The sequence below is a fragment of the Gimesia sp. genome (genome assembly GCF_048262075.1).
Taxonomy (GTDB): Bacteria; Planctomycetota; Planctomycetia; order Planctomycetales; family Planctomycetaceae; genus Gimesia.
This window is the reverse complement of the sequence record NZ_JBLXFK010000004.1, coordinates 288358-491104: the sequence shown is the minus strand read 5'-3', so window position 1 is coordinate 491104 and position 202747 is coordinate 288358. Positions and strand designations below refer to the sequence as shown.

The following is a 202747-nucleotide window of genomic DNA, read 5'->3' as shown; positions in this document are numbered from 1 at the left end:
CGTTTTGCCAAACACAATTTCCAGCGAACTGGCAAAAAATCAGAAAATTAAAACGTGACAGCGTCACGCAGGCATCATTGCGCAAACACAAATCAAAAAAACAGCGGCAGTGCCATTCGTTCCTGACACCTTTTTTAGCTTCTGACACCTTTTTTAGCTCCAATAAGCCATGAGCTACCTCGATGGTGCGTGGTTAAACAACTGACTCGGCTTCACAGAAATCCGCGACCATGTTGACCAGTTTTCTGCGGTCAATGGGTTTGGTGAGATAGTCATTGCAGCCGACACTGATGCATTTTTCCCGATCTCCTTCCATGGCATTGGCGGTCAGAGAGATAATCGGTCCTGGATAACCCTGCTCACGCAGGAGTCGGGTCGCGCTATACCCATCCAGAATCGGCATCTGCATATCCATCAGGACCACATCATACAGTAACCCGATTTCCAATGCCCGCATTGCGGCCTTCCGGGCAGCTTCACCATTTCCTGCTACCGTCACTTCGGCTCCGGATTTCTTCAAAATAAAGCTGATCAGCTTCTGGTTATCAGGGCCATCCTCTGCCAGCAGGACTTTTTTCCCTTTCAGTGCAAAGGCCTGTTCCTCAAGCTGGGCAGCAGTCTCCGATGCGCGTGCCGCGCGGGATTTCCTCTTTGGTAATTCCTGCAGTAGCTGAATGTCTTCCAGGTTGCCTGTACTCACCGTTGCATTGAACCGGGAACCCTGGTTTAACTCGCTGGTCGCTGAAATATCACCACCCAGAACATCGGTGAGACGTTTGCAGATGGTCAGCCCCAGTCCCGTTCCACCATATTTCCGGGTAGTAGAAGAATCGGCCTGAGAAAAAGGACGAAACAGACCGGCCATCTGAGCTTCTGTCATCCCGATTCCCTGGTCAATCACGGTAAACTGAACCTGAGGTGTTCCACCAGGATTTTCCAGATAGGATGTCTCCAGGCGAATCGTGCCCACTTCCGTAAATTTTATCGCATTCCCGATCAGGTTGATCAGAATCTGTCGGATCCGTGTCGGGTCGGAATGAATCTCTGCAGGCAGTGGGAACTGGTAACTGGCTTCCAGCTTCAGTCCTTTGGCTTCTGCTCTGACCTGCACCAGTTCCAGCACTTCTTCCACAATTGTCTGGGGTGAACAGAGAATTGATTCGACATCCAGTTTCCCTGCCTCGATTTTGGACAGATCCAGAATATCGTTGATCAGCTCCATCAAATGCCCGCCGTTACGTTTGATGGTATCCAGCGAATCGGAGATCAGCTCGGGCAACTGGAGCGACTTTGCTTCCAGCTCCAGAAGTTCCGTATAACCTAGAATGGCTGTCATCGGCGTCCGGATTTCATGACTCATATTTGCCAGGAAGGCACTTTTAGACCGGTTGGCAGCCTCGGCCTGTTTACGTAATGATTTCTGTTCGCGCAGCAGTTCCAGTGCACGAATTGCGTTTCGCACGCGGGCTTTGATTTCGGAATCGGTCGCCGGTTTGGGAATGTAATCGAAGGCACCTTCCTCAAAGGCGCGTGTAATTCCTTTGCCATCGTTTTGAGACGTCACCATGATCACGGCGACTTCGTCGACCTTAAAGTTCGCGCGTACCTCACGCAGAACGGCAAAGCCATCCAGGACTGGCATCTCCACATCCAGCAGTACCAGATCTGGTTTCAGTTCATGAACTTTTTGCCGACCTTCTTCGCCATCAGCAGCGGTATGAAGTTCGTACCCATCCTGCTGCAGTGCCTTAGAGAGAATTCTGCGGACAACGTCCGAATCATCGACAATTAAGATCTTAGCGGGTTGATTATTGCTCATGTTTATTCTGTCTATGCCTGACTTGACAGTTTTTGAACTGGGAAAGTTTATCTAAAGCTAGGTCAGAGAATGAAGTTGAGTCAGCTAACTGCAGGGGTTTCCCCCGTATTTAAGGCGAAACTCCGGGCGCAAGTTCCGATTAAAAGAGTTACGACAGATTTCGCAGAAGGTTCAGTGCGGTAGATGGCCCACACACTTTTTCAGGTATTCCCTGAAAACTTCCAGTTCGTTCAGTCATCAGAGATACGTAAGGCAGGTATTTCCTGTTTGAGGGAATCCAGGACGTCATCGGAAACGCCGGTATTGCTCAGGCTCAACTCTACCAGCTCGGGAGTGGCAGACAAATAAGACACGCCCACATCGGTCACCGCCGTATGATCCAGCACCAGCACTTTGAGATGCGGCAGGCGGGCCAGCATTTTCAGACCCACATCGGTAATCTGTGTGCCATCCAGGTGTAAGATTTCCAGATTGCGACACTCGGAAATCACTGTCGCCGTATGATCGGTAACCGGGCAGTTTGATAATAGCAAACAAGTTAAGGTTTCTTTAGCAGCACCCTGCTTTAGTATAACCAGTTCTTCTTCCTGAAAAGTAGAATCTGCCAGGCTGATGCCCGACAGTCCCTTTTTATTTAAGAGATTCATCAGAACTGATTGCTTAAGCTGGCATGTCCAGATTGAAAGATATTTTAGCTGGGTGATTCGTGACAGCGCAGCCGCCCGTTTCTGATCAATTATAAAACCTGATAAATGAATTTCTTTCAGCTTATGAAAATCGGGTAACAGCGCAAATAATTCATCGATCTCCTCGGAACTGTTTTCAGGCTGCCTGTCCCATTCCAACCAGTTTACAGAGCGATGATAATTGATAATGGGTCGTGGTATAAAAGCGGGGCCTGGTGCCGAACCATAATTGAAAACAGCGGTTTTTCCTGCATCATTCTCATCAATGACCAGTAGTTGCGCCTTCTGCTTCTGAAAGGCTGAAACGTGCGAATGAAATCGTATGACCAGAAAGACCGACCAGACGACCAAAGCGCAAATTGCAATGAGAGTGGCAATCAGACCACGGCGGATGAGAATCCGTCTGTTCTTTTGATTGATTTGAACAGACGTGGTTTCGACATCAGCACTCATTCACACCTCAACTCACTCAGCGGGCGGTCCACCCGCCATCAACGGTGACCATACTGCCCGTCATATAACTGGACGCATCGCTGGCCAGAAAGATCGCCGCGCCCTGAATCTCTTCCATCCGTGCCCAGCGGTTCATCGCCACAGCGCCGACGATGAATTTTTTGATCTCTTCGGTTTCCGCAAACGGTTCATTCATCGGCGTCAGAAACGGTCCCGGGCAGATCGCGTTACACGTAATTCCGTATTCACACAGTTCCAGTCCCAGCGCCCGCGTCATCTGCACCATGGCGCCTTTGCTGGCAGTGTAAGGCGTACGGTTCGACATGCCCACCAGACCCAGCGTACTGGCCAGGTTGATAATCTTTCCGTATTTCGCCGCCTTCATATGCGGTACGACAGACCGCACGCATAACCAGGGACCGGTCACATTTACATTCTGCACATCCTGAAATTCTTCGAGCGTCAGTTCATCAATGGGCCCGCGAATATTAATGCCCGCGTTATTGATCAGAATATCGATCTTGCCGAACTCCGAGATCGCCCGCTCGGTCATGGCGGCCACCTGGTCTGCATCGGTCACATCGGCTGCCATACCGATCACCTTGTTTCCATAGTCGGACTGAATCTGAGCTGCTGTTGCTTCGACTTCAGCCTGGTTGCGACTGGTGAGCAGTAGATTCGCGCCCGCCGATGCCAGACCTTCCGCCATTGCTGAACCCAGGCCCTTGGAACCTCCGGTAATAATGGCAGCACGACCAGTTAAATCGAACAGTTTGATTCCAGGCAGCATGGATCATCCTTCCTCAGAGAGATATTCAACGGGTAGAGATTACAGAAATATGTTTCTGGAACGCAGGATCTATCTCCGGATAATCACTGCGATAATGCACGCCGCGACTTTCGCGCCGCTCAATCGCCGAAGTGATCATCAGCTGCGAAACCAGCAGCATGTTCTGCAGTTCCCAGCCATTCAATGTTCTGAATTCACGATCGACTACATACCGGTTCCAGAAGTCAACTTTGTCTTTGGCATTTTTTAACGAATCGGCACTGCGGGTAATGCCCACGTCGCGCCACATCAGGCTCGCCAGTGAGTTGCGCAGATCCTTGCTGTTTAAATCTTCGTCGGAACGTTTTTCGACATCCCAGTCCGGCAGCAGGGAAGCCGAATACTGGTCCGGTTGATTCAAAGCCGCCTCTGAGGCACCGCGGCCCGCAGCAGCGCCAAAGATCAAACCTTCCAGCAAACTGTTCGATGCCAGTCGATTACTGCCGTGCAGCCCGGTCGAAGTCACTTCGCCGGCCGCCCACAGATTCGGCACCGACGTTTGTGCCTGCAGGTCGGTCTTCACACCACCAATCATGTAATGCGCACCAGGTCGGACGGGGATCTGATCTTTCGAGAGGTCCAGCCCGAAGCTCGCGCAGACTTTGCTGATGTTGGGAAACCGCTCTTTGACCAGCGATTTTTCCAGGTGGGTCAAATCGAGATACACGCAGGAATGGCTGGTTTTCAGCATGCGATCGGTAATCGCCCGGCTCACAATATCGCGATGCGCCAGCTCCAGATCGGGATGATATTCCGACATGAACCGCACGCCGTTACAGTCGCGCAGATAAGCGCCTTCGCCACGAACCGCTTCGGAAATCAGATACCGGGCACCGCCAGCAATATAGAGTACGGTGGGATGGAACTGCATGAACTCCATGTCCTGCAGCAGTGCCCCCGCGCGGAACGCCAGAGCATGCCCATCACCGGTCGCCAGTGGAGGATTCGTGGATTCGCGAAACAGACAGCCCGCGCCCCCGGTTGCTAAAATCACCTGCTTGGCCCAGATCAGCGATTTACCATGGTAGCGATTCCAGATCACCGCGCCCCGGCACTTGCCGTTCTCCGTGACCAGATCAATGGTCGGTGTTTTGGTCCAGGTCTGAATAGAAGGTCGACTGTTGACCGCCAGCACCAGTGCCCGCATCAGTTCTTTGCCCGTGGCATCGCCCAGCGCATGCGCTACACGACGGTGACTGTGCCCCCCCTCTTTGGTGAGCGCGATTTTACCATCTTCCGTATCGAAATCGGCCCCCAGTTCCACCAGTTCCTGGATATGTCGCGGCGCCTCGCGGCACACATATTCTACCAGGGCCTCATCACACAGATTCTTGCCAGCCGCCAGCGTATCCTGGATATGATTAGTGATGTTATCCAGCGGGTCGAGCACTCCCGCGATGCCACCCTGGGCATACGCACTGTTTGACTGCGAGACCTTACCTTTATTGACGATGATCGTTTCCAGCCGCGGATCGATCTCCAGCGCGGCCCGGGAACCGGCGATTCCGCCACCAATGATCAGCACATCGGTAAAGATATGGGGGATGCGTTTCGGATTGATTCGAGCAAGATAGCGCTGACCAGGTTCAATAGAAATCGGATCCAAGTCTCAGTGCTCCTTAAGCTCATTTTGCCGAGACCAGCGGCTTCATCAACCGCTGCGCCTCGCAGAGATCAGATAGTCATGCAGGAAAATCCGCCATCGACGGCAACATTCGTTCCCGTGACAAAACTGCCGGCTTTGCCAGCCGCCAGCAGCAGCACGGCACCCGCCAGTTCTTCGGGATCACCAAATCGATTGGCGGGCGTATGATTCATAATACTCGCTACCCGCTCTGGTGTCAGCACTTTTCGATTCTGTTCTGCAGGAAAAAAGCCGGGAGAGAGCGCATTCACACGAATACTCCGCTCCGCCCATTCGCGGGCCAGATTCTGCGTCAGATTCAAAACCGCTGCTTTCGAAGCCGAATACGTAAACACGCGCGACAGCGGCGTGATGGCACTCATGGAAGCAATGTTGATAATCGAACCGGCAACATTGTTGTCCAGCATCGACTGGCCGAACACCTGGCAGGCGACTTTCACACTCAGCAGATTCACGCGGAAGATCTGCTCCCACTCTTCATCACTGATTTCCAGGAAAGGAGTCGCTGCGTTGATGCCTGCACCGTTGACAAGAATATCGGTCGTGCGTCCATTCGATTTGAGATGCGCCACCAGTGCTTCCAAGTCAGCGCGGCTGGTGGAATCGGCTTTGAAGAATTCTGCGGTCCCCTGCAGTTCTTCAATCATCTTTACGCGGCCGGCCCCGTTTTCCGCGTTGCGACCCACAATCACAACATGAGCGCCCGCCTGCGCCAGAGTATCGGCGATGGCACCACCCAGGACGCCGGTCCCTCCGATGACAACCGCTGTTTTACCCGTCAGGCCGAACAGGCTCTGCAGATATTCCGATGAGCTGGATTCACTCATCACATACCACCTTCTCTATATATTTGAACCAACAACAGCCTGAAAGATGTGTCCTTCAGGCTGTGATTGAAGTCTTAACCAATGAATTCCAGTTTAACCGGGTTGGGAATAATGCCTGCTTCGTAACCCCGCTTCAGCAACTCAGCGACGGCTTCCCGCCCCTTTTCGCCGAAGTCCAGCGTCCAGTCGTTGACATACATGCCTACGAATTTATCAGCGCTGTCCCGGTTCAGATCGCGACCATACTGTAACGCATGATCCAGAGCTTCACCCCGGTGTTCCAGGCCATATTCGATGCTGCGCTTTAGAATGGCAGTAACTTCTTCCATCATCTCCTGGCCCATGTCTTTGCGAATCGCATTCGCACCAAGGGGCAGAGGCAGACCGGTTTCTTCGTACCACCACTCGCCCAGATCGACGACCAGTTTCAATCCCTGACTGCCATAAGTCAACTGGCCTTCATGGATGATCAGACCCGCATCGAACTTGCCCTGCTCGACCAGATTCAGAATCTCATCGAAGGGATGCTCTTCATATTCGAAGTCATCACCCAGCAGTAATTTGAGTGCCAGAAACGCGGTGGTCAACTTACCGGGAATCGCAATTTTTTTGCCCCGCAGATCGTCAATGCTCCACGCTTCGCGGGCGACAACCATTGGACCATATTTGTCACCCATGGACGCCCCACAGGAACAGATCGCGTAGGTATCTGTCAGGTAGGCATATCCGTGCAGACTGACAGCTGTCAGCTCCAGCTCGGCATTGAAGGCCCGCTGGTTCAGCGATTCAATATCCTGTAACTCATGAGTAAATCGATACTTACCAGTTTCGATCTTGTCATTTGCCAGAGCATGAAACATAAAGGCATCGTCCGGATCGGGACTGTGGCCTACCTGAATTAATATTTTTTCATCTGTCATCATGGGTCACACACAAATAATGGGGTCTTGGTGAATATGTAAACGATTGAACGCCGGCTGACGCACCAGCTTCAACAGCAGACTATATAAGCTCAAAAGCGTTGCAGAACACTATAGAGAGTTCCCCGCCACTTAGCCACCTTGCAGCAATAACAACTTCAAAGCCGATAACTGGCAACAAAAAACGCTTCCAGCTGATCGAGTAAGTCTCTGAAACCCCGAAGTTATTGAATCAGGAAAACAAAACATGTATATTAATACACATTAGACCGGTTTGTTTTTCTACCACGAAACACACGAAAAAGCACGAAATTTCAAATTGAATTTTCATACTGTTGAGATGAGGCAGGCTAATAATCTCAACACAAAAATAGAGAGAAGTTGATTTTTTAGAGTGAAGAAACTCTGACTGTTACGGGCTACCAACTGAATTTTTTCGTGTGGTTTCGTGCTTTTCGTGGTAGCAGTAAAACTCACTCATATTCCAGTATTTTCTGCAGCAAGTCAGCCGGACTGTCTTCAGGATGCACATCAATTTCGCGGCATTCGGTGATGTTGCGAAAAAACGTATGCTGGCGTTTGGCGAACCGCCGCGTCTGCTGTTTCAGCATTTCGACCGCCCGTTCCCAGGACCACACGCCTTCCAGGTAATCGATCAGCTCTTTATATCCCAGCGCCTGCCGCGCCGTGCGACCCATCGGCACTTCCGCTGCCAATAACTGTTTGACTTCGTCCAGCAACCCTTCCTCCAGCATTTGATCGACGCGCAGATTGATGCGGTCATACAGCCACTCCCGGTCCGGCAGTAACCAGAAGACGTGCGCCGGACATTCCTCGGGGGTCAGTACATCTTCCGCATGTTGAGACGATAGCGGGACGCCGGTCACATGATAGACTTCCAGTGCGCGGGCCACGCGGCGGACATCGTTGAAATGATATTTCTCTGCAGAAACCGGATCGACGGCTGCCAGTCGCTGATGCAGCGCTTCATTCCCTTCCGCCGCTGCAAACGTTTCCAGCTCGCTGCGATAATCCCAGTCGGCAGAAGGCCCGTTAAACACGCCACGCAAAATTGCCCGCAAATACAGACCCGTTCCCCCGACGAACAGTGGCGTTTTTCCGCGAGCGACAATCTCTCGGCAACATGCTTCCGCCTCCGTAAAGTAGTCGGCGACACTGTACTTTTCATGCGGATCAATCAGATCCAGCAGATGGTGGGGCACCCGTTCCCGATCGGATGCAGACGCTTTCGCGGTCCCGATATTCATGCCTCGATACAACGACATCGAGTCCATCGCCAGGATTTCAGCGTTCAGATGTTCTGCCAGCAGCAGGCTGAGTTCGGTCTTGCCACACGCGGTGGGACCTGCCAGAAACCAGCACTGTTGTAGGATTTCCCGGGGAAACTGCATGTTGAATCAACTTGGAATCACGAGCGTCCCCTCGTCAAAATGGGGGACTCTCTGTTTACGGGGACTCGTCATCCGAGCCCTTTTCAGCTAGGATACACGAGGAATTGCGATACCTTCACAATTCCTGACTGTCATAGAGTATATTTATCCGCGTCGAATGTCGAAAGAGAGACACCATGGCGAGTTTTGAAGCCAGCGTTCAACTGAATGCCACACCGCAGGAAATGTTTGAATTTCTGATTGATACCGAGAACATCCTGAAGATCAGTCCCCCCGATACCGGCCTGTCGTTCACGAAAAAACCAGATAAATTATATCACGGCGCCATTCTGGAATTTCAGATCCAGGGCTTCGGTAAAGTTCAGGAAGGGACACACGAAATCATCGTGTTTGAAGAACCCACGCTGTTCACCGAAAAGCAGATCTCAGGCCCGCTCAAATCATACACCCACGAACACCATATCGTACCCGCTGGTGAAAACCAGATCACGCTCATCGATCGACTGGAGTTCGAACCACCCGGAGGCCTGCTCGGCTTTCTGATCACCGAATCCAAACTCCTCGACCTGTTCGACGAAGGCTTCTATCAGCGTCACCTGACACTGAAGAAACTGTTTCCCTGAGCCACGAGTCATTTGATAATCGAACGATTGCCCTGCTGCAACTGCTGACCTTGTGGTCGGGCGATCCGTTCTGCAGGCAGACCCAGGTCCGCCTGTACCGGTTCATCGGGTTCCGTCAGGTAAACGGTTTTTAAAGCATCCAGTCTCTGTTTGATCAATGACAGCTGCTCCAGTTCTTCGGTGATCGAGACATTGGATGCTTCCAGAACACCAGGCCGAATCACTCCTGCCCCTTTAGATCCCGGCGTCAAAACCCGAGCGACACCCGCACGGGGAGTTGCGGTAAACAGACAGGACTCCCGCGGAAACAACTCACTCGCATCAGTGAAGCAGGCAATTTGAAGTTCGCCGGCGGCCACTTCCTCTTCCATGTCAGGCAGCAGAGCAGTTACTTTTCCCGTTTCCGAAATTTGAATGGAATGCGCCTCAGCAGGCAGCTTGATCTCGGGCACGATCAGATAATTGTGCTGTGAACCACGAATACACAACCGGCGGTCGGCATCAAACATCAGTCGCCCCGTGCGGGTGAACGCGGTTGTCTCTCCCAGTCGCACCTGTAGAAAACCCTGCCCCTCAATGGCGATATCAAGTTCACGCCCCGTTTTCAGCAGTTCGCCATTCGCCTGGGAAATACGCGTCTGCAGAACCTGGCTGCCCATGCCTACCGCGATCGGCGGTTCCGTTTCCGATTCTTCACTCGACGGCGATTTGACATATTCATACGGCAGTGATTCAAATTCAACATACAAGCGCTTAAAGCCAATTGTCCCGGCGTTCGCGATATTATTCACAATTACGTCCCGAGATAATCGTAAGGCATCAACCGTCGGACGCAGACGCTGCTGCAATTCGTCCCGGTCCGCTTTGGAAGAAAAACCGATGAACCCCGACTGATCGGGCAATACATTTTGTGTTGAAGAAACCGGCCGCTGAGGCATCGAAGCTTCAAACCGCGGCTCCAGTTGCACCCACTTGTCCTGTGAGCCGCGCATGGCACCTTTGGGCTGCAGCAGTTTGCGAATCGAAAGTAAATCGGAGGCCACTTTGTGAGGCACGCCTCGCAGTTCTTCAAACCAGATCTGTAATTCTTCCTCGGTTGCGTCAGGCAGATGCTCGCGAATAATCGAACGCGTCATCTTGTCATCGCGTTCATCAGAGCGTTTTTGTGAATCAGCCAGCGGCTCTGCATTCAAGGGAGGCATCAAAGGGCCGGGCGTTTGCAGAAAATCCTGAAACGGTTTTGCCAGAGTCGGCGGCTCCGGATCAGCATCTTCTCTGATGTCGCCTGAAAGCTCGGTTTCCACCGTGCCCGGCGTACGCAACACAGGACCATTCACCGCAGCATCATCCGAGGTGAGTTCAGCCGTATTCTCTGTCAGGTCTTCGGTTTCTGCCAGCGCCAGTTCTACGGGATCCACAGACCCTATACCCAGGATGCTTCCTTCCTGAATCCACTCTCCCTCTTCAGCGGCGTCAGCAGTGAATTCGCGTGGTTCCTGCGTCAGTGTGAGGGAGACAGGAGTACGCCCCTCAGCAAAGCCCAGGTCCTTCAGATACAGAATTCCCTGAACAAACAACACACCGCTTAAGACACAAACGGAAACAGCAAAAATGATCCGCTCAAAGTTTTTTCTCATATCCTGCTTCCTTGCAGTAACAAGGTTCGACATCCAGTTTCGACCTGCTGATTCCTGGAGCGCATCACATTTAACCACAGCGTCTCTCAAACTATTTTACTCGGTTCAAATAGCCCCGAAGACGCTACAGTAAAACTGGACACAGTCTAGATCAAATCAGAATCGTTAAGTTATCGGAATTAACGGTTTAGGACAAGACTTTTCTCAGCACTGCATCCACCATCAGAACCGATCACGCTGTTCTTATATATTCTGACGGGTGAGAGCCCGCGAATGTAGCGTAATCCGCCATGAATCACGTACAATAACAGACTCTTCATAATAAATCGGCACACCGGTTTAAGCGGAGAGACCACCAGAATAATGCAAACACCAATTGATCAAGTGACATGACTCCCTGATAAACCAAAGCGCTGCCATGAATATGACACTCCCCAAAGTTTACCGAGTCCGCCAGAACTTCCCGTCCTCACGGATCGAAAACATAGCAGAAACGGTTCGCTTAGAACTGGCAAAGCTCAATCTGGAGAAAACAGTCAAACCAGGAGAGTCTGTCGCGATTACCGTCGGCAGTCGTGGCATCGCCAATATCGCTCTGATTATCAAGACCACCATCGATTATCTGAAATCAATCGACGCGGTCCCGTTCATCGTCCCCGCCATGGGCAGCCATGGTGGTGGTACCGCTGAGGGACAGACCGAAGTGATTGCCGCTTATGGAATTACCTCAGAAACGATGGGCGTGGAAATTCGCTCCTCCATGGAAACGGTCATCGTCGATACCACCTCGCACGGTATTCCCGTCCATTTCGACAAGCACGCCTACGAAGCCGACCATGTCCTGATTTGCGGACGCGTCAAACCGCACACTCGTTTTGTCGGCGACATCGAATCCGGCCTGCATAAAATGATGCTCATCGGCCTGGGTAAACATGCAGGCGCCAAAATCTATCACCGCGCGATCGAAGACATCAGCTTCGAAGAAATCATCAACGCCGTCGCCAAATCAATCCTGCAGAAATGTTCGGTCGTCGCGGGGCTGGCAATCGTGGAAAACTCTTACGACCAGACCGCCCTTATCGAAGCCGTCCAACCTGACGAGTTTTACGAAAGAGAAAAAGCGCTGCTCAACATCGCCCGCGACTGGCTGCCTCGACTCCCCTTCCCGCAGACCGATCTGCTCATCGTCGACCGCATTGGAAAAAACATCAGCGGATCGGGTATGGACGCCTGCGTGATTGGGCGCAAGTTTAACGATCACGTCGCCACCGAACGCGATAATGTTTCCGCCAAACGCATCATGATTCGCGGACTCACCGCAGAAACGCACGGCAATGCCTGTGGCATCGGCCTGGCTGAATTCACTAATGAGCGCACCGTCGCCAGCGTGGACTGGAAAATCACCCGGATTAACGCTAATACTGGTAGTCACCCGACCGCAGCCATGGTACCGCTGGCCTACCCGACCGACCGCGAAGCCATTGAGGCGGCCCTGCAAACTATCGGACTGGTTTCCCCCGAAGCCAGCCGCATCGTACAGATTTATGACACGCTCGAATTGAGTGAAGTCATCGTCAGTGAAACGTACCTGGAGGAAATCAACAGTCGCGACGATCTGGAAATCATTGCCGGACCGTTCGAACTGGCCTTTGACGAGGAACAGAATCTGACACCCGTTTTCAAAGCACCACGACACTAATGCTTTATCAAGCTGGAAATTGAGAGTTGCAGGTGTTGTTTATCTGCTCCGTTGTCGCACTCTCGTGATATTGTTCAACCCAAAATTTAAAAATGACACTCCACTAATTCATTTAACATCAACAGAAAGAACGACATGTCCACCGAAGGCCTCTCTGCTGCCGCTCTTGAAGAACTTGCCAAGTACGATACTCCCACCGTCTGCAACGTGATCGAACTCTGGAACATTCGCCCCCGCAATACCGGCTACATGAATGATTCGATCAAAGCCTGCTTCCCCAAGATGCCGCCCATGGTCGGCTATGCGTTGACGTCCACCTTCCGCAGCATGGCACCTCCCCGCAGCGGCGACGTCTATTCCGGCCTCGATGCCCAGGTTGCTGCGTTCGAATCTCTGCCCGGTGCTCCCGTCGTCGTCTACCAGGACATCGACGAACCCACCGCGTCCGCCACCTTCGGCGAAGTCATGTGCTCCACCTATAAAGCCTACGGCGCAAAAGGCATCATCACTTCAGGAGCCGGACGTGATCTCGATCAGGTCGAAGCCCTCGACTTCCCCGCTTTCACGAATGGTACCAACTGTGCCCACGGGTACTGCCACACACTGCAGGTGAATGTCCCCGTGACCGTCGGCGGCATCCCCATTTATCCCGGTGACCTGCTGCACGGCGATCTGAATGGCGTCACTACGATCCCGACCGAAATCGCCTCGGAAGTTGCCGACGCCTGCAAAGACCTGATGAAAGCAGAAGACATCGTGCTCGACTATCTCAAAACAGGCAACCTGACTCCCGAAGGCCTCGGCAACGCCCGCAAAGAACTCGGAGCCGAAATCGCCAAACTCGGCAAACGGCTGCGTGGAGAATAGTTGATCTTCAAGTCAAAGTGATTCAGTAGAAAAAGCCGGCTCTTTCGGGAGGCCGGCTTTTTTTGTGAGATATGGATTGAGCACTCTGTTCGGACACATGGGTAACACTCGCGCAAACTGCTATCTGAATACAACCTCGGGTGGTCCCAGATGCAATCCGAGATTACCACAGGCAACAGGAAACTGACAGTGAAAATGTTCGAACGACAGGCGTTTTAACAACCCGTTTGCGGTAGGGGCAAACTCATGGGGTTACCCCATACTCGGATTCATCGCTTGTACTGACAGTTTCCTGCTGGCTGCGCTCGGCCCGGATTATATCCAGCCTCACCCACTGTTTTTCATTTCGTGTCGTTTTATGCCACTCGCGTTATGCCACTCGAGGTTCAATTCAATCTTCGTCGTCGGCACCTTCGTTGGCTTCATGCATGTCCAGTTGGCCCATTTTGCGGTACAGGTTCGAACGATGCAGACCCAGGCATTTTGCCGTTTCGCTCATGTTGCCTCCCACGCGTTTGATCGTGCGGCGGATGTATTCCTGCTGGAAGCGGCGTGAGGCTTCTTTCAGACTCAGGTCGGCGGACATGTCGACCACGGAATCGCGGGACGGGCTCAGAATGAAGGCCAGGTCTTCCACTTCCACCCGATCGCCGGCACACAGGAACGCCACCCGTTCCATCAGGTTCCGCAGTTCTCGCACATTGCCAGGCCAGAGATGGGCCTGCAACCGTTTTTTAGCTTCCGCGGATATTTTCAATAAGCGACGATTCGCCTGGGCACAGAACTGCGACAGGAAAAATTCGGCCAGCAGAATCACATCTTCCGGTCGCTCGCGCAGCGGCGGCAGATCCAGCGTGACCACACTCAACCGGTAATACAGATCTTCGCGAAACTTCTTATCACGAACCGCATCCGCCAGCTTTGCATTCGTGGCGGCGACCACGCGCACATTGATGGGAATCGTTTCTGAACCACCAACGCGAGTCACCACCTTCTGTTCCAGCACGCGCAACAGCTTGGCCTGGCCTCCCGGGCTCATGTCGCCGATTTCATCCAGGAAGAGTGTTCCCCCTTCGGCCAGTTCAAACTTGCCGGCCCGCGTTTCGTGGGCATCGGTGAAGGCCCCTTTTTCATGACCGAACAGCTCGCTTTCCAGTAACGTTTCGGTCAATGCGGCACAGTTGACCGCGATGAACGGCGTATTGGCCCGCGGCCCCTGGTAATGCAGCGACTGGCTGACGACTTCTTTTCCGGTTCCACTTTCGCCCAGAATTAACACGGGCAGATCGGTGCCCGCCAGTCGCTCAATGGTGGAACGCAGTGCCGTGATGGCTGAACTCTTGCCGATGACCTGCACTTTCTGTTTGGCCTGTTCTGTCAGTTGATCGCGACTGCGGGACAACTGCTCGATTTCGCGGGTATTTTCCAGCGCGGTTGCCGCCTGCACGCCCAGTTCTTCGAGGCTCTGGGCATCAGCGTCATCGTAGTCGGCTTTACCCTTCTCCTTGTTCATGACCTCAAACGCACCGATCAGTTCACCTGCGTTATTGCGTAAAGGAACACACAGCAGGTTATGAGTGCGGAAGCCGCTCGACTTATCCACGCTGGGATCAAACCGCTCGTCGTTGTAGGCATCTTTCACGCAAATTGTTTTGCCACTGCGGATCACATCACCGACGATCCCCACATCATCAGGCAGCCGCAGCGTATTCCCTTCCACACCCAGCGCAGGACAGGCGACAACCTGTTTGTGCTCCCGGTCCCAGATGAAAATACTGGAACGCTCACTTTCCAGCAGACGTGTCGCTTCTTTGGCAATCAGTTCCAGCAGAGGCTGTGTTTCCCGGGCCGAGGAAAAACTGGACGCGATATGCAGCGTCGTCTGCAGGCGATTGATGCGGCGCAGATTCTTTTCCCGCTGCTCCACGACTGACAACGCATAACCCAGCGCCCGTGCCGAGATAATCGCTTCACTCAATGAATCCGCATTCAGATCTCGGCCACCGACCAGCAAAATCGTACTCGGCCGGACGTCCCCCAGCGGTGCCGCCATGAACGACCAGTCGGCACGGTTCTCGTCGGCACACACTCCGGCAGCGTCACGGTCCAATGCTTCATCACACAGAGTCGACGGAAAGCCGCCGGCAGCATTGCGACCAAATTCAAACAGCGTTTCCCATTCGGGTGTCCGTTCAATCAGGGTACACCACTGGCATGAAAGCTCTGTCGCCAGTTGAGGCAGAAACTGACGAATGTAGTCATTCCCTGATGACTGCCGGGTCGCTTCTTCCAGCAGCCGATCGCACATCTGAACCAGGGATGCTTCCGCATCATATCTGGCAAATAAAGGCAGTCGCTTCCAGTCCAACCACTCCGCGGTCCCGATTTTACTCACCTGGTACTCCCTCAGCATGAATCAAAAGAGCCATATATCAGATTCAACAGGCAGATTTCTGTCGTCCATTCGCCTCTGCCTCATGTCGGAATGATAACAGACAAGAGGCAACCCGTCATCCAAGTGTGGACTCGATTTGCATTTTTTTCGGCCCCTTTTGACAAAGGTCCCCTGCAGACTACGAGACCGGCAGCCTCAACCCAGGCCACGACTTCCGCAAACCACTCGTATTGCCCGCAGCTTTACGTTGATATTGAATCATTTGAACAGATCCGGCATTACTGATTTTATGACCGCAGCCGGAGATTTGTGGTTCCCTGTGGTTTAAGAATCCTGCTTTACTGTCACTTCGGACTTCAGAGTGTTACTGTATTGGGATAAACGGAGCTCGAAATCCTGCTTCGCCTTTTTGCATTCTCACAACCTGTATCTTCATGAATTCAAGAGAACCATTATGTTTTGCCTCAATGTCATCCTGACGCTCAAAGATGCTGCTGATGCAGAAGAAATCCAGGGACTGTTGACCGAAGCCTGCCGCCTGTCACGTTCCGAACCGGGCTGCCTGCGGTTTGACGTCTATCAGTCTGAAGGCGAACCTGCAACGTTCGTACTTGTCGAACACTGGGAAAGTGAAGACGCCTGGAAAACCCACCGCGAAGCGGAAGCCTATACTCAGATTTACCAGCCCCAGATTCTGCCTCGTGTCGAACGAGTCCCTTACCGCATGAAAATGCTACTGGAATAACCGACTCGTCTTTCATGAGAGATCATGTCTGAATGATTCTCTGATCTGTTATTCATTCCCCCAACTCAAACCATAGATAGTGAAATTACCACAGAGGAAACACGTCGATGTCAGCCGATTCGAAACCCATTTTGAACAAATATAGTTCCCGTATCACACAGCCCCGTTCCCAGGGTGCCTCGCAAGCCATGCTCTATGCCACCGGCATGACCGAAGAGGATATGAACAAGGCCCAGGTCGGAATTTCCAGCGTCTGGTACGAAGGCAACTCCTGCAATATGCACCTCAACAAACTGGCTGCCAAGGTCAAAGAGGGTGTGGAAGCCGCCGGCCTGGTCGGTCTTCGATTCAATACCATTGGCGTGAGTGACGGAATCTCCATGGGTACTGACGGTATGTCCTATTCGCTGCAGTCCCGCGATTTGATCGCCGACAGCATTGAGACCGTCACCTGTGCCCAGTGGTACGATGCCAACATTTCCCTACCCGGCTGTGATAAAAACATGCCCGGTTGCCTGATCGCCATGGGTCGTTTTAATCGACCGTCTCTCATGGTCTACGGCGGAACGATTGCTCCCGGCTGTCTGAATAACCAGAAGCTCGATATCGTCTCTGCCTTCCAGTCTTACGGCGAATACCTGGCCGGCACCATCACAGATGAAACCCGGAAAGAGATCGTCCAGAAAAGCTGTCCCGGAGCGGGTGCCTGCGGCGGAATGTATACCGCCAACACCATGTCATCCGCCATCGAAGCTTTGGGGATGTCACTTCCTTACAGTTCTTCCATTCCCGCGGAACACCCCGATAAACTCGATGAGTGTATCCGCGCTGGTGCCGCGATCAAGAAGCTGCTGGAACTGGACCTGAAACCCCGCGATATCATGACCCGCGAAGCCTTCGAAAATGCGATGGTCCTGATTGTTGCGCTGGGTGGTTCGACCAATGCGGTGCTGCATATGCTGGCGATCGCGCGTTCCGTTGGTCTGGAACTGAGTATCGATGACTTCCAGTCCGTCAGCGACCGCATCCCGCTGCTGGCTGATTTCAAACCGAGCGGTAAATACGTGATGGCCGACCTGCAGGAAATTGGCGGCACCCCTGCCGTGATGAAATACCTGCTGGAAAAAGGCTTGCTCAACGGCGACTGCATGACGGTCACCGGAAAAACACTGGCCGAAAATCTGGCCGAACTGCCGGGCCTCAAAGAAGGTCAGGATATCATTCACGATGTTGAAAACCCGATCAAGCCGACCGGTCACCTGCAGATCCTCAAAGGCAACCTGGCTCCCACCGGTGCAGTTGCAAAGATCACAGGTAAAGAAGGCCTGGTCTTCGAAGGAACCGCCAACGTATTCGATTCCGAAGAAGACATGCTCAAAGCCCTTGAAGACAAGCAGATTCAAAAAGGCGATGTGATCATCATCCGCTACGAAGGCCCCAAAGGGGGACCAGGCATGCCCGAGATGCTGACACCGACTTCCGCCATCATGGGCGCCGGCCTCGGTAAGGATGTTGCCCTGCTGACCGATGGTCGTTTTTCTGGTGGTTCACACGGCTTCATCGTCGGACATATCACTCCCGAAGCACAGGAAGGCGGTCCAATCGCATTGGTGAAAAATGGCGACAAGGTCGTTATCGACGCCGACAAGAATCGCCTGGATATGGATGTCAGCGACGCAGAACTCGCAGAACGACGCAAAGCCTGGACGGCTCCCCCGTTCAAATACACGCGGGGCACACTTTATAAATATATCAAAAATGTAAAGTCCGCCTCCGAAGGCTGTGTGACCGACGAATAAGCAGGAAAGCAGATATAAAAACAGCCCGGAACCAGTTTCTGATTCCGGGCTGTTTTTTATTTCACGGCTTGATTATTCGTCTGTGGGGGTCGCTGCTGCTTTTGCAGGAGCCTCTGTTTTTGTCGGCGGTTCCGCAGTCGACGGTTCTGCTACCGGTTTCTGAGAGGCAACCTCCTGCTTTTTCTTCTGAACCAGTTCGTCCAGATTCTTTTTCGAGATCCGGCCCATCCCATTAACGGTGTCTCCTTCAGGCAACGTGTCATACGTCACCACCAGATCTTCATCATTCACCAGCAAACGCAGATGATAGGTTTTAAAAATCCCGTTCCACTTGTAATGGTAGAGCCGCAAAATGGCGCCGGACTCATCAACCTCCAGAGCCGGGCTCCCCTGCACGGTTTCTTCAAACTGGGTAAAGGGGAATTCGCCGGAATTTCCTGCCTGGTCCATGGCGGCCCCCAGGCTTTCAAAGGTTTTCGCCTGGGATGATTTAGCACGCCATTCCAGCAGAACGACAGCCAGCAGGATCGCGATAAATACCCAGGAGATGATACGACGCTGCGCTGAGACCTTCTTTTTGGGTTTTGAGTCTGGTTCAGAAGATTCTGCAGATTCCGGGGTCGAACTCATGGTGCTTCCTTTAAGTACAGAGATAGTTTGTTGATCTGGCGTCAACACATTTAAGCCTGTGGCCAGGTTCAAGCTAGCGTCAGCAGAGCTGTACACCAGACTAACCTCCCGGCAGCCGAACCTCAAACAGCAATGGACAGATTCACCTGAGTTTCATGTTTTTCATTGAGACGCGTTTAAAAGATCCCGCGGGGTTCCTCATCGGCAAATGGATGCAAAGCCTGGATGCCTTTAGGCTTGGGCAACGCATTCACGAGTGCTTCTGCCATCCGGAAGTCCGCTGCGGTCGTAATCTTCTGATTCAAAGGGGAACCTTCAACGATCTTGACCTCCTGCCCGAGGTGCTCAACCAGTTGCGATTCGTCGGTCGCCTGAAAATCGCCACGCTGTGCATACGCGTCTAACAGCATCTGTCGTTTGAAGACCTGAGGTGTCTGCGCCGCCCAGAGGTCCGTACGATCGACGGTTTCCTGAATTTTCAGATCCTTACCGGCCCGTTTGAGGGTACTGGAAACGCGGACAGCGGGGATCACGGCATCATGTTTTTCCGCAGCGGAAAAGATCTCGCCGACCCATTTATCCGTAATCAACGGGCGGGCCGCATCGTGAATGGCAACATAATCAATGTTCGCTTTGACCCGCGCCAATGCATTTTGTACCGAGTCAGCCCGCTCTGCGCCTCCCGCGATTATTTCAATTTCCATAAAGGCCAGGTTAGGACGAAACTTCTGTTTGAACCATTCGATGTCCTCAGTCGCGACCGTGATGATCAGTTGTTTCACATCCTCCCGGTTCGAGAAGATCTCTGCAGAACGCACCCAGACCGCCCGCCCCTTCAAATCCATGAACGGTTTTTTCTGAGGCCCCGATCCGAGAACGGCTGCTCCCTTCGACTGAAACCGTGAACTCTTACCGGCTGCTGCTAAGATGACTGCGAAGTTCGCCACTGTATTTTCCTCTCGTTAACCTGTGTCCCAATCTGTTGACACGCCTGACGAAACCTCTCAAAACGCATCCGTTCTTCACACTCTGTTTCTGAAGTTTAACAAGCCGTAATTCCGCATCCAATAGCACGCACGCGCGAATTCCATACTGCCTGACGAAAGCATTCCCAGGCGTATAGAACAGCGCTGAAATCATGTTGATCTAAATCAACACACCACACCACTGATGTTTTTTCACCACATCCCCTGTGTTGTTTTTTTGCCATCCTGAATTTCTTATTTAACCGCATCTTACTGCCAGCATTCAACTTAAAGCTCCCACGTCAGGGAACCTTTACAGTCTGGCACTCTATTTGTTTAAAAACAGAAGCACTTCGATCACCAGACTGGTCAGACAGATTGACTTGCCCTGCCTGCGTCGGCCTCTGATCGATCCTCCTTGAGAAACCACTTTGTCACTTTGAATTTGAAATAGAGAAAGCCATTATGGAACTTCCGACACTGATTCTGGTAACACGCGATACAGTGATTCAGCAGCAGATCCTTGCTCATTTCAAAAAAACCTTTCAGCTCTCGATCTGCAGCAGCCTCGAAGACTGCTACGAACAATGTCGTCAACAGGACATTGACTCCATCCTGGTCGATCTGCGGTTTCTCCTCTCAGGCGGACATCAGGAAGACCATCTGCTGGATACAATTCAGGCTGCTGCCCCTGATACCGAAATCATTCTGCTCACTGAGGAAGAGTGTCCTGAAATCCTGGAACGACGCGCCGCCTGCACTTCGATGATGCACATTAAAGGGTTCGCCAGCGAAGCAGAACTGCTACTGGAAATTGACTCCTGCCTGAACCCGGAAGAGAAGGTCGTTGTGACTCAGAGCCTGGTGATGAATGCGGCTCACGGATCATCAACCGCTGGCTCCACACCCGAGAACAAAACACTGGCAAAGCGTACTTCCCCTGCAAACACCAGCCATGAATCTCCAGAAGCCGATAATGAGCATGCCATTACCCGTCGCTTTGAAACCAATTCGCATGAAATGAAGCTCATGCTGAATGAACTGGAAATCGCCGCCCAGCACGATGTGACCGTCCTGCTGATCGGAGAAACCGGTGCCGGCAAAACCTATCTTTCACGTCTGATTCATGATGTTTCACCTCGCCGCAATGAACCGTTTCTGAATGTGGCCTGTGGAGCGTTGCCTAACGATCTGATTGAAAGTGAACTGTTCGGTCACGTTCGCGGTGCCTTCACCAGTGCCCATGCAGATAAAGATGGTAAGTTCCTGGCCGCGGGACGTGGTACCGTCCTGCTGGACGAAATTGATGTACTGGGTCCCGAGCAGCAGGTCAAACTGTTACGCGTGATTGAAACCGGGGAATTCGAACCGATTGGCTCGAATAAGACCCATGTCAATCAGGCGCGCCTGGTTGTCGCCAGTAATATGGATCTGCAGCCACTGGTCGAACAGGGTAAATTCCGACCTGACTTGTACTATCGATTGAACATGTTGAAATTTGATGTGCTTCCCCTGCGACGACGCAAGTCAGATATCATCGTGCTGGCGAATGATTTTGTGCATCAGATGTCCCTCAAGCATAATATTCCCGTCGATCGCATTGATGAAGAGTTTATGGAAGCATTGCACACCTATCCGTGGCCCGGGAATGTCCGGGAACTGGAAAACGTGATCCGTCGCTCGGTCATTTACTGCCGCGAAGGAATCTTACGCAAGGAAAACCTGCCATCACATATCCTGATGGGACTGGTTGGCCCGACGAATGACCCGTCCGTCGTGCTGAATCACAAACAGAACGATTCAGAACGCCTGGGTGATCAGGTAGCGGTCACAGAGAAAGATCTGATCGAACAGGCTCTGTTCAAAAACAATTACAGCCGCACGAACACCGCCAAAACTCTGGGCATCAGTCGTGTGACCTTGTACAACAAAATGAAGAAGTATGGCATGAACACAAAAAAATGATGACACCCACGGGGAGTGTCATCATCAAGTATTCTGGCTCTGATCAACGCGTTACTGTTTAGGGCCTACCAGTTCGATGAGATTCCCATCGGGATCACGCAGTAGTGTCAGATAAATGCCTTTAGGAAACCCTTCTGGCAACGCAATCGGGCCTTTGGCAATCGGTTCCACACCGAATGCCTTGGCTCGTGCCAACGCAGCCGTCGTGTCTTTGACATAAATCGTCAGATAGCTCACTCCCAGCGATGAATGGATAAACGAGTTATCCACTTTCTTTCCCGGTGCATCTTTGAACTGCATCAGTTTTACATTCGTCGCTGTACTGTCATTTTCCAGCACCAGCGGAAACACTTTAAATGCCAGGTTGTCCGACAGCCCTGAGTCGGCTCCCATCTGCGGAGTCACTTCGAATGGCTCTCGCTCTTTGAGACCAAGTGCATCCTTGTAAAACGCAAGTGACTTATCGATATCGCTGACAACAATTCCGAAATCAACGGTCGACTTGGCAAACTCTGCATCGGGTACAGTTTTGCTGCTGGCAGCCCAGGCTGCAAATCCACTGACGACAAATACAATCAAAGTCGTGCAGATCAGCTCGCGATTCACAAAACTGGGGTTCTTCATTGACATACTCCTGAGTGAAACGGGAAAAGGCACTTTTTCATTCACAACACAGGCCTTGCACACATCAGGCTACTTTGATCAGATTCAGACCTCAACCCGAGCTGATCCTTTTCTACAAAACTATTTAAAATCGCGACTTAGTTCCGCAATTGATCTTGTGGAAATGAAATCAGGGATTCTCTGACTTCGCATTTTCAAAATACTCAGCGCCCCGTCCAGGTCTCTCCTTATTGCCTCCCCACTTTTTTCTTTGATCGCTGCCTGATAGATGATATAACATCTAAACAGGAGAACTCTGACTTAATTTACATCAACGATAAAGAAAAGGATTCGCAATGAAATCAGTTGTGTCCGCCGCACTGATCTGCATCACTGTCAGCCTGGTTCAAAGTCTGACTCTCGTTCGAACTGATGCGGATGAAAAACCCAAAGTCAACCGCACCCGGTTTTACATTGCGAGCCCGGAAGGCAAAGATCCGAAAGTCTATTACGTCTCGGAAGATTACTATAATACCGGCTCCCCCACCTTCTCGCCCGATGGCTCCAAGCTCGCACATGACTGCTGGAAATCACAGGACGGCGAGACGTTTTCCAACGTGAAAATCATGGTCGCTAACGCGGATGGCTCGGATCCGAAAATCATCGGGGCCGGCGCCATGCCCAGTTTTTCTCCCGGCGGTAACCGGATTGTCTTCTCACAGCCTTCTCCTGCGGGTGTCGCCATCATGAATGCGGATGGCAGCAATCGTACGTTGATTGAATCAGGAGCCTGGGGCGCACAGTGGTCACCCGATGGCAAAAAAATCGCCTACCGCGCCTATACCTCAGGCAAAGCCAATCTCCGTATTTATGACCTGATTGAAGAAACCAAGTTCGATGTCTTCCCCGCAGGCGAAAGCCCTTACTCCGCCATCTACTGGAACCTGACCTGGTCACCCGACAGTAACTGGGTCTGCTTCCTGGGACGCAATGCAGAAGATAAGATGTTCGAAGTCGCCACTGTCAATATCGCCGGTAAGCAGGAAGGCTATAAAGTCCATTATAAAAGCAAAGGCTCTCCCTACCAGGATATGGCCTGGCATCCACAGGGGGACATGATCGTCTTTGGTTCCGACACCAAACCACGCCAGCTGCTCAAGTTTAATCCGGCGGAAGACAAACCGCCCGAACCCCTCGACATCACCATCGACGGAAATATCAACGGCGATATCAGCTTCACCCCGGATGGCCAGCATCTGCTGTTCAATGCACGCGATAAAGACAAATAGAGCCCCCCCGTTCGAAAATATTTCAGACAAGACAATAGGGACCAGCGATGAAAAGTAAGTACGCCATCAGTCCGGTACTCCTGGGTATCTTGCTGGTCAGTGGTCTGAATTCAGAACCGTTGTTCGCTGAAGACAAAGAACAGGAAGTAAACCGCGCCCGCTTTTATCAGGCGCCTGCAGAGGGAGGAGACGCCGAATTATTCCTGGTGCCCGGAGATTACCATACTGCGGGCTCCCCCTCCTACTCTGCCGACGGACGAAAGCTGCTGTTCGATGGCTGGAAATCACAGGCTGGCGAAACATCAATCCAGGCCCAGATCATCGTGGCGAACGCCGACGGCAGCGATCTGAAAGTTCTGGGCCCCGGAGCCATGCCCAGCTGGTCACCCGGCGGAAATCGAATTGCCTATTCTCAACGTGCCCCTTACGGCGTCGCCATCATGCACGCCGATGGATCTCAGCGAACTCTCATTGACGAAGGAGGCTGGGGGGCACAGTGGTCACCGGATGGCAGAAAAATTGCCTACAGTTTTCCGATCAAAGGCAGAGGGAATATCCGCATCTACGATTTGATTGAAGGTACGAAAACGGATCTCTTCCCCGCAGGCAAAAGTCCTTACACCAGCGTCTACTGGAATATGGCCTGGTCACCCGATAGTCAGTGGCTCTGTTTCAAAGGCTGCAGAGCATCAGACCGAAGCTTCGATGTCGCCACCATCAACGTCGCCGGAAAACAGGCCGGCTATAAAGTTCATTATCATCATGAGCAGGCCCCTTATGCTGATTTTGCCTGGCATCCGGTCGGAGAAATGATTGTCTTCTGCCCCCAGACAAACCCGCGGCAGTTGTTCCAGTTCAACCCCGCAGAAGACAAAGCCCCGGAACCACTGGACATCAATGTCGCAGGCGATCTCAAAGGAGATGTCAGCTTTACACCAGATGGCGGGCAACTGTTGTTTAATCTGAAAACATTAAATAATACTGAAAATTGAAGCCTTACAATTTAGAGACAAGGATGCAACATGCGCATGTTCAAACCAGTCAGCTTACTCATCCTGAATACCGTTCTGATTCTCTCCTTTCACCTGTCTCCTCTCATTGCCGACGAAAAAGAAGCAGGCGTCAAACGCGTGCGTTTTTATACCGCCCCCTCAGAAGGGGGTGATGCGAAACTCTTTCTGATCCCCGGCGAATACTATACCGCCGGCTCACCCACGTTCTCACCAGACAGCCAGAAACTGGCCTTTGATGGCCGAAAATCACAAGACGGCGAGAAGTTTGCCGACGGACAAATCATCACAGTCAATGCTGATGGCACAAACCTCGAAGCCATCGGCTCCGGTGTCATGCCCGGCTGGTCCCCCGCCGGTAACCGGATTGCCTTCTCGCAAATCTCTCCTTCCGGCGTCGCCCTCATGCACGCCGATGGTTCACATCGCGAAATGATCGAACCAGGCGGCTGGGGCGCACAATGGTCGCCCGACGGAAGAAAAATCGCCTACACAGTCCGCTCCGGAGACAAAGCCAATATTCGCATGTACGATCTGGTGGAAGGTACAAAAACCGATCTTTTTACGGCTGGTGAAAGCCCCTACTCTTCGATTTACTGGAACATGACCTGGTCACCTGACAGCAACTGGCTCTGTTTTAAAGCTCGCAATGCGAGTCAGGGAACTTACGAAATCGCGACCCTGAATACCGCCGGCCAACAACAGGGCTATAAAGTCCATTACTCCAATAAAACCGCCCCCTACGCCGACATCGCCTGGCATCCCTCGGGTGAAAAAATCGTCTTTGCCGCCGGATCGCAGCCGCGACAGTTAATGCAGTTCAATCCCGCAGAAGATAAACCGCCTGCACCCATCGACATCAAAGTCAAAGGCACTATCATCGGCGATGTCTGTTTCACTCCCGACGGTCAAAGCCTGCTGTTCAACGTCAGCGGGACGGGGGAGTAAATGCTGTGGGTGTAAAATGACGCGGTTGGGAAGGTGTCACCAGCACCAGGAACCGTTTCTGGTTTCCAGCCGCATCCGGAATCTGCCTCTGCACTGAATAGGGTAACAACCGCGCTGCCTGTCCGGTCATCTGATCCGTGACATCCACCAGCAGCGAATGCTCGGGAGGAATGGTGCCTGCTTTCACATGCGACAGCGGATCGAGGGCCTGTTCAGGATTCACACACATCGAAACCTGCACATCCCCGTTGGTTTGAATCACGGGTCGTAACTGAAAATGACACTCAGGCCAGAAGCTTTGAGTCGGCTCGGAAAAATGAAATGCGGTACTCTGTCGATGTAAAAAGACTCTGCCAATCGCCCCCAGCAGCGGCCGACTGGCATCGATCATTACGGCTTCCTTGAACAACCCCGCCTGCGCGTTATCGACGATCACACCCTGCGTCAGATCTGTTTTTTTCAGTCGTGTAACCAACTCTGTCGCCACGTCCGATTCCATTGAACTCCAGTGATCATACCAGCGCTGCAAATCATCGGCAGTAATAAAACGAACATTAATCATCACCATCTGGTTCTGTTCCGTCCGCAACTGTTCCAGACAATCGGCAATCTGATCGTGGGTCGCCTGCCTGGCCCGTATAACCAGGGACTGCATCTGCGGAAATGCTCTGATCGTACACCCGGTACTCTGCGGCTCGTCCCACAGTTCCGGAGAGATGGTCTCCTCAATCAGTCGAACCAATGGGTCAAAGCGGGGCGTCTCACGTTCGGAAGATTTGATCGACAGATCGCGGGCGATGTTAACACTCCGCGGCAGCGGCGTCACCAGGTCTGACACTGGATAAGTGACTGTCTTCAGATGATCGGTTTCCTGATTAAGACCGGCATTCAAAACGTTTTTCGCACCGCTACTGTTGCTGCTAACCCGCTGCAGCTTCGCCTGGCTGACTTGGCGTGGATTGCCTGTCCCGACTTCCAGCAGCGCGAGCACAATCTCTCGTTTCTCGCTTTGCGGATGTAGCACGGCCACTTCCACCAGCAGTTTCTCTCCCGCCTTCAACAGTTGGGTATCTTCCATCCGCCAGCTTTTGAAATCCGGGGCTGCGGCTCTTTGATCGGAATCGGACCCGTTTGTATTCTCTGTTTTGGTAATTTTGTAGCGGGGAGTGGTGATCCAGAATTTCAGGTAACCCGCGTGCTCCACATCATAACTGCGGGAATACCGCACATGCAGCCTGCCTCCCTCGGAAGCGAGTTCTGGCGGAGCGGGAATCGAAATCGATTGACCATTCTTGATATTGACCGATGGTTCGGTCAGTACCCGGCAGTCTGGCGAAGACTGAATCAACTGTTCCAGTTCCTGCACTCGTTTCCGGTTAAGGACATCACAGTTTTTTTCGACATAGCTCAGCACCTGAGGCAGACGGACGGTCGCGCGAGATGTCATCAGTTCGCTCTGCGAAGCCGACTGCGACTCCAGCTCGACGGTCTTCATTGATTTTGTCCGCAGGTCAAGTTTCTCCCACAGCGCCACGGAGACTGTAAAGAATTTCGCAGTCAGAACATCGCCCGCTGACACTTTCTTCTTTTCAGAAACGCCGGGAGAAGCAGGATTGATGATGATCGATCCCGTCACGCCAACATCACTGTTGACCCCCACTCCGCGTAACAGCTTACCCGGTTCAGGATCCTCGGCGGACACCAGACGGGTAGTTCCCGGCAGCATGCTTCCCGCGAGCAAAGTTAATATCATCCAGTAGCATAAGTAGTTACGTTGTTGACATCCCTGTCCCTGTCTCATCCTTCGCTCCTTAATGTTCGAAATGATGCCTGCCGGAGCGGGAACCATACCAGAAACAGACCAGATTGCTCAATCCGGATTTGATTCGGCGGGCTGTTTCTTCATCTGCTCAACCTCTTCAGCAGCATTGATAACAGTCGGCGTCACCAGCAGCAAACAGCGTCGCTCCTGTTTCTGGTAAGACAGTTCAGCCTGGCGCACGAATTGATCGAACTGAAATGAGCTACGATCACTCGAAAGTTGATCGGTAATATCAACCAGCAACGATTGTCCCTGGCGAATTGTCGAGCTCTCGACATGAGAGAGAGCGTCCAGAGCATTCCTGGCGTTGATCACATATGAAAGTCGTAACCGCTGATCTTTCAACAGCTCCGGTCGTAACTGGAGCAGCGATTTCAACTTTTGATCAGGCACTAGTGAATCAGGCAGATTGAACTCGAATGACTGCCCATTAAACAATGTCAATTTCATGGACATCCGGTATTCCATGTCATCTACTTTGCTCGACATCTGCAGCAGCAGTTTCGTCTCTGGTGGACTGAGCAGAATTCCCTCATCCAGTTCTTCCGACTTCAATGTCTGCCACAACTCGTACGCGAGGGGAGAAGCAAACCGGTCTATTTTTTTAAGCTCGGCATTCAGATAATCAGCTGCCAAAAGATCCAGTTTAAGTACAACCTGCCGATCCAGAACCGCCCTTAGCTTCGTCAGCAGGTCGGCAGTCTGATCGTGGCCTGACTGAGTTTGCCTGATCACCAGAGAACGAGTCTGTCCAAACTCCCTGATTGTACAACCGGTTTTCGCTGGTTCCCCCCATTGATCTGGCATGACATTCTGCTTGATCAGATCAATCAATGGTTCAAACCGGGGCTTCGCTGGCTTTTGACCATTTCCACCGGTATATCCTGGAATCGGCAGCACCAGGTCAGCCACAGGATATGTCTGTGTCAACAACCGCGTTCCAAAATTTGCCTCATTCAATTGTATCTGCCCGGTGACGCCGGTATCGCTGTTCACACCCACTCCCTGTATTACCTGCCCCGCTCCCTCATGTCTGGCGCGTTCTATCTGGAACAATGCTACCAGGATGTTTGAATGATCCCTTTCCTGCTGCAGTCCCAAACCTTCTACCAGCAGCACTTGTCCCGGCTTCAACAGTCTCGCATCTTTGAAATGCCATTCTCTAATCACAGGAGACTCAATCTCTCCTTCCAGACCGGCTTCGGGATTAAACAGCTTCTGTTTTTTCAAACCGGCATACTCAGAACTGGTAATCTGATAATCCAGCATCCCTCGATTTTGAATTCCCTGTTCTGTGGAATAAGTCACGCGCAGATCCAGGCCGACATCATAGTGATCCACTGCAAATGACTGGCCGGTACCGCGAAATTTCGGTTCGAATAGAGTGCGTTTTTTTGTTTCCATCTGCACGGTCTGACCATCCAGAAATCGGATCTGCGGTGCCGACAAAGTCTGAGTGTCTGTTGTGGACCGTATGATTCGCTGGACATCTTTGAAACGTTTTGCATCCAGGACTTCGCAGATCAGGGAGGGATGACTGATTGATTCCGGCCCGATCAATGCCGGCTGCTCTCCTGCGGCAACAGTAGTCACAACGGCAGTCTTTTCAGCCTGGTAGACTTTTATCCTCTTCCGTTCTGAACTGATTTTGTCCAGCAGACCGCGGGGGACCGAGATAAACTTTGCCGTCAGCACAAAGGGTGTTATCTCTTCCCTCGCCAGTTCATCCAGTGCCTGCACCACCAGCCTGTGATAGCGTTCATCCTTGGCCCAGACAATCAGTCGACCATTGCGGATACAACTGCCACCATAAGACACCATGCGGTATTGCTTGCGTTCGTCTTTGAGGGGGATCTGATGCTCCCCAAAATAGAAGGGTACTGAAGTACTGAAATCGGGCCGCTCGTTTACAGCGGCGAACTCTCTGAGTAGTTTGATCCGCGCATTCAGTTTTTCTGTCAGTACAACTTCGGCCCGCATGGGCCCCATATTCTTACTGGTCTTATCAAGAAGTTCTTTAATAGAATATTCACGGATGCAGACAGAACGGGAAATCCAGTCCCGCATATCAATTTCAGCAGAAAGATAAGCCAAGTTCCTTGAATACCTGCGACTGAAGGGGTTGTTACCATTCAACGCCCGTTTAAGCGGGTCATAAAAGGGAACTGCCTGGATGGCGTCTGTTTTCTGTTCCGGCCTGTCTCGGTTCGTCTCTTCTCCTTTGATCATCTTTTTCTCTGTAACGGCATCTGCAGCATTCACCACAAATGCTGCGCCCGGCAGCACCACTGCCGCCAGCGTCACAAAAATCATCCAGCACCACCACGGGGTACGCTTCTGACATCCTTGTCCGAGTCGCATGATTCGCTCCAGTCGTTTTGAAGTAATTTCCACCGGTCGCACGCCCGGCACTACGGGGACTGTTTGTAATGTCTGTTTCAACTCCAGAATTTCCAGCAGACAGGCGGCATACTGCCTGGGGTCGCAGTTCAGTTCGGCGAGAACTTCTTCATCACAGCATTGTTCAATTTCGAATTTCAAGTGGCGGCCCGTGAACCAGACCAGCGGATGAAACCACCACACCACCGATGCCAGCAGCTGCAGCACGCCAATCCACAAGTCGCCACGGCGGATGTGAATCAGCTCGTGTGCCAACACCGGCTCCAGCTCTTTCAGGGAGTGCCCCTCTAAAATCGCGGTCGGCAGAATGATCGTCGGACGCAGCAGACCAATTACCGCCGGCCCCATGCGACTGTGAGTAATCAGCAGTCGCACACGGCGTTTCAGTTTTAAATCAGTACACAATCGCGCTAACATCTGGTTCAATTCCGGATGCGATTGTTCCCCCGCCCGCCGAATGATGTGCCAGCAGCGCAGGTAGCGCACCAGCATCACTGTTGCAATCAGCAGACCGACCGTTATCCAGATCACCACGCCGATCTCTTTCACGGAATAGTGAGCCGTCGACCGCCCGATGTTTTCCGCAATTGGTTGCACAGGAACCATCGTCGTTTCTGAACGGACAGGAGTCTGCCGGGGCGTTTCGTTCTCATGGATCGTCACCTTAAAATCCGGGTTTACTGTGACGTCAGGCAGTTTTCCCATATCGTCTCCGGTCAGCAGACGAAGGGATTCGGTACGCGTCAGCATCTCTGGCTCTACTGGCGGCAGATCGGTTGAAACTTCGGCAGGCAAGCCATTTTGAATCCAGCAGAACAGCCCCGTCGTACTGTTCCAGACAGGAGGTGTGACAAATTTCAGCAGCACGATTAACCAGAGCAGACAGGTCAGATGCGAACGTTTAAAACGCACCAGCCGACAGATCAGCCAGACAATCAGCACCAGCACCGAACATTGCCAGAACTGCTGCCATACCAGCGAGAATATTGAAACGTCAGTCGGCTGCATCGCGTTCCTCCGTCAACTGGTCCAGCAATGACTTCAACGCATCCAGGTCTGCGCGACTTACCTGGCGATCTTCGATCAGATGCTGCATCAGCGGGAACGTCTCGCCGGCAAACAATCGATCGACCAGATCATCGACGGTTTCACGAATCACCGTGCGGGGCTTGATGCGGGGTGAGTACACGCGGGTTCGACCGTCAAGCTTGACGTTCACATACCCCTTCTTCTCCAGACGACGCAAATAGGTCTGAACGGTGGTAAAATCGATGCCTCGCGATTCGGGAAACGATTCGAACACCTCGCGCACCGTCGCGTGTTTCAGCTCCCATAAGGCACGGGCAATTTCCATTTCCCCCTTGGATAAAGCGGGCCGTTCTGTCATCTTCGTTCCTTCAAGTACAAGTGTAATTGTAAAAGTTTAATTACATTTGTACTTGAGTCAATCGCAGTCTGAATATTTTTACATTTTCACGACTCGATTCCCTCCCAAAGTCAATTCCAAAATCAGTCTTCTGAAAAATAGGGAGGGAGTTGGAAATTCTTATCAAACCATGTTTGGAATTGGTCTCGTGATCGCTTAGAATCGGGGGATGATTCAGAGGAGAGGCGATTTTATTTCAAAGAACGCACAGTAATCTTTGGTCATAAGTAATTACGAGACAGCAATTTCCAGTTATTGGATTTACTATAATGAATGTCCGATCCGCCAGACCGAAGGTTAATGATCTGATCTTTCGCTTGATAGGGCGTTCCATTCACCCGGAACTCTATACGACTTGCGCAACGGCAGAAATCAAACAGAAGGACTTTTCCGCAGTATTGAAAGTTTGTGAAACCGGTCACATCGCCTGCATACAACATAAGGGAAAATCAGTCTGTGAGATTCTGACCTCGTTTCAGAATCCACTGCCCAGCCAGAAACGTTTACTGGAAAAACCAGTGCGGGGCTGTCGTTCTGATTCCGTGCAGCTGGAATCGGACCTGTATTACCAGGTCAGCTATCAACTTGAAGAACTCGATTACACCATCTTTAAAAATGTCCATGAAGAATATTTGATGGACGCGCAGCGTGCCGACCTGGCATACCACTTTATTTCAGAAAGTCGCCTGACACCGGGCGCCTTGAGTATTATTGACTATGAAGCGAATCAGTCCAGTTTACTGATCCATGCGTTTCACACCTTTCCGGATGAACTGGCTGTGGTAAAAACGCAATCACTGTTTGAGTTTTAACAGCAGACATTTTTAATCAACGTCATGGAAGACGGGAAACCGAAATCATGACTGACTATTTTAAATTAACACTGCGAACTCTCGTACTCGGCAGCTGCCTGTTAGCACTGGTGGCCCTGGAATCTTCTCCCGCGCTCGCCGCGCGACCAATTTCCGTTTCCCGTTATCGTGCGCCGTATTCTTCATCAGTCTATCGACGTTCTCCCCGGTATTCGACTTACCGTTATTCGGCGGGCTACCCGCGAAACTATTCCAATTACCGCTCCACGTACTACGGATATGGCGCTCGCCGTTATAACTACCGCTATCGACCATACGCAGCCGTCGCCGGGTACCGCTATTACCGACCCGGCTACTACGGCATCAACCACTATCCTGCCGGCATCGGGTATTCCTGGGCGGGCAGTTCGTTCTATCCGCGACCAGTGTGTAACGCCTGGAGCGCTTACTCGTCCTGTTACTGTTCGCCGTACTCGGGCAATGTCATCTCGAACTATGTCCCTTACTACGGGAATTATACGCCTTACCTTGGCAGTTATTCACCACTCTGGGGTAGTTACCTACCCTACGGCGGGTCCTACTTTGCGGCCCCCGGAGCGTACTATGGCTACGCCAATTCGGGATTTTACGGCTATTCCTGCGGTGTCTGGCCTTATCGCCCAACCTTGTACGGCAGCATTGTGTTCCAGTCCGGCTGGAACACCGGCTACGGACGAGGCAGCTACTACCGATTCTGGTGAGTTTGATACCGCCTGGGAAAGCTCAGACAGTCGTCTCCAGCATTACCCCGACAATAATATCATAGGTCGCGTGCGCACCGACGGTGATCCCAAAACCCCGCAGAAAAAACAGGCCTGCAAAGAACAGTCCGGCTACCGTCCGAAATGTAAAACTGAAGACGGAGAACTGATCGCCGGAAGCGCCTACATAATGCGCCAGGGAAAAGATCAGGCTGGTCGAGATGATCGCCAGGATGGCAGAGGACCGGACCTCCAGCAGCATGCCACGAAAGATCAGATAACAGATCGGCAGTAACAGCAGGCGAAACATGACCTCTTCGTACACACCCGCGCCCACAAAACTGACGACCCGCGAAGCAGACTCGCGTTCGATAAACATCAGCGTCGGCTGAGGCAGCTGCTGAAACACCAGATCCTGAACCTGCCCTAAGACAATCAGGCAAAAGGCAAACAACAGGCTCTCTGCAAACATGCCAATCAATGTTTCGCCCGAGATCTTCCAGGGATGCTTGCAGAAGACATGCCACAACAGCAGTGTGACCACGATGAGTGCAGGCAGCAGAAAGGTCTGCGTAAAACCGAGTTGCGAGAGCCAGCTGCGCATCCAGTAATCTGCTCCGTTACGGAGCAGTTCCGGCTGGCTGCCTCCCATCGAAAGCACGCCCCACTCATAAATCAACAGTAACGGCGCGAGAAACACCAGGCAGACCAGAGGCTGTCGTGCTTCGCGCCAGTAACTGCTCTCGGTGAGCACCAGCTCACCTTGCGAGTTGTTTTTTTGCGTCATGACTCAGAATGGTTTTCAGTCAGGTGAGCGGATTCGGTAGTAGAAGATTCGATCGAAAAATGCGGCGGTGGTATCGGCTCGTGAGATTCATCGCGGCGCTGCTGCTGGAACCGCTTGAGTGTGAACGGATCGTTGTGCCGATCGGTTTCTACCAGCACTTCCAGCAGGCTTTCGTCCAAGGCAGACAGGAACTGGTCGACGACCGTCTCATCCCACTCCCCGCGACGGGATTCCCGGAAGAGCTGTAATGCAGCCGCAAAGGCAACTTCTTCGCGTTCATAAGTCCTGAGGCCATCCGCGGTCAGCTCACGTTCAATATTCTTTAATTCCAGAAAGCGACAGACCACGGCCAACCGACGTGAATATTCTCCCAAAGCTGAGGTATGCAGACCTCGCGGGTATCCGGTTCCATCCAGGCGCTCATGATGTTGTGAAATGATTTCCGTCAGGTAGGAATCACCGGGAAATCCTCGCAGTCCCCCCAGCAATGCTGCGCCGAGCACGGGGTGTCCCTGCTCAATTTCTGACTGGTCCGTTTTCAATTTATCACCGCGTGCATTCTGCTTTGGCTGCAGCATCTGCCAGCCCAGGTCATGTAACAGACCGGCAATCATCAGCAGTTCACAGCTCTCCTGCCAGGCGGTAACCTGCCGACCAACAAAGAAAATTAATCGTGCGGTTTCCAGTCCCCGTAGGTACACGGATAAATCGGCATCCTGTATCTGCAGATGGATCGATTCCTGAATATCATTAAGTGAGGCAAACAGGAATTCGCCCGGCTGATGCAGGTGCACGTCATCATTTTTGATTTTGCGTATCAGATTCAACAGCAGATTCGGGCTGCAATAAGTTTTCGTCCAGACATCCTGTGTGGCCTGCTTCAATTGTTTGACATAATACTCTGTCGTTTGTGACAGCAGCAACTGCTCTCGGATATACCGCTGTTCTTCACGCAGGTAATCCAGAATTCTCGTCAGGATCGGTTGCTGTGTTTGAGTAACAGGATGTGTCGGGTTTTCGTCCAGGTACAATCGACAACGAAGCAGAATGACCTGCACACGGGCCTGAAGCTGAATCAGAGTTTTGTGCTGCGCCGCGATCTTTAATTCCTGATTCTGCTGATTCAACTCTCGATAGGAAATCCGCAATGTGCGTAAAGCATCAGAATCGGCAGCCAGCCGTTCCGGACTCTCCGCGCAGGATCGCAGCAATGTCCAGTCGCCGCGCTCCTGTCGAACAGGAGGCGTCAGCCAGCGCAACAGTCTGGTAGAATTCGTCACGATTCATTCCTGTCGAAAAAAGCACGGCTCAGCAGTGACAGAACCCGGACAGACCAGGGTCCCTCACTCTGTTTTCTATCGGCGTATTATGAGGAAGGGATTGAACCGATTGAGGAAATTCAGGTTGGGTAAACTGCTGAAGCAGGCACTCCTATCCCGTTTCTTAAATAGCACTTAGAGTACTCCCCCTCTGATATCACAGCCTGAAATCTGAATAGAACCAGACATAATCCCGGCGGGCTTCCGTTCGCGGGAGCCACGTATTCTTTGTGACCATTGTCAGGAATATGAGAATTTCTCAATTTCCAGTCATTCAGACGCCGATTTGAAACTAGAGAAGGCATTTTTTCTGTTGTCTACTTGTAGACGTTTCGTCGGCAAGCATAGAATTCAGGAAAGTTGCCTGTCAGCTGAGGCAGTTTACAGAACTTATTACGATCGAGACTTGTCTTGATCACAGGCTCTGGCCTCAGGTCACAGCATTTATCCCCCTTTCCAGATGACAAGCAGGAAAATTCTCATGGCTACGGATTTCCGGCAAAAAGAGCGGCTCCCTGAACTGACTGACCGGATCGTCGAGACTTATCATGAAATTGGTACGATTCATCATTTAGGACATTGCCCGCTTCCCAGCCAGGATGCTGTGATTGAAGCGGCTCAGGAACTGAAAGATGTCATTTTCCCAGGCTACAGCCGTCGTCAGAATCTGCATCTGGGCAATGTAACCTACCATGTGGGAAACATCATCGATTCCCTGCACGATATCCTGACATTGCAAATTGGTCGTGCATTACGCCATCAGTATGTGCAACGTCATGGCGCCGACTGCGAAAAACTCAACCAGATCGATTTCGAAGCTGAAGGTCAGCGGAAAACGATCCAGTTCCTCGAAATGATTCCGGAAATCCGACGCGCCCTTTCCACTGACGTACAAGCGGCATTGGACGGCGACCCGGCTGCGACCTGCTTTGATGAAATCATCTTCTGCTATCCCGGACTGGAAGCGATTACGATCTATCGGCTCGCCCATGAATTGTACAAACTGGAAGTCCCCATCATCCCCCGCATGTTGTCGGAATGGGCGCATGCCCAAACGGGAATCGATATTCACCCGGGTGCCACCATCGGCCACTCGTTCTTTATCGATCACGGCACCGGTGTCGTGATTGGGGAAACCTGCGAAATCGCAGAAAACGTGAAAGTCTACCAGGGGGTCACCCTCGGGGCATTGAGTTTCCCGAAAGATTCCGAAGGCCGCATCATTCGTGATCAGAAACGGCATCCCACCATTGAAAAGGGTGTGGTGATTTATGCCAATGCGACGATTCTGGGAGGCGATACCGTGATTGGCCAGGATGCCGTCATCGGCGCGAGTGTCTCACTGATGAAAAGTGTGGTGCCCAACACGATTGTCACCATCGAAAAACCATCACTCCGGTTTCGCGAAGCTTCCTGATTCCGGTCCTGAAATCAGGCTGTTTACAGGCAACTCAACCTGAGTGACTCGACTTTGCCTGGTTTTACTGTAGCGTCTCCAAGACCATTTAAGCCGAGTATATTAGCTTGAGCGACGCTATGGTTAAATGTGATGCGCTCTAAATGCTCGGCAGAGAGAGTTGCCTTTCTTTTTTACCTGTAACCGTGTCTGACAGGCGCAAAAAAATCCTGTGTGAATCAGATGTCTGATCGCACACAGGATTGAAGAATGTATCTGATTAAGCTCAGGCAATCGCCCGCTGAGGACCACTTTCATCATCGCGGTCCTGTTTGATCGATCCCACTTGATCGAGTGTCCGGTCCAGTTGTGATGCCAGCTTCTCCTGGGTTTCCAGTAACGAAGCGGCAGCCACTTCATAATGTTTTTCGCGGCTGGATAACTGATCGGCCCGCTGATGCAGTTCTTCCGAGAAACGTGTCAGTTCCTGCATCATGTTTTCGAGATCTGCTAACAGCACCAGTTGTTCCTGCTCAGAAAGTGACTCCTGCTGGAAATCCTGTTCTTCCTGCTCCTCATTCAACTGTTGCAATTGAGACAGCAAGGCAGCGGCTCCCTGTTCCCGACGTGATTCATATTTCTCTATCAGATGAAAATCCTGTTCAATCAGGTCAACAAGTTCGGACGCAGACAGGTCCTGCAGAGTAGTTTCTTTGGTCATAAAGTGATCTCTTTTTTTATCTGGGGTGATTGGTGCGCTCGTCTGAAGCGGCGAGCCAGATAAGCCAGCGGTGGAAATGCGCGTTGCTGTATGTGGTCTGGACTGACAAAACACAAATTCGATGGCCCCGATTGTGATACGATCGCCATCTGACAGTTCTGAGGTGCGAAGCGGAATCCCGTTTAATAACAGTTGGGGTTGAGAAACCATGGCTTCGATCCGGGGGACCTCGTCTTCGACATGGATCACGGAATGCAGTATCGGCATCTCTCGACCGGTGACCTGAAGACCACAGCAGGAACCTGCTCCAATCGTCAGACGGCCACCTGAAACAGGCCGTACGGGAAAACTGGTTTTTCCCTTTTTGATTTCCAGTGAATACCGGGGTGAAGATTCCATGACTACAGTCTTTTCAACCTCATGTTGAGACAGGAACGTTTTAATTCCTCAGTACCCTTTTTTCAGGGCTACACAACACTGAATCGACCGTCTGTTGAGGACAGCATGAGAAAACGTTCCAGTTACTTTAGCATCAAAAACTGTTGATGATTGTCAGCACAACCACCGGCACATTTTACACAACCTGGGAAAGATAGAGAACGACACCCATCTGTCATCACTGTCAAACCAGGAAAGCAGCGCGCTTTTTTCTTGTCAGTGACTTTGTAGATCCTTGTTAATAAAGGAAACACCTCAGACACCCTCCCAAATACAATTTCAGGAAGTTTTGCAGCCCTGTTAAACCAGCGGTACTGATACGTTCAGCAGATGGATTCAGTCAATTTTCGTGCCCGGAAGCTTACGCTCCGTAGGAGGTGGCAAATCGGGTTCGGGAGCAGCCGGCTGAGCGGGAGGCGGTTTGTAACCTTCGCATGTCAATTTCAGCTTACCCCCCAGAGGAACCCGGAATTCGGAATTTCCGTCCAAAGCAGACCAGCCCGCCATTACATCTTTCTGATCCGCATATTCCCGCGCGACCAGGTACGTATCGTAACTGTCTGACCAGACCCGAAAATTCAGATAGAAGATCCGTGGATTGATCTTCTGCAGTTCCTGACGAAACAGAGCCGATGATTTCCGCAGACGTTCAGATGTATCTCCGCGGCCATCGCGTAATTCCAGCACGAGATAAGGCACTCCCCCCACGGGTTTCAGCTTTATTCTCCAGTCACGATTGCCAACATTCTTATTCTCGAACACCTTGACCAGTTTGTCGCAATCAATGGCCTGTTCCGGCGCCGTCACGAGCCGACTCTGGGCGATCGCTGTGAGAGCCAGGTTCTGTAACAAGGGGATATCAACACGCATAATTCGACCATGTCGGCACACATAATCGATCGCGCGGGCCTCTTTTGGTGCATCGCGCGGATTGGGCAGATTCACAATCTTGGCATTCGGCGTGGGCCCCGGATCCGGAGTTTTAGCCAGTTTTGCTTTGATGTCTGCCAGTTCCGTCTCCTTGGTGACAATACTTTGTTCGAGCGATTTAACCTGCTTATCGCGCTCGGCAATATCTTTTTTCAATTTCTCGATATTGACCTGGATCTCTTTTAATTTCTCCAGCTCTTTCTTCAGCTTTTCTGCCAGTTTTTTCTGCTCATCCGGATTGACCGTCTTTTTATCGGCAGTCAATTCTTTCACGGTTTCCAGCTGCTCTTTCTCAAGCTTCAGTAACTCATCAAGCTCGGCGACCTTCTGTTCGGCGCGATCCATATCCTCTTCGGAAATCGCACTTTTAATACGATTCACCGCTTCTCCTACACCCAATTGAGTCACGGTCAGCATAATCACGAGGATCCCCACCACGTTGGTCATCGTATCCAGCAGGGAATCCAGGCTTGCTCCGCTGGATGAACTTTTTCTTCGTTTCATGACTCGATCTGAATTCTACGGGATTGCGTCGGTTTGCTTACAAATGGGATTTCAATAGATCAGTGTGTCTGAAAAGCCGGCAATTTCAGGCTTCCTCTCGGCTGCAGTACACACATCACTCTGTATAATCATAAAAGCGATACAGGCCTGATCGCAAGCAGAGACAATCGGTTGTTCCGTAAAAGTCATAATTGCCTGAACGGTGTGAGGAATGGAATGTGGACGTTTTTTCATTAAAAATCCCCGGATTGATGGTCGTAGGCACCGATACGGATGTCGGTAAGACCTATATCACCGCCGCCATTGCCCGCCAGCTGGTAGCGGAAGGAGTCCAGACCGGGGTTTACAAACCAGCCTGCAGTGGCAGTCTGCGGGACGAAAAGACTGGTACTTTTCACTGGCCTGATGTCGAATACCTGTCCGCAGCCATTCAGACGTCTGTTCCCCTGGAGCGAATCTGCCCTCAACGCTTTCATGCCCCCCTGGCTCCCCCGGTCGCTGCTGCCAGAGAGGACCAGCGTGTCAACGAATCGCTCCTGCTGGAAGGGGCACAGTGGTGGCAGGATCAGGCGGAATTTCTGCTCGTGGAGGGTGTAGGTGGCGTGCTCTGCCCGCTTTCAGAACATACGCTGATTGTTGATTTCGCAGCGCAGCTCAAGTTGCCACTACTGATCGTGGCACGTGCGGGACTGGGAACGATCAATCACAGCCTGCTGACCATTGAAGTCTTGCAGAACCGGGGGCTGCCCATCGCAGGATTGATCCTGAATGATGTCGATCCGACCCTGAACGATGAGTCCCGCCAGTCAAACGCTGCCCAGATACAACAATGGACAAGCGTGCCGGTTTTGTCTTTTGTCCCCTTTGAATGGCAGTCGAACTTGCTTCACTATCAGACTCAAGCCAGAATAGACTGGATACAATTAGCACAGGATTCCCGCTGAATCGTCTTCCCGTGTACCAGATTTTCCCAGTCTGCTCGCCGGATCCCGCTCGCGGACGCTCCAGCGCCGGTCCTGCCTCTACGACAGCCCTAACTTAACAGTAATCAACCGGAGAAATGGATGAGTATTGAAGTGAACTGCCCCTCTTGCGGAGGCTCCATCCAAATCGAAGCCGTCTCGGAAGTCGTCGCATGCCCGTTATGCCAGCTGCATCTGCAGGTCGACCCCGAATCCAATGAACCTGTACTGGTTTCAGAAGAAGAACTGGAAGAGGAAGCGAACGCCGTTGAAACAGTCAATTCTGAACAGGCTGCCGAGACGCATGAACGGGACGAGAGCCAGCCGGATCCCCCTGAAGTTGACATCGCAGTGCCGGAAGAACCAGGTTCCTCAGAAAACGAAAACAATGACGCTTCCCCGTTTTCGTTTCTTCCCGGTGGCGTCGAAAATAAAAAAAGCAAAAAACAATCCGAACGACCGGCTACGAATTTTTCATTTCTCCCCGGCGGTAGTGCTGAGTCCGAATCGGAATCCGAAACAGCCGAACCGGATGTTGCAGAAACGGAAGCAGAAGCCATCGCTACAGTAGCAGCAACGACTGCAACCGAATCAGAGCAGGAAAAAGTCGAAGCCCCGGAAACAGGAGCCACAGACACTGCAGGCATCGTCGCAGAACCAACAGACAGTGAGCCCGAACCGGAAGCGCCCACATCCGAGGAGGCTCTCACTGCAGAATCTGACGAAGCAGAATCTGCTGCAATAGAAACCACCAGCGAAATCGCCGACACAGAGACAGTGCCGGCTGACCAGCCAGAGCAGCCTTCTGAAAACGCAACTGAGGAAGTCGCCGCTGAATCGACTGAAACAGAAACCGCCAACGAAACCACAGAACCGGTCTCAGCTTCTCAGGAACCGGCGAGCAAACCAGCCCCTCAAAGCTACCGCAGAGAAAAAGTGGTCTCCAAACGGGTATTCACACTGACTCTGACCTATGCCCTCGCAGTCACCGCCATGCTTGCGATGCTGCTGTATGCCAAATACCAGGGAGATCCCCATCAGCTGGAAAGTCTGCCCGATCTCAAGCCGCCCGTCAAAAATGACGAGATCGCGCTCCAGCTCGTCCCCGAAAATGCAACGCTGCCTCCCGGCCATGTGTTACAACTGGGGGGCCCGGGGCGACGTTTCGGGAATGTGATGGTGACTCCACTCCGCGTCACACGCGGTCCACTCGAATTCGAACATTATACAGGTGATACCAGCCTGACACGCGAACCAACGGGGGACGTGCTCAAGCTCTACCTGAGATTCGAAAATGTCTCAGACGATCAGACCTTCGAACCCCTCGATCAGAAGCTGCTGCTCACCCGGGTTTCCGGCAAAGACTCCGAAGCAAAGTTGCGTGCCAATAATTTTTTGAGCAGCCTGGATCAAAAAACGACTGACGGTAACCGGGTATTGGTATATGACATGCCCCCCTCCTGGGAATGGAATATTAAAGGCCAGAATATCAACCAGGAAAAGAAGCCGCAGCAACTGAAACCAGGGGAAAGTTTCGAAACCTTTGTCGCGACCAACGAACAGGGCATCGACGATTTGACAGGGGAACTCGTCTGGCGACTGCAGATCCGCAAAGGCTACAACCCCAAATCGTTTCAAGGCGTGACCACTCTGATTGAAGTCGTGTTTAACAGCAGTCAGATTCAATCCGACATGATCTCTGGAAGCAAAGACTCTCAACCGACTACCTGATCAATCTGCTTGAGAATCCGACGCGCGTAAAAAAACGTCTCGGCAGTATTTCAGTAATACCACCGAGACGTCACGCGGAACCGCATACGATGCGGTGAGGAATTTCTTATGAGGACAATCTTTCCGCTGTGGGGCTGGCACAAGCCTTAGCGATAAGACTTGTACCAGATACCCCTTTCAGGAGAGTACACAATCCTGAAATCTACTTCTGGACCACAACAAAGCGGGCACCACTGTGATTTCTCACCAGCAGCAGCACACTGCCTTTGCCTTTTGCTTCTTTCAATCCCTGGTTGAATTGATCCATGGTAGAGACTTCAGTTGTCCCGATCTTTTCGATGATCATCCCTTTCGTCAGACCAGCTTCTTCAGCAGCACTTCCCGGCTCGACAGAAGTAATCACGACTCCTGTCACGTCGTTGGAATATCCCAGCTGATTCGCCAGTTCTTCGGTTAAAGGCTGAACCTCGAGTTTCAGTTCATTCACACTGCTTCGCTGTTTCTCTTTGCTGGAACCTTTCAGAGGCTTTTCATCCTTGGCGACAGAGAAACTGTTGGGCATGGCTTTCATGACCAGATCTTTGTTGACGTGCTTACCGTCTCTTAAGATTTCCATGACGTACGTCTTACCCACAACCAGCTGTTCTACAATTCCCTGCAGATTACGAGGACCGGAAACGTCCTTGCCTGCCAGCTTCAGGATGATATCACCCGTCTGTAAGTCAGCAGCGGCTGCAGGAGAATCTTCCATCACCTGGGTGATGATGGCACCCTGACCAACTTTGATGTCGAACGATTTCGACAGGTCGTTGCTGATCGGCTGAATGCCGACTCCCAGGAAGGCACGTTCTACTTTTCCGTTATCAATCAACTGACCGGAGACCCAGCGAGCCATGTTAACAGGAATTGCAAATCCCACACCATCATATCCGCCACTGCGGCTGGAAATCGCTGTGTTAATACCGATCACTTCACCACGCAGGTTCAACAGGGGACCACCACTGTTACCAGGGTTGATCGCTGCATCCGTCTGTAGATAATCTTCACGGTCGTTAATTCCGGGACCACGGCTTTTCGCACTGATGATACCGTTCGTCACACTCATACCAATTCCGAAGGGGTTACCAATCGCCAGGACCCAGTCGCCAATTTCCATTTTGGAACTGTCTCCCAGGGGAATCGCCTGCAGGTCGGGTGCATCAATATGAATCACAGCAACGTCGGAACGGGGATCGGTACGAATATCACTGGCTGTGAATTCACGACCATCATTTAAAGTGACCTTAACGACGTCGGCACCATTCACAACATGCGAGTTGGTCATGATCAGGCCGCTCTTATTGATAATGAATCCGGAACCTGTTCCCATCCGACGGGGCGCCCGTCGTGGCTGATTCTGATTCTGGAACTGCTTGAACATCTCTTTAAACCGGGGATCATTTTCGAAGAGATCCTGAAACGGTGAATTGTCACCAAACGGCATAACTCTCTGACCTGAGACTTCAGAGGTCTTGCTCACGGTCTCAATAGAAACAATCGCAGGCATCGCCCGACGACTGACTTCACGAAATACATTCGATAACTCATGAATATTCGCAGCTGTTGGTGGATCGGCTGTCTTGTCTTTCTGAGCGACTCCGACCGCTGCGCCTACCAGACATGCGCTAGCGATAATAGCGAACATCCAGTTTCGATTTCCTGTTAACGCTTTCATTAAATTTACCCTCCTACAGTGTTTGGCTTTCAGTTATGACACAAGCCATCTCTATTTATGGAATTAATACTAATCAGGAAACGTGACTCAACTCCCCAATATGACTCTTTTAAAATAACTCTGCTGGAAAAGACTGGCGGAAACCCCACGTTTCCGAATTAGGAAAAACAGGATCCTGAAGTGTGCACATCGTTGAACTTTTGCTCATTTCTGAGCGGCTGGTCTGCTCTTACTACGAGAATCGCCTGTAGATGTGTTGGGAATGCTTGAAAAAAAAGAGGAATTTTGCGACTCATCCCCCCATTTCCGGACATGATTCCGGGAAGGTTTACCCTCTAAACCTGAATATTTTTCGACCATTTCCATTAAACAGACTTTTTTTGATGTTTTCAAATCGATGCTAATGTTAATATCTTTCTATACTTAGCGAAGGTCATTCATTAATTCTCCGCGGGCCATTTTTTCAGAATTTTTCGATTGACCTTTTGATATTTCGAAGAAATAAAGATCAGGGGAGGCGTGTATGCAATACGATCTCAGCCCCGCGGAGATCGATCAACTGCTTGAGCAGTGTCAACAAAACCTGGGATACCGCTTTGCTGACTGTGAGCTGTTGAAATCCTGCCTGACCCATACTTCTGCTGCCAAAACCCGTATGGATTCCAACGAACGCCTGGAATTCCTGGGTGATGCGATCCTCGGCTCAATCGTCTGCGAAAAACTGTTTGATCAATTTCCCAATGCCCCCGAAGGTGAACTGACACGCATCAAATCTGCGGTCGTCAGTCGGAATACCTGTACGCGGCTGGCGCGGGAAAAAGGTCTCGACCGCTTTATCTTTGTCGGCAAAGGACTTGCGATGACAGAAAACCTGCCTGAATCTCTGCTGGCAGGCATGTTCGAAGCGCTCATCGCCGGGATCTACCTGGATGGCGGAGTTGAACCCGTACATCAATTCCTCGACCCGCTCATCGAACGTGAAAATTCAAAAGCCTCTCGCTCAGTACATGGCTACAACTACAAAAGCCTGTTGCAGCAATACTCTCAAAAGAAATTTTCCCAGACCCCCATTTACGAAGTTCTGGACGAAAAAGGCCCGGATCATTCCAAGTTCTTCAAAGTAACCGCGATTATTGGTGAGCACAAATATGAACCCGCCTGGGGTTCTACCAAAAAAGAAGCCGAACAAAGAGCCGCCTTTAATGCGCTGCGCGAAAATGAAGAAGACGAAGAATGGGAACTCCCTGCACTGCCCGATCAGAATTGATTCGCAGTAAGTTATCTTATGAATCTGCTTTGATGTCGCTTCTGCAGGCGCTGTTGATAAAGAAGAGACGACTCACTGAAAATACCAGGGTCTGGAAATAGAAAGGGCCGAGAGAATACGGGAATTCTCTCGGCTCTAAGATGGGGATGATGTTTTGGAGTGGCCCAGGGTGGGCAGACCCGCCTCCACGGGTCGGTGGGATTGTCTCTCTCTTCTCTCTTGAATCTTGAAGTCTCTCAACTCTTCAAAACTCTTTGGGTCTCTCTCTTTACCCGAAGCTAGTATATAGCAGCAATTGTGCCAATCAGATTGGAAGCGATACCGGTTTTGGGGAACTGACTCTTAAACACTACAAATACAGGCATTTTGAATCAGCCGCTTTTTGAAGTTTTTTTTCAGCCTCAGCATGTTTGCAATTATTGCAATGAGAAAACCGCAAAAGAGTCCTCTGAAATGTAAGACTTACAAGGCCGAGAACACCTGTGGCACGCTTCGGGGAAGCGGAAACCCGGTAGATCAGGGAGCAGCGGGGGGGCTAAAGTCCAGAACTTTGATAGACAGCTTACCCACCGACTGCAGGATAGGCAGAAAGATCTCCAGCGGAGCAGGTGCCGTCTCGGTAAGACTGGAAGCTGACATTTTCAGATGGCCTCCACCGATGCCCCCTTTCCCCAGGGTTGCATCCAGGGGAATCCAGCGTTGGTCCAGAAAGACTTCCACCCACATATGCCCGACAAAGCTGGAAAGAGCAGGAATATAGACAAAACCGACGACGACTCGTGAAGGCAGTTTCTGTGCCCGTAACATTGCTGCCAACAAAACCGCATGTTCTGTACAATCCCCTTCCATATTCCGGGCCACCTCGGAGGCTGAAGCCAGAGCCGTCGAAAAATTCTTCTTCTTCAGGTTACGATACACAAAATTCTCAAGCAGCCTGGCCTGCTTCCAGGGATCGGTTTCTGACTGAACGGCTGTTGCGGCGTACTTTATGATTTGTGGATCGTCCGACTGGAGAAACTGGGAAGGACTCAAATACTCCGCCTTCACTTTACTTTCGGGAAACTCTTTCGGCACCGCTGCCCGGAAAACTGTCACCTCAGCCTGATGCTCGTTTCGTCGCTTAACCTGTTGCAGATCGCTGCTCGGAAACAGTTTGGCAGGATCGCCACCAGGCAGGGAAATCTGGTAAACAACTTTGTCTGTATTATGCATGTTCTTGACAGCATCAGTCTTAATCAGCCCCTGTACGGAGAAATCCAGTTGCTTGTCTGATTTTTTTCTCAACGCCTCTGCTTCAGTCGCTTGAAAGCCCACCATGGTGGCTCCCAGAAAATCAGCCGATTCTTTGATGATTGCACCACCGTTCTTGACGTATAAATCAAAGTTCACTCCCGGCATCACTGACTTCTGCATCACCACATGCAGGCATTGATCAGACGAACCATCAGGCAGTTCAATGGTTTCATACTCTTTTGCGCTCAACGTCACTTCCGTTACCTGATTATGTTCCGGCAGCAGAATCGAAAATGACTGCGTCTCTCCCGGCTTCAGGGGAGATTTTCTGAAAACACGTTCTAAGTAACTCGGAGAATGATATGTGGACTTCCATTTCAATCGTGACTGCCTTACCTGATTGGCGACGCTCGTATCAATCTTTAATTCTCCCCCTTCAACGGTCCCCTGGGAAATCTTGGGATCAGCCGGTGGGTTTTTGATAACGAACTCGTAAGACAGCAGTGCACCGTTCGCGGTTTCCCTGGTCTTCAGCTGGAGTTCCACACTCAGTGGTTTGCCGAATCGCTTCAATTCCATATGGGTATCCTGCTGGAACTCTACAATCCGGGAACCCTTTTCTTCGATCACCTCGTATCGAGTATGACTGAACCCCACCCGCTGGTCGTTGATATAGAATACTTTCCAGCTGTCTTCGTTCGATAAAGGCTGGGATGCATTGACTCTTGTCTTAACTTCGACTTCAGAGGCCGGATTCTCCGAACAGGCAGCGGAAGCAGTTAAAAGACAGAGCAGACTTAGCTGGCAAGTTCCAATGACCAACTGCCATTTCCCGTTTCGAGAATTTTTCACCTGCATTTTCCGGAAACCTTATCGCACAAGAATCGATTCACTCAGTTAAGATACCAAAGAAAAACCCCACAATTCATACTTGAATGGTGGGGGTATTGTAGAACGAGATCAGGGAGTCTGAAAACAGGAATTTAGTCCAGATCCTCTTCCAGATCTTCGTCATCGTCTGCGACTTCATCAATTTCTTCTACTTCTTCGACATCATCGTCAACGGCTTCGACATCATCATCCTCAACTTTAGCTACTTCCTCTGTCTCAATCTCCTCAGCATCTTCTACGGGAACTTTGGTGGCTGCAACTTCTCCGTCCAGAGACTCTTTGATCGGTTGAATGAAGTAGAGCTTCTTGGCGTTTTTGGCGCGCAGCTGTTCGATGCGTTCGACGGCAGCATCCCGCTGATCGTAGGAAAAACGCGATTCCTCTTTCATACTGCCAGTAAAGACACCCCAGAATAAGCGACGACGCGCTTCAGCCTTCGCGGCCTTCTTTTTACGGGTGGCCTTCTTCTTAGGGGCTTTTTTCTTAGGAGATGTTTTTGATACCGCTTCTGCAGCTTCCGCCTGACGACGCATTTCCAGACGACTGGGAGACTTTCGAGCCATTGTGTATTCTTTGGTTAAATAGAACTCTATTAGTTAGTTGATATAGGAACACCCTTGGGCATTGAGCCGGAATCCAGTCAGGAAACACCGTCTCTAGCACCTCTCACTTGGACAACTGAGGTACTGTCGGCGCAAATCGCTTCCTGGATGCGTGCTAGCATAACATTTCATTTCTGGAATGACTACGCGCAGAGAAGTTCTCAATCACTGAAGAATGTTTTTTTTTACACATCCCGCTAAGAAAAACCACTTGATTCCCTGACAAACGCGGCAGAAACTCTGACCGGCCAGAAACCATTTTTGACTGCATCAACATAGAATATATACCTATGACCACACCTCTTCGGAAATCACCGTTCTCTTCGCCCTGGAAGCCCTTAAATCACTCTCTAAAGCACTATTAACTGTAAATCATTATATAAATAAGACTTAGGGAATTTTCATCCCTCAGATCCCAAGAACATTTAACCAATTTCTTCGAAATAATCAGAATAACTTGTTTAACCGGACCCAGATAACCGATCAATCAGGATAGCAATCTCATTGTTTCGTTTGCGCAGCAGGAATGACTCACCGTGTAAACCAGACGATAGATATAGCTCGAATGTAATGGACGAAAACAAATAAAAACTCAATTGGGAACGGAGTTGTTCATGAAACGGTATCGTAAGTGGGTCTTGACGCTGGGGATCATGGCGGTGACTCCCGGTATCACAATGGCCGGACCCTTAGATTTCTTCTCGAAGAAATCTGAACAGTCTAGTTCGACCGCTGTATCGGGCAAAGTTACTAACAATCAGAAAGTGGCGAATGAAATCGCTGACGCTCTGAGATCAGCCCGGTTAACCGGTTACAACATGGAAATCGAGTATAATAAGGGTGTCGCCGTCCTTTCGGGTAAAATCCCAACGGCAGCTCAAAAAGCTCAGGCCACCAGATTGATCTCACGCATCGACGGTGTCTCTCAGGTTGACAATCGACTGGAAGTCACTGAAGTCGCTACAAATTCTGCTCCCGTCAGGGGACCAGAACCACAGAAATCAAGCTTGAACCCGTTCCGCAGAACGAATGAAATCACTCAGACTTCTGCCGCTGATCCTTTCTTGAAAGGCTCATTGAAACAGGCTCAATTTGAACAATCTGTTGAAAATCGACGTTCTAACATCGAAACAGTTGCTTACCAGGCTCCTGCACCTCGCAGTGCTGCCCCCAGCAACCAGCAGATGGCAGAACAGCTTGCCAAAGCATTAGGGCCCGCCCTGGCTTCGGCCCATGAAGTAGAAATTCGCTTCAAGAATGGGACGGCAATCCTGCAGGGCGCTATTGGTTCTCCCCAGGAGAAACAGATGGCTACCCAGATTGCTCAGCGAGTTCCTGGAGTCCGGGCTGTAGAAAATAACCTGCAGCTCATGCAGGCTGCTCCTCAGCAGACTTCAATGATTCAGCCAACGAACTACATGAACTACCAGGCTCCACATCCTGGCCCTGCTGGACCTCCAGCTATGGGACCACCTCCCGGAATGGGCGGCCATCCAGGCATGGGACCTCAACCAGGTATGGGACCGGCTAACAATGTTTACAACAGTCCTCACCTGCCAGAATCAGCCTGGCCAACTTATGCAAACTACCCTAACTATGCACAAGTAGCTTACCCAAGTGAGTACTCTGCCAGTGCCTTCCCTTACATCGGACCTTTCTATCCCTATCCTCAGGTACCACTGGGATGGAGAGAGGCTCAACTGGAATGGGATGACGGATCATGGAAATTAAACTTCCGCCCTCGGACAAGCCGCTGGTGGTGGTTCATGAATCCTAAAAACTGGTAATCTGCCAGTGTTAAAATAGACTGCACACAGATGCCTTTCAGGAAAATCACTTCCTGGAAGGCATTTTTTATACCTCAGAAATGGGCAGACTGACTGCAGACTGACCACACAGGGCGTAAAGAAGATTTTATCCGTTAAATCGTCAAAATCGTCAAATTCTCACAAGGTTATCGGACAAAGCGTCCGATAAGAAGAATATGGAATCATGTTCCGACACTTACAGGCAGGATGCCGACCGTCTGATCATGACATCTCCTTACCAGAGCAATTCGCTCACTAACACTGAAAACGAAGTCATCCCTCATATCATGACGACGTTAAAATCACCCGGAGGAAGAAGGATGTTCAAAATCGGGAAGCAATTCAGCCGTGCTTTGCTTTTGGGCTGTGCCTGCTTGTTAACACTCAACACCAGTGGCTGTACGCTGGTCAAAGGCTTCATTGAAGTGACTTATGCCGGATCTGTATTCTGGCGTACCACTCCTCTGATTCCCGTGACTGCATACTGGTCACAGCTAATCGAAGACACCTATTGGGAGGAAGAACGCTATAACAAAGCGATGATTCTCGATCCCGTAGAAGGCGAACACGCTCCCCTGTTCTGTCTTGATCCTCCCAGCCCGGATGAAGTCATTCGTGCTCTGCCGGACAAAACCGGCGGCGGAGTCTGGTTCCTGGCAGAAACCACCCGTAACAATGTCCGCATGGTTGTCGAACCGATTGTGGACCGGATTGGCGAATGCCGGTTCTATCCCATGGTGGGACCAGCTCGACAGCACCACTGCCACTACAAGTGCACCGTGTACTACGACAAAACAATTCGTTCAGACTGGCCCGTTCCATTCTCGAACACCGATCAGACCAAAGAAGTGGTCTACATCGACCACGACCATCTGATCCGCTGTGCCGGTCCTCCATCTGAATAATCTTCAGACAAGGGCTTCGGCACTGATATCAACATTCTGAATCTATAAGTCTACCCACCAGCAAAGCCGATGATTCTAACCGGGTGAAAGAATCGTCGGCTTTTGCATGCGCGGTGATAACTTATCCAAAGATCAGAGCGCGTGACTCATACGCGGTTTCAATTCAGAAAACGCCTCGCTTCCCTGCCAGCACACTGGCCAATGAAACAGATCTCTGTTTACAATAGATTTCCAGCAGGCACGCTTAATCAGGGTCAAGGCAGCGACGCGCCCCAACCCGTTGACTATCAACCACAATAGATTATTCAAAGCGAGTTCAGTATGGCGAAATCTCCTTATAGCCTGAAAGTCGGGCGTGTCTACATTCACAAAAAATGCAAACAGGGAACCCAGGTGAACGGCGCTGACTTCGAAGGCTTATGCAATCCCTTCAAGCTTTGCCTGGGCACCGTGTGTGCTTCCTGTGGCGGACCGCGTGGTTTAAATACTTTTTACTGGGAAGATACAAAAGAGCCATTGGATACCTATCGCAAACGGCTCCGAACGAAAGTCCCCGCCATCTACACGTACTGGTGGCTCTGGATTTCCCCTCTGATTGGCCTGATTGCCGGCTCCCTTATCGGCCCCATGCTCCTGAAAAAAAGCACCCTGCCCATCGTCGCCGGTTCCGCGGTCGTCGGCTCGCTGATCATGTTCCTCATCGTCGGCCCCCAGGTACTGATGCTCATCGCGCCCAAAAAATACTACAAATTGCGCTAAGACACCGCGATCATTCTTTACTACAGCAATACGGAACTTCACATCATGTCGACAGAAGCAAGCTTCAATCCCCAGCGTTTCCAGAACCGAGTCGCATTAGTCACCGGCGGATCCCGCGGCATCGGCCGGGCCTGCTGTCTGCGACTGGCACAGGAAGGAGCCCGCGTCGCCGTCAGTTATCGTAGTGGAAAAACAGACGCCGAAGAAACACTCCGCCAGATCGAAGCCCTCGGAGGCAGTGGCATGATTGTGCAAAGTGATGTCTCCGTCGAAGCCGAGGTCGACCGCATGGTCAGCGAGGTCGAAACACAACTAGGTGAAATCGAACTGCTGGTGAATAACTCGGGCACCTTCATCTATCAGACACATGAAGAGCTCGACCTTTCGGCATGGCAGCAGATGCTGGATGTCAATCTGACCGGAACCTTCCTGGTCACCTGGCGAGTCAAACCCAGCATGCTCAAACGACAGTTCGGCAGGATTGTCAACCTGAGCTCCCTCTCCGGTCTGCAGCCCCGTCCCAAATCCATTGCGTATGCGGTCAGTAAAGCCGGCGTCATTTCCTTTACCCAGAGTATCGCCACCGCCTGGGCCCGGGACAACATTCGCGTGAATGCGATTGCCCCCGGGCTGATCGAAACAGAGATCCTCTCCAGCGTGAACCAGGAAGACCTGGAAAAGATCATCGAAGCCACCCCCATTCCCCGGATGGGTACCCCCGAGGAAGTCGCATCAATGGTCTCTTTTCTGCTCTCCGAAGAAAGCAACTTCACCACAGGCCAGACCATGGTCCTCTCCGGCGGCCGCTGTATGCTGCCTTAAGGAAAAATGCATGAGCGTTCTTCGGAGACATGCACTCCTTACCTGGCACTGTGAACGCTTTGCGTTCATCAAGACGGCCGCGTTGGATTCACAAGACAGCTTTACCTGCAAGCCGCGTGGCTCAGTAAACGACTTCAGCATACAGACTCCCTTCTTCCCGGATCACTTATTATTCTGTAAGCGGCGTATTGAGCGGGCTGATATGTAGATTTTCAACAATGACCGCGTAGAGCGCTGGGATGACGAAAAGTGTCAACAGCGTAGCCATCAGTAGCCCCACGATCATCAGCCAGGCCATGCCGATCCACAATGGACCGCCGGCTAATGCCAGGGGAAGCAGGCCTCCGACAGTCGTTGCGGTGGTCAGAAAGATTGGGAGCAACCGCTGCTTGCCGGCTTCAGCCAGGCAGTCGCGGAACTCGTCGCGGGTCAAACCACCTATCGGTCCCTGGCCATCGCACGCAGCAGAGCGGGTCGCGATCTGAAAATCAGCAAATTCCATATAGATGATCGCAGTATTCAATACGATTCCGAACAGCGACAATATTCCCAGTTGAGGCATGAATCCCAGTGGATTGTCAGTCAGATAAAGTCCCAGCAGCGCGCCAATCAGCGCCAAAGGCAGCGTGAAGATGATCATGATGGCTTTGCTGATACTGTTGAACTGGATGACAAGTAACAGCAAGATGGCGATGAACGACATACCGAAGGCCTGCAACATCATCGTTCCCGCCTGCATCGATTCTTCCAGCGCCCCACCAATCTCAATTCGGAAACCGTTGGGGAGATTTTCTTCAATCTGCTGGAACTTTTTTGAAGACATGACCCGGCTCACCACATCGTTGCCAGAAGCCCCTGGCTCCACTCGGGCACTGACTTCAATCGTTCGGTTCAGGTCACGACGTTCTATCACCGCGGGCTCCCATCCATACTCAAACGAGGCGATCGACTTCAGGGGAACCTTGCCGTTTCTTCCCTCGATAAAAGCGGTTTCGATCGCCGAAACCGACTTTCTCCCATCGGGAATCAGGCGGAAATAAACGGGGACCGAATAATCACCTTCGCGGAACATTGTCAGTTGCCGCCCCGAGAAATAGGCATTCAAAGTCGATGCGATCTGTGAATTGGTCACGCCAGCCAGACTGGCAAGGTCTTCCTCCACGTTGACCTGCAACTGGTAAGCATCGGCCCCCCAGGAATCGTGAGTATTCCAGGTATCGGGCTGCTCACGAATCAGCTCTGTTACCTGATTGGCGACGTCGCGCAGTTTCTGCATATCCGCAAAACCATCACCGGTTATCCGCAGTGCAACCGGTGCAGCCGGTGGTCCCAGCATCATCTCCATTGGGACAACACGCAGCCCGGGCAGTGGTGTAATCCCCAGTTCCGCATCCCCCTGCAGCGCCACTTTGCGGACGCGTTCTGCATAGTCGTGAGTCAGTTTGGGATCGGTTGTACGAATCAGAATTTCCGCATAATTGGCTTTCCGCGGCTCCGGTTCCCAGGAAAGATACCAGCGCGAACCCCCTCCGCCGACCAGGGTCCGCATGGCCCGCAAACGTTCGACTTTTTTACCGTTTTCGTCTGTAAAGGGGCTCAACTTCCGGAGCATCTCTTCCACCTGCAAAGCTGCCTGATTCGTCTGTTCAATCCCGACATTCTCAGGCAACCAGACGCCAACAACAAACTGATCCCGCTCCCCTTGGGGAAAGAACTCGCTACTCACAGGCAGTTTCAACCCCAGATAAAACAGCCCGATCGAGACAACCAGTGTTACAAACTTGTGCCGAATCGCCTGCTGAACCAGAACCCCATAGATCTGATTGATGTAATGTTTATTCTCCGATTTCCACGAAAACCCGCCGGGGTTCTGTTTCCGATGAAAAATACTTTTGAACCAGTAAAAACAACGAACCAGTGGCGCGTCGGGTTCGTCCCTGTTGACGGGGGGGCGAATAAACATGGCAGCCAGGATCACACAAAACGTCATCGCCAGTACCCAACTGACTGCCAGCATGACCGAAAGAGTGACCGGCAGACTATAAATAAACTCACGGTTGCCTCCCTCGAAGAAAATCACCATCGGCACGAACGCCGCGATTGTCGTAAGCGTCCCGTTCAGCATGGGAGCGGCCAGCATCCGGGCCCCACTGACGCTGGCTGCAATCGGTTTCATCCCTTCCATCTGGTTCGTACGGGACTGATCACAAATCTGCACAGCATTATCGACCAGCAGACCAAGCGATATAATAATCGACGCCAGCGACATCTGCTCCAGTTGAACTCCGAATAAAGTAATAATGCCCACCGAGACGAGTGTGACAAACGGAATATTGGCAGCCATCACCGCTGCCGTGCGGAACCCGACGACCAGATAGACCACCACAATCACAATCACTACCGCTTCGATCACATTCAGGACCACATCCTGAATTCGCGCATTCACACTATCCGACTGATCGGAAACAGGGGCCAGCCCCAGGTCGGGGGGAAGTTCGCAGGTTACGTTCTGAAGTTCATACAGTCGGTCTTTCGCCGCACTACAGATATCAATGATATTCGAGCCCGATTTCATGGTTACCGCTACGATCACCGCTGCCTGTGATGTTTCCGGATCGGAGTACCGGCAGATCAAGGCAGGAGGGTCCTGGTATGCCCGCCTGACATTCAGACCCAGGTCATTTAAATAGACCTGGTTGGCCCCCTTATCCGTGCTGGCCATTTCGGCCACGATGGTGTTGATCTCTTTCACACCATCAAGTTTCCCCCCCGGCTTCACATAAAAACGACCATCGCCGGTATCCAGCAACCCTCCTGCTTCGATAATATTCCGGGATGAAATCAGCTCTTCCAGGTCTGTGGTCGTCAGTCGCAGCTTAGACCATGTCCCCGCATCCGTTTCAACATAAATCGCTTCTTCACGCACACCAAAACGCTGGACTTTGGCAATACCATTTAACAGTCGCAGCGCATCGCGTACCTGTTCCGAGAAGAGATCCAGGTCCCGGTCGCTGTAGACATGAGCAGGATCAATCTCTGTTTCGCCGGGCAGCGGAGTCTGGTAGATCGCAAACAGAATGACGCTGGTATCACCAAAGTCATCGGTCACAATCGGCGTGATATTTTTTTCAGGCATCTCCACATTTTGCACGCGGGCCCGAACCTGGTCCCACACCTGATCCACACGGTCAGGAGACACGTTGTCATACAGGTCGACAAAAATCGTCGACAATCCATTGATGGATGTGGACCGCAGAACATCCACCTCTTCTATACCATCCAGAACCTCTTCCAGTGGGTCGGTGATCAGTTCTTCCACACGTTCTGCAGAAACTCCCGCCCAGCGCGTGGTAACAACACAGGTCATGATCGTGAACTCAGGGTCTTCGCGACGAGGCATCGTCTGGAAGGAGACGGTCCCCCAGATCACCATCAGGGTGACGATGGTGAAAACAATCGTGCGATTGCGAATCGCAAACTCGGGCAGCAAATTCATTGAACCGCCTCGCTCTCACTTACAATATTGACCGGTTCGCCCGCTCTCAAAAAAGGCATCCCTTTCAGAATCACCCGTGCGTGTGCTGGCAGCGAAAACCCGGGGGCCGGCCTGATCTGACGCAACATCGTATCCTGGGATGAAGCAACGCTTTTGTCCGACAACAGCACTTCGATCTCGCGGACAATCGCCTGATCTGACGAGTCCGGATCAATAATGAAAATCGATGTCTTACCGGAATGATGGCGGACGGCTTTCATCGGCACATAAAGGCCGGCGTTTCCCCCTTCATTCTGCAGGCTGACACGAACGGTATCACCCGGTCTGAGCAGCCAGCTGGATTCGTCCAGGAGAATCGTTTTGCCGTCCCACTGATCCGGTTTTCCCTGACTGACCGTTAATTCCCCGGCCACCAGATCATTTTCCGGATCGATCTTTTCTCCTTGCTGAACGGTAACCGGCACGAAATTCCAGTTTCCCATGAACGGAATCCGCATGTTTCCCGCGGTGATACGGATTTTTTTTACATTCAACATCCGCCCGGAATCCAATGAGACGTCACTGGCCCTGCGATTGGTAATCTTCCAGAGAAACGCACCTTCCGCGTCGTGGCGAATGGCGTTCTCCTCCGTCATCAGCATGTTTCCGTCATGGATGATCGGCGCGAAGTTCAGCGGCCAGATATCTTTAGTACGGGCGATTTGTTCTGACTGGTACTCCGGGGGAATCTTCAGTTGCGCCTTCCGATTTCTGACCAGTAACGTCACCGTAAATGTTCTGGTCTCTGCATCGGCATTCGGCTCGGACATGTAGACGTAACCTTCGAGTTTCGTCTCTTGATCATTTCTATCAACTGCGTAAATCCGCACGGTATCGCCCCGTCGGAATTTCCGGGACATGCTGGCAGAAAGTTCCAGTTCCACCTTGATCGGGTCCATAATCTGAATCGTTAAGGCCGGGTCCCCCGCGTCCAGGTAACTGCCGGGAACTGCTTCCACATGCGCGACTTGCCCGCGGAAAGAAGAATAGAGCACGGTGTCGCGTAAATTCCGTTCTGCTTCGGCCAGTTGAAAACGGGCTTTTTGAATTTCTGCTTCCTGCGATTGAAGCTCGGCTTTTTTTGTTTTGAGTTCCGCTTCAATGTTCGCTACCGCGGCGTTTGCAGTTTGCAGTTCCGCCATTGCCCGATCGTACTCAGAACGGGTCGCGACTTTTTTGTTGAGCAGACTGATGGTCCGATCTGAATCGGCTTTTGCCAGTTGCTGCTCCGCTTTCGCGGAAGCCAGGCGGGCGGGAATGCCATCCGCAATTTCTACTTCCATTGCCTTTTTACGCTGAATGGCAACATCCACGGCAGCCCGGGCCAGATCAACGGCAATCCGATATTGTTCATCGTACAACCGGGCCAACACAGTACCCTTTACCAGAACTTTGTCATTCTGCTGATCAACCACCCGCCCCTCGATTTCGGTATCCGGTTCCAGCACACGCTCCACCCGTCCCGCGACTTCAAAACCGATTTTCTCGGTTTTCCAGGCACCGACTGAACCAGTCATCAGAGACTGGGATGTCGGCGTTGACTGTTGCAGCAGAAAAACCGTAACAGGCCGCGGGGCTTTCGGTATTCGTTCGATTTCACTGGATGATTCACAGGCCGTTGCTAAGATGGCAATACTAAACAGGAGAATGGATCGGGAGACGTTCATGGATGCATGATCCCAAAATGGTCTTTTAATTGAGTCGCAAGTAAACTACACTGAGTAGTGTAGTTATATCTTGAGAAGAGTAAACCACAAAGTGTACTTTTTATGAATCAGAGCTCCGGGAATAAGATGAGACTGACCGACCGGAAGCGCGCGGCGATTATCGAAGCTGCTGTTTCAGAGTGGAAGCGTCACGGCTACGACAACACCAGTATGGACCGGATCGCGGAAGTCGCATCTGTATCCAAAAGAACGGTTTACAATCATTTTCCCAGCAAGGAAGAGTTGTTTGCCGCCATTGTCGCTGAACTCATGTCTCGCTGCCAGATCATGAAAGAATTTGACTTTGATCCGCAAAAATCGATTTCTACTCAACTGACAGCGATTGGCAAAACCGCGGTGGAACTGATGACTTCCACAGAATTTCAGGATCTGGCACGCGTCACACTTTCCCGATTTTTGCAGTCGCCCGAAATGGCGAGCGAAATGCTGATTGAAACAACACAGGTCGAAGCGGAGTTAGCAGTCTGGTTCAAGACCACACACGAAACAGGGCTGTTACGAGTGCCTGACCCGACTCTGGCAGCGAAGCAGTTCCTTGGTCTGATCCAGTCCTTTGCATTCTGGCCGCCACTCATTGGAAAAGAACCCCCGTTAACCACACCACAAAAGAAGGCCGTCGTGAAATCAACGGTAAACATGTTCCTGGATCACTATGCACCTTCCAGTTCGTAGTTGAGTGCTGTGGAACCAGATTGAGAAGAACAACATCATGGCAGCCCCCTGTCTCCCCAGCATGGTTAACTTCGTAGAACTCGCGGCAATGGTCTCCTTCCTGCTCTTCGAAGACAGCATCTTCAGCACAAGCCAGACCATGGTCCTCTCTGGTAGACGTTGCATGCTGCCTTAAGTGGGGATTTGCATATGAGTGTCAGATACCACCTACTCAGGATATCAAGCTGATATCGTTTTTCACTTTATATATCAGCCATAGTTCCACAATCCGTTGTTCTTCTGTCGTGGCGCTCCGATTCTGTTTCCCCCTCGCCTGCACCAGCGCGCACGTTCGTGGATCGACCTCCAACGTCAAACAGGGTTGATCATTCCGCGTCAGACGGAAGATCGCTGAGGTCCCTTTCGCACAGCGAATTGTATATCCCGCCACACAATGCCGCATCATTTTTCCTTCATACTGCAACTCCACACCGGTAGTCAGTTCGCGCACCTTCCATTGGTTCCACTCCTCCGACCAACTCCAGTCCCAGCCATGCTCCCGCCATCTCACTGCTGCACAATGAGAATAATACCCCTCAAAGATGATTCTCCTGCGAAACTCCTGCGCTGACTGGCAGATCGACTCGAATGTGCGTCCTTTCCAGGTGAATTGCCTGTGCAGCGCCTCTTGGGTGAGAAATTGGTGTATTGACCAGTCCAGGATTTGCTCACTCAGCTCAGCCGAAAGCTGATCACGGTAACGAATCAGCCAGTTGACTGTTTCATACCAGAACGCCATCTGGTTTTCGCCACCGGCTTCGGTCGGATCAATGGCAAACGCCGGATGCAGCGCCAGCCACTTCCAGATCTGCACATCCCCGCCAAGTCTGCGTACCTCTGCATACAGGCAGGCCAGAACAGGAGTACGAGGCACCTCAGGCACCTCGTGCCAGGGAACTTCAAACAGATACTGCTGCATTTTCCGCCAGGGCTTCCCCGGCACCAGCCTCAAGCTCCCTCCCTGCCCCAGGATGATCAGCCAGCGCTGCCACTTGAACTGCCTCTCGGCCGCTTCCTGTAAATTATCCCAGGCATCAATCAGAAACTCAGGCACCGGGTAGTTTACAAACAGGTGATTGATAAGGGATTCCTTACGCTGCCCTGTCCAGGACTCCGCCGACCTGATCCAGAACGGCTTGAAGAAGACCACCAGCGAAAGCCAGTTCAATGATTCTGAAGCCTGGTCCGCCACCGGTTGCACAGCCAGGCGCCGAATCGCTACAGGAAGCTCTGTCTCTGGAACCAGGGATGCTACCTGTCTGATCCTGCACTGACTCACGGCACGTGCCACCTCATTCGCTTGCGATTCCAGATTCTCAACCAGCTGAGACAGATCGGTTCTCACCAGCTTCATCTCACTCTCATCAGGCACTGAATCTGACTGCGAAGCAGACGAACGAGGAACCAGCAACTCAACAGGCCGCTTCCACTGCGATTCCAATGCCAGCTGAAATTGATAATAGAACCGATCCGAAGCGGAGGTCGAATCGTAGTAGTCGTATTCCCAGTCCTCAGGCCAATCCTCTTCATCAATCCCGAGGAAATCTTCAACCCGGGGCGCATTCCGAGTAGTTTTAAACTCAACGGCCTGTTGGCGCAGCTTGCGAAGACCACCGGCCTGCTTGCGATACGGAAGGCGACGGCGGAAACAAGTTAGTCGTGACATCTCCTTACCTCCCCTCAACCAGAAAACAGACGGAATCGTGCCGTTGTCGCAGCATTTCGTTATACGGACACATCAGACCACAATAAGTTCACCAGCAGGCAAACCGTAGACACGTCAGAGTCCGCGTGTCCGCGGATCACTCAATTTGAACCCGCTCTTCCAGTGCTGTTACAATATTCAGATTGATTGCTCTAAAATGAGACACCAGGCTTGGCAGCCGGGGGGAGACCATATGAGTATCGATTACATCATCACGCCTGTCACACAACAGCTCCTGGAATAGGGTCGCGAATGCGGCATGCCGATTTCGCTCGATACTCCTGAAGGCAGAATCGTCACTCGCACCGATCTCACGCAAGTCCTGCAGTCCCTGGACGGTTTCACCAGTCATGTGCGTGGTTCAGAAGAAGATTTCAGTGCCGAGGTTGAGTCAGTCGAAACCTTCGAATGGGAATACAAGTCCGCCAATCCGGATCTGAACCAGGCCTTCGGCGGTACTCACACCAGCTCAAAAGAATCGCTTAACATCTACAGACTCACAGACAATAATCAAAGCCGGTTCCTGAGCCTGCATGGTGGCATCACCCTCATCGTGCAGTTCGCTAGAGCGCATCACATTTAACCATAGCGTCTGTCAATCTAATATACTCGGTCCAAGTGGATCTGGAGACGCTACAGTAAAACTGGACTTGTCAGTTCCCAACAGACGAGTCAGTTTAATTACGCAATCCGCGTCTCATCCACGGGGATCAACTTGGGAATCGGGATCTGCAAGCCTACGACGCCGCCATGTTTTTTCTGCAGTGTGGAGAAGCGGCATTTGAGAAACGCATAGAGCTCAGGCGGCGGGTTCAGTTTCAGGTACTGTTTTACCATCACCGCCATGTGGGCGTCGTATTCTTTCTGGCTGTGGGAGTGCACATGGTAGTGCCCTTCCAGGCGGCGGATATCGCCGTCGAAGGCGGGGCTGATATGGTACAGCTCATGCACTACGGTGATCAGCTTTTCCTCGAGGGAATGATTCAAAAAGCGGGGCAGGTAAAACGTCAGGATATACAACATCTCCTGTTGATCCTGGTAGATCCGCTGCACTGTCCATTTGCGTCCGTAACGGGTCGTTTGCAGATCGCCGTTCTCGAATCGGAGCGGCGTTAATTTCGCCTGCATTCCGTAAGGCACATTGCGACGGGCCTGGGCAAAGGCAACCGCGATGCGGTCCATGTCGACGTGATGAAATTCAGGTAACCGACGCGAAATGTCACGGCACAAATGATACATGGCGTGACTGAAATTAAAGGGCTTCTTCGTTGACATGCTGCGCTAGAATCCTTTCCGCTACAACTTAACAACAACATAGGATCGGTTCATGACTTGATTCACTTATCATTCACACTGCAGATCAGCCTGGCTTTGTGTCCGGTACGTAAAAAAAGCTAAGAGTATTTTCGATCATTGGAAATACTCTTAGCTTGTAAATATTAGCGAGAACCGGAATTTCCGCATAGCCGAATTCGGCCGGCGAAAGCTTACGCTTCTTTTTCTTTGTCTTCTTCAGCAGCTTCCGCACTGGCTTCAGGAGTTTCATCCGTAGCTGCCGTTTCTTCAGCTTCGGTTTCAGTAGCAGGCTCTTCGCTGGCTGTTTCGTCAGCAGGAGCTTCTTCGGTAGCAGTTTCAGTTTCGCTATCGAGAGTGGTACTGCGTTTAACAGGTTTCACGCGATCACGTTCGCCCACGAATTCGATGATAGCCTGCTCACCGGCATCACCCAGACGAACGGTTGCCAGACGAACGATGCGGGTGTAACCGCCGGTACGTTCTTCAAAGCGTTCTGAGAGTTCGTTGAACAGGATGTCAACAGCTTCATTGTCACGCAGGTCTGCAAATGCGCGTCGACGGTAAGTCAATGCGGGAGCCATTGCCTGGTTCCACTTGTTCCACTGCTCTGACTCACGCCAGGTTTTCCACTCGCTGGAATTCTTCTCAGCATCTGTTGCAAACTGAGCTGCGTTTTCCAGATGAGGCTGAGCCTTCTTGCCGAGTGTGATCAGCTTTTCCATGAAAGGACGCAGTTCTTTGGCTTTCTGAACGGTCGTGGTAATACGACCAGAAACCTTGGGTGCGTTTTCAGCTTCTTCATCAATCCGGACGGTCTTAATGAAGCTCACCGCCATATTACGGAACATAGCCTTACGGTGTGATGCATTGCGGCCTAATTTTCGGCCTCTCATTCGGTGTCGCATGACTTAACTCTGAATTATTCTGATTGCTGAGAGTAAAAGACTCGTTGATTCTATTCTGTCAACGCGAAAATCTTAAATGATTAACGCGATTGTGAGGAAGAGCTGGGGATCTTCATTCCCAGACGCAGTCCAATCTGGCTCAGTCTTTCACGAACTTCAACCAGGGTGGTTTCCCCAAAATTACGCACATGTAATAAATGATCTTCAGATTTACCAACCAGGTCACGGACGGTGTTAATGCCTTCCGATTCCAGACAGTTGGTCGCACGTACGGAAAGATTCAGCTCGGCCAGACTCTGGTTGAGTTTTTCTTCCAGTTCCAGATCGATCGGAGCGTAACCGGTCGTATCCAACATTCCCTTGAGTCCACCTTCGGGCGGCATTTCCGGGCCAGGCTCGCGATAGGTAATAAAGGGATTGAGGTGCTTACGGAGAATCTTGGAGGCTTCTACCAGAGCCATATCAGGCTTGACAGTTCCGTTAGTCCAGATTTCCAGGTTCAGTTTATCGTAGTTGGTACGCTGACCAACACGGGTATCTTCAATTTTATATCGCACACGCACAACAGGTGAGAATGTAGCGTCCAGAGGAATCACACCGACTTCCGTATCATGCTGAGCATGTTCTGAAGCGGGAGTATATCCGCGGCCGTTCTCGATGGTCAGTTCCATGTTGAGGGGAACATCATCAGTCATGGTGGCAATCACCAGGTCCTTGTTGATGACTTCAACCTGATCGTCGGTGATGACATCTGCCCCGGTCACAACGCCCCGCTCATGCTTTTCAATCCGCAGAGTCTTGGAAGTTGAGCTGGAATTTTTGACGATCAGTGATTTCAGGTTCAGACAGATCTCAGTAATGTCTTCTACAACACCGGGGATCGTGGTAAATTCGTGCTGCACACCCTGAATTTTCACGCGGGTTACCGAGCTGCCTTCCAGGCTGGAAAGCAGGATTCGTCGCAGACTGTTGGCAATGGTTGCACCGAATCCACGTTCGAATGGTTCGGCTACAAACATACCATAAGTTGATGTCATTGAGTCCCGATCAGGGATGACACGGCTTGGTAATTCCAGTCCTCGCCAACGGATTCGCATTGAAATAATCTCCAAAGAACACAGTCGTTTAGAACATGATGTGAAATCAATGTTCCAGTTATTTTAAATCAATATGTGTTGCGACAGCCAAAGCGGTGCGCTATGTTACCAGAAGTGCTGGTTCAGACACGTCGTTTTTTCGGGGGACGACAGCCATTGTGTGGCAGCGGGGTGATATCTTCGATCGCACGGATCGAGATGCCTGCTGACTGTAAACCGGTGATGGCACTTTCCCGTCCGGAACCTGGTCCCTTGACGCGAATTTCCATTTCTTTCACACCGAATTTGGATGCTTTTTCAGCACAGATTTCTGCGGCCCGCTGGGCAGCAAACGGAGTGCTCTTACGGCTGCCTTTGAACCCGGAAGTTCCTGCAGTTGCCCAGCAGAGCACATCACCGTTTAAATCGGTAATCGTAACGGTGGTGTTGTTAAACGTTGCTTTGATGTAAGCAATCGCTTTTGTGATGTGACGTTTCACTTTTTTTCGTTTGACTTTAGCCACTCTGCTACTCCTGATGTTTCCGTCAGTATGGATTCAGAAACTGAAACTCATTATGTGTGATGTTTTAATATCGAGTCGCCGCAACCGGCAACGACTTCTGTATGATCTTTTTCTCTTCGCGGCACAGACGACAGAATCCCGGGGTTTAACGGGCGTCTTTAACACCCTTTTTACCGGCAACGGTTTTCTTACCACCTTTGCGGGTACGGGCGTTGGTTTGTGTATTCTGTCCGCGAACAGGAAGTCCACGTCGATGACGAATACCACGATATGATTGAATGTCTCGCAGTCGGGCAATGTCCTGCTGTGTAGCACGACGCAATTGACCTTCCACTGAATAATCAGTATCCAGCATATTCACAATCCGGCTCAACTCATCGTCGGTCAGATCTTTTGCTTTCAACTGGGGATTGATATTTAATTTGTGGCAAATATCAAGCGATGTCACCTTGCCGATACCATACAGGTAGGTCAGGGAAACATAAACAGGCTTGTCGTTCGGAATATCAACACCGAGGATACGTGGCATTTTTAGTTCACTCCGCTGGATTTAAAAACTGAAGTCAAATCAATGAAACTGAATTCGAGACGATTAACCCTGACGCTGCTTATGGCGCGGGTTGGAAGAGCAGATCACATAGACGCGCCCTTTTCGCCGAATGACTTTACAGTTTTCACAAATCCGCTTAACACTGGCTCGGACTTTCATCGTACTACGACTTCTCTATCTAACTTTGGTTCACGATATAATCGAGTTGACAAAATGCGGAAATCATAGACCCGCTGAATGTAACTCGTGTAAATTTAATTAATTGCGCCCATAAAATGAGCAAACTCCGGCTTCGTATCAAACCTGTACAATTTCCGAAGCGGAGCGAATCAGGAAATTATAAACGCCGCGAACGTGAATCGACAAGCGAAACGCACCTTTTTTGGTGAATTTCGCCATGACTCACCCGTTTAACCTTTACAGATCGCTCTCAAGTAAGCCTGAATAGTTTCGCATCACCAGATGACTGTCAATTTTATTGACCAGGTCCAGCACCACGGAAACCACAATCAGCAATCCGGTTCCACCGTAAAAACTCGCCACCAGGAAATCGACCCCTAACCAGGTGGACACCAATGTGGGAATAATTGCTACCAGTGACAGGAACGCGGCACCAACATAGGTAATACGAACCATCACCTGCTCAAGATAGGCGGCTGTTCGAGCCCCCGGACGATAGCCGGGGATAAACGAACCATAATCTTTCAGGTTTTCTGCCATATCTTTGGGATTAAAGGTAATCGCCGTCCAGAAGTAGCAGAAGAAGTAAATCAATACGACATAAGACATTGTGTAAACAAAACCACGACTCATCGGCTGGAATGCTTCATCGAGCATGGACCAGAATTGCGAGGTGGAAAAGTATTGGCTTAAGCCGTGGAATAAAAAGTAAGGGAACATCAGCAGACTGGAAGCGAAGATGATTGGCATCACACCAGCCTGATTGACGCGTAATGGCAGTGACTGTCGCTGTCCACCGGAAACCCGACGACCACGGACGTGTTTGGCGGACTGAATCGGAATACGACGCTGCCCCTGGGTAATCGCTATCACCCAGACCACCACAAAGACAAACACCAGAGCCAGAATCAGTAATCGATCGATCCCGGTATCAGTCCCCAGGGCGATCCCATTCTTAAACGCAGGTTCGATCAGACTAAAACCAGCTTGAGGCATCCGCGCCAGAATCCCCGCCATGATCAGCAGACTGATTCCGTTACCAATGCCGTAAGCATCGATTTGTTCACCAATCCACATCAGGAAGACCGTCCCCGTGGTCATGGTGATGGTTGCCACAATCTGGTAATACAGTCCCTGGTAGCCATCCAGGATCAGACTGGAACCGGAGCCAAAGCCACCGGCCAGCGTTCGAATCCAGAAAAAGCTCTGTACCAGGCAGATCACTACTGTGGCGTAACGTGTATATTCATTAATTTTCTTCCGGCCCGCTTCCCCCTCTTTCTGGAGGCGCTCCAGGGGCGGATAAACCGTCCCCATCAACTGGAAGATAATCGAAGCAGAGATATAAGGCATAATGCCCAGACCAAAGATAGTACTCTGGCCAATATTGGAAGCGGAGAACAGAGAAATGACCTGTATGACCTGTCCGATGCCACCCTGCTGACTTTGCAGGTTTTCCAGGGTTTCAGTCAGTTGGGCCTGATTGACAAATGGCAAGGCAATCCAGAAACCCATCCGATAGATGGCCAGTAACCCCAGCGTCAGTACAATTTTTTTACGAAGCTCGGGAATTTTGAATAGAACTAGTAATTTACCGAGCATAAGTAGCGGTCCTTTGTGTCATAATTCAGCAGGCATTGATTGAAGCTTTGCTTCGGATTTTAGCGAATCCTGAAGGAAAGGGGAATCGTATTCTTAGCTGCTGAAATCAAGTCCTTGAATGAAATTACTTATGACAAAACGCGACTGACAGTTCCGCCAGCTGCCTGAATCTTGGATTCAGCAGAAGCAGAAAACAGGTGAGCGGATACGGTAAACTTCTTGGTCAGGTCCCCGTTACCCAGGATTTTCACCTGATCGAAACGACCTTTGGCCAGACCTTTTTCAGCCAGCACTTCAGGAGTGATTTCTGCACCCGCTTCAAATGCCTGCTCTAAAGTAGCCACATTCACAACCGCAACTTTTTTCGCGAACTGCTTGTTATTGAAACCCCGTTTCGCAACTCGCATTGCCAGGGGAGTCTGTCCCCCTTCAAAGCTCGTACGACGGGAAGAACCAGAGCGGCTTCCATAACCATTATGACCGCGGCTGGACGTCTTACCATGACCGGAGCCAGGTCCACGACCGACACGCTTCTTTTTCTTATTCTTTTTTATTCCGCGATGGACGTCATCAATAATCATTAGACTTCTACTCCTCTCAAACGTGCAATATCATCCCGGGTTCGCAGTTTTGAGAGCCCATCAATGGTGGCTTTCACAACATTGATTGGATTATTGGAACCACGACTCTTTGTATAAATATCAGTAATACCGGCTGCTTCCACGACAGCTCGAACACCAGCACCGGCAATAATACCGGTACCAGGACGGGCGGGTAACAGCAGCACGCGGGCAGAACCAAATCGGCCTACCACTTCGTGGGGTACTGTATTTTCAATAATGTTTGCTTTGATCATACTGCGGTTGGCCTGCTTAACAGCTTTATCGACTGCCAGTGGCACTTCGATGGCTTTGCCATATCCCCAGCCTACACGACCTTCTTTATCGCCGACAACAACCAGAGCTGTGAAACTGAATCGACGTCCCCCTTTGACCACGCAGGCACAACGGCGGATTTGAATGACTGTTTCTGGTGTTTGCTTTGAACCATCTTTTGACACGGTATCTTCTCCAACCCGTATTGAATGTTGTCTCTGTTAAAATTCCAGTCCGGCTTTGCGGGCAGAATCAGCCAGGGCAGCAACTCGCCCGTGGTATCGGTAAGGGCCACGATCAAAGGCGACTTCCTTAATCCCCTTCTCGACAGCTCGTTCGCCAATCAGCTTACCGACTTTTTCCGCAGCGGTAATGTTTCCACCATTTTCAATCTCACCAGCCAGGCTCTTGTCTTTTGTGCTGGCAGAGACCAGTGTCACGCCAGCTGTATCATCAATCAGCTGAGCGTAGATATGGTTATTGCTTCGATAAACAGATAAACGTAAACGACCTGTCTTACGAACCGTATTGCGAATACGGAACGAACGGCGTTGTTTCTGTTTTTTCAGTGTTTTTTCTAATTTCATTTGACCGTCATCTTTTCAAAAACAGTATCACCTGAATTTCAGGCCGCTGACTGACTGCTCATACAGGCAGGTAAAGATTGTACTAGTTCGCAAAAGCCTTACCAGCTTTACGTCGTACATATTCACCCTCATAACGAATTCCTTTACCTTTGTAAGGTTCAGGGGGACGTACGCTACGAATATTTGCTGCAAACTGACCTACCGCATGTTTATCGGCACTGGTCAGCACAATATTGGTACTGCTCGGCAATTCACAGATTACACCCTGTGGAACTTCCAGAACAATTGTATTGGCAAAACCGACCTGCAGGCTCAACTTGTTTCCATTCAGAGAGGCCTGGTAACCGACACCCTGAATTTCCAGTTTCCGAACAAAGGGAGTTTCCACACCCTGAACCATGTTGGCGATCAACGCCCGGGTCAGGCCATGCAGGGCACGACTTTGACGGGCATCATCAGGACGAATCACATTGATTTCATTCGTTGCCGAATCAAGTTCAACCTTCATTGAGGGATGAAAAGCAAAGGACAGTTCACCATGTTTTCCCTTGACGGAAATAGCGGTATCGTCAACTTTGATCTCCACTCCAGCAGGAACGGGAACTGGCTTTTTACCGATTCGAGACATAACTTCAAATTCCAGTTAAATAAAGGCGGCAGAACCAAGGTTCGCCAGCCTGGATAAACATCTATATTACCAGATGGTGCAGAGTAATTCGCCGCCTACACCCTGTTGTTTTGCTTCACGATTGCTCAGAACACCCTTACTGGTCGAAAGAATGCTGACCCCCAGCCCCTGCAGAACTTCCGGCATGGATCGCAGGTCCTGATAAGTGCGCCGACCAGGTTTACTTTCACGGTAGATCTTCTGAATCACACGTTCCCCGTTGGGACCATATTTCAGATTCACTCGTAAAATGTTCTGTGGACTGTTCTCAATCACTTCAAAGTCCCAGACGTAACCCTCACGCTGCAAGGCACCTGCAATAGCCACCTTGATTTTGGAAGCAGGAATATCAACATAAGGCCGTTCAATCTGCAGTGCATTACGAATTCGCGTCAGCATATCTGCAATAGGGTCTGTCATCATTAGCTGGCTACCCTCACTATAATTCTCCGACTATCTACCATTCTGGTGATACTGTTATTACTTGTATAGACAATTCAAAACGGGTTATTTACGGAACGGCATTCCCAGCTCTTTTAACAGAAGAAAACCTTCTTCATTGTTAGCAGCTGAGGTGACGATCGTAATATTCATACCCTGTGTATTTTTTACGGAATCCGGATCAATTTCCAGGAAGACCAGAGACTCATTCAGTCCCAGACTGTAATTTCCATTGCCATCGAAGGCTTTGGGGTTAATCCCGCGGAAGTCGCGAACACGTGGCAGGGCCAGTGAAATCAGACGTTCCAGGAATTCATACATCCGGTTTCCACGCAGGGTAACCCGGCAACCGATTTCCTGACCTTCGCGTAATTTGAAACCAGCTACAGACTGACGGGCACGTGTAATCTGTGATTTCTGACCTGCCAGCAATGTCATGTGATCAGCGGCTTCGGTCAGACGTTTCCGGTCCTGGTTGGCTGCACCGATCCCCATGCTGATCACCACTTTTTCAATCTGTGGCAGTGAATGCACATTGGTACGGCCCAGTTTTTCTTTCAGGGCAGGTACAATCTCTTCACGATATTGTTTTAATAATGTTGGTATTGCCATTGTTTTGCTTCAGACTGGCCGAACTCTCGGAACAATCTTCCTTACTGAAAACTACGAAATCTGATTATTGTTTCTGGTATTTTGCCTTCGCAGGACTGATGGCTCCCAGCGACGCACTACACTTCTTACAGAATCGCTCTTTGCTGCCATCAGTTGTATAGCGATAACCAACACGGGCTGCTGAACTGCAGGCTTCACAATAAAACTTCACGTTAGAAATATCGATCGGCATCTCTACTTCAAGACGTCCTCCCTGAGGACTCTTGGGATGGCCACGTTTCACGTGCTTGAAAACCCGATTTACATTTTCTACCGTCAGCTTCTTACCGCCTGCAACTACCTGCAGTACTCGCCTGGGAGTATCGCCTGCATCTGCTCCGGTGATCACAATCACTGAATCGCCACGTCGTATCTTCATTCTCAGACTACCTCGTTTGCCAGGCTAATAATTTTCATATATTTGCGTTCACGAAGCTCTCGAGCCACTGCGCCAAAAATACGTGTTCCCCGAGGATTGCCCTCGCCATCGATCAAAACCATTGCATTCCGGTCGAACCGGACATAGCTGCCATCATCACGACGGCAGGGATATCTGGTTCGAACAATCACGCCACGTAATACCTGACCTTTTTTGATGTTACTGCCAGCCAGAGTTTTCTGGATACTGACGACAATCACGTCGCCAATTTCAGCAGTTCGTCGCCCGGTACCGCCCAGCACTTTAATGCAGCGCGCAACCTTGGCACCCGAATTATCACATACATCCAGATCGGTTTGCATCTGAATCATGGCTTTGCCTGTTCCTTATCAACCAAAAGATGAGGTCTACCTGATCTTTGTCTTTGTACTATTAAAATAAACCCGAAGTCGCAGTCAGACTAAATGGAATCAGTCTTGTTTCTTCTCGACAACCCGGATCAAATCCCAACGTTTTGTTTTAGAGCGAGGACGACTTTCGACAATTTCGACAGTATCCCCTTCCTGTGCTTCATTCTTTTCATCATGCACGTGGCAGACAGTCCGACCACGAACGGTTTTACCGTAAAGTGGGTGACGATATCGTCTCTGAATTTCGACTCGTAAAGTCTTGTCCATTTTCGAACTGGCGACGGTGCCTGTCAGTATTTTTCGCATTTTCTTACCTCAACGAGCCTGCTTAAGCATTATTCTGCTGACTTAATTCGCGTTCGCGACGGATTGTCTGAATTCGGGCAATCTCACGTCGGAGCCGCTTAATGTTACTAGGTGCATCAAGCCGCTCCGTTGCTGCCTGGAACCGCAACTGAAACAACTCTTTTTGTGTTTCCTGCAGAGCGAAAGACAATTGCTCGTCATTCATCTCGCGTAATTCACTCGCTTTGGTCATCAGTAAAACCCAATGATGTTTTTCGGTCTGTCAACATAAGGCTGACATTTCCGAAGTGATGTAATTGATAATAACCAGTAATCAACCAGGTTAAATGGAAGGCCGACGTTGAATCAGCTTTACATTCACTGGCAACTTATGTGCAACACGCGCGAAACAGCGTTTGGCTGCTTCATGCGAAACCCCCGCCAGTTCGAACAACACAGTGCCCGGCTTGATGACGGCGACCCAGTGATCCGGTTCCCCTTTTCCCTTACCCATACGGGTTTCCAGAGGTCGGGATGTAACCGACTTCTGGGGGAAGATCCGGATGTAAAGTTTACCTTCACCTCGAACATATTGTGTGGCTGCAATTCGGCAGGCTTCAATGGTTTGTGCTGTTATGTGCCCAGGGTCCAGAGATTGTAAGCCCCATTCACCAAAGGCAACAGTGTTACCACGTGTCGCATTACCTTTTATGCGTCCTCTTTGGCTTTTGCGGTGCTTGACCCGCTTTGGCATCAGAGCCATCGCGATTCTCCTCATCTGAATAATCACCAAGGTCAATCCAGACTTTCACTCCAATAACTCCGAAGGTGGTGTGTGCCTCGCGGAATCCGTAGTCAACATGACGTTGCAGAGTCGAGAGTGGAATAGAACCACGGCTTGCTTTTTCACGCCGTGACATTTCTGCTCCACCTAATCGACCGGAAAGCTCGATTTTAATTCCATGAACGCCCGTTTCCATTACCTGGTCCAGGGCACGTTTAATGGTTCGACGGAAGCTACCACGCTTAGACAACTGCTGAGCGATATCTTCCGCAACCAGAGCTGCACTTTGCAGTGCATTTTCTACTTCAATAATCTTCAGTTCCATCCGACGACCGGTCAAATCTTCCAGTTCCGCTTTCAACCGGTCCACTTCCTGCCCTTTACGACCAATAATGATCCCCGGGCGGGCCGTGAATAAATGCACGACAACCTGGTCACGAGTTCGTTCGATCTCGACCTTGGGAATGCCGGCAAATTTGTATTTGGTTTGGATAAACTTCCGCACCTTCTGATCTTCAACCAGCAGTGCCCCAAAGTCTTTCTTGGAGGCATACCAACGACTTCTCCAGTCTTCTACCACGCCGACTCGAAATCCGGTTGGTCGAACTTTTTGCCCCATGATACAGGTTATCCTTTAAGTATTTCTGGTTGGGTTTCAGTTATTTGTGTCAACAGTTTAGTTAAAAGTCAAATCAGTTCTAAGGCAGCTCTGGAGCTTCAATCGAAACATGAATATGTGACATACGACGACGAATCGTGTAAGCCATTCCTCGAGCACGGGGCTGAATGCGTTTGAACATCGGTCCGCCATCAACGCGGGCTTCAGTGATTTTCAAAGCTTCTACATTGCGAGCACCCTTGTCTTCAGCATTCGCCATTGCACTCTTGATGACCTTTTCAAGAAAACGTGCTCCCCGGTTTGGAATATACTTTAACGAATCCAAACCTTCTGAAGCAGTCATACCTCGAACCAGGTCTGCAAAAGGACGAACCTTTGTTGCTGATATTCGTGCAAATCGATGCATTGCTCGAACTTGCCCCATGACAATTACTCCACTTCACTATTGCATAATTCTATCGGTTATCGGCTATCACAGCCGCAACAACAACAAACACAAACGCTTATTTCTTCTTCATCGTATGGCCACGGAAGTTACGCGTCAGCGAGAATTCACCCAGCTTATGACCGACCATTTCTTCCGTTACATATACGTTTAAGTGAGCGCGCCCGTTATGCACCAGGAATGTATGACCTACAAACTCCGGAGCAATCGTTGAAGCACGAGCCCATGTTTTGATCGGTGTCTTTTTGCCCGACTCGTTCAACTTCTCAATCTTCTTAAGAAGCTTAACGTCAACATATGGCCCTTTTTTCAGAGAGCGACCCATAAAACTTGTCCTCAATTATCGAAAACAGATAGTTATACTATAAATTTAAATCAAAACGGAAATCAGAGCTTCAGCTGACCATAACGACGTGACTTGCGACGTCGAATAATAGCCTTTGATGATGCCTTTTTCCTCTTTCTTGTTTTTCCACCTTTGGCGAGCTTACCAGTCGGGCTACAGGGGTGACGACCACCTGAGTTTCGACCTTCACCACCACCCATCGGGTGAGCAACCGGGTTCATACAGGTACCACGCACATGAGGACGACGCCCCAGCCATCGTTTACGACCTGCTTTACCCAGAACGATTTTTGTATGTTCCGAGTTTCCAATTTCACCCATTGTGGCCCGGCAGGAACTGGGAATACGACGAACTTCGCCGGAAGGCAGAGTCACCTGTGCCCAGTTTTCTTCACGAGCATTCAACACGGCAGAGGTACCAGCACTACGACAGAGCTGACCACCACGACCAGGTTGCATTTCCACATTATGAATTGTCGAACCCAGGGGAATGCTTGACAAAGGCATGCAGTTCCCAACGTTTGGTTCTACTTTATCTCCACTGACAACGGTATCACCGGCTTTCAAGCCTTCCGGAGCCAGAATGTATCGCTTTTCACCATCGACATAGTGCAACAGCGCAATCCGAGCCGAACGATTGGGATCATACTCAATCCCATTCACCTTGGCTGGCACACCATCTTTGTTACGACGAAAGTCAATCAGACGATACATTCGCTTGTGCCCGCCACCCCGGTGACGAGAAGTGATTACGCCCTGGTTATTCCGTCCACCTTTTTTCTTATACCGCACCAGCAGGGATTTCTCAGGAGCTTTTTTGCGATCTGTAATCGCTGCAAAATCGCTCACCGATGCACCGCGCCGACCTGGCGTTACTGGCTTGTAGAATCGGATTCCCATAATTTAGTTCCTCAATTACTTTATTGGTTTCAAAACCAGATCAGACATTGCTTAGACTGACACCCTACACGAAATAAGGCTTAAAAGAATGAAATACGATCATCCTCATGCAGTTCCACAATCGCCTTCTTCCATGATTTTGTATAACCAACTTTATACTTATGTCGCCGTGGCTTTCCGCCTCGATTCTGTGTGCGAACACCAATCACTCGCACATTCCACAATTCAGACACAGCTTTTTTAATATCTGTTTTTGTGGCAGATTTATCGACCACAAACGTGTATGCATTAAAAGACTCGGACAGGTGAGTCCCTTTTTCTGTCACCAATGGCCGGATGACGACCTGATACGGCTCCAGCTGAACGCCTTTATTTGAACCATCCGACATAACAACTAACCTCAATACTCAGACTGGATGACTAAACTGAAAACCCTGTAAACTAACCTTCAACCCGACCAAGCAGCCGATCCAGGGCTGACTTTGTCAGAACCATCTGCCGCTGATGCAGAACATCATAAGCATTCAGGTCGCTGGCAGGTGCAACTTGTACCCCTGCAATATTGCGAGCAGATTTCCATACTACAGGATCGTGCCCTTCAACAGTCAACAGACAGCTGGTGCTGGATAAACCCAGAGCCTTCAGCACGCCTACGACTTCTTTTGTCTTTGGAACCTGCAACGCCAGCTCATCAATCAGCGTTACCTGCTCATCTTCAAATTTACTTAAAATCGCCATACGGGTCGCCAACTTAACCGCCTTCTTAGGCAGGCGATAGCTCCAGTCTTTCGGAGTTTTCGCAAATGTGTGACCACCACCGCGTCTTACAGGAGTCCGGGAAGCACCAGCACGGGCACGCCCAGTCCCTTTCTGACGATACAGCTTCTTGGTACTACCAACGACCATGCCGCGGCTCTTTGTCTTGGAAGAACCAATTCGCTTGTTCGCCTCATACATCACGACAACATCGTGCAGTAACTGGCGATTGATTCCATTGGCTAATTCCGTGGACTCAAATTCATACTTGCCCACTTCTTTGCCAGCTTTATCTTGAATTGCAACAGAAATCATTTCAACACCATATATATAAGGCAGAACTGTCTAAATACTTCAAACACTCAAAACTAATACTTGTTAGTACGACGAATTACCAGGTCGCCCCCATTCGGGCCTGGCACTGCACCCCGGACCAGAAGAACGCCGTTCTCCTCATCGACCCGAACTACTTTCAAATGTCTGACAGTAATCTGCTTGCCACCATACCGGCCACCCATTCGCGTCCCCTTCATAACACGGGAAGGATCCGCACTCTGACCAATAGAACCACCATGACGATGAACTCGCTTCACACCGTGAGTCGCCCGTTGACCAGAAAAATTGTGTCTTTTCATCACACCAGCGAAACCGCGGCCCTTGCTGGTACCAATCACATCAATGAATGGCACGTCAGCAAATACAGAGACCGTCAACTCGCCGCCGACTTCGCAACCATGATCTTCACCATCCGTGCGAAACTCTTTTACAAAACGTTTTGGCTCGCAACCTGCTTTTTCCACTACAGCCACGCCAGACTCAGCACGCTTCTTCTGACGCTTGCTATCCAGTGCTGCAACGTGACCTCGCTCACTACGAGCAGCCAAACGGCGTGGTTTATCTTCAAAACCAACCTGAACCGCCTCGTATCCATCCGTGTCCAAAGTACGCACCTGGAGCACATGGCAAGGACCAGCCTGAATCACAGTGACAGGGACCATAACCCCGTCATCATAAATTTGCGTCATCCCGACCTTTTTACCCAGCAGACCGACAGGCATACTCATCACCCTTAAACAACGGGAACAAAGCTTCCACGAAACTGCCACTTCAGACAGCAGGAAGCATAGCACCACCAGCCAGAAGCTGGATCCCTAACCAATCAAGCGACACCGGCACAAAACCGACACCGCGAGCATCATAACGAAAACTGATAAAAGACTAGTTTCCGCCAGCGGACGCCTTAATTTTAATATCAACCCCAGCAGGCAACGACAATTTATTCAAAGCATCAATCGTCTTGCCGGTTGGAGACAAAATATCAACCAAACGCTTATGAGTCCGAATTTCAAACTGCTCGCGAGACTTCTTATCGATATGCGGCCCCTTCAGAACCGTATATCGCTCAATTCTCGTAGGCAACGGAATAGGGCCATGCACGATCGCACCGGTTCGCTTTGCAGTATCAACAATATCTGCTGCCGACTGATCCAAAACGGAGTGATCATAAGCTTCCATGCGAATTCTAATTCGCTCTTGACTCGCAACGGCCACCAATAAATCCCTTCTCTAAAATTAGACTCTTACCCCGTTTAGACATTTTTCTCGCACGGGGAAGCGAGCAATACTAATGAGACCCCTACCGCTTGTCAACAACCCCACCAAAGCTTAAAACGCTTTTTTTGAAATTCTGACATCTTCACCAGGAATTCTCACTAGACACTGTTCATCTGACTTCTGCTGTGCAGTTTTCAGATTCGCAGAGGAGACAAGTTACACACTCCCCTGCCGGATACCAAGCGACCTACCCTATGATTTTTGAAAAATTATCCAATCATCTCCTTTAAGACACTCGGAGGAGCCGGCGCATACTTCAAAGGCTCCATTGAGAACGAGGCACGCCCCTGCGACAGACTGCGAATCTGGGTAGAATAACCAAACAATTGTGACAGAGGCGACTCCACCTCCATGACACATAGATCACCCCGCCACTCACTATTCAGAACACTCGCATTTCGCGAACTGAGATCTGCCTGAATATTCCCCCGAAATTCATCAGGGGTCACCACTTCCATCTTCATTATAGGCTCCAGCAACTGCATTTTCGCATCCATAACACAACCATGCAATGCCTCGGAAACAGCGGCTTCAACAGCAGCATCATTTGTTTCCCCCTCGCGGGCATGCGCTTCCAGCACAGTAAACTGCACATTCATCAGTGGAAACCCAACCTGTCCGCCGCCATCAACACCCATCCGCAATGTGTCCATCATCACCTTAACCAGCCCGGGATCCAGATCTTCCGGTTTCAGTTTACTGACAATCGATATCGGCGACTCCCCTTTATAAGGCTCCAGTCGCAACTTCACATCAAAATACAGGTTCCCGTTTGCTGTCGGACGGTTGAATTCAACTCTCTTTTCAACAGCCGCCGAAACCGTTTCACGATAACTGACGCGCGGCTTATGCACACGCACGCTCAAATTGAATTCCTTCTGCATCCGGTTCCGCAACACCTCCAGATGTAACTCCCCCATACCCGACACAATGGTCTGGCCAGTCTCTTCGTTGGGGATCGCCTTGAATGTCGGATCCTGACGCGACAACTTCACCAGAGTCTCTTCCAGCTTTTTTCGATCCGCACTCGACTCCGGCTCCACCGCCATCGAAATGACCGTCTCGGGAAACGAAATACTTTCCAGTAAAATCGGATGCTTAATATCACACAGCGTATCGCCAGTAACTGCGTCTTTCGGCCCAATCACACCGGCAATATCACCGGCATCAATGCTGTCTGTCTCAACCTTTTCCCGCGCGTCGGCATGTACGCGCCAGAGCTGACTGATCAACTCCTTCTTGCCCGTTCGCGCATTGAGCAGACGCGTCCCGCTCTTCAACTGACCCGAGTAAACACGAATAAAACATAAATCACCATGCTTGTCAGTTTGAATCTTGAAGACCAGCCCACACATGGGCTCATCAACTGAAGTCGCGCGCGATTCCGGCTCACCCGCTTCAGCGCCACGTTTTTTCGGCTGAGGATTAATCCCTTCGACAGGAGGACGATCCAGCGGACTGGGTAGAAATTCCCCCACCGCATCCAGCACCGGTTGCACGCCGATAAAATTCAAGGAAGAACCACAAAAGGTAGGCTGAAGATCACCCCGTAATGTCGCTTCCCTCAACAGGCGCAACAAATCCTCTTCCGGGATATCCTCGGTTTCGTAATACTGCTCCAGCACCTTCTCATCCAGTTCGGCAACCGCTTCCAGCATCTTACTCCGCCACTCCTGAGCCTGCTCCAGATACTCGTCAGCAATTTCACGAACCTCAAAACTTGACCCCATCGAACCCTTGTCGTAATAGAGCGATTTCATTTTGATCAGATCGATCACGCCTTCAAATGAAACCCCCGTGGAAGTCGAGCCCTCCCCGATGGGAATCTGCAGTGCCACCGGATTGGCCCGCAGACGCCGCCTGACCTCGTCAAACGTACGATTGAAACTGGCACCAATGCGGTCCATCTTATTAATAAAACAGATACGGGGCACATTGTATTTATCCGCCTGCCGCCACACCGTCTCACTTTGTGCCTCGACCCCTTCCATGGCACTAAACACCACCACGGCTCCGTCCAGCACACGCAGACTGCGTTCCACCTCGGCTGTAAAATCGACGTGACCTGGCGTGTCGATAATATTGATCGAATACCCCTTCCAGTGACAGGTAATCGCAGCCGAATAGATGGTAATCCCCCGCTTCGCCTCCTCTTCATCGAAGTCAGTCGCAGTGGTACCCTCATCGACACCACCGGGCCTGTGCACAACGCCTGCGTAATACAGAATCCGCTCAGTGGTCGTAGTCTTACCGGCATCAATGTGAGCGATGATTCCGATGTTTCTGATATGATCTATTGAAGCTGACATCTTACCCTGTAATCCCATTCACAAAATTGCCAACATGCACACCAGACAGCAATTCATCATTACTGCCTGAAACCCAATTTATACAAACCAGATGTTACGATTTCCGGATTCGCCCGGGATCAAAAAAAAAGACGCACAAAGTAATGGCGCGAGAGCCTTACCAGTGCGTCTTAATGATCGATTAACTTACCTTAGCGTGAGAAAGCGAAGTGAGCAAATGCCTTGTTCGCTTCAGCCATTCGATGAATGTTCTCACGTGTTGTCATGGCTGTCCCCTCTTTCTTGTGAGCGGACATGATCTCATCGGCCAGACGGACTTCCATTGGACGCCCCTTCTTGCCACGAATGGCAGCCAGAAGCCAGCGAATCGCCAGGGTCTGCTGACGCTTGGGATTCACGGGAGTTGGAACCTGGTAAGTCGCACCACCGACGCGCTTGGATCGAACTTCCACGCTGGGCTTCACATTTTCGACAGCCTGTGTGAAAACTTCAATCGGCTCTAAATCGGGAACCTTTTCCTTGATACGCTCCAAGGCATCATAAAAAACGTTCTGAGCAACGCTCTTCTTGCCATCGTGCATCAGGCAGTTAACAAACTTGGAAGCCAGCAGCGAATTGAACCGCGGATCTGGCTTCAGCTGAGTCGCACTGGCTGTAAACTTCTTGCCCATTCCAACTTTTCCTCTGACAGTAATTTCAGTGCCCCGATAGAACACTGACAAATGTGATCAAATATTAAATGCAAGTATTGAAACCAAGGCTTACTTAGGGCGCTTGGTACCGTAACGGCTACGTGCCTGACGACGATCATTCACACCCAGCGTATCCAGAACACCGCGGATGACCTTGTAACGCACACCCGGCAAGTCGCGAACACGACCACCACGTACCAGCACAATCGAGTGCTCCTGCAGGTTGTGACCTTCACCGGGAATATAAGCTGTCAGTTCTTTCCCATTGGAAAGACGGACACGGGCCACTTTACGCAAGGCGGAGTTTGGCTTTTTCGGGGTGACGGTTTTCACCTGCAGACAGACCCCACGCTTCTGCGGACAACCTTCCAGCAGAGGAGTTTTACTCTTGGAGATCTGTTTTTTTCTTGGCTTACGAATCAACTGATTAATCGTTGGCATCTGAAACAATCCATCTTCGTTCAAAACTTGAACTACAATAAACACTTCTATTTACATGCAGCCATCGAAACAAATGACCACTTTATTCGCCTCTTTTCCGTACCTCTCACCGGAGACAGGAACGGGACAATGTATCCAGCCCGAACGCATCCGTCAAGTCTCACACCTGATCCAATTTCTGATCAAAGGCAATCGACTGATCCGTCATATCGTTCGGACTGCTACACCTTATTCTTCATACGGATTCGGACTGGGTGGAGTACTTTCCACTGAGGGATCAACTCCTCCCTGCCCATAATCTTCCACTTCCTGAACGCCTCCCAGGGGAACCGGTTTATCAGGCTGCACTTCGTTCAGCAGACTCATGCGAGCTGCCAGAATCCGTTCTTTTTCTGCTTTCAGTTCTTCCAGAGCTTCCGGACGAATTCGTACTTCCGCAGTCTGATGCTGATAGAAACCAGTTCCTGCCGGCACGAGGTGCCCCAGAATCACATTTTCCTTCAGACCTACCAGGTAGTCGACACGCCCAGCCAGAGCAGCTTCGGTCAATACTTTGGTCGTTTCCTGGAAACTGGCAGCCGAGATAAAGCTTTCGCTCTGTACGGAAGCCTTGGTAATCCCCAGTAACTGCGAACTGGCAGACGCCGGTCGCGGCTTGGTAAAGCTGGCGGGACCCTGCCCTGCCAGTTCTACCTGGGCATTCACTTCTTCAATTGTCGCCAGTGGAACCAGGTCGTCTGGCTGGAAGTCGGTATCACCCGAATCCACAACCTTGACACAGACACTGGTCTCTTCGTTGATTTTCTGGAAGGTCAACTTATCCAGCACGATACCCGGCAGCAGATTGGTATCACCCACATCTTCTACCATCACCTTGCTTAACATGCGGGAGATAATAATTTCCAGATGCTTATCGTCGATCGTCACACGCTGTGCACGATAGACGTTCTGAATTTCATGCAGCAGGTACTGCTGGACGGCTTCGGTACCACTCACACGTAAAATGTCGTGAGGTACCAGAGGACCACGCACCAGGGCATCGCCGGCTTTCACCAGGTCGCCCGCGTGCACCAGCAGATGCTTACCGTGAGGAATGACGTGCTCCACTTCGGTTCCGTCTTCTCCACGGACAATCACGATTCGCTTACCGCGTTTCTTTTCCGGAACGAATTCGACTTCACCGTCGATTTCGGCCAGAACGGAGGGGTCTTTCGGACGACGTGCTTCGAACAGCTCCGTCACACGAGGCAGACCACCGGTAATATCCTGGGTACCGGAAGATTCACGTGGATTCTTTGCCACCACGGTACCCGCGGTGATTTGCTGCCCTTCATCCACTTCGATACTGGCCTTTTCAGGCAGGTAATAGAAGTCAAGAATTTTCCCGGTACCGTCTTCGATGATAATCTGCGGATGCAGTTCACCTTTATGCTCAATAATCGAACGCCGCACGTGACCACTGGGGTCTTTATCCGTACGAATGGTTTTACCTTCCACACATTCCTCATACCGGACACGACCACCAACTTCGGCCAGAATGGAGATAGAGTGAGGGTCCCACTGACAGATCACCTGACCATCAGAAAGCTCATCACCTTCGTTGACCATCAGAGTCGCACCGTTGGGAATGGTATACCGTTCGAGCTCACGCCCCTTGGGGTCGTTAATCAGGACTTCACCATTACGTGTCAGCACAACGCTCAGGCCTTCACTGTTAACCACAGATCGGATACGGGCAAAGCTCACTTTACCGGCACGACGGGTGCGGATTTCGTTTTCTTCCACTTCACGGGATGCAGTCCCACCGATATGGAACGTACGCATTGTCAGCTGAGTACCAGGTTCACCCACACTCTGTGCAGCGATAATCCCGACAGCCAGACCTTCTTCCACCAACGAACCTGTTGACAGGTCCATCCCGTAACACAGACGGCAGAGCCCCAGTGATGATTCACAGGTCATCGGACTGCGCACCTGAATTTTCTCCAGTCCCATCTCTTCAATGCGTCGGGCGATTTCGACTGTGATCAGTTCGTTTTCACGGACAATCACCTCGTCAGTAATCGGATCGACAATATTCGTACGACTGACACGACCACGGATCGCATCGGTCAGACTCATTTCAACCTTCTCACCACGATAGACTACCCCACGGGTCATACCCTGGGTCGTACCACAGTCATGTTCGGTCACAACCACGTTCTGACAGATATCTGCCAGCTTACGTGTCAGGTAACCGGAGTCCGCAGTTTTCAGAGCCGTATCCGCCAGACCTTTTCGTGCACCGTGAGTCGAGCTGAAGTACTCGAGTACAGTCAGACCTTCACGGAAGTTCGCCTTAATGGGAGTTTCAATAATTTCCCCACTCGGCTTGGCCATCAGACCACGCATACCACCAAGCTGACGCATCTGTTCGATACCACCACGAGCACCTGAGTTTGACATCAGATAGATCGGGTTCACGTACTTGCCGTTTTCACGGTAGTCGTTTTCCAGCTCATGCATCATGGAGGTCGTAATCAATTCGCGAGCGTGGGTCCAGGTATCGAGCACCTGGTTATAACGCTCTTCCGAAGTAATCAGACCACGGTCATACAGTTTATTTTTCTGCAGGACAGTCTTTTCTGAATCACCAATTACCTTGGCCTTGTTCGGCGCGGTCTTCAAGTCGCTCGTCGCGAATGACAAACCACTCAAAGTTGATTCACGGAAACCGGTCTCTTTCATCTTGTCGAGCAGGTTAATCGTTTCCCGCCGTCCCAGTTCAAGATAGCAGTCAGAAATCACATTGGACAGATCGCGACCTTTCATGGTGAGGTTATAAAAGGCCATCTTCCGGGGCAGAATGTCATTGAAGATCACACGCCCGACGGTCGTTTCAATCAAACCACCCATCTTGAAGTCATCTGCCCCGTCACCTTTAATCCGCTTATCAGAGGGCATACGCACTTTGATAATGGCATGGCGATCAAGTGCACGCTGCTGGAAGGCGGCGTGTACTTCGTTCACACAGGAGAAGATCATCCCTTCCCCTTTTCGCTCTGTCTTTTTGAGCGTGAGGTAGTAGCAACCCATCACGATATCCTGCGAAGGACGAATAATGGGAGCACCATCAGAAGGACTGAAGATGTTATTCGTAGCCAGCATCAACGTAGTTGCTTCCACCTGGGCTTCAATCGAGAGCGGCAGGTGAACCGCCATCTGGTCACCGTCGAAGTCGGCATTGAACCCACCACAAACCAGCGGATGGACGCGAATCGCGTTTCCTTCCACCAGAATCGGCTCAAATGCCTGAATGCCCATACGGTGCAAAGTCGGAGCCCGGTTCAGCAGTACTGGATGATTCTGAATGACTTCATCCAGGATATCCCATACGTCCTCATCCTTACGCTCCAGCATGCGTTTGGCTGACTTGATTGTGTCAGCATGGCCGCTGTCTTTCAAACGACGAATAATGAAAGGCTGGAACAGTTCCAACGCAATTTTCTTGGGCAGACCACACTGATGCAGTTTCAGCTCGGGCCCCACCACGATCACACTTCGTGCCGAATAGTCAACACGTTTACCCAAAAGGTTCTCACGGAAACGTCCCTGCTTACCTTTGATCATGTCAGTCAGTGACTTCAAAGGCCGGTTGGAGGAACCCAGGACCGGACGTTTGCAGCGGTTGTTATCAAACAATGCATCGACTGACTGCTGCAGCATGCGTTTTTCGTTCCGCACGATAACTTCAGGTGCATTCAGGTCAACCAGTTTTTTCAAACGGTTGTTTCTGTTGATAATTCGACGATACAGGTCATTCAGGTCGCTGGTGGCAAAGTTGCCGGAATCCAGAAGTACCAGCGGACGCAAATCGGGAGGAATCACAGGGATCACTTCCAGCACCATCCACTCAGGACGGTTGTCACTGTCCCGTAACGATTCCACAATCTTCAGGCGTTTGATGTAATCTTTACGCTTCTGCTGGCTGGCTGTCTCAAACAGATCCTTGCGGAGCTGGACAGACAATTCGACCAGGTTCAAACTCATCAACAGCTTTTTGATGGCTTCGGCACCCATTTCGATTTCGAAAGCACCGGGACCGTACTTGGCCTGATTCTGGCGTGCTTCTTCTTCGGTCATGGTCTGACATATTTCCAGGGGAGTATCCCCGGGATCGGTGACGACATAATCCTGGAAGTAAACGACCTTCTCCAGGGCGGTCGTCTTCATATTCAACAATGCACCCAGGCGGCTGGGCATGGATTTGAAGAACCAGATATGCACGATGGGCGCAGCCAGCTCGATGTGCCCCATACGTTTTCTACGGACGCGACTGTGAGTCACTTTCACACCACAACGGTCGCAGATCATGCCTTTGTACTTCATGCCCCGGTATTTTCCGCAGGCACATTCCCAGTCTTTCTCAGGACCAAAAATTCGCTCGCAGAACAGACCATCCCGTTCGGGGCGGTAGGTTCGATAGTTAATGGTTTCCGGCTTCTTGACTTCGCCGAATGACCAACTCCGAATATCATGAGGACTGGCCAGCCCAATTTTAACTGAACCGTAATCGTTAATTCGCTCGTAAGCTGTCTGTGCAACACTCACTGTGCACGCTCCTTATTTTCTGAACTAATTATGATCAGACATTGATCCTGAAAAAGAAAACATCACGCTTGCCGCATTCCCCTGATTCCCGGGAACGCGTTAACCAGGATTCTTTTCCAGTTGTAGATTCAAACCAAGTCCACGGATTTCGTTGTTTAGCACGTCAAAGCTGGCTGGCGTACCGGCTTCCAATGTATTCTCGCCATTCACCATTGATTCATAAATCTTGGTTCGGCCTTCGACATCATCACTCTTCACAGTCAGTAATTCCTGCAGAATGTAGGCTGCACCGTAAGCTTCCAAAGCCCAGACTTCCATTTCCCCGAATCGCTGACCACCGAACCGGGCTTTACCACCCAGAGGCTGTTGTGTAATCAATGAGTAAGGACCAGTCGAACGGGCATGAACCTTATCATCCACCAGGTGGTGAAGTTTCAGCATGTAAATCTGACCCACGGTCGTTTTCTGCTCATAGGCTTCACCTGTACGACCATCAAACAACTGTGCTTTTCCATCCTTAGGCAGACCGGCTGTTTCCAGGAAGTCCTGAATCTGTGATTCCATGGCCCCGTCAAAGACCGGACAGACAGCCCGGAAGCCATGCTTCTCAGCAGCCCAACCCAGGTGGGTCTCGAGAATCTGCCCCACGTTCATACGACTGGGAACCCCCAGCGGATTCAACATGATGTCGATCGGTGTACCATCTTCGGTAAACGGCATGTCTTCGATCGGCAGAACTTTGGAGATCACCCCTTTGTTACCGTGACGACCAGCCATCTTGTCACCGACAGAGATCTGGCGTTTCGATGCGACGTAAACCTTGACCATCTGCAACACGCCGTTTGGCAGCTCTTCACCACGCTTCATGCTGTTAACACGCTGGTCACAGGTATCAATCACGTCTTCCACGTTCGGCCACAGATCTTCAATCACAGCACGACAGTCTGCTTTTTTCTGTGGGCTGCGAATATCCATGTCATCCAGGTGAGACAGGAAATCATGTGCATACTGCGATACGAATTTGTCTTCCGGAACTTCACGAATCTTGCGACCATCGTCATCCACCATAGGCTGCCCTAAAGCGTTCTCGAATGTCTTAAGGAAATCACGGAACTCTTCCGCAATCTGGTGATCGCCTTGTTCTTCGACCTTCTTCAGCTCTTCGTCATACTGCTTGCGTTCGTAATCGGTCAAGCTCATGCGACGGGCGAATTTTTCTGTGTGAATCACAATCCCTTCCACACCACTGGATGCTTCCAGAGATTCGTTTTTGACGTCTTCGCCAGCTCGCCCGAAAATGGCATGCAGCAGTTTTTCTTCAGGCGTCAGTTCCGCTTTGGCTTTGGGTGATACTTTACCAACCAGAATATCGCCCTGGCGGACGCGGGTACCAACTTTGATAATGCCGTCTTCACTGATATGACGCAGCGCCTTTTCACTGACGTTGGGAATATCACGGGTGAATTCTTCACGCCCCAGTTTGGTTTCGCGAATTTCCACATCAAACTCATCGATATGAATCGATGTGTAAACGTCTTCTTTCACCAGGCGTTCTGACAGGATGATCGCGTCTTCAAAGTTGTAACCATCCCATGACATGAAACCAACCAGCACATTACGGCCCAATGCCAGCAAACCATCGGCGGCAGCAGCACTGTGACAGAGAATCTGCCCTTTCTTCACCTGATCACCTACACTGACGGCAGGCGTCTGGTTCAGACAGGTTCGCTCGTTAAGACCTTCATATTTCCGCAGACGATATTTCTTGCCGTTCACTTCAACAACATTACCATCCACGTAGGTCACCTTGCCGGCCTTTTCGGCACGAACGACCATTCCGGAGTTCTGAGCAACCGCAACTTCCATCCCGGTTCCCACCAGGGGTGGCTCGGCAATCAGCAGAGGCACGGCCTGGCGTTGCATGTTCGACCCCATCAAAGCACGGTTCGCATCGTCGTGTTCCAGGAACGGAATCAAACCGGCTGAGATCCCGACCATCTGAGCAGGGTCCACGTCGATGTAATCAACATCGCCGCCGGCAATCCAGACCACGTCATCACGGAAGCGGGCCATAACCCGGTCTTCGATAAACTTACCATTTTCCACGGGAGTGTCAGCAGGAGCCACATGGACCTCGGCTTCTTCATCGGCACGCATCCAGTGCACTTCGTCAGTCAACTTACCATTTTTGACAAAACGATAGGGTGTCACCAGGAAACCGTAATCATCGACCTTGGAAAAGATACTCAAACTGGAAATCAGACCAATATTGGTACCTTCCGGTGTCTCAATCGGACAGATCCGACCATAGTGAGAAATATGCACATCGCGAACTTCGAAGCCGGCACGTTTCCGGTTCAAACCACCAGGCCCCAAGGCAGACAGACGACGTTCGTGAGTCAGCATGGAAAGCGGGTTTGTCTGGTCAACCACCTGCGACAGCTCACTGCGACCAAAGAAGAAATCGATGGCTGCCGAAACACTCTTTGGGTTAATCAGCGTACGGGGAGACATTTCCTCAACGTCTTTTTGAGTCATGCGTTCCTGTACGGTACGACGCAGTTTCAGAAACCCTTTACGAATTTCATCTGAAGCCAGTTCGTCGATCGTACGCAGACGACGGTTACCAAGGTTATCGATGTCATCCACATAGGCAGATGATTCACCCACACGCAATCGTACGAGATAGCGAATGGAATTGATAAAGTCTTCCGGACGCAGAGTCATTTCCGTATCGGGAACGTCCTGCTTGAATTTACGGTTGATACGGAATCGACCAACACGGCCCAGGCGATAGCGGTTCACATCAAAGAATTTCTCTTTGAACAGATCAATCGCACGTTCCAGTTGAGGAGGGTTTCCAGGACGCAAACGGGAATAAATTCGCAGCAAGGCCTCTTCGTGACTGCCAGTCGGATCTTCGGCAATACTCTGCAGCACGAGCAAGTCATTGACTTCTTCCACGACCTCAACTGTTTTCAACCCTGTGTCGACGATCTCGTCGATCAGTTCTTCCGTGATTGTTCCGCAGCAATCCAGAATAATTTCACCACAACGATCATGGCCGGCTGGATAGACCACGTCTTCTGCGACAATCTTTCCGAGCAGCTTTTCCATGGCGTTACTGGATGAAATTTTTTCCGATTTCGTATCGTAGAACAGTTTCACCAGGTCGGTATCAGAAGAATAATCCTTGGACATGGCCCGCAGCAGGGTCATGGCAGAGAACTTACCACTCTGGTCAATACGTACTCCCAGCGTATCCTTCTTGCTTACAACCAGCTCAATCCAGCTGCCTCGCTCCGGAATAACACGACAGGAATACTCTTTCTTTTCACCAGGTTCGGAACTCAGCACAAAGTCAACGCCCGGCGAACGATGCAACTGGCTGACGATACAACGCTCAGCCCCGTTGATGATGAATTCACCACCACCGATCATCACAGGCAAATCGCCCAGATACACTTCCTCTTCAATCGGTTGCTCTTTCACCAGTCGCAGCCAGACCCGAAAAGGACGACCATAGGTCATACGTAACTGACGACATTCAGTGGGAGTATAGCGGGGCTTACCCAGTTCATACTTAACGTACTCCAACTGGTATTGTCCCTGATAGCTCTCGATCGGGAATATCTCACGAAGAATTTCTTCCAGACCCTGATTTTTTCGCTCGCGCGGCGATTTATCAGCCTGAAGAAAACTCGCATAGGACGATGTCTGAATTTGTGTTAAATCAGACAACTCAAAACTATGTTCAATCTTACCAAAGTTTTTGACAGTTTGAGTGGGGATAGTTCGCTGTGCTGGAATCGGCATTAAGATGTTCTTTTCTACTTACCTGGTGCCAGATGTGGAAATGCTCTGCGCAGTGGACGCGGAAGGACCGACAGAGCACAAACCAAGAATAGCGAGGAGCCGCAGCGCGCACCTCGAGAGAATACAGCCCCGAATGCTGCATTAAAAGCGAATCGCTTGAATAAATTAAAGCCTGATAAATCGCTCAATACTACTTTGCTATTCAAAAGAGAGTGCAATGAGTCGATTGCTTAGACCATATGGGACTGAAACGATGACTGATCGAAGCAGATAAACTTACGGAAACAAAATAGGAAGCAGCATCAACACGTAACGAAAACAAGCTCCTGTAACACAGCCACTCAAGATTACTTTCGAACACAACCCGACAGAATCGCGCGCCCCTACTCACAATCATTGTAAACGGTGCCACAGAACACTTCAATCATACGCAGAAAAAAACCATATGTACACACAGGCAGAAACCTGACCTGTGCCAATCAAACTCGGCACAGGTCAGATCCAGATGGCTTTTTTCAGTGATTGACTACTTAACTTCAGCAGAACCACCGGCTTCTTTGACTTCTTTCACCAGAGCTTCAGCATCTTCTTTGGAAATGCCTTCTTTCAATGGCTTAGGAGCACCTTCGACCAGGTCTTTTGCTTCTTTCAGTCCCAGGCCTGTGGCCGCACGGACGATCTTAATTACTGGAATTTTGTTATCACCAAAACCAGTCAGGATGACGTCAAATTCTGTCTTTTCTTCAGCGGCAGGACCAGCATCAGCAGCAGGACCAGCCATCATGACAGCGCCACCGGCGGCAGCTTTAATACCGTGAACTTCGTCGAGGTATTCAGCCAGATCTTTAGCCTGGAGCAATGTCAATCCAGCAATTTTGTCACCCAGTTCTTTGGTTTCTTCACCAAATTCAGTTGTTGCTTCGGCTGTCGCCATCTTCTCTTTCCTTTCGCACGAATGCGTAAAATAAAATCTCTCAACAATGTAAATTGAATCAACGCTGCTTTGCCTCAGCAGCCGTTGCTGCAAATTTCGACAATGAAATCATAACCCCCGATGAAATCAGCGAATTATGACTCTTCCCCTTCAGAGATCGTCTTAATCTGCCCTGCAAGGGTCCCACCAGGACCTTTGATCGCCCCTGCCAACTGTGCACCCGGTCCAAGGATCCGGGAGACAATTTCGCCGATCAATTCCATTCGACCAGGGCTCTTACTCAACTTTGTAACATCATCCGATGACAGCGGTGTTCCTTCTGTCACACCACCTTTAATCTCCAGTTCGCCGATATCAGAAGCCCACTTTGTCATTTCCTTAGAGAGGGCAACAATATCTTCCCCACCCCAGATCAATGTGGATGGTCCTTTCAGAACATCATCCAGGCCTTCAACGCCGATATTCGCCAGAGCACGACGTGCCAGAGAATTTTTCACTGTCAGGGCTGCAATCCCCTTCTCCTGCAGCTTGAGACGAAAACCGTTTTCAGTAATCGCATCCACTTTTGCAGAATCAACCACGACGAAGTCGCGGACTTCGTTGATCTGAGATTGAATCTCGGAGATGATCATGTCTTTTACAATTTTACTCATTAGATCTCTTCCAGCTTATGAAACGCCGAAAACTGTTTCTTTGTTTTGATAATGATTTTCAGATGACTGCTGTGCTTAGAGAGCAACTGAAATCCCAGGACTCATTGTCGCTGAAATAGCAACATTTCGCACATAAGCCCCCTTCACGGACGAAGGTCGCAGCGAATCCAGAAACTTCAACATTGCCTGAATATTCTCTACCAGCTGATTTTCATCGAACGAGAGCTTCCCCACGCGGCAATGCACGTTTCCACCGGCATCCACACGAAACTCAACCTTACCCGCCTTGTAATCCTGAACTGCGGTACCCACATCCTGGGTCACGGTACCAGCACGGGGAGATGGCATCAGGCCACGAGGCCCCAGCACACGCCCCAGTGGACCAACCACTCCCATCATGTCGGGAGTCGCGATGGCCACATCGAAATCGAGCCAGCCACCTTTGATTTTCTCTGCCAGATCTTTCCCGCCAACCGCATCCGCACCGGCGGCTTCAGCAGCTTCTGCATTTGCCCCTTGAGCAAACACAACCACTCGCTGGGTCTTACCAATACCATGTGGCAGGTTAATCGAACCACGCACCAGCTGATCTGCCTGGCGTGGATCAACACCCAGCCGCACAGCCAGTTCAACAGTCTGGTCCATTTTGACAGGCTTGATCTTCGCGGGCAGATCGCCTTCGAGAGACTTCAGTACACCGACAGCCTCTTCCAGACCGACCGTACCGACGCCAGCCAGTTTTTCGTGATAAAACTTAATTCGCTTGGATTGTTTTCCCATGACTCTCTATCCGACTAAACGTGAGATGGATTTATAATTTTCGCCTGCATCATAATGCAACCCTTCCTGACAGAAGGCATACTGCAGACCAGTTTATTTTTCGACTTCAAGTCCCATACTGCGAGCAGTACCGGCAATAATCTTGGCAGCCTGATCAAGGTCCGGAGCATTCAGATCCGCGAACTTGGTCTTGGCAATCTCCTTCAACTGGGCCATTGACACAGTACCGACCTTGTTCTTCTTGGGATTGCCTGATCCCTTTGCAATCTGAGCAGCCTGCTTCAGCAATACAGCCGCTGGAGGGCTCTTCATCACAAAGTCAAACGAACGATCGTTATACACACTGATGACAACAGGAATCGTAGTCCCGGCCATGTCTTTGGTACGTTCGTTGAATTGCTGCACGAACTGACCAATATTGACACCGTGAGGCCCCAGGGCTGTACCAACAGGAGGAGCCGGAGTCGCTGCACCACCGGGAATCTGAACTTTAATTTCTGCAACAAGCTGCTTAGCCATTCGACCGACTTTCAAAACACTTTATAAATAGATGGATCTTTACTGTTTAACCCAGGGCCGGACGGCCCGTTAAACTTTTTCAATTTGCCAGTACTCCAACTCCGTCGGAGTCGGGCGACTGAATATTTCGATCAGGACGGTTACTTTGCCACTGGCTTCATCAACCGCATCGATGGTTCCTTCAAACCCTTCGAAGGTGGCATCCTTCACCTTGACCACATCACCCACTTGAAAATCCAGTTTAATTTTAACTGGAGTCTCTTCTTTTGACTCTTCCCGTCCCAGCATGCGAGAAATCTCATGTTCCTGCATGGGAATCGGCTTTCCAGCGGCCCCGGTAAAATCCCCCACTCCATTTGTGGAACGGACCAGGTACCAGCTGTCATCATTCAGCTCGACCTGGATCATCAGATAACCGGGATACAGCTTTCGTTCAAAAACCCGCTTTTTTCCGCCTTTTGTTTCTACTACTTTTTCGGTGGGGATAATAATTTCCCCGAAGTATTCTTCCAGGCCATCCCGCTTAATGCCGCGTAACAGCGCGTCTCGAATGGACTTCTCCCGGTTGCTCTGCACCTTCAGTACGTACCAGAGGCGCTTTTCTGAGCCCTCCGGACTTTCAGAGGTCGGTTCAGAACCAGAATCATTACTCATGAGACACCTTTAAATAGGGTTTTCGAAACAGACAAAAACCCTGTTTGACTCTAATACTGCAATCCAGAAGACCGCAAAAAACAGGAATCGCTCATAATGAGCAGGAAGAACGATTTATTCAAGAAGCAGAGATCATAAATCTCTGTAATTCACTGAAAGGCCGACCGCTTCGCCATCAAATCTGCAAAAAGTTGATCAATCTGAAGAACCATTGCCAGAGCACGTCAAAGGCCAACAGCAAAAACGCTAAAAAAAACATAATCACAATCACGACTGTAGTAGACCGCCACAACTGATCCCAGGTCGCCCAGGTCACCTTGCCAATTTCCGCCTCCACCGAGATCAGAAAGTCGGCAAAACGAGGAAAATTGACCACCCGATATGACAACCAAGTAGAAACCACGACGACCGCAACAGCAATTCCCTTCTGCATTCCAGCAGACATCGCCAGCGGCAACACATTATAGAGTGAATAAGCGCCGAAAATGGAAATTGCCACCAGGCCAAGTGCAGTCAATTGACGAACCAGTCGCCCTTGATTTCTTTTATACAATCCGCCACTAACCAGAGTAGCTGAGAATGCTTGTTCTGTTTTGGATTTAGCCATAAAACCAGTTTACTAAAATATTTAAGAACAGAGGCGAATCAAAAAATCGCAAACCTGCTTTTTACCACGCCAGAGACACCAGAACTTTACACCCCAATGACCGCCCTGACAGCAAATGCAACATCAAAACACGGGCGGAGGGAATTGAACCCCCAACCGCTGGATTTGGAATCCAGTGCTCTGCCAATTGAGCTACACCCGTCTACCAGTCTGAACCAGCCAGATATTTTGACAACCGGAAGCAACTCTAGAAAACGACACCAGTCACAAAACCCCAACCAGCAAGACGTTTACTTCTTGCGAGACTCTTTGTGAAGAGTATGACGCCGCAGCTTTGGACAATACTTCATCAGTGAAAGCCGCTCCGTGCCACGAGTTTCCTTACTGACCCGATAATTTCGCATTCCGGTCTCAGTACATTCTAACCAAACATATTCACGTGCCATAACAGCCCTCAATCCCGACGGACATCAATATCGTAAATCAAATATAACCGGAAGGTGTCCACCCCATAAAAAACAGAGTGGACACCATTTATTCAACAGTGAAAGCGTCGCTCTCAACTACTCAACAATCTTAGTAACCACACCAGAACCTACAGTACGACCACCTTCACGAATCGCGAAGCGGCTACCTTCAGACATGGCGATTGGCTTGCCAAGCTCAACTTCAACTTCAACATTATCACCTGGCATACACATCTCTGCACCGCCGAGTAATGTTGTGGAACCAGTCACGTCAGTTGTACGGAAGTAGAACTGAGGACGGTAACCGTTGAAGAACGGAGTATGACGACCACCTTCGTCTTTACTCAGCACGTAAACCTGACCTTCAAACTTGGTGTGCGGAGGAATTGAACCCTTGGCAGCCAGAACCTGACCACGTTCAACATCTTCCTTCTTGGTACCACGCAACAAAATACCCACGTTGTCACCAGCCATACCCTCATTCAGAGTCTTCTGGAACATTTCCACGCCGGTACAGGTTGTTTCCTGTGTATCACGCAGACCAACGATTTCCACCTTGTCGCCCACAGTGATCTTACCCTGCTCGATACGACCAGTAACCACGGTACCACGACCAGCGATTGAGAACACGTCTTCAATCGCCATCAGGAATGGCTTATCAGCTTCACGCTCAGGAGCTTCGATATCGCTATCCAGAGCATCCATCAACTCGCCAATGCAGGCATTGAACTTCTCGTCTGCAGGATGATCGAGAGCACCCTTGGCGTTACCACGTACGATTGTAATCGAATCACCATCGAAACCGTACTTGGTCAGCAGTTCGCGTACTTCCATTTCAACCAGTTCGAGCAACTCTTCGTCGTCGACCAGGTCACACTTATTCAGAAAGACAACCAGCGAAGGCACATCTACCTGACGAGCGAGCAGAATGTGCTCACGCGTCTGAGGCATCGGGCCATCAGCAGCGGAGACCACCAGAATTGCACCATCCATCTGGGCAGCACCGGTGATCATGTTTTTGATATAGTCGGCGTGACCGGGACAGTCGATATGAGCGTAGTGACGAGTTTCGCTTTCGTACTCCACGTGACTCACAGCAATTGTCACAGTCTTGGTATCGTCACGAACGGTTCCGCCCTTCGCAACATCAGCATAACTCTTCATCTGGGCAAGACCCTTCTCGCTCTGTACCGCCAGCAAAGCTGTTGTCAGAGTTGTCTTACCATGGTCGATGTGTCCAATCGTACCTACGTTTACGTGCGGCTTTGTTCGCTCAAAGACTTCCTTAGCCATCTCTCTTTAAAACCCCTTTTTTAAACCTGACACAATGCCAGACTTAAACAATAAAACCAACAAAACAAATAGCGAGGTAAAAACAGGAGTCACCCCTCGCACGCAAGAGGCACACACCTCCTGATATTCACTTTATATAAATCAATTCAAAAAGCTGCTGATGGGACTTGAACCCATGACCTCGTCCTTACCAAGGACGCGCTCTACCAACTGAGCCACAGCAGCATTTTTTGATACACATTTCAAACGCATCGTTATTAAAAAGCGGGTGAAGGGAATCGAACCCTCACAACCAGCTTGGAAGGCTGGGGCTCTACCGTTGAGCTACACCCGCACAGCATCGTGACTCAGTCAAACTCCAATTTATTATTGGGGGAAGCAGGATTCGAACCTGCGAAGGCGTAGCCATCAGATTTACAGTCTGACCCCTTTGGCCGCTCGGGAATTCCCCCCAACCAGCCGAAGCTGGAATACTTAAACCGAATACCACAAATACTTTAAAAACACACTGACCTTGTGGCAATCCAGGCAAAAGAGCTAGCGGTGGGAATCGAACCCACAACCTTCGGTTTACAAAACCGATGCTCTGCCGATTGAGCTACGCTAGCCTGCTGACCTGAAAACCAAGTTAACAGGCTTCAAGCCTCATGCAACCTGAACAACTCGCCTGGCTAAAGAGGTACTTTCCCCGCCGAAACTCAGTAAGCAGCTCAATATAGCAATCAGGCACTTGCTTGCAAGTGTGAACGCCTGGCTGATTAGAAAAATTGTTATCTTTTCTTAATGCTGTATGCCTATACGGCCTAAGATTTTCCATCTCAAAACAATCTGTTTTACCGTCCTCACGACCGGTCTTTTTTTCGACGAAAAACCAACCCTAAACGTTTCGTATGCTAAGTTCAATGACCCAAACAATAAAGAACTGTTTTCCAGAGAACAAAAACCGATCACAGGTTCGGTCAATCAACAAAAAAGCAGGCATGGCTCACAACAGCCATGCCTGCCCAAGGGGAGAACTCACTAAACTGATCCGGTCAGACCCGATCAGCAGAGCCTGCTTTTAAATCAAAGCGAAATTTTGATAATTACTCTCATTTTACTCCAACCCAGATTAAAAACCCGTATTCAGGCTATATCCCCGGAATTTCCACCCGTTCTACTTGAGTGATCCGCCTGAGCTTCTTCAACGCCCGGGATTCCAACTGCCTGATCCGTTCTTTGGTCACGCCGAAGCGATTTCCGACCTGTTCCAGTGTCTGAGGTTCGTTGCGGGCATTCAGACCGTAACGATAAATCAGAATATCCTTTTCGCGCCCATCCAGCTGATCCAGAATACTCATGATAACAGCATGCTGTTTCTGATTAATCAGCTCTTCACGATACTGACTCTCCCGCTCGTCGGTTGACTGGAAGAATAATTCGTCGTTCCCAGTCCGAAACCGATCCAGCACTTTGTATTCGGCTGGAATGGAACGGGCGTAGTTTTTCATGATGGCCCAGCTGGCATAGGTAGAAAACTTATTCCCTTTGGTATAGTCAAATTTTTCAATCGCACGAATCAGCGACATGTTGCCATCACTCACCATTTCGAAGAAGTTGCCACCCGGGCGAATGTGACGTTTGGCAATCGAAACTACGAGACGCAGGTTACTGCGGATCAGGAAATTTTTCACATCCGTACTCTCATCGAGTAGTTTTTCGATCTGATCCATATCCCGGGCTTTAGGACGATTCGGGTCCAGCTGCTGCTGGATCTGAAATGCCTTGTATTTCAGGAAATTCAGCTTCCGGAAGTAATAAGCCTCTTCTTCCCGCGTTAACAGTGGGATCGAATACAAACTTGCCAGGTAAGGCGGCAATCCCGGAGGAGTGCGAACCTTTTCATTGGCTTTATCCACTTCCGGCGGTGGTCCCAGAATGACTTTGTCGGCATTGGCCTGCTCGAATTCATCGCTGTGCATATAGTCGATGGTCTGAGCGTGCAGACGAACTGCCCGTGCTTCTGAAATAATCCGGTAAATACTGGCTTTCGTACGACAGTAACGTCGTGCCAGTTTTTCTACAGGAATCCCCCGACGAAACGTATTGTAGATATCGCGTTTCTGCTGATCAGTAATTTTTTCTGGAGCGTTTGGAAAGATTGCCAATTCTGGATTCTCCCGATCAAAGTTTTTCAACGTGTAACGAATCGTCTCTGGAGATCGATTCATATGCCTGGCGATGCGGCGACTAATCTCGGCAGGGCACCCGCCATACCGAGCCAGACGTCGTGCGCGTCGCAGTATCTCTTCACGGTCTTCATCACTCAACTGACTGAAATTCATGCTGCGGGTTATATGCCCGCGATTTTTCTGAAGAAAACGATCGACGGACGATTTCAGAAAACCAACACGCTTACGTCCGTTAAACCGGAACCGGCGACTCACCAGCCCCTTGTCTCTCCAACGATCTACGGTTTTGGTGGAAATATTGAATTTCTTACTTAAGTCCTGCACTGTGAGGACTTCTTCTGAAACATCTTCGACTTCGATCTCGGCGCTGTCTGACAGATCTTCAATGAAACAACGCACATCATGCAAAACGTCCCCCCCCGAGATCACGAGATCGGGATACATCTCAGAGCGGTAAGTCGTAATTTGACGACAAAGTTCTGGATAAGAATATTCCTGATCCTGCTCCACATCTGACAGTAACTCTTCTGCCCGTGTGATCTGAGCCAGCTTGACTTCACGAGGAGCGTACTTCACCTGTTGCTCTGCCAACTGCTTCATTGCCGGATTGTTGTATTTTGAACTGATCATGATTCCCCACCCTCTTTATATGACTATTCCTGGTGACCATCGTGTCCTTCACGTCATTCGTCTCCAGGCTCTGTCACTTACTACGCAATATAAGACGAATTTGAGAAGGAAAAGTTCACACGTAAATAATTTTAGTCAAACAAACAAAGATTGCATCAAAATAACGCTTCGACTCCAGAAATGCACAAGGAACAATATCGTTAATCTATTTATATCATTGGACTTACATACTGACCGGACAATTTGACGGGAGATCGCTCCAGTTTGTTTTTCCTACAATTCTGCACGAAATTCGGGGGGATCCTGATTCCAAACACAACAATTTGTGTGAGATACTTCACATTTACCACACGACACCCCCTACATCGATAAGTATACATGCATACCGACCGAAGATCAATACCAAAGTACATCTATTCGCATATCCAGTACAAGCAATCCCTTTAAGTATGCTAGACGCCTGAATCTCTCTGTAGAAATATCTTCAACCTGCATGATCCGAATGCATCAAAATCTATTTACCTTTAATCACAACCCTGTACCATGAAGTAAGGGCCTTCGGTCAGTTGACATCTCCTCTGAACTCATCACTTGAGGCTCCTGTTCTGATATACGCTGAAATCTTCGGTTGTATTTGATGCAACGCTACTCATGTCGTCGTATTCCCTATCTCAAGCAGGTTTCTCCATGTCGAAGCGTCGCTCCTCTTCTCAATGGATCATTCTGGCTGCTCTGATTTGCCTGATTATTTCGGTTTCTTCGTCGGCAGCACCGAAAAAAAAACCAGCCAAAAAAACGCCGCCGTTGAATTTACCGCCGTTGAAAACCCAGGAACAGAAGATGCAGCTGCTGGGTTACATCAGGCAGACCATGCCTACACGTCGCATCGCGCAACGGATCAATTTCAGTTCCGCCGATCTGGACCAGGCACTGGAACAGGAACTGGGGCCAGCGAAGCAGTCGTTAGCGCAAACCATTGATGACGAGACTTTCATCAGACGAGCTTCATTGGATCTGACCGGGCAACTCCCTGAACCGGAAAAAATTGAATCCTTTATTAAAGACTTGAATCCAGGCAAACGCAGTGCACTCATCGATGAATTACTGGAATCTCCAGCCTATGGACGCAAGTGGGCACGCTACTGGACCTCGGTGATTTTTTATGAAAGCGAAGCGAACAAAAGGCGCGTCGATCCGCAGGCACTGGAAGACTGGCTGGCAGAACAATTCAATAAAGGTGCCCCCTGGGATTACATCACGGTCATGCTGATCTCTGCGACTCCAGAGCGGAATAAAGCGGTTCGCAACGACTATGGTCAGGACTATGGCCCCAATAATTTCGTCCTCGCCTGCGAAAACAAATCGACCGAACTCGCTTCTCAGACAGCCCGCATTTTCATGGGCATCAGCATCAAATGTGCCGAATGCCACGACCACCCCTTCGACAACTGGAAGCGGGAACAGTTTCACGAACTGGCTGCTTTTTTTCATCCCTACACTTACAAAATGCCCGATCAGAATGACCCAAAGATACAGACTGCGGTACAACCTCGCTTTTTACTGGGTGAAAAACCACATGAAAAAATGAAGTCTGATGCACGCCGGGTCTCTATCGCCGCCTTCCTGGCGTATAACCCGAAAAATTACTGGTTCGCCCGCGCTTATGTAAATCGCATCTGGAGCGAACTCATCGGCGATGGTTTTTACGATGTCGACAGCCTGGGACCTGACAGTGAGGTCATGCACAAACCGGTTGTGAATCGCATCGCCGCCAACTTCCGCTACAAAGACTTCGACCCCAAATGGGTGTTTCGACTGATCATGAATTCTCAGATCTATCAACGTGAGATGCGGACCAGCAACTCTGCTGCGGAGCTCTTTACTGCAGTCAGGCCCTCTCGTCTGCGTCCTGATGTGATCGCTGATTCTGTCGAAAACCTGATCGGAGAAGACCTGCCTGTTCGCAAGGAAATCATGCAGGTCTTTGATACGAATCCTTCTCTCCCACAGGATGCATTAGAAGGCAGCATTCAGCAGGCACTGCTGCTGATGAACAATCAGAAACTGCAGTCAAAACTATCCCAGAGCGAACTGAAACAGCAGCTGTTAAAGATCTCTTCCAATACGGAACTGGTTCAGTCACTGTATCTGAATGTACTGGCCCGACATGCTACGGAGTCCGAACTGGAGCGAAATCTCAGCTATCTGCGTGAGTCAGAAAAACGCGAGGAAGCCATTGATGACCTGCTCTGGGTCCTGCTCAATTCCACAGAATTTCGCACAAAACGTTAACGGTATTCGATCACAGGAACAGTCATATGCAGACAGATGCGCTCTTACATCTGAATCTTAATCGTCGTGGCGGATTATCGCGCAGAAATTTCCTGCAATCAGCCGCGCTGGGTATTGGCGGCTCATCTCTGCTCTCTCAGTTTCGCCTGCATGCGGAAGATCTGAAAAAAGAGGGGCGTGCCTGCATCCTGCTCTGGCTGGCAGGCGCTCCCAGCCAGATGGAAACCTGGGACCCCAAACCGGGCACACCCAATGGTGGGGAAACGAAAAAAATTCAGACGCAGACTTCCGGAATCGAGATCGCGCATTACTGGCCGAAAATCGCAGCCGCCATGAATGAAATCGCTGTCATCCGTGCCATGACCGGAAAAGAAGCTGCCCACGAACGAGGCACCTACCACCTGCATACCGGACATCGCATGCTGGGCATCGAAAAGTTCCCCCATTTTGGTTCGGTCGTTGCCCGCGAGCTGGGGGATCCGCAATCTGACATTCCCAACTTTGTCAGTATTGGTCAGACACTGAGTTCCGGCTTTCTGGGAGTTCAGGTGGCCCCGTTCATCATTGATCGCCCGGGCATGTTACCGGATAACGTCGTGAATACCACATCCCACCTGCGTCAGCGCAGAAGACTCGCCTTGCTCAGCCAGCAGGAAAATGAGTTCGCGCAGGCGGGAGCAGCCGAGCTGGTGAAGGAACAGGGCGAACTCTATCAGAAGGCCAACCTGATGATGACTTCCCCACGGCTCAAAGCGTTTCAATTCGGCGATGAACCTGCTGCGATGCAGGAAGCATATGGAAAATCTCAGACCGGACAAGGCCTGCTGGTTGCACGTCGGCTGGTCGAAGCGGGCGTCCCTTTTGTGGAAGTTCGCAGCACCGGCTGGGACATGCACAGCAGCCTGACCAGCAGTATGGCACGCCGCGCGCCCGAAGTGGACCAGGGGCTGTCTCAACTCCTGCTGGACCTCAAACAACGCGGACTGCTGGAAAAGACCCTGGTACTCTGCATGGGTGAGTTCGGCCGGACCCCCAAGATCAACGCCCGCGGCCCTGCACCGGGTCGTGATCACTGGGTCAGAAATTTCAACCTGGTGATGGCTGGTGCCGGTATCAAAGGGGGGCAGGTCATCGGCAAAACAGATGAAAACGGTCAGGAAATCATTGAAGATCCGGTTCAGGTCGACGATCTGTTTCAATCCATGTGCAAAGCCATGGGGATGGACGCCGACATGGAACTGCACACCCCCGTCGGCCGCCCGGTCAGGCTGGTTGACGGAGGTGCCGTCATCAAAGGCCTCTTCGGTTAAACGGCCGACAACTCAACCGTTTTCCAGTATGTCAGGATTTGATATCAATTGACAACTGATTATCATTCGCCTGGACCGGCACAGAATAATCGCTGGATGTTTCACTCAAATATTTTTCGGGCATGCCTCCCGGCGCCTGTCCATTCTGTGGAATAAAGTAGATTCGATACTCGCCCGGCGCTATCGGGTCAGGCAGTGTAAACTTCCCTTCAGCATCCAGGTCAGCCTGTCCGGCCATCCCGAACTTCATTGAGAAAAACCCGACCTGTCCTGTCTTCACAGGCTTTCCGTTAAGCTTCACCGTCCCGGATACAGTTGCATTATCGGCAGGTTTTTCTGGTGTTTCCAGACTGGCTTCACAACCGGTCAGCAGCACTGCAACCAGCATCATTGACAACTTTGATTTGAAAAAAGAACACAAAGAACACGGCTTCTGTTTTTGAATCTGACGCATAGCATAACAACCTTCAGCATGAGAGAAATGGCGGAAACCAACGACCCTTCGAGAAGGCGGAACAGGATTCAACTGGTGACAGCCGAAAACGTCAGACCTCCATCGAATGAGTCGTCTGGTATTTCTGATGTGCGTTTAAGCGATCTTATGGGAAACTGACTACATTTCCATCAGCTTTGTCACTCAACTGCTGGTACACCGTGAAATTCATATTCTCTGATAGAAAATGCACCGAGCCATCAGCAAATACAAAGTGGGCGCCTCCCACATGGTCGCTGCCGAAGTTGGCCGAGTTATCATCCCAGCCAGTCGCAGGGGTTAAATCGGCAACATTCTGATTGATGTGGGCTTTCTGAGTATTCCGGGTTGCATGCCAGCCCCAGCGGTATTGCGGACTCCCCAATGAAGACTCCACGGTGCGCTTTTCTCCGGCTGCAAATGTATTCGTCGCACCATCGGTCACATCACGCAGACGCGTATTGGAGTTCATATTGAACATCCCTTTCCAGTTACTGTGAGTATCCGAATTGCTATGCCCGGTCCCGGAACTCACTGCATAGTCGCCGTAGGCCTGGGTGCTGCTGTTCAAACTCGAACGCGGTTTGGAAGGACAGAAGTAAGCGACAACCGGTGTACTGTTTGCCTCTACGTTAGCAGCATTATTCTGAGGCAGATTGAAATCCCATTTGTTATATAGAGCAGACTGTTCCATATAAGGCAGGATGAACGCGAAGATGCCGATATTATTGGATCTTACACTACCAGGAGGGAAAATCGTATGCGTCTCAGCGTAATTATGAAACGCGAGACCCAGCTGTTTCAAATTGTTTTTACAGGTACTTCTGCGGGCTGCTTCCCGCGCCTGTTGAACAGCTGGCAAAAGCAAAGCAATCAGAATCGCAATGATGGCTATCACCACGAGCAATTCGATCAGCGTAAATCCTCTTTGTAGAACGGTCGGTTTCTTTTGAGTCTCGAGCATGCTTGTCTCCCCAAAATTAATATAAAAATAGTAACTATTTCATATTCTACTTGCTGGCTTTGCGGACGAATTACGTAAACACGTATTTTTCGTCTGGTTTTACAACAGGGGAATCAGGGAAGCGAAAAGCAATCGCAGACAAGCGCATTGATTCTATCGTACCTCAATCGTTTCGCGATCTCAGGCCGCGCACGCTTCACGCAACAAGGAACGAGAGTCCGTCAGAAGGACTCACAGAGCAAACCAATGGCTGAGTGATTATCGGGACTTCAATGCAAATTGAAAATCGTTGGGACCTGCTGATTTGACGTTGGCCATCTCCCCCGTATTGGCGCGCGTGTATTTCTCGGGCAGCAAACCGGTGGAATCGGCGTCCATTACCGCAAATCGTACTTTATGCATCCCTGGAACAGCACCAGAGGCATCCTGGTTATACATCAGGCTGAATTTCCCTTCCGCATCGGTTGTCCCTCTGGAACTGGCTTGGTCCGTTGACTCCGGTTGAAATATCACAGAAATGTTCTCTACCGGTTTCCCATCCAAAGTCACCGTACCGGTCACTTCCATTAACTCAGGCAGCGACTCTCCGCTGCCCGAACAACCGGAAATCCACATGAGTAATAGTACAGAACACAGCGCCATTGAAATGGGGTCATATTGCGCGCGTATTTTTTTCATTTTCTCCCTTTGGCTTACCATTCGCCAATCACATTTCCATCGGCAATACTGACGAGATTGAGCAACGTTGCCTCATTTGAGTTTTCACTCACAAATCGCACGCCACCATCGGCCAGCAGAACATGACAGCCACCTTCATGTTTACTTCCGGGTGTCCAGGCAAATGGCAGGTGAGTTGTCGAGTTATAAGGTTTGTTAATACCATAGTTCATATTCAGCCAGAACGTATTCGTCCAGGTTCCCCAGTAAGGACCATAGTTCGAACTGTATTTCTCCATCGATGTTTCAGACATGAAGATGGTGTTTGTGGTCCCATCGCTGATATCTCTCATCCTGGCTGAGCCATTAGTCCCAAACGCAGAGCGCAGGTTATGGGCATTATTCGCATGCCCCCAGAACAGCTCCCGGTTCTTACTGTTATCCTCCCAGGCGCGAGCAATGACTCCGTAACTGGTTCGATGATAGTCGACCGTGTAATAATGGCTGGTCGTACTTGAATTGGTACCCGGTGAATCAGCGGAATCGGAAGGACAGGCATAAATATTGAGACGCTGTTTTTTAAGCGCTGTCATATTCGAGGCTGCTGCTGTCGCACTCGGAGGAGTCACATCGGCATGCGCCGACAATCCCATTGGCTGTGAAAAATTCAGCTGGTTATACAGATTTGCCTGATCAAGGTAAGGCAGAATCAGCAGATGTGCGGTGATGTTTTTGACATTGGTAGACATGGTGTCCGGGCTCACCAGCAGGTTTCCGTGTTGACACCCGGGATTAATTGTCGCTGGTGGGAAGATTGAATGCGTATCATGATAATTATGCATCGCCAGCCCAATTTGTTTCATATTGTTTTTACAGGTGCTGCGGCGCGCCGCTTCCCGCGCCTGTTGAACAGCAGGCAGTAACAAGGCAATCAGAATCGCAATAATGGCAATCACGACCAGCAACTCAATGAGAGTAAAGCCGCGAGAACGATGAGATTTAGACTGAAAAATGAGCACGATACCTCTCCCCGTAAATATGATCAGGAATAACACTTATAGATACAAACAATTATACCCTACTGGTATTACGTCCTTTTTCAGGAAATCCGTAAAATCAATCAGGATTTGCTCTCAACATCGAAAATGACGATCCAGCAAGACTCTCCTATTGAAATTTGGCTATGTCGAAAAACATTCATTTTTCCACAAAACCACACTCTGGTTCGAAAAGACGATAATCAGATGAATTTCAAACCGAAATTTGTCTACTGGATTAAAGATCACTTTGTCAAAATTAATGATTGCAGGTTCAGAGCACTGCAAACCTGATCGAACCCGGGAGTTTTAAACTCGCGTTAATCAAAATCTAGCCTCAAAAAGACTTGGCACCACTGCATCTCTCAACGTATGATAAACGGAAGAGCTGCGCCTGAGCGGGTGTTGGCTTTCCACTTTACTCCAGACTGTAACTGACTTTAAAGAAACTACCCCAGACAGGCTGATCCATGTCGAGCATTGCTGTTCCTTGTCCTCACTGCAAAAAAAAACTCAAGCTCCGGGATAAAAGTCTGCTCGGTAAAAAAGCAAAATGTCCCAACTGCAAACAGACTTTTGTTTTGAAACTTCCCGCCACGAGCCCAACCTCGAGTGAACATTCTGCTCCGAATACATCCGCTCAAAAGCCACCCACTTCCGATCCACAAATCGAACAGGTCTCCCCGCCCACACCTGAACCACCCGGGCAGACAGAAGAGATCAGAATTGAACTGGCACAACCCACAACGCCCGTCGTTGGTACATCACCCAAGTGGGTTCCCGACGAACCTGTGACACCACCTCCGGCTGTTTCGGAGCCATCGCCACCTGGTTTTCCACAGATTGATACATCTGCGCCACCTGTCATTAACACCACGCCTGCTCCCAGTATTGATACCGGAACTCCCAGTTCCGCAATTCCTGATATCGCAGTCGAGTCCACTGGAAATGCAGGCGTAGCGCGGATGCGGGAGTTACGCCGCAAAAATGCGAAACGCAGAAATGTGACGATTGTCAGTATCGTGGTCGTCCTGCTCCTGATCGGAGGCGGGGCCTACCTGGCCTGGGATAAAGTCGAAGAAACAATCGCGTCCAAACCGGTGAAACCGGCGCCGGCACCTGTGCCCGCAACGAGCCCGACCGTTGCCTTAAATCAACAATACACACCCCCGACCAAGGTGGCACCCAGCCCGACAAAAGGCGAACCGATTCGCCTGTTATACGTTCCTGCAGGGACACGGATCCTGATTCACCTGCATCCCGCCGCGCTCTGGGCACCCGGTTCGCAAGGCGAAGAATTTCGTGCCTGCCTCGGTCCAGTCGGTATCTGGGCCGAACAGAAAATCAAAGAAATCTGTCTGACCGGACCGGCGCAAATTGCAGAACTGACGTTCTGTCTGATCCTGGGCTCTCCTGGGGCGCCTCCCGAATATGCCGCCGTTATCAGGACTACCGAACCTTTCAAACGCTCTGAACTGATTGCACAATTCGACGGCCAGCGACTGGACGATTACAGTTTTCCGGTCTATTCGGGTGAAAAATTTTCTTCGATGATCGTCGATGATCACACCTATGTGATCGGACCACCAGGAAATCTCAGTGCAGGAGAGATGGCAGAATCACGCGAATATGACAGCAGCACCTCACCCGGCGTAGAATCGATCCTCAAACAGACAGACCGGGATCGACACCTGACAATCGTCTTTGACCCCGACGAAGTACGTCGGCAACAGGACGTATTGCTCCCGGAAAAAGTGCATCCCTTCCTCAACGAGTTTCTCGACTGGATCGGCGAAGATGTCGAAACCGTGGCCTGGAGCATGCATCTGGGTGCGGATGAATTTTATTCGGAATGGACTTTCCGTAACTCAACCATGATACGTCCGGGTAAACTCGCGATTAACCTCAAAGAACAACTCGATACCCTTCCCGAAGAATTGCTGGAAGGCGTGCGAAAAATGAATCCGGGAACCGTAGGCAGCCGCAAAGTCATCGGTCGCTTTCCCGCGATGTTCAAAGCATTCAGCATGGCCAATCAAGAGCAGTCGGGGGAACGCTATGCCCAACTGGTCAGTACTCTGCCGGAACGCGCAGCACCGAACCTGGCGCTGGCCAGCCTGTTGACCTGGGATGAATCTACGCGTACCGACTTCTCAGTCAAAGCCAAACCCAGACCGACTGGCCCGCAACTGCCGGATAAAGTGGTGGACCGGCTGAAAATGAAACTCGAGGTCGACTTCAAACGGATGCCGCTTGAAGAAGTCCTGGATTACATCGCCGATGAAACCAAGACGAAAATCATTCTGGATGGAGCAGGTTTAAAACTGGTCGGTTACACTCAGAACATGCGTCAGACCATGAACCTGGGCACGGTCTCCGCGCTGGAGACCATCCAAGCCATTTTTAATGTCAAAGATCAGGATCAGATGTGCCTGATCATCGATGAGAGTGCGAAAACGGCAACCGTGACCAGTAAACCACTTGCCAAGCAGAATAATCTGAAAATGTATGAGTTTCCGCCTGCAAACTAATCAGGCGCTATCTGAAATCCCGTCACAGGTGATTGTTGATGGATATCACTACTTTTCAATGCCCGCACTGCCAGGCCGTGCTTCGCATGCGCAGCAGACAGATTGAAGGTAGTACCTTTCCCTGCCCTGACTGCCAACAGCAACTACGGATCTCCCAGGCAACCGATGGTGGATTTGCGATCTCCCTCATCCAGCCGGACCCCGAACCCTCAGGCCCCTCTCCCCTGGCGATCAAAGCCCGGACCGGCCTGAAACACCTGCGAAAGGGGGCAGCGTATCTGTTGGCGAGCCCTGTACTCATGGCCTGGCTGGTCGCGGGTACTGGTGCATTCATCCTGTTACTATTGATCCTGTTCGATGATCACCCTGCCGCAGAAATCGCCCGCGATCAGCAAGGGGAATCAGAAACCGTTGCTGCTAACATCGAGACAGAAAAAACTGGCAGCCGGGTGTTTCCTGCAAACCGGGCACCGGTAACGGAAGCTGTTCCTGAATTCCCAGCCAATAAAAACCAGAATCAGCCAGAACCGAAAGTGCCAGCAGAACCAGTCGACGTTCCTGCAGAACACCAGGTTCTTGTCGCTGCCAAACCCAAAAACCTGCCTCCACTGATCGCATCAAAGCCGCAACCTGCACCTCAACCTGTCGTACCTCAGACTGATGTAAAACTCGCGTTACAGATACCGATCCTGGAATTTCGCCAGGCGGATGAACTTCCCCTCAAGAGCATGCTGATTCAGTTTGAAGAAATGCTCGATACCCGGTTCGAACTGGCAGACAATGTTAAAAATGACTCGCGTCTGCTGGATACACCGATCACATTGACCAGCAAAAATACAACACTCTCAAATTTATTAGAGCAGATATTAAGCGAAGGAGCCCTGACTTTTACTGTGAAATCAAATAAGATCTATATAGAGAGGGTTGCTGCCCCCTGAATGAACGACTTGGCGCTGACTGGATTTGCTGTTTTTGACGATTTCCATCTCCGCTTTCCCTGACTCCGGTTGCCGGCTCATACGAAATTAGTATCTATTGTGAAACTCGACGACAAAGTCTGTTACTGTTTCCATATCAGTAAAAGAAAAATCATTAATCATCTGCGGATACATCGCCCGCGTCGTGCCAGTCAGTTAAGTGACTGCGGCGGCGCCGGTACGGGCTGTGGCTGGTGTGTCCCTTATCTGAAGCGTTACTTCGCTGAGTATGAGAAATCAGGCCTCGCCGAATCAGGAGATTTGCCGCAAAACGAATCAGAAGCCATCACGGCAGAAGAATATGCGCAGCAACGAGATCAATATATTGAAAGTGGAAAAGGGAAGCCCCCTGCCAGATAACCGCAATTAACCTTTACTGCTTCGAGATCACAACATGGCGGCTTCTGAGACCGATGCACTTCCTGCTCTGCAAAATCAAGAGCGTCCCCCCCTGCTCTCGCTGAAATCCATCTCCAAAACTTATGTTACGGGAGATGTCTCAGTCCCCGTGCTACACAATGTCGATCTCGATATTCTCGCTGGCGAATTTCTGGTGATTGTCGGCCCTTCCGGTTCCGGCAAAAGCACTCTGTTAAATATCGTGGGAGGCATTGATGTCACCACCACAGGTGACGTCTTTTATCATCAGCAGAATATTTCCGAATTCAGCGAGCAGCAGTTGACCCGCTACCGCCGCGAAAATATCGGTTTTGTCTTTCAGTTCTACAATCTGGTCCCCACACTGACGGCACGGGAAAACGTTATCGTAGCAGCCGATATCAGTGCCGATCCCATGTCACCCGACGAGGCACTGGAACTGGTTGGATTGGCAGATCGGGCAAACCATTTCCCCGCACAGCTCTCGGGTGGTGAACAGCAGCGGGTTGCGATCGCCCGCGCGCTGGTTAAAAAACCGGAACTGCTGCTGTGCGACGAACCCACGGGAGCACTCGATCTATCCACGGGCCGTAAGATTCTCCAAGTGCTCGGCAATTTGAATCGGGAACTGGGCAAGACCGTCGTAATTATCACCCACAACTCCGCTATCGGAAAAATGGCACAACGTGTGATTCGTATTGGTTCCGGTACCATTGCTGAAACCAACATCAATCCGCAGCCCATTCCTGCAAATCAGGTTACCTGGTAATGAAAGTTCTGCATCGAAAATTAATGCGGGAGTTGTTCGCTGCCAAAGGGGTGCTGATCGCGATCATCAGCATCATTGCCGTCGGCATCGGTTGCTTCATTGCCATGTCATCAACCTATGATAATCTTGAGTATTCCCGTCAGAGCTATTATCGACTCTGTCAGATGGCCGACTTCTCGGTCGAGCTGAAAAAAGTCCCGGTAGGCGACCTGCCTGCGCTGACTGACGTTCCCGGCGTGATCAGTGTTCTGCCTCGCATTGTGTTCGAAGTCACCGCTTCTCTGGAAGGCGTTGAAAAACCATTGTCCGGACAGGCGGTTTCTCTCCCGGCTCACGAAAACGCGCCCATCAATCGTATTGTGATCAAGCAAGGCAGCTATTTCACCGACCAGCGTCAGGAAGAAGTCATCGTCAATGATGCATTTGCCCGCGCCCACAATCTGCGTCCGGGAGATCACATTCAGTTGATTCTGAATAATCGACTGCAGGACCTGTTGATTGTCGGCACCGCCATCAGTTCGGAATTCGTCTACCTGATCGGCCCCGGCGGTCTGGTTCCGGAACCCGAAAGCTACGGTGTGTTTTACCTGAAGCATGATTATGCGGAAGATGTGTTTGGATTCGAAGGCGCCTCCAATCAGATACTGGGACACCTGGCACCCGAGTTTCAAAACCCGGATCGTGTCCGACAAGTACTTGATCAACTGGAACTGAACCTGGATGACTTTGGGGTGTTCTCCACCACACCACTGGCGCAGCAGTCATCCCACTGGTTTCTGAAAAGTGAAATTGATGGACTGAAAGTCAGCGCCACGATCCTGCCGACAATTTTCCTGATCGTCGCTGCACTGGCATTGAACCTGTTAATGTCCCGCATGGCAGAACAACAGCGGACCATCGTGGGCACACTGAAAGCGCTCGGCTACTCCAACCAGGAGATTTTTCTGCATTTCATTCAATTCGGGCTGCTGATTGGGATCGCAGGCGGACTGTTGGGCATTCTGATCGGCTATTCGCTGGCCGGCGCGATGACCGCGCAATATCGTAACTTTTTTGAATTCCCTTCCCTGACCAACCAGATGTATCCCCGTGTCATTCTGCTGGGTATGCTGATCAGTATTTTCTTTGCAGTGCTGGGAACGTTTCGCGGCGTCCGGTCGGTCGTGCGACTTTCACCGGCTGAAGCGATGCGGCCCAAGCCTCCCCTGCGGGCCCGGCGGATTTTACTGGAACAGATCCATACCTTCTGGAACGCGCTCGACTTTCGCTGGCAACTTGTGCTCCGCGATATCTTTCGCAATCGCACGCGAACCCTGGGAGGGCTGCTCTCTGCGACCGTAGGGGCGATGCTGCTGCTGGTAACCTTCTCCATGTACGACTCTGCCTTTGCGTTGCTCAATTTCCAATATGATAAACTGCTGCTCAGCGACATCGATCTCAGCTTCAAAGACGATCACGATTACGCTGCCCTGTTCGAAACACAACAGCTGGCAGGAGTCGATTTTGCCGAGCCGCTGTTCCACATTGGTTGCACACTCAAAAATGGAATCCATGAAAAGAAGGCCGGTATCACCGGCATCACGCGGTCCGCACAACTGACGATCCCCCGCGATACAGCGGGTAACCGCGTCGAAGTTCCTGAAACGGGAATCCTCGTCACTCGAAAACTGGCTGACATCCTGCAGATCCGGGCAGGCGATTCCCTCGAAATGATTCCGGTCGCCGGCGATCGCATCGCCAGGCAGGTGCCCGTCATGAAAATCATCGACAGCTACCTGGGTCTCTCCGTCTATGCGGACTTTGATTACCTGAATCGATTGATGGGGGAATCCCAAACCCTGACCAGTGTGCAGCTAAAGACCAATCCCCGCCCGGCGGTCACCCGCCAGATTTATCGGCAGGTCAAACAGATCCCTGCCATTCAGTCAGTCACTTCGATTCGCGACCAGAAAGGCAAACTGCAGGAAGTACTTGTGGATCAGATGATTGTGATGATTGTGGTCGTCATCGTTTTCTCCTGCCTGATTTTCTTCGGCAGCATCCTGAATGCCTCTCTTATCTCTCTTTCTGAACGACAGCAGGAAATCGCCACACTACGCGTACTCGGTTATACTCCCGCAGAAGTCGGTTCCATTTTTCTGCGAGAAAGTTTTAGTGTGAACCTGCCTGGCATTCTGCTGGGTCTGCCCGCCGGTTACTGGGCATCCAAAGGCATTAACATTGCATATGATACCGAACTGTTTCGGATGCCTTTCACCATCGATGCGATGAGCTGGGTTTATACGGTTCTGTTGGGAATTATTTTTACGCTGATCTCACACTGGCCGGTGCAGAAAACCATCCATCATATGGACTGGCTCGCCGCGCTCAATGTAAAGGAATAAACATGTCCCGCAAATCAATCATCATCATGGTGGTCCTGCTCATCGGGCTGGGGGCGTATTACCTCCTCTCCGATGCGCCGATCCCGGTGGATGTGACCATTGCTGAAACGGGTGAAGTCAAAGCCTTCATCGAAGAACGGGCCAAGACCAGCCTGCCCCGGATCTATCGCATCGCCATGCCTTTAAATGGCCGCGTGTTGCCTATCACCGTGGAAGAAGATGAAAAAGTTACTGAAGGCCAGATAGTGGCATCCATGGATACCTCCGACCTGGATGCAGAAGTGACCAAAGCCTGGTATCGCGTAGAACAGTTCGCGCGGAAAATCATCGAACAATCGGATACACGACTGGAAGATAACTCGCTGGTTCAGTTCGATGAATTCCTGAAGTCGATGGAGCTGACTGTTGAAGCTGCCAGCAAACAGCAGGATGCCAGCAAAGCCAAATGGCAGTATGCCCGGGATGAATTTGACCGCAAATACCAGCTCTTCAAGCAGAAAGCGTTATCAGAGAGTGAACTGAACGAAGCGGACCTGTTCAAAAAGCAGAGTGAAATTGACTATCAGAAAGACATTTTAACCTGGCGTTCCCTGCAGGCGATTCAGAGTGCCATGCAGATTGGCAAGATCTCAATTCTGAAATACAAAGAGAAAAAAGAACTCTCCACCGCGGTTCTGCAGGAAGAACAGAAAGAAGCACAGTCCCGGCTGGACCAACTGCTCCGCGACCAGAAACGGGCGACCATGCGCAGTCCGATCAATGGCACGATCCTGACGCGAAACTATTCCAACGAACGGACACTGGCCGCCGGCGACGTTTTGCTCGAAATCGGGCGTCTGCAGGATCTGGAAGTTGAGGTGGACGTCCTCTCTCAATATGTGGGGGACATACAGATTGGCTCGCGCGTTGACATTGAAGGTCCCGCGATTGGCAAGCAGTCCGTGCGAGGGAAAGTCAAACGGATCTATCCCAAAGGTTTCACCAAAGTCTCTTCACTGGGAGTCGAACAGCAGCGTGTGAAAGTGATCGTCAGCTTTGATCAGAGTCTGTGGAAGCAGTTGAAAGCCCAGCGGCGGAGCCTGGGCACCGATTATCGGGTCCGTGTCAAAATCTATACGGAGATCAAACAGGATGTCGTCAAAGTCTCCCGGTCGGCTCTGTTTCGTAATGCCTCCGGTCAGTGGCAGGCCTACGTGGTGCGCAACAACAAAGCGATTCTGACGGATGTCAAAACCGGAGTGATGAATGATTTTGACGCCGAAATTGAAAAAGGTATCCAGACAGGTGAGCGATTAATTATCGCCCCCAGTATGAACCTGCAGCCGGGACAGTCCGTCGAGCCGCAGGTCATCAGGGAGCTGTAAGAACCACTTCACTGTGGGTACCCGATTAAAATCCGGCGCCCGCGGCACTACTGATGGGAATCTGTCGCGGTTTTTCAGTGGCTGATTTTTCCAGCACGACACTCAGGATTCCATTCTGTACCGAGGCAGTCACTTTATCCGGATCAACGGACACTGGCATCGGAACCGAACGACGAAACTGGCCGGAAGGCCGCTCACTGACACGAACTGTCTGTCCGGCGGTGGTGGTCGTCCCTGTGCTGCGGCTACCTGTAATCGTCAGCATGTTGCCCGCTAAAGTGATGTTGATTTCTTCGGCTGTCACGCCCGGCAGATCAAAGGAAACCTGCACCTTCTCTTCCAGCTCCAGGATATCCACGCGAGGCAGCCAGACAGCTTCGTTTCCAAACAATCCCAGTTTATCCAGCGCGCGTTCCCCCTGCTCGACGGCGACACCCAGCAGTTTATCGAATTCAGAACGAAGTCGGTCAATGGAATTCGGATTGCTCGTCGATTCTGACTTGCGGCTCTGTTCAGGCTGTGACTCAGGCTGATGCTGGGGCTGTTCGCAGGCCGCTTCTTCTGTAGAAACATGCACGGGTTCAGGCTGTTGATCGTCCATCGACATCGCAATCTCCTCTCGAAAACTATTGGTCTCGTTTCGTTAAACTGTGTCCAGTTTTACTGTAGCGTCTCCAGGTCCATTTAGACCGAGTATATTTGATTGAGAGACGCTATGGCTAAATGTGATGCGCTTTAGAATATTCTGATCTTCTTAGAACAGATCGATTCTGACCTGCAGCAAATCAAACCGCTGCGGGTATTGTCGCATATCTAGTTCGCTCTGCCAGTGGAAATCTTGAGATTTTCCTGGCGAATAAATCAGACCGCGTAGAAAACACGTCAAAGTGTCGCGATTGAGAGCAGGGGCTGACTCAGCCTGACAGGCTTAAGCAAGCGGAAAAGCTATTGAGAAACGATTACTTCTCATCTTCGAGGGAACAGGAGCCGGCGGCGGACATCTGGTCGGCCTGTTTCTGTTTTTTGTCAGCGATCGAGCAGCCTCCGCATTCGGAACAGCCTTCCATACCGTCGAGGTTGGCTATACCACCACAGGAGCCTTTGATACAGCGATTGCTGAAGATTACGCCGACAGCCATTCCCAGAAAGGCCAAGGCAAAAATACCGAGGGCAAACAGAACTGTAGACATCATTTTTCGTTTACCTCTCCAAACAGGTGCTGCCACTGCGGGGAATATCGTTCCGTGAAACCGGTCTCGGCTTTCACAATAAAATAAGCGGCGATATTCCGCTCTGCACACCAATTATACCCCTTTTCGGGCCCTATTACCATCAGGCAAGTTGCGATGGCATCACAGTTCATGCAATTTTCTCCCACGACGGTCACCGAAGCCAGGGCATGTTTGACGGGACGACCTGTACGGGGATCAATCGTATGAGAATAGCTGACGCCATCCACTTCAAAAAAATTGCGATAGTTGCCAGAAGTGGCCATCGACAGATTATCCAGGGGAAAGACATGCTGCACGACCCGTTGATCGCTGAGCGGTTTCTCGATCCCGACGTTCCAGGGTTGTCCCTGCTGATTGATCCCGCGGGCCCGCATTTCGCCGCCGATTTCAACCAGGTAGTTCTGAATCGACTGTGATTCCAGATACGTGCCTACCTCATCGACGGCATAACCTTTGGCGATCGCCGACAGGTCGAGATACACGTCCGAAATCGTCTTCTGCAACGACATCGGATTATTTCGCGTCTGAATATGGTGATAACCGACACTCTTGCGCGCCGCTTCAATCTGACTGTTGTCCGGTATCGTTCTTTTTCCCGGATCAGGACCGAAGTGCCATAAATTGACCAGCGGTCCCACTGTCATGTCAAAGGCACCGTCACTCTCCTCGCTGAGCTTCAGCCCGGCGTCAACCACTTTCACCAGTGGGGTAGAAACCGGAAACCACTCATCCACGGTTGTCTGATTGAACTGTGACAGTTCCGAGGTTTTGATATATGTCGACATCTGCTGATTGATTTTTTTCAGCAGTTGATCGACGTCCTGCTGAACCTGATCTCTGTCTACAACATCAGCAGAGTCTGTGCAAATCGTAATATGATACGAGGTCCCCATGGTGGGTCCCTCGATCTGTAGTTTCTGCAGTGTCCTGGTAGCGGACGCATTCTGCTCGGATTGACAGGCCACGCCTGTCGCATATAACAGCAGCAACAGTGTGAGATGCCAAACAGAAACGGAGCTCGTCTTAACCGAAGTCATCGTATCTGATGTTCTCGGGTTCGACACCCAGATCATCCAGCATGTTTCGCACGGCGGAAAGCATCATTGGCGGACCACAGATGTAGTACTCGCAGTCTTCCGGTGCAGGATGTTTGCTCAGATATTCGTTGAGGAGGACCTGGTGGATGAACCCTTCCAGTCCGGTCCAGTTGTCTTCCGGCATCGGATCAGAGAGCGCAATGTGCATTTTGAAGTTCGGAAATTCTTTTTCAATCGCACGGAACTCATCTTCGTAGAACATTTCCCGCATGCTGCGGGCACCATACCAGTAAGAAACTTTTCGGTCGGTTTTACGTTCTTTGAACAGTTCGTAGATATGTGACCGCAGTGGCGCCATACCGGCACCACCACCGATGTAGATCATCTCGGCTTCGGTATCTGCGATGAAGAATTCCCCGTAAGGACCGGAAATCGTGACTTCATCACCGGGCTTCAAATTGAAGATATAGGAAGACATTTTACCGGGAGGCGTACCTTCAGGTGAGCGTGGTGGCGGGGAAGCGACACGCACGTTCAACATGATAATCCCTTTTTCGCCGGGATAGTTGGCCATTGAATAGGCGCGAATCGTTTCGTCATCTACTTTGGATTCGAAACGCCACAGGTTGAACTTATCCCAGTCCTCTTTGTATTCATCAGGAATATCGAATTCACTGTATTTCAGATGGTGAGGCGGTGCTTCGATCTGGATGAATCCACCGGCTTTGAAGGCAACGTCTTCACCTTCGGGTAATTCCAGGACCAGCTCTTTAATGAATGTAGCGACGTTGTCGTTAGATCGTACTTTGCAGACCCACTTTTTGGTTTCGAAGACTTCCGGCGGAACTTCGATATCCATGTCTGTCTTGACCGGCACCTGGCAGGAGAGGCGACAGCCTTCGCGGACTTCACGGTTATTGAAGTGGGAGCGTTCGGTTGGCAGAATGTCTCCGCCGCCATGCAGGACTTTCACTTCACACTGGGCACAGGTTCCGCCACCACCACAGGCCGAGGAAACAAAGATCTGATTTTCAGCCAGTGCGTTTAAAAGTTTTCCGCCCGCGGGGACTTCAATCTTTTTTTGCTCATTGACCGTGATCGTGATATTCCCGGAGGCAACCAGCTTCGATTTTGCAATCAGAATAATGGCGACCAGGGCAAGCACGATGCCCGTGAACATAATAACGCCAAAGAGAATTTCTATAACCATGATGAAACGTTGACCGCTCTAAAAAGTCAGTAATCTAGTGAAGTCTTACAGTTGGATACCGGAGAAGGCCATAAAGGCCATCGCCATCAGGCCCACGGTAATGAATGTAATACCCAGTCCGCGTAAACCCGGTGGTACATCACTGTATTTCATTTTTTCGCGAACGCCTGCAAGTGCCACAATCGCCAGTGCCCAGCCGACACCGGAACCAAAACCAAACACGCAGCTTTCAGGGAAATTGTAGTCTCGCTCGACCATAAACAGGGTTCCCCCCAGGATCGCACAGTTCACGGTAATCAGCGGGAGGAAAATTCCCAGTGAGTTATAAAGTGCCGGAAAGTAACGATCCAGAGTCATTTCCAGAATCTGCACCATCGCCGCAATCACGCCGATATAGCAGATCAATCCCACAAACGTCAGATCAACATTCGGATAACCGGCCCAGGCCAGCGCTCCTTTTTTCAGCAGATGCTGAAAGATGATATTATTGACGGGCACCGTGATGGTCTGAATCACAACCACTGCGATCCCCAACCCGAAGGCCGTTTTCACGTTTTTGGAAACCGCCAGGAAAGTACACATCCCGAGGAAGAAGGCTAAAGCCAGGTTTTCGACGAAGAGACATTTAATAAACAGGCTCAGATAATGTTCCAACATGTTATGCCTCCTCCATCTGATCGGTCTTCAGAGTTCTGAGAACCCAGATCATAAAACCGATAATAAAAAACGCGCTGGGGGGTAAGAGCATCAAACCGTTCGCTTCATACCAGCCACCATCACGACTTAGTGTCAAAAGTTGAACTCCAAACAGGCTGCCGGAACCAAACAGTTCGCGGAAGAACGCAACCAGAATCAGGACTGCCGAGTATCCCAGGCCGTTACCGATTCCATCCAGGAAGCTGATGCCGGGCTCATTTTTCATTGCAAAACCTTCAGCTCGTCCCATCACGATACAGTTGGTGATGATCAGCCCAACGAACACGGAGAGCTGCTTGCTGATTCCAAATGCGAAGGCTTTCAGGAACTGGTCGACCAGAATCACCAGCGACGCGATGATTGTCATCTGCACGATGATCCGGATGCTGCTGGGAATCTGCAGCCGTATCGAAGCGACCGCTGCATTGGAGCAGGCGGTCACCAGTGTCACGGCGATACTCATCACGACCGCGGTTTCCATCTTGGTAGTCACCGCCAACGCAGAACAGATTCCCAGAATCTGCAAAGCGATGGGATTGTTATTCAAAATGGGCCCGGTCAGGACATCTTTTTGTTTTGAATTCATTATTACTTTTCCTCCTTTTCTCGAACACTTTCGAGATAAGGCTTAAACCCTAAATCACCCAGCCAGAATTCCAGCAGGTGTGAGACGCCACGCGAGGTAATCGTTGCTCCGGACAGGCCATCTACTTCATGAATGGCATTGGGAGACTCCGGATTGACCGTTCCCTTGATCACTTCGAGATCAGGTTGAAAATCCTTCGAGTAGGCTTCTTTGCCAATCCATTGTGCTTTCCACTTGGGATTATCAACTTCTCCACCGAGCCCCGGTGTTTCGCCATGCTCATAGAAGGTCAAACCGGCGACTGTAGACAAGTCTGTTTCCAGCGCCAGAAAACCCCAGAGTGTCGACCAGAGACCTTTACCCCGAATCGGCAACACGTACTGAGACAGTTTTCCGTTTTCATCATTAATGAGATACACCCAGGAGTAATTTTCGCGGCGTTTGATCCCCGCCAGATCCTGTGCGGAATCCAGCTTCATGCTCATCTTGGGATTATCGGCGGCGGCCTTCTGATCATATTCCTGTGGATCAGGAAACAGGGCTTTATCGTCGGTGACAACTTCGCCGGTGTTCAAATCGACAATGATGCCTTTGACCCGCTCGTCGTAAATTTTTCTCACATCAGCTCCGTCCCCGGGCTTAATCAGGCCGGCTGCGGAGAGAATGTTTTTTTTACGCTCGTTTTCTTTATTCAGTTCCTGCTTGCTGCGCAGTCCGACCGCAGCCCCGGAAACGAGAATTGAGCAGGCCACACACAACGCGGCCGACACCATAAATGTGAATCCTATTGAATCACGCGACATTTCGCGCCAACCTTCTTTTAATGTTTGCTTGAACAACGTAGTAGTCAATCAGAGGTGCAAAGACATTCCCAAACAGAATGGCCAACATAATCCCCTCTGGATACGCCGGATTGACAACCCGAACCAGGATCGTCATACCACCAATCAAAATCCCATAATACCAGCGACCGGTATCGGTCATCGCTGCAGATACCGGATCGGTCGCCATAAAGACCAGACCAAAGGCCAGTCCTCCGACCACCAGATGCCATTGGGGAGGCATCGCGAACATGGCATTCGTATTACTGCCAATCATGTACAGCAGCAGTGAAAGTCCCATCGAACCCACGAGCACACCAGCCATCACCCGCCAGGATCCGATACCGGCCAGAATCAGGAAAATCGCGCCCAGCAGACAGGCAAATGTGGATGTTTCACCCATCGAACCCTGAATCTGTCCCATGAAGGCCTGCATCCAGGAGATTCCCAGACCGCCATCAGCGACAGAATTGGTAACGGCTTTCATACCCACTTCGGGAGTGGCGACTGCCATCTGTCCCAGTGAAGTGGCACCGCTGAAGCCATCGACGGCAGTCCAGACAGTGTCGCCCACGATCTGGGCCGGATAAGCGAAGTATAAAAACGCACGTGCGGTTAATGCAGGGTTGAGGAAGTTCTTACCGGTTCCCCCGAAGATTTCTTTTCCAACGACCACACCAAAACTGATCCCCAGTGCTACCTGCCAGAGTGGAATTGTGGGAGGCAGAGTCAGCGGAAACAGCATCCCGGTCACCAGGAAGCCTTCATTGATTTCATGCCGGCGAATGATACAGAACAGGCCTTCCCAGGCACCACCGACGGCCATACAGACAATATAGACTGGCAGGAAGTAAAGTGCACCATGAACCAGATTGGAAACCAGGCTGCTGGCTTCGGGAGCGATTCCGATCGCAGTCATGACAGAACCACGCCAGCCGGGTACGGTGTCGATTCCCATGGCGCTCATGGCTGCATTCGCCTGGTAGCCTGTATTATACAGCGCCATGAAGACACACGGGAGCAAAGCCACGATCACCATGCTCATCATGCGTTTCAGGTCGATCGAATCACGCACATGTGATGCTTCGTGGGTCACTTCACCCGGAGTATACAGAAACGTATCTTGCGCTTCATAGAGTGGGTAAAGCTTCTCGAACTTCCCCCCTTTATCGAAGAGGGGGTGTACTTTATCAAGAAGATTTCGTAACGGCTTCATTTCGTGGTTTATCTTTCTTGTTTGATGCCCCGAAACACAGTCTGCCAGGACACCACCGGCATTGACCATTTATCGATTGTCAAAAGAAGCTGAATGGCTTCCCGACTGACAACTGGGGTTTACGTCTTTCAATATCAATATTTTTTATCGATCAGGCAAACAGTTATTTTTTCATCTGAAAGCCAGCAACATCCGATCCTGATGCCCCTTCCCGGGGAGATCCGGACTTAGCCTTCAACTTCAATTGTGGTCAAACTCTTACGCAATAAAGATCCGTAGTTGTATTTGCCCGGACAGACAAAGGTGCACAACGACAGGTCTTCTTCATCAAGCTCCAGGCAACCCAGCTGTTTTGCCTGCTCGGTATCATCTGTAATCAAAGCACGCAGGAGAAATGTTGGCAGGATATCCAGAGGCATTACTTTTTCATAAGTCCCGATGGGAATCATGGCTCGTTTGCTGCCTTCGGTAGATGTGGTGAACGCAACTTTTTTGCCCTGTCCGATCCAGGAGGACGCGAACACGGGAACGACAGAATACTTGTTAAAGCCGGGCCCCATCCATCCCAGGAAGTCCCGATGATCCCCTTCTTTGAGTGCAGTCACCTGTAATGCATAACGTCCCAGATAAGCAAACGGGCCTTCCGCTGTACGACCGGAAAGAGCGGAACCGGATATCAGGCGATCATTTTCGCCTTCCAGGTTGTCTGCGGTCAGATCGGCAATATTGGCACCGATGACTGTTCTGACCAGTTTTGGCTCTTTCACAACGGGACCGGCTATCGAGATCACACGTTCAGAGGAGAGCTTTCCGGTGGCAAACAGTTTTCCAATCGCAATCACGTCCTGGTAGTTAATGTACCAGACGGTTTTCTTTTCGCTGACAGGATCCAGGAAGTGAATGTGTGTGCCAACCAGTCCTGCAGGATGGGGGCCGCCAAATTCTTCAACGGTCACAAAATCCTGCTCGACTCCAGGCAGATTCGTTCCGGGAGCTTTACAGAGGAACAGTTTGCCTGCAGTTAAAGACTTTAAAACCTGTAAACCCTGCGTAAATGCCCGTGGCTCTTCACTCAATACCACTTCGGGAGGTGGTGCCAGCGGGTTGGTGTCGATGGCAGTGACAAAAATGGAGTGCGGCGTGGTTTCCGGAGAAGGCACACGGCTGTAAGGTCGGGTGCGCAGACTGGACCACAGACCGGATTTCAGCAGATTCTCCTGTACCTGTTCGCGTGTCAGGCTAGTGAGATCGCTTTCGCCGTACGAAGTGAAAGTTTCTTCTTCGTCACCTTCCACTTCGATGACCATCGACTGAAAGACTCGTTTGGCACCACGATTAATTTCGGTTATTTTCCCGGCAACCGGCGCTGTATAGAGCACGCCTTCGGTCTTTTTATCGCTGAAAAGCAACTGGCCTTTTTTGACGGTGTCGCCCACTTCAACCAGCAGCGTGGGTTTCATCCCGATATAATCAGGGCCAATCAGAGCAACTGATCGAACTACCGGCCCGTTTTCGATCAAAGCAGAAGGCTCGCCTGCAATTGGCAGATCCAGCCCTTTTTTAATAGTAATCATTGAATTATGAACCTGAATATCACGAGTTTTCTCGTTTGACTCGCCTGATGTGGTTTAATAAACCATCTGAACGCTGCTCAAAACACGACAGACATTCTGAAGTTCTCTGCATTTTTATAGGCGCAACACGTCTCGTTGCCCAAGAATTCGCGGCTATTTTACACAGATCCCCCCTTTTTTGTAGTGAAAGCAAGGTACAAAATAGATCATTTTCGATTCTGCATCAGAATATTTCGATTCATAGTTTAAACTCACAACTTTTACTTTCATTCCCATTAGTGAGAACCGGTAAGAGGACCGCCTATTTCTCCCATCCACAGAACCCACCGGGTATTCAGACCACACTCAGGAGTCTCGTAGTCTGTATAAAAAAACCACCTGAAAACATCAGCGCTTTCAGGTGGTGGGTAACTGCGATTTGTTCTTACTTTTTAATTCGGCTTACAGTTCCAGCAACTTTACATTCTTATACCAGACTTTGTGCCCATGATCCTGAAATCCCAGGTAACCTTTACGGGGGAAGTCTTTGACGGCGTCTTTAAACTTGTGATCTGAACCATCGAGCCTTTTACCCGGTTCGGTCCACTCGTCTGCATTCAGCTTGGCAACAACCTCACCATTGACGGCAACGCTGACATGCGGCCCTTTGCAGGTGATCTCGATATTCGTCCACTCACCCGGCTTGCTGGCACGATTGACCGCAGGAGCAACCAGGTCGTAGATTGCACCGAAATCGTGCATGCCAGTCCCCTCTCCCGTGAGCACCTGCGCTTCAAAACCGGTCTGAACCGGATTTTTCAGGTCACCCACCCGGAAGAAAATCCCCGAATTACATTCTTCGGGCATCTTCACATCACATTTGAATTTGAAATCGGCGAAGGGCTTGTTGTACACAATCAGGTAACCGCCTGATTTGTAAGGCACCAGGGCACCATCTTCAATCGGAGCGGCAATTGGTTTGCCGTTATTGCATTTCCAGCCTGAATAATCTTTGCCGTTGAACAGCAACTTCCAGCCCGCTTCCTTTTCGGCAGTAGTCAGGGTGTTGTCGGAACCAGTACTGCCCGTATCTGCCAGATCCAGCTTCGCCAGCTTGGCGTGTGCCTGTTTTTCTGCTTTTTCATAGACACTGGCCAGTGTGACTTCGGCTCCCCCCTGGCGTTTACTTTCATCGGCGGCTTCCATGAAGCTGTAAATCTCGAGCGTTTCCTCGGGACTGACGGGCGCTTTGCCGGAACGGAAAAACTTCGCAATCTCTACCAGCAGAGGCTTATATCCATCGTATCCACCTACTGCAACTTCACCATTCTTGCCCACAGCGGTTCCGCCATAACCTTTGGGGGTCCCTTTACGGACACCAGCGAAATGACCTTCCCGTCCGCCAGCCCACTTGCCGGCCACTTCATCACGGTCGGCGTTACTGACGGTGCGTGTTACAGACTGACAGCCTGGTCCCATCACGGTAAACAGCGTTTCGACGCCATGAATTCCGTACCAGAACAGATCCGGGTGCGTTGCTTCCAGGGAGCAGGGACTGTGAGTACTGCACTTGGTAATCTTGCCTTCTTCTCCATTCCTCAGACGCTGTGCGCCTTTCGCAAACCGCAATGATGATGAAGAAAACATCGGCGTATCATACTTCTTAGACAGTTCATACAACGCGATGGCATCTACCAGCGAACCGGCAACAGGCTTATCAATGAAGACAGGCTTGCCAGCCTGAAATACGGGAATCGCCTGTTCGAGGTGAGGACGACCATCATTGGTCTCCAGAAAAACCACATCCACTTTTTTCAACAGCTCATCGATGGAAGGCACGATTTCCACACCCATCTCTTTGACCTGTTCGATATATCCGGGAACCCGGTCTACGCTGGATGCGATATCCGGACTGCCTTTAGGGTAAGCAGCGACCACACGGATGCCCGCCAGATCCCCTGCGGGAGTCCCCGTATTCAGCATTTTCGTAAACGCGATAGCATGTGAAGTATCCAGGCCAATGATACCGGCCTTCAGCTCTTTTTTTGCTTCAGCGGCAATTAACGGTCCTGAACAGACGACTGCCAGCAAGAGCAATGTAAATAACGATCGGCTCAACAGCCGCATGATAGATCCTGAGTTCATAATGTTCCTCAATCAAGTGTGACAGGTTAGCGGTCAGGGAAACTGGCAGGTAAAACAGACTTGTACTATATAATGTATAGGCGAGCCGGCTCTCGATTTCCTTATGAATGTTTATAAATTCGATTATTGCAGACTCAAGGCAGCAAATGCAATCAAACAAGCCGACAGTGGGGGAAAAATCCCTGTTTCTCCCTGCCAGATGCGGTTCGCTCCACTCGGCCCGAAAGATCAGTCGGCGTAATCTTTGCCGTTCAAACTATCGACGACCGACTGTTGCCAGCCAGTTAAAGCAGCTTTCATCTTCTTCAGCCTCTGGGGGTCCACCTGGGACAGATCCTGTTTTTCAGCAGGGTCTTTCGCCAGATCATAGAGTGTATATTTGGGTTTCCCCTGTTTGGTTTCCATTTTCAACAGTTTGAAATCGCCATCCACCAGAGCAGCAGCGCCCGGCAGTTCGTTTTTGGAATAGTGTGTCTCCAGGCTGCTGGCGTCTGCATCGGGGGCAGGCCCTTCAGGGTTCGGTTGCCCTGGTGTCTGCTGCTTCTGCAGCGCCAGTAAAATATCGGTACTGCGTTTGGGATGCCCTTTCGCCGGGTAGGTCCAGAAGCCCATCGGCTGGTCTCGCGCTGTCATCTGACCTTCGATTAAGGGCAGCAGACTGACTCCATCCAACTGAGGCTGATGTGAAACCCTGGCTCCGGTAATTGCCAGCACGGTGGGATAAATATCTATCGTTCCACAGGGCACATTCGAGACATCCGGCTTTTTGATGACAGCAGGCCACTCAATAATAGAAGGTACGCGGATGCCCCCTTCCCAGAGGTTCCCTTTCCAGCCAGCTAACCCGCCGGTCGCCTGTGAGCGTGCTGCTTCGGTTTTGAACTGCGGAGGCCGCGGTCCATTATCGCTGGTAAACCAGAGCAGCGTATTTTCCGCCAGACCCAGATCTCTGAGCTGACCTCGTAAATGGCCCATGGCCCGATCTACGCCGCTGATCTCACCAAAATAGTTTTGAAAGTTAGGTTTCTGGTCCGGATAGAGCTCTTTCAGTTCGGAAACCGCTTCGTGAGGTGTATGCGGATTTCCAAACCAGATTACCGCCAGAAACGGCTTTTTGTCTTTGTCAGACTGTTTGATGAAATCCAATGCCGCGTCGACGGTCACACGCGAGCTCTCCCCTTTGAGCTGTTTGACAACCCCATTGTGGCTCATATAGGGATCGTTTTCGTAAAAATTAGGGCTGGAGACCCATTCATCAAACCCACTGTTACCGGGAGAGACCGGGCTGTTAGCCTGAACAGAACCCAGGTGCCATTTCCCGAAATGACCGGTAGTATAACCAACCGATTTCACCGCTTCGGCGACGGTGACCTCTTGTGGCCTGAGAGTATGCCCCCAACTGAAGCAGGCAAAGCGGTTGGGGTGTCTGCCCGTCAGGAAGCTGCCGCGCGTGGGTGAACAGACGGGAGCAGCCGCGTAAAAGCGGTCCAGTCGCAGGCTGTTGGCAGCCATCTCATCCAGGTGGGGTGTCTTCAGGATGGGATGTCCCATAAAGCCGGTTTCGCCCCAGCCCTGGTCATCAGTCATACACAAGATGATATTCGGTCGTGTGGATTGCTCCTCCGCTGCATGTAGCACGGAACCCAGTCCCATTAAAGTGCAAACCAGCAGGAGAGTGGTGAATCGAAGTTGAAATTTCATTCCAGGCCTCGGAGATGATCTTGTTTCACGGAAAACAGGCAGGACATAACCATTTCATCCTGTCCCAAATCAAGAGGGGCGCCAAGGAATTTTGGTCCCTGCAACGGGAATTTCCTGAAAGTTCCTGAGACGTAGTCCCGCTAGCGGGTATGCGACGGTCTGTCGCGGGCCAACAGAAATTCACAGCATCATTATGGATATACAGCATCATTATGGATATACAGCATCATTATGGATATACGGTCTCTTTCCCCCTTAAATAGGGCTAACAGGAGACTGTTTTGACCGCTTCTTGATTGCATCACTCCGGTCTGCTCGGCTATACTTCCCGGTGTGCAGCTGACCTTCTTCTGACCTGACTTCGTGTGCTCCCTGTCAAAGCAGGATCGTGTTGCGTCCGGAGGCAATGATTGAGGAGCGACTCCCGCGTAACTCCTGGCCATCCGAATCGACGTCATCCCTACAACAAACCAGAACAGAGGAACACACACCAGTATGAATCCGGCAAAACACAACGGTCCTTATTTTGTCGGCGTCGATATTGGTGGAACGAATGTCAAAGTCGGCATCGTGGATGATACGGGAAAGTCCCTGGCCTTCTGTAAAACGAAAACAGAAGTCGACAAAGGCGTGCAAGCCGGGCTGAAAAATATCTACCAGGCCATCACGGATGTGCTTTCAGACTGTCAGTTTACGATGGACGACATCCAGGCCATCGGGATTGCCACTCCGGGAACTCAAGACATCCCCGGCGGTAAACTGGTTGATCCTCCCAATCTGCCGACCTGGAAAGGTTTTCCGATCCGCCAGACCGTCAGTGATCATTATTCCGGAAAAAAGACGATCTATCAAAATGATGCCAACGCCGCTGCTTACGGTGAATACTGGATTGGCGGAGCCCGTGATGCACGCAGCCTGGTACTCTGGACTCTGGGCACGGGCGTTGGTTGTGGTATTATTATAGATGAGATGATTATTGAAGGCCGTCACTCCCACGGGGGAGAATGCGGGCATATGATTATTCAGATGACGAACGGGCGATTGTGTGATTCGGGACAATATGGAACCCTGGAAGCATACTCGGGCGGCAAATCGCTGGTACGTCACTGTCAGGAGCTATTGGATACAGGCCACAACTCACTGCTCCACTCGATGATCGAAGGGGGAAAGAAACTGACCCCTCTGCTGATCTCACAGGCGGCTGAACAGGAGGACGAACTGGCACTGGAATTGATCATGGAATCGGCAATGTGCCTGGGTGTCGGAACAACTACACTCATGCATACGATTGACCCGGACATGATCCTGTTTGGCGGTGCGGTCACGTTCGGGGGCAGGGACACCGAGCTCGGACAACGCTTCATGCAGCGAATTCGAGAAGAAGCCAGACATCGTGCCTTCAAGGTCCCCTACGAAAACACCATTATCGACTTTGCGGAACTTGGCTCCGATGCCGGTTACATCGGTGTCGCCGGCTGTGCCCGGCTGGCCTGTCGCAAAGCAGAAGCGAATGATAAAAACTGATCCGGACCGAACTGTCCCGGATTGTCTTTCATAAGAATACGAGATTCCAGCTATGTCTACAGAGACCCGTCTGATTCGAAACTTTTCGATCGTCGCTCACATCGATCATGGAAAGAGTACGCTCGCCGATCAGTTGCTGCTGCAAACCGGCGCCATCACGGCCCGCGAATTCAAAGCACAGATCCTGGACGACCTGCAGATTGAGAAGGAACGCGGGATCACCGTGAAAGCACGCACGGTTGTGATTTACCATGAATACAAAGGAGAGAAGTACGAACTCAACCTGATCGACACGCCTGGCCACGTGGATTTTCACTACGAAGTCTCCCGCAGTCTCGCGGCCTGTGAAGGGGCGCTGCTGCTGGTGGATGCCTTCCAGGGTGTGCAGGCACAGACCGTGGCGAACGCCTATGCCAGCATCAACGCTAACCTGACGATCATTCCGGTAGTCAATAAGATTGACCTGCCTGTGGTGCGCATTGAAGAAGTGCTGGAAGAAGTCGAAACCGTAATCGGCCTGGATCCTTCCGAAGCGCTGATGGTCAGCGCCAAAACCGGCCTGGGCGTGCCGGGAGTTCTGGACGCGATCGTCGAACGCATTCCACCCCCCGATGGTCTGGCAGATGCTCCACTGAAGGCACTGGTATTTGACAGCAAGTACGACCACTATCGCGGCGTGGTCACCTATGTCCGTGTAGTTCAGGGAACGATCGAAAAAGGGCAGACCGTTGTGCTCATGCGGGGTGGTACGAAGTTGGATATTATCGACATCGGCCAGTTCACCCCTCACATGAAAGCCGTCAAATCACTGGGGCCGGGACAGGTAGGTTACCTCGTCAGTGGTGCGAAAGAACTCGACAATGTGCACGTGGGAGATACGATCAGCAATCCCCGGAACCTGGCAGACGCACCACTCCCCGGTTATCAGAAACCGCAACAGATGGTTTTTTGCGGCATGTACCCGATTGAAGCGACCGACTTTGAAAAGCTGCGGGATGAGTTATCGAAACTGAGCCTGAATGATGCCAGCTTCAGCTTCGTCCCGGAAACCAGTGATGCGCTGGGCTTCGGCTTCCGCTGTGGCTTTCTGGGTATGCTGCATATGGAAATCATTCAGCAGCGCCTGGAGCAGGAATTCAATATCGACCTGCTGCAGACCGCACCGAACGTGACCTACGAAATCCAGGAACAGAGTGGCGAAATTCTGCTCATCGATAATCCGCAGGATGTCCCCGATGCCAGCCGCATCAACGAATTCCGCGAACCGATCGCGCTGGTCACCTTTATCCTGCCGGCTGAGAACATCGGCACGATGATGCAGTTGTGTGCAGATCGGCGTGGAATCTACAAGAACACCGAGTACCTCGGAACGAATCGTGCGCAGCTGATCTACGAATTGCCTCTCGCTGAAATTGTGTACGATATGTACGACCGTCTGAAGAGTGCGACCCGCGGTTATGGAACAATGGATTATGAAATCCTCGGCTTCCGCCCGGCTGACCTCGTGAAGATGGACATCCTCGTCAAAAGCGAAAAAGTCGACGCGTTATCGACCATCGTGCATCGCTCGCAATCGGAACGCCGCGGACGTGCCCTGGTAAAACGCCTCAAGGAAGAGATCTCCAAGCATCAGTTTGAAATCCCGATCCAGGCCGCCATCGGCGGAAAGATCATTGCTCGCGAAACGATTAAGGCCCTGCGTAAAAATGTCACCGCGAAATGTTATGGCGGTGATATCACTCGTAAGCGAAAATTGTGGGAAAAACAGAAAGAGGGCAAGAAGCGGCTCAAGCAGTTCGGACAGGTCGAAATTCCACAGAAGGCGTTTCTGGCCGTGCTTGACGCCACCAAGGATGAATGACCTGTGTCGTACCAACAGTTCACTTCACCTGCCCGGTAATTTACTCTACCTCATCGAGCAGTTCTTCGAGTTCTTTCGTGCAGGCTTTCATGGAAATGACGGCCTGCTCGAAGTTTGTATGCAGGGAAGCTTCTGGCGCGTCAATGGCAAACTGGTCGGTCGCTTTGCGGAGCTTACTGATTTTCTTCCGCAGCATCTTCAGGTAAGCATCGGGATCATCGACGCGTGTCTCCAGAGCCCGTGATGCATCGAACACAGCCCGGACAATGTGGATTAACTCCGGGAAGTCTTCCACTTCTTCACTGTGTTTGACAAACGTCCGCACCATCCAGGCATGCGACAGAATAATCTGGCTGCGTTCAACAGCCTGCTCTTTACTTAAAGACATCTCGCATCACAATCCTGATATTCAACTGCGTTTTTCAAAGGCACGAGAAGCAACACGCGGAAACGTATGTTCGTGCGCTACGCCTTGAAAATTAACGCTTCGCGGAATCAGTTGCAAGAGTCGGGTTTGAAAGTCTCGGCCTGAAACCGTTTCCCAATCAAATCGACTGTGTGAAATCGTCGCCGTTGTAGTACTCATAAAACAGGCGGCCAATCTCGTCGCTTAAGCGTGAGAGATATTCTTTCTTGAACTTGGAGAACGTAATTTCCGAAGTCGCACGGGGTGCCCGGAGCGGATAGAACGAGGTAATTTCCTTACTGTAAAGTTTTTCGCCTTCCCCATCCTCATCCATTTCATAAACAGTGACCATGCCTTCCGCACGGCCGCGGTAGAGGTCGGAACTGTTTTCCTCGTACAGACTGTATTTATGCAGTTCGACATGAATCACGTAAGTCACGTCAAATGCTTCGCCGATTTCTTCTGGTTTATCCCAGTCGGGATTCTCATCCAGCCAGGCACGAATCCGATCCGGATTCACGACTTTGACGCCGTGACTGTGCAGTCGGAACGTGGTGTACTTCGCCAGATCGTTGTGAATCCCGTCAAAATTATACTGCAGTTCGAGCGGTGCATAACAGACGATGGCAACCGTCACGTCTTTACCCGTCAACGACTTCTGTGTCTGGGCATCAAAGTCAGGCTCAATGGAAGGGGGACCACCAATCAGATAACCGATGAGAATAAAATAATTACAGCCTGTCAGTGTCGTGCAGAGTATGCAAACCAGCGCCAGTTTCGTGATGGTCTGAAAAAACTGTTTCACGACAGCTTGTTGATACGAAAATATTGTCATCGTGTGATCCTTCACAACTCCGAAATAAGACTGTGTCCAGTTTTACTATAGCGTTTTCAAGGGCGTTTGAACCGAGTGAGTATAAACAGTACGAAAGACGCTATGGTTAAATGAGATGCGTTCCAGTTTCCGGTCATCTCAATTTGTGTATCCTGCGATCAGATAGGATCGCCAGCATGATAGTTATAGAAGAAGCGACCAATCTGGTCGGCAATTCGATCCAGATATTTTTTCCTGAAGACGGTTTCTGATTCCTGTTCAATCGATACCGGCATGTGGCTGGGATATTCCGACGTGTATTCCACATCGAAGATTTCCAGCGCCCGTTTGACTCCATCTACCGCATTGACTTCATAGGCCGAGAGATGCCCATAGGCTTTGCCTCTTAACAGGTTGGGACTGTTTGGTTCCCGGTAATCAAACTCATCAATGTCGACATGGATGATATAATCAACCTCAAAGTTTTCAGCCAGTTCATCGACATCATTCCAGACGCCGCCGTTATCATCCAGCCAGGTAGCGACTTCCCCGGTATCCATGACTTTAATATTTTCGCGGCGCAGTCGATACGTTACCTGTTCCAGTAGATCATAATTCAACGATGGATAGTCAGAGCGAATTGATTCGGGTGTCGAGCAGACAACCAGGACCTTTTTCTGATCTTCGATCAGATCGATTTTAGTCTGTTTGGTGAATTCACAGGTGAGCAGCGGGTCACCAAAAAACATTTTGCCCGCCATCACATACAGCGAACAACCGCTGACACTGAATGAAACCAGCAGCAGTAATACGATGGCGCAGTACCGCTGTTGGAACCGGTTATTGTATTTGTTCGTCATAAATTTTCGCATATTTCAGCCATCCTTGGCTTGAACCGCAGAGTGTTTTCGAGAATGGATCGTTTTGAAGGGACTGGTGATCTCACTGGGAACCCAACGAGATGCTATTTTAAAAGTTCAATCGAAATGCCCACTCGATGATCGTGATCGATACCAGACTACAGATCAACCAGAGCAGACAGGTTTCGGGTTGGGAGACCAGCCAGAGTTGTCGGCGATACACACTGATCCAGGACCAGGGAATCATTACCAGACAGACTACTGCCAGCACCAGACCAGAGGTATTGGCCTGAGCAGACTGACGGATCTGACCTCGAACAAAATGTGAAAAGGAAGTTGTCATCCCACAACTGGGACAGGGAATTGAGAATCGAGTTTTGATAACACAAGGTGCAAAACCAAGGTTTTGATGGGTACCAAATCCACGTGAATCTGGTGTTGTTTGAATGGCCACTCCAAAACCTGCGATGAGAAACAGACTCCAGCCAATCAGCAGTAAACGCATTCTCCAGCCGATGGAAATTCCCGGATGCAGTACACGGAATGCTGACAGGAATGAACTGCCTGTCGAATCAGCGGTAGGTTTTAAATTGGAATTCATATTGAGAAATGAGAGAAGCCGTTGTTTATCAGTTCTATTATTTTACTGCAAGACCATTTCAAAAAATAAGTCTTTCGCTCTGGCTGCCCGCCTTTACTATTGGGGTCCGTTCCAGATCCCCTGGTAAACTTCGACCGCAGGACCTGTCATGAACACTTCATCGGTGTCCGCCCACTCCAGACGTAAATCCCCACCTGGCAAGTGGATAAGCACATTTCTTCCAGATCGGCCGGTCAGCACTCCCGCGACGGCAGAGGCACAGGCCCCGGTTCCACAGGCCTGGGTTTCCCCCGAGCCTCGTTCCCAGACACGCATCTTGAGTTCGGCTGGTGAAACGACCTCGATGAACTCTGCATTGACCCTTCTGGGGAACGCAGGATGCACTTCCACCTGGGGACCGATTCCGTGCACCCAGTGATCGTTCAATTCGTCGACGAAAGTGATGCAGTGGGGATTGCCCATCGAGACACAGGTCACTTCCAGGGTCTGCCCTCCCACTTCCAGAGGTGCGTTCACTGGTGGGTCTCCTGGCAGTAACGTCGGGATTTCAGAGCTGGTCAGAATCGGTTTTCCCATATTCACGCGCACCTGACCGACCTTCGTTCCAGCCAACTCCAGATCGAGGCTCAGTACCCCTGCACCGGTTTCAATTTTCAAGGTCTGCTGCTTCGAGATACCATGATCATACACATACTTGGCAACGCAGCGCACGCCGTTGCCACACATTTCCGACTCACTCCCATCCGCGTTAAACATCCGCATCTGTGCGTCTGCTTTTTCGGAAGGGCAGATCAGAATCAGTCCATCGGAACCGATGCCGGTGTGGCGGTCACTGACAGCGATTGACAGACTGGCGATGTCTTGTGGCAACGTCTCTTCAAAACAGTTGACATAAACATAATCGTTGCCGGCCCCGTGCATTTTCGTAAATTTCATTGTCGGTCTTCTATTCTCAATGTTGAATACAGGCTGTCTTTGCCTTGGTGCTCTAAGTTTGTTTTCCGGTTTATTCTGTCGACTTCAGTCCCAGAAAGATGCTGCGGCGGAGCGCATTATCTCGGCCGGAAAACTCATCTTCGTTTCCAGGCAGGATATTTTCCAGTGTGGTCGCCATCATATGAAATTTGGCGTCAATATCATCTGCATAGTGTACCAGTAATGCTTCCGGGGTATGCGGGGCAATCGGCGAGCCCCACTCCGGTAAATTCTGATGCGAAACAATCATATGTTCCAGTCGCAGCAATGTCTCAGGGTTCAGACCCTCAATCCGGGAGGCATGTTCGCGGACCAGATCCCGGCCCAGCAGAATATGCCCGATCAGACGTCCTGCAGGTGTATAACGTGAACCATGCGGTCGATATTCCAGTTCGGTCAGTTTACCGATATCGTGTAGAATTGCCCCGGCGACGACCAGCGATTTATTCAAAGCAGGCTGCATCTGTTGATAGTAGTCCCGGTATTTGTCAGCCAGAAAACAGGCGGTTTTCGTGACCGATAACACGTGCTCCAGATATCCCCCCGTGAACGCATGATGATTTTTGCTGGCGGCGGCGATCGTTTTGATCTGATCCTCATACTGCTCCAGAATGTCCAGCACCAGTTTCTGCAGCGGGATCTCCGTGATCTGTTCACGGGCAATTTCCGACAGCTCAACGAACATGTCTTCACTCGAAAAACGGGAGCGCGAATAATACAGGCCCGGATCAAAACCATCTGCTGCATCTTCTGCAATGACCGCGCGAATCCGATCGATGTCCAGTTGAGGACCATATTTGCTTTCATTATAGCGCGCACGAACTTTGTAAAATTCGCCCTCAGTCCAGTTGCCTTCGCAGTCTTCAAACCAGGGAGTGTCGCTCCAGACCATGGCCGTCGCCGTGAGTGCATGATCACGGAATTGAACACGAAAATATGGCTTTCCATCCCGGGTTGTCGCACGTTCACGGGAAACCAGTAATACAAAACTGTCGGCAAACTGACCGGGTTCCATTTCGCTCAACAACATTACCTGGTGAGATTGATTCATGCAGCAGTCCTCTGGCAAACTAGTGGAGTGTCATTTTTAAATTTTGGGCTGAGAGATATCAAGAGAGTGCGACAACGGAGCACGTAAACAACACACCTAACCCTCAATTTCCAGCTTGAGAAAGCACTAGACTGTGTCCAGTTTTACTGTAGCGCCTGCAGATCCATTTGAACCGAGTCCATTAGATTGACAGACGCTAGGGTTAAATGTGATGCGTTCTAGTCCGAAAATGATACCGATCCTTATTTTAGGGTCGAACCCGCTGAAGTGCAAAACAGTCTGTTCACCAGCACGCGGAGATTCCGGACAAATCAGTCCAGTTAAGCTTGAGGCGAGTGTCCCCTGGTTATCCCCCGGTTTGAGGGGAAAATCTCCCTGGAACGGCTGGATTTACCGTAGAATAAAGTGATATAATGCCGTTACTTACAGAAAAGCGTAAGATTCATTCGCTCCAGTCAAAAATGCATCTCGGAAAAGATAACGTTCCTGCTATAATAACAGGAGCGAAAAAAGGTGCATTGGCTCACGGATTTCTGGAGCATTTTTTGAGATTCGGAACCGGTTTTCACCGATATCAAATATTCAAAGGTAAAGTTACCCAACTATTTTTAAAACTGGAGACACATTTCCATGGCTGTCACAATTACTGAAAATGCTTCCAAAGAACTGAAGCGATATATGGAAGACCAGAAGGTCGCTGAAGGTTCTCTCTTAAGAATCGGAATCACTTCTGGTGGTTGTAGTGGATTCCAATATGATTTCCGCTTCGTAGATGATGTGGATGAAGAAAAAGACAACCTGTCCGAACAACACGGGATCAAAGTCGTTGTCGACAAAAAAAGCGATCTCTACCTGGACGGAACCACCCTGGACTACTATGAAAGCCTCGAAAAACGCGGCTTTACATTCGACAACCCCAATGCTGTCAAATCCTGTGGTTGTGGCAGCAGCTTCTCTGCCTGAGACGGTTTCCCCCCGCTCTGCGCACAGATTTGCGATTGATTGAGACATGGAAAGATTTTGCCGAGGAGCAGAGAATGCTCCTCGGTTTTCTTTGTTTTAAGGCCGCACCTGTTTACAGTAATGAGTAATACGAGTCTCGTTCCCGGAGAACTGTTTCTGGAGTATGAGTCAACAGGGAATCAAACTGTCTTTACCGTCGTAAAGCTACCGCTGCAAAGCCACCTGTGTTGAACACACACAGTGATGGATCGCAGACAGCTCCCAATCATAGTGTCTACTGCATAGAGAATTCTGTCGGCACCGTTTACCGCTGCAGCCGGAATCTCTCTGAAGTGCAATACAAATTATTATTAACGGAACAACAGACTAAGGAAGTAAGACCATGAAACTGGAAGGGCGAAATGCGCTCGTAACAGGGGCCTCCCGGGGCATCGGGCGGGGTTGTGCGATTGAGATGGCCAAAGCAGGGGCCAACGTGGCTATCAACTACCGCTCTCATCCTGAGGAAGCAGAAGAAGCGGCTGAAGAAGCACGCTCATTCGGCGTCAAGGCGATCACGATCCAGGCTGATGTCTCCGATCAGGAATCAGTTGAAGCTGCGGTAGCGAAGGTCGCCGAAGAATTCGGCAGCCTGGATCTGTTTGTTTCCAATTCTGCCTACAGTGACCGTGAACTGATTCTGGAAGCAGACATGGAAGGCTTCCGACGGACCATCGATGTCACCATGTGGGGTGCCTTCTTTGGTGTGCGGGCGGCAGCCGGCCAGATGAAAAAACAAGGTAACGGCGGTTCGATCGTTGTCATCAGCTCTCCTCATGCGGTCATCGCGATTCCGACTTCCGCGGCTTACAACATGGCCAAAGCGGCCATCGATCATATGGCACGAACGGCTGCCATCGAATTTGCAACACATAAGATTCGCGTCAACACCGTGCATCCAGGCTGGATTGATACTCCCGGAGAACGAAAATTCTTCACCGATGAACAACTGCAGGCCGGTGCAGAAAATATTCCCTGGAAACGTCTGGGGATGCCCAACGAAGTCGGCAAGCTGGTCACCTTTCTTTCCAGTTCCGATGCAGATTACATGACGGGTGGCACATCGACAATCGATGGGGGAATCAGCCTGCCGTGGTGGTCAAAGCGTTCTGAGGGAGGCCAGTAAACCATCCGGAAACGGACTCGCATGCCAACCTGATTTCCTTCTGGAGCGGAATCTCTCAACTCCTTATTTTGTAAAGACTTCAGGTTGGTCTAGTCCTTTTATTCTCCATCAGATACACTATCAGACACCGACACTGGAGCCTGTGTCTGCGATAAATTCTCGTCTACGCTTCTGATTTGGTCGGGTTACCACTAAGATCAGCCCCTGAAAAGCGAACACCCCAGATACGTTGACCAGCTAAGGCATTCCCTGAGGATCCTGAAATGACTGAGAGTCAGAAAAAAATTGAATTAAAAAATCCGGTGGTCGCCGCGATTCTGGCTTTTCTCGTTCCGGGAGCGGGACACTTCTATCAGGGTCGAATCTTTAAGGCAGCCATCTACTGCTTCTGCATCCTGAGCACCTTTTTCTGTGGTATGGCACTGGGCGACTGGAAGACCGTGTATTATCAGTCTCGGCAGGGGAAGCGAAATCTAGGCTATTTTGCGCAGGTGGGCGTTGGTCTGCCGGCACTCCCCGCTTTGATTCAGACGCGAAGATATAATAAAATGGCATCCCCAAATAATGTCGCGCGGCAGGGTGCTGAGAGCAATTTTTTTGAGACGCACCCCTATCGCATGGAACTTCCCCTGGAAACACCTTTCCAGGGAACTCTGCTGGATCGGGGCGAAGATGGCAAAAACATCAACGGTAAGCTGGACGGCTATATCAAACTGCAAACCGTACCCGGCGAGTTCGGCCCTGAAGTCTCGGGAACCTTTGAAGGAACCCTGGATAATAAACCGATTGAAACGCTGCAACTTGCGGATCCCGTGGGAATTGGATTACCCCTGGGGGGAGATCAGAGCCGGCCTCTCGAATGTGCGGTTGTGCGTGAAGTCAACGGGAGAAGCACTGATACAGGCCATATCGAAGGCTCGATTCCACGTTCTTTCCTGAACTGGTTTGAAATGCCGCTCACCGACCATGAACTGGATGATATCAACAAGAAATTAGGAAAACGTTACGAATTTGCTGTGGTCTTCACCTGGATTGCCGGTCTGTTGAACCTGCTGGCCATCTGGGATGCCTTTGAAGGCCCCGCCTATGGTAGAGGTGATGAAGAAGAAATGAAACCGGATGATAAGCAGCCGGAGCCTGTAAAGTCCTGATCCAAAATGCTGCACTAAACAGCCGGAATTCCACGTATCCCGTTTAATAATAAAAGGTGTTATGACAAATGACCGTTTCACTACTTTTTGCCAATCAGGTCAATGCGGTAGTGTATCTGATTCCACTGCTGGCAGTGATCAGTCTGGTCTATAACGCCACGCGGTATGAGATACCACAAATCATCATTCAACGTTCAATCAGGTTTTTTTTCACATCTGTCATAATCATGGGAGCGCTGATGACTTTGCTGGCATTGCTTTCGTGGAATTTGTGAACAGGCAGGCACCAGTTTTCTGCACCGGATATGTCCCGGATCCCGCCATGCTAAAGTAGGCAGCAGAAACTGTTTGACTTGCTAAAAAAACATTCTCATTTATTTATATTCAATTGCACTTTAGGCAAATGTTGCACATACTCAGACGATTGCGGGGTTACGGATTCCCTTTCTGCAATTGCGAGGTTGGGATTACTTTATGCAGACTAATGGATTTGCACTGACAGAAATCGTAGATCTGGCAGATCATACAGATCTGTTTGAACTATTAGACAATGAAAGTGTCTATACACTCTCTCACCAGGGTTTCAGCGCCGGTTTTTCCAGCGTGAAAGCGATCAGTCGCTCTACGGGCATCGAAACACGCCGCCTGCTGCAGCCGGACCTTTCACCACTGGATATCGCGACTGCCATTGCGGAAAAACTGCAACTGACGGTCGGCTTTGACTGGGCTGATTGCCCGGCGATTCTGCTATGCCATTCGCATACCCGCAACCAGTCAGCTCGCCAGCTGTGTGATCAGCTTTCCGAAAAGCTGGGAGTCTCCTCTGACCGATTTATCGCGTTAAACTATGGCTGCGTAGGATTTGTCGAACTGCTGAACCGGGCCTCCCAACTCCTGGAAGATCAACCGGCGGGAGTACATATTCCCCTGCTGACCGTTGAAACTCCTGAGCACTGGCACGATTCCTCGGACAAGGCTTTCTGCGGCATTGTGTCTGCCGGCGCAACTGGCACGACGTTATGGCGGGGCCCCGGGCATACACTGCTGCATGTCGAAACATCAACCGAATATATTCCTGAAGAACGCCGTAAAGCAGACATGCCTCTGTTCTGGACCGAACAGGGAGATATGTACGACTTCCGGGGACAGCCCGAGCATAAACTCGTGATGCACATGGATGGCGAATCTGTGTTTCTGAACGGCGTTGACCTGATGCTCGAAGCCTGTCTGAAGTCGTACGAAGAAGTTTCCGGCACAACTGATCGTATTCTGATTGCCCCACATCAGCCCAGTGGCAAGCTGTTAAAAGCCATGATCGCAGCGGCAAAACAGATTCCCATTTCCGCCGACTTCCTCAATAATCTGCCCAACTATGGGAATTCGATCTCATCAACCATTCCCACCATTCTGGCGCGGCTGGACGAAGTGGTCGAGAGTAACGATCATGCTCCTGTGAACCCGGGAGATCTGATCCTGCTGCCCGCTGCAGGCATCTGCATGGATCACCTGACAGATTCCATGTGTATTGGCCGCGCAGCTTTGAGATGGCAGCCTGGTCGTTACCGGAGCGAATCGTAAGCTTCACTCACGCAGCGTCGCGATCAATACCTCGTGTACCGAAGGCTTCCCGTCCTTCGATGATCGAGCCTTTGTCGAAACGTTTCCCAAAATAGAGGGCTTGCGCGGAAGCGTCACTGAGTACGGTTTCTGCGTCTCCGCTGACCAGCACCTGACCAGCCGAAATGATATAACTGCGGTCGGTAATAGTTAATGTTTCCCGTTCCCTGTGGTCGGTCAGCAGAATGGAAATGCCATCGTCGCGCAGGTCGGCGATGATGTCCTGAATATCATGGATCGTCACCGGATCGATCCCGGTAAAAGGTTCATCGAGCAGAATCAGTTCGGGAGAACTGGCCAGGCAGCGAGCAATTTCCAGCCGCCGTCGTTCTCCCCCGGAAAGGGTGGAAGCAATCTGTTTACGCTTCGCTGTCAGACCAAACTGGTCCAGCAGTCGGTCGACCGTTTCATGTCTCTGCTTGCGGGTCACATCCAGAAATTCGAGAATCGCGTAGATGTTCTGCTCAATCGAAAGTTTCACAAAGACGCTCTCATCCTGAGGCAGGTAGCCCATGCCTTGCCGGGCCCGTTTATACATCGGCCAGCTCGTCACATCAGTGCCTTCGAGATACACGCGGCCTTTGGTGGGAGCAACCATCCCGCAGGACATACGGAACGTGGTTGTTTTACCAGCACCGTTCGGGCCGAGCAGGCCGACGATTTCGCCGCGATCCACGTAGAAGTCGACACCATCCACGGCCCGCTTGCCGGGATAATCTTTCACCAGACCCACACATTCCAGTAATGCCATCGTACTCGTCCTCCTTGACGAAACCGCAATCGTAACTCACGCGAGAGTTGATTCTACTAAATTATGCCATTCGACTGAATATCGATTTGATACCCATTGGCGAAGTGTGATACGAACCTATCGAATGCGTTTCATCCTGGAAATATTCGGATAAAAGGGCACAGACAGCTTGGCATATGGGTCATCGGGATAAACTCCCGGACGTGTCTGATGATAGAAAAACCGCTTGAGGGGCCCGAGTGTGGGTGAGTAGCCTCGCCCGTCATTCATAAACGGAATCCCATGCGGCCAGTAGATCATGAAGGCCTTCCCGACCAGGGCAGAACGAGGGACAGCGTGCCTGTGTTCTGCCTGACGCGAATTTCCCCAGAGCCGACTGTCGGCACTACGGGCAGAGTTATCCCCCAGTACAAAAAACTCATCATCGGACATTTTATCAAACCGGACCTGCTGCCGGTGATCTTCATACTGACGACTCCAGTCAGCGGGATCCCAGAGCAGTTCCCATAAGTGTCTGCGATCGCCGGAGTACTCCTGATTCTGATAATACTCATCCGCGCGGTAATAAATGTCACGCTGCAGCATCAGATGCGAAACAGTAAATTCGACACCAACGCCGGTGATACCTGCTGGCGCCAGATCGCCATCGCGGGGTGCCGGTGAAACCGGAGGCTGGTATTCCGTCGCCGTCCCCAGCTCCACGAGAGACCCATTAACCCACAGGCAGAGCCTCTGGTCCACATTCGCCAACATGACGGAATAGCCCCCCTTCCCTTTGAGCTCTGTTTCGACCGTGGTCAGTTCGGTTTCCACTGGCTCGGGATTGGGAAAATTTTCCACAAAATACAGTTTGGCCTGACCGGTTTTGACATCAAAGCGTACACGGTAATGTCGGTCTCCCCGCATGAGTTCGACCAGCAGCTCGCCTGCTTCCGACTGGACCTCAACATCGAAATTGAGTGTCAGATCTCCCACCCAGAACGCGGCGTCATACGTGAACGCTCCGGAAGAGGAGCCACCTGAATAGTTATTATACGCTGTGTAATCACTGATCAGTCGTGACTGGGGAGGTGACGAGAGAATGGTCTGCGTGAACAGCTCGGGATTTTCCTGCAGCAGCGACCATTCCGACTGACGGGGTACGATATGCCGATAGCGGAGCCATTCCAACTTTTCGGATTTACCCGCCGTCCCTTTGAACTGATACGCCCGCGATTCACGATCCAGTTCCCAGGTAGACTGTTTGAGATCTTCAAACAACGTCTCTCCCGGTTTGACCTGCTGCATGGGAGACCAGCGCTCAGGCCAGCCATACTCCAGGATCTCGCGAGGAGGATAATCATCGTCATACACGAGCTGCTGGACCGTCAGTTGTTTATCCAGGTTGTCCTTGCGGAGAATCTGAAACGGCTCGTTTTCATTTTTACGGGCATAGACGTCCCCGCGGGAAATCTGCAGTTCCTCACCAGGCAGCCCGACAAGTCGTTTAATGTAGTTCGTCTGTGACGCTTCCGGATATTTGAAAACGATTACATCCCAGCGATCGGGGTCTCCGTAATCAAAGGGGAATTTGTTGACGATGATGCGGTCCCCGGTGAAGGGCATGGCATCCTGCAGGTTCGTGTAGTAGCGACAGTTCGGGCAAAAGGCACCAGTGACCTTATTGTCCGGAAGATAGTACTCTGATTTTTCGACCAGTTCATCGCTGGCTCCCACAGCATACTTTACACCACACTCGGCACAATGCAGTTCTTTATGTCGTCCATACAGAGTCGGAGCCATCGAGCCTGTGGGGATCACGAATGCTTCGGCTGAGTAGGCGCGGAACACAAAAGCAAATACGAGCGCAATAATGATCGATTCAATCGTATCCCGCATTTCATTGTGACGACTTTTGCCCTGCTCCTGTCCGGGGTCGCTTTTCTCGACCTGCTCATTCAGAACTTTTTTTTGTTTTGTTTTTTCAATTTTTTTGGCCATTGCCGACAACCTGTCAAATCTAAAAATACCCGGGCACCAGAAGGATCAAATCGGCGTGCCAGATCTGATCATTCGCTGCGGGCTCTGATTTATGAACTGTTTTCGAATTATTTCTGTAAAAAAATGCATTTCTATCAGTGAATATAGCGAATTCGGGTGAAATCTGGAATGCGGATGTGACCTATATGATCACCTATTTTGACCCTGCCCTGCCGCGAAGGTAAATGGACGAGAAACGGTTTTCCCAGCAGGTATTTCTGGTCCACTTTTCCGTCAGCCCAGCTACGGCTGTCCAGCGAAACCGGGCTGTTATCGCCCAGCATGAAGTAACTGTTCTGATCCAGTTCATATGGTTCGTCGACTCCATGCAGGGCTTTGCCACGCGTATAGTGGATATCGCGAAACAGTTGCAAGCCGGTCAGCTTAAACGTCCCGCCCCGGGCACCAAACTGCAGGGGAATCCGAATCTCCTCACGCTGCTCTGAATTCTTGCTGAAGAGCAGAGGCTGGTAGGCCAGTTCTCCATTGATGGCAAACAGAACCTGCCGATCCATCACCGACATTTCCAGTTTGACGGGCTGCGATCTAAACTCACTGCGCAGCGGTCCGGTCCGTATCGGCTGTTTTCGATCGTCGATAAACAGATTGACTTGACGCTGTTTGAAGTCAATGATATTCCGAAAGTGATGCTGTCCGTCGAACAATTCAACCGCCAGTTCTCCTTCTGGCGCTTTCACCTGCAGGTCACACGTAAACAGAAAATCGTGGATGGGAATCGCGGTCTGATTTTCCACACCGCTGTTATAGGCATAGCGATCCAGCACGGGGGCCACATGCGATTTCTCATACAGCAAAGCGACCGCATATCGAAACGCGTCATTTTCAGTCTGATTCAGTAGTCGATGGCAGTCTTCTGCCGACATTGCTCCTTTGCAGGACAGTAGCTGTTTCAATTCGTCATACTGGATGGCAGCCAGCACTGGTTCCGGCTTTTCGATTTCTTCCGGCCATTGCTCCAGCGGAACATCTGTCTGATAATGTCCGCCCTGCCTCACCCAGTGCTGATACCTGACCCAGGACCATGAGCCTGCATCATTGCTGCCTGCAGTAAACAGGAACCCATCAGGCTGTTCCTCCCAGATGGGTGAGACCGACTGAGTTTGCTCCTGTTCTGAATCTGATTCCACAGGCATAAATCGGGGTTGAAAAAAGTCATCTTCCGAGGGCTGATACTGATGATCGTGAACGAGCAGTCGAACAGCGCGTTGTGTTTTTAAATCTTTACGTTGGATTTCTCCATTGATATACAAGTCCCCTTCTTTGACCTGCACCGCTTCACCCGGCAAGCCTACCACTCGTTTGACATACGCCTGGGTTGGCTTCATCGGATTCTGAAAGACTGCCACGTCCCAGCGTTCGGGGGGTTTGAGGTAGTAAGCATGTTTAAACACCAGCAACTGGTCACCTTCATTGCGGGGCACCTGAGCCAGATCGATCGAATTGGTATCACAGTTGGGACAGGTCGCATACTGTCCGGCCTGTTGAAATTCCTGCCCGTCAGCAGCGGAGTCCTGCCCCCGGTTGGTAGAGACGGAATCATCATAGGCTACGCCATAGGTAAACGAATAATGACAGCGGGGACAGGTGACCTGCTTATGGTATCCCAGGAGAGAGGGCGCCATCGAGCCTGTCGAAATCATATAACCTTCCGCAGCGAAGGTTCGGAAGAGAATCACGGCAATCGCCAGTGTAGCCACGGACTCCAGCACCAGCCGAAACAGGCTGGATCGCTGCGGCAACTCTTCCGCTTGAATTTCGAGTTGACGGGACGTGTGTTGCATCGTGACAGACAGCTTGAGAAACGGTAGAACCGGAATTCGGCTTCCAGGTGGAATTACGACTGGTGGTCTATTTTAGTAAAACCAACAGGGCAGAGGAAATAGCGGTTCATCCACTCCCCCGTCGATCAGCGGGAATAATTGACAGAGGGGGCTTAAGACATTGTATTAATGTAACTTAGACAGAATTCCATTTTACGGCAGCATCTTCAGAAACATTGAGGTACGCAACGCAGAATAAGAAACGTGCTTAATAAATGGATGAAGTTTTACCCAACCAGATAGAACAGCAGCAGCATGCAGATCCAGATCACACCCAGGAAATGCCAGACAACGGCACAGGCATGGACGCCCCAGTGATATTCATGATCATACAGGTAAAGGTAGGCTTTATAAATCACGACCCCCAGAAATCCGAAAGCGACGAAAAAGTGGAGTGCATGCACTAATACAAACGTAAACAACGCTCCATAGCTGCTGGGATAATTCGCAGCGTGATTCGTTTCTTTAAGGCTCAGTAAAATATCTGAATGCTGTTGTAAGAGGTGAGCCAGTCCGATGGTCTGAATGACAAAAAAAGCGCCTCCCAGTAGAAAAGTCAGATTCAGGCAATTGCGGAACTGCTGCTGCTTTTCGTGACTGACAAAATAGACGGCACGTTGAATGGAAATGCTTCCCAGAATCAGCAGGACCGTACTCAGCCAGAGCGCGGGGGGAACCACCAGGTTCACTGGTTCATAATTCTGCGCCAGATTCGAACGGACGATAACATATGCCAGCAGCCCGCCGATAAATAAAACAGTCGTACTGAAGAGAAAAATGGCCAGCCCAAAATCCCGCTGACTTAAGCGATCCCGGGAGGTAAATAACAGCGCGAATCGATTTCGAAGGGAGCGATTCCGAGAAGCTGACATGCTGACCTGCTATCGGTAAACAGCTGAACGACTTACGAGGGTATTACAACTGACCGACCTGGGAATGAGATCCCATTCCCCTGCCGGATCAGTCAGATTTCAATTTATTTCTCAGCTGGTTTCGCTTCGGGTTCGGCTTTTTTCTCCGGAGCAGCTTTTGTATCTGCTGCAGCCGTGGGTGCTGCGGCTGGCTTGGCATCGGGAGCCGCTGCAGGCGCTGCGGCGGGAGCTACGGTCGGAGTCTGATCCTGCTGGAAGCCTTTGACGTAATCATCATAAGCATGCGAATCCAGGAGAATCATGCAGAGGAAAAAGGCAGCAAACACAATCGAAAAGAAGAATGCCAGCCGGTTTAACGGTTTATCGTACCAGAGATGCATGAAGATAAAGACGACCAGTGAAGCTTTGGCAGTTGCGATCGCCATCGAGACGATCACATCCAGACTCCCGGTGTCATACTTGGCTGCTTCCACCGTCACCACTGTCAGCGCCACTAATGCCAGGAACACACCGATCAGAACCTTAACCGGAACGACATGCACGTGGCAGCTTTGTGGATTTTCTGCGTGAGCATCACTTTCAACATGATCTGACATGATGAATACTTTCGTCTCTTTATCTGAAAACTACGGAGAAGCAAAGAGCCTCTCTCAAATGTTGGTTAAACTCTTGAATTCTCTGAACGCTAATTGATCAGGTACAACAGCGGGAACAGGTAGATCCAGATCAGGTCGACCAAATGCCAGTAGAGTCCGACAAAATCAACCGCGCCAAAGTAATAGGTCGTAAACGCTCCATGTGCTGTTCTGACAATCAGCCAGCTGATCGCGATCATGCCACCAATAATGTGGATCGCGTGTAAGCCGGTCATACAGAAATAAACACTGAAGAATGTTCCGGCCAGTTCGGGTTCCGGCACTTTTTCTTTCTGTTTTGCATATTCGGCTGGAACAGTTTCCGCCATCAGAATCTCTTCGTCGGTTGGCTTTTCCGCATGCCCGAAGTGGTGGTAGCCAATACTGGAATAAGCGCCAATCGCCATCCCGGCTGCCGAGATCAGGAAACAACCGGCGATCGTGGCCCATGTCTTTTGATTCGGATTCTTAATCAGCACGCCGAATGCGATTGCCGAAATGATAATCACAACCCACAGTACGGATGTCATATAGGAAAGCGTGTGTTTGGTTTTTTCGAACAGTGCATCATCACTGTGGTCGTCCTGTGCGGCTGTCGCATCGTGAGCATGGTCACCCGCGGCGACGGCATCCGTCGTTGCTGCTGCATCATGATGTTCCGGGCTGTGATACATACCCGCCCATAACAGTCCGTGATGGGCTTTTTCGGTGTACTCGAACGATTTCACACCGAGGAAGATCGCAGCACAGGCCAGAGTCGTCACCAGGCAGATCATCAGGCCGCGCGTCTGACCCAGCTGGGCACAACGCACGCCCCAGGCCATCGTCAGACTGCTGAACAGCAGGACCACGGTATTTGCTGCTCCTAATGTCGTGTCCAGGAACTGGCTGGCATACAGGAACACTTCCGGGTGCAAGGAACGATAAACGGCATAAAAGCCGAACAGGCCGCTGAAGAACAGCACTTCGGTAACCAGAAACAGCCAGATCCCCAGTTTCCCGGTATCAAACTGCTGCTGATGAGAATCAAAGTGATGCGCCAGCCGGGGATCATGATGCTCATGATCGTGGCTATCAGCGTGCTCGTCTGTAGTAGTGGTGGCCGCGGTATTCATTACGCTTCATTATCTCCTGATGCGGTCACAGAGTTCTTGCCAGCCCCTTGACATTCAACGGGAACGTAACCTCCGATTTCCTCATTGTAGACGACTGATTCCATGACATAGGGATCGCCGGCCAGAGGAGGATGATCGAAGTTATTGTGTGGTGGTGGTGAAGAGCACTGCCATTCCAGAGAGGCACCGCCCCAGGGATTGGCGGGAGCCAGTTTGCCCCGGTACACCGAGTAAATCAAAGTGGCAGCCATCAACGCGGAACTCAATCCCAGCAGATAAGCACCGCAGGTTGACATGATATGCAGATTCTGGAATTCAGGCAGGTATGTGTAATACCGGCGAGGCATTCCCCGTGTTCCGAGCAGGAACTGTGGGAAGAAGGTCAGGTTAAAGCCGAGGAAGACGCCCAGGCAGGCAATCCGTCCCCAGAACTCGCTGAACATTTTCCCGGTAATTTTAGGCCACCAGTGGTGCACTGCAGCAAACAGCCCCACCAGTGAGGAACCCATCATCACATAATGGAAGTGGGCGACCACGAAGTAGGTATCATGCAGGTGGATATCGGTTGCGAGTGTTGCCAGGAACAGCCCGGTCAGACCACCAATCGAAAAGATAAACAGGAACGCTAACGCGTAACACATGGCCGTTGTAAAGCGAATCGAACCTTTATACATGGTCGTCAGCCAGTTAAAGACTTTAATGGCAGACGGAATCGATACACTGAAAGTAATCGCAGAGAACACCACGGCGACCACTTTAGACTGACCAGAGACAAACATGTGGTGTCCCCAGACCAGGAAGCCGAAAACAGCAATCGCGATACTACTGTAAGCGATGAAGCGGTAACCGAAAATATGTTTGCGACTGTGAACTGCAATCACTTCACTGATCACACCCATCGCCGGCAGAATCATCACGTAAACTGCAGGGTGAGAATAGAACCAGAAGAAGTGCTGGAACAATACGGGGTCACCGCCCAGTGCAGGGTCAAAAATACCGATGTGAAACGCCCGCTCCACAACCAGCAACAGACCAGTAATTCCCAGTACGGGAGTCGCCAGAATCTGAATCAGGGCGGTCGCATACAAGGCCCACAGAAACAGCGGCATTTTAAACCAGGTCATCCCCGGTGGCCGCATGGTGTGGATGGTCACAATGAAATTCAACCCGGTAAAAATCGAACTGAAGCCCAGAATAAAGACCCCCAGCAGGGCAGTAATCACGGCCGTACTGCTGGTAATACTGTATGGTGTGTAGAAGGTCCAGCCGGTATCCAGTCCGCCCAGTGCCAGAGCCGCCAGGAAGAAGGCGGCACCGAACATCCAGAGATAGAAGCTACCCAGGTTCATGCGGGGGAAGGCGACATCCTTCGCTCCCAGCATGACGGGGAGAATGATATTTCCGATCGCTGCCGGGACCCCGGGAATAATCACCAGGAAGGTCATGATGGCACCGTGCAGGGTAAACATCTGATTGTAGCCATCCGCGGACAGAAACATTTTATTGGGGGACAGCAATTCGGTACGCAGCAGGACCGCGAACAGCCCCCCCAGGAAGAAGGCGCAGGTCACACCGATCAGGTACATAATCCCGATGCGCTTGTGATCGAGGGTGAAAAACCAGCTCTTCCAGCCTTTTGAACAATTTAAATAATTCAATTCGCGGTATTGAATCGGGAAATCTGATTTTGGATTGGAGGAGTCAACTACTGTTGCCATCTTCCAGCCTCCTGAATAATTTCAAATAAGGTCGGATTAAAAAATCCTGAAACACAATTGAGAAACAGATTCTCACTTTTTTTATTTATTAAATCGATTCATCAATGCCACTACTTCTGGTCTTTGATGAATGCGATGATCGCGGTAATGTCCTGGTCCGTCAGCTGGCCTTTGAAAGTCGGCATGATCGGCCGGAAGCCGGTAACGACCTGTGACTGAGGTTCCAGGATCGACTGTCGAATGTAGTTGGCATCTGCAATCCGTGAAGTGCCATCGGTGAACTTGCGCTCGCTGCCGAACAAACCCTTGAAACTGGGGCCATTCTTGGGAACGCCATCCAGTGAGTGGCATTGAATACAACCACGCGTCTTGTAGAAGTATTCCCCGGCTTCAACAGGCGTTTTGTTCTTATGAATATCGGAAGCGTTCTGCAGCCACTTGTCGAAATCACCGCGGGTTTCATGCACCACCACCTTGGTGACCATTTCCGAGTGTTTCTGTCCGCAGTATTCGGAACACATTAAAGGATATTCCAGGGGGTATTTCGTCGGTTCGGATCCTTCAGGAGGAGCGATGGCTTTAAACCATTCCTGCGTGTAACGACCGGGCACCACATCCATTTTAGTACGGAACGCCGGAATCCACAGGCTGTGAATCACATCATCCGAAGCCATCGTGAGTGTGACATTTTCATCCATGGGGATGTGCAGTTCGCTTTCGATCCAGCCATTCGGGTATTTGAAAGCCCAGACCCATTTTTTCGCGACCACATCTATTTCATAGGACGCAGCCGGAGGCGTTCGCATATCCAGGTAGGAGGTAAAGCCGATCCAGAACATGACGACTGTCAACAGTGTTGGTATGACCGACCAGGAAAGTTCCAGAGTCAGGTTATGGGTAACGGTCTTTTCTGCTTCGACGCCAGGTCGATGCCGGTATTTGACCATAAACAGCAGCATCAGCCCGACGATCAGCACGAAGAAAAACGTGCAGACCCATAGGATGAAGAAGTAAACAGAGTCGACACTCTCTGCCACTGTGGAACCTTGAGCCGGGAACCAGAAGCCGGCTTCCGCATTCGCTAATAATTCAGGGATGAATAGTTTCATCTGTATTCACACATTCAACTGTTGAGTGTTAAAATATTTAAGGTATTAACCAAATCTGATTAAAACACAAATTCCTTTGACAGCGGGTCCTGAAACGGTTCAGGTTCCCCCGGTCACTTCATGAGTCTGACCCACTGTCGTTTCCATTTTCACTCTGCCTTTGCGTCCCCGCCAGTAGGGAATCAAAACCACAGTCAGGATAAAAACGGTAGCAAACCCACCAATTTTCATAATATTCCGTGCTGTCGGAGCATACCGACCACTGTCTGCATCATAGTGAAAACAGAACAGTAAAAACCGATCAATGGTAGAACCAATTTTACCTTCCGATGCTTCTACCAAAGCTAATTTCAGAGTCTGTTCAGGAAAATTGACGCCATACAGATAGCGGGAAATTCGACCATCGGGAGTACAAATCAATAAGACTGCCGGGTGAGCATATTCCTTCCGCTCCTCGACAAACTGATACTGAACTCCCATCGCTTCCGCTAATTTCGTAATGGATGCCTGTTGACCACACAGAAAATGCCAGCCACCGGCTGTGCCTGCACGATCGTATTCCTTGAAGTACTTTTGTTTTGTTAAATTCGCCCGCTGATGAGTCTCTTTCGGATCAATACTGACAGAGACAAAATCATATTGTTGATCAGCAGACCACTCTAATCCTTTTAAACCTCTGACCAGCGCTGTGAGCTGCAGGGAGCACAGCATCGGACAGTTGGAATAATTCAGTGATAGAATAACGGGGCGATCCTTTTTAAAATAATCTCCCAGTGTCACCTGTTTTCCGGTACTGTCCTGAAACTTCAGTTCCAAAGGTAATTTTGTATCCAGATGTTCGATGACATCCAGTTTCTCGATATCTTTGGGAGCCTGTTCCATACGTTCTGCCTGCACCGGGATGACAATGCATACCCAGCAGAGAAGAACCAGAATGGAAGATGCAAACGGTTTCATGGTGTTTTGGTTTTTGCCTGTTTCTGCTTTTCCTGTTCTTCCTGAACAACAATTTCCATCGCCCGGTCTATGGGCACAACTACGATATTTTTATCCTGGTCAATCCAGCGGTATTCTGATAAAGCAGCAGCCTGGTTAGCCAGAATGCTGTCGGAATTTACTTCCGGAATTTCGATCACCTTCTCGACGTTCTGCTTCTTTTCAAACGACAAGTCCAGCGCGGCAACCGCGAATACAGTGAAAAACGTGATGATGGTTCCAACGGCACCAACATATGCGATCATCGTTGTATCGAGATCATCATAGGCTGCTTTATGACCCGACATATTTTATTCTCTTATTCTAGAAGTTGCTGATCGATTTGATCAGTCGGAAATTAAATATTGTGAAACTTGAGTGATTCTTCCAGGCGGGGATCCCGTACCGGCATGACTGATTTCTCACCAGCGTACTTCAGGATTCCAGCGACAAAGATACCACCAACTCCAATTGTGCAACAGACATTGATCAGGACCATCTGGAAGGTAACTGCAGACTTGACGCCGTCAAAGGCAATATTCGGCATGACCAGCCAGAAAATATCAACCCAGTTCATGATCAGCAGATAAACAGCCCAGAAGAAGAGTGTTTTGGGATTCCGCTTCATCCAGCGTGACATGAAGAAGACAAAAGGAATCGCAAAGTGACCGATGACCAGCATCAATGAGACCACACCCCAACCCTGTTCCTGACGAGGCAGAAAGAAACTGGTTTCTTCAGGAATGTTGGCATACCAGATCAACAGGTATTGTGAAATCGCAATATAAGCCCAGAAGCAGTTGAAGGCAAACAGCAGCTTACCAACATCATGCAGGTGCTCTACCGTGACTGGTTCCCTCAGTAGCCCTTTGCTGCGAAGGAAAATGAGGCTGATGGCCAGGAAGCTGAAGAAACCGACCAGACCGGCGGCGAAGTAATAAATGCCGAAAATCGTACTGAACCAGTGGGCATCCAGAGACATCAGAAAGTCAATGGCTGCAAAGGAGATTGTAAAGGCATACAGCAGGAGCGCGGGGCCACTGCGGCGTTCCATTAACAGTGTCAGCTCGGGATCACCAGTTTCATCCTGGGCAACTGATTTATTCAGGAAAAACCGGGCCAGAAAAATCCAGGATCCAAAGTAAATCAGATAACGCACTGCAAAGAAACCGGTATTCAGATAAGGTGATTTGGCATGCAGCAGATGGTCATCGGCGACAGTCTTGGTGTTCGCCCATTGATACAGCGTATCATTTCCCATCAGGGTCAGAAGTACGATCGGCAGTACCAGCACAGACAGGGGAATCACACCCATGGAGATAAACTCAGACAGGCGACGTAAAACCACACTCCAGCCGGCCCGCGTGAGCTGCTGAATCATCACAAAGAACAAAGCGCCCAGCGAGATACTCAGGCAGAAGAACGTGCTCTGCAGGTAAGAGAAGGCAAACAGATCCCACCCGTTGGTGAATATCAAACCCAGCACGAAAGCGACCGGCAACAGAGCGGAACAGCCCAGCGCCACTTTCATGGGAAGGGGACCCAGCTCAGCTAGGGTTTGAACGGGAAGCTTCTTGTCAGTATCAGGTGAAGTTTGCATAACGTTTCTTGTTTTTACAACGAGATTAAATTCAACAAGTTGTGTGCCGTAACGATTTACTTATTTCGTATTTCGAAGTTTATTTTTTTCTTCCGGGCGAAGATCTTTGGCGTCAATCTGATGACTTTTCTGCAGGGCTCGCAGGTAGAGTACAATCGCCCAGCGATCTTCCGGTGGAATCTGAGCCGAATATCCAGGCATCTTGCGAACGCCGTTACTGATGGTATGGAAGAGACGCCCTACCGGCAGTTTACGAACATTATCGGTATGATAAGAGGCAGGTCGAACCCAGGTTCCCTGCTGTAATTCCATGGCTCGCAGCGAGACCAGGCCATCGCCTTCTCCCCCCAGACCATGGCAGACAGAACAGTAAATCCTGTAACGTTCTTTTCCACGAGCCATCATTTTCTCAGTCACCGGCATGGGGAATTCCGTCACCCAAGGCAACTTCGCCAGTTTATCTTCGGCTGCCGCTGCTGCAGCGGGATCCGCAGGTTTTGCATCTGCGGGTTGAGATGCGTCCGCTTTATTGTCTGCCGGTTTTTTCTCATCCTGCAGAGCAATTGTGATGACATCCTGATCTTCAGGCAGCTCTTTCAGGCCATAGTAGAACGGAATATTATCGTCTTTATACTGACCACGGGGAATGGTTCCCTCGATATGCGGTCGCACTTCACGACCATCAGCAAAGATGCTCGTTGTATTTTGAGTTTTCAGCTTAGGCTGGAAGTCCATATCGGGAATGATATGAATGCGTGGTGTATTCGTTGTTGTCGAGCGTTTGTAAGCGACCAGTGCAGGAGGCATGATTAACAACACACCGATGAGGCTTAAGGCCAATACCAGAGGTCGTGGGAGTTTGGGAGACTCTACGTCGGACCAGAACTCTTCGACGTGCAGGGGGTTCAGCGATTTCAGAAATTCCCCGGTATCGATTTCAGAAAACTTCGCGTCTTTTGCATCCATACTGATAAAGAACCGGTCGTTCGTCACACGGCGAAATGCTTGAGATTTGAAGATCGGATTGTACAGTTTCGGTAGCTGGTTTAATCCCAGCATTCCGAGAAAGGCACCGAAGGCAGCCAATAGAACAGAAAGCTCGAATGTAATGGGGATACTTGCCGGAATACTGAAAAGCGGCTTACCACTGATCAGGAATGGATAATCGACGGCATTCATGTAGTACTGCATACCGACGGCGATCGTCCCCCCCATCAGGCCACAGCAGGCCACGATCCAGGGCAAAATCGTCATCTTGATGCCCATCGCTTCATCGATGCCGTGCAGAGGAAAGGGCGTGTGAGTATCCCACTTGCTATAACCGGCATCGCGAACTTTCTTTGATGCTTCGATCAATGCATGCGGATCATCAAACTCGGCAAGTAACCCGAGTAGCTGGGGCTCTGCTTTTGTTTTTTCTGGTTGTTCGATTGTGGTCGCCATAATCTTTTTTATTCAAACAAATGAGTTAAGTCGTACCTGACACTGACGGGGCCGCTTCAGTTACTCAGTGATCTTCATGACCATGAGGCTGAGGCATCACACTCTTGACTTCTGCCATCGCCACCATCGGCATGAATTTGCAGAAGAGCAGGAACAATGTCATAAACAGACCGAAACTACCGATCAACATTAACACGTCAACGATGGTTGGTTTGAAGTAACCCCAGCTGGAAGGCAGGAAGTCACGACTCAGTGAAGTCACTGTAATTACGAATCGTTCAAACCACATACCAATATTCACAAAAATACAAACGACAAAAATCATCCAGGGAGTGGTCCGGATTTTCTTGATCCAGAACAACTGCGGACTGATGACGTTACAGGTAACCATGATCCAGTAAGCCCAGGCATAGGGGCCGAATGCACGGTTGATAAAGGCAAATGTTTCATAACCGTTACCGCCATACCAGGCAATGAAGAATTCCATCGCATAGGCATAACCGACCATTGAGCCGGTCGCGATAATCACCTTGGTCATGTTTTCCAGGTGGCGGTCGGTCAGCAGATCTTTGATGCCACAGATGGAGCGGGCTGGGATCATCAGGGTCAGCACCATGGCGAACCCACTGAAAACCGCACCCGCGACGAAGTAAGGCGGAAAGATTGTTGTATGCCAACCAGGCAACTGGGAAACAGCGAAGTCAAAACTCACGATGGTATGCACACTCAACACCAGGGGAGCCGCCAGGGCAGCCAGCAGCAGATATGCCCGTTCATAACGGTGCCAGTGACGGGAAGAACCGTTCCAGCCCAGTGAAAGCAGACCATAAGCAAACTGTTGAATTTTTCCGGTGGCCCGGTCACGTAGTGTGGCGAGGTCGGGAATCATACCCATGTACCAGAACAACAGGGAAACGGTCGCGTAAGTCGAAACAGCGAACACGTCCCACAATAAAGGGCTACGGAAGTTAGGCCACATCGACATCTGGTTCGGAATCGGAAACAGCCAGTAAGCCAGCCAGACACGACCGATGTGAATCCCCGGAAACAGACCGGCACACACCACAGCAAAAATCGTCATCGCTTCAGCAGCACGGTTAATCCCCGTACGCCAGTCCTGGCGGAACAGAAACAGAATCGCGGAAATCAAAGTACCAGCATGGCCAATACCGACCCAGAACACGAAGTTCACGATCGGCCAACCCCAGAAAACCGGGCTCCGGTTACCCCAGACCCCAACACCGGTGATAATGAGATAACCAACCAGACCAAACAACATTCCCACTAAAGAAGCGGAAAACCCGAGTGCAATATACCACGCTTTGGGTGCCTTACACTCAGCCAGTCGGCAGACAGCTTCGGTGACGGTCCCATAGTCGTGAGCTCCCGTCACAAGCGGAGTTCGCTTACCGGGCACTTCGGTGATTGTGTCAATTGGCTCTGCTGTTACTGAAGCCATGGCTTTTGATATCTTTGCTCAATAAATTCAAACGGATTAGTTAGACTCACTCACACATCGGCAGGCACTACCTGCCATCAGAACTCGCTGTTAGTGCTTTTCCGCCTTTTCTGCATGATCCGCTTCAGCGTGCTCTTCTCCATGACCGTGTCCGTGCCCTGCCGATCTTGGTTTTGCCAGGGAAGGATGCGGATTCAAAATCCGGGCCATGTAAGACGTTCTCGGTTTAATATTCAATTCAGACAGCGCTGCATAAGAACGCGGATTGGCGTGTGCCTTCGCAACGCGGGTGGTCTCGTTAGCCAGGTCACCAAATTCAATCGCATTGGCGGAACAGGCCTGCTGGCAGGCGGTGACAATTTCACCATCTTCAATCGGACGCTGTTCGTTTTTGGCTTCGATCTGGACCGACTTGATTCGCTGCACACAGTAAGTACATTTTTCCATGACCCCGCGATGACGAACAGTCACTTCAGGATTCAATACCAGGGCCTGCAGTTTGCCACGGGGCTCTTCATAAATTTTATTGAAGTTGAAGTAGTTGAAGCGACGTACTTTGTAAGGACAGTTGTTGGCACAGTAACGGGTTCCGACACAGCGGTTGTAAACCATGTCGTTCAGACCTTCGTCAGTGTGTACGGTCGCGGCAACCGGGCAAACCTGTTCACAGGGAGCCAGTTCACACTGCTGACACAACATCGGCTGAATGGAGACCCCGGGATTGTTCACATCATCGCCGGTAAAGTAACGGTCAATTCGCAACCAGTGCATTTCCCGACTGTTGATCACCTGCTCGCGACCGACAACAGGAACATTGTTTTCCGCCTGGCAGGCGACCGAACAGGCATTACAGCCAATACACTTGGAAAGGTCGATCGACATCCCCCAGGCCTGGCCTTCGTAGGACAGTTCCTGGTAAACCGGTTTTCCCTTTTTCTCTTTGTCGTCCCACAAGGAAATCAGAGGCGGATGGTGAGTGCGGCCTTCTGCAAAACCGGGATTCTCTTCATATTCAGCCAAATCGCCTTCACGGACCAACTGACCGACACGACCTTTAATTTCACCCTGGCCGACAGCGTCGATGGCATGGTGATCCTGAGTGACCGCCAGTTCGTAGGTCTTACCGGTTTTCTCGACTTTCAGACCAGCCTTGAAGTCGATGGCTCCCCTGGCCTGCAGAGCAGCAATATTTTCGCCCACCGGCTTCACATCGCGGGCGACATCGCCTCCGACCAGACCAGCGGCAGTGCGTCCGTAACCCAGAGCGACAGCCACCGAATTGGGAGCCTGACCGGGCAACACATAGACGGGTAGTTCAATCGACTTGCCATCCAGGATCAGCTTGACGACCGAGCCGAATTCAACGCCCAGATCGTCGGCTGTTTTCGGAGCCAGAATCGCAGCATTGTCCCAGGTAATTTTAGTGAGACTGTCCGGTGTTTCCTGCAGCCAGCCACTGTTGGCAAAGCGACCATCGTATAACTGAGGGCTGGCATAAAACACCAGCTCCAGATCTTCATCCCCTGCTTCGACCACCTTGGTGGGCGGCAGTTCTTTCACTTTCGGCGAGACCGCTTCCAGTGAACTCCCCTTGAGCAGACCATCGTGCACGACGCGTCGCCAGGAGGCGTTCACGGCCATGGAATCCAGCGAACCTTTGACAGCCTCTTTGATCAGATCGAGGGCAATCGGATGTTTATCACCACACAGAATCGCCAGCAGTTCGACTTCCGATTTGCCATCATGCAAAGGCTCAATCAGAGGCTGACCAATACAGAGTGTTCCGTCATAGGAACGGGAATCACCCCACTGTTCAAAGGGATGCGTTTTGGGCAGATGCCACTTACACAACAGTGATGTTTCGTCTTCATACTCGCCCAGGTGAACCGCATTCGGCACCTTGGACAGCGCGGTCACAAAATCGATGTCGCCGGGAGCATTATAAGCAGGATTCCCACCGAGAATGATCAGCGTATCGACTGCCCCAGACTGCATTTCATCGGTCAGCGTCCGCAGCGCTTCGACAGCAGTCATATCACCGGCCAGCGGCTCTTTGGTGTACTTGACAGCCTCTCCAACGTTGCCCAGTTGCTCATTCAACTTATGAACGCGTGCCTGCAGTTCCGCAGGTTGACTTGCACCAATGGCGATCAGACTGGAACCCTGGTTTGCCACCAGATCTTCAGCCATGGCAACCAGCACCTTGTCAGCGTAATCGTCGCCAGCGGCTTCTGCCTTCTTGCCTGACAGCCCGGCTTGCACCTGTGATTCCAACTTGGACAGGAACGGCCCCATATCTACTGAACGAGTGGGCAAACGATGGTCCGCCGAAATACCGGTTGTGGTAAAGCGACTCTCCACGGCATACAGGCGATTCATGGGACCCGCAGCAGGATCACGGCGACTTGCCCAGTCACGTGTATGCTTCAGTGAGGCAGGATGCTCAGACAGCAGATCCTCATCCAGGCAGACAATAATATTCGCCTTGGTCAGATCGAATTGCGGACGAACCGCTTCTCCGAACGCCAGTTTCGCGCCCGCGTAAACATTGTCACGCGAGCAGGCGGTGTAGTCATACCATTTGGACTTGGGATACAGCTCTGCAAACTTCTCCTGCAGCGATTTGCGGGCAGCGGAAGAGCTGACATCCGCCAACACCCGCAGCTTTGCCCCGTCATTCTTTCGCGCCTGACCCAGCACGTTATCGGAATATTCAAAAAACGCACCCCAGTCACGACCGAAACGCGATTTTCCCTTGTATTCAACTACGCCGACCGCACGATCGGGATCATACAGCGAAAGCGTTTCAGACTGTGCAAACACAGAAGAAGCACCCTGACTCTGGGGTGAGTCGGGATTTCCTTCGACCTTGATCGGACGCCCGTCGTAACAGGTCACCAGCAGACTTTCCGCCTGACCACCCAGTTCCATAAAGGTGGCAAACTTCTGAGGCACGCCGGGGATCAAACCCTCGGGACGTGACACACTGGGAGAAATCTTCTCATCTTCCCAATGACAGCCTGTTGCTCCAGCCAGGGCAACGGAGGCACCCATAATCTGCATCCAGCGACGACGCGAAACCCCTTCCGGGTACTCGGAAGCTGCTACCGGAAACTCACGATGTAAAACTTCTTCAAATTCCGGCGTGGAATGCAACTCACCCAGACTTCGCCAATACTTTTTATCCACAACCGAACCCCTTAGCGGTGACACGTAGAACAATTAGTAGAAGGATTCAAATTCAGCTCTTTACGAATCTGCTCGCCCACTTCATGCGGATCCCCCTCAGCCTTCCAGTCAAGTTTCGTCACAAACTCTGTAGGACGAAGACTCGGCTCAGGATGTCGATGACATTCCAGACACCAGCCCATACTCAGCGACTTAACCTGAGTCACTTTATCCATCTTGTCGACGCGGCCATGACAGGAAACACAACTCACGCCTCGGCGGACATGAGCACTATGATTGAAGTAAACATAATCAGGCAGGTCGTGCACACGACGCCATTGCATCGACTTACCGGTCGCCTGGCTCTCACGAATGGGAGCCAGTTTGGAACTGGTAGAGTGAATAGAAACGGTATTCACAACGCCGTTCGCATCCGCTCCACTGTGACAGTTCAGACAGGTTTTGGTCGGTGGAATTGCAGCATGCCCGGCAACTTCGACCGTATTATGACAATAGCGGCAGTCCAGCTTGAGCTTACCCGCGTGCAATTTGTGACTGAACGGGAGAGGTTGCTCAGGTTGATAGCCAACGTCCGTCGTCTCAGGACTGGCCCCAAAGGCAACCATACCAACCACATACAAGGCGCCAATTGCCCCCAGCGCACCCAGCACCGGAACAATTGTATTCACCCATTTAGGAAACAGAAAACGATCCATTTTTGCTTTACCTGATAAGACCTTTCGAGGAAAAAACACCTTAACAGACAAAAACTGCCTGCATTGAAGATGTGCCATCCGATGGTCAGAGCGGAATTTTCACTTGATTACGTAGAGAAGAACCCCCATCTAATCTGCAAGAATAGAAGTTAGCTGAAAAGTAAGCAATCCATTCCCCCGTGCGCAACATCAAGTTTCTTGGAGTCGGGAGTCCTCAGTTTATAAATTCTCATTTATGGGGACAACAAACGACCTTCGCCAGAAACACCTCGTTTACCCATTTACATTTGCAAAACGATTTGATCGTGGGAGATACCTCCCTGTTGCACGCCTGAACCATTTCCACATCGAATTCCGTAAGCAGTACCTTCCTGAGAGACACAAAATGTCCAGTTCATTGATTTACACTAAAAGACTTGTATATCGGATTTTTTGATTTATGATCAGGAGTGGTTCATTTGTCCCTAAACCCGCCAGACCACACACAGCATACACAGACTTTCCCCGGATCAATTTTTCCTTCACTGTCTCTTTATTCAAAGCAGGCGCTCATGCAGTTTCTTCTTCATTTTATCTATTCCTTTTCTGGTTACGATTAATCTTTTTATTCAAGGAGAGTTCCTATGAAACCACAAAAAAAGAAGCCGGGATTTACGCTGATTGAGCTACTGGTAGTAATTGCCATTATTGCAATTCTCATTGCCCTGTTATTACCCGCAGTCCAGCAGGCACGTGAATCAGCCCGCCGCTCGACCTGCAAAAACCAGTTGAAACAGATTGTCCTGGCATTACACAACTACCACGATACACACAGCACGTTCCCCGCAGGCTACTATTCCCGAGCCAACCCCGGCTCTACCATTTCCGGTCTGGAAAACCGGGCGACTGGCTTTGTAATGCTGCTCCCTTTCCTGGACCAGTCATCTCTCTACAACCTGTACAATTTTGATATTGGCACGGGTGGTGGACCTGATCAATCGGGAGGTGGCCAAACCTACAATCAGAACGCCTTCCTGAATGAAACCAAATTGCCTATCTTCCAGTGCCCGTCTGCCAACAGCCGACTGCTGAACCTTAAACTCAACCCCCGTGATGGCCACCTGGATAGCTCTGATACGGGTTCCTCGTATGCCAGCAGCTATGCCTTCAGTTCGGGAAACAAGTATGGCACCGGCAATGGCCAGTTCTGGGGAATTTATTTCGGCACCAGCAATACCGCTGATTCCGGGATTATGACCCCCAACAGTGCCACGCGATTCCGCGATGTGGAAGACGGAACAACTTCGACGTTTTTAGTCGGCGAAGCCGATCTCAATGATCTGAAAACGGACCACTCCGGATCGACGGCGATCGATAACAGTGACGTCGTCAGTCGACGACATGCATTCTGGACAGAAGGCATGCACCATTCAGTCCGCTCCACCTTCATGCCTCCCTACAAATCAATCGAAGAATGTGTCATCTCATTCGCCCCGGGCGCCTGGAGAGACTGCACCTACTCGTTCGGCAGCCCGCATGTTGGGGGACTGCATATGGGCATGGCTGACGGCGCAGTGCGTTTCGTCAGTGAAAATATCAACCTCTCAACCTGGAGGTATCTGGGATCAATGGGAGATGGAGAGGTTCTCGGAGAATTTTAAACCAGCCTGAGCCAGTCGAACCCATCACATGAAGTTCAGTTCGACTGGTTCTTTTTTTTGTTTGCCCCTCCTGCAGATCGGGAGGCCAGCGAAAATTCCAGCAAAGGAAAGACCTCCCGCCATGAACGCTCGTTTTCTTATCCTCTCGTTTTTGTTATTGATTTCCGGATGCGGCGGTTCAGATCTGTCTTATGACAAAGCCGCCGTCCATGGAACGGTGACTGTCAACGGTGAACCCCTTTCCTCCGGCAAGATTCGTTTTATACCACTTGTGGATACGGTGAGCAAACTCACTGTGGCGGATATCGTCGATGGCAATTATGAATTCGATGTTGAAAACGGGCCGGGTGTCGGCGAGCATCGAGTGGAAATCATTTCCATCCGCAACACGGGAGAAAAAGTTCAAATCCCGGATGACCCCGAAGGCACCATGAGGGAAGAAACGGAACAGATTCTGCCAGCCATTTATAATACCAGTTCGCGATTGACCTTCGAAGTCAAAGCGGGGGAGAACGAAGGAAACTTCGATTTGAAGATGAAAAAGTAGCCTTTCAGATCAGGTCCGAATGACCGTTAAAACGAGCCGCTCTAGACTGTGTCCAGCTTTACTGTAGCGTCTTCAGGGTTATTTGTTCCGAGTAGATCAGTTGGAGACGCGCTACCGTTAAACGTGATGCGCACTAGCTGTTTTTTCACCAGAGCTTTACACAAGCTCCACGTTGTAACATGATAAGTCTCTATCAAACTATTATCGGAATTCCATTTCCTCAACTTCGCACCACAGGCCTATCATGAGCAAACACGTTCGCTGGGGTATTCTAAGTACAGCCAAAATCGGCACCGTCCAGGTCATTCCCGCCATGCAGAAAGGAGAGTTCTGCGAGATCGTCGCGTTGGCTTCCCGTAATCAGGAACAGGCTGAAACCGTCGCCAGCGAACTGGGAATTCCGCGTGCCTATGGCTCCTATGAAGCGCTGCTGGCAGACCCGGAAATCGACGCCATTTATAACCCGCTGCCGAATCACCTGCATGTCCCCTGGTCTATTAAAGCCATCGAAGCAGGCAAACACGTGCTGTGTGAAAAGCCGATCGGCCTCTCTGCTGAGGAAGGCCAGCAACTGCTCGAATGCGCCCAGGCTCACCCCGAAATCAAAGTGATGGAAGCGTTCATGTACCGCCATCATCCGCAGTGGCAGTTGACAAAAAAACTGGTTCAGGATGGCGCGATCGGCGACCTGCGCACGATCCAGTCCTTCTTCTCCTACTTCAACAACGACCCGGGCAACATCCGCAATCAACGCGAGATCGGCGGGGGCGGACTGATGGATATTGGCTGCTATCCGATTTCACTCTCGCGTTTTATCTTTGATGCAGAACCTCAGCGGGTTTCCGGCATCGTCGAATATGACGACCAGCTGGGCACGGACTGCCTGGCGTCAGCGACGATGGATTTTGGCAGAGGCACCGCCACGTTCACCTGTTCGACACAGCTTAACCCTTATCAACGGGTTCACATTCATGGCACGACGGGGCGAATCGAGATTGAAATCCCGTTCAACGCCCCCATCGACCGTCCGTGTAAAATCTGGCACCAGACGGGAGCAGACAGCAAAGAGCTCGAACTGGAAATCTGCAGCCAGTACACCATTCAAGGTGATCTGTTTTCGCAGGCCATCCTCAATCAGTCACCGGTTCCGACTCCGCTGGCAGATGCCATCGCGAATATGAAAGTCATCGAAGCGGTGCTGGAAAGCAATCGGAGTGGATCCTGGATTTCAGTGTAAAAGAAATCGACGCTACCTGAAGATCTAGACTGTGTCCCGTTTTACTGTAGCGTCTCCAGGGCTGCTTGGCCTGAGGATACCAGATTGAGGGACACGATACTGAAATGTGATGGTCTAGCTGGTCAGCGCGCACAGAGATCCTTTGAGGCAATTGCTTCATTCCTGATACACCAGATTATTTCCGAGTTCTGCGGGTCCCAGGTCTGTTATGAGCGGGGCGCGAGCACCATGATCATGTTTCGTCCACTGGCCATGGTTGCGGCCTGCTCGACTTTAGCGATCTCGGAAAGCTGTTCCTGGATGTCTCCCAGGATGGTTCGACCAAGTTCATGATGCGCGTTTTCGCGTCCCCGGAACATGATATTGAATTTGACCTTATCTTTCTGTTCCAGAAATTTGCGGGCACTTTTCAGTTTGAACTCAATATCGTGCTTCCCGATTTTCGGACGCATCCGAATTTCTTTCAGCTGCACCTGATGCTGCTTGGTATTTTTGCTGGTCTTCTTTTTACGCTCGTACTTCAGCTTACCATAATCCATAATCCGACAGACCGGGGGTTTGGCATCCGAGGCGACTTCAACCAGATCCAGGTTGGCTTCCATGGCCAACTTTAAAGCTTCTGCGGTAGGAATCACCCCTAACTGCTCCCCGTCTTGATCAATGACCCGTACCGGACTGATCCGAATCTGGTCATTAAGTCTCTGCGTTGTTTCGATTGCTTGTTTCTCCTTGTAATGTAAAAAAATCAGGTTACATGCCTTGAGGGTGAATCCACCTGAACTCAGGGCACACGCTTTCTATTATAGCTGGTATGAAAAAAAGAACATCTCAAATGAGATGCTTTGATCACCAGCCCGTTTCGATATTGAAAACTGACTTAACTATACTGTTCTATCTTAAGTTATATCAATACCGGGAAAGAGGCAAGTTTGACTGAGACAGTATTTTTAGTGAAAATCTCAAGATCCACTTAGATTCCCCTGTTTACCAGAGTAGACACATCGCAAAGAAACCCCGAAAAGTTGTCGTACTCTTCTGCTCGGTCAATTCGCTTCTTTCAAGGGGAATCGTTTCACTTCACCCGAAAAGTCCCTCAAATTCCGCTGTTTTGTCTCCGGAATGGGTACTGGCTCCCAGCGTGGCCCTGCGTTCCGGTAATCTTTAAAAGGATCCTGGCTGCCGGAATGATCTTTGAGCGGGAACTTCAGTGTCTGGTTCTGTAATGCTGTTCGCAGGTTCGGTGTAGTATCGGGCACTTCATTCGAAGCAGCATTTCCCGTAGCCTGACTCTGAGGGAACAAGGTCACTGCCCCTTCCTGCGGTCCAGGTTCCGGCAGATCATGGAAATCGGCTGCACGTGTGTCCGGCTGGTATCCTGACTCAGGACGAGGAGGAACCATCGATCGAGGTGCAAAATACGCCTCGGGTTCATTCTGACTACTGGTTCCTTCCAGATTTTGAATTGGTTTTTGTGCACCGGGAGTCTCATCAAAATCGATGGATCGAATGAATTCCGGATTACCTGATCCATCCTGCGGCACACCGGGAACGGCGGGAGGCATGAAATTGCCTGTCACTGGTTCCGGAGTCGGCTCTGCTGAATGTGGAGTGGGCTGCATCGGTTCTACCGGCACTTCACCGGGAGTCAGCAATTGTGGATAGACGCCTTGGGACAGTGCCCCTGTGTATTCCGGAGCATCTGCAATTTTCCGGACACGGCCTCGCAGACGATCACGTTCGGAGGCATCCATGTAGGCTTTTTCAGGCCAGCCCCCTTCGGCAAGATAAATATTGTTGTAAGCCAGCAGCGAGCCTTTTTCAAACTGGACGTTCTTGATCGCCAGAGAATATTCAACCAGTGAACGATAATAGCTGCCATCCGCTTCTGCCTGGCGGCGCTGTGCTTCGAGCAGCAGATCCAGCGTCGCATTATCCGATTCGTAGGCAGCTTGAACAGCGGCAACTTCCTGCCGCGCCGCGTGACGCCGGTTGAACGTGGTCTGCAAAACCGCGTAAGCACGATCCACGTCCGAAATCGCATTACTTAAACTTTGCACGATGGCTCGTTCCTGTTCATGCAAAATCGCACGATCCCGGGCCAGCAGCAGTTCAGCATGTCGCATGGCGGCATGGGCCTGTCGTTTCCCCAGCGGAACAGACAGCTCGATCCCCATCTGCCACTCCTGCAGATTGCCATCGAACAGAGTATTTAATGCACCATCAAACTCACCCACATTCGAACCTTCTGCCAGGAAGTTTTTACCGAACCCACGCCAGCGATAGCGACCGATCAGGTCCAGTTCCGGTTTCAGGAAGTTCTTGTTGGCTTCCAGTTCAAGTTCACGTTTTTTGATCTGCCAGCGTTGACGACGAATTTCGGGACGACGTTCCAGGGATTCGACCAGTGTTTCTTCCCAGTTGAATTCGACCTTGGCCAGCGAAGGTTCGTCAGCCGGACGAATTAATCGCCCATCATTAATGGGAATGCCCATCAGCATGCGCAGACGACGCTCGGCAACATAGACACCATGGTTACTTTGAAAGGTACCACCCTGGCTGCCATTGTTGGTATGGGTCCCATTCAGCAGTCGGCCGCTTAATGCATTTTCGACTTCAGCCTGATACCGGAAATACTGTTCGCGGGCCTGGGCTTCTTTTTCTGCTTCGCCACCACGACGACCATTCTCATACAACGCATGAATCCGACGCCAGGTTTCCAGCGCAGAATCACGAGCCATGATCTTGGCATCCAGATCACGGTAGCCGAAATACAGATCCCAGTAGGCATTCTCCACATCACTCACCATATCACGCACGGAGATTTCGAATTCTCCAAGGCTGATATCGGTATTGATGCGGGCAATAATCACACCATTGATCACACCAGGCGTGCCGCTGGGACCCGCAATCTGATTGAAACTGATCCCGCCGCCCTGCATCAGCGGGTGACGAAATTCCATTTCGATATTGTTCTGATAGGCATGGGGAAACTGGTTACCTGGTGAGTTGTTGGCATCATAGTCAATGTAATCACGCAGAGTAAATTCGGTTCCGGTCATGGCACGTTTGGTCAACTGTGCCTGGACCACCATCGCATCCTGTCGCAACAGTCGTGTTCCACCGCCGAAGAAGACGTTGTTTAATGCTTTATCATTTTTCTCAAAGTAAGTACTGGCAGACAGCGTGGTATCGTAGGCACTTAACGCACCGGCCACACCATAACGGGGGTCTGCTTCCGTAATCGCAGCATCGTATTTGGTATGCACCCCGGCAGGCGTATTTAACGCGATTCCGCCCACATCACCCAGAACTTTTGAACTCTGCAATGCCATTTTGACCGCTTCCTGCAGAGACAGATCCCAGTACTCAGGAGTAGCTGAACTGGAAACCGTTGCGGGCATCTGTGTGCCAATGGTATCACCTTCATCAATATCTTCCACATTGGGATACTCAATCTGAGTCAGGGCGCGCTGATATGTCTCATCACTTTCCACAAACTCTTCCTGCAATGAATTGCTCAGGAAGCGGCTGCACCCTGGGCCCAGCAGTACAACTGCGGCAAACAGGAGCATCATCCGGGCTATGAAACAGTTCATCGATTTTCCCTGGTCAGGAGGACCATTGAATTGAAGGCTATACGCTCTCTCAACTCATCGGCACAGAAACGCCTCCTCCCAAAGCAAATTTTCAGCATATTCGGAATATTCCGCACAATCGGATTATCCACAACTCCATCCAGAACACCCCTCTTAACGCATCTTACCCACTCGCACATAGTGGTTTGGGAATACATGTTCTGGACGAAGGAATCAATCAGTGAAGCTGCGCAATCATTTAAAGTTGTACACTAATTACTTTGGGGAGCGTGACCGCTTTTAGGGGGAGAATCGGAGTAGAGCAGGGATCGCTGTGCTAGACTGTGTTCAGTTTTCCGTAGCGTCTCCAGAAACATTGGGGCCGAGTATCACAGTACGCGAGATGCTATGCAAAAATGTGATGCGTTCCAGATTGAAAACAACTTCGGGATCAGACCGGCACTGTTCGGGATTGATCGTGGTACTACTTTCCCTGACTTCCCACTTTAGTAATACGTATGACGACTGAAGAATCTTCTTCGATTGAGAACCTCTGGCAGGAGATTGAAGAGCTTGTTCTGGGACTGGCCCAACTCGCGCGCACGGAGATTTCGAGTCAGAAATTTTACTCGGAACTGCTGGACCGCGCAGTAAGAGGTATGTCTGCGCAGGGATGTGTACTCTGGGTGGCCGACGCTACGGGTAATCTGGAAGCAAAGCAGCAGCGAGGCGCGCATCCGGAAACAAACATCGGTGCGCCTCTGAATGAACAGAAAATCGAACAGCATCGCCTGTTGCTGCGGGAAGCACTACACGAACAGCGACCTGCTACCATCGAACCACGGGGACGCTGGTCAGAGCAACATCGGGGCATCAATCCTCTGGATGAAAATCTGATTTTGTGTCCGGTCTCTATTGAAGCGCACCCGACTCCGCAGGTCGGCCTGCTGGAAATAGTGCATCACCCTCCCCGCTCTTTTTCAGCGCAGGAAGGCTATGTCAGATTTATCAGCGCACTCTGTGAAATCTCAGAGGATTTCTGTCAGCACAGCCAGTTGCAGAAACTGCGCGAACTGGAAGCGCTGTGGGAACAGTTTGAACGATTCTCCGAACACGTCCATCTCCATTTAAATACAGAACAGACCGCGTTCATCATCGCCAATGAAGGGCGGATTCTGATCGACTGCGACCGCCTGTCCGTTTTGCAGAAAACCGGTAAGACACATCAGCTGATCGCTGCCAGTGGTGTCGAAGGCATCGAACGCCGCTCGGAAACAGTCCAGCGGCTGGAATCCCTGGTGACAGCGATTCAGTCCCTGAAGCGTCCTTACTGGATTATGGAAGCGGAAGAAAAATATCCGCCGCAGATCGCTGAACCGCTGCATGCTTACCTGGATCTTGCCGGATCGCGGGCGCTGATGATCTTCCCGCTTGCACATATCATTCAGGAATCCACCGACGATCCTGCCGAGGCTCAAAGCAACGTCGAACAAAGCCAGCTGGCAGTCGGGGCAATCGTGATGGAGCAGTTCCACGAAGCCTCGTCCAGTCATACCATTCTGGAGCGGGCACAGGCCGTCTCGCGACATGGGGGAACCGCATTATATAATTCCCTGCGGTTCGAAAGTTTTCCCTTTTTCCCTCTCTTAAAACACTGGTCGTATTCCCCGCTCAGAAAAAAACAGTGGACGGGCCGCAAACTGATGACGGCAGCGTTGATCCTGGCCGTCCTCTCAGCCGTCCTGATCCTGACGCCGGCAGATTTCAAAATCGAAGGCACAGGAAACCTGCAGCCGGTCGACCAGCAAAACGTGTTTGCGACGGCGGACGGTGTTGTCGATCAGATCTTCGTCCGGCAGGCGGAACAGGTTTCCGCTAACACGACACTGTTAACACTGCGCGACTCCGATCTGGAACTGGAATTCAGCCGGGTGCGTGGCGAGATCCAGACCTCGCAGAAACGGTTGAATGTCATCGAGGCCGCACGCCTGGGACTCAACCCCACCGATGCCACTGCACTGCAACAGGCTAATCGCCTGACCGCCGAGCAGGAAGAACTCAACGCACGCCTGAAAAGCCTGAACGAACAGTCGACGCTGCTCAAGAATCAGCAGGAAGCACTTACGCTCAAAAGCCCGATCAGTGGTGAAGTCCTCACCTGGGACTTACAGGAAAAATTACTCGCACGCCCCGTTCAGCGCGGACAACAACTGTTAACCGTCGCCGATCTTAAAGGCCCCTGGATCTTAAAAATGGAAGTCCCCGATTCAGAAATGGGACATGTGCTGGCTGCACAACGGGCGAGTAAAGACCCCTTGTCCGTCTCCTTCCTGCTGTTGACTGATCCTGATCAGACCTACCAGGGAACGATTGAAAAAATCGCCGCGACCGCAGAACCGGACGCGGATGGCAAGCCGGTTGTGCAGATCACCGTTAAGCTGGACCACGAAACCATCAAAGGACTCCGCCCGGGGGCTTCCGTTCTCCCCCAGATCGACTGTGGTACGCGCTCACTGGGTTACGTCTGGCTCAGGCGACTGTTCGAAACCGTACAGCGCGAACTCTTTTTCTTTTAACGGGAACGACTCTCCTTGAGCGGATTCTCGTACCAGAACACACCCAGCCCCTGCTTCTGATCCCGCTCTTCACATGTGAGCACATCCAGGTCGCCGTCCGCATCCAGGTCGAGCAGTTCAATGCGATCGAACTTAATGCCCCGTGGTCCACTCATCTCCTGCGGCTCCCAGTTGAACTGATCTCCCTTGCGTGTACCACGCATCCAGACCACACCTGATTTGGGTGGCTCCGCATGTTCGCAACTGAGTACCAGGTCCAGCACACCATCCCCGTTCAGATCACCGGCCGCGACTCCTTTTCCGCTGCCTGTATTCTGCGGAAACGGAATCCTCTGGTGATCCCAGTTCAAGCCACTCCCATCCAGACGGCGATACCAGTGCACTTCATCCGGGGCGCGAGAGACCACCAGAATGTCCTGCAGGCCATCCTGATCCAGGTCGGACAGATGGGCAAACATCACTTCCCGATCCTGACCGCCGACCCAGTGATTCTTCCACGGCTTACCCATAAGAGCGATGGGGCCTCCCGGATTTTCCAGCCAGCGGCAGCCGCGCAGCTTTCCCTTGCGATCCGTGGTCAACAGATCCTGATCGCCATCCCCATCCATATCGACGGCAAACAATGACATGATCCAGCCAGCAGGGGAAAGGGTGATCCACTTGTACTTTGACAGATCGCGCGTATCCGAAGTCGGCATAAACCAGCCGATCTCTGCTCCCGAGCCTTTCCCGGCGGCCACCAGTTCTTCTCCGCCACGTGAATCGAGGCCAATCTTCGCAGGAACGGCAAACATCCACATCATCCGATCCTTCGAAGCAGGCAGCACTTCCTGTTTCCAGGAATTCTCGAACGGCTTCTCAGCCGGAGGCCAGTGCACGTAAAGCGCACGCGTTTTCCCTTCACAGCAGCTGACAACCGCCTTTCTCACATGTTGCCGATCCAGATCGATCCAGGCAGCGTCTTCCACATGAGGTGTCATGCCGACTGTTACTGCGGGCCAGGTCTTTTTCGCTTGAGCAGCGCCGGGATTGCGATAGATGCGGGTGATCCCTCCTTCTTCCCAGCCCGTCGTAATGTCGATTAATCCGTCGCCGTCTGCATCGAACAGCTTGACGCCGTCTGCACCACGGGATGAATTGTCAATGATATGACGTTCCCAGGGATTCCCCCGCCTGACTTCTTCTCCCGCCTCAATTTCGAGGGAAAGAAACGTCAGCAATAATGAAAAGCGCAGAATCGTTTTTGCAATCGTCAGCATGAGAGCCTCCTGAAACCAGATGTGGCGTTTTCTTCACTACCAGTATCACAGCCTCTTTCCCGGATCGCAAGAACCCTTCGTATCGCAAGGGATATTCCGCGAATCTGAGCTACTTCGGCTCGAAATTCTCTGCAGAGATTTGCATGTTTCCCCTGTTTTTCTGGGGTTAAGTATGCTGCGTGCTCCCATCGCCGGGATAACCGGGTCATTCGGAATAATCGATAAAGTTTCTCTTCAATGATAGCCGATCAACCTTAGGTACAGGCGATTGTACTACCGATGATGCGAGCCATCAGAGGTACTTTTGTGACACAGGATGGTCACATTCAAATGGGGGAGGAAACTGAGAATGCGCGCAGCTTTTGTCTGCATAGTCATGATTCAGCCGCTGATAGTATGCTCGGGCTGCCAGTGTTTTAAGGCCAGCAATGCGTACTATAACCTGATCGATGACATCAGCGATACACAGCTTTATGCAGACCGCTTCTATCGTCCCACCTGGGACCTGACGCGTATTGGCAAGCCAGACTGGTGTCAGTCACGCTTCAACCGCTGGTGGTGTAAATGCTGCAATGATTGTCAGCCACAACATTATATCAGCGATACTCCTGTAACCGACTACAGCAGCCAGCAGTCTTATGATGGCGCGTCTGTGGACGACCTGGTTCCTCTTCCTGAACCTTCCATTTTTGTGCCCCCTGATCCGTTTCCCGATGAAACGAGCATGGAGCCTGCACTTGAGGAGTCCGGCCCGGCGCTGGCGCCTGCAGTGAGTGCACCTTCCAGTTAGCAACAGCAGAAACAGAACGGGCACAAAATCAGACAACACAAGTCGAACGCGGAAAGAAACAGGTTCTCACATGACGAAGATGAGCATGACAAAATTCATTCAGAAAATGACGATTCTGGTGATCGCTGTCACAAGTAGCGTAACGGTTCCTCTCACCTCTGTTTCTGCACAACAACCACAATCCAACGAACGCGATGGCCAGAGCCCGGCCCTGACGAAGTCGGCTGCCGATCAATATCTTTTAAAAGACAATGATCGGCAGCTGACTGAATTCCAGCAGAAGCATCAGCACGTCGATCAGGAAATCCGCATTCCTGATGAAGCAGAACTGATCACCTTACTTACGAAAGGTAGTTCCTCCCGTGTTGCAAGAAAAGAATGCCTGTCACAGATTCCACTGGATCAAATGACGCAAGCAAATCGCACGAATGCCGAACACGTGTTAAAAGATCTCAGCATGTTTCGCGTTCTGCCCAAAATTCATCTCGACGTCAATCATTCGGCGTACGCCTTTTTCATCGCTCACCCCGATGTGGTCGTGAGTATCTGGCGTGAGATGAAACTGTCTGAGTTTCAGATGTGGCAGACCGGACCTTATTCCTATGAAGTCGATGCCGGCGATGGCACCGTGGGCACACTGGATGTCATTCTTCAAACACCGAAAGAGACCATCGTAGTCTGTTCGGGTGTCTATAAAAGCCCACTGCTGGCCAAGCCGATCTCGGCCAAAGCCCTGCTGCATCTGCAGACCGAATATTTTCCTGGGGAAGATAAGAAGATCGATTCCATCTCGCATCAGGTATCAATGTACGTCTCGTTTCCATCACAGACCGTGGAGATGGCAGCCAAAATCCTGGCTCCTGTGAGTAATGCGATCCTGGACCGTAACTTCAAAGAAGTTTCAATCTTCATGCATATGATGTCACTGGCGATGGAACGTCAGCCCGGCTGGGTCGAACGGATTGCCGGTCAACTGGAAGGGGTGCTGCCGGTCCGCCGTCCGCAACTGCTGAAAGTTGCTGCCCGCGTCTACATTGATGCCAGGCAGCGGGAAGCCGCCGCGGCTGCACGAAACGGAGCGGAACCCAGTCGCTTCGTGCCACCCAAGCCGATTGATGTTATCTCGCAAACCGGAAATCAGGTCCCGCGACCGTTGCCCCGGAATCTCAACGTGCAACCCGTGAGCCGCGCACAAAGTCCACAGTAAACAAAATCCTATGCAAGAACGCTCCGGTCAACGCCGCGAGCGTTTTTTGTTGCGCGGTCTGAGCACAAAGCCGAACACGGCCATCACGATCAGCAGTGGCACCACGATTTTGGGTCGGACGGCAACTCCCACGACCGCCATGATGATGACCACGAAGACCCACGGGGAAACATTCGCCCAGGCGGCATCCCGGTTTCTTGTCGGCAGCGCCAGCCAGAGGGCAAACATCAAGAGCCCTACCCGCATAAAAGCACCTGTGGCTACATCCTGCTGAGCGAACTGATCGGGGGGGGCCAACCAGAACAGATAGGCGGCAATCCCCAGGCAGCCCAGAGAGATAATACCTACCAGAGTCCGGTTGATCGGAATTTTTTCACCTGACATGAGTTCGCTCTATTACTTTCGTCCGGGGCGTGTGCGTTGATTCAGAAAGGCACCAAGGGCTAAATGATACGCGTCCGTCGTACGAAATTTCAGGTAATCCACGTTCACTGATCCACACTGCCGGGCCAGTGTCGCACAGAATTCCTGATACTGTTCCAGATAGCGGGCCCGTAACTGATGCGGATCGACCAGCTTGTTATCGCCGCGCCGCTCCAGACTGCGAAACTGAGTTGGCTTGCTGAACGGGAACTCTTCTTCTTCCGGTGTTACCACCTGAAACAGCAGCACTTCATGCCGATCATGCCGCAACTGTTTGAGAGTCGTCGTCAGCGCAGCGGGCTCGTCGAAACAATCCGAAATCAGCACAACCAGACTGCGGCGTTTGATGAGCGGCTGCACTTCACGCAGGACGGTCGAAATCGCAGTTTCGTTGCGCGGTCGCGTCTGATCGAGGACATCCAGCATCTGTCCGAAGTTTTTAGGATTCGCGGACGGTTGAATATATTCGCGGCGTTTACTGTCGAAGGTAATCAGACCGACGGCGTCCCGCTGACGCAGTAACAGGTAACCGAGCGCTGCAGCGAGCTGACGTGCATAATCAATCTTACTCAACGTCTTGCCGCCGTACGCCATACTGCCCGAACAGTCGAGCAGCAGGTAGCAGCGAAGGTTCGTCTCTTCTTCAAACTCTTTGACATAGTATTTTCCGGTCTTCCCATAAGCCCGCCAGTCGATGTGGCGGATTTCATCGCCCGGATAGTATTGCCGATGCTCCACAAATTCGACGCTCGCCCCTTTGAACGGACTCTTATGCTGACCCATCATAAAACCTTCCACCACGAGGCGCGTGACCACATCCAGTTTGCCAAACCGGGCCAGTGCCGTCGGGTCATCCAGTGGAGCATCGTGTGAAAGCATGGGGTGAGATTTCGAAATCAGGGGGTTGGTAAAAAACAGAAAGCACCGGGAGCGGACTCCCCGTGCTTTCATTTTAGCCGGTATTCACACGAATGTCGCTAATCAAGTTCTTTGATAAACACATTCCGGAAATAAAGTGTATTGCCGTGATTCTGCAATTCGATCTGCCCGGTCTCGTAAATCGGCTTATCGCGTTCCCAGTAATTTTCCAGCGTAACGTTGTCGGTGACCAGTTTTCCGTTCAGCCAGACGCTGACTTTTTCCCCCACCATTTTGATACGGAAGGTGTTCCATTCGCCTACAGGATTGTCTGCGGTGACCAGGGGTTTATCGGGGTTCTTCTTATTATTGTAGAGTCCGCCTGATCCCACGCCGTTAGCCGCTTTTACGGCGGGGTCCCAGATCTGAACCTGTGGTGAACCACGCAGGTAGATGCCGCTGTCGCCATCTTTTTTGATTTTCCAGTCGACCAGCATGTCGAAGTCGCCGTAATCTTTGGCAGTACACAGGCTCTTGCCTTTACCGTCGAACACAATCACGCCATCCACGACGTTCCAGTGTTCTTTCATTTCGTCGTCAGCTTTTTTCTGTGCTTCGGCCAATTCTTCAGGGCTCATTTTTGCACGGGTTTTAGGACTGCCAACCAGACCTTTCCAGCCAGTCAGATCTTTGCCGTTAAACAAGGCTTTGTAACCTTCGGGGGGCTGATTGAGTTTTTCTTCTTCGGCAGCTGCAAAATTGAGTGCAGAAACAGCCAGCAAAACAGCCAGCATCGTCGCGACGCGTTTCATGGTAGTCATAATCATTGCTTTCATTCTGATATCGGTCTGAAATCTTCCCGCGCGCTATACCAATGGCAGCTCCGGGAAGGACGGTACTCGGGAGGAATTTCTTAATTATCGAAAGGAATTGAAGCCACTTCAAGCCAGTCCCCCCTGATTTCGTCCGTTTCCCGCAAAGTCCCCTGCTTTCCCGGATGTCGATTTGCGATTGCTCTCGGCGACGATTAGAATGAGATTGAGATTTTTACGACTCTCCTGCAATTGATTCCCGCCTGTTACTCCAGTGAGAAAGCCACATCATGAATCGATGTCTGTTTGGAATCCTCAGCCTGCTGCTGTTGTTCGTATCCGTTGAATCCGTCTCCGCTGCGGCGAAGCAAAAAAATGTCATTGTAATTGTGGTCGATGACCAGGGCTTTCAGGCAGGTTGCTACGGAAACAAAGTCATCAAAACGCCGGGCATCGACATGCTCGCAGAATCGGGAACCCGCTTCTCCCGCGCCCACTGCACGACCGCCAGTTGCTCGGCCAGCCGTTCGGTTATCTTGACCGGCTTGTATAATCACGCCACTGGACATTACGGCCACGCTCATTCATACAACCACTTCAGCACCTACGCGACCGTGAAGTCACTCCCCATTATTCTGGAAGAAGCCGGCTACCGAACTTGCTCGATCGGCAAGTATCACGTCGCTCCCGAATACGTTTACCAGTTTCAGGAGTACCGCAATAAAGGCGTCCAGGGGAACCGCAACTCCGCAGTGATGGCCGCCAACGCGAAAGAGTTCATCACCGAAGACGACGACCGCCCCTTCTTTCTGTACTACTGCAGCAACGACCCGCATCGTGGTGGCGGCCCCGACGGTTATGCCAATTTTAATGACAACCCCGATCGCTACCCTGGTGTCACGCCTGTCAAATACAAGCCCGAACAGATCCAGGTTCCGCCCTGGCTGCCTGATCATCAGGAAGTCAAGGAAGAGCTGGCGGAATACTACCAGGCGATTTCGCGTCTCGACCAGGGCGTCGTTTCGCTGATCAACACACTCAAAGAAACCGGTCACTGGGAAGACACACTGGTGATGTTCCTCAGCGATAATGGCCCCCCGTTCCCCGGAGCCAAAACGAACCTGTATCAGCCAGGCATGAATCTGCCGTTGATCGTCCGCGATCCGACCGTCAAAAATCAGGGAATCGTCACCGATGCCCTTGTCACCTGGGCTGACCTGACACCGACAATTCTGGATTACTGCGATGTCACACCGAAGAAAGTTCCCAAACTGCAAACGGTCGTAAACAACGGCAAGCGCGTGGAAGGCAAAGGCAAGCCGGTGCCTTACACATTCCACGGGCGTTCATTCCTGGAGATCCTCGGCAAAGAGCATGCTCCCGAATTCGATGAAAGTTACGCCTCACACACGTTCCATGAAATCACCATGTACTACCCGATGCGGGTGATTCTGAGCGGCAACTACAAATACATCTTCAACATTGCCCATGAACTCCCCTACCCGTTCGCCTCCGATTTATATCGGTCACCCACCTGGCAGGGCGTATTGAAACGGGGTGATAAGATGTACGGACAGCGGACCGTTTATTCCTACCTGCACCGACCCCGGCACGAGTTGTACGATATCAAAGCCGACCCCTGGGAAGCGAAGAACCTGGCATTCGAGCCGGAACATCAGGAGACTCTGACTAAAATGCAGGAGAAGCTGAAAGCCTGGCAGGAAAAAACCAAAGATCCCTGGGTTTTGAAATGGGAATACGAGTAAAGCGGCGAAAACCAGGCTGACCAGAGCATCTCAATGTCCGTTTAGAGCGAATATAATAGCACGAGAGCCACTCAGGCGACTGGTGATCCGTATTAGCGAAAGATTAACGGCTGATACGACAATCTTCGCAGGGAATTATGGGAATTTAGACAAAGTTACTCGACGCCAGCGAGGGACCTGTCTATAATGCTGCCGTACGGTAACGACATTCGCTTACTGTATTTAGGGCTTTTAAACATCTAAATAGTGTCTAAGACAGGCGTTATTTGTATCTAAAACTGCTCTTAATCAGTCCATTTATGGACCCATAGCGCGGGGTGGAGCAGCCCGGTAGCTCGCGAGGCTCATAACCTCGAGGTCGCAGGTTCGAATCCTGTCCCCGCCACTTTTAATGCACTAGAGCCCCGAGAAACACTAGTTTTCTCGGGGTTTTTGCATTTCTCCCTTTCCAGTTGACTGACGTGACTCCCACCTTGACCCCGTTGGAATGCTTAGACTGTGTCCAGTTTTACTGTAGCGTCGCCAGGACCATTTGGGGCGAGTATCATTGATCGAGAGACGCTCTGGTTAAATGTCATGCGTTCTAGAAATTCGATGTAAATCATCCTCGGCGCGACTAAGTATCAATGAGTGAATAGAGCCCGCCGCCATCGTGCTTCAGTCTCCCTTGTTTCGCCAGTTCCTGCCAAACGGCCTGGGAATACTGGTTTGGCGGTTCAATGGCAACAACCCTTGATCGTTGACCCGAGGATGTGGCACCGTAACCCATTCCGGATTCATCATCCAGGCAAGTCAGCTTGAGACGTTTGCGAAACGCCTTCATGGCCAATTTAAGTTCCTTATTCGAGGGCAGTTCGGGTGTGGCTTCGGAGTCGACCAAAATGTATTCCTTTGCAAATCCTGATGAAACGATTAATGACTGTCTGACGTGCCCCCCAGTATGACACCAGTCACATGTCTTAATGTCCGATTGTACCAACGAGCGTGCTGCTGGTCTAAGGGCAGTATTTTTACATCAGACTGATGATCATTCCCTTCGAAAATTGAAGCCCCAGATTCAGGAGCGAGAGGGGCATGAAAGCCATTTAACCAGAAATTTACTGGAATCATTTCCGAGTGTTGTTTAGGATGTGTTCACTAGACTGTGTCCCGTTTTACTGTAGCGTCTCCAAGGCCATTTGGATCGAGTATAATAGATCGGGAGGCGCTACGGTTAAATGTGATGCGCTCTAGATTTTGAACGAAACGCCACTTAGCAGTCTCTTGCAGTCAACCTGCTGCCGGTAAGGCTGAAGCAGCTTTCATCTGGGAAATTTCGGCTCATCCTGTTGACGACAAATTCACTATAGGAGCACACTGATGAGTCACCCGCATGAGGACTTTTCCAGACTCGGATTTGCCAAAACATTTTTTCTGCCTGCTCTGTTGATCTTTCTGATCCCTACCATTTCTCTCATCCTCTTTATCTACATTCAGGGGGCTTACGACAGAGAAGGCCGTGATGCCGCTCTTCAGCAGATTCGTGCCGATCAGAGTCTTACCGCAGAACAGAGAGCCAATGCCGAAGAGTTGTTCAGCAATGTTCCCTTTTCGCAGCTGATTACCATTCCTGGAAATGAGGACATGGTGAGTCCCCAGGCGGCCTTCGACTATACCACGTTTCGCTGGGCAATTCGCTTCTCGCTCTTTTCCATCATTGGCGGCATTGTAGTGATCGCGCTGAGCGCGTTCTGCGTCGTGGCATCGCTTCGATCGCAGTGGATCCAGTACGTGAGCCTGTCGGTCAGTTGGCATGTGCTGCGCATCTTTGGTGCCGCGCAGGTGCTGATCCAGGGAGTGTTGTTATTTGCCTTGTCCTTCTGGATCACCGCGTTCTTTTTAGAGAGGTACGTCCCCAAGTTGATGGTCATTGTCGGCATCCTTGCGCTGATGGCAATCGCGGTCGTCATCAAGTCGATGTTCATGAAGCTCAACAATGAAACCGTTGTCGAAGGGACCGTGATCGAGCGGGACGCTTCGCCGGCGTTATGGCAGGAACTAAGTGCTATCTGCACGAAAGTCGACACCGAGATGCCAGACCAGGTCATCGCTGGTATTGACGACAACTTCTTCGTCACAGAGCAGAGTCTGACAGTAGGAGAAAAGAACTACTACGGCCGGTCGCTGTTTGTCAGCCTCTCACTACTGAAACAATTGAATGGCAGGGAAGCCGACGCTGTGCTGGCCCATGAAATGGCCCACTTCAGTGGCAATGATACGCTGTATTCGCAGAAGATTTCCCCTTTACTGGTCCGCTATGACAATTACCTGCAAGGGCTCTACGAGGGGGGAGTGTCGCTGCCGGTCTTCTACTTCATGAACTGCTTCCGAGCTTTGTACGAAGTCTCTCTGAAGCGTTTGAGCCGTGCACGCGAATTCCGTGCGGATCGCATTGCCACGGAAGTGACGTCTCCGCGCGACATGGCTGGTGCGCTACTGAAAATTATTGCCTACTCGAACTACCGCGTGAAAGTCGAACAGGACATCTTCCAGAAAGAAGAGGTTCTGGAAAATGCGAATGTGTCGCAGGAGATCGCGCAAGGTTTTGACAACTACGCTGGCAGCTTTATGTCAACTCCGGACATCTCGCATCTGCGAACCTCGCATCCTTTTGACACACACCCCTCTCTGGAAGACAGAATGAAGGCCGTTGGCTGTTCCCTGGAATCGCCTGATTCGCAAGTCATGCTGTCCGAACCAGGCGATGGTCAGTGGTTTCAGAAAATCGATGGAGCAGAACAACTGGAAGATGAGCAGTGGAAAGAATATGAAGAGCGATTCCGCGCCTACCATGAGGAAACGCTGCCCTATCGTTTCCTGCCCGAGACCGATTACGAACTGGCGATCGTTCTGAAGGCGTTTCCCGAAGTACAGTTGACAGGAGAGGAAGGCCTGCTGACGATTGATCACACAGGCATCAAGCACCATCCCTGGGAATCTCCCGTGCAATTCAGCGACATCCAGTCGTGTCAGATGGACGACAAAGGGAGGTTGAATTTCACTTCCACGGGGGGCACTCCGAGTAAGATTAACCTCAAGAAGTTTAAGGATTCGGACCAGCAGAAAGTGATCGAGGTGGTCGAGCGTTACTACTCCCGCTACCTGGCTGCGAAAGAATATCAGGAGCACGTCAAACAATCTGGCGGTACCGATGACGAGTAAGCCTGCGATGCGGGAAAACGATACCGTTTATTTACTACGGGATGCTGCTTTTTTCTTTACAGGCCGCTGATTCCGCGGGCGGGGCTCGGGGTAGTTTGCCAGTTTTTGTTTTAGCGTTTTGATGACATCCGGGTGTTCGGCTGCCAGGTTTCTGGTTTCTAATGGGTCGGTCTGGTAGTCGTAGAGTTCGTAGACGGCGGGTGCTGTCGGGTTGTTGTAGGGTCGCCATTCGACCAGACGAAAACGTTCGGTGCGGATGGCGCGGCCCAGCTGCTGTTTGGGGTAGGCATGATAGGCGTGGTCTCTGACCCGAGCCGCCGGGTTCTTCAGAACGGGGACCAGGCTGACGCCGTCCATGGGTTGTGGGACTGTGGGTGCGGGGAGGCCGGCGAGTTCGGCCAAGGTGGGAAACAGGTCGACGCTTTCAGCGAGTTGTTTCGTGGAGGAACCGGGCTGCGTGACTCCGGGAGCCACGATGAGCAGCGGAATGCGGTTGGCCTGTTCGTAGTTGGTGTGCTTGGTCCAGATGCCCAGGTCACCCAGATGAAAACCGTGATCGCCCCACAACACGACGATGGTCTCGTCAGTCAGTTTAAGCTGGTCCAGTTCGTGGAGCACTTTACCGATCTGGGTGTCGACGAAACTCATACTGGCGTAGTAGCCGTGGATGAGTTTTCGCTTGAGTTCCTCGCTGAACTGCGCGTTCCGCTCGACTGGTACAGGGCTGTAATTGGTGATCTCACCGCCCCGCTTGCCGGCGACCGGAGGTGCGTTCGCGGGGAGTTCTTCAAACTGGGGCAGCGGCAGTTGTGACGGATCGTAAAGGTCCCAGTACTTCTGCGGTGCGCTGAAAGGGAGATGCGGTCGCGCGAAGCCGGCGACGATGAAGAACGGCGTTCCCTCTTGCTTGCGGCGTTGCTGGGCGGCTTTGAGCCTCTGCATGGTTTCCGCGGCCACACGTCCGTCAGCATATTTGATATCGGTCACGTCGGGCGATTCATAGGCAGCGCCGCGAGGCAGTGATTTGATACGGTCAAGCTGCTGATTGGTGAAGTAGGCTTCTTCGCGCGTGAGTTTTCCGCCCTCGGTACTGACGGGGTCGAGATATTCGATCACCTTGTCGTGGAAATGTGGGACGCTGAAAGACTTTGGATCTCCGTGGTTGCCGTGCCCGATGTGAAAAACTTTGCCCAGCGATTCGGTCCGGTAGCCGCCGTGTCGCGCGAAATACTGTGGCAACGTGACCGCATCGGGAACGATCTGCCGCAACTGACTGCCGAGCCCGTATAAGCCGGTCGACGTCGAGTGTGAGCCGAGCATCAGGGTAAACCGCGACGGTGCGCAAACCGCCTGGTTGCAATAGGCCAGATCAAAGCGCATCCCGCGTGCCGCCAGGGAATCGATGTTGGGTGTGCGGGCAACCGGATCGCCGTAACAGCCGAGCGCGGGCTTCAAGTCATCGACGAGGACCAGCAGGATATTGGGACGGTCTGCAGCGGCAGCGACACTGCTAAATGATAGCATTAACAGAAGCACAAACAGGAAGTGGACGCGACGCAGAGAATTCATATTCAACATCCCTTTGTGATTATTTCCAGGTATTCTCTTTGATCGGTTTGCCGTTGGTGGTCAGGATCTGAAAATGGTGAAAGCCGGATTTCATACCTGTATAACGCCAGACGACTTTTTTGTCCGGAGTGATTTCGAACAGCTTAACCTGGTCCCCTTTGGCGCGATAGCTGGCAACCACGGTGTTCCCGTTGGGTAATCTCTGCGCGCCGCAGGCGTCGGCGAATAACGTTTCACCTAAATCATCATTCGTCACACTCCAGACAATTTTGCCTTCAGGGTCGGTCTCGATGATGCGATTTCCGTTCGTGCAGGCAATCAACGTATTGCCGTTCTTCAGGCGGATGGCGGTGAAGGGCCAGTCGCGTTTTTCTCTGCCTCGTTGGTCGGTGGCAATCACTTTCACGACTTCGCCACTTGCCGGGTCATATTCTTTGACAGCAAAATCGAGCAGATGCGGGGCGATGTAATGGCCGTTGGGCAGGACGCGCAGCATACGGGTCTGCATATGCGTGTTGCCTGTCTGGCATTGCAGGGGTGTCGTCTTCACGATCTCTCCCTGGCGATTGATGACAATGGCGCGCGGCTGCGGTCCGAGTTCGGCAACAAGGAATGTGCCGTCCGGTAAAGGTTGTACCGTACTGATTTCTTTCTGGCGGCCTTTGTACTGAAACACAATCTGCTTCGTTTTCCGATCGACTTCGACGACGCCGCCATGGGGAAAGTCTTTCGTCCCATACAAGGCCAGCAATACGTTGCCGCTGGGGAGCACCCATCCGTCACTGGCGGGCATGTCGAATTTCCATTCCACGTCACCATCTTCACCAATGATGACTGCCCGATTCGCCTTGCCTACTCCCAGAAACGAATGGTGGATTGAAACGTTGTCGCCAGCATAAATGGCGACTGTCCCTGAAAGACAACACAAAGAAATCAGCAATGTTAGCCAGAGGCGGGATGACAGTGCGAAAAAGTTTCGACGAACGGATTGAGCGCTGTTCCGTATCTGCATGGATTTCGAACTCCTGAGAATGAATGGACGGTCAAAAGCGAAACCCGATTCTAACGCAAACGCGACCGGTAAGCGATTCATTCCACAAAACTGGTGTCCGTTTCAACGGAGATCTGATTTAGACTGTGTCCAGTTTTACTGTAGCGTCTCCAGGGCTGTTTGGCCCGAGTATATTAGTTTGCGAAACGCCATACTTAAATGTGATGCGCTCTAGAAGACGCTCAGTTCTGCATCATCCGTCAAAGTACCGAAGAACGCATCCGTCTCGGATTCCCAATCCGCCAGACGTCGTTCGCCGGTAGCCAGACTCTCCTGCATGACGCCATCATCCGCGTGTTCGTAGCCCAGCAGGTGCCCCAGTTCGTGCAGGATGACGGTCCAGAGGTCGACGTGTCCGGCGGCTTCGCTGTCGGGTAATGCGATCAACGAGAGTTCACTGGAAGTTGAATATTCGCTGTTGTCCGTGGGGGTCGCATCCACAAACCAGCCATACCCGGCGGCGTTGACGTCGATATAAATCGTGCCGGGAACAGCGCGGCCCAGCGTGCCTGCTGCCAAATCGACAACTTTAATATCCACTTCTGACAGGATTTGCTGCTGTTCAGAATCCAACTGCGGGCTGACCTGTTCGACGACGGATTCCAGTACTGCCTCTGCAGCGGTCTGCGTCACTGACTCCGCTTTTGACGGTGGCGACTGTTGAGACTCGACCGTCAGTAACTGGTTCCAGGCATAAGGGAAAAACGCTGAATAATTAACTGGTCTGGCATTGGTTTTACTCTTGCCGTAATTACCGATCAGTTGAATCAAATCTCGATAATTAACCCGATCGTTCTGGTCATAATCGGCGAACCAGGCATAGTCAGAACTCGACTCGCTGGGAGTCACACCGTAGACGCCAATCCAATGGATCAGATCGCGGTGGTTAATGACGTCGTCGTCATTCAGGTCAAAGGGGTTCGCACAGATTTTAGTATACGGCTCCGTGCCATAAACTTCGCTGCTATCACTGCCATCACTGAAAATGATCTCCGACTGAACTATTTCAAAGTCGGGGCGCTGTGGGCTCAGGCTTTTTCCTTCCAGATCCAGATCAATGCCATCTTGCTCCGTGGACTCAAACCTGATCCGGGCAAATAGAACGTACTGGTCATCCCCTGCGTCGGTCAGACTGCTCTCTGCAGACAGATTTTCGACCGTTCCTGTCTGATCATTGATGGTTCCTGTCTGGTTGTTCGAAAACGCCTTCCCATATTCAATACCGGTGGCAGTCGTGATGGAAGTATGGTAGGACAACTGCAGTGCCGCTGACAGAATCCCCCTGTCAGTGGTGGAAGGAGTGCTGATCCAGATTTCCAGCCAGTAGCTCCCCCACTCATCAATCCACAAGAGGCTGGTAGGGAGTTCTTCCGCCTCTCCAGTTGCGGAGGTCGGCGTTTCACCTCCCACGATACGCAAATCAAATTGAGCGTAAAAAGCGTCAACTTCATATGCACCGATATCAACGGCGGTTCCCACAATGCGATCAAAGCCAATCCCACGTTGATCGAATTCGAGCCCTGCATCAATGACCCTGGTATTATCACCCGCATTAATGGCTGAGCTCCCGGCGATCAATGCATGGGTTTTGGTCGGCCCTCCGTTGTCACGCAAGACCGGGTCTAACAGCAATGAAACAGTAGACCCAATCAAATTATTTAGCCCGGTATACCTGCCACGGATTTGAGAATAAGAAGTGAAGCCGGCTGTATTACCTGAAACAATGGAATTGGTAATCGAAAATGAGAGATACGTCTGGATGACAAAAATGCCTCCGCCTGTATAGTTTTTTGCTGTATTTCCCACGATCGTACAATTCGTGATCGTGAAATTATCGCCACCAATCAGATAAATCCCCCCTCCATCCGATTCACTTTTATTTCCGGACACGGTGCTGTTATAGATTTTAACCGTATTTGCACTTTGGGCAGAAATCGCGCCCGCATTTCCATACGACTTATTTTCAGCAAACGTGGAGCCGGAAACTAAGAGCGTGTCCTCACTGGAAAGTTGCCCTTTGAATGAAATCGCTCCTCCTGATTGATACACACGATTCTCGTAAAATGAGCTGTCGAATACTGATAAGTTTCCATAGCTCTGAGCAATGGCCCCCCCGGAACTATCTGCGCGATTCTCAGTGAAGGTACTTGCAGTCACGGTCAGATTGCAGAGTATGATCTGAATCGCACCACCTGAAGAACTCGCATCATTCTGCGTGAACTGGCTGTTCTCAATGAGTAGCAGATCATCCGCGGGCTCAAATGAAGTACCGAAACAGAAAATGGCACCACCATTGGTAGAGAGCGCTTCGTTCTCCATAAAATCACATTGACTTACAGTCAGAGGACCATCCTGAAGGTACAGTGCCCCACCTGAATTCGAAAGATTTAACTGGAATGTTGAACCGGTAATCGAAACACCAGTTGCCCGGTCAGTATAGATGGCCCCTCCCGCAATAATGGACTCATTCCCAATAAACTCCGAATCGATTACCGTCAGAATGCCTTCATCCTGATAGATGGCACCACCATAATACACCAGGTATCCATCACCGATTCCATTCTCTTGAAAGCGTGAATTTTTTACAGTCAGAAGTCCTGCACTGGAATAGATACCTGCTCCGTCTCTTTCGGCTGAATTCCCGCTCAATGTCGCATTCAATATAGACAGAGATTCCAGGTTGTAAATCGCGCCTCCCTTTTCTGCAGATCCATTGCTCAGGGTCAGGCCGCTAATTTCAACCGTAATCCGCGTTTCAGAATTGCCATCATCGATATTAAAAATCCGACTGTTCCCATCCCCATCCAGCGTGAGCTGATCTGCCCCTAAACCGATAATGGTCACGTCATCGGTAATTACGAGCTCATTAAACAAAATCAGCGTCTGATCAAACAGACTGGCATCAAAGGTAATAGTATCCGTAGTGTCTGATTCATTCGACAGCTTGATGGCTTCCCGCAACGACAAGTTGCCGGCGCTATAGTCGCCGTCATCGGTATCCGTGGCTGAGTCGACGAGAAAATGTAAGGACTGCAATTCGAAAGCACCGATGTCAACTATACCATCAAATATTCTTGGGAAACCGGTTCCCCGCTGATCTGTCGTCAGCCCCGCGCTGGTGGCTGCGGAATTCTGGCCGGCGTTGATCGCGGCGCTGTCAGACAGCAGGGCATACGTTTTTGTCAGCCCCCCATTGTCTTTCAATTCCGGGTCCAGTAGACCAGTGATGCTCTCCTGGATAATGTTGGCAGTGCCGGTGAAATCGCCGTCAACCTGGTGACCTGAGTCAGCGTCATTCCCAGCGATGATCGTATTGGAAATCGTTGTAGGCGCGGTGCTAAACAGATAGATTCCGCCTCCTTTGCTGATATTACTTCCGGTAGCCACATTATTAACGATTGTGCTGTTAATGACAGTCACGGGCTTGCTGCCGAGTGCAAAAATCCCCCCTCCATTGAATACGCTGCTGTTTCCGGAGAATGTACTGTTATAGATTGTGACACTCTTAGACCCCTGGCTGTAGATCCCACCGCCATTGACATCGGCTGTATTTCTGTCAAAAGTCGATCCGGAAACGAAGAGCATACCACTGTTATTAATCGCCCCACCGCTGAAATCAGTATGATTCTCAATAAAACTGCTGTCATTCACAGTCAGGTCACCGAAAACATTCGAAATGGCACCGCCGGGAAACTCTGCCGTATTTTCAATGAAGGTACTGCCATTGACGATATAAATACCATCGCGCAATAGAACAGCCCCTCCCCCGAGTCGGGCATGATTGCCAGTGAACTGAGAGTTTTCTATCAAAACCAGTTCACCGTCTTCCGGGTAAGGGAACGTTTCCCTGTGATAGATGGCCCCTCCATCACTTTCTTCTGCCGTATTCCCGATAAACTGACTGCCTCGTACCGTTAAAGAACTGGCATCATCATAGATAGCCCCACCCGATCCGGCAGTATTGCCTGTGAAGATGCAATTCTCAATCGTCAGATTTTCGGTGCTGAAAATGGCACCACCATTGTCTGCCAATTCAGTATCAACGGTATTGGAATTCCCGTTTGTTAACGTCAGACCACTGATCTCTACCGTGATTGTTGAAGAACTGGAATCATCATCAATACTAAAAATTCGACTGTTGTTGTCGCCATCCAGTGTGAGTAGATTCGCCCCCAGGCCGGTAATCGTCAGGTGATCCGAAATCAGCAATTCACTGGTCAGCACAATCGTCTGCCCAGCGAGCGCAGCATCGAACGAGATCGTATCTGCGCCGGCGTTCGTATTGGCTGCTTCAACGGCGGCTCGCAAACTGCCCGCGCCGGAATCGTCCGTATTCAAAACCGTGAGCGCGGTCAGCTGTGTGCGATCTTCCAGCGTCTCGATGACATTGCGGGAAACCAGAGCCTGGGCGGACGGGGTTTTCAGCCGTTGATTCCGGGAATGACGTCCACGTCGAGGGAGAGTCGAGCGCATACGGAGCTGGTTCTGTAACGCAGTGAGCCACTGTTGTATTAACATATTGAGAACAATCCGATTGTATTGCGGGGACTCGGTTCCGATTAGCTGTCGTGTCATCACGACTGACTGGAATGAGTAGTGTGTGGTGAGTTAAAAATTAGAGATCTGAATTGAATTGAGGACAATTGAGTATTTTGTGTCGAGTAGGTCGTATACTACCAGAGACCAAAGAGGATACAAACGTATTTATTCTGTCTTAGCACTAGTTTCATCAAAAGAAGATTTCAAAAGAACACTAAAACGACGTTAATACTGATTCTGCGGGAAATTCCATGAAAAACTGATCGAAGGCGTCAGCAGCAGAGAAATCGTGATCGCCGGACGTTGTGTTTTTCGGGAGATCCTCTTCTGTTTCGTGTCTGTTTCCAACCAGGGGATCCCGTTCGCTGATAATCTCAGCTCCCGACTCATCCTGAACTCTGACCGGGCTGCCGGGCAGGTCAATCAGTGTCAGTTGGCTGCTATAAGCGAATTCATGGTTCGAGGGAAGAATTGCAGCGGCGAGCATATCATCTGGCTGCACATAGTAGTCGAATTGCAGGTTGCCCTGTACCAGATCGTTGAAGGCCGGAATGTCGCTGGCAGGTTCCGGATTGACCCAGACCGGATCGCCTGGTGATGGATTCACAATCGCTTCGCTGGCAGCGTCCCCCGTCAGGCGGATGTCGAGTTGATTGACTTTGATTTCCGGATTTGCTGCTGATGTCCGGTGATGACGGCCCCGTTCGCCGTCTGTCGATTCTGTAATGTTCGCCTGAAACTGAATGCGGGCAAACAGCGTATACTGATCGTCGCCGACGTCGGTACGAGATGTTTCTGCCGAGAGATTTTCTATCGTCCCGGTATTCTGATTGATGGTTCCTGACTGATTTTGAGCGAAGGCAGCGCCATACTCAATACTGACAGCGGTCGCGGCTACGGTATTGTAATTCAAATCAAAGCTGGCAGACTGAATTCCTGGAGTGGTGGAAGCGGGCGTATGGAGCCAGATTTCGACCCAGTAATTTCCTGCTTCGTCCAGCCAGACCCGGTTTTCGGGCAGTTGTCCCTTCTCGCCATTGTTGAGTTTGCGTGAGTTTGAATTAGCAAACCGGAAATCAACCTGGGTGAAGGGGGCCTGCACTTCGAACGCCCCGATATCAACGGTTCCCTCTTTAATCCGTTGCGATCCCTCGCCGCGCTGGTCTGTGGTGAGGCCTGCCTCTGAGGCTGCCTGATTACTGCCTGCATCGATGGCCGCGCTACCTGGCAGTAAGGCGTGCGTTCTGGTCGGACCGCCGTTGTCTCTTAACACCGGATCAAGCAGACCTTCAATACTGTCCTGAATGATGTTAAAACCACCTGAATAATCGCCTTTGATCTGAGGAGAAGCAGCAGCCACATTTCCTGCAATGATGTTGTTATTGAGTTTGGGCGTGAGATATATACTGGCAGCATCGAACCAGACACCGCCGCCTGACTGACCAGCCGAATTCCCGGTAACAGTACAATTTGTAATGGAAAAAGTATACAATAAACTTAAATTAGATACAGAAAAAATAGATGCTGGTAGCAAACAATAATCGTCGTTTTGATCAGGGAGAATTGCCAGAGCTGTTAAATCCACCATACTCAATGATAGATCTGATGTTAGTAAGTTATCAGTTGTCTCAGGATCCTGCGAAAGCGTGGTGTCATTAGCTGGTTCAGTAAGAATGGGGCTTGTATCAGCAAATAGTTCCACTGCAATAATTGGATCCACTGAAATCGAAGGACCTGGAACAAAGAAATCAGAATCCGTAGCGTAATAAAATCCTCCTCCTTTGATCCCAGCATGATTATTGGAAATGGTACTGTTTGAGAGACGCAGGTTACTATAATAATCATAGATGCCCCCACCATAATATGACGCTGAATTATGCGCGAGTGTACTCCCGTTAATTTTCAGGTTTCCGCTAGAGTAAATACCAGCACCGTACCCGGCTTTATTATTTGTGATTGAAGAGTTCTCGACCGTCAATCCAGCGCGAACCAGAATCCCGCCACCAGCCTGTTGTGCCACATTCTCAGAAATACTGCTGTTGTAAATCGTGATCACACTATAGCGTTGATAAACACCGGCCCCATTTGAAGCCGTATTGGCAGAGATCTTACTGTCAGTGATTGTGATATTACCGTGGTCATTATAAATCCCACCTCCATCAACTGCTGTATTTCCTGTAAAGGTGCTGTTAGCAATCGTGAATTCCGAATGGGAACGATCAGTATTGACACTTTGGTAAGCCTGGCTTAACACTGAGGCGCTAATGGAAGTGTTACCACACCAGCCCAGATAGTAGACAGGGCGATTGGTATAAGAACTGTATAAAGCACCGCCCTGAGTTGCTGAATTCTCAATGAAAGTGGTATCAGTAATGGTGACCAGATTATACTGGTAATCTAATGAGCGGATAGCAGAATAATAAAGCACTGTTTGTGGAAGATGAGCTGCATACCGGGAGACTCCCTGCAGGGTATAGATTCCCCCTCCTTTTTGAGTCGCAGTGTTGCGAAAGAATGTGCTCCCCGAAATGATCAAATCCTGTGTGGCATTATAAATCCCGCCGCCATAGGCTGCTGTATTTTCTGCGAACACACTGTCTGTGATCGTCAACACGGTACCCGCGTGATAAATCCCGCCGCCAACACTGGTTGCTGCATTCTCTGAAACGATGCTGTCGGACAGCGAAAGCGTTTCGTAGTTCAGAATGGCGGCTCCTTGTTCAGCGAATCCATTCGTGAGTGTGAGTCCTCTAATTGCGACAGTGATCGTTGTATTTTTGTCACCATCATAGACATCGAAAATGCGACTATTGTGATTAGCGTCGATTGTCAGTTGATCGGCACCCAGGCCGATAATCGTCAGGTCATCCCTGATGCGCAATTGATTATTCAACAGGATCGTCTGCCCGGCGAGCGCGGCATCGAACGAGATCGTATCTGCTCCTTCGCTCGCGTTGGCCTGTTCTATAGCAGCGCGGAGACTGCCTTCGCCTGAGTCGCTGGTGTTGACTACCGTGAACGCGGTCAGCAGCATACGGTCTTCCAGTGACTCGACCGCATGGCGGGGAGTGGCGCGCGCGATGCAGGGGGTGCGGGCGTGTCGATTCCGGTGTTGTCTGATCCGCGCGCTCTGTCTGAAACGGCTACGGTATTGCTGCTGGAGAGTGGTTAACCAGTGGAATGGGAACATGGGGGATTATCCGGTTGTGAATCGCGCTGTCGTAACATTTGGACACCTTCAGTCTAAGAAGATGTATACTACTGTAATCTGAAGTAGATACAAAGAATACTTGAAGAAACTTGCCCTGGATTCATGGTGATTTATGTCCACATTCATCTCACACATTTCATTAGAAATCCCTTGAAAACAAGGGTTTTACTGCTCACATCACTGCTGGTCAGTGTTTATCTGAGGGTCTGCCCTGACTTTCGGGTAGAATCTACTGTATATGCTGCGGCGGCCCCGCCTGTTGTTCAGATTGGTCTGGCGCAGTTGGTAATCGCAATTCAAGGAGGTGACTTTGATGCAGATCGGTGCTTTGCGGTTTCTGGTTGAGGGCTGTCTGAGCGGAAGTTCTGCCTGGCGATGTTTACGAATTGAAGATCCTCGCGAACGGCGTTCACCAGTCAAGGCGATAAGTCGTGATACCGGTGTGATACTGGCTGAAACTGCACCACTGAGTAACGACGGCGGAGTGAACTGCGTCGATCCGCAGGAATTTGAACTGCTTATCGGGAACAGGTGGCAGCGTTGGCTGATTCAAGGGTACTTAACAGGGGGACTTTTATGGTGCTCTGCCGGCCAGGTGCGGAATGATCCAGTGCTCGTAGAACTGGTCACGCGCGCGACACAGTTCAGCGCAGTTTCGAGAATCGCGACGGCGCGTCAAGATATATTTATCGAACCGTTTTTATTCAGTGGTTCTGGAGCAGGAACCGGGAGCATGAGTCAGCCGGTGTTACGATTTTTCAGGTAATCTATGCGAATATTTGAAATTTCAGTCAGCCAAACTGTCATACCAGACGTTCTCCTGCTTTTCAGATTCGAGCGGATGTGTATAATCCGGTACGTTTTGAATTTCACCTTTACCGATTGGAGTGAGAATGTTTGAATGGATGGCCAGCCCGGAAGCCTGGATTGCGTTGGCGACCCTGGCGTCGCTGGAGATCGTCTTGGGTATCGACAACATCATTTTCATCTCCATTCTCGTGGGTAGACTGCCGGAAAAAGAAAGGGATCTGGCCCGTTCGCTGGGGTTGGGGCTGGCGATGGTGGCGCGTCTGGTTCTGCTGTTTTCGATCTCGTGGGTGATGGGGCTGACGGAGCCCTGGTTCTCGCTGTTCGAGTGGGATTTCTCTGGACGGGATCTGATTCTGGTAGGAGGCGGCCTGTTTCTGCTGGCGAAAGCGACGCATGAAATTCATAACAGCCTGGAAGGTGGTTCGCATGAAGAGTCGGCTTCGACCGCTGTGCAGGCCAGTTTTGGATCGATACTGGTGCAGATTGGTGTGCTGGACATCGTGTTTTCGCTGGATTCGGTGATTACTGCGGTCGGGCTGTCGGACCATGTATCACTGATGGCGGTCGCGATCATCCTCTCCGTTGTCGTGATGCTGTTTGCGGCGAAGCCGATCGGCGATTTTGTGGACGACCATCCGACGATAAAAATTCTGGCGCTGTCATTTCTGATTATGGTCGGCGTGACGCTGATGGTGGAAGGGTTCGGCGTGCATGTGCCCAAAGGATATATCTATTTTGCGATGGCGTTTTCTGTTTCGGTCGAAATGCTTAACCTGCGAATGCGAAAGAACCAGGCCAAACCCGTACAACTGCATAAACCTCTGAGCGAGAGCGATGCGATGTCGCTCTCGCCTGAGAACTTACCGTCTAGTTAAGGTTTCTGCACGGTTGGTTCATGATCGTTCCATTTAACTTTGGGGACCGGCTGTGTGACTTCACCTGTCGCCGCCCATTCGGTGCCCCGCTGGAGCGTGATCTGGAAACCGGTTCCCTGCAAAGCTGTGACGTCATGCCCCAGTGTGGTATGAAACACGCGACCTTTGTCGTAATCGATGGTCATCATAATCGGTTCATGTTCGCCGGTGCCCCGCTGATCGGGTTCGGAATAAGCGGTTGCCAGGATGTTGACATTTTTGGCAGGGCCTCTGAGTTTGCCGTAAACTTCATCAGCGGGATGCATCCACTCCTGGGGAAGTCCTTTTACGATAGGATGCTCGGGCTGTCGGACTTTGACGACAACGGGAATCCGTGTGCCGTGTGTTCCTCCACGGCCGGCGGAGGTATCTTCGACCCACTCTCCTTCGCGAAGACGGAGCATGGGGCCGGAGTTTTCATCGCGGCCTCCCCAGCCACCGACGGCGATCATTTCGTTGTAAGCGGGCCAGTCGGGGAATGCGTTGTCGGCAGCGTGCACGACAACGAAGCTGCCTCCCCCGCTGACATATTTTTCGAACGACTGCTTCACTTCTTCGGGCCAGCTTTCTCCGTTGTAATTGCTGACGATGACATCGTATTTGCTGAAGTCAGGCCGCCACGTTTTCCATTGTTCGGGTGCTTCCCGTTTGATGCGGGCCACCGTTTCTTCCCAGCGTTTGAGTTGCTCGACATCGTATTTTTCCTGATCTTTTCCGGTCGGTACGCGCGGCTTGCGGGGGATGCCTTCAGGGGTCGTGGAGACTTCGACAGTGAAGCGGCCCGAATTTTCGAGGATTTTTTTGAGGAGCGGCGTTGTTTGTTGCCATTGATGATTGTTCTGTCCGTCAATGAGCAGGACCGAGAGTTTGTCTTGCTGATCCTGGCTCTGGGACTGCTGTTCCTTCTGATCAGCCTGGTTGGAAGCCAGGCAGGAGACCGAGCAGCAGATGAGTAAACAGAGTAACGAAAATCGGACAAAAAAAGCTGAGCACTTCAACGGGTTTCTCCTCGGTTGTGTCGGATGTGAATCAAGGTTTGATCATTTTAAGGTAGCAGCAGCCGGGCCGGAAGTCACGTAAAAACGAAGTGATGAAATGCGAGTTTACATTCAAACTGTTGGAATTCATCGACTTACCGCAAGCCGGGAATGATGAAATCGCGAAACAGATCTCATCAATTCTAGAGGCAGGCCATAAAAAAAGCAGGAGCCCCTGATGGGAATCTCCTGCTTAAAATTCGTTTGACGAATGCAAGACGGCTTAGAGAGTCTTATCGCCTTTTTTCCAGTTACAGGGAACGTTTTCGCCTGTCTGGAGTGCATCAAGAACACGCAGTACTTCTTGTACGTTTCGTCCGACGCTCAGACCGTGAATGGCCAGCCACTGGCAGACACCTTCGGGGTCGATCAGGAAGATACCACGCAGTGCGATGCCGGCTTCTTCTTTCAGCACGCCATAATCGACGGAGAGCTTATGAGTGCCATCAGCCAGCATGGGGTATTTCAGATCAGCCAGTTGAGGATCAGCGTCGCACCAGCCTTTGTGGGAGTACTTGCTGTCGGTGCTGGCAGTCAGAACCTGGCAGTTACGTGATTCGAATTCGCCGAGAGAATCATTGAATGCGACCAACTCTGTAGGACAGACGAACGTGAAGTCCAGGGGATAGAAGAACAGGCAAACCCATTTACCTTTGAAGTCTTCCAGTTTGTAGTCCTTGAATGAATCAGAGGCGCGATCGTAACCCTGCAGTGCAAAATCAGGAGCGGGTTGCATAACTTGAACTGTCATTAGTCTTTACTTACCTTCAAAATATAGGTGATAGAAATATTGTTTCCAACAGCGTGCGGGCTGATCGAAGTTCGAAGCAACCCGCATTGTGAGCGTCCGTTTTAGAGACCAGCCTTGATGACTGCCAGTGAACCGGGAGATTTTTCAGCATCTTTCCCCTGAGTTCCAAAGACGGTCAAATACAGGTTGCCTTCTTTGTCAAAAGCAATGGCAGCTGGTTTGTCGAGTGAGATCACTTTTTCAGCGGTCACTTTATCGCCTTCGATTTTCAGTTCGAACAGACCACCTTTGGTGGCGTCGACCCAGGAGAAATCAGTGGCGTACAGCTTCTTGGTTTTAGGGCTGTATGCCAGACCAGCGATGTCGTTCAGTCCGGTTTTCAGGCTTTTGGTGAGTTTGCCTGTTTTGGGATCGTAGAATGTCAACAGGCTATCGTCGGCGACATTGACTTCACCCATCTGGCCGATGACCAGTTCTTTTCCATCCAGAGAGAATGTGATGGCAACTGGAGCATCGACATTGGTTGCTTCTTTGGTAGCGATGCTGGGTTCCAGTGGACCGGCTTTACCGTCTTTGATCACAGACTTGGCAACCCAGCCTTTGGTATCGTCACCATTACAGGTGATAAAAATTGCTCCGTCCCCCACGGCAACGCCGTAGAAGTTACCTTCGCCTTTGGCAGATTTGTCGCCGGCTTTGATGGGACCCAGAGTCTGAACGGCAGTGTCTTCTTTGACCCACTTTTCCAGAGGCTTGTCGCCGACTTTGTAGATGCGAACCAGTTCCTCTGCATCGGGGCGGCTGCCATCACCCACGACGAGATGATCTTTATTCATGAAGGCCAGACCCAAAGGTCCGATGTTATATTTGGGACCTTTGCCGTAGACGTCGGTCGGGTACCCGGCGATTTCAAGATCGACGGTTTTACCTTTGGCGTCATAGCGGTAAACACCATAGCGGCTGGCAACAAAGACGTGCCCTGTACCTTCCTGGATGGCGATACCGCTGGGGCTTTCGAGGTTGGTCACCAGAGTTTTTACAGTGACAGCAGGCTTTTTAGGTTCTTCCTTCTTGGGTTCTTCTTTTTTAGGCTCTTCCTTTTTAGGAGCAGGCTTGGTCTCTTTTTTAGGTTCTTCTTTCTTGGGCTCCTCTTTTTTAGGAGCTTCTTTTTTGGGTTCTTCCTTCTTGACTTCTTTTTTCTCATCGCCTTTTTTGTCACCTTTTTCATCGGCGACCAGGTAAGAACTTCCGAGCATCAGGCAGGCTGCGGTCAGGCAGTATGCGGTTGCTTTCAAGAGTTGTTGTAAATTCCACTGCATGGTGTTCATCTTCCTTTGAAAAGGGGATTTTCAATTAGTTTTGCGTCTCGTCTTCATGCATGAGACATCCGCCGAGAGTATTGATTCAGGGTAGCTCAGGTTCTTTATGCTCAGGATAATTCGAACTGGATAAACCTTCTTTCATGAAGGTCACCAGGTCATCCACTTCCTGAGGGGTTAAATTCAGTTTGAATATTTCTTCATCGAGAAATTCGTTGGGAATCCCCCCTTTATTATAGTGATCTACGACTTCTTTCAAAGTCTTCAGGCTGCCATCGTGCATATAAGGGGCAGATCGGGCGATATCACGGACGGTCGGCGTTTTGAAGCTGCCATGATCTCCCCCCAGATTACTGATGGTTTTGCGACCGGCGTCCGGTTCTTTCGCATCCATGCCCACGCCGACGTTATGAAAAGCGTGATCGGTAAACGTAGGGCCGGAATGACAGGAACTGCAGGCTGCTTTTCCGAAAAACAGCTGCATTCCTCGCTGTGCCGATTCGGAAAGGGCATTCTTGTCGCCGGCTTTAAAGCGATCGTAGGGGGCATCGCCACACAGAATGGTGCGTTCGTACGTCGCAATGGCTTTCGCGATGGTTTCTTCAGTCGCATCAGAACCAAAGATCTTCTGGAACTGTTTTTTGTAGCCGGGGATGGCGTTGATCCGTTCGACGGCTTCTTTCGTTGTTAAATTCATTTCGATCGGATTCGCGATCGGGCCCAGCGCCTGTTCTTCCAGTGATCCGGCACGGCCGTCCCAGAAATGGAACTTGTTATAGGCAGCATTGATCACCGTAGGTGAATTGCGGCCCCCCTTCTGGCCTTTGAAGCCGGTCGCAAACTGATCGGCGTTGCTGTAACCTTTAACCGGAGAATGACAGCTGGCACAGGAAATGGTATTGTCGCGCGAGAGTCGTTTGTCAAAATACAGCTGTTTACCCAATGCGATTTTTTCAGCGGTGGGAGGATTGTCTTTCGGAAATTCGATTGGAGGCAAGCCAAGGGGAACCTTGATGACCGATTCTTCTGCTTGAACCAGGGAAACAGTGAAACCGACAACCAGCGTGATCACGACTCCTGCTGACAGGATCCGCGCAAATTTCCGATAGGTTGCAGACGCCATGAATTCTCCTCAATTGAACGACTCAGATAGCTGATGCAGGACGACAGAGAGCTGTTTCAGGGGAGGAGGCATCCACAGTTTAAAATGTGCACGCTGACTGATCAGCCCTGAAACTGCCTTAACTGTTTATTTTTAGTTGCTCAGCTCAGGACTGCAAGTCACTATCGAGAGGGAATTGAGTTGAAAGTCAGAATTTCACAGGATTTAGGGCGGCATACTCATGTCGTAATCGCTTGGGAATGACAGAGTTACCGATGCCGGTTCCAGGAGAGCGCCAGTGGAATCGTGGCCAGCGGCGCGAAAGCAAGCGCAAACAGCGAGAGGAAAAAAACGTACAGACAGAACATCAGGGTCTCTTGCAGTCCCGCCGGAGTGGGAAATTTAAGATAGATCGCGGCCAGAGATCCGATCAGCCACAGTCCGCCAGCGATCCCGGCAGTCGATATTTTGATCAATCCTCTTTGACAGGCAATGACAAAAGCGGTCACGACGCCGACAAAGATCAGGAACGCCAGCACCAGGAAAAACGCCATCTGGTAATAGAGATTGTTGGGGGAATGGGAAACACGATCTGTTGAATTGACAATGAAGACAAACAGCCCGAAGCAGCCAATGATGCTGCCGATCACCAGAAAATAAAACCAGGAGCGTCCGGTCCAGAACACGGAGATCACATTCGCGGCAATCGTCCAGAAACAGGCCAGGGTCCACAGGAAATACGCGGTATAGCCGAGCAGGAACGCCATACCCCTGTAAGCGACAGTCGAAGCCTGGTCACCCTGAAGCATCCAGGGACTGACGAAAATCAGCATATTCAGCATCAATCCCGCCTGAATCAACAAACTGGAATAGAGCACTGTTTTGACCAGGTTTCCGAACAATGCGACTGCGAAATCGCGATCCGATAACGGGGTGACCGCCAGAAAGCCTTTCATTTCCGTTCTGCCCAGCCCGCATGTTCCTTCACCGACGATCAGCCCCACTACGAGCGCAGCGATGATCGAGAACATCATATAGATTTGCAGAAAGCCATTGGTCAATTGAATAGGCCCCGAACCAAATGAGTTTCGCATGACCGTATTGAGAACCAGAACGGCAATACCAAACAGTGCCCCGCCCATAATGACCGCCCGTTGGCAGCTGTCGCGCCAGTGCAGGCGGGCGAGTGCCGTCCGGTGTGAAATCACCCCCGTCTGGCCGCTGGAAGTCGCGCCGGTGGTAAGGCTATCCCACCAGTTGCGCGTCTGCGTCCACTGTGGGCTGGGTAAAGCAATGCCGGAACGGATTCGGGTAAAGGCGCGCGTTCCCTGATACCAGGCAGCCAGACTGACCAACTGCATCAGCACGAATTCGCCGAGCGTCACGTGACTCCAGGGAACGGCATCTGCCTTGAATCCATTGGGAAAGTATCGAGACAGGAACCACCAGAACAGCGCCACGATAATTCCCATACTCAAAATGATGCGTGTATAACTGGGCGCATTCAGGGTCCAGAAAATCGCGTGCCCGGTCAGGATGAGTGTCGTCAGAAATAAGATGGGCCCGAGCACGGGCCAGTAATCCGTCAGCCAGCGTTCATCAAAAAACAAAGCCCGATAGGCACCATTGGTCGCCAGTTGCAGAACGACAACCAGCCCCACCATCGCCAGCATCAGCCAGGTGGCGATGGCGCGGGAAGAGATCGGTAACCCGCGACAATATGTCTGGCTACCTGCCAGCGCCCGCACGGTGATACTGAGAAAAATAACCCAGGAAATTCCGAGGTAGGTAAAATGCAGGCTGAATATCTCCTGGTCGTTATATGGTATGGACGATCCCTGTAAACGCATCAGAATCCTGATCATCAGAGGCACAATCACCAGTGAAGCCACAGCGATCAAGGCGCCGGGCCAGGCACGTCTACAGAAACTTTTTGTCGTCGCAATCAAGGCAGATGACATCAGAAGTACCTCAGTTTCATTTAATCAATTTCATGACAGCGTTACACATTTCACATTCATTCAGGAAATCTCATTCAAAGCAGACTTATCGATGCCGGTTCCAGGCAAGCGCCAGAGGAATCGTGGCAAACGGTGCAAGGATCAGGGCACCCAGTGTCGCATAGAACACTAATAACCCCCAATTGACCCCGTGATAGTATTGCGAATGCTCCAGCATCTGGATCAAAGCTCCGGCGAGACCTGTCTGCCAAAGGACCAGCGCCACGATCGCGGCTGTCTGTGAGATCAGTTTCTGACGGAGGGCCGTTAGATAAGCGACAATGGTTCCGCTACAGATTAAGAGAGGCGGTAATAACAACAGTACAATCAACAGGAACCGATAGATGCTTAAATGTTGAAATAGACGATCGCCCACACTTAATAGAATTACATAAAACGCGACACCCCCAAAGAAGACACCAATGGCTGTAAAGTAAAACCAGGAACGACCGGTCCAGAAGACGGAAACCATATTGGCTGCGACCACCCAGAAACCAATGACAAAGATAATAACAGGCAGGATTGTGCCCCCAGACTGGCTCAGGGGGGAGATCAGATTCCCAAGCACTTCATTACCATGCCAGACTACAGCGATGGTTACACTGAGGAGTAAGGCACCGACGATCCCCAGAAATGCCAGTCCGAGTGTTTTGAGCAGATTGCGGAACAGGGTCGAATTCAGATCTCGATCCACAAGTGGGGCTTTGGCGAGGAACTGCTTCATTTCGGTGCGCCCGGCACCGGTGGTCCCTTCCCCCAGCAGGACCGCAATGACGACAGCCGCGATCAGACCAAATAACATTGTGGAAAGACTGAAGACTTCTATGAGACTTTTGAATTCGTTCTGGCTGGCGTTGGTTTGATCGAACCTGGCGATGACGAGTACATTGATGATCAGGATGCACAGACCGAATCCCACCCCGGAAATCAAAGTCGCCCGCTGACAGGAATCGCGCCAATGCAATCGGGCCAGCGACGATTTTCGTGAGAGGGGAATGACTGGCTGCTCAGGGACTGAGCCGGTCAGTAAACCCTTCCACCAGATCTGAATCTGTTCCCACTGAGAACTGGGAAGTGCCGTGCCATTCCGCACATGGGTAAACGCACGCGTTCCCTGATACCAGGCAGCGATAGCTACCAGCTGCATCAGAATGAAATCACCCAACGTGACGGTCCGCCAAGGCACAATTTCCTTGTAATAGCCATTGGGAAAGTAGCGGGAGATAAACCACCAGAACAACGCAACTACCGCGGCGGACCAGAACGCGTATTTCGTCAGGCTGGGGGCATGCAGGCTCCAGTATGCAGCATGCCCCACCAGAATCAATGTCACCATAAACAGCAGTGGTCCTAACAGAGGCCAGTAGTCTGCCAGCCAGCGATCATCGAAAAACAGAGCTCGATACAGACCATTGGTCACGAGTTGTAGCGAGACCACCAGCCCCACCATCGAGAGCATCATCCAGGTGGCGATGGAAGCGGAGGAGACGGGCAGCCGCATGCAGATTTTCTCGCTACCAGCCAGCGCATTCAGACAGACCCCCAGAAAAAAAATGTAAGAGACCCCCAGGTAGGCAAAATGGTAATCGAATGCATTCTGATCGAGATGCGCAAGACTCAATCCCTGCAGCCGCATAATGATCCGGGAGGCCAACGGCGCCAGCACCAGTGCCCCCACCGCCAGCAAAGCGCCGAGCCGGGCTCGTTTACAGAAATTTCGGGTGGTCATGTAAAAAGCAGATGACATCAGAGACACCTCATTCTTTCAGTAAAACTCAAGACAACAGACTGCTCACATCTCATCCAATTCAGAAAACAGTCAGCGATGACGGTTCCAGGAAATGGCCAGAGGAATCGTCGCGAACGGAGCGAAGATCAACGCAAACAAAACAGACAATCCCAGGAAACCGATCCAGTGATCCGGTGCTGACGGTTGTTGAGATAACCAGAGCTCGAACAGAACCAGTCCGGAGATGCAGAACAGCAGCGCGGCATAGCAGGTCCGATTTGAAATCAAGGAACGTTTACCAGCATCCAGGTAGGCACCGATGGTGGCACTGATCAGCACCAGCGAAACAACCGAAACCACGATTCTTTCGAATAACTCCAGAGCCTGATAATACCCACTCGCGCGCAGCATCTGACCTGTTACCATGAACGCGATAAAGCCCACAACCATGACTCCCACAATCATGTTGCAGACCCACTGACGACCCGTCCAGCAGAAGGAGAGGAAGTTCGCGGCGATAATCCAGAACCCCATGATGGTGACGCTGGTATAGATCAGGTTTTGTCTCACACAATCATTCAAGTCGTATGTTGAGTAAAATATCGTAGTCCCCTGTATCATTAAAAACCCGACGTAACTGAGCAGCAGGCCCAGTTGAATCAGGAACATCGAAACCAGCAGGGTTTTCGCCATGTTCGCGAACAGCGTGGCAGACAGTTCACGATCCGACAGCGGAGTCATTGCCAGGAAGCGATTCATTTCCGTATTTCCTGTCCCGACCAGACTGCCTGCCAGCATGATTACAATGCCAATCGCAGCGATGCCCGAGAGCACCAGGGTGGATGCCTGAAATGTTCCTGAAAGCTCCAGCAGATTATTCAATTCAGGGCTGCTGGCATCATACGTTGACGTGGCAGCCAGATTCACAATCAGGACTGCGACACCAAATAGCATCCCGCCCACAATGACCGCGCGTTGACAGGAGCCACTCCAATGCATGCGCGCGAGTGTCATGCGCCGTGAGCGGGGGACCGACATCCGTTCGGGAACCGCTCCTGTCAGAACAGCGGTCAGCCAGAACTGCGCCTGATCCCACTGAGGAGACGGTGTGGCAGCACCATTTCGAATTTTCGAATAGGCGCGCACTCCCCCCAGCCAGGCAACCACACTGATCAGTTGCAGCGTGACGAATTCAGTCAGCGTCACATGACTCCAGGGCACGATCCCTTTTGTAAAACCGTGTGGATTATAACGGGAGACGAACCACAAAAACAGCAAACTAAAGGCAGTCATCCATCCCGCCAGTTTCAGAAAACCGGGAGCGTGCATACTCCAGAAACAGTGATAACCGACCATCACCAGCGTACAGAGAAACAACAGCGGCCCCAGCACGGGCCAATAGTCGGCGAGCCAGTGTTCGTCAAAAAATACCAGCCGATACAGGCCATTCGTGACCAGGCTGAGCAGGACCACGATCCCCACTGTGGAAAACATCAAGCCGCTGGCGATCCGGGCAGAGGAAAGCGGCAGGCCTCGAATCATCAGCTGCGAACCATGCAGGGCATGCAGACAGACGGCAATAAAGGTCACCCAGGATGTCGCCAGAAACGCAAAGTGAAAACTAAACGGCTTCACACTGCTGGAGTCCGCCGGCCCCTCCAGAAAGGAAATCAGTTCACGAAACGATAGCGGCCCCAGCACGAGCAGACAGACCGCCAGCACCGCCGCCAGCCAGGCACGCTTCGTATATGTTTTTGAGATTACAAAAAGCAGATGTGTCATGATTTCACCACAAACTCATTGATCCGAAATTACAATTGAAAATAACACACATCACCGATGCCGATTCCACGAGACCGCCAGGGGAATCGTGGCGAAGGGGGTGACCAGCGAAGTCAGTACAACGAAAACCAAAAATCGCATACTATTAATTCCCAATGCACGAAAGAAGAAATTTGAATTCCAGATTCGGTAAAACACGGAATGATATTCATCGCCTGTAAGTGAGCTGCAGAACCAGACTGCGGTCAGCAAAAACAAAACCGCCATCAGCACACCGGTTGCCGTAATCAATTTTTTTCGATATGCGACTAAATAAGCGGCAACCGTTCCTCCCAATATCGTAGAGGCTAATGTCATGGTCAATCCGTAAAGCAAGCCGGTAATGGCCTCAGATTGAATGCAGGCGCTGATCAGAATTAAAGCAAAACACAATCCGCCAAACAGGAAAAGCACCATTAGATAGAACCATGTGCGACCCGTCCAGAAAATCGATACCATGGTAGAGGAAACTCCCCATAAAATCATCGCAGAGAGAAAAAGAAAAGGCACGAGATTCTCTGACGTTGCGCTGACGTAAGCTTCTAAATACAGCATATTCAATGGGGATGCAGTGAAATCGAAATAATGAATAACGATAATATGACTAAGCAGACACCCCAGCATCAGACAGGACCAGACAATACAGACCGTCTTGACCAGATTTCGCATCAGAATGCCAGAAAAATCTTGTTCTGACAGCGGAACAGCACTCAGATATCGTTTGAGTTCTATGCGACCGGGACGATGAATCCCGTCGCCCAGCAGAAACCCAATCAGAAGTGACGCAAGTAAAAATAAAGAACTGGTCACCACAGAGATACTTTGGATATAACTCCAGAAAGCGGCCGTCTGACCTCCTGGCACATAAGAGAGTTTGAATAACAGAAAACTCAGTAACACTCCTGCCACGCTACAATAAAGCCCCCCGATGACCACCGCAGGGCGACAGGAGTCGCACCAATGCAATCGTACCAGTGAGCGATGCTGCGAACCGAATTCCACACGACGATTGATGAGCGTTCCCGATAAAAGTGCATTCCAGCAGTCCCTCAGCCGCGACCATTGCGGGCTGGGTACAGCAGTACCCGATCGGACTTTCTCAAACGCACGTGTTCCCTGATACCAGGCAACGCTGTTAACAACCAGCAAGGTGAACCAGTCCGCAAGAGTGACATGATTCCAGGGTACAACCGGTTTTTGAAAACCGTTGGGAAAATAACGTGAGGCAAACCACCAGCAAAGCGCAGTGACGAAACTGATACAGAAGAGACTGCCGGTTACACTTGGGGCAAACCTGCTCCAGAACAAAAATTGGCCCACCAGAACGAGTGTCATTAAAAATAATAATGGCCCCAGTAATGGCCAATAATCGCTGAGCCAGTTTTGATCGAAAAAAAAGAATCGATACAGCCCGTTTGTTACCAGATTCAGGATCAAAACAAGACCGACCGTTAACAGTATCAATCCACTGAAAATCGCAGTTGAGGAAACCGGCAGCCTCACCACAATATTCTCACATCCCTGCAGGGCATGGACGCAAATTGCGATAAAAAAGATCCACGACAATCCCAGGAACGCGAAGTGGTATTGAAACGGATCTGTAGAGATACCGTAAGTCCCCAGTTCTTTGATCGACATCAATCCACGAAATACAAACGGTACGAGTACAAGCACGCAAACCGCCAGCACCGCCGCCAGCCAGGCACGCTTCGTAAACGTTTTTGAAACAACAAAGAACTGATGCATCATCGTTTTACTCCTGGGCAGAAGCGCGTTGTGCCGATTTCATGCGGGCGACGAATATTTCTTCCAGTGTCGGTGCCGCTTGATCGAGGATCTCGGCTTCCAGCTGTTCCAGCTCTGTTTCCAGTTCCTGTTTCTGACCGTTACAGACAATCTTCCATTCTCTGCCGGAACCCGACCACATCAGCGCGCCGGTCAACTGCGGGAAAAAGGGCTGCGGTTCCAGGAAGCGGATCGTCAACTGGTAATGTGAGACGAGCACTTCATCCAGTGGACTCGTAAGCAACAGTTTGCCCTGATCGAGAATCGCGATGCGGTCGGAGACGCGTTGTACTTCGTCTAACAGATGCGAGGAAAACAGCACAGTCCGCCCTTCATCGACAACCGTGCGAATGATGGCATCCAGAATGTCTTTACGGACCACCGGATCCAGTCCGGAAGACGGTTCATCCAGTACCAGCAGCGGCGGTCGATGTGCCAGCGCGACGAGCAGACCGGCCCGCGCCAGTTGGCCGCGTGACAGAGTGGGCACTTTCTGGTTCAGTGACAGCTCAAACATGATCCGTAGTTCTTCCGCGTAGACCGGGTCCCACTTGGGATAGAAGGCCCGCGTGAATTCAATCAGTTCGCGCACCGTCATCCAGGCCGGCAAATCCCGGTTTTCGGAGAGATGCCCGATCCGTCCCAGTACGCCCGGCGGGTCAGCCACCGGGTCCAGGCCAAACACACGTACGCTCCCCTGCTGCGGCTTCAAAAAGCCCAGCACATGTTTCAGCAGCGTGGTTTTGCCGGCCCCGTTTTCGCCGACCAGTCCGAACACACAGCCTTCAGGCACAGACAGACTGACGTCGGACAACGCCTGTTTCTTGCCGAACCGACGACTTAAATTGCTGATCTCGATGACATGTTCGCTCATTTTACGACCTCTTGATGTGAATCAAATTTCTGGCTCCGCTGACGGAGTAATTTCAACAGGGTCTCTTCATCTACGCCCAGTTGACGCGATTCGGTCAGCAGGGCATCCATGCGTTCGTTGAGGATGCGGCGTTTTTCTTTATTGGACAGGGGGGAAACGCCATTAGATATGAAAACGCCAGCACCGCGTTTCGAGATCACAACCCCTTCGGCTTCCAGCTCGCGATAGGCTCGCGCAACCGTATTGGGGGTGATCGTCAGCTGCTGTGCCAGCCCACGGACGGACGGTAATTGCTCATGGGCCTCGAGACGACCGGAGGCCACCAGAAACTTGACCTGGTTCACGACCTGCTGATAATAAGGCGTGCCATCCGCTTCGGATAATTGAATCTGCATTGGAAAACCCTCTTTCAGAACTGTATCAACACAGTAATACAATTATCAGACACTGTCAATCAAATTATTTGTTTATTCTTCTCGGTGTTTTTTCACAAAACATATTTATTCAGTAAATCAAAGCCTCGGTAAATCGATGCTTGCGGAATCGCTCTGCGGGCTGCAGAATGAAAAGAGAGTCTCTTCTGATTGTTCTAAATTCTTACTGTGAAAGCCTGTGCTCATGATATTTACTGGCAGACGCCGCTCTCCGCTGGTACTGGTATTGCTCCTGATCTTCTGCCCTGCTCTCGGTTTACGGACGGAAGCAGCGCAGAAACCCAACGTGCTGTTCATCGGCACGGATGACCTGCGCTGCGATCTGGCCTGTTATGGGCATCCCCTGGTGAAGACGCCGCACCTGGATCAACTGGCTGCCGAAGGCGTGCTGTTTAAACGGGCGTACTGTCAACAGGCGCTGTGCAATCCTTCGCGGGCATCCCTGATGACGGGCCGCCGGCCGGACAGTCTCGAGATCTGGAATCTGCCGAAGCACTTTCGTGAAGGCGATCCGAACATTGTCACACTGCCTCAATTGTTTAAGCAGAACGGTTATTTCACGCAGAACATTGGCAAGATCTTCCACAACTGGCGACAGAAGATCGAGGGCGATCCCGCTTCCTGGAGTGTGCCCGCCGTCATGCATTATGCGCGGCACGATGATGACCAGCCGCTGTTAAACGATAACCGGGAGTTGCCGGTTAACCTGGCGAAAGCACCGCGATCTGAAAGTCGCGACGTACCGGACTCGGCTTACTTTGATGGTCGCATCGCCGATCTTGCCGTCAAAGCGCTACAGGATGTCAAACAGAAACAGCAGCCGTTCTTTTTAGCAGTCGGCTTCTGGAAACCACATCTGCCGTTCAATCCACCCAAGAAATACTGGGACCTGTATAATGACAGCCCGATTACCGTTCCCGATAATCCCCAGCCTCCGAAAAATGTACCCGATGTCGCGTTGCATGACAGTCGAGAAATTTTGAGAGCCGTAAAGGGAAAACTGACGGATGCACAGATCATTGAACTGCGGACTGGTTACCTGGCGGGCATCAGTTACCTGGATGCGCAGATTGGCAAAGTACTGGCGGAACTGGATCGCCTGGGCTTGCGCGAGAATACAATCATTGTGTTCTGGTCCGACCATGGCTTTCATCTGGGCGAACATGGCCTGTGGTGCAAAACGTCCAACTTCGAAAACGATGCACGCGTGCCTTTGCTGATCGCGACGCCTCACATGCAGCAGGCAGGTAAGACAGCGGACGCACTGGTCGAACTGCTCGACATGTATCCGACGCTGATCGACTTATGCGGACTCCCCTCCCCCGGAAAACTGGAGGGCAAGAGTCTGGTGCCTGTGTTGAATGATCCGACACAGGCAGTCAAACCAGCCGCCTTTACGCAACATCCGCGGCCCGCGTACTACAAAAAACAGCCTGAAAACATGGGCGTCTCGGTCCGCACGCCCCGCTATCGCTACACCGAATGGCGGAATTTCAAAACCGGCAAGGTCATCGCACGCGAACTGTACGATCACACCAGCGATCCGGAAGAGAATACGAACATCATCGACGAGCCTACCGATCAAGCCCTGTTTCAGGAAGCGGTCAAACTGCTGGAAGCACAGTTTCCGCGCAAAAAACATAACCTGCAATAAGAAAATAATCCACGTCGAACCTGTCAGAATAGAACCAGCATAGACTGCTACTTTACGAACAGTTAAAGTGAGTGTCAGCAATTCGCCTCCTTACCTGTTCTTCGGAAATTGTTCTTCAGAATTATGGGAAGCGATTTAGATGACCGAGAGAGAACCAACCACTGAGACAACGGCCGCGACACCAGAAACCAGACACATGCTTGCCCCCCTGATTCACTCGCTACCGGTTGCAAGTGTCGTGTATGTGTTTCTGATCCTGGGTTTCGTTCTGTCAACGATTTTGTTTCTGGTTCAGCTTCGTTACGAAGTCGAACCGGGAATTCTCTTGATCGATTCCCGTAGCGGTCGCCTGGTCGTCTTTGCCCATTTAGCGCGGGCCTGTGCCTGCCTGCTGCTGTCCCTGTCTCTGCACAAGTACATCGCCAGCCTGCGTCGTATCCGCGGGAATGCACCGGATGCGACAGACCGGTTTTTCAAGGCTTCGCGTTTCCTGTGGAACACACTCTGCATCTGCGCGCTGCTGGTTGTAGGTTTCGGGGTGTGGGCCTTTGATGTGAGCCGGGACCCGGCTGCAGATTTTGCCAGCGGCGTCGAAACGTATGCCGCCCCGCCCCAGGCGGATGCGATCGTTGAAT

Annotated in this window: 171 protein-coding genes, 6 tRNA genes and 1 pseudogene (1 of these 178 cut by a window edge); 51 read left to right on the top strand and 127 right to left on the bottom strand. The window is 51.0% G+C overall.

All coding sequences use genetic code 11. The features are described from left to right. Window positions 1–193: 193 nt before the first annotated feature. The 7 genes from ACN0YH_RS11740 to miaA form a co-directional block, all read right to left on the bottom strand. The gene (locus ACN0YH_RS11740; protein WP_417379749.1) at window positions 194–1819 is read right to left on the bottom strand and encodes a response regulator; all 1626 of its coding nucleotides are present in this window, start codon (window positions 1817–1819) and stop codon (window positions 194–196) included. A gap of 230 nt (window positions 1820–2049) precedes the next feature. After that, window positions 2050–2958, bottom strand: coding sequence for a hypothetical protein (locus ACN0YH_RS11735; protein WP_417379748.1), 909 nt, complete (start codon window positions 2956–2958; stop codon window positions 2050–2052). Between the two features lie 16 nt (window positions 2959–2974). Then, complete coding sequence (locus ACN0YH_RS11730; protein WP_417379747.1) at window positions 2975–3748, bottom strand: SDR family NAD(P)-dependent oxidoreductase; 774 nt, start codon at window positions 3746–3748, stop codon at window positions 2975–2977. 25 nt (window positions 3749–3773) lie between these two features. Beyond that, entirely contained in the window at window positions 3774–5393 is a 1620-nt protein-coding gene (gene nadB, locus ACN0YH_RS11725) for an L-aspartate oxidase (protein WP_417379746.1), read from the bottom strand. A 68-nt stretch (window positions 5394–5461) separates the two neighbouring features. Beyond that, window positions 5462–6259 (bottom strand): SDR family oxidoreductase, encoded by a 798-nt coding sequence (locus tag ACN0YH_RS11720; protein ID WP_417379745.1) that lies wholly within the window; start codon window positions 6257–6259, stop codon window positions 5462–5464. A 74-nt stretch (window positions 6260–6333) separates the two neighbouring features. Beyond that, window positions 6334–7182, bottom strand: a complete 849-nt coding sequence (locus ACN0YH_RS11715; protein WP_417379744.1) for a menaquinone biosynthesis family protein — start codon at window positions 7180–7182, stop codon at window positions 6334–6336. A gap of 470 nt (window positions 7183–7652) precedes the next feature. Then, window positions 7653–8591, bottom strand: coding sequence for a tRNA (adenosine(37)-N6)-dimethylallyltransferase MiaA (gene miaA, locus ACN0YH_RS11710; protein ID WP_417379743.1), 939 nt, complete (start codon window positions 8589–8591; stop codon window positions 7653–7655). A 176-nt stretch (window positions 8592–8767) separates the two neighbouring features. Here miaA and ACN0YH_RS11705 point away from each other — a divergent pair, with 176 nt between their 5' ends. Beyond that, the gene (locus ACN0YH_RS11705; RefSeq protein ID WP_417379742.1) at window positions 8768–9214 is read left to right on the top strand and encodes an SRPBCC family protein; all 447 of its coding nucleotides are present in this window, start codon (window positions 8768–8770) and stop codon (window positions 9212–9214) included. An 8-nt stretch (window positions 9215–9222) separates the two neighbouring features. On the opposite strand, the gene ACN0YH_RS11700 is transcribed toward ACN0YH_RS11705, so the two are convergent. Further along, window positions 9223–10851, bottom strand: coding sequence for a flagellar hook-basal body protein (locus tag ACN0YH_RS11700; RefSeq protein WP_417379741.1), 1629 nt, complete (start codon window positions 10849–10851; stop codon window positions 9223–9225). A 418-nt stretch (window positions 10852–11269) separates the two neighbouring features. On the opposite strand from ACN0YH_RS11700, the gene ACN0YH_RS11695 reads away from it, so the two are divergent. Both ACN0YH_RS11695 and ACN0YH_RS11690 read left to right on the top strand, forming a co-directional pair. Continuing rightward, a complete protein-coding gene (locus ACN0YH_RS11695) occupies window positions 11270–12550 on the top strand; it encodes a lactate racemase domain-containing protein (RefSeq protein ID WP_417379740.1) in 1281 nt (426 codons plus the stop codon). A 135-nt stretch (window positions 12551–12685) separates the two neighbouring features. Continuing rightward, window positions 12686–13417 (top strand): RraA family protein, encoded by a 732-nt coding sequence (locus tag ACN0YH_RS11690; protein ID WP_417379739.1) that lies wholly within the window; start codon window positions 12686–12688, stop codon window positions 13415–13417. A 391-nt stretch (window positions 13418–13808) separates the two neighbouring features. Here the strand turns inward: ACN0YH_RS11690 and ACN0YH_RS11685 are convergent, their stop codons facing one another. Further along, complete coding sequence (locus ACN0YH_RS11685) at window positions 13809–15812, bottom strand: sigma 54-interacting transcriptional regulator (RefSeq protein WP_417379738.1); 2004 nt, start codon at window positions 15810–15812, stop codon at window positions 13809–13811. A gap of 454 nt (window positions 15813–16266) precedes the next feature. Here ACN0YH_RS11685 and ACN0YH_RS11680 point away from each other — a divergent pair, with 454 nt between their 5' ends. Both ACN0YH_RS11680 and ilvD read left to right on the top strand, forming a co-directional pair. Next, a complete protein-coding gene (locus ACN0YH_RS11680; RefSeq protein WP_417379737.1) occupies window positions 16267–16557 on the top strand; it encodes a putative quinol monooxygenase in 291 nt (96 codons plus the stop codon). 107 nt (window positions 16558–16664) lie between these two features. Further along, complete coding sequence (gene ilvD, locus ACN0YH_RS11675) at window positions 16665–18356, top strand: dihydroxy-acid dehydratase (RefSeq protein WP_417379736.1); 1692 nt, start codon at window positions 16665–16667, stop codon at window positions 18354–18356. 72 nt (window positions 18357–18428) lie between these two features. Here ilvD and ACN0YH_RS11670 read toward each other — a convergent pair whose 3' ends face one another. Then, window positions 18429–18986 carry a hypothetical protein gene (locus ACN0YH_RS11670; protein WP_417379735.1) on the bottom strand — a complete coding sequence of 186 codons (558 nt, stop codon included), beginning with the start codon at window positions 18984–18986 and terminating at the stop codon, window positions 18429–18431. 176 nt (window positions 18987–19162) lie between these two features. Continuing rightward, entirely contained in the window at window positions 19163–19933 is a 771-nt protein-coding gene (gene ispD / locus ACN0YH_RS11665; protein WP_417379734.1) for a 2-C-methyl-D-erythritol 4-phosphate cytidylyltransferase, read from the bottom strand. Between the two features lie 483 nt (window positions 19934–20416). Here ispD and ACN0YH_RS11660 point away from each other — a divergent pair, with 483 nt between their 5' ends. Further along, entirely contained in the window at window positions 20417–21916 is a 1500-nt protein-coding gene (locus tag ACN0YH_RS11660) for a sigma-54 dependent transcriptional regulator (protein ID WP_417379733.1), read from the top strand. A 51-nt stretch (window positions 21917–21967) separates the two neighbouring features. Here ACN0YH_RS11660 and ACN0YH_RS11655 read toward each other — a convergent pair whose 3' ends face one another. Continuing rightward, window positions 21968–22540, bottom strand: coding sequence for a VOC family protein (locus ACN0YH_RS11655; protein WP_417379732.1), 573 nt, complete (start codon window positions 22538–22540; stop codon window positions 21968–21970). A gap of 335 nt (window positions 22541–22875) precedes the next feature. On the opposite strand from ACN0YH_RS11655, the gene ACN0YH_RS11650 reads away from it, so the two are divergent. Genes ACN0YH_RS11650 through ACN0YH_RS11640 form a run of 3 tightly spaced genes read left to right on the top strand, consistent with a single transcriptional unit; the run spans window position 22876 to window position 25766 of the window. Beyond that, window positions 22876–23808 (top strand): translocation protein TolB, encoded by a 933-nt coding sequence (locus tag ACN0YH_RS11650; RefSeq protein WP_417379731.1) that lies wholly within the window; start codon window positions 22876–22878, stop codon window positions 23806–23808. A gap of 47 nt (window positions 23809–23855) precedes the next feature. Further along, complete coding sequence (locus ACN0YH_RS11645; RefSeq protein ID WP_417379730.1) at window positions 23856–24800, top strand: TolB family protein; 945 nt, start codon at window positions 23856–23858, stop codon at window positions 24798–24800. A 30-nt stretch (window positions 24801–24830) separates the two neighbouring features. Beyond that, entirely contained in the window at window positions 24831–25766 is a 936-nt protein-coding gene (locus ACN0YH_RS11640; RefSeq protein WP_417379729.1) for a TolB family protein, read from the top strand. Here the strand turns inward: ACN0YH_RS11640 and ACN0YH_RS11635 are convergent. From ACN0YH_RS11635 to ACN0YH_RS11625, 3 genes are all read right to left on the bottom strand, one after another. After that, the gene (locus ACN0YH_RS11635; protein WP_417379728.1) at window positions 25747–27567 is read right to left on the bottom strand and encodes a hypothetical protein; all 1821 of its coding nucleotides are present in this window, start codon (window positions 27565–27567) and stop codon (window positions 25747–25749) included. The genes ACN0YH_RS11640 and ACN0YH_RS11635 overlap by 20 nt on opposite strands. A gap of 69 nt (window positions 27568–27636) precedes the next feature. Then, complete coding sequence (locus tag ACN0YH_RS11630; protein WP_417379727.1) at window positions 27637–30996, bottom strand: M56 family metallopeptidase; 3360 nt, start codon at window positions 30994–30996, stop codon at window positions 27637–27639. Beyond that, a complete protein-coding gene (locus ACN0YH_RS11625; protein WP_417379726.1) occupies window positions 30983–31375 on the bottom strand; it encodes a BlaI/MecI/CopY family transcriptional regulator in 393 nt (130 codons plus the stop codon). Before ACN0YH_RS11625 ends, ACN0YH_RS11630 begins: the two co-directional genes overlap by 14 nt. A 308-nt stretch (window positions 31376–31683) precedes the next feature. Here ACN0YH_RS11625 and ACN0YH_RS11620 point away from each other — a divergent pair, with 308 nt between their 5' ends. Continuing rightward, window positions 31684–32226 carry a DUF2617 family protein gene (locus ACN0YH_RS11620; protein ID WP_417379725.1) on the top strand — a complete coding sequence of 181 codons (543 nt, stop codon included), beginning with the start codon at window positions 31684–31686 and terminating at the stop codon, window positions 32224–32226. Window positions 32227–32273: 47 nt separating this feature from the next. Then, window positions 32274–32966, top strand: coding sequence for a hypothetical protein (locus ACN0YH_RS11615; protein ID WP_417379724.1), 693 nt, complete (start codon window positions 32274–32276; stop codon window positions 32964–32966). Between the two features lie 22 nt (window positions 32967–32988). Here ACN0YH_RS11615 and ACN0YH_RS11610 read toward each other — a convergent pair whose 3' ends face one another. Both ACN0YH_RS11610 and ACN0YH_RS11605 read right to left on the bottom strand, forming a co-directional pair. Beyond that, entirely contained in the window at window positions 32989–33753 is a 765-nt protein-coding gene (locus ACN0YH_RS11610) for a CPBP family intramembrane glutamic endopeptidase (protein ID WP_417379723.1), read from the bottom strand. Then, the gene (locus ACN0YH_RS11605) at window positions 33750–35033 is read right to left on the bottom strand and encodes an HD-GYP domain-containing protein (protein WP_417379722.1); all 1284 of its coding nucleotides are present in this window, start codon (window positions 35031–35033) and stop codon (window positions 33750–33752) included. The genes ACN0YH_RS11610 and ACN0YH_RS11605 overlap by 4 nt, the downstream gene beginning before the upstream one ends. Window positions 35034–35553: 520 nt before the next feature. Here ACN0YH_RS11605 and ACN0YH_RS11600 point away from each other — a divergent pair. Beyond that, window positions 35554–36489 carry a serine O-acetyltransferase gene (locus ACN0YH_RS11600; RefSeq protein WP_417379721.1) on the top strand — a complete coding sequence of 312 codons (936 nt, stop codon included), beginning with the start codon at window positions 35554–35556 and terminating at the stop codon, window positions 36487–36489. A gap of 265 nt (window positions 36490–36754) precedes the next feature. On the opposite strand, the gene ACN0YH_RS11595 is transcribed toward ACN0YH_RS11600, so the two are convergent. Both ACN0YH_RS11595 and ACN0YH_RS11590 read right to left on the bottom strand, forming a co-directional pair. After that, the gene (locus ACN0YH_RS11595) at window positions 36755–37588 is read right to left on the bottom strand and encodes an FHA domain-containing protein (protein WP_417379720.1); all 834 of its coding nucleotides are present in this window, start codon (window positions 37586–37588) and stop codon (window positions 36755–36757) included. A 375-nt stretch (window positions 37589–37963) separates the two neighbouring features. After that, window positions 37964–39061 carry a hypothetical protein gene (locus ACN0YH_RS11590; protein WP_417379719.1) on the bottom strand — a complete coding sequence of 366 codons (1098 nt, stop codon included), beginning with the start codon at window positions 39059–39061 and terminating at the stop codon, window positions 37964–37966. Between the two features lie 218 nt (window positions 39062–39279). Between ACN0YH_RS11590 and bioD the strand changes: the two genes are divergently transcribed. After that, window positions 39280–40005 (top strand): dethiobiotin synthase, encoded by a 726-nt coding sequence (gene bioD / locus ACN0YH_RS11585; RefSeq protein ID WP_417379718.1) that lies wholly within the window; start codon window positions 39280–39282, stop codon window positions 40003–40005. A 120-nt stretch (window positions 40006–40125) separates the two neighbouring features. Further along, complete coding sequence (locus ACN0YH_RS11580; RefSeq protein WP_417379717.1) at window positions 40126–41754, top strand: hypothetical protein; 1629 nt, start codon at window positions 40126–40128, stop codon at window positions 41752–41754. A 202-nt stretch (window positions 41755–41956) separates the two neighbouring features. Here ACN0YH_RS11580 and ACN0YH_RS11575 read toward each other — a convergent pair whose 3' ends face one another. Then, window positions 41957–43468 (bottom strand): Do family serine endopeptidase, encoded by a 1512-nt coding sequence (locus ACN0YH_RS11575; RefSeq protein ID WP_417379716.1) that lies wholly within the window; start codon window positions 43466–43468, stop codon window positions 41957–41959. 523 nt (window positions 43469–43991) lie between these two features. Here ACN0YH_RS11575 and rnc point away from each other — a divergent pair. Beyond that, window positions 43992–44735, top strand: coding sequence for a ribonuclease III (gene rnc / locus ACN0YH_RS11570; RefSeq protein WP_417379715.1), 744 nt, complete (start codon window positions 43992–43994; stop codon window positions 44733–44735). Window positions 44736–45251: 516 nt separating this feature from the next. Here rnc and ACN0YH_RS11565 read toward each other — a convergent pair. Together ACN0YH_RS11565 and ACN0YH_RS11560 are read right to left on the bottom strand one after the other, a co-directional pair. Beyond that, window positions 45252–46820, bottom strand: coding sequence for a transglutaminase-like domain-containing protein (locus ACN0YH_RS11565; protein WP_417379714.1), 1569 nt, complete (start codon window positions 46818–46820; stop codon window positions 45252–45254). 131 nt (window positions 46821–46951) lie between these two features. Next, window positions 46952–47422: a hypothetical protein gene (locus ACN0YH_RS11560; RefSeq protein ID WP_417379713.1), complete on the bottom strand. Its 471-nt coding sequence runs from the start codon at window positions 47420–47422 to the stop codon at window positions 46952–46954. 653 nt (window positions 47423–48075) lie between these two features. Between ACN0YH_RS11560 and ACN0YH_RS11555 the strand changes: the two genes are divergently transcribed. The 4 genes from ACN0YH_RS11555 to ACN0YH_RS11540 all read left to right on the top strand — a co-directional run bounded on the left by ACN0YH_RS11555 (window position 48076) and on the right by ACN0YH_RS11540 (window position 51755). Then, window positions 48076–49248, top strand: coding sequence for a BON domain-containing protein (locus ACN0YH_RS11555; RefSeq protein WP_417379712.1), 1173 nt, complete (start codon window positions 48076–48078; stop codon window positions 49246–49248). A 197-nt stretch (window positions 49249–49445) separates the two neighbouring features. Beyond that, a complete protein-coding gene (locus ACN0YH_RS11550) occupies window positions 49446–50174 on the top strand; it encodes a hypothetical protein (protein ID WP_417379711.1) in 729 nt (242 codons plus the stop codon). 321 nt (window positions 50175–50495) lie between these two features. Further along, entirely contained in the window at window positions 50496–50933 is a 438-nt protein-coding gene (locus ACN0YH_RS11545; protein ID WP_417379710.1) for a hypothetical protein, read from the top strand. Window positions 50934–50978: 45 nt separating this feature from the next. After that, window positions 50979–51755: an SDR family NAD(P)-dependent oxidoreductase gene (locus ACN0YH_RS11540; RefSeq protein WP_417379709.1), complete on the top strand. Its 777-nt coding sequence runs from the start codon at window positions 50979–50981 to the stop codon at window positions 51753–51755. 169 nt (window positions 51756–51924) lie between these two features. Here ACN0YH_RS11540 and ACN0YH_RS11535 read toward each other — a convergent pair whose 3' ends face one another. Both ACN0YH_RS11535 and ACN0YH_RS11530 read right to left on the bottom strand, forming a co-directional pair. Continuing rightward, complete coding sequence (locus ACN0YH_RS11535; protein WP_417379708.1) at window positions 51925–55251, bottom strand: efflux RND transporter permease subunit; 3327 nt, start codon at window positions 55249–55251, stop codon at window positions 51925–51927. Beyond that, entirely contained in the window at window positions 55248–56957 is a 1710-nt protein-coding gene (locus tag ACN0YH_RS11530) for an efflux RND transporter periplasmic adaptor subunit (protein WP_417379707.1), read from the bottom strand. The genes ACN0YH_RS11535 and ACN0YH_RS11530 overlap by 4 nt, the downstream gene beginning before the upstream one ends. Window positions 56958–57083: 126 nt before the next feature. Here ACN0YH_RS11530 and ACN0YH_RS11525 point away from each other — a divergent pair, with 126 nt between their 5' ends. Further along, on the top strand, window positions 57084–57689 hold the full coding sequence (locus ACN0YH_RS11525; RefSeq protein ID WP_417379706.1) for a TetR/AcrR family transcriptional regulator: 606 nt from the start codon (window positions 57084–57086) through the stop codon (window positions 57687–57689). Between the two features lie 37 nt (window positions 57690–57726). Further along, window positions 57727–57864 carry a hypothetical protein gene (locus ACN0YH_RS11520; RefSeq protein WP_417379705.1) on the top strand — a complete coding sequence of 46 codons (138 nt, stop codon included), beginning with the start codon at window positions 57727–57729 and terminating at the stop codon, window positions 57862–57864. A gap of 36 nt (window positions 57865–57900) precedes the next feature. Here ACN0YH_RS11520 and ACN0YH_RS11515 read toward each other — a convergent pair whose 3' ends face one another. Beyond that, the gene (locus ACN0YH_RS11515) at window positions 57901–59394 is read right to left on the bottom strand and encodes a PcfJ domain-containing protein (protein ID WP_417379704.1); all 1494 of its coding nucleotides are present in this window, start codon (window positions 59392–59394) and stop codon (window positions 57901–57903) included. A 298-nt stretch (window positions 59395–59692) separates the two neighbouring features. Between ACN0YH_RS11515 and ACN0YH_RS11510 the strand changes: the two genes are divergently transcribed. Then, window positions 59693–60016, top strand: coding sequence for a hypothetical protein (locus tag ACN0YH_RS11510; protein WP_417379703.1), 324 nt, complete (start codon window positions 59693–59695; stop codon window positions 60014–60016). Between the two features lie 98 nt (window positions 60017–60114). On the opposite strand, the gene ACN0YH_RS11505 is transcribed toward ACN0YH_RS11510, so the two are convergent. The 45 genes and pseudogenes from ACN0YH_RS11505 to ACN0YH_RS11285 form a co-directional block, all read right to left on the bottom strand. After that, window positions 60115–60708 carry a putative metallopeptidase gene (locus ACN0YH_RS11505; RefSeq protein ID WP_417379702.1) on the bottom strand — a complete coding sequence of 198 codons (594 nt, stop codon included), beginning with the start codon at window positions 60706–60708 and terminating at the stop codon, window positions 60115–60117. A gap of 212 nt (window positions 60709–60920) precedes the next feature. After that, window positions 60921–61634 carry a bL17 family ribosomal protein gene (locus tag ACN0YH_RS11500; RefSeq protein WP_417379701.1) on the bottom strand — a complete coding sequence of 238 codons (714 nt, stop codon included), beginning with the start codon at window positions 61632–61634 and terminating at the stop codon, window positions 60921–60923. Between the two features lie 80 nt (window positions 61635–61714). Further along, window positions 61715–62731, bottom strand: coding sequence for a DNA-directed RNA polymerase subunit alpha (locus ACN0YH_RS11495; RefSeq protein WP_417379700.1), 1017 nt, complete (start codon window positions 62729–62731; stop codon window positions 61715–61717). A gap of 122 nt (window positions 62732–62853) precedes the next feature. After that, on the bottom strand, window positions 62854–63234 hold the full coding sequence (gene rpsK / locus ACN0YH_RS11490; RefSeq protein ID WP_145231944.1) for a 30S ribosomal protein S11: 381 nt from the start codon (window positions 63232–63234) through the stop codon (window positions 62854–62856). Between the two features lie 145 nt (window positions 63235–63379). After that, on the bottom strand, window positions 63380–63763 hold the full coding sequence (gene rpsM / locus ACN0YH_RS11485; RefSeq protein WP_145231945.1) for a 30S ribosomal protein S13: 384 nt from the start codon (window positions 63761–63763) through the stop codon (window positions 63380–63382). 63 nt (window positions 63764–63826) lie between these two features. Beyond that, window positions 63827–63943: a 50S ribosomal protein L36 gene (rpmJ, locus tag ACN0YH_RS11480; protein ID WP_002649734.1), complete on the bottom strand. Its 117-nt coding sequence runs from the start codon at window positions 63941–63943 to the stop codon at window positions 63827–63829. 258 nt (window positions 63944–64201) lie between these two features. Then, window positions 64202–65566, bottom strand: a complete 1365-nt coding sequence (secY, locus tag ACN0YH_RS11475; protein WP_417379699.1) for a preprotein translocase subunit SecY — start codon at window positions 65564–65566, stop codon at window positions 64202–64204. Between the two features lie 128 nt (window positions 65567–65694). After that, window positions 65695–66147 (bottom strand): 50S ribosomal protein L15, encoded by a 453-nt coding sequence (gene rplO / locus ACN0YH_RS11470; RefSeq protein ID WP_417379698.1) that lies wholly within the window; start codon window positions 66145–66147, stop codon window positions 65695–65697. Beyond that, the gene (gene rpsE / locus ACN0YH_RS11465; RefSeq protein ID WP_417379697.1) at window positions 66147–66626 is read right to left on the bottom strand and encodes a 30S ribosomal protein S5; all 480 of its coding nucleotides are present in this window, start codon (window positions 66624–66626) and stop codon (window positions 66147–66149) included. The genes rplO and rpsE overlap by 1 nt, the downstream gene beginning before the upstream one ends. 36 nt (window positions 66627–66662) lie before the next feature. Further along, window positions 66663–67028, bottom strand: a complete 366-nt coding sequence (rplR, locus tag ACN0YH_RS11460; protein ID WP_417379696.1) for a 50S ribosomal protein L18 — start codon at window positions 67026–67028, stop codon at window positions 66663–66665. 82 nt (window positions 67029–67110) lie between these two features. Further along, entirely contained in the window at window positions 67111–67656 is a 546-nt protein-coding gene (rplF, locus tag ACN0YH_RS11455) for a 50S ribosomal protein L6 (protein WP_417379695.1), read from the bottom strand. Window positions 67657–67722: 66 nt separating this feature from the next. Further along, entirely contained in the window at window positions 67723–68118 is a 396-nt protein-coding gene (gene rpsH / locus ACN0YH_RS11450) for a 30S ribosomal protein S8 (RefSeq protein ID WP_417379694.1), read from the bottom strand. 84 nt (window positions 68119–68202) lie between these two features. Continuing rightward, entirely contained in the window at window positions 68203–68748 is a 546-nt protein-coding gene (gene rplE / locus ACN0YH_RS11445) for a 50S ribosomal protein L5 (RefSeq protein WP_417379693.1), read from the bottom strand. Window positions 68749–68812: 64 nt separating this feature from the next. After that, entirely contained in the window at window positions 68813–69166 is a 354-nt protein-coding gene (gene rplX / locus ACN0YH_RS11440; protein ID WP_417379692.1) for a 50S ribosomal protein L24, read from the bottom strand. A gap of 2 nt (window positions 69167–69168) precedes the next feature. Next, window positions 69169–69537: a 50S ribosomal protein L14 gene (rplN, locus tag ACN0YH_RS11435; RefSeq protein WP_417379691.1), complete on the bottom strand. Its 369-nt coding sequence runs from the start codon at window positions 69535–69537 to the stop codon at window positions 69169–69171. 111 nt (window positions 69538–69648) lie between these two features. Further along, window positions 69649–69882 (bottom strand): annotated as a pseudogene (rpsQ, locus tag ACN0YH_RS11430) (30S ribosomal protein S17); the annotation flags it as partial. Between the two features lie 22 nt (window positions 69883–69904). Next, a complete protein-coding gene (gene rpmC, locus ACN0YH_RS11425) occupies window positions 69905–70114 on the bottom strand; it encodes a 50S ribosomal protein L29 (protein WP_002649721.1) in 210 nt (69 codons plus the stop codon). Between the two features lie 90 nt (window positions 70115–70204). Beyond that, window positions 70205–70624 carry a 50S ribosomal protein L16 gene (gene rplP / locus ACN0YH_RS11420; protein ID WP_081459651.1) on the bottom strand — a complete coding sequence of 140 codons (420 nt, stop codon included), beginning with the start codon at window positions 70622–70624 and terminating at the stop codon, window positions 70205–70207. Next, a complete protein-coding gene (rpsC, locus tag ACN0YH_RS11415; RefSeq protein WP_417379690.1) occupies window positions 70563–71264 on the bottom strand; it encodes a 30S ribosomal protein S3 in 702 nt (233 codons plus the stop codon). Before rpsC ends, rplP begins: the two co-directional genes overlap by 62 nt. Window positions 71265–71343: 79 nt before the next feature. Next, the gene (gene rplV / locus ACN0YH_RS11410; protein ID WP_417379689.1) at window positions 71344–71688 is read right to left on the bottom strand and encodes a 50S ribosomal protein L22; all 345 of its coding nucleotides are present in this window, start codon (window positions 71686–71688) and stop codon (window positions 71344–71346) included. Window positions 71689–71767: 79 nt separating this feature from the next. Beyond that, window positions 71768–72034, bottom strand: a complete 267-nt coding sequence (gene rpsS / locus ACN0YH_RS11405) for a 30S ribosomal protein S19 (RefSeq protein ID WP_002649717.1) — start codon at window positions 72032–72034, stop codon at window positions 71768–71770. A gap of 62 nt (window positions 72035–72096) precedes the next feature. Further along, window positions 72097–72954 (bottom strand): 50S ribosomal protein L2, encoded by an 858-nt coding sequence (rplB, locus tag ACN0YH_RS11400; RefSeq protein WP_417379688.1) that lies wholly within the window; start codon window positions 72952–72954, stop codon window positions 72097–72099. Window positions 72955–73034: 80 nt separating this feature from the next. Further along, on the bottom strand, window positions 73035–73343 hold the full coding sequence (gene rplW, locus ACN0YH_RS11395; RefSeq protein WP_417379687.1) for a 50S ribosomal protein L23: 309 nt from the start codon (window positions 73341–73343) through the stop codon (window positions 73035–73037). A 52-nt stretch (window positions 73344–73395) separates the two neighbouring features. Continuing rightward, window positions 73396–74025: a 50S ribosomal protein L4 gene (rplD, locus tag ACN0YH_RS11390; protein WP_417379686.1), complete on the bottom strand. Its 630-nt coding sequence runs from the start codon at window positions 74023–74025 to the stop codon at window positions 73396–73398. A gap of 53 nt (window positions 74026–74078) precedes the next feature. Further along, window positions 74079–74768 carry a 50S ribosomal protein L3 gene (gene rplC, locus ACN0YH_RS11385; RefSeq protein WP_417379685.1) on the bottom strand — a complete coding sequence of 230 codons (690 nt, stop codon included), beginning with the start codon at window positions 74766–74768 and terminating at the stop codon, window positions 74079–74081. 160 nt (window positions 74769–74928) lie between these two features. Beyond that, window positions 74929–75261 (bottom strand): 30S ribosomal protein S10, encoded by a 333-nt coding sequence (rpsJ, locus tag ACN0YH_RS11380; protein ID WP_002649712.1) that lies wholly within the window; start codon window positions 75259–75261, stop codon window positions 74929–74931. A gap of 272 nt (window positions 75262–75533) precedes the next feature. Next, window positions 75534–77633: an elongation factor G gene (fusA, locus tag ACN0YH_RS11375; RefSeq protein ID WP_417379684.1), complete on the bottom strand. Its 2100-nt coding sequence runs from the start codon at window positions 77631–77633 to the stop codon at window positions 75534–75536. A gap of 191 nt (window positions 77634–77824) precedes the next feature. Next, on the bottom strand, window positions 77825–78304 hold the full coding sequence (rpsG, locus tag ACN0YH_RS11370; RefSeq protein ID WP_417379683.1) for a 30S ribosomal protein S7: 480 nt from the start codon (window positions 78302–78304) through the stop codon (window positions 77825–77827). Between the two features lie 90 nt (window positions 78305–78394). Further along, on the bottom strand, window positions 78395–78766 hold the full coding sequence (gene rpsL, locus ACN0YH_RS11365; protein WP_002649821.1) for a 30S ribosomal protein S12: 372 nt from the start codon (window positions 78764–78766) through the stop codon (window positions 78395–78397). Between the two features lie 228 nt (window positions 78767–78994). After that, on the bottom strand, window positions 78995–83356 hold the full coding sequence (gene rpoC / locus ACN0YH_RS11360; RefSeq protein ID WP_417379682.1) for a DNA-directed RNA polymerase subunit beta': 4362 nt from the start codon (window positions 83354–83356) through the stop codon (window positions 78995–78997). A 99-nt stretch (window positions 83357–83455) separates the two neighbouring features. Further along, window positions 83456–87172 (bottom strand): DNA-directed RNA polymerase subunit beta, encoded by a 3717-nt coding sequence (gene rpoB / locus ACN0YH_RS11355; RefSeq protein WP_417379681.1) that lies wholly within the window; start codon window positions 87170–87172, stop codon window positions 83456–83458. Between the two features lie 526 nt (window positions 87173–87698). Beyond that, entirely contained in the window at window positions 87699–88106 is a 408-nt protein-coding gene (gene rplL / locus ACN0YH_RS11350) for a 50S ribosomal protein L7/L12 (RefSeq protein WP_417379680.1), read from the bottom strand. A gap of 134 nt (window positions 88107–88240) precedes the next feature. Beyond that, window positions 88241–88759, bottom strand: coding sequence for a 50S ribosomal protein L10 (gene rplJ, locus ACN0YH_RS11345; protein ID WP_417379679.1), 519 nt, complete (start codon window positions 88757–88759; stop codon window positions 88241–88243). A 75-nt stretch (window positions 88760–88834) separates the two neighbouring features. Beyond that, the gene (rplA, locus tag ACN0YH_RS11340; protein ID WP_417379678.1) at window positions 88835–89539 is read right to left on the bottom strand and encodes a 50S ribosomal protein L1; all 705 of its coding nucleotides are present in this window, start codon (window positions 89537–89539) and stop codon (window positions 88835–88837) included. A 93-nt stretch (window positions 89540–89632) separates the two neighbouring features. After that, window positions 89633–90058, bottom strand: a complete 426-nt coding sequence (gene rplK, locus ACN0YH_RS11335) for a 50S ribosomal protein L11 (RefSeq protein ID WP_417379677.1) — start codon at window positions 90056–90058, stop codon at window positions 89633–89635. Window positions 90059–90127: 69 nt separating this feature from the next. Then, window positions 90128–90712 carry a transcription termination/antitermination protein NusG gene (gene nusG / locus ACN0YH_RS11330; RefSeq protein WP_417379676.1) on the bottom strand — a complete coding sequence of 195 codons (585 nt, stop codon included), beginning with the start codon at window positions 90710–90712 and terminating at the stop codon, window positions 90128–90130. Window positions 90713–90887: 175 nt separating this feature from the next. Next, on the bottom strand, window positions 90888–91319 hold the full coding sequence (secE, locus tag ACN0YH_RS11325; RefSeq protein ID WP_417379675.1) for a preprotein translocase subunit SecE: 432 nt from the start codon (window positions 91317–91319) through the stop codon (window positions 90888–90890). 129 nt (window positions 91320–91448) lie between these two features. After that, window positions 91449–91521 (bottom strand) — tRNA-Trp (locus ACN0YH_RS11320). Window positions 91522–91609: 88 nt separating this feature from the next. Then, on the bottom strand, window positions 91610–91765 hold the full coding sequence (rpmG, locus tag ACN0YH_RS11315; RefSeq protein WP_144980952.1) for a 50S ribosomal protein L33: 156 nt from the start codon (window positions 91763–91765) through the stop codon (window positions 91610–91612). A 117-nt stretch (window positions 91766–91882) separates the two neighbouring features. Then, a complete protein-coding gene (tuf, locus tag ACN0YH_RS11310; protein WP_417379674.1) occupies window positions 91883–93079 on the bottom strand; it encodes an elongation factor Tu in 1197 nt (398 codons plus the stop codon). Window positions 93080–93231: 152 nt separating this feature from the next. Beyond that, window positions 93232–93304 (bottom strand) — tRNA-Thr (locus tag ACN0YH_RS11305). 38 nt (window positions 93305–93342) lie between these two features. Further along, window positions 93343–93413: transfer RNA gene (locus tag ACN0YH_RS11300), tRNA-Gly, on the bottom strand. Between the two features lie 36 nt (window positions 93414–93449). Next, window positions 93450–93531: transfer RNA gene (locus ACN0YH_RS11295), tRNA-Tyr, on the bottom strand. 83 nt (window positions 93532–93614) lie between these two features. Beyond that, window positions 93615–93687 (bottom strand) — tRNA-Thr (locus ACN0YH_RS11290). Between the two features lie 522 nt (window positions 93688–94209). Further along, on the bottom strand, window positions 94210–95880 hold the full coding sequence (locus tag ACN0YH_RS11285; protein WP_417379673.1) for a sigma-70 family RNA polymerase sigma factor: 1671 nt from the start codon (window positions 95878–95880) through the stop codon (window positions 94210–94212). Between the two features lie 253 nt (window positions 95881–96133). On the opposite strand from ACN0YH_RS11285, the gene ACN0YH_RS11280 reads away from it, so the two are divergent. From ACN0YH_RS11280 to ACN0YH_RS11270, 3 genes are all read left to right on the top strand, one after another. Next, window positions 96134–96187, top strand: a complete 54-nt coding sequence (locus tag ACN0YH_RS11280) for a hypothetical protein (RefSeq protein WP_417379752.1) — start codon at window positions 96134–96136, stop codon at window positions 96185–96187. A gap of 380 nt (window positions 96188–96567) precedes the next feature. After that, window positions 96568–98172, top strand: coding sequence for a DUF1549 domain-containing protein (locus ACN0YH_RS11275; protein ID WP_417379672.1), 1605 nt, complete (start codon window positions 96568–96570; stop codon window positions 98170–98172). A 26-nt stretch (window positions 98173–98198) separates the two neighbouring features. Continuing rightward, a complete protein-coding gene (locus ACN0YH_RS11270) occupies window positions 98199–99482 on the top strand; it encodes a DUF1501 domain-containing protein (RefSeq protein WP_417379671.1) in 1284 nt (427 codons plus the stop codon). A gap of 31 nt (window positions 99483–99513) precedes the next feature. On the opposite strand, the gene ACN0YH_RS11265 is transcribed toward ACN0YH_RS11270, so the two are convergent. From ACN0YH_RS11265 to ACN0YH_RS11250, 4 genes are all read right to left on the bottom strand, one after another. After that, window positions 99514–99873, bottom strand: coding sequence for a hypothetical protein (locus ACN0YH_RS11265; RefSeq protein WP_417379670.1), 360 nt, complete (start codon window positions 99871–99873; stop codon window positions 99514–99516). Window positions 99874–100081: 208 nt separating this feature from the next. Beyond that, window positions 100082–100918 (bottom strand): DUF1559 domain-containing protein, encoded by an 837-nt coding sequence (locus ACN0YH_RS11260; protein WP_417379669.1) that lies wholly within the window; start codon window positions 100916–100918, stop codon window positions 100082–100084. 258 nt (window positions 100919–101176) lie between these two features. Then, window positions 101177–101596, bottom strand: coding sequence for a DUF6795 domain-containing protein (locus ACN0YH_RS11255; RefSeq protein WP_417379668.1), 420 nt, complete (start codon window positions 101594–101596; stop codon window positions 101177–101179). Between the two features lie 14 nt (window positions 101597–101610). Continuing rightward, window positions 101611–102594 (bottom strand): DUF1559 domain-containing protein, encoded by a 984-nt coding sequence (locus ACN0YH_RS11250; RefSeq protein ID WP_417379667.1) that lies wholly within the window; start codon window positions 102592–102594, stop codon window positions 101611–101613. A gap of 488 nt (window positions 102595–103082) precedes the next feature. On the opposite strand from ACN0YH_RS11250, the gene ACN0YH_RS11245 reads away from it, so the two are divergent. From ACN0YH_RS11245 to ACN0YH_RS11220, 6 genes are all read left to right on the top strand, one after another. Next, window positions 103083–105143, top strand: a complete 2061-nt coding sequence (locus tag ACN0YH_RS11245; protein ID WP_417379666.1) for a hypothetical protein — start codon at window positions 103083–103085, stop codon at window positions 105141–105143. Window positions 105144–105181: 38 nt separating this feature from the next. Continuing rightward, entirely contained in the window at window positions 105182–106081 is a 900-nt protein-coding gene (locus tag ACN0YH_RS11240) for a hypothetical protein (RefSeq protein WP_417379665.1), read from the top strand. A gap of 99 nt (window positions 106082–106180) precedes the next feature. Next, window positions 106181–106480, top strand: a complete 300-nt coding sequence (locus ACN0YH_RS11235; protein WP_417379664.1) for a (2Fe-2S)-binding protein — start codon at window positions 106181–106183, stop codon at window positions 106478–106480. A gap of 34 nt (window positions 106481–106514) precedes the next feature. Beyond that, complete coding sequence (locus ACN0YH_RS11230) at window positions 106515–107267, top strand: ABC transporter ATP-binding protein (protein WP_417379663.1); 753 nt, start codon at window positions 106515–106517, stop codon at window positions 107265–107267. Further along, window positions 107267–109651: an ABC transporter permease gene (locus ACN0YH_RS11225; protein WP_417379662.1), complete on the top strand. Its 2385-nt coding sequence runs from the start codon at window positions 107267–107269 to the stop codon at window positions 109649–109651. Before ACN0YH_RS11230 ends, ACN0YH_RS11225 begins: the two co-directional genes overlap by 1 nt. Window positions 109652–109653: 2 nt before the next feature. Next, a complete protein-coding gene (locus ACN0YH_RS11220) occupies window positions 109654–111015 on the top strand; it encodes an efflux RND transporter periplasmic adaptor subunit (protein WP_417379661.1) in 1362 nt (453 codons plus the stop codon). Window positions 111016–111040: 25 nt separating this feature from the next. Here the strand turns inward: ACN0YH_RS11220 and ACN0YH_RS11215 are convergent, their stop codons facing one another. From ACN0YH_RS11215 to ACN0YH_RS11165, 11 genes are all read right to left on the bottom strand, one after another. After that, complete coding sequence (locus tag ACN0YH_RS11215) at window positions 111041–111622, bottom strand: Hsp20/alpha crystallin family protein (protein ID WP_417379660.1); 582 nt, start codon at window positions 111620–111622, stop codon at window positions 111041–111043. 352 nt (window positions 111623–111974) lie between these two features. Continuing rightward, entirely contained in the window at window positions 111975–112208 is a 234-nt protein-coding gene (gene nqrM / locus ACN0YH_RS11210; RefSeq protein WP_417379659.1) for a (Na+)-NQR maturation NqrM, read from the bottom strand. After that, window positions 112205–113311: an FAD:protein FMN transferase gene (locus ACN0YH_RS11205; RefSeq protein ID WP_417379658.1), complete on the bottom strand. Its 1107-nt coding sequence runs from the start codon at window positions 113309–113311 to the stop codon at window positions 112205–112207. The genes nqrM and ACN0YH_RS11205 overlap by 4 nt, the downstream gene beginning before the upstream one ends. Beyond that, window positions 113271–114494 (bottom strand): NADH:ubiquinone reductase (Na(+)-transporting) subunit F, encoded by a 1224-nt coding sequence (gene nqrF / locus ACN0YH_RS11200; protein WP_417379657.1) that lies wholly within the window; start codon window positions 114492–114494, stop codon window positions 113271–113273. Before nqrF ends, ACN0YH_RS11205 begins: the two co-directional genes overlap by 41 nt. 45 nt (window positions 114495–114539) lie before the next feature. Then, complete coding sequence (gene nqrE / locus ACN0YH_RS11195) at window positions 114540–115148, bottom strand: NADH:ubiquinone reductase (Na(+)-transporting) subunit E (protein WP_044238765.1); 609 nt, start codon at window positions 115146–115148, stop codon at window positions 114540–114542. Between the two features lie 4 nt (window positions 115149–115152). Further along, window positions 115153–115776 carry an NADH:ubiquinone reductase (Na(+)-transporting) subunit D gene (locus ACN0YH_RS11190; protein ID WP_278443692.1) on the bottom strand — a complete coding sequence of 208 codons (624 nt, stop codon included), beginning with the start codon at window positions 115774–115776 and terminating at the stop codon, window positions 115153–115155. A gap of 2 nt (window positions 115777–115778) precedes the next feature. Continuing rightward, complete coding sequence (locus tag ACN0YH_RS11185; protein WP_417379656.1) at window positions 115779–116579, bottom strand: Na(+)-translocating NADH-quinone reductase subunit C; 801 nt, start codon at window positions 116577–116579, stop codon at window positions 115779–115781. Continuing rightward, the gene (locus ACN0YH_RS11180; RefSeq protein WP_417379655.1) at window positions 116569–117813 is read right to left on the bottom strand and encodes an NADH:ubiquinone reductase (Na(+)-transporting) subunit B; all 1245 of its coding nucleotides are present in this window, start codon (window positions 117811–117813) and stop codon (window positions 116569–116571) included. The genes ACN0YH_RS11185 and ACN0YH_RS11180 overlap by 11 nt, the downstream gene beginning before the upstream one ends. A gap of 227 nt (window positions 117814–118040) precedes the next feature. Continuing rightward, window positions 118041–119387, bottom strand: a complete 1347-nt coding sequence (locus ACN0YH_RS11175; protein WP_417379654.1) for a Na(+)-translocating NADH-quinone reductase subunit A — start codon at window positions 119385–119387, stop codon at window positions 118041–118043. A gap of 441 nt (window positions 119388–119828) precedes the next feature. Then, window positions 119829–121511, bottom strand: a complete 1683-nt coding sequence (locus ACN0YH_RS11170; protein ID WP_417379653.1) for a family 16 glycoside hydrolase — start codon at window positions 121509–121511, stop codon at window positions 119829–119831. Window positions 121512–121739: 228 nt separating this feature from the next. After that, entirely contained in the window at window positions 121740–123212 is a 1473-nt protein-coding gene (locus tag ACN0YH_RS11165; protein ID WP_417379652.1) for a sulfatase-like hydrolase/transferase, read from the bottom strand. A gap of 495 nt (window positions 123213–123707) precedes the next feature. Here ACN0YH_RS11165 and ACN0YH_RS11160 point away from each other — a divergent pair, with 495 nt between their 5' ends. Further along, window positions 123708–124736, top strand: coding sequence for an ROK family protein (locus tag ACN0YH_RS11160; protein ID WP_417379651.1), 1029 nt, complete (start codon window positions 123708–123710; stop codon window positions 124734–124736). A gap of 52 nt (window positions 124737–124788) precedes the next feature. Further along, entirely contained in the window at window positions 124789–126597 is a 1809-nt protein-coding gene (gene lepA / locus ACN0YH_RS11155; RefSeq protein WP_417379650.1) for a translation elongation factor 4, read from the top strand. A 40-nt stretch (window positions 126598–126637) separates the two neighbouring features. Here lepA and ACN0YH_RS11150 read toward each other — a convergent pair whose 3' ends face one another. The 6 genes from ACN0YH_RS11150 to ACN0YH_RS11125 form a co-directional block, all read right to left on the bottom strand. After that, window positions 126638–126985: an amidohydrolase gene (locus ACN0YH_RS11150; RefSeq protein WP_417379649.1), complete on the bottom strand. Its 348-nt coding sequence runs from the start codon at window positions 126983–126985 to the stop codon at window positions 126638–126640. A 157-nt stretch (window positions 126986–127142) separates the two neighbouring features. After that, a complete protein-coding gene (locus ACN0YH_RS11145) occupies window positions 127143–127838 on the bottom strand; it encodes a hypothetical protein (protein ID WP_417379648.1) in 696 nt (231 codons plus the stop codon). 158 nt (window positions 127839–127996) lie between these two features. Further along, window positions 127997–128689, bottom strand: coding sequence for a hypothetical protein (locus ACN0YH_RS11140; RefSeq protein ID WP_417379647.1), 693 nt, complete (start codon window positions 128687–128689; stop codon window positions 127997–127999). 97 nt (window positions 128690–128786) lie between these two features. Then, window positions 128787–129278, bottom strand: a complete 492-nt coding sequence (locus ACN0YH_RS11135; protein ID WP_417379646.1) for a DUF2752 domain-containing protein — start codon at window positions 129276–129278, stop codon at window positions 128787–128789. A gap of 96 nt (window positions 129279–129374) precedes the next feature. Then, window positions 129375–130214 carry a diaminopimelate epimerase gene (dapF, locus tag ACN0YH_RS11130; RefSeq protein WP_417379645.1) on the bottom strand — a complete coding sequence of 280 codons (840 nt, stop codon included), beginning with the start codon at window positions 130212–130214 and terminating at the stop codon, window positions 129375–129377. Between the two features lie 70 nt (window positions 130215–130284). After that, window positions 130285–131304, bottom strand: a complete 1020-nt coding sequence (locus tag ACN0YH_RS11125; RefSeq protein ID WP_417379644.1) for a 3'-5' exoribonuclease YhaM family protein — start codon at window positions 131302–131304, stop codon at window positions 130285–130287. A 630-nt stretch (window positions 131305–131934) separates the two neighbouring features. Between ACN0YH_RS11125 and ACN0YH_RS11120 the strand changes: the two genes are divergently transcribed. From ACN0YH_RS11120 to ACN0YH_RS11100, 5 genes are all read left to right on the top strand, one after another. Beyond that, window positions 131935–132267: a HesB/IscA family protein gene (locus tag ACN0YH_RS11120; protein ID WP_417379643.1), complete on the top strand. Its 333-nt coding sequence runs from the start codon at window positions 131935–131937 to the stop codon at window positions 132265–132267. A gap of 382 nt (window positions 132268–132649) precedes the next feature. After that, window positions 132650–133432: an SDR family NAD(P)-dependent oxidoreductase gene (locus tag ACN0YH_RS11115; protein ID WP_417379642.1), complete on the top strand. Its 783-nt coding sequence runs from the start codon at window positions 132650–132652 to the stop codon at window positions 133430–133432. Window positions 133433–133695: 263 nt separating this feature from the next. Beyond that, window positions 133696–134583 carry a DUF6677 family protein gene (locus ACN0YH_RS11110; RefSeq protein WP_417379641.1) on the top strand — a complete coding sequence of 296 codons (888 nt, stop codon included), beginning with the start codon at window positions 133696–133698 and terminating at the stop codon, window positions 134581–134583. 68 nt (window positions 134584–134651) lie between these two features. Beyond that, complete coding sequence (locus ACN0YH_RS11105; RefSeq protein WP_145232004.1) at window positions 134652–134858, top strand: hypothetical protein; 207 nt, start codon at window positions 134652–134654, stop codon at window positions 134856–134858. A gap of 199 nt (window positions 134859–135057) precedes the next feature. Then, window positions 135058–136161 carry a hypothetical protein gene (locus ACN0YH_RS11100; protein ID WP_417379640.1) on the top strand — a complete coding sequence of 368 codons (1104 nt, stop codon included), beginning with the start codon at window positions 135058–135060 and terminating at the stop codon, window positions 136159–136161. Window positions 136162–136168: 7 nt separating this feature from the next. Here ACN0YH_RS11100 and lptB read toward each other — a convergent pair whose 3' ends face one another. From lptB to ACN0YH_RS11025, 15 genes are all read right to left on the bottom strand, one after another. Beyond that, window positions 136169–136951: an LPS export ABC transporter ATP-binding protein gene (gene lptB, locus ACN0YH_RS11095; RefSeq protein ID WP_417379639.1), complete on the bottom strand. Its 783-nt coding sequence runs from the start codon at window positions 136949–136951 to the stop codon at window positions 136169–136171. A gap of 117 nt (window positions 136952–137068) precedes the next feature. After that, window positions 137069–138931 (bottom strand): signal peptidase I, encoded by a 1863-nt coding sequence (gene lepB / locus ACN0YH_RS11090; protein ID WP_417379638.1) that lies wholly within the window; start codon window positions 138929–138931, stop codon window positions 137069–137071. Between the two features lie 134 nt (window positions 138932–139065). Then, on the bottom strand, window positions 139066–140772 hold the full coding sequence (lepB, locus tag ACN0YH_RS11085) for a signal peptidase I (protein WP_417379637.1): 1707 nt from the start codon (window positions 140770–140772) through the stop codon (window positions 139066–139068). Between the two features lie 266 nt (window positions 140773–141038). After that, window positions 141039–141683: a cytochrome c oxidase subunit 3 gene (locus ACN0YH_RS11080; protein WP_417379636.1), complete on the bottom strand. Its 645-nt coding sequence runs from the start codon at window positions 141681–141683 to the stop codon at window positions 141039–141041. A 104-nt stretch (window positions 141684–141787) separates the two neighbouring features. Continuing rightward, window positions 141788–142279, bottom strand: a complete 492-nt coding sequence (locus tag ACN0YH_RS11075) for a cytochrome C oxidase subunit IV family protein (RefSeq protein WP_417379635.1) — start codon at window positions 142277–142279, stop codon at window positions 141788–141790. An 89-nt stretch (window positions 142280–142368) separates the two neighbouring features. Then, a complete protein-coding gene (locus ACN0YH_RS11070; protein WP_417379634.1) occupies window positions 142369–143433 on the bottom strand; it encodes a cytochrome c oxidase subunit 3 in 1065 nt (354 codons plus the stop codon). Further along, window positions 143433–145151, bottom strand: coding sequence for a cytochrome c oxidase subunit I (locus ACN0YH_RS11065; RefSeq protein ID WP_417379633.1), 1719 nt, complete (start codon window positions 145149–145151; stop codon window positions 143433–143435). Before ACN0YH_RS11065 ends, ACN0YH_RS11070 begins: the two co-directional genes overlap by 1 nt. Window positions 145152–145261: 110 nt before the next feature. Beyond that, entirely contained in the window at window positions 145262–146260 is a 999-nt protein-coding gene (gene coxB / locus ACN0YH_RS11060; protein ID WP_417379632.1) for a cytochrome c oxidase subunit II, read from the bottom strand. Window positions 146261–146359: 99 nt separating this feature from the next. Continuing rightward, window positions 146360–147217, bottom strand: coding sequence for an SCO family protein (locus tag ACN0YH_RS11055; RefSeq protein ID WP_417379631.1), 858 nt, complete (start codon window positions 147215–147217; stop codon window positions 146360–146362). Further along, on the bottom strand, window positions 147214–147543 hold the full coding sequence (locus ACN0YH_RS11050) for a hypothetical protein (RefSeq protein WP_417379630.1): 330 nt from the start codon (window positions 147541–147543) through the stop codon (window positions 147214–147216). Before ACN0YH_RS11050 ends, ACN0YH_RS11055 begins: the two co-directional genes overlap by 4 nt. A gap of 50 nt (window positions 147544–147593) precedes the next feature. Continuing rightward, window positions 147594–148835, bottom strand: coding sequence for a quinol:cytochrome C oxidoreductase (locus ACN0YH_RS11045; protein WP_417379629.1), 1242 nt, complete (start codon window positions 148833–148835; stop codon window positions 147594–147596). A 60-nt stretch (window positions 148836–148895) separates the two neighbouring features. Then, a complete protein-coding gene (locus tag ACN0YH_RS11040) occupies window positions 148896–150278 on the bottom strand; it encodes a quinol:electron acceptor oxidoreductase subunit ActD (RefSeq protein ID WP_417379628.1) in 1383 nt (460 codons plus the stop codon). A 64-nt stretch (window positions 150279–150342) separates the two neighbouring features. Further along, window positions 150343–151737, bottom strand: coding sequence for an NrfD/PsrC family molybdoenzyme membrane anchor subunit (gene nrfD, locus ACN0YH_RS11035; RefSeq protein ID WP_417379627.1), 1395 nt, complete (start codon window positions 151735–151737; stop codon window positions 150343–150345). 90 nt (window positions 151738–151827) lie between these two features. Continuing rightward, the gene (locus ACN0YH_RS11030; protein WP_417379626.1) at window positions 151828–154926 is read right to left on the bottom strand and encodes a TAT-variant-translocated molybdopterin oxidoreductase; all 3099 of its coding nucleotides are present in this window, start codon (window positions 154924–154926) and stop codon (window positions 151828–151830) included. A gap of 11 nt (window positions 154927–154937) precedes the next feature. Beyond that, window positions 154938–155621 carry a cytochrome c3 family protein gene (locus ACN0YH_RS11025; protein WP_417379625.1) on the bottom strand — a complete coding sequence of 228 codons (684 nt, stop codon included), beginning with the start codon at window positions 155619–155621 and terminating at the stop codon, window positions 154938–154940. Window positions 155622–156244: 623 nt separating this feature from the next. Here ACN0YH_RS11025 and ACN0YH_RS11020 point away from each other — a divergent pair. The 3 genes from ACN0YH_RS11020 to ACN0YH_RS11010 all read left to right on the top strand — a co-directional run bounded on the left by ACN0YH_RS11020 (window position 156245) and on the right by ACN0YH_RS11010 (window position 159045). Further along, window positions 156245–157261 (top strand): DUF1559 domain-containing protein, encoded by a 1017-nt coding sequence (locus ACN0YH_RS11020; RefSeq protein ID WP_417379624.1) that lies wholly within the window; start codon window positions 156245–156247, stop codon window positions 157259–157261. Between the two features lie 121 nt (window positions 157262–157382). After that, the gene (locus ACN0YH_RS11015; RefSeq protein ID WP_417379623.1) at window positions 157383–157808 is read left to right on the top strand and encodes a hypothetical protein; all 426 of its coding nucleotides are present in this window, start codon (window positions 157383–157385) and stop codon (window positions 157806–157808) included. A 244-nt stretch (window positions 157809–158052) separates the two neighbouring features. Beyond that, window positions 158053–159045 carry a Gfo/Idh/MocA family protein gene (locus ACN0YH_RS11010; RefSeq protein WP_417379622.1) on the top strand — a complete coding sequence of 331 codons (993 nt, stop codon included), beginning with the start codon at window positions 158053–158055 and terminating at the stop codon, window positions 159043–159045. 206 nt (window positions 159046–159251) lie between these two features. Here the strand turns inward: ACN0YH_RS11010 and infC are convergent, their stop codons facing one another. Together infC and ACN0YH_RS11000 are read right to left on the bottom strand one after the other, a co-directional pair. Beyond that, the gene (gene infC, locus ACN0YH_RS11005; protein WP_417379751.1) at window positions 159252–159761 is read right to left on the bottom strand and encodes a translation initiation factor IF-3; all 510 of its coding nucleotides are present in this window, start codon (window positions 159759–159761) and stop codon (window positions 159252–159254) included. 327 nt (window positions 159762–160088) lie between these two features. Then, window positions 160089–162641, bottom strand: a complete 2553-nt coding sequence (locus ACN0YH_RS11000; protein ID WP_417379621.1) for a TolC family protein — start codon at window positions 162639–162641, stop codon at window positions 160089–160091. A 497-nt stretch (window positions 162642–163138) separates the two neighbouring features. On the opposite strand from ACN0YH_RS11000, the gene ACN0YH_RS10995 reads away from it, so the two are divergent. Continuing rightward, window positions 163139–165196 (top strand): efflux RND transporter periplasmic adaptor subunit, encoded by a 2058-nt coding sequence (locus ACN0YH_RS10995; protein WP_417379620.1) that lies wholly within the window; start codon window positions 163139–163141, stop codon window positions 165194–165196. Here the strand turns inward: ACN0YH_RS10995 and ACN0YH_RS10990 are convergent. Then, entirely contained in the window at window positions 165193–166455 is a 1263-nt protein-coding gene (locus ACN0YH_RS10990; RefSeq protein WP_417379619.1) for an FG-GAP repeat domain-containing protein, read from the bottom strand. The genes ACN0YH_RS10995 and ACN0YH_RS10990 overlap by 4 nt on opposite strands. Before the next feature lie 349 nt (window positions 166456–166804). Between ACN0YH_RS10990 and ACN0YH_RS10985 the strand changes: the two genes are divergently transcribed. Continuing rightward, window positions 166805–167245, top strand: coding sequence for a hypothetical protein (locus ACN0YH_RS10985; RefSeq protein WP_417379618.1), 441 nt, complete (start codon window positions 166805–166807; stop codon window positions 167243–167245). Window positions 167246–167330: 85 nt separating this feature from the next. Beyond that, window positions 167331–168452 (top strand): hypothetical protein, encoded by a 1122-nt coding sequence (locus ACN0YH_RS10980; RefSeq protein WP_417379617.1) that lies wholly within the window; start codon window positions 167331–167333, stop codon window positions 168450–168452. A 27-nt stretch (window positions 168453–168479) separates the two neighbouring features. Here ACN0YH_RS10980 and ACN0YH_RS10975 read toward each other — a convergent pair whose 3' ends face one another. From ACN0YH_RS10975 to ACN0YH_RS10965, 3 genes are read right to left on the bottom strand one after another with little or no spacing between them, the layout of a single operon-like run. Continuing rightward, entirely contained in the window at window positions 168480–168836 is a 357-nt protein-coding gene (locus tag ACN0YH_RS10975) for a hypothetical protein (RefSeq protein WP_417379616.1), read from the bottom strand. Window positions 168837–168848: 12 nt separating this feature from the next. Further along, entirely contained in the window at window positions 168849–169826 is a 978-nt protein-coding gene (locus tag ACN0YH_RS10970; RefSeq protein WP_417379615.1) for a DUF58 domain-containing protein, read from the bottom strand. 26 nt (window positions 169827–169852) lie between these two features. Further along, the gene (locus ACN0YH_RS10965) at window positions 169853–170554 is read right to left on the bottom strand and encodes a 3-keto-disaccharide hydrolase (RefSeq protein WP_197994256.1); all 702 of its coding nucleotides are present in this window, start codon (window positions 170552–170554) and stop codon (window positions 169853–169855) included. Between the two features lie 281 nt (window positions 170555–170835). Here ACN0YH_RS10965 and ACN0YH_RS10960 point away from each other — a divergent pair, with 281 nt between their 5' ends. Then, entirely contained in the window at window positions 170836–172311 is a 1476-nt protein-coding gene (locus tag ACN0YH_RS10960) for a sulfatase (RefSeq protein ID WP_154901450.1), read from the top strand. Between the two features lie 311 nt (window positions 172312–172622). After that, window positions 172623–172696: transfer RNA gene (locus ACN0YH_RS10955), tRNA-Met, on the top strand. 231 nt (window positions 172697–172927) lie between these two features. Here ACN0YH_RS10955 and ACN0YH_RS10950 read toward each other — a convergent pair. Beyond that, window positions 172928–173191 (bottom strand): hypothetical protein, encoded by a 264-nt coding sequence (locus ACN0YH_RS10950; RefSeq protein WP_417379614.1) that lies wholly within the window; start codon window positions 173189–173191, stop codon window positions 172928–172930. Between the two features lie 479 nt (window positions 173192–173670). Here ACN0YH_RS10950 and ACN0YH_RS10945 point away from each other — a divergent pair, with 479 nt between their 5' ends. After that, window positions 173671–175512: a M48 family metallopeptidase gene (locus ACN0YH_RS10945; protein WP_417379613.1), complete on the top strand. Its 1842-nt coding sequence runs from the start codon at window positions 173671–173673 to the stop codon at window positions 175510–175512. Between the two features lie 27 nt (window positions 175513–175539). On the opposite strand, the gene ACN0YH_RS10940 is transcribed toward ACN0YH_RS10945, so the two are convergent. From ACN0YH_RS10940 to ACN0YH_RS10925, 4 genes are all read right to left on the bottom strand, one after another. Continuing rightward, window positions 175540–177081 (bottom strand): sulfatase, encoded by a 1542-nt coding sequence (locus tag ACN0YH_RS10940; protein WP_417379612.1) that lies wholly within the window; start codon window positions 177079–177081, stop codon window positions 175540–175542. A gap of 19 nt (window positions 177082–177100) precedes the next feature. After that, window positions 177101–178093, bottom strand: coding sequence for a hypothetical protein (locus ACN0YH_RS10935; protein WP_417379611.1), 993 nt, complete (start codon window positions 178091–178093; stop codon window positions 177101–177103). Window positions 178094–178303: 210 nt separating this feature from the next. Beyond that, complete coding sequence (locus tag ACN0YH_RS10930; RefSeq protein WP_417379610.1) at window positions 178304–182605, bottom strand: choice-of-anchor Q domain-containing protein; 4302 nt, start codon at window positions 182603–182605, stop codon at window positions 178304–178306. A gap of 280 nt (window positions 182606–182885) precedes the next feature. Next, window positions 182886–185861: a choice-of-anchor Q domain-containing protein gene (locus tag ACN0YH_RS10925; protein ID WP_417379609.1), complete on the bottom strand. Its 2976-nt coding sequence runs from the start codon at window positions 185859–185861 to the stop codon at window positions 182886–182888. Between the two features lie 334 nt (window positions 185862–186195). Here ACN0YH_RS10925 and ACN0YH_RS10920 point away from each other — a divergent pair, with 334 nt between their 5' ends. Together ACN0YH_RS10920 and ACN0YH_RS10915 are read left to right on the top strand one after the other, a co-directional pair. Next, the gene (locus tag ACN0YH_RS10920) at window positions 186196–186648 is read left to right on the top strand and encodes a hypothetical protein (protein WP_417379608.1); all 453 of its coding nucleotides are present in this window, start codon (window positions 186196–186198) and stop codon (window positions 186646–186648) included. 127 nt (window positions 186649–186775) lie between these two features. Next, window positions 186776–187567, top strand: a complete 792-nt coding sequence (locus ACN0YH_RS10915) for a TerC family protein (protein WP_417379607.1) — start codon at window positions 186776–186778, stop codon at window positions 187565–187567. Here ACN0YH_RS10915 and ACN0YH_RS10910 read toward each other — a convergent pair. The 10 genes from ACN0YH_RS10910 to ACN0YH_RS10865 all read right to left on the bottom strand — a co-directional run bounded on the left by ACN0YH_RS10910 (window position 187564) and on the right by ACN0YH_RS10865 (window position 200419). Next, the gene (locus ACN0YH_RS10910) at window positions 187564–188604 is read right to left on the bottom strand and encodes a ThuA domain-containing protein (RefSeq protein ID WP_417379606.1); all 1041 of its coding nucleotides are present in this window, start codon (window positions 188602–188604) and stop codon (window positions 187564–187566) included. The two genes, ACN0YH_RS10915 and ACN0YH_RS10910, sit on opposite strands and share 4 nt — an antisense overlap. 262 nt (window positions 188605–188866) lie before the next feature. Then, entirely contained in the window at window positions 188867–189394 is a 528-nt protein-coding gene (locus ACN0YH_RS10905; RefSeq protein ID WP_417379605.1) for a peroxiredoxin, read from the bottom strand. Window positions 189395–189495: 101 nt separating this feature from the next. Further along, window positions 189496–190713 carry a hypothetical protein gene (locus ACN0YH_RS10900; RefSeq protein ID WP_417379604.1) on the bottom strand — a complete coding sequence of 406 codons (1218 nt, stop codon included), beginning with the start codon at window positions 190711–190713 and terminating at the stop codon, window positions 189496–189498. 85 nt (window positions 190714–190798) lie between these two features. Beyond that, a complete protein-coding gene (locus ACN0YH_RS10895; protein WP_417379603.1) occupies window positions 190799–191836 on the bottom strand; it encodes a cytochrome-c peroxidase in 1038 nt (345 codons plus the stop codon). 248 nt (window positions 191837–192084) lie between these two features. Beyond that, complete coding sequence (locus ACN0YH_RS10890) at window positions 192085–193776, bottom strand: hypothetical protein (RefSeq protein WP_417379602.1); 1692 nt, start codon at window positions 193774–193776, stop codon at window positions 192085–192087. Window positions 193777–193861: 85 nt separating this feature from the next. Beyond that, window positions 193862–195562 (bottom strand): hypothetical protein, encoded by a 1701-nt coding sequence (locus ACN0YH_RS10885; protein WP_417379601.1) that lies wholly within the window; start codon window positions 195560–195562, stop codon window positions 193862–193864. A gap of 72 nt (window positions 195563–195634) precedes the next feature. Beyond that, a complete protein-coding gene (locus ACN0YH_RS10880; RefSeq protein ID WP_417379600.1) occupies window positions 195635–197326 on the bottom strand; it encodes a hypothetical protein in 1692 nt (563 codons plus the stop codon). A gap of 51 nt (window positions 197327–197377) precedes the next feature. Then, entirely contained in the window at window positions 197378–199114 is a 1737-nt protein-coding gene (locus ACN0YH_RS10875) for a hypothetical protein (protein ID WP_417379599.1), read from the bottom strand. Window positions 199115–199118: 4 nt separating this feature from the next. Then, window positions 199119–200024, bottom strand: a complete 906-nt coding sequence (locus ACN0YH_RS10870) for an ABC transporter ATP-binding protein (RefSeq protein WP_417379598.1) — start codon at window positions 200022–200024, stop codon at window positions 199119–199121. Further along, window positions 200021–200419 (bottom strand): GntR family transcriptional regulator, encoded by a 399-nt coding sequence (locus ACN0YH_RS10865; protein WP_145232043.1) that lies wholly within the window; start codon window positions 200417–200419, stop codon window positions 200021–200023. The genes ACN0YH_RS10870 and ACN0YH_RS10865 overlap by 4 nt, the downstream gene beginning before the upstream one ends. 223 nt (window positions 200420–200642) lie before the next feature. Here ACN0YH_RS10865 and ACN0YH_RS10860 point away from each other — a divergent pair, with 223 nt between their 5' ends. Both ACN0YH_RS10860 and ACN0YH_RS10855 read left to right on the top strand, forming a co-directional pair. After that, window positions 200643–202112 (top strand): sulfatase, encoded by a 1470-nt coding sequence (locus ACN0YH_RS10860; protein WP_417379597.1) that lies wholly within the window; start codon window positions 200643–200645, stop codon window positions 202110–202112. A gap of 139 nt (window positions 202113–202251) precedes the next feature. Next, window positions 202252–202747 carry the 5' portion of a SecDF P1 head subdomain-containing protein gene (locus tag ACN0YH_RS10855; RefSeq protein ID WP_417379596.1) on the top strand. Its footprint extends 362 nt past the window's final position, so 496 of the gene's 858 nt are visible here — the first part of the coding sequence; the start codon lies at window positions 202252–202254; its stop codon lies off the right edge, out of view.

Excerpts from the sequence above, each read along its gene's own strand:
- ACN0YH_RS11010 (WP_417379622.1), top strand. The coding sequence starts at position 158,053 with ATGAGCAAACACGTTCGCTGGGGTATTCTAAGTACAGCCAAAATCGGC.
- ACN0YH_RS10960 (WP_154901450.1), top strand. The coding sequence starts at position 170,836 with ATGAATCGATGTCTGTTTGGAATCCTCAGCCTGCTGCTGTTGTTCGTA.
- ACN0YH_RS11545 (WP_417379710.1), top strand. The coding sequence starts at position 50,496 with ATGGCGAAATCTCCTTATAGCCTGAAAGTCGGGCGTGTCTACATTCAC.
- rplX (WP_417379692.1), bottom strand. The coding sequence starts at position 69,166 with ATGAAGATACGACGTGGCGATTCAGTGATTGTGATCACCGGAGCAGAT.
- ACN0YH_RS10905 (WP_417379605.1), bottom strand. The coding sequence starts at position 189,394 with ATGACAGTTCAAGTTATGCAACCCGCTCCTGATTTTGCACTGCAGGGT.
- ACN0YH_RS11520 (WP_417379705.1), top strand. The coding sequence starts at position 57,727 with ATGGCAGCCCCCTGTCTCCCCAGCATGGTTAACTTCGTAGAACTCGCG.
- ACN0YH_RS11285 (WP_417379673.1), bottom strand. The coding sequence starts at position 95,880 with ATGATCAGTTCAAAATACAACAATCCGGCAATGAAGCAGTTGGCAGAG.
- ACN0YH_RS11690 (WP_417379739.1), top strand. The coding sequence starts at position 12,686 with ATGTCCACCGAAGGCCTCTCTGCTGCCGCTCTTGAAGAACTTGCCAAG.
- lepB (WP_417379637.1), bottom strand. The coding sequence starts at position 140,772 with ATGCAACACACGTCCCGTCAACTCGAAATTCAAGCGGAAGAGTTGCCG.
- rpmC (WP_002649721.1), bottom strand. The coding sequence starts at position 70,114 with ATGACCAAAGCGAGTGAATTACGCGAGATGAATGACGAGCAATTGTCT.
- ACN0YH_RS11000 (WP_417379621.1), bottom strand. The coding sequence starts at position 162,641 with ATGAACTGTTTCATAGCCCGGATGATGCTCCTGTTTGCCGCAGTTGTA.
- ACN0YH_RS11015 (WP_417379623.1), top strand. The coding sequence starts at position 157,383 with ATGAACGCTCGTTTTCTTATCCTCTCGTTTTTGTTATTGATTTCCGGA.
- secY (WP_417379699.1), bottom strand. The coding sequence starts at position 65,566 with ATGCTCGGTAAATTACTAGTTCTATTCAAAATTCCCGAGCTTCGTAAA.
- secE (WP_417379675.1), bottom strand. The coding sequence starts at position 91,319 with ATGGCTAAATCCAAAACAGAACAAGCATTCTCAGCTACTCTGGTTAGT.
- ACN0YH_RS11150 (WP_417379649.1), bottom strand. The coding sequence starts at position 126,985 with ATGTCTTTAAGTAAAGAGCAGGCTGTTGAACGCAGCCAGATTATTCTG.
- ACN0YH_RS11175 (WP_417379654.1), bottom strand. The coding sequence starts at position 119,387 with ATGATTACTATTAAAAAAGGGCTGGATCTGCCAATTGCAGGCGAGCCT.
- ACN0YH_RS11115 (WP_417379642.1), top strand. The coding sequence starts at position 132,650 with ATGAAACTGGAAGGGCGAAATGCGCTCGTAACAGGGGCCTCCCGGGGC.
- rpsG (WP_417379683.1), bottom strand. The coding sequence starts at position 78,304 with ATGGGCAAGAAGTTTACAGCCAGTGCGACTCAGCTGAAGCCAGATCCG.
- ACN0YH_RS11185 (WP_417379656.1), bottom strand. The coding sequence starts at position 116,579 with ATGTCGCGTGATTCAATAGGATTCACATTTATGGTGTCGGCCGCGTTG.
- ACN0YH_RS11525 (WP_417379706.1), top strand. The coding sequence starts at position 57,084 with ATGAGACTGACCGACCGGAAGCGCGCGGCGATTATCGAAGCTGCTGTT.
- lptB (WP_417379639.1), bottom strand. The coding sequence starts at position 136,951 with ATGGCATTACTGGAATGTGTGGGTCTGGTGAAAGATTATCCCGGCAAG.
- ACN0YH_RS11595 (WP_417379720.1), bottom strand. The coding sequence starts at position 37,588 with ATGGAATCTTCACCCCGGTATTCACTGGAAATCAAAAAGGGAAAAACC.
- ACN0YH_RS11225 (WP_417379662.1), top strand. The coding sequence starts at position 107,267 with ATGAAAGTTCTGCATCGAAAATTAATGCGGGAGTTGTTCGCTGCCAAA.
- ACN0YH_RS11065 (WP_417379633.1), bottom strand. The coding sequence starts at position 145,151 with ATGGCAACAGTAGTTGACTCCTCCAATCCAAAATCAGATTTCCCGATT.
- ACN0YH_RS11635 (WP_417379728.1), bottom strand. The coding sequence starts at position 27,567 with ATGAGACAGGGACAGGGATGTCAACAACGTAACTACTTATGCTACTGG.
- rplF (WP_417379695.1), bottom strand. The coding sequence starts at position 67,656 with ATGTCTCGAATCGGTAAAAAGCCAGTTCCCGTTCCTGCTGGAGTGGAG.
- ACN0YH_RS11660 (WP_417379733.1), top strand. The coding sequence starts at position 20,417 with ATGGAACTTCCGACACTGATTCTGGTAACACGCGATACAGTGATTCAG.
- ACN0YH_RS11620 (WP_417379725.1), top strand. The coding sequence starts at position 31,684 with ATGAATGTCCGATCCGCCAGACCGAAGGTTAATGATCTGATCTTTCGC.
- ACN0YH_RS10880 (WP_417379600.1), bottom strand. The coding sequence starts at position 197,326 with ATGACACATCTGCTTTTTGTAATCTCAAAAACATATACGAAGCGTGCC.
- ACN0YH_RS11080 (WP_417379636.1), bottom strand. The coding sequence starts at position 141,683 with ATGTCAGCTTCTCGGAATCGCTCCCTTCGAAATCGATTCGCGCTGTTA.
- ACN0YH_RS11650 (WP_417379731.1), top strand. The coding sequence starts at position 22,876 with ATGAAATCAGTTGTGTCCGCCGCACTGATCTGCATCACTGTCAGCCTG.
- rplE (WP_417379693.1), bottom strand. The coding sequence starts at position 68,748 with ATGGCAATACCAACATTATTAAAACAATATCGTGAAGAGATTGTACCT.
- ACN0YH_RS11170 (WP_417379653.1), bottom strand. The coding sequence starts at position 121,511 with ATGAACTCAGGATCTATCATGCGGCTGTTGAGCCGATCGTTATTTACA.
- ACN0YH_RS11215 (WP_417379660.1), bottom strand. The coding sequence starts at position 111,622 with ATGTCGATGGACGATCAACAGCCTGAACCCGTGCATGTTTCTACAGAA.
- ACN0YH_RS11105 (WP_145232004.1), top strand. The coding sequence starts at position 134,652 with ATGACCGTTTCACTACTTTTTGCCAATCAGGTCAATGCGGTAGTGTAT.
- ACN0YH_RS10895 (WP_417379603.1), bottom strand. The coding sequence starts at position 191,836 with ATGGCGTCTGCAACCTATCGGAAATTTGCGCGGATCCTGTCAGCAGGA.
- rplC (WP_417379685.1), bottom strand. The coding sequence starts at position 74,768 with ATGCCTGTCGGTCTGCTGGGTAAAAAGGTCGGGATGACGCAAATTTAT.
- ACN0YH_RS11515 (WP_417379704.1), bottom strand. The coding sequence starts at position 59,394 with ATGTCACGACTAACTTGTTTCCGCCGTCGCCTTCCGTATCGCAAGCAG.
- ACN0YH_RS11125 (WP_417379644.1), bottom strand. The coding sequence starts at position 131,304 with ATGAATCAATCTCACCAGGTAATGTTGTTGAGCGAAATGGAACCCGGT.
- ACN0YH_RS10865 (WP_145232043.1), bottom strand. The coding sequence starts at position 200,419 with ATGCAGATTCAATTATCCGAAGCGGATGGCACGCCTTATTATCAGCAG.
- dapF (WP_417379645.1), bottom strand. The coding sequence starts at position 130,214 with ATGAAATTTACGAAAATGCACGGGGCCGGCAACGATTATGTTTATGTC.
- rplK (WP_417379677.1), bottom strand. The coding sequence starts at position 90,058 with ATGGCTAAGCAGCTTGTTGCAGAAATTAAAGTTCAGATTCCCGGTGGT.
- ACN0YH_RS11495 (WP_417379700.1), bottom strand. The coding sequence starts at position 62,731 with ATGCGAATCCGTTGGCGAGGACTGGAATTACCAAGCCGTGTCATCCCT.
- ACN0YH_RS11610 (WP_417379723.1), bottom strand. The coding sequence starts at position 33,753 with ATGACGCAAAAAAACAACTCGCAAGGTGAGCTGGTGCTCACCGAGAGC.
- ACN0YH_RS11590 (WP_417379719.1), bottom strand. The coding sequence starts at position 39,061 with ATGAAACGAAGAAAAAGTTCATCCAGCGGAGCAAGCCTGGATTCCCTG.
- ACN0YH_RS11120 (WP_417379643.1), top strand. The coding sequence starts at position 131,935 with ATGGCTGTCACAATTACTGAAAATGCTTCCAAAGAACTGAAGCGATAT.
- ACN0YH_RS11705 (WP_417379742.1), top strand. The coding sequence starts at position 8,768 with ATGGCGAGTTTTGAAGCCAGCGTTCAACTGAATGCCACACCGCAGGAA.
- rpsH (WP_417379694.1), bottom strand. The coding sequence starts at position 68,118 with ATGATGACAGACCCTATTGCAGATATGCTGACGCGAATTCGTAATGCA.
- ACN0YH_RS11740 (WP_417379749.1), bottom strand. The coding sequence starts at position 1,819 with ATGAGCAATAATCAACCCGCTAAGATCTTAATTGTCGATGATTCGGAC.
- rpmG (WP_144980952.1), bottom strand. The coding sequence starts at position 91,765 with ATGGCACGTGAATATGTTTGGTTAGAATGTACTGAGACCGGAATGCGA.
- ACN0YH_RS11535 (WP_417379708.1), bottom strand. The coding sequence starts at position 55,251 with ATGAATTTGCTGCCCGAGTTTGCGATTCGCAATCGCACGATTGTTTTC.
- rpoB (WP_417379681.1), bottom strand. The coding sequence starts at position 87,172 with ATGCCGATTCCAGCACAGCGAACTATCCCCACTCAAACTGTCAAAAAC.
- rpsL (WP_002649821.1), bottom strand. The coding sequence starts at position 78,766 with ATGCCAACGATTAATCAGTTGATTCGTAAGCCAAGAAAAAAACAGATC.
- ACN0YH_RS11110 (WP_417379641.1), top strand. The coding sequence starts at position 133,696 with ATGACTGAGAGTCAGAAAAAAATTGAATTAAAAAATCCGGTGGTCGCC.
- ACN0YH_RS11075 (WP_417379635.1), bottom strand. The coding sequence starts at position 142,279 with ATGTCAGATCATGTTGAAAGTGATGCTCACGCAGAAAATCCACAAAGC.
- ACN0YH_RS11630 (WP_417379727.1), bottom strand. The coding sequence starts at position 30,996 with ATGCAGCCGACTGACGTTTCAATATTCTCGCTGGTATGGCAGCAGTTC.
- rplD (WP_417379686.1), bottom strand. The coding sequence starts at position 74,025 with ATGATTTCTGTTGCAATTCAAGATAAAGCTGGCAAAGAAGTGGGCAAG.
- ACN0YH_RS10885 (WP_417379601.1), bottom strand. The coding sequence starts at position 195,562 with ATGTCATCTGCTTTTTACATGACCACCCGAAATTTCTGTAAACGAGCC.
- miaA (WP_417379743.1), bottom strand. The coding sequence starts at position 8,591 with ATGCAGTTTCCCCGGGAAATCCTACAACAGTGCTGGTTTCTGGCAGGT.
- ACN0YH_RS10940 (WP_417379612.1), bottom strand. The coding sequence starts at position 177,081 with ATGAATTCTCTGCGTCGCGTCCACTTCCTGTTTGTGCTTCTGTTAATG.
- ACN0YH_RS10985 (WP_417379618.1), top strand. The coding sequence starts at position 166,805 with ATGCGCGCAGCTTTTGTCTGCATAGTCATGATTCAGCCGCTGATAGTA.
- ACN0YH_RS11600 (WP_417379721.1), top strand. The coding sequence starts at position 35,554 with ATGGCTACGGATTTCCGGCAAAAAGAGCGGCTCCCTGAACTGACTGAC.
- fusA (WP_417379684.1), bottom strand. The coding sequence starts at position 77,633 with ATGTCAGCTTCAATAGATCATATCAGAAACATCGGAATCATCGCTCAC.
- ACN0YH_RS11055 (WP_417379631.1), bottom strand. The coding sequence starts at position 147,217 with ATGAAACCGTTTGCATCTTCCATTCTGGTTCTTCTCTGCTGGGTATGC.
- rplO (WP_417379698.1), bottom strand. The coding sequence starts at position 66,147 with ATGATTATTGATGACGTCCATCGCGGAATAAAAAAGAATAAGAAAAAG.
- ACN0YH_RS10990 (WP_417379619.1), bottom strand. The coding sequence starts at position 166,455 with ATGCTGACGATTGCAAAAACGATTCTGCGCTTTTCATTATTGCTGACG.
- ACN0YH_RS11230 (WP_417379663.1), top strand. The coding sequence starts at position 106,515 with ATGGCGGCTTCTGAGACCGATGCACTTCCTGCTCTGCAAAATCAAGAG.
- ilvD (WP_417379736.1), top strand. The coding sequence starts at position 16,665 with ATGTCAGCCGATTCGAAACCCATTTTGAACAAATATAGTTCCCGTATC.
- rpsC (WP_417379690.1), bottom strand. The coding sequence starts at position 71,264 with ATGGGGCAAAAAGTTCGACCAACCGGATTTCGAGTCGGCGTGGTAGAA.
- nusG (WP_417379676.1), bottom strand. The coding sequence starts at position 90,712 with ATGAGTAATGATTCTGGTTCTGAACCGACCTCTGAAAGTCCGGAGGGC.
- rpsS (WP_002649717.1), bottom strand. The coding sequence starts at position 72,034 with ATGGGTCGCTCTCTGAAAAAAGGGCCATATGTTGACGTTAAGCTTCTT.
- lepB (WP_417379638.1), bottom strand. The coding sequence starts at position 138,931 with ATGGCCAAAAAAATTGAAAAAACAAAACAAAAAAAAGTTCTGAATGAG.
- ACN0YH_RS10945 (WP_417379613.1), top strand. The coding sequence starts at position 173,671 with ATGAGTCACCCGCATGAGGACTTTTCCAGACTCGGATTTGCCAAAACA.
- rplA (WP_417379678.1), bottom strand. The coding sequence starts at position 89,539 with ATGGGAAAACAATCCAAGCGAATTAAGTTTTATCACGAAAAACTGGCT.
- ACN0YH_RS11730 (WP_417379747.1), bottom strand. The coding sequence starts at position 3,748 with ATGCTGCCTGGAATCAAACTGTTCGATTTAACTGGTCGTGCTGCCATT.
- ACN0YH_RS11530 (WP_417379707.1), bottom strand. The coding sequence starts at position 56,957 with ATGAACGTCTCCCGATCCATTCTCCTGTTTAGTATTGCCATCTTAGCA.
- ACN0YH_RS10975 (WP_417379616.1), bottom strand. The coding sequence starts at position 168,836 with ATGTCAGGTGAAAAAATTCCGATCAACCGGACTCTGGTAGGTATTATC.
- ACN0YH_RS11695 (WP_417379740.1), top strand. The coding sequence starts at position 11,270 with ATGAATATGACACTCCCCAAAGTTTACCGAGTCCGCCAGAACTTCCCG.
- ACN0YH_RS11135 (WP_417379646.1), bottom strand. The coding sequence starts at position 129,278 with ATGAATTCCAATTTAAAACCTACCGCTGATTCGACAGGCAGTTCATTC.
- ACN0YH_RS11180 (WP_417379655.1), bottom strand. The coding sequence starts at position 117,813 with ATGAAGCCGTTACGAAATCTTCTTGATAAAGTACACCCCCTCTTCGAT.
- ACN0YH_RS11140 (WP_417379647.1), bottom strand. The coding sequence starts at position 128,689 with ATGCGAAAATTTATGACGAACAAATACAATAACCGGTTCCAACAGCGG.
- ACN0YH_RS11555 (WP_417379712.1), top strand. The coding sequence starts at position 48,076 with ATGAAACGGTATCGTAAGTGGGTCTTGACGCTGGGGATCATGGCGGTG.
- ACN0YH_RS11050 (WP_417379630.1), bottom strand. The coding sequence starts at position 147,543 with ATGTCGGGTCATAAAGCAGCCTATGATGATCTCGATACAACGATGATC.
- ACN0YH_RS11160 (WP_417379651.1), top strand. The coding sequence starts at position 123,708 with ATGAATCCGGCAAAACACAACGGTCCTTATTTTGTCGGCGTCGATATT.
- ACN0YH_RS11190 (WP_278443692.1), bottom strand. The coding sequence starts at position 115,776 with ATGAATTCAAAACAAAAAGATGTCCTGACCGGGCCCATTTTGAATAAC.
- ACN0YH_RS11720 (WP_417379745.1), bottom strand. The coding sequence starts at position 6,259 with ATGAGTGAATCCAGCTCATCGGAATATCTGCAGAGCCTGTTCGGCCTG.
- ACN0YH_RS11145 (WP_417379648.1), bottom strand. The coding sequence starts at position 127,838 with ATGACAATATTTTCGTATCAACAAGCTGTCGTGAAACAGTTTTTTCAG.
- ACN0YH_RS11575 (WP_417379716.1), bottom strand. The coding sequence starts at position 43,468 with ATGAAAGCGTTAACAGGAAATCGAAACTGGATGTTCGCTATTATCGCT.
- rpmJ (WP_002649734.1), bottom strand. The coding sequence starts at position 63,943 with ATGAAAGTCCGAGCCAGTGTTAAGCGGATTTGTGAAAACTGTAAAGTC.
- ACN0YH_RS10980 (WP_417379617.1), top strand. The coding sequence starts at position 167,331 with ATGACAAAATTCATTCAGAAAATGACGATTCTGGTGATCGCTGTCACA.
- rpsM (WP_145231945.1), bottom strand. The coding sequence starts at position 63,763 with ATGCCACGTATCCTCGGTGTTGATATTCCGAACGACAAGCCTGTTTAT.
- ACN0YH_RS11045 (WP_417379629.1), bottom strand. The coding sequence starts at position 148,835 with ATGCAAACTTCACCTGATACTGACAAGAAGCTTCCCGTTCAAACCCTA.
- ACN0YH_RS11550 (WP_417379711.1), top strand. The coding sequence starts at position 49,446 with ATGGAATCATGTTCCGACACTTACAGGCAGGATGCCGACCGTCTGATC.
- rplR (WP_417379696.1), bottom strand. The coding sequence starts at position 67,028 with ATGAAATTAGAAAAAACACTGAAAAAACAGAAACAACGCCGTTCGTTC.
- ACN0YH_RS10890 (WP_417379602.1), bottom strand. The coding sequence starts at position 193,776 with ATGTCATCTGCCTTGATTGCGACGACAAAAAGTTTCTGTAGACGTGCC.
- ACN0YH_RS11255 (WP_417379668.1), bottom strand. The coding sequence starts at position 101,596 with ATGAAAAAAATACGCGCGCAATATGACCCCATTTCAATGGCGCTGTGT.
- rplL (WP_417379680.1), bottom strand. The coding sequence starts at position 88,106 with ATGGCGACAGCCGAAGCAACAACTGAATTTGGTGAAGAAACCAAAGAA.
- ACN0YH_RS11245 (WP_417379666.1), top strand. The coding sequence starts at position 103,083 with ATGTCGAGCATTGCTGTTCCTTGTCCTCACTGCAAAAAAAAACTCAAG.
- ACN0YH_RS10935 (WP_417379611.1), bottom strand. The coding sequence starts at position 178,093 with ATGCAGATACGGAACAGCGCTCAATCCGTTCGTCGAAACTTTTTCGCA.
- ACN0YH_RS11505 (WP_417379702.1), bottom strand. The coding sequence starts at position 60,708 with ATGTCAACGAAGAAGCCCTTTAATTTCAGTCACGCCATGTATCATTTG.
- ACN0YH_RS11040 (WP_417379628.1), bottom strand. The coding sequence starts at position 150,278 with ATGGCGACCACAATCGAACAACCAGAAAAAACAAAAGCAGAGCCCCAG.
- tuf (WP_417379674.1), bottom strand. The coding sequence starts at position 93,079 with ATGGCTAAGGAAGTCTTTGAGCGAACAAAGCCGCACGTAAACGTAGGT.
- ACN0YH_RS11100 (WP_417379640.1), top strand. The coding sequence starts at position 135,058 with ATGCAGACTAATGGATTTGCACTGACAGAAATCGTAGATCTGGCAGAT.
- ACN0YH_RS11500 (WP_417379701.1), bottom strand. The coding sequence starts at position 61,634 with ATGCGACACCGAATGAGAGGCCGAAAATTAGGCCGCAATGCATCACAC.
- ACN0YH_RS11645 (WP_417379730.1), top strand. The coding sequence starts at position 23,856 with ATGAAAAGTAAGTACGCCATCAGTCCGGTACTCCTGGGTATCTTGCTG.
- ACN0YH_RS11680 (WP_417379737.1), top strand. The coding sequence starts at position 16,267 with ATGTTTTGCCTCAATGTCATCCTGACGCTCAAAGATGCTGCTGATGCA.
- ACN0YH_RS10965 (WP_197994256.1), bottom strand. The coding sequence starts at position 170,554 with ATGACTACCATGAAACGCGTCGCGACGATGCTGGCTGTTTTGCTGGCT.
- ACN0YH_RS11625 (WP_417379726.1), bottom strand. The coding sequence starts at position 31,375 with ATGACAGAACGGCCCGCTTTATCCAAGGGGGAAATGGAAATTGCCCGT.
- ACN0YH_RS11260 (WP_417379669.1), bottom strand. The coding sequence starts at position 100,918 with ATGCTCGAGACTCAAAAGAAACCGACCGTTCTACAAAGAGGATTTACG.
- rplB (WP_417379688.1), bottom strand. The coding sequence starts at position 72,954 with ATGGGAATCCGATTCTACAAGCCAGTAACGCCAGGTCGGCGCGGTGCA.
- rplV (WP_417379689.1), bottom strand. The coding sequence starts at position 71,688 with ATGGGGCAAGTTCGAGCAATGCATCGATTTGCACGAATATCAGCAACA.
- ACN0YH_RS11240 (WP_417379665.1), top strand. The coding sequence starts at position 105,182 with ATGGATATCACTACTTTTCAATGCCCGCACTGCCAGGCCGTGCTTCGC.
- ACN0YH_RS11640 (WP_417379729.1), top strand. The coding sequence starts at position 24,831 with ATGCGCATGTTCAAACCAGTCAGCTTACTCATCCTGAATACCGTTCTG.
- ACN0YH_RS11510 (WP_417379703.1), top strand. The coding sequence starts at position 59,693 with ATGCCGATTTCGCTCGATACTCCTGAAGGCAGAATCGTCACTCGCACC.
- ACN0YH_RS11670 (WP_417379735.1), bottom strand. The coding sequence starts at position 18,986 with ATGAGTTCGACCCCGGAATCTGCAGAATCTTCTGAACCAGACTCAAAA.
- rplP (WP_081459651.1), bottom strand. The coding sequence starts at position 70,624 with ATGGCTCTGATGCCAAAGCGGGTCAAGCACCGCAAAAGCCAAAGAGGA.
- nrfD (WP_417379627.1), bottom strand. The coding sequence starts at position 151,737 with ATGGCTTCAGTAACAGCAGAGCCAATTGACACAATCACCGAAGTGCCC.
- ACN0YH_RS11700 (WP_417379741.1), bottom strand. The coding sequence starts at position 10,851 with ATGAGAAAAAACTTTGAGCGGATCATTTTTGCTGTTTCCGTTTGTGTC.
- ACN0YH_RS10860 (WP_417379597.1), top strand. The coding sequence starts at position 200,643 with ATGATATTTACTGGCAGACGCCGCTCTCCGCTGGTACTGGTATTGCTC.
- coxB (WP_417379632.1), bottom strand. The coding sequence starts at position 146,260 with ATGAAACTATTCATCCCTGAATTATTAGCGAATGCGGAAGCCGGCTTC.
- ACN0YH_RS10995 (WP_417379620.1), top strand. The coding sequence starts at position 163,139 with ATGACGACTGAAGAATCTTCTTCGATTGAGAACCTCTGGCAGGAGATT.
- ACN0YH_RS11270 (WP_417379671.1), top strand. The coding sequence starts at position 98,199 with ATGCAGACAGATGCGCTCTTACATCTGAATCTTAATCGTCGTGGCGGA.
- ACN0YH_RS11220 (WP_417379661.1), top strand. The coding sequence starts at position 109,654 with ATGTCCCGCAAATCAATCATCATCATGGTGGTCCTGCTCATCGGGCTG.
- ACN0YH_RS10915 (WP_417379607.1), top strand. The coding sequence starts at position 186,776 with ATGTTTGAATGGATGGCCAGCCCGGAAGCCTGGATTGCGTTGGCGACC.
- rplN (WP_417379691.1), bottom strand. The coding sequence starts at position 69,537 with ATGATTCAGATGCAAACCGATCTGGATGTATGTGATAATTCGGGTGCC.
- ACN0YH_RS11615 (WP_417379724.1), top strand. The coding sequence starts at position 32,274 with ATGACTGACTATTTTAAATTAACACTGCGAACTCTCGTACTCGGCAGC.
- ACN0YH_RS11715 (WP_417379744.1), bottom strand. The coding sequence starts at position 7,182 with ATGATGACAGATGAAAAAATATTAATTCAGGTAGGCCACAGTCCCGAT.
- ACN0YH_RS11275 (WP_417379672.1), top strand. The coding sequence starts at position 96,568 with ATGTCGAAGCGTCGCTCCTCTTCTCAATGGATCATTCTGGCTGCTCTG.
- ACN0YH_RS11165 (WP_417379652.1), bottom strand. The coding sequence starts at position 123,212 with ATGAAATTTCAACTTCGATTCACCACTCTCCTGCTGGTTTGCACTTTA.
- ACN0YH_RS10970 (WP_417379615.1), bottom strand. The coding sequence starts at position 169,826 with ATGAAAGCACGGGGAGTCCGCTCCCGGTGCTTTCTGTTTTTTACCAAC.
- ACN0YH_RS11580 (WP_417379717.1), top strand. The coding sequence starts at position 40,126 with ATGAGTATTGAAGTGAACTGCCCCTCTTGCGGAGGCTCCATCCAAATC.
- ACN0YH_RS10920 (WP_417379608.1), top strand. The coding sequence starts at position 186,196 with ATGCAGATCGGTGCTTTGCGGTTTCTGGTTGAGGGCTGTCTGAGCGGA.
- lepA (WP_417379650.1), top strand. The coding sequence starts at position 124,789 with ATGTCTACAGAGACCCGTCTGATTCGAAACTTTTCGATCGTCGCTCAC.
- ACN0YH_RS11070 (WP_417379634.1), bottom strand. The coding sequence starts at position 143,433 with ATGAATACCGCGGCCACCACTACTACAGACGAGCACGCTGATAGCCAC.
- ACN0YH_RS10930 (WP_417379610.1), bottom strand. The coding sequence starts at position 182,605 with ATGCGCTCGACTCTCCCTCGACGTGGACGTCATTCCCGGAATCAACGG.
- ACN0YH_RS11735 (WP_417379748.1), bottom strand. The coding sequence starts at position 2,958 with ATGAGTGCTGATGTCGAAACCACGTCTGTTCAAATCAATCAAAAGAAC.
- ACN0YH_RS10900 (WP_417379604.1), bottom strand. The coding sequence starts at position 190,713 with ATGCAGTGGAATTTACAACAACTCTTGAAAGCAACCGCATACTGCCTG.
- ACN0YH_RS11655 (WP_417379732.1), bottom strand. The coding sequence starts at position 22,540 with ATGAAGAACCCCAGTTTTGTGAATCGCGAGCTGATCTGCACGACTTTG.
- ACN0YH_RS11560 (WP_417379713.1), bottom strand. The coding sequence starts at position 47,422 with ATGGCTCGAAAGTCTCCCAGTCGTCTGGAAATGCGTCGTCAGGCGGAA.
- ACN0YH_RS11020 (WP_417379624.1), top strand. The coding sequence starts at position 156,245 with ATGAAACCACAAAAAAAGAAGCCGGGATTTACGCTGATTGAGCTACTG.
- rplJ (WP_417379679.1), bottom strand. The coding sequence starts at position 88,759 with ATGAGTAAAATTGTAAAAGACATGATCATCTCCGAGATTCAATCTCAG.
- ACN0YH_RS10875 (WP_417379599.1), bottom strand. The coding sequence starts at position 199,114 with ATGATGCATCAGTTCTTTGTTGTTTCAAAAACGTTTACGAAGCGTGCC.
- ACN0YH_RS11265 (WP_417379670.1), bottom strand. The coding sequence starts at position 99,873 with ATGATGCTGGTTGCAGTGCTGCTGACCGGTTGTGAAGCCAGTCTGGAA.
- ACN0YH_RS10925 (WP_417379609.1), bottom strand. The coding sequence starts at position 185,861 with ATGTTCCCATTCCACTGGTTAACCACTCTCCAGCAGCAATACCGTAGC.
- nqrF (WP_417379657.1), bottom strand. The coding sequence starts at position 114,494 with ATGGTTATAGAAATTCTCTTTGGCGTTATTATGTTCACGGGCATCGTG.
- rnc (WP_417379715.1), top strand. The coding sequence starts at position 43,992 with ATGCAATACGATCTCAGCCCCGCGGAGATCGATCAACTGCTTGAGCAG.
- ACN0YH_RS11540 (WP_417379709.1), top strand. The coding sequence starts at position 50,979 with ATGTCGACAGAAGCAAGCTTCAATCCCCAGCGTTTCCAGAACCGAGTC.
- ACN0YH_RS10870 (WP_417379598.1), bottom strand. The coding sequence starts at position 200,024 with ATGAGCGAACATGTCATCGAGATCAGCAATTTAAGTCGTCGGTTCGGC.
- rplW (WP_417379687.1), bottom strand. The coding sequence starts at position 73,343 with ATGTCGGATGGTTCAAATAAAGGCGTTCAGCTGGAGCCGTATCAGGTC.
- ACN0YH_RS11025 (WP_417379625.1), bottom strand. The coding sequence starts at position 155,621 with ATGGATCGTTTTCTGTTTCCTAAATGGGTGAATACAATTGTTCCGGTG.
- nqrM (WP_417379659.1), bottom strand. The coding sequence starts at position 112,208 with ATGATGTCTACAGTTCTGTTTGCCCTCGGTATTTTTGCCTTGGCCTTT.